We start from the raw sequence: 225,035 nt of genomic DNA, 5'->3' as shown, positions 1-225,035 counted from the left end.
GATGGTGCCACCCCTGCTACCGTCATACCGGACTTGATCCGGTATCCAGTCAGACCAAGTCCTTGGTCTGAAAGACTTTCTTGACGCGCAGACGCGCGTCTGCTGGACCCCGCATCAAGTGCGGGGTGACGGGTGGGGGAGTTGGTCTCGCCCCACACTACCAACTCAGTTTAAACCGGACAGCGATGGGCTTGACCCGAGGACCTAACCACGTTGCCGTAGGGGTTCGTTAGATCCTCGGGTCAAGCCCACTGCTGTCCGGTTTAGATTCCTTAGGACTTTATGCAAAGCCAAAGGCTTGAGGAGAGACGGTAAATCCACCCGCAACCGTCATCCTCGGCCTTGTGTCGAGGATCTACTAACGTCAATAAAATCAACCGGTTGCAGATCCTCGGGACAAGCCCGAGGATGACGGAGGTGGGCTCTGCGACGCTCTTCGTCCCCCCGGCAAATATCGTTCTCTCGTAACGACGTCAAAATCGCAGAAAACATACAAAGTAAAGCAGGATCAATAGCTTAAGGCTACTCCGAAAATCTAAACCGGACAGCAGTGGGTCACGCCCGAGGATGACGAACGCATGGTCGAGATACCAAAGCAAAAAGGCGCCGCTCACGCGACGCCTTCGCTCGTCTTAATGTCGATAAACCTCAGCCGATCATGGCATTGTCATCGCGCTTGACGGCGACGATGACGGAGCGGGGCAGTTTGCCTTCGCCATCCGGGAAGGGCGCGCTGGGGTGCTGGATGCCGACGAAGTGGGTGCGTTTGTCGGCGGACCATGTCTGGCCGGTGACTTCGGCACCCTTCGGTGCGGTCAGGAAGCGTTCGATGCGGCCGGTGACGGGGTCGCCTGCCAGCATCTGGTTGTTGCCCTGACCGGCGAAATCGCCTTCGTTCGAATCTTCACCATCCGTCTGGATCCAGAGCAGGCCGGTGCTATCGAACATCATGCCATCGGGCGAGTTGAACATGTTGCCGGAGTGGATGTTGGAGGAGCCGGCATAGGCGTCCTTGTGCACATCCGGGTTGCCAGCCATGCAGAACAGGTCCCACTTGAACTTGGCGTCGGCGTGGTCGTCGTTTTCTGGATACCAGCGAACGATCTGGCCATATTCGTTCTTCTCGCGCGGGTTGGCGGCGTTGAGCGGCATGGCATCGCCACCTGCATTGGCGCGCATCTTGCCGTCCTTCACTTCGCCACGGCGGCTGTTGTTGGTCAGCGCGCAATAGGCCTCGATGGCGACGGGGTTGATCGCGACCCATTCAGGACGGTCCATGGTGGTGGCACCGACCTTGGAAGCGGCCTGGCGGGTGAAGACGCAGATTTCGTCCATCTTCATGCCGGTGGATTGAGGCGTCAGGGCTACCCACTCACCATTGCCGTCATCGGTGAATTTGGCAACGTAGAGCGTGCCTTCGTCCAGAAGCTTGGACGTGTCGCCACCCGGAACATAGATGCCGTTGGAGATGTACTTGTAGAGGAATTCGCCACGCTCATCATCGCCCATGTAAACGACGACGCGACCGTCGCGCGCTACCACAACGGCGGCGTTTTCATGCTTGATGCGGCCCAACGCGGTGCGCTTGATCGGCGCGGAGGATGCGTTTGACGGATCGATTTCCACGACGTAACCGGCGCGACGCGGCTCGTTCGGGTTCTTCGAAACGTCGAAGCGCTCATCGAACTTCTCGTAGCCATAGCGGGTTTCGGCAGCGATGCCGTAACGCTTGTAATCGTCAGGCATTTTGAAATCGGCAACGGTGGAGCCAAAGTAGCCGTTGAAGTTTTCTTCGCAGGTGAGGTAAGTGCCCCACGGCGTGCGGCCCGCGCCGCAATTATTGAAGGTGCCAAGACAGTCGATGCCATTCGCATCCGCGACGGTCTTGACGAGATCGGAACCGGCGGCAGGACCGGAAAGCTTCATTGGAGTGTTGTGGTGAATGCGGCGGTTGAACGGGCTTCCGACGACGATTTCCCAGCCGTCCTTGCCTTCAGCCACTTCCATGACGGTGACGCCCTGCATGTGCTGGAGGATTTTCACTTCATCCAGATTGGCGGGCATGCCCTTTTCGCGGTGCGGCAGGTTGGTGTCGTTGTTCACATATTCATGGTTGACCGCAATCAGCTGGTGGCTACCGACAACGAAAAGCTCCATGCCGTCGGTGTTTTCACCGAAGACCTTATCGGAGTTTTCAAGGCTGACGCCCTTGATCGGGTCGATGTCCGGCACATTGGGGAACAGCGGCTGGCCCCACTTGGCAAATGCCTTCCAGCTGTAACCTTCCGGTACGTGGATGGTGCTGTCCGTGGTGGCCGCAATCGGCTTGAACGGAAAGCGCGATGCGGCTTCCTGCGCCTGCGCAGAGGTGGAAGAGGCAAGGTTGCCGAAGGTGCCGAGAGCGGCGGCAGCGGAACCGAATGCCAGAACGCCGCCAAGAAAGCCACGGCGCGAAATGGCCGATTCGACCACGCGGTCGAAATCTGTCACGGCGGGCGGCGGGTTCTGCACCTCGTCCCACTCATCCCAGCTCAGCTTGCTTGTGTCGATATCCGTCATGGCGCTCTCCATTGGTTCTAGTTTTGAACAATTCCAGGGAGGGCAACTAAAGAGGGTTTATTACAGCGATATGACGGAAATATATGGCAAAAACACTTATAAATTGTGTTTAAGGGTAGCCATGGGCAATATGCGAAATTCACCTCATCCGATGTTGGAACCATCGTTTCTTTATCACGCTGATTTTGTTAGGCAGAGGGCGACTCTATTGAATTCAGGTGAGGCACCGCTTTGGCAAAGTCCATCAACCTAAAAATTCTCCCTCAAATTTACGCCATCGCGCGGCTGGAGCCCACGGAGGAAATACCGCGGTGGGCCGACGGACCCGGCTTCGTCAGCATAAGCCGCACGGATGATGAATTATCGATCGTGTGCCTTGAGGCGCGAGTGCCGGACGATGTTCGCAAGGACGGAGGCTGGTCCTGCCTCAAGCTGCTTGGCCCCTTCGCGTTTGGAGAGACTGGCATCGTCCTTTCGGTCATCAGGCCGCTTTCGGAAAATGGCATCGGAATTTTCGTGGTTTCGACGTTCGATGGGGATCATCTTCTCGTCAAAACCGACGATCTCGAAAAGGCGCGGGCGCTGCTTTCCGAGGCGGGTCACATTATTACTGGAGCATAAAGTGGATTCTCAGACGGGGCTGACGCCTAGCGATGTCGTGCAAAAGCAGCTTGAGGCCTATAATCGGCGAGACATCGATGATTTCATGCAATGGTGGGCGCCGGACTGCGAATATTTCGCATTTCCCTCCACACTGCTGGCCACCGGTGCCGATGAAATCAGGCAGCGGCATGTCGAGCGCTTCAATGAGCCCAATCTCAACGGGATTTTGTTGTCCCGTGTGGCAATGGGCAATCTCGTCAACGACCATGAGCGCGTGATCCGCACCTTCCCGGAAGGCCCAGGCGAGCTTGAGGTGATCTGCATTTACGAGGTGGACGATGGAAAGATCACCAGCGCTCGCTTCAAGATCGGCGAGAAGCAGCTTCACGCCTGATCTGCCAAAGCGGCGGCCTCATGTCGTCTGACACGAGGCCGCGCGAGACGTTGTTAGAGGCGCGTCCATGTCTGCGACTTGCACAGCACCTTCAATACGCAGCCCTTCATGCTCAGCGAATTGCCGGAAACGGTGCCGGAACCGCTATAGGTCTTGTCGGCCTCCGGATCGGTGATTTCGCCGGAATAGCTGTTGCCGGTGCCGGCAAGCTTGCCGATCTGTTTGCCCGCATGCTTGCCGGTTTTCAGCGTCACGCAGAAAGCGCCGCCGCATTTGGCGATGGCTGCGGTTTCGCCGCTGGCGGTTTTCCAGTTGCCTTCGATGGCTTCAGCGGCAAAGGCGCTGGTGCCCATCAGGAATGCCAGACCTGCAAGAATCGTCAATTTCTTCATAAGAACCTCCAATTCAAATGTGAATCGGGTGGGCAAACTGCAAGCACCCGAGATCGCACCTCCCCGTGCGATTGAGAGATTCATAGTTGACGTTCACGTAAAAGGAAACATGCCAAAGCGGCTGTCTGAGCGATTTTTCTTTCGTCTCGCGGTCAGAAATTGGAGCTGAAGAAAAATCCAAGCTTCTGGCGTGGTGAACAAAGGGTTGAAATCCATCCGTAAACTTTTCGTAAAATTGCGCGCAAAGTCCTTAATTTCCGGGCCATCCCATATTTAACAAAAACCCAACTTTACCAATCGTTTGGACTTTGTTTGGCCCCCGTTAATCATGCATTTTAAGCGCCCGTTGAAAGCCATTTGGCATAGTGAGGTCATTGAAAGAGCAGGGACAACCTGACCACGGCGGGGGCCGAAAAAGCCGCAGAAGACGGTAGCGCCCCAAGACCAGAAGCTTCCGCAGAGAAGCGAAGAAACAGGAAGACCACGGGCAAACAGGGACTAAAAAAATGGCACGATTTGAAATGCGCGATATCGAAATGGCCGTTGCCGGTGGGCAAAGCCGCGCGGATGTCTTCTGCAATCTCGGCCTGATCTACGCGACAGGCCGAGGCTGCCCGGTGGACCTCGTTTCCGCTCACAAATGGCTGAACATCGCAGCCATCAAGGGTTCGGAAAGAGCAGCTTCGCTGCGCGCCGATCTTGCCCGCAACATGACGAAGGCAGACCTCGCAACGGCGCTACGCGCCGCCCGCGACTGGATGACTTCGCACTAATTCAGACACCAGATTTCAAAAAGACGGAGCGATCCCTGAAGATCGCCAACCATTCCCGGCTGGTTTCCTCCAGTCCCGGCCGGAACAACAAACGCATAACCCGCAAGGGACAAGCGGCCAGGCGAAGGCTTGCGCTGACACATCAAAACCGTGACCGGCAGGAACAAGGCTGGCGCGGTTTTTTGTTTTGTTGCAAAGTCTCGTTCGCAACCTGAGAATTTTGCCCTGTAAGTAAGAGAACGCGCTTACGCGAAACATTGACATTTCAGGCTGCCGACTTCATATTTACAACGTCGCTACAGATCGGCTTCGCCGGGTTCTGCCCGGAAATGGTAGCGATACCCTTGGCCTTTTGGTCAGGCACTTGCTTAGGGCTGTGAGGCTTACGCCTTGGTTGCGCCGGGTTATAAAAACTGGAGTGGCGACGCTACTCCAGTTTTATTCTCCTCTGAGACCAAGAATTTCCTCTATCGCAGTTCCAAAGGGCGGGCGCCATTTGCCCGCGACGATATTATCTTTTGGATATGCACTTTCCACGCTCAATCGCACTTGATGAAAGCCCGGAATTCCGATTCTGGATGTCTTCTCAATTTTGAAGAACACGTAATATTTTTCGCCCGGCTTAACCCCATTCAGGCCGAGCTGAAACACTTTGAAATTATGCCGGCCAGAGACTTTTTGTATTTGCTTGTTCGGCTTTTGAATGAGAGTTTCAATGATCCTGGGAACATGAATGGACAAAGAATGACGCGTCAAATCAAACACTCGCCATTCGTTTCGTTCGCGTAAGCTCCACACCTCGCGCTCTGGCTCGGCGAGCGCCGATTCTGTATAGCAGTGGCACGAGTATTTGGCTTCGACTTCCACTTGAATCAGTTGTTGCCGCGCTCCAATCCAATTCCCCATCTGGAGCACACGACTGTTCAGGTGCGAAATGTCATATTCGACATTACAATGTTTGATCTTCAAACATACGGCTCCAGAAAATCATAAGTAAAAAACTTTTAAAAATAACACTGCTTCTCGTTGCGCCCGTAAGCGCATGGGGTTCAATCACACCAACGCCTTCAAGACCTTCGGCAAAGCTTCAGCAAACAGATCCAACTTCTCATCCGGGCCTGCACTTACGCGAATGCAGCGGTTCAGGGGTTCAACGCCGGGCATGCGGATGAAGACGCCGTGGTCCATCAGGCCGTCCACGATGGATTTGGCGTAAGCGCCATCCTTGTGACAATCGATTGTGACGAAGTTGGTGGCGGAGGGAAGGGGCGAAAGGCCATTCTGGCGGGCAATGGTGGAGATGCGTTCGCGCGCATTGGCAATGCGTTTCACCACATCCCGCAAATAGGCCTGATCCTTCAACGCCGCCAAAGCGGCGGCGACCGATACGCGCGACATGCCGAAGTGGTTGCGGATTTTGTCGAACGCCTGCGCATTGCCAAGCGTGCCGATGGCATAGCCCACGCGTGCGCCTGCAAGACCGTAAGCCTTGGAGAATGTGCGCATGCGCAACACGTTTGGCATGCCGATCATGGCACGGACGCTGGGAATGGCGCTTTCCGGCGCAGTTTCACAATAGGCTTCATCGAGGATCAGCAGGCAGGTTTCCGGCAGGGCCTTGGCGAAGGTCAGAACCTCATTCGCATCCCACCAGCTTCCCATCGGGTTATCCGGGTTGGCGAAATAAACCAGCGGTGCATTTTCCTTCACGACGAGATCGAGAAGACCATCGAGATTTTCATGGTCATCGAGATAGGGCGTGGTAACCAGCCGTCCGCCAAAGCCATTCACATGGTAATTAAAGGTAGGGTAACCGCCGAAAGAGGTGACAACCGGCGTGCCGGGTTCCACCACCAGCCGCACGATTTCTCCCAGAAGGCCGTCCACTCCGTTACCAACGGCAATATTACCACGCGAGATGCCATGATAGATCGCCAGCGCCTCGCGCAACTCGTAATTTTCCGGATCTGCATACATCCAGGTTTCGGACGCCGCCTGCCGCATCGCTTCCAGCACCGAAGGCGCAGGGCCAAAACCGCTTTCATTGGCGCCGATACGCGCCTTTACCGGAAGCTTGCGGTTGCGCTCGATAGCCTCCGGGCCAACGAATGGAACGGTGGAAGGAAGCGATGAGCCGAGCGACGTAAAGCGCGAAAATGCGGACATTTCAGATAGTTCCGTAATCTTGTGAGGCAGACTGCCTAACAATAGAAACAAAATTGGCCCGCGCAAGGCAGGCCAATGTAAATGCCAGTGTTTTGGACTTGTTTTTCGCTCGTCAGTACAGACGCTTTAAAGATCAGGCAGATGTTTCGAAGCTCAACCGGCGGATATGGTGCAGAAACTCCGGGTCGATCAGCATGTTGAACCCAACCGACGCACTCTCTTCTTCCCTGCGGATCAGCGTGCAGCCGATTTCATCGCGAATGCCGAGGATTTCCAGATAGAAATTTGTCGGCATTTCCAGATGCGGGCTGACCTCCAAATCCGCACCATAGAGCGAGATCGTGCGGATGAGGCAGCGCATCGTGTTCTTGGCGCTGAGGTGGTGGCCTATGAAGGTGATCTTTCCCGGGCGGTCGATGGTGTATTTTTCATACATCTCGTCCTGTGGAACGGCATCCTTCGCATCTATGTTGACGTTTAGCGCCATGACAACCTCCCGATTGTCTCTTGTCGTTATTCAATATTACGCCTGCTTCATTGCCGGATACTGAACGGAAACGTTAAAATTCAACGTCTTCTGCCCTGTTTTGCCACAATGCTAAAGCCTGCGACTTCAATCTTCGCATCTTGAAACCCTTTTGCATCCATAAGGTTGCGCCGGACTTGCGCCCGCGCGCATCCAAGGCAGCCTGACACGGTTGACGTGGTGCGTACTTGGCGTTACGCCTGCCTGTGCAAACAGCGATTTCGGGTGGAGCGGCAGATCATGGCAGGCAGGTTGGTTATCGTCGGTGCAGGGCAGGCGGCCTTTGCTCTCGCAGCCAAAATGCGTGCGCTTAAAGATGAGCGGCCCATCACCATCATCGGTTCGGAAGATGTGCTGCCTTACCAGCGACCGCCACTTTCCAAGAAATACCTGATGGGCGAGATGACATTCGACCGGCTTGAATTTCGCCCTGCGGAATGGTTCACCGAAAACAATGTCGAGATTCGCCTGTCCACCTGGGTCGAGGAAATCGATCGCAAGGCAAAGACAGTACGCATGCAGGACGGTTCGGTTCTGGACTATGACAAGCTGGCTTTGACGACGGGCGCCACGCCCCGCGCGCTGCCAGCAGGCGTTGGAGGCGATCTTGAGGGCGTGCTGACCGTTCGTGATAAACGCGATGCCGACCGGTTGATGGAAGAAATGCAGCCCGGGCGCAGGCTTCTCGTCATCGGCGGCGGTTACATCGGGCTGGAGGCAGCCGCTGTGGCACGTCAGCTCGGGCTTGAAGTCACCCTCATTGAGATGGCAGACCGCATTCTTCAGCGCGTTGCCTCGGCTGAAACAGCGGCGATCATGCGCCATATTCATCAGGCACGCGGCGTTTCCTTTCGCGAAAAGACCGGCCTCGTTCGCCTGAACGGCACCGATGGCCGCGTAACCACCGCTGAGCTTTCCGATGGTTCGACCATTAAAGTAGACTTCGTCGTCGCCGGCATTGGTGTGACACCGAACGACCGGCTTGCCCGCGAATCGGGCCTCGATGTGGGCAACGGCATTCTTGTCGATGCCTTCACCCGCACCTCGGACCCCGATATTCACGCCATGGGCGATTGCACTCTGCTGCCGATGAATGGCGAATCGGTGCGGCTGGAATCGGTCCAGAACGCAGTCGATCAGGCAGAAGCCGCAGCCCATGTTCTGGCTGGCGAACACAGGCCTTACGTTCCAAAGCCGTGGTTCTGGTCGGATCAATATGATGTGAAGCTGCAAATTGCCGGTTTCAATGCGGGCTACGACGAAACGGTGCAGCGCCGCGGCCAGCGGGAAGGCAGCCATTCGGTCTGGTATTTCCGTAACGGCCAGTTCATCGCAGTCGATGCCATCAACGACGCCAAGGCCTATGTGACCGGAAAGAAGCTGCTTGATACCGGTGCCCAGCCGAACCGGGCAATCCTTGCGGATCACTCCGCCGATCTGAAACTGCTCCTTGCCTGAATAGGAATTCCGATGCCAGCCTCCGAAAACCGCTTCAAAACCGCCATTCACCACGGAAAGCCGCAGATCGGACTTTGGCTGGACATGGGCGAGGCGATCACCGCGGAGATTGCCGGAACCGCCGGTTTCGACTGGCTGGTGATAGACGGAGAGCATGGCCCGAACGATCTTCGTAGCATTATCGATCAGCTGCGCGCGCTTGCGACATCTTCCGCCGAACCAGTCGTGCGTGTGCCGGTGGGCGAAAGCTGGATCATCAAGCAAATGCTGGATGCCGGAGCCCGCACGCTTCTCGTGCCTATGGTCGATTCATCGGAGCAGGCGAGGGCGCTCGTATCCGCCATGCATTATCCACCGCGCGGCATCCGCGGCATGGGCGCTGTTGTTGCCCGTGCATCCGGTTACAACAGCGTGCCCGATTATAATCAGACTGCTTCCGACAATGTGTGCCTGCTAATCCAGGCTGAAACCCGTGCGGCAATAGCCGACCTCGATAACATTTTGAACGTTGATGGAGTGGACGGCATCTTCATCGGCCCGGCGGATCTCGCCGCAGATATGGGCTATCTCGGGCGAATCGATGAGCCCGAGGTTCAGGAGGTCATAGAAGGTGCGATCAGAAAGATCGTCGCTGCAGGCAAAGCGGCTGGAATCCTGACTTTCAACGAGATATACAACAGACGATATCTGGAACTCGGCGCTTCATTCGTCGCTGTCGGCGCGGATGTGTCGGAGTTTTCCGGCGCCCTGCGCCAGCTCGCATCTCGCTACAAGGGCGGCGCCGCCCCGGCAAAAACGTCAAGCTACTGATCAGTCGTCATTGCTTGCATTCAGCTTTTGCGGCGGAATGCCTTCCTCGCCGGAAAACATATAGCCTTCCTGAACCAGCCATTCTCTCACGATTCGGCTGACTGCTTCTTCTCTCTCGAGACCGTGTTCCTGCGCATAAGAAGCAAGCGCGGTTTCAATCTCAGGCGTAAAGCTCATGGTGATTCTCCCGATTGCTCATGAAAAAGGGCAAGAAGGCGTGCCTTTCTGCCCTGATTTGATCGCTCAAACTTTTCAGCGAAAGTCGCGACGCGGTTAGCGCCAGCGATAAAGGCTGCTCTTGCTGGACTGCTGGTTTGCAGCACTCGCAACGGCGTAACCGAGAGCAAAACCGAGCGCGCCGACAACAGTCAGAAGCGATGTCGCAGTGCCAGGATTTTCCTTTACCGCTTCAACCACATTGTGGCCCTGCACCTTCACCGTATGGGCAGCGGTGTGCGCGGCGCGCTGAACGCGACCCTTTGCGTCATCGACAAAATCCGAAGCTTCATCGGAAATCACGCCTGCACGGGCCGAAACTGATTTGGAAAGTGAAGCGATCTGCGAGCGCAGCTCCGAGATCTGGTTCTCAAGCGAATCTTCTACAACGTTCAATTTGGTCTGAGCCATTTGAAATCACCTCTTGTTGGTTTCGAGGCAATAACGCGTCGAAACGCAAGATCGTTCCAAACCGGACCAAATCGAAATTACTGTGATTTATCAACTACTGGGGATGGCGGAGAGGATGGGATTCGAACCCACGATACGCTTTTGACGTATACTCCCTTAGCAGGGGAGCGCCTTCGACCACTCGGCCACCTCTCCGGTGCCGCCTGATTATTGCGTATAAAAAATGAATGCAAGCGCTTTTGCGAAGAGAATGGAAAAAGTCTGCAAAAGGCGTTGGAGTTTTCCACGGATGGCGGATGAAAGCGCGAAAGGCAGATTTGTCGGATACTCGAATCGCTCCCCTGATTCTGCATGGCGGCAAGGAATCGTCTCATCATTTATCGTATGCGCATGCGTATAATGCAGTGAGCGCTCCCCTTATAAGATGGCCGGTAGACACGAGACTGTCGCGCAATGGTCACGGTTCTGCCGTCAGGCGGGAGTGCGAATACCCATATTAACTTTTTGTTAAGATGCGGAAATCCTTGGGTATTTTTAAAGTTTTATAAAGATATGCATCTGGCGCCGGGCCGAATTGTGTTTTTTCAGCAACATCGTGATGTGAAGCGGCTGGGGAAATCCGTCATATCAGCGTTTGCCGATTGCAAGCGCCGCAAGCTTTTGTATTTTCAGCACCGGAAGCGAGGCGGTGGATCGTCCGTTTTCAAAAAAACACGGGAATGGGGCAGGGAATGCTGTCCTTCAGCTTAAGAACCCAGACCCTTTTGAAACTTGACTGGAGGTCAACATGAACATCAAGAGCCTTCTCATCGGCTCCGCTGCGGCTCTCGCAGCAGTATCTGGCGCAAAGGCCGCTGACGCTATCGTCGCTGCTGAGCCTGAGCCCCTGGAATACGTTCGCGTTTGCGACGCTTTCGGCACGGGCTTCTTCTACATCCCTGGCACTGAAACCTGCCTGAAGTTCGGCGGTTACGTTCGTTTCCAGACCAACTTCGGCCGTGACCTCTCTGGCACGTCTGACTGGGACTCTTTCACACGCGCTCAGTTCGAAGTTGACACTCGCACCGACACCGAGCTCGGCGCTCTGCGTGGCTTCATCGGCTTCCGCGGCAACGCAGACTCTGGCGTTGGCGGCGCAACTGCTGGCACCTCCGGCAATCAGGGCTCTGGCGTATTTGTTGATCAGGCTTTCATCGAACTCGGCGGCCTGAAGGTCGGTAAGTTCTACAGCTGGTGGGACGATGGCCTCTCTGGCGAAGCTGACGTTCTCTCCACGAACGCTCTCTTCAACTCCATCCGTTACACCTACGACGCAGGCTCCTTCTGGGCTGGCATCTCGGTTGACGAGCTGGAAGGCACCAACGCTCAGTTCGCTACTGTAACCGGCCTTGGCCCGATCATCGGCGGCGTACAGACTCTTGCCGTTTCGCAGGAAGCTGACAACAACGTTGGCGTAACCGGCGGTATCGGCGGCAAGTTCGGCGGCGCATCGCTGCAGCTTATCGGTTCTTACGACGTCGACCAGGAAGAAGGTGCAGTGCGCCTTATCGCTACGGCTGACCTCGGCCCAGGCACGCTTGGTCTGGCTGGTGTTTGGGCTTCTGGCGCAAACGCTTACTACGCACAGTCCGAGTGGGCAGTTGCGGCTGAATACGCAATCAAGGCGACTGACCGTTTGACCATCACTCCCGGTGGCCAGTACTTCGGTAACGTTGCTGACCGCGTTGCTTTCGTAAACGCTGCTGGCACTGCTCTTACTGGCACATCCGCGATCATCACGAACGACTTCTCTAACCGTGACGCTTGGCAGGCTGGCCTGACTGTTGATTACAAAATCACACAGGGCCTCTCCACCAAGGTCGCAGTTAACTACTACGACGAAGACGGCCGCGACGAAAACTGGAATGGCTTCGTTCGTCTGCAGCGTTCGTTCTAATATTTCTAACTTCGGTTAGATTTAAGAAACCCGGCTTTCGAGCCGGGTTTTTTGCTTTATGAGCGTAATTTCAGAGCGCTTTGGGCTATTAACCATCTCTTAATGTATCATTAGCAGCTTGATCAATTTGTAGCGAACGAGCAACAGTGTGGCGAGAACCTGATTTGATTGTGACGAAAATTTTTCCTAATTGATTGCGCGAATCCCCCGTTTTGGCTCTAATCATTTCATAGCAGCACCGCAAATTCTGCGATCCCACCCGCTGCTTCGACTGTTTTGACTGGAGGTCAACATGAACATCAAGAGCCTTCTCATCGGCTCCGCTGCGGCTCTCGCAGCAGTATCTGGCGCAAAGGCCGCTGACGCTATCGTCGCTGCTGAGCCTGAGCCCCTGGAATACGTTCGCGTTTGCGACGCTTTCGGTACTGGCTTCTTCTACATTCCTGGAACCGAAACTTGTTTAAAGTTCGGCGGTTACGTTCGTTTCCAGACAGACTTCGGTCGAGACGAATCCGGTTCGTCTGATTGGGATTCGTTCACGCGCGCTCAGTTCGAAGTTGACACCCGCACCGACACCGAGCTCGGCGCTTTGCGCGGCTTCATCGGCTTCCGCGGCAACGCTGACTCCGGCGTTGGTGGTGCAACCGCTGGCACCTCCGGCAACCAGGGCTCTGGCTTCTTCGTTGATCAGGCGTTCATCGAACTCGGCGGCCTGAAGGTCGGTAAGTTCTACAGCTGGTGGGATGACGATCTTTCTGGCGAGACCGATGTTCTTTCGACGAACACGCTGTTTAACTCCATTCGCTACACCTACGATGCAGGTTCTTTTTGGGCTGGTGTCTCGGTTGACGAACTCGAGGGCACAAACTCTGGTCTCGCTCGTCTGGTAGGTCCTTCGGGCATCGCTGGCATCGACTTGTACTCGCAGGAAGCTGATAATAACGTTGGCATTACAGGCGGCGTAGGTGCGAAATTCGGCGCTGCTACTATTCAGTTGATCGGTTCTTACGACGTAGATCAGGAAGAAGGTGCTATCCGTGCTCTAGTATTCGCTGACCTCGGTCCTGGTACTTTGGGTCTGTCTGGCATCTGGGCTTCTGGTGGCAACGCTTACTATGCGGAGTCTGAGTGGACAGTTGCGGCAGAATACGCTCTCAAGGCAACTGATAAGCTAACGATCACGCCAGCTGCACAGTACTTCGGCAACGTAGCCGACACTGTTGTTCTTGGAACAGTAGCTGGTGGCGTGTTCACCTCGACAGGCACAGCTCTTCGTGGTGACGATTTCTCCAATCGTGATGCTTGGGCAGCTGGTGTAACCGTCGACTACAAGTTCACTGAAGGTCTGACCGGTAAGGTTTCCGTCAACTACCGCGATGAAGACGGCGTCGATGATCAGGTTTTCGGTCTCGTCCGCCTTCAGCGTTCGTTCTAATCTGATCTGATATCTAGTCAGTTTGTTAAACCCGGCTTTCGAGCCGGGTTTTTCCTTTTCTGGTTGTCATGTCCCCAAACAAAAAGACGCCGATTTTCGTCGGCGCCTTTTGCTGTTTAAGACAATTTCTTCGACTAGCCAGACCGGCCATTCCTCAGGTCGTCAACAATATCCGCCTGTTGCCCAAGCCGGGTTTTGTACACCTGATAATTTTCCATCACCCGCTGCACGTAGTTGCGGGTTTCGGGGAAGGGGATGCGTTCTATCCAGTCCACCACGTCATCGATTGGTTTGCCGCGGGGGTCGCCGTAGCGGGTGATCCATTCGGGGACGCGTTTGGGGCCTGCGTTGTAGGCGATGAAGGTGAGAATGTAGGAGCCGCCGAAGCTTTCGATCTGTTCGCCGAGGTAATGGGCGCCCAGTGTAGCGTTGTAACCGGCATCCGTCGTTAGCTTGGCCTGGGTAAACGGCATGCCGTGGCGGTTGGCGACGCCTTTGGCGGTTCCCGGCAGTAATTGCAAAAGGCCGCGCGCATTGGCGGGGGAGACTGCGGCGGGGTTGAAGGCGCTTTCCTGCCGGGCAATGGCGTAGGCAAGAGCCTTGCCGGAGCCGGAAATATTGGCGCTGACCGGAATCACGCCGATGGGATAGGCGAGCGCTGCGGCGTCGATGCCGCGGCTGAAGGCGGTTTTGCCGATTTGCAGCGAGACTTGGTGGTTGTTGTTGCGTTCCGCACGTGCGGCGAGAATCGCCAACTCGCCGGGGCTGTCGATCTGGTCGGCCAAGGCGCGGTAGATGCCGTCCGCGCGCCAGCTGTAACCGGCGGCCTCGAGACGTTCGATGGCCCGCACCGCTTCGCGGCTGGCGAAGCGTTCGCGATCGCCGGATGTCGGCGAGGGATAGGTGACGTTGAGCGTGGTCACGCCGATCCGAGCAGCGGCGAGCTGGCCATAAAAAGTGCCGGGATGCTTCGCCGCCTTGGAGAAATAGTCGCGCGCATTGCCCGGTCCGCCTGCTTCCGCTGCGCGGCCCAGCCAGTAATAGGCGCGGGATGCCGACAATGGCCGGTTCGATGTTTCAAGCAGCGCGTTGAAGTGCTTCGCGGCGACTGCGGGTTGGTGCAGGGCGCGCAGGGCGTACCAGCCGGCATGAAATTCCGCATCCGCAACATCCACGGGAGATGTTGCGGAGTGATTTGCGACGATGCGATACGCACCCTCAAAATCACCAAGATCCGCGAGCCCACGCGCGATGATCCGCCGCTCGTTCCACCACTCGCCGGGGTTCATCAGCTTCGCCTGATCCTTCGGCGCCTGCGCCAGAAGCTTGGCGGCATCCTCATATTTCTGCTGATGGCGCAGGCTTTCTATCTGCGCAAAGAGATAGACGGGATCGCTGCGCCACGAAGAATCGACGGCATTCAGGAGAGCAGGGGCGTTGTTTGCCCGTTGAAGCACTGCCGCCCACGCTTTGTAGAGCGACTGCGCCTTGCCGAGATCGCCAAAGCGTTTCGCCTGGCTGACGCGGCTGCGATACATCAGATAATCCATCCGCGCCTTGTGGTCGGCAACGGAAAGGGAATTGCCGAATTCCGCAAGGACGCGATCCTCGAGATCGGTATCCATGCCCTTATTAACCCAAAGCTGCCGGATGAGCTGCTGGGCACGGGCGGTGTTGCCAGTTGCGGTCAATGCGTGGGCAAGTGCAATCGTGCCTTCCGGCGTTTCGGGCTTGGCCGCACCGAAGGAGGCGATGACATCTGCAGCCGTTGGATTTTCCCGCAGCATGGCGCGTTCGGAATTGGCGCGCAGGGTCGAGAGCCCCGGCCAGCCGGAAAGTTCGCGTTGTGCAGCCGTGATTTCGGCAGAAGGCACATCCTTCTGTCCGGAAATGGCAATCGCCCAAGTCAGAATGTGCCGGTCGAGGCTGCCGGATGCCAAGGCGTTGCGAATGGCAATCGCCCGCGTCGCATCGCGGCTGGAAAGCGCATCGAGACCGGCCTTGAGATCGGAAACGTTAAGCGGATTGGCGGGGCGGATGATGGAGCCGGTAACTTCTGGTGAGGCGGGCAGGAAGGCCGGAACCGTCGGCGCGTCAGGCTTGACGAATGGCAGGGGAACGACGCCATCGGGCGCTGGGCCTGCCCAAGCGCTCCAAACGGTCGCTGCCAGACCTGCTGCCATCAAGCCAATAGCTGTTTTCTTCATGCCCGTACTCACGACTTCAGCGGATGATCCCATACATCTTCAGCGGCCAAACACTGCCAGATGAGGCGAAACAACATCGAGGCAGCTCTTCAATTTCAACATCGGTACGATGGCTGCAAATTACCAGAGTTGCCCTCGCTCCCATTAGGTGCTCACAGCCTTAATGAAACCTTACCGAAAAGCCTCGCATTCGATCAAATCTCGGTAACATTTGGCTTTGAAGGCGGTATTTGCCGCGACTTCTGCCGCCTCCCGGCTGACCTTAATTCCGCGCGAGAAACTATTTGCGTTTCCCAGACAAAAGGCGCTGTTAACAGCTTGTCGGTTGCTTGGCCCCACTCTAATGTGACAAACGTTTTAACCACGGAATGCGGCTGAAGCATGAACTGGCTCACCGCAAGGAGTTTTGCATGTTCAAGGGATCTATTCCCGCCCTTATTACGCCGTTCACAGCAGATGGTGCAGTGGACGAAACGGCCTTCGCCACCCATGTAGAGTGGCAGATTGCCGAAGGCAGTAACGGCCTCGTGCCCGTCGGCACCACAGGGGAATCGCCAACCCTGTCGCATGACGAGCACAAACGCGTGGTCGAACTGTGCGTCGAGGTTGCGGGCAAACGGGTTCCTGTCATTGCCGGTGCTGGCTCCAACAACACCAGTGAAGCAATCGAACTTGCCCTGCATGCGCAGGAAGTGGGTGCGGATGCGCTTCTGGTGGTGACGCCTTACTATAATAAGCCGACGCAGAAGGGGCTTTTCGCCCATTTCTCGGCCATTGCAGAAGCGGTTTCTCTGCCCATCGTCATCTACAACATTCCGCCGCGCTCGGTCATCGATATGACGCCGGAAACGATGGGTGCGCTGGTCAAGGCGCATAAGAACATCATCGGCGTGAAGGATGCCACAGGCAAGCTGGACCGCGTTTCCGAGCAGCGCATTCACTGCGGCAAGGAATTCGTTCAGCTGTCGGGTGAAGATGGCACGGCGCTCGGCTTCAACGCCCATGGCGGCGTCGGCTGTATTTCGGTCACGGCCAATGTTGCGCCGCGCCTCTGTGCGGAGTTTCAGGCGGCGATGGCAAAGGGCGATTACGCGCTGGCGCTGGAATATCAGGATCGCCTGATGCCGCTGCACAGGGCAATCTTCATGGAGCCGGGCGTTTGCGGCACCAAATATGCGCTGTCCCGCACCCGCAACGGCAGCCGCAAGGTTCGCTCGCCGCTGATGGACACGCTGGAACCTGCGACGGAAACCGCAATCGACGCCGCACTTCAGCATGCAGGCCTCGTCGCTTGACACAATAGGGTCGTTTGACGCGATAGGAAGGTGCGCAAAGGCTGCGCATCTTCACTTTCGGTGCGTGTTTTACTAAATAGGCATCGGAAACCGCATCACTAGAGCGTTTCCATTTAACAAGGAAACGCTCTAGTGATGCGGGTAAAAGAAATGGAAGCAGGAAATGGCCCCCAAAGGCAGTCAGCGCATCGTGAACAAGGTCGTGGCGGAAAACCGCAAGGCTCGGTTCAATTACGAGATCATCGATACCTATGAGGCAGGTTTGATGTTGACCGGCACGGAGGTCAAGTCTCTGCGCGACGGCAAGGCCAATATCGCCGAATCCTATGCGTCGGATGAGGGTGAGGAGATCTGGCTGATCAATTCGCACCTACCCGAATATCTCCAGGCCAACCGCTTCAACCACGAACCGCGCCGCCGTCGCAAGCTGCTGCTCAACAAGCGGGAAATCAACCGCCTGCGCGCGGGCATCAACCGCGAAGGCATGACGCTTGTGCCGTTGAAGATTTATTTCAACGAAAAGGGCCGCGCCAAGCTGGAACTCGCTCTCGCCAAGGGCAAGAAGCTGCATGACAAGCGTGAGACGGAGAAGGAACGCGACTGGAATAGACAGAAGTCTAGATTGCTCAAAGGCGGCAATTGACGCTATCTGAAGCCCCGATGTCAAAATTGGTGATGGTTTATTTTAATCATCACCATGTATATTTCGATCATTATACTTCTCAATTAGACGTCTACTAATGCGCGCCTGTGCCAATTTGCGGCATTTTCTTTTCTTAAATCTCGATAAAATTAGCCTGAAATTCGAAACGATTATTTGATGTGCATAAGAATAGAGAGATGAAAACTAAGGCGCGCGTAATCCAGCATTTTCTGATATAAAGCAATACTTGGGTATTGCCGGATTTGATGGATCGGCTATGTCTCAGTCTCAACATCGGCTCAAAGGGCAAGCTTTCATGCGTATCCTCCGGTTCTCTCTTATTGCATTGCTGTCTGTCTTATGGCTCGGTTCCGCGCAGGCGGGCACGTTTGCGAAGCCGGTGGACAAGCCGATCCTGACGATCACCGGCAACATTGCCAATACCAATGTGGATAAAACGGCCCAGTTCGACCGCAAGATGCTGGAGGATATGGGGCTTGTTGCGATTGAGACGAAAACGCCGTGGTATGACCGCAGCGTTCGCTTCGAAGGCGTTCCCATGGCCAAGCTGCTGGATTTCGTCGGCGCAAAGGGCACGACTGTTACCGCCGTTGCGCTGAACGATTACGTCAGCACAATCCCCATGGAAGATTTTTCCAAGTTCAACGTGATTCTTGCCATGAAGCGTGATGGCAGCTATATGCCTGTGCGTGACAAGGGGCCCCTTTTCATCATCTACCCCTATGACAGCAAGCCAGAGCTTCAGGCTCAGACATATTATATGAGATCGGCCTGGCAAGTCGCCAAGCTCAACGTCGAATAAAGGTGCAGTTTGCGAAAAGCGCTTGCGGTCGTCGTTTGCTGCTTCATCCTCGCCACGGGCTATATCGCCTATGTCATCGCGGAACGGCAAAACGCGCTGCAAAAATTTTCCCGGTACAATGACTCCTGGGCTGTCAGCCAAGCGGTATCGGAATATATGCGCTTTCAAAACATGGTGGCGGAATATGCGCTCGGCATCGGCGAGATCGACCGGGACGAGCTTCGGCTAAGGCTCGATATCATTCTTGGACGGCTTGAACTGCTGAAGCAGGGAAGCCTGGCAAACTTCGTGGAATCCAAGCCCGAAAGCCGTGAGATGGTCAAATCTCTGGAGCGTGTGCTTGGTGATATCGATACCGAACTGGACGAACTGACGCCCGAGCAGGCGAGAGCGATTCTGCCGCAAATGAGTGCGCTGGTGCCACCCATGACAGGGCTGGCGGCCTCTTCGCTGGCCAATGATGTCGATATGATCGATGTCGCGCAGTCGGAAGTGCGCAAGCTGCACGTCATATATACGGGGCTTGCGGCTGGGCTTATTCTGTGCGGAATGGCGCTGATCGTTCTGCTGCTGCGGCATAATCAGCTGCTGGACCGCGCACAAAACGACATGAAGCGGCTGACGGATGAGCTGCGCGTGGCAACACTGGAGTTGCAGGCCAACAATGTGCGGCTCGAATATGATGCATATCACGACGCCCTGACGGACCTTCCGAACCGTGCCCTTTTCCGCAAGGAGCTTGCCAGCAGGCTGGACCCGGTCACGGGCGCCGATACGGCAACCCTTCTGTTGCTCGATCTGGATGGCTTCAAGGACATTAACGATACGCTCGGCCACGATGTGGGCGATGCGCTTCTTCAGGCCGTCGCCATGCGGCTTCTGCCGCTGCGCAAGAACCGTGAACTGATCTGTCGCCTCGGCGGAGATGAGTTTGCCGTGGTCTGTGAAAACCTCGGAGAAGAAGAGGCGATCAAGTTTGCCCGCCGACTGGTGGAGCACATTGCGCGAACCTATCATCTGGGCGAACTCGAGGTGAAGATCGGCACCTGCGTTGGTGTGGCCGTCTCCGACAAGAATTCCGATGCGGACGAATTGCTCAAGCATGCCGATCTTGCGCTTTACGAAGCGAAGCGCGCAGGTGCGGGCGAAATCAGGGTGTTCAAGCCCTATATGCAGAGCCAGCTGGCGGAGAAACGGTCATTCGAAGCCGATCTGCAGGCCGCTCTTCAGAACAACGAGATGGAGGTTTACTACCAGCCGCAAATCTCCACCCAAACGAGAGACGTGTCCGGCTTCGAGGCTTTGCTGCGCTGGACGCATCCCGTGCGGGGCAGGGTACCGCCGAATGAATTTATACCGGTCGCAGAACGAACGGGCTTCATCCACTCGCTCGGCAAATGGGTGATGGAGACTGCCTGTATCGAAGCGGCCAAGTGGAACCCGGATATCAAGATCGCGGTCAATCTCTCGCCCATTCAGTTCCACAGCACCAATCTCATTCAAAACGTGGTGGGGGCGCTGGATAGAAGTGGTCTGGACCCGAGCCGGCTGGAGCTCGAAATCACGGAATCGGTGCTGCTGGGCAGCACAGATCACACGCTGGAAATCCTGAAGAACCTGAAAGACGTGGGAATCCAGATTGCCATGGATGACTTCGGCACCGGCTATTCGTCTCTCGGCAATCTTCTGGGCGTGCCGTTCGACAAGCTCAAGATCGATCAATCCTTCCTGCGCGACATCACCACCGACAAGGATGCATTGGCCGTGGTCGAGTTCGTCATCGGCCTGGGGCGCAAGCTGCGGATGACAATGATTGCGGAAGGCGTGGAGACCGAAGAGCAGTTCGCCTATATGCTGCAACTCGGCTGCGATCAGGTGCAGGGATATCTGATCAGCAAGCCTGTGCCTGCGAGCGAACTCCATGCATTCGGCGCTTTTTCGAAAGTCAGTGTGACTGTTTAATACTCAGATGAATTGAGCGAAAAAGCCGGGAGATCATCCCGTTTTTTCGTGGATATGGCTGATCACGCCGCCCGGGAAAGCTGCTGCCGATACGCCGCAAGCTCAACGCTTGTCCTTATCATGCAGCACCTCCCGCGCCACGTAATCATTCAGACGCCGCAGCTTTTCAAGAGTTGGGTGTTCTGCTGGGACAGTCAATGTCTTTTTCAGCCATGGTCTCTCCTCGGGTGGCGGCAAGATTGTGCCTTGCAGGGTCTGCCCTTCGTCCTGCACATCCCGCGGCCTGCTTTTGTGCCGCAAATGGTAGAGATAGAGCGCCATCGCGCCGAGGCCGAAGATGCAGGGCATGTAGATCGCGAGGATCTTCACGCCATCCGACATGGTTCTAAATGTGTGCAGCAAATCTGCGATGACGCTGTATTCGTCCATGCCCGTCTCCCGGCGCTTTCTCGTCAATATTGAACGGAAGCGACCACCGGAGGCGAAACCTCTGGTGGCCGGGGAGTTAGAAAGCCGCAGTAGAACGACCACCCTGACCTTTAGGCGTTAGCCTTGGACATGCGTCAGGGTCTCCCCAGCCATAGAAAAGGCAGAGGAGCTATATAGTCATAATGGACCGCCTCAGCCACAAACCTATGGCTGAGGGGTGTCATTGACGGTCGACACCGACCGTCTACTGAGGGGATTTCTAAGGCCCCAGGACCGGTTCGTTACTTCCGGTCCCGGCGCAACCATAGCGAAAGCTAAACGCCGAGGAAATGGCTATATTTCGCATATGGGCAGTTCGCAAAACTCACGCCGCCCGGTAAACCTTCTGCTGATAGGCCATGGACTTCTGCACCTGGAAGCGGGAGATAAGCGCGGTCAGGTTGGTGCTGATGTCGCTGAGGCCGTGGGTGGCGGCGTTGGTTTCTTCCACCATGGCGGCGTTCTGCTGGGTCAGCTGGTCCATGCTGTTGATGGCCGAGTTGATCTCCTGAATGCCCATGGATTGCTCCTGAACGGCCTGGGTGATCGCGCCGATATGTTCGTGAATATCGTCCACCTTGCTACCGATGGAGTTCAGCGCTTCGCCCGTGCGGTTGACGAGGGACACGCCATGCGCGACGTCCTGCGAGGATTTGTCGATCAAAATCCGGATTTCCTTGGCGGCGTTGGCAGAGCGCTGCGCGAGTTCACGCACTTCCTGCGCCACCACGGCGAAGCCCTTGCCTGCCTCACCGGCGCGCGCCGCTTCCACTCCCGCATTCAATGCCAAGAGGTTGGTCTGGAAGGAAATCTCATCGATGACGCTGATGATCTGCGTGATCTTCTGCGACGAATCCTCGATGGCGCTCATGGCATCCACAGCTTCGCTGACGATGTGGCGCGAGCGCGCCGCTTCTTCGGCAGAGCTTTTGACGATGGACTGCGCCTGCGTGGTGCGGGAGGCGGATTGCTTGGAAATGGTGGTGATCTGGTCGATTGCGGCGGCGGTCTGCTCCAGCGAGGCTGCCTGCTGCTCGGTTCTGCGCGCCATGTCGTCCGTGGAAGAGGTCAGTTCGCGAGTGTTGCTGGAAATCTTGTGGGATTCCTCGACAATCTCTGCAAAAGCACCGGACAGACGGCTCAGTGCCGCGTTGAAGTTTTCCTTCAGGCCATCGAATTGCTGCGGCAGGGCGCCATCGATACGCGAGGTAAGATCGCCCTGCGCCATCTGGTTCAAGGCGGTGTTCAAGAGGGACAGGATATGATCCTGTTCTTCCTTCATGCGCTTCTGCTCAAGCTCCACCTTGGCGCGCTCTTCGGCCAGCGTTTCCAGATAGACCGAGATCGAATAATCCATGTCGAGCATGGCGGCCTTGACGACGACGGACACATCTTTCGCGACCTTCTTGCCCTTCTTCTCGACCAGAAAGCCCTTCAGTTCCTGCTCGACAATGGCCTTGATGATGCCTTCGAGGATCAGCGCGTAGCCGCCGATATACCAGCGCGGCTCCAGCCCAAGGCGGGCATGGGTGCGACCGATGGCGCTGACGGCCTTGGTGTAATCGGCATCGAGAGCGCCGGAGGCGATACGCGTCCAGTGATTGACCTGCATGGTCTTGGCATGCTGGAGATGCGCTTCATTGGAAAAGAATTTCGCCGTTTCCGGTACGGCCCGCGCCTTTTTATAAAACCCATCGAGAGACGCGCTGAGCGTGCCGGTGATGGTCGTTTTCAGAGCGGACAGGTCCTGCCTCTGCTCCGTACCAAGTCCCAGAAAATCAAGCCGTTCCTTCAGTTGAAAATTGTCCTGCTGCCCGTTCATTTCAATAACAGTCCCCACTGCATTATGCGCATTGCCCAAACACGCACCTGATAAAACTTACGTAAGGTCATAAAGACACTGTTAAGCTTAAATATTCCCTAAAAAAGAAAATCGTCATTAAACAAAGATCAAAAACAAAAAGCGCCCGCCGGGGTCCGGCAGGCGCTTTTTTGAAGTAACGAGACGATTTGCCTCAGTCTACGGTTTCAACCGGGTCTGCCTGCGGGCGGGCAGGGCGCTCGCTCGGATCACGACCGATTTCCGCCTTCAGCGACAGAAGGTCGATGAAGTGGTCGGCCTGGCGGCGCAGGTCGTCTGCAATCATCGGCGGCTGGGTGGACATGGTGGAAATGACGGAAACCTTGCGGCCCCTGCGTTGAAGCGCATCCACCAGTGTCGTGAAATCGCCGTCGCCGGAGAAGAGGACGAGATGGTCCACCGTCTCGGACTGTTCCATGGCATCGACAGCAAGTTCGATATCCATGTTGCCCTTGATCTTGCTGCGACCCATGGCGTCGGTGAATTCCTTGGCAGGCTTCGTCACGACCTTGTAGCCGTTATAGTCCAGCCAGTCGATCAGCGGGCGGATGGAGGAATATTCCTGATCCTCGATCAGCGCCGTGTAGTAATATGCACGCAGCAGGTATCCGCGCTTCTGAAATGCCTTCAACAGCTTGCGATAATCGATATCGAAGCCCAGGCTTTTCGATGCAGCGTAGAGATTTGCCCCGTCGATGAAGAGCGCAATTTTCTCACGTGGGTCAAACATTAAGTCGGGGTCCTTCCTGAGCGGCTCCCAGCCGCTAATATTTAAAACAGTATCTGTTACCAGCTAACATCTTGGTTTTCGATACATTATTAAGCCTTCATATAAGGTTCATTGACCCACAGTCCAGACCCTTTTCTGATAATAGTAGTATCTTTTCGTCTTTGCCGTAATTTGCGGCAGAGAAAAGACGGAATGTTGCCCGGATGAGGAAAAACTTGAAATTCACAGACAATCCCTGTATCGGGACGGGTAATCCGCGACATCATGACCCGCAAAGGACAGGCAATGGCCCGTGTCACCGTAGAAGATTGCATTGATAAAGTAGACAACCGTTTCGAGCTCGTTCTCCTGGCAAGCCACCGCGCCCGCCAGATTTCGCAGGGCTCCCAGATTACGATCGATCGCGATAACGACAAGAACCCTGTGGTTGCTTTGCGCGAAATCGCCGACGAAACGTTGTCTCCCGACGACCTGAAGGAAGACCTCATCCACTCGCTGCAGAAGCATGTCGAAGTGGACGAGCCCGAGCCCGATCCGGTTACGATTGCTGCAAACGCCGGAACCGACAGCGAAGACGACGATGCGCCGGAGACCGTGACTTTCGACCAGATGTCGGAAGAAGAGCTTCTGGCTGGCATCGAAGGCCTTGTGCCGCCGGAAAAGAACGACGATTATTGATTTGTTAGGCGCGTGGCACCGGCAGCTTCTGCCGGTTACGCTCTGTAAATCTTTGTCGTCATAATCTTATCCTGGATTATGCAGCATTGTGCGCCAATCCGGCGGGGTAGCCCCCCGTCAGTTGGCGCTCTTTCTTTTTTCGGGGCATCCCATACATGATGCGACAATACGAACTCGTGGAGCGGGTTCAGAAATACAAGCCTGATGTGAATGAGGCTTTGCTGAACAAGGCCTATGTTTATGCCATGCAGAAACATGGCCAGCAGAAGCGCGCCAATGGCGACCCCTACATCTCGCATCCGCTGGAAGTGGCAGCCATTCTCACCGAAATGCACCTCGATGAATCGACCATCGCGGTGGCTCTTCTTCACGATACAATCGAGGATACCAGCGCCACGCGCGCGGAAATCGATGAGATGTTCGGCGAAGATATCGGGCGTCTGGTCGAAGGCCTGACGAAGCTGAAGAAGCTCGATCTCGTCAGCAAAAAAGCCAAGCAGGCGGAAAACCTGCGCAAGCTGCTGCTTGCCATTTCAGACGACGTGCGCGTTCTTCTCGTCAAGCTGGCAGACCGCCTGCACAATATGCGCACCATGGAGCATATGCCTGCCGACAAGCGCAGCCGCATCTCCGAAGAAACCATGGAAATCTATGCGCCGCTTGCTGGCCGCATGGGTATGCAGGATATGCGTGACGAGCTGGAAAACCTCTCGTTCCGTTATCTCAACCCGGAAGCCTTCGAGACCGTTACCAAGCGGCTGGAAGAGCTGGAGGAGCGCAATCAGGGCCTGATCAAGAAGATCGAGGACGAGTTGCGCGAGTTGCTGCTGGCAAATGGCGTCGAAGGCGCCATGGTCAAGGGGCGGCAGAAAAAGCCCTATTCCGTTTTCCGCAAGATGCAGTCCAAGTCGCTGTCATTCGAACAGCTGTCGGATGTCTATGGCTTCCGCATTCTGGTGCAGGATATTCCGGCCTGTTACCGCGCGCTCGGCATCGTCCACACGCGCTGGCGGCTGGTGCCGGGGCGCTTTAAGGATTACATCTCGACACCGAAGCAGAACGATTATCGTTCGCTTCACACCACCATCGTCGGCCCGTCGCGCCAGCGAATCGAGCTACAGATCCGCACACGCCGCATGCATGAAATCGCGGAATTCGGTATCGCGGCGCATTCGCTCTACAAGGATGGCGAAACGGGTGAGGGCGAGCTGCTTTCGCACGATTCCAACGCCTATTCCTGGCTGCGCCACACCATCGAATCGCTGGCAGAAGGTGACAACCCGGAAGAGTTCCTAGAGCATACCAAGCTCGAACTGTTTCAGGATCAGGTTTTCTGCTTTACCCCGAAGGGCAAGCTCATTGCCCTGCCGCGCGGCGCAACGCCCATCGATTTCGCCTATGCGGTTCACACCAATATTGGTGACACCACCGTTGGCGCGAAGATCAACGGGCGGATCATGCCGCTCGTCACGCGCCTGAATAATGGGGATGAAGTCGAAATCATCCGCTCCGGCGTGCAGGTGCCGCCCGCCGCATGGGAAGAGGTCGTCGTTACCGGCAAGGCGCGCTCCGCCATTCGGCGTGCAACGCGTATGGCGATCCGCAAGCAATATGCCGGTCTCGGCTACCGAATTCTGGAGCGCACTTTCGAGCGCGCAGGCAAGGCCTTCTCCCGCGAAGCCCTGAAGCCGGTGCTTCATCGTCTGGCGCAGAAGGATGTGGAAGACGCGATTGCGGCGGTCGGTCGCGGCGAGGTGTCGTCGCTCGACGTGCTTCGCGCGGTGTTCCCGGATTATCAGGACGAGCGCGTAACCGTGAAGATGACCGGCGACGATGGCTGGTTCAACATGCGCAGCGCGTCGGGCATGATCTTCAAGATCCCCGGCAAGTCGCGCTCGGCTCTTGAGGATGATGGCGCCGCCGAAGTGATCGAAGGGCCGGATCCCCTGCCGATTCGCGGTCTGTCCGATAATGTCGAGGTGCATTTCGGTGCAACCGGAGCTGTTCCGGGCGACCGCATCGTCGGCATCATGGAAAAGGGCAAGGGCATCACCATCTACCCGATCCAGTCGCCAGCGCTGCAGCGCTTCGATGACGAGCCGGAACGGTGGATCGATGTGCGCTGGGATCTGGACGAGGCCAACAAGTCCCGCTTCATGGCGCGTTTGATGATCAACGCGCTCAACGAACCGGGAACGCTGGCATCGGTCGCCCAGTCCATCGCGACGTTGGACGTGAATATTCGAGGCCTCAACATGGTGCGCATCGGTACGGATTTCTCCGAACTTTCGCTCGATGTCGAAGTCTGGGATCTGCGCCAGCTGAACCAGCTTTTGTCCCAGCTGAAGGACCTTGACTGCGTTTCCACGGTAAAACGTGCCTTCGATTGAGGCAGTTCGTGACCAAATGATGATCTTTAAGGCCGTTGTTATGCGCTGAGTGCATGGCAGCGGCCTTGTCTTGTCCGTAGTCATTCGGCGGGATCAGGACTATCTTCACTCCAGAAATCAAGAGCAACCAAAGAGGCTCTCCGGCAAAAGCGCCGTTGAGGAACTGCCTCTCATCTGGAAAGGAAATGAAGATGTTTGCACCGCTTCGTAAGATCGCCCGCGCTGTTCGTGGCAAGTCGGTTCAGGAACGCGAATTCGATTATCTCAGCGATTCCGTATCGCGCGTAGACCTGGAATTCCGCCAGCGCGAAATCGACCGCGGCATGTTCCGTCGTTAATACATAAATGCATAGCGGCCATGCCGTTGTGCAGATGATGCGGGGCGCAGAATGCTGCGCCTTGGCGTATAAGCAGAGTTTTCGCCTCTTGGCGGAATGCGGGCGATGAAATAAGGTCTAGGAATGCCGTTTCGTCGTCGTGTACCTGCAACATTATCCGAAAGATTGCGTGCCGCTCTCTGGCCGCGCATGGGCCTTCGCCGTTCGCTTCGATATATGAAGCTGAAGCTCGTGCGACTGTCTGCATCGCCTTATTCCGTGGCGGCGGGTGTGGCGATTGGCGTGGCAGTCGCATGGACGCCCTTTCTCGGCGTCCATATTATCATCGCCATGGTGATAGGCTTCATCCTGCGGGCCAATCTCGTGGCCGCAGCACTCGGCACCACTTTTGCAAATCCCCTCACATTTCCGTTGATCTGGGCATCCACCTGGGAGCTCGGGCATCTCATTCTGGGTCGCGGTAAGGCGGAGCTCTCTTCCCATATCGACTTCGTCGCGATTTTCTCCCACATGAATTTCCTGCAATTGTGGAAACCGGTGCTGGAACCTATGGCAATCGGCTCGCTTATTCCCGCGGCTATTTCCGCGGTCGTGACCTATGCGGGGGTCTATGCCGTCATACGTGGCTTTCGACATCGCAAGCATCAGCAGATCGCAGAGCGCGCCGCAAACCGAAATTCTGCAATGGGTATAATTGAATGATCATTGGCATGGGGAGCGACCTGATCGATATTCGTCGCATCGAGACTTCCATCTCCCGCTTCGGCGAACGCTTCACCAATCGCTGCTTCACGGATATCGAAAGGGCGAAATCCGACCGCCGAAAGAACCGCGCCGCTTCCTACGCCAAGCGCTTTGCCGCCAAGGAGGCCTGTTCCAAGGCGCTGGGGACCGGACTTGCGCAGGGCGTGTTCTGGAAGGACATGGGTGTCGTGAACCTGCCGAGCGGCAAGCCGACCATGCAACTGACCAATGGCGCCGCCGAGCGTCTGGCCGAGCTTTTGCCTGCCGATCACGAGGCGGTCATCCATCTGACGATTACCGATGAATTTCCCTATGCGCAGGCTTTCGTCATCATCGAAGCGCTGCCGCGCAGCCGATAAAGCGAAATTGTTGAGATGCAGGCGCGGCAGGGCCATGGGGTTGATAGAAACGCTTTCCTTTGCGCGTGAAAGGTTCTAAAGCATCTCACAAACTGTGCATCGGTTTTGCAATAATGATAAAGAACGAGCAGGCAGGTCTTTAAGTGTCCGAAAAAGCTGAAAAGAAGCAGAACGCCCTCTGGGAAAACGTCAAGGTCATCGTTCAGGCCCTTCTGCTGGCGATGGTTATCCGCACGGTGCTTTTCCAGCCCTTCACCATCCCGTCCGGTTCCATGATGCCGACGCTGCTGGTGGGCGATTACCTGTTCGTCAACAAGTTCTCCTACGGCTATTCGAAGTATTCGCTGCCCTTCTCGCCGGACCTCTTTTCCGGTCGTATCCTGCAGTTCAGCGAGCCGAAGCGCGGCGATGTCGTCGTCTTCCGCCTGCCGCCGAACCCGGATGTGGATTACATCAAGCGCCTCGTCGGCTTACCCGGTGACCGTATTCAGGTGACCAACGGCGTTCTGCTGATCAACGGTAAGCCTGTGCCGAAAGTAGCCGACGGCTTCTTCACCTCCGATTACCGTGCCGATCCCGGCGCCAACGTGCCTGTTTTTCGCGAAACGCTGGACAATGGCGTGACCTACGACACGCTCGACCAGTCTCCCGACAGCCGTGGCGATAACACACGCGAATTCATCGTGCCTGAAGGCCATTATTTCATGATGGGCGACAATCGCGACAACTCGCTGGACAGCCGCTTCGACGTTGGCTTCGTTCCTGCTGAAAACCTGATTGGTCGCGCAAGCGTAATCTTCTTCTCGCTGGGCAACGACACGCCGTTCAGCCGCGTCTGGGAATGGCCTGCCAACATGCGTTGGGACCGTTTGTTCAAGGTTGTCAAATGACCAAGGCCAAACCACTCCAGACGGAAGAAATCGCCCGTCTGGAAGCCCTGATTGGATATGAGTTCAAGGAAAAGGCCCGGCTTGACCGGGCCTTGACACATGCAAGCGCCCGCTCTGCGAAAGCCGGAAACTACGAGCGTCTGGAATTTCTGGGCGACCGCGTGCTGGGCCTCTGCGTTGCCGAACTGCTGTTCTCCACATTCCGCTCCGCCACCGAAGGCGAGCTTTCCGTGCGCCTGAACCAGCTGGTGAGCGCTGATTCCTGCGCATCGATTGCCGATGAGATGGAGCTGCATCTCTTCATCCGCACCGGCTCCGACGTGAAGAAGCTGACCGGCAAGGCCATGCTGAATGTGCGTGCCGACGTGGTGGAAAGCCTGATTGCCACCATCTATCTGGATGGAGGGCTGGAGGCTGCGCGCAGCTTCATTCTGAAATACTGGCAGAAGCGTGCCGTCAGCGAGGATGCAGGCAGGCGCGATGCCAAGACGGAATTGCAGGAATGGGCGCATGCGAAGTTTGCGGCCACGCCCAATTACCGGGTTGACGATCGCTCCGGACCGGATCACGATCCACGCTTTACAGTTACTGTCGAAATACCCGGCGTTGCGCCGGAAACGGGCGTAGACCGCTCGAAACGCGCCGCCGAACAGGTTGCGGCGACGAAACTATTGGAACGCGAAGGCGTCTGGCAGAAACCTTCTGCCGCTAACTGATTGGATTTACATGAGCGAGAATGATTTCACCGAAGCCACAGGTGAGGGCAACGATAATGAGGGTGGTGCTTCCGGCCCGACCCGTTCCGGCTTCGTAGCGCTGATTGGCCCGACGAATGCAGGCAAGTCGACGCTCGTCAACCGGCTGGTAGGCGCGAAAGTCTCCATCGTCAGCCACAAGGTTCAGACGACGCGCGCCGTCATGCGCGGCATCGCCATCTACAACAATGCGCAGATCGTGTTCATGGACACGCCCGGCATCTTCAAGCCGCGCCGCAGGCTGGACCGCGCCATGGTGACCTCCGCCTGGGGCGGCGCCAAGGATGCGGACGTCATTCTGCTTCTGATCGACAGCGAGCGCGGACTGAAGGGCGATGCTCAGACCATTCTCGAAGGCCTGAAGGATGTTCGCCAGAAGAAAATCCTCTGCCTCAACAAGATCGATCAGGTGAAGCGCGAGGATCTGCTGAAGCTTGCAGCGGAGGCAAACGAGATCGTACCCTTCGACCGCACATTCATGATTTCCGCCACGAACGGCTCCGGCTGCGATGACCTGATGGACTATCTGGCCGCCGAACTGCCGGAAGGCCCGTGGTACTACCCGGAAGACCAGATTTCCGACCTGCCCATGCGTCAGCTTGCGGCGGAAATCACCCGCGAAAAACTGTTCCTGCGCCTGCATCAGGAACTGCCTTACGCTTCTCACGTCGAAACGGAAAAGTGGGAAGAGCGCAAGGATGGCTCTGTTCGCATCGAGCAGGTCATCTATGTGGAGCGCGATAGCCAGAAGAAGATTGCGCTGGGCAAGGGCGGAGAGGCGATCAAGGCTATTTCCTCTTCATCCCGCAAGGAGCTTTCGGAAATCCTCGAACAGCCCGTACATCTTTTCCTCTTCGTCAAGGTTCGGGAAAACTGGGGAGACGACCCGGAGCGCTTCCGCGAAATGGGTCTCGAATTCCCCCGCAACTGATGCGCTTAAACGGAACTGAAAGAGGTTCTGTGCTATTGTGCGTGTGAGATTTATTTCATCGCGCACAATGGATTTTCATGTCCCCCAAAAAGCCAAGCGGCCTTTCCACCACGCCATGCGAACTCTGTCCGCTGCGGGGGCTTCCACATTTCCGCGATTTCTCGCAGCCGGAGCTTGATTTCGTCTCGCGCTTCAAAACCGGAGAGCTTTCGGTTGAGCCGGGTGCGCTGGTTCTGATGGAAGGCTCCCACAGCGCCCACCTGTTTACCGTGCTGGAGGGCTGGGGCTTTCGTTACAAGACGCTGGAAGACGGGCGCAGGCAAATCCTAAATTACGTCATGCCGGGTGATCTGGTCGGCCTTCAAGGCACCATAATGGGTGAGATGCAACACTCCGTCGAAGCGCTTTCACCGGTCACGCTTTGCGTGTTCGAACGCGGGCGACTGAACAGCCTTTTCACCGATCATCCCTCGCTTGCCTATGACCTGACATGGATCGCGGCCAGCGAAGAGCGCATGCTGGACAGCCATCTGCTAAGCGTCGGCAGGCGCACGGCGCTGGAGCGTGCGGCCTATCTTCTGGCCTTTTTGCACGACAGGGCGACCCGTGTTGGATTGCTGACGAAGGACGGGCCGATCCCCGTTACCCAGCAGCATGTTGCCGATACGCTCGGCCTTTCCATCGTCCACACCAATAAGACGCTGCGCAAGCTGGCGGAGCGTAATTATATCCGCTGGATCGACCGCGGATGCCAGGTGCTGGATGAAGAGGGACTGGCGCAAGTGGCCGGTTGGGACAGGGATTCGCGCAAGGCGCGTCCATTTATTTAGTATTCTATGATATATTATCCGCTGTTTTTGCTATGTCTTTTTTAAATGACTTGCGAGGAGTGATCTGCGATGTCAGTACCCTCGTAACACAAGGTGGATGATCAGGCTGCTTCGAAGCACGCCGCACACCCGGAGAAGATGAAACATATGCTGCCTCAACGGGTTCTCATCGTCGAGGACGAATATCTGGTTGCGATGGACGTGGATACGTCCCTTCAGTCAATGGGCGTCCAAACCGTAGACATCGTAACGACCCTTTCTCAGGCTCAGGAAGCGCTGAACCGTGCGCGCCCGGATTGCGTGCTGCTGGATGTCAGCCTTTCGGATGGCATGAGCTATGAATTTGCAAGGCAGTTGAAAGAACACACCATCCCGTTCGGCTTCGTCAGCGGATATGGCGATACCAGCGGCTTTCCGGAAGATTTCGCGGAAGCGCCGCTTCTGGACAAGCCTTTCGGCGAGCCGGAACTCAAGGCTTTTGTCATGCGCCTTATGGCGTAAATGGTGGACCTCAGCCGCCCGCATCACGTATAGTGCGACATGCGAGCAACGGCAATTTGAGCCCGCATTTCCAGTTTCGGGCAAATCTTCATGCAGTGGCAAGACGAGGCAATCATTCTGGGCGTCAAGCGCCATGGCGAGACGAGTGTCATCGTCGAGGTCATGACGCGTGTGCGTGGCCGCCATCTTGGCATGGTGCGCGGAGGGCGCTCGCGGACCATGCAGCCGGTGCTTCAGGCTGGAAACCGCGTGGACGTGACGTGGCGTGCGCGGCTGGACGATCATCTGGGCGAATATCGCATTGAGCCGCTGCAACTGCGTGCCGCGCAGTTGATGGAAACCGCGACCGCGGTCTATGGCGTGCAGGCGATGGGCGCTTTGCTGCGCTTTCTTCCCGAACGCGATCCGCACCCGCATCTGTTTCAGGCGCTGGATGTCATTCTCGATAATCTCTCGGACCCCGCAGATGCGGGTGAGTTGTTCGTGCGGTTCGAACTGGCGGTGCTGAACGATCTCGGCTTCGGCCTCGATCTCACCGAATGTGCCGCGACCGGCATTCGTGACGACCTCATTTATGTTTCGCCCAAGACGGGCAGGGCGGTCTGCCGGGCAGCAGGCGCGCCCTATGCCAATCGCATGCTGGCTCTGCCGCCTTTTCTGAGCGAAGAGCAATCCAAGGCGGCGGACTGCCAGAGCCTTTCAGCCGCCTTCAAGCTGACGAATCATTTTCTCAACAGACACGTCTATGAGCCTAGAGGGATTCAGGAAAATGCCGCCCGCGACGGTTTCGTGCAGGCGGCTTTGAAGGCGCTCGATAAGAAGCTGAACGCGGATACTCTGGATAGAGCGGGTTGATCGATCAGGCCATTGCCGGGCGGATCACGGGCCGTTCCTGTATCGGCCAATGCACGACGGCGGCAAACAATCCCATCGCCACGCCCAGCCACCAGACGACATCGTAAGAGCCGAGCCTGTCATAGAGGAAGCCGCCGAGCCAGACGCCGAGGAACGATCCGATCTGGTGCGAGAGGAACACGACGCCGCCCAGCATACCGAGATGGCGCGTACCGAACATGATAGCGACGAGGCCGTTCGTCGGCGGCACGGTGGAAAGCCACAACACGCCCATGACAGCGGCAAAGATGATGACGGAGACCGGCGTCTGCGGCAGCAGCAGAAACGCCGTGACCGCGATGGACCGACCGATATAGATATAGGCAAGGAAGTAGGGCTTCGAATAACGTTGCCCGATGAAGCCTGCGGCCAGCGAGCCGAAGATGTTGAAAAACCCGATCAGCGCCATGGCAATGACGGCGTAGCGCGGCTCGATGCCGATATCGCCCAGATAAGCGGGAAAATGAGCCGTGATGAAAGCCACCTGAAAGCCGCAGACGAAGAAGCCGGTCGTCAAAAGCAGATAGCTTTTGTGGCCCAGAGCCTCCTTCAATGCTTCGCCAGCCGTCTGCTTGAACTGCGCCTGAGACTGCGATCCGGAAGAGGAATTGCCCCGAAGCTGCCACGCCAGCAGGGGCACCAGCAGCATCATGACGCTGAGCCAGACAAGGCTGTCAGACCATCCGTAAGTGGAAATCAGCCCCTGACTGATGGGCGCAAAGATGAACATGCCCGCAGACCCGGCAGCCGTGCCGATGCCGAAGGCCATGGAGCGCTGCTCCGGCGTAACATGGCGGGCGAAGGCCGAGAGAATGACGCTGAAGGAACCTGCCGCCACCCCAAGCCCCACCAGAACGCCGCCACCGAAATGCAGCCAGAAAGGCGATGTGCCGAAGGACATGCAGAGCAGCCCGGTGGCGTAGATAATACCGGAAAGAATAAGCACCCGCCCCGTGCCGAACTTATCGGCCATAGCGCCGAAGAAGGGCTGGCCAAGCCCCCAGAACAGGTTCTGCAACGCCATGGCAAGCCCGAATGTAGACCTATCCCACCCCGTATCCGCCAGCATGGGCAACTGAAAGAACCCCATGGCCGAACGCGGCCCAAAGGTCAGCACGGCAATCAAAGACCCCGCAATGATGATCAACCACGGCATTGGCCGACAGGTTGTTTGGCTCGACACAGCGGACATGATTTTCCTCCAGATAGTGGAAGGATATTATTCATCTGCAATGTTGAGCGCCAGCGACTTTTCTTGACGTGTGTATCAAGGGGATTGATGGGGTGGGGGCGTTGTGTTGAGTGCACATCGTGATTTTGGGGCGCAGACGGAGGACTGGCGCGGGATGTGTGTCTCCATCGCCACACCCACTGCCGTCATCCTGGGCCTTGAGCTGAGGATCCATCGCCATCAACGAAATCAAACGGTTGTGGATCCTCGGGTCAAGCCCACTGCTGTCCGGTTTAGATTTTCGGAGTAGCCTTAAGCTTATTAATCCTGCTCCACTTTGTATGTTTTTCTGCCATTTTGACGTCGTTACAAGAGAACGATATTTGCCGGGGGGACGAAGAGCATCGCAAAGCCCACCTCCGTCATCCTCGGGCTTGTCCCGAGGATCTGCAACCGATTGATTTTGTTGACGTTGGTAGATCCTCGGCACAAGGCCGAGGATGACGGTTGCGGGCGGATTTACCGTCTCTCCTCAAGCCTCTGGCCTTGCATAAAGTGCTAAGGAATCTAAACCGGACAGCAGTGGGTCAAGCCAGAGGATGACGCCGAGGGAGGGGAGCCGTTGCGCTACCCGACTTCGGCAACTGTGTGGGAAAGCGAGTCGGCTTGACCCGGCATCAGTGCATTTGATGTGGGGTGCCAAACGAAGTCAGACCCCCTTCGAGAATTCAACCGATCATGACGGGGCACCCCGGTATTCGAACTCATTTATCTCGTTCGAATGTAACGATTGACCGTGTCGTGCCCGGCCAGTTGGGCATTTGTCGCCAGGGGGTTAGCACCTCCAGACGGTCGCCGGTGCGGCGGAATTTGCGGCATTGGGTGGTGCCGACCCATTCGGGGTTCCATGCGGCTTCCACATGGGTACACCATTCGTCGTTCTTGGTTTCCTCTGTTCCGGTATAGGCAACCAGCGTATTCAACAGTGCCGCCTTGTCCGCGTCTCCAGCGCCTGACTTTCTGCCTTCGCCAGTCAGCACGAAGGCAACGCGGTGATCGTCCGTGAAAATGACCCGTCCGGTTGGATGATCGCCCATTGCCGGAATTTTCTTTCCGGTGTCCTGGGATTCGACCTCGTAGCTTACAAGGCGCCAAGAGCCCGTCAGCGATGCATCTTCAGCCTGTGCGCGTCCGGTCGCTGAAGCTGCGAGGAACAGTGCAGCTACCGTCAAAAATCTCGTTTTCATGGTGTTGATTGCTCTCAATGAATTAATCCAATGGCGGTCGATATATGCGGCCCCGGGTATCGAAACCTTTTAAAAAATACCTAAAATTTTTACGCCGGATGATTTTGCGCTGCGGGAACATCCGTGCAGCGCTCAACTGATCATTTGCCAGCGATAACCGTGAAGCGGAGATCAACCGCGCTTTTTGAGTGGCCAGGCTTCATCCCGTCGCTCCACGACGCGCGCGATATCCCCCACGGCAATCACACCTTCGCCACGCGGCGTGAGGTTCCAGCCGAACAGCACGCCGGGGACGCGGCGGTCGGCGGACATGCGCAGGCGGCCCATGGCCTTCATCGGGGAGGGCACATCGCGGGAGCCGGTCTGCTGATCCTGCGTCGTCATGATGCAGCGGGTGCAGGGCTTTACGAGGTCGAAGCGGATGCCGTTGATCTCGATTGCGGCCCATTGGTCTTCGGCCCAAGGCTCATCGGTTTCAAGCACGATGTTGGGGCGGAAGCGTTCCATGCCGACGCTGTCTTCGCCGTTCGCATTCATGTTTTCGTTCAGCGCTGCGAGCGAGGCGGTCGTGGTGACGAGTATCTGATAGCCATCGGTGAAGGTGATGGGCGTTTCGCTGCCGGTCCATTCCAGATTGGCAAGGCGGCTCGACTGGCCATCGAAAAAGGCCAGCTTCAACTCCTGCCCCAGCCACTCCGAGAGAGTTTCATTCACATCATCCTGAGCGATGGCCGCACTGACCGTGGATCGCCACACGGTCACATCCAGCCGCGATGCGGAGGGCAGGGCGAGAACCTCTCCCTTGCCTTCGGCGGAAATGCGGTAGCCGTTCTGCTCCGGCATCACATTCAGGGTGGCGAGCGACGTCAGTTCTCTTTGCGTGACGAAATTGCCGGATGGATCGACCAGCATCGCGCGGCGGTCTCCGGGTAGACCTTCGGCAGAAATGGCGCTTTGCGGCAACGAAATGCCACGCGCGCTTTTTACGGGATAGATGTTGAGCTCGGTGATGCGCATTGTCGTCCTCAAATTTCGTCCAGAAACATATCGAGCACCTGTTTCAGGCGCTCGTGACGCTCTCTGGCAATCTGTCTGCCCGCTTCGGTCTGGAAGCCATCGGCAAGTTTGAACAGCTTGTTCTCGAAATGGTCAATGGCAAAACGCCGGTCGTCCAGCTGGCGGTTGCTGGCCAGCGGGTCTGCCGGATCATAGAGCGCCGAACCGAGGCGACCTGCAATATAAAAACAGCGGGCGGCGCCCACCATGCCGATGGCATCCAGCCGGTCCGCATCCTGTAAAATTTTCGCCTCCAGCGTTTCCGGCGCTATGTTGGCGGAAAAACTGTGGGTGAGAATGGCATGGGCCACGGCCTCGACATCCGCGCTTTCCCAGCCCATATCGCCTAAAACAAGGCTCGCCTTTTCGGCAGCAAGGCGGGAGGCCTGCGATCTCAACGGCGAATTCTTCTCCACCGCCACGCAATCATGCAGAAGCACGCTTGCCGCCAGCACCGTTCCTTTGCCGCCTTCTTCAGCGTGAATGCGCATGGCATTGCGGAAAACGCGGTGGATATGCGCCAGATCGTGCGAGCCATCATCGCCCTCCGCCGCATGCGGTATCAGCGTTTCGGCAAGCGCCTCGTAAGGCGCGAAGGATTGGGCGAGCATCGGCGATTCTCTTAAGATATGGAATTGCGTTTTAGACAGCGCGAATGCGTGGCGCAATCACTCTTGCGCCACGGCTTCCTTTGGGCGAGAGGTCAATATTTTCTGGTAGAACAGACCGATACCAATCAGCACCACACCGAGCCCGATGAAGGAAAGCGCGCGAAGCACACCCTCGAGATTGCTCATATCGATAAGGAAGGCCTTGGCGACAGCCAGCAATACAAGTGCTGCAGAGGCGAGCCGCAGGCTCTTGGCATCGAAGCGCGAGCCGAGTGCCAACAGAAGTACGCCGATGGCGAGCCACACCACCGAGTAGCTATAGGTCTCGCCCTGAAGGAAGCCCTTCCAGTCCGCGATATTTTCACCTTGCCAGAAGCGGCGCACGGAAAGCGTTGCCCAGGCAAAACCGAGTGCGGCACCGGAAAGCGCAAGCAGCGTGACATAAAACTGCGGTCGCTTGCCGCGCGCATAGTAGGCCAGACCCGCATAGGCAATGCCGGGCAGGAGATAGCCGATCAGGAGCAGGTTGACGAATGGCCATGAGCCTGTGTTCTCGCCGGTGAAATAGGGGTTGAGCCCGAAGAAATGGGCGATCAGCACATTCACCATGGCAATGCCACCGGCCACCATGGAGCCATAGCGGAAAATCGGGCTCGGGCTCTTCATGTCGAGCGTCATTAGAACGCCGGACATACCGATCGTCAGCAGCGTATAGATGGACTGTTCCCCAAGCGTCGGCACCGCATCATTCAGCACGCCGCCATTCATGGCGTGGCGCACGAGGATGGCAATGGCCAAGAGCGCCATGAGGCTTGCGATGGCCTGGAGGAAGTTTTTGATGCGAACACCCGGCCAGTCTCGCAGCATCCACGCGGAAGCGACCGCAAGAAGCGCAGGAACTCCGTAGCCCGGCAGCAATGCATTGAAGAGCGGCGTCGTGCCCAGACTTTGCGGGCCTACGATTGTCGGTTCCCAGGCAATGCGACCCAGCACGAACAGGCTGGCCACCGCCATGACCCAGGGGAGGGCTGGCCAGTTGCGATACCGCGCCGCCAGCACATAACCAAAACCGAGAACCGGAATGAGGATTATGGTTGCGAGACCTGAGGTCAGCGTGTGAATGGTGAGCGTAAAGCCGAGGAAGGAGCCCAAGACCATAATGTTGACCGGCCAATGAAACGCGGGCTCAGCCTTCCTGTCGAAGCGATAGGCGAAGCCGAATAGAACGAAGCCTACGGCAAGCCCATAGGCGGCGTGCAGCCAATCTCGCGTCAGATTGCCGTATTCGACGAAACTGATGATGCCGAGACCGAGCGGCACCGTTGCGCCGATGAGGGCCCAAAGCGTACCGAAGCGCGGATCGTTCACTGTCTTGCGCCGCATGGCAACGATGCTGAATAGCAGAAACAGAACGCCTATTATGCGGGTGATCGACGCCTGAATGGTGTTATCGATTGGGACGGCGGAAGGTGCGGTTACGCCACCGCGGCCATCGAGTGCCGGAAGAAAATCGAGGCCGATTTGCGCCATCAGATTGGCGCAGCCCAATGCCGCAAGGGCAGCGAAAATGGCCGGCCATACTGCATTTTGCCGACCGGCACCGAGTGCGCCAAGCCCTATGACAAGAACGGCAACGGCGAAGGCCGGATGCATGGTTATCGCAGTCGTCATCCCGGAAAGAGCTATGGCTGGCAGCACGACTGCGAGAGCGACGGTAATGTTGATGAAGAGCGGCGGCCTGCCCAGCAACTCAGCCACGGCAGGGAAGTAGCTGTCCGACTTAGCCGCATGGATTTCCAGATCTCGGGAATGCTCATAAGCCTTGCCCGGCCATATCCAGATCGTTCCCGCCACCATGGCAAGCAGGCCTGCGAGAACGGGCTCTATCTCCACGAGGTCCGTAAAGGTCATGTAACCCAGCGCCCACAGCCCCATGCCGATATTGGCAAGTGCCGGAACGACATGCCAGCGCTGGCTGCGCGCCGCAAGCGCAGTCGCCGCCCATGAAACGGTGAGGAAGATGAAGAGCGTCCATATGCTGGGCGTTTCGGTGGAAATCAGCGCAGGCGTTACCATGGAGCCGAAGAGGCCGAGCCCGGCGAGTGCCTGTCCGTGAAGCAGGGAAAGACCCAGCGTCGCGAAGGCCACGAGTGCGAGCGCGATGAAGGCAGAGGTAGGGCCGATATAATCGTAGATGCCGTATGCCGCGTACACCACGCCGAAGAGCGTGAGCGATGCAGCGGCTGTCAGCACGCCGGGGATCATGGCGTTGGAATAGGCGGCAGCGATGCCCGGCACGGCCTTTCGCCGAACCGCTTCACCGGCAGCGGCAAGCAGAAGCCCGAATATGGCCGCCATCGCCGGCCGCACGGCAGGGCTCAGAAGGCCGCTTTCGATGGAATATTTGACGAGGAAAATGCCACCCAACGCGAGCGCCAGGCCGCCAGCCCACACAGCCCAGCGTGCGCCAAGCCTGCTTTCGAAGCTTTCTTTCGCTGGAGGCGCAACGGGTGCTGCTATCGCTGGAGGCGTAGACGGTGGCATCGACTGTGCCGAAGCGACGTCTTCCTGCGTTACATCTTCTGCCGTGACCTGCGCTGCGATTGCTGGCGTTGGCGTGTCTTCTTCCGGTTCGTCTTCAGCTTGGAAGGCTGCTGCTTCCGCGTTCTCTTCCTGGATTGCCGCAGCTTCCTGCACCGTCGCTTCTGGTGCTACAGGCGCGACGCCCGCCGCAGCCTGCGCCTTCAGCGCCGAGACTTCCTTTTCCAGCTCCCCAAGGCGTCTGGAATTCTTTATGCTGGCATTCAGCGTGTAGAAAAACGCAACCACATAGCCGACGATAAGAAGAAGCAGGAAGGACGTCATGAGCACTCCGCGTACAGTCCTGTTTTTTAAAGCCTTTTATTGCGGTGTGTGCAAGCTTGGTTGTGGATTTGGGGAAGTAAGCCTGACCCCTCACCTGAAAAATCTATGACTTAGCTGAAGCTAAGATCATGATTTTTCTTCCTCTCCCACAAGGGTAGAGGTAGCGGTGTAAGCGGCGAGGCGCCCACCCTATCTCTCCCCTTGTGGGAGAGAAAGCAATTTCAACATCTTAGCTGAAAGCTAAGTGTTAGAAATTGCAAGTGAGGGGTTCAGGCCTATCTTTATGCACCCACAGCAACCCACTCCTTCGCCAACTCCACATCCTCAAATCCAAGATCATGGCTATTGGGCAAAATCCTCACCTCAGCCTTCGCGCCGTTACCTTCCAGAATTGCCGCCAGTTCATGCGCCTTGTCGCGATGCCTGTCGGTTTCTCCCGCGGCCAGCAGGAAGCGTTTTCCGGTAAAATCCGCTGGGGGCCAATGGTCCAGAACGGGCATGGGGCGAAGCAGCAGGGTATCTGCGGCCCATTCCGGGTGCAGGGCGAAGAAGGCGGTGAGGAAGTTTGCGCCGTTGGAGTGGCCGATGAAGCTGAGCTTTTCGCGCTCGATGCCATAGGCGTGCACCGCACCTTCCATGAAGGCTGCAAAGGCTTCCGCTTCGGCTGCTATGTCCTTTTGATCGAATGTAAGGTCGGCAAAGCGGCGGAACCAGCGGGCCACGTCCTCTTCCGTGCTGCGCCCGCGCACGCCGAGAAGCGTTGCGTTGGGGTTTGCACGATGCGCCATTGCCATCAGGCTGGTCTCGCTGCCGCCGGTCCCGTGCAACAGCACGATGACGCTGCCATCCCGCTCGGCAGGCGTGTGGAAGCGGTGAACGAAGGGCAGGTCGCGATAGATGACGCGTTCTTCTCCCGGCATGGAAAATTGCGGCAGCGCTACGCGCACATCCTCTTCATCGCGCATGAAGAGCGGCGGAATGAACAGTTCCTGCCCAAGTGTTTCCAGCGCCTCATCCACCGTCATGCCGGGCGCATCCGTTGCCATTTCAATCAGCACGCCACCGGGTTCGCGCACATAGAGCGAATAGAAATATTTGCGATCATGGGCGTTTGTGGTGGAGGAATTCAGCGATTTGAGCGCGCTCAGGGTTTCCGTCAGATCGTCCATATCGCGGGCGCGGAAGGCGATGTGATCCACCGTGCCGGTGCCCGGCGCGCTGGACCAGAAGCCGGTCGCATCGCGTACATCGATGATATCGCCAGATGTGGAGGACATGCGGCGGATGGAGCCCTGCTGCTCCTGCCTAACATAGCCGAAATGCTTCGCCAGAAAGCTCTCCGTTTCTTCCGGCACTTCGCTCAGCATCGTTGCGCCGCGAATGCGGCGAATGGCGTGTTCGAGCGGAATGCCCGGTGCCTCATGCGGCTCAGCTTCCGGGAAGGCATCGGTACCAACGAGCTTGATGATGATGCCATCCGGGTCCTTGAGGCGGATGACAGGCTCGCCGAACTCTTCCATCGGTCCTTCGGTGCGCACGCCTGCCTGAAGCGCGCGCGTCAGCCAGAAACCGATGCTGGCGGGATCGATGGCAAGCGAAACTTCCAGCGTCTGGCCATAACCCACGCGCCCCTGTCCGCCATCTTCCCAAACGAGAAACGTCATCAGCGAGCCGGGGGAGGCGGAATAATCGCCATAGAGAAGATGAAGCTGCATGGCATCTTCGAAGCCGGCCGTGCGCTTCACCAGCCTCAAGCCCAGAAAGCCCGCATAGAAATCCACATTAGCCTGCACCTTGCGCGTCAACATGGTGATGTGGTGGATGCCGAGGGCGGATGTCATTTCGGGTTTCTCCGGATTTCATTCGTGGCGCTATGTTCTTCGGCTTAAAGCTTTTCGCAATCCCGCCGGTTGCGAACGATGTGTTCATCTTGTGAACAATGATGTGACAAGCGTTTGTTGCTGCCCACAAAATAGCGTTGTTGCCCAAGCGCAGACAGGAATATGGCGCATTTTTGCGCAAATAATTTTTTGATCAAAATATGAGCTATTAGTTCTTGCCATCATGGCGGAAATTGGTTTGTATGACACAAACGACATAAAAAACCTCCAGAGGGAAATTTCAGAATGGTAACGCGAAGGCTGTTTTCTAAAACAGCGGCTTTGGCCGCTATTGGTTTGCTCGCAGGCATCTCCACCGTACCCCTGCCAGCCTTCGCGAAAACGCCGATAAAATTCACGCTCGACTGGAAGTTCGAAGGTCCATCCGCCGGATTTCTGCTCGCGCTCGACAAGGGTTACTTCAAGGCCGAGGGTCTTGATGTCACTATCGATAGCGGCAATGGCTCGGTGGAAGCCATTCCGCGCGTTGCCACCGGCGCTTACCAGATTGGATTCGGCGACATCAATTCGGTCATGAAGTTTCTGGACGAAGACCCGTCTCAGAAGGTGAAGGCCGTTTACATGGTCTACGAGCGCCCGACCTTCGCAGTCGTGGGACGCAAGGCGCTGGGCGTAACGGACGATCCCAAGTCGCTCGAAGGCAAGAAGCTCGGTGCGCCGCCGCCGGATGGCGCGTTTGCGCAGTGGAAGGCATTCAAGCAGGTCGCCAAGATCGATGACAGCAACATCAAAATCGAATCGATCGGCTTTCCCGTGCGCGAGCCGATGCTTGCCAAGGGCGATGTCGATGCGGTTTTCGGCTTCGCCTTTTCGGTGATCCTGAACCTCAAGGCTCAAGGGATTTCGGACGATGACATCTCCACCATCCTGATGGCGGAGCATGGCTTGAATCTTTATGGCAACGCCGTGTTGGTAAACACTGATTTCGCTACGGAAAATCCAGAAGCCGTCAAAGGCTTCCTGAAGGCTCTGGCAAAGGGTTTTGCCGATGCCGTGAAGAACCCGGAAGAGGGTGTGGCGGCCGTCCTCAAGCGCAACGAAACGCTGAACAGCGACATCGAATTGCAGCGCTTGACCATGGCGAACGCGATGAACATCAAGACACCCTACGTGATCGAAAACGGCATGGGCGGCATCGACCCGGCACGGCTTGCGGCCTCCATGGAAACGCTGAAGGTTTCGATTGGGCTGAAGGGCAATCTGAAGGCCGAGCAGGTGTTCGATGCCAGCTATCTGCCCGCAAAGGATGAGCGGATGTTGCCTTGAGGCTGGTAGCGTCAAGCCTATCTCCCCACCGTCATGCTCGGGCTTGACCCGAGCATCCATAGACGCCTCCGCTCTTTGCGACGTGATTGGATCCTCGGGTCAAGCCCGAGGATGACGTCGAGTGGGTGGTAGCCTCCTGCACCTCTGCAACGGTGCATGGAAAACACATAGGAATCAGAGGTATGCCTCATCTGGTAGAAATCGACGGCGTGGACATGCGCTATGGCGGGGCGTCGGGAACGCTTGCCGTTTCAGGCCTACACCTGACGGTGGACAAGGGTGAATTCGCCGCTGTGGTCGGTCCGTCCGGCTGTGGAAAATCGACCCTGATGAAGCTCGTTACCGGCTTGCACATTCCCCAGCGCGGCCATGTCATCGTCGCCGGAAAGCAGGTCACGGAGCCGGTGTCCATTGTTGGCATGGCGTTCCAGAACCCCACTATGCTGCCTTGGCGCACGACGCTGGAAAACATTCTGCTGCCGCTGGAAATCGTGGAGAAATATCGGCATCGCCTGCGGGCCAACAAGGCGGAATATGTGGCGAAGGCAGAGCGGCTGCTCGAAATCGTGGGGCTGAAGGGTTTCGGCTCGAAATATCCATGGCAACTTTCCGGCGGCATGCAGCAGCGCGCCAATCTGTGCCGCGCGCTGATCCACGAGCCGGAACTGCTGATGCTGGACGAGCCCTTCGGCGCGCTGGATGCCTTCACCCGCGAGGAACTGTGGTGCGTCATCCGCGATCTACACGCCGCACAGCGCGTCACGATCATTCTGGTGACGCATGATCTGCGCGAGGCGACTTTCCTTGCCGACAAGATTTTCGTGATGAGCGCGAGGCCGGGCAGGGTGCTGGCGGAACATCGCGTACCTTTCGAGCGCCCGCGCCAGCTTTCCCTGATGTATGAAAAAGGCTTCAACGATATGGTTCAGGAACTGCATGGCGAAATCGCGCAGGCGCGGGTGGCGGCATGAGTGCGATTGTCGAAAGCCAGGTCGCCGCAGAACCGCCGAAGCCTTTGATCGCGAGAATGAACTGGGTCAAGGCTGCGCCGTGGCTCTATACAATCGCACTTTTCGCAGCGTGGGAACTGCTGGTCTACGCGCTGAAAATGCCGCAGACGATCCTGCCGTCTCCCATCCGCGTCGGTCAGGCGGTGGTGCAGTACTGGTCGCCGATCTGGAAAAACTCGCTGCAAACGCTCTATACGACGACGCTGGGCTTTGCCATTGCGGTCGTCGCAGGCCTCGGCATCGGCCTTTTCATCGGCTGGTCGAAGACGATCTATGCAGGACTTTACCCGCTGATGATCGGCTTCAACGCCATTCCCAAGGTCGCGCTGGTGCCCATCCTCGTCATCTGGTTCGGCATCGGCACCGTGCCTGCCGTGCTGACCGCCTTCCTCATCTCCTTCTTCCCGATTGTCGTGAACGTCGCGACAGGTCTCGCCACCATCGAGCCGGAGACGGAAGACGTGCTGCGTGCACTCGGCGCAAAGAAAATGGACATCATGCTGAAGGTGGGCATTCCCCGCTCCATGCCATACTTCTTCGGCTCGCTGAAAATCGCCATCACGCTGGCCTTCGTCGGCTCCGTCGTCTCCGAAACCGTCGCCTCCAATTACGGCCTCGGGAACATGATGAGCTCCGCCCAAAGCCAGTTCAACGTCCCTCTCGTCTTCGCGGGCCTCTTGATGCTGGCCGTCGAGGGCATAGCCATGTACGCCGTCATGGCATGGGTCGAAAAACGCATGACCGGCTGGGCCCATCGCTCAACGATGGGGCAGTGACGGGTAAATCTATCGTGAGGGGCTGCTTCCGGTGGTCGCGCGCATCATCAAGCGAACCGCGTCTTCAAGAGGCTGGATGTGATCCGTGACGACAGCCCAAACCACGTCATCGGCGATCTTGTGATACTCGTGACGCAGGATATTTCCGATGCCGCGGATTTGCTTCCACGGCACGTCTGGCGCAAGTGCGGTGAGGTCATCCGGCAAATGGCGCGCCGCTTCAGAAATGATCTCGAGCGCTCTTTGGACCGCGAGTTTGAGCAGCCAATCCTGCTCGAACTCGGTGAGGCTCTTTCCGAAAGTATGCGTCTTGATGCCGATGACGGCGTCAAGCATTTCGGAAAGAACAGGCCCATTGCTGCGCATCGCCATCAAAAAACCCGGACTGCGGAAAGCTCGATAGCATTGCGCAGTTGGGGGTGAAGGCTCGTCCGCGTCGTGAGATCGACTTCGACGTCCAGTTCTTCTTCCAGAAACTGTTTGATGCTGATGAGATCGATCAGCGAAAAGCGAATTTCAGGATCGTAATCAATAAAGAGATCCAGATCGCTTCTCACATTGGCTTCGTCGCGCGCCGTGGACCCGAACAGAAAAAGAGATGTCGCGCCCATGCTTTTCATCGCATCGGCGCGCGCTTTAAGCTTCTCTATTGCTGTTCGCTTTTCCATGGTTGCAACCGTACACGATGATGGCTTTTTCATCCATAGCTGTGATTATTCTGCAGGCTGCGCGCTTACCTGTGCGTCCCTCTCGTCGAAAGCCAGCTTCATTGCCTTGGTCACGGCACGGGTCGTTGCAAACCAGGTGTCGCTGCGGGCCCAGTAACGCAGGGTGACGGTGGCGCTGTCGGCGCTGGCGGAATCGATGAAGGTGGTGGGGGCAGGGTCCAGCAGCACGCGGCTGTCGGAGCGGGCGATCTGCATCAGCATATCCTGCGCATCAGCAAGGCTCTCGCCCTTGGGAACCGTCACGCTCAATTCATGGCGACGCGAGGGGAAGCGGCTGTAATTGGTGATTGGCACGTTCCACAGCGTCGAGTTGGGGGCGAGGCGGTAGAGACCATCGCTGGTCTTCAGCTCGGTTGCGAAAAGGCCGATCTCGATGACGGTTCCGGTCACAGCGGAGGTTTCGATATATTCGCCGACGCGAAAAGGGCGCAGCACGAGCAGCATGATGCCCGCCGCGATGTTCTGCAACGTGCCCTGAAGCGCAAGGCCAACGGCGAGACCCGCAGCACCCAATGCGGCCAGAATGGACGCCGTCTGCACGCCGAACTGGCCGAGGACCATGACGAGAACGAGGATCATCACGACATAGCGCACGACCCCCGCGAAGAACCTTGCCAATGTCTCATCGATACCGCGAATACGGGAGAGGCCTTCGAACGCCCAGCGGTGGAGAAGGGTGGCGGCAATCCAGCCGACGATCAGAAGCAGCAGCGCCCCCACGATCGAAAAGGAGTATTGCACGGCCATTGCGCTTGCCTGGCGGAGTGCCGCCTGAGATGCCACGATGATATCGTTACCCTGTTCCATAAGTCCTTAACCTCTTTGATCTCGTCAAAACCGAAACGACGAGATGCGTTTTTTGCTCCGCAACAAATCGAAAAAGTTGGGAAAGCGAGAGGCCAATTGGCTTGCCAGTCCTCGCCGTTGCGAAATCAGAGAGACTAAGAAGTTATGGTTAACAAATTCTTTTTGTGTTTGGCGCAAATCACTATAGAGCATAACCGTTCGCCTTTATTGCGTGGCGCGAACATGTCCCCCCCCCTTACATCATATTGGATCTAACTCCGACAGGGAGACCTGGATGAGCACCGTTTCATCTACTTATAATTATCAATATGAAAGAAACCTGCAAAGCCTGAGCAAAAGCGCCGATAGCACCGTCAATTATGACGATAGCAGCGCATCGACGTCGTCTACCGTCACCAAATCGTCCAGCGGCTCAGCGCTTTCATCCGACAGCACGGATAGCGGCAGCGCGCTCAATCAGCTTCTATCCACGCTGATGACATTGGTGATGAACCTTTCTCAGGGTGCATCGACGGAAACCGCTTCTCAAGACAGCGGTCAGTCCGAAACCGACTATTTCAACAGCCTCGATACCGATGGCAGCGGCTCGCTTTCGCAGACGGAATTTACCTCTGCGCGGCCTGACGATGTTACCGAGGATATGGCCAACAATCTCTTTACGCAGTTGGATGCGGATGGCGACGGCACGCTCAGCACTGAAGAACTGGCCGCCAAGGACGCCGCTCCCAACGGTGCTCCTCCTCCACCGCCAGCGGAAGAAGAGGATAGCATTTCCTCTCTGGACACGAATGGCGATGGTGTTGTTTCTCAGGCCGAGTTTCTTGCCGCTCGCCCGGATGAGGTGAGCGAAGAGGACGCGACCAGCTTGTTCAGCCAGATCGATAGCGATGGCGACGGCACGGTATCGCAAGAGGAGCTGGAAGCTTCCAGACAGCCGGATGGACCACCACCGCCTCCGCCAAGCGCCGATGATATTTCCAGCGACCTTGCCGCCAGCGGCCTGTCTCTGGACGATCTGATTTCGCAGCTGGAAGAGATTTCAAAGGCGTATCAGTCCTATGGCGTCAGCGAGGAAACCACCTCTTCATCCATCACGGTTTGATGGTTCGCCCGATGTAAGAACGGCGCCTCTCGGGGCGCCGTTTTTTATTGTGCCGGTTCGGTAAGCGGAAGAACGAATGGAACGTTGCCATCCGTATCGGCGCCACGCCCGATTTTCCTGATCGCAGCCGCCAGCTTGCCGCCGCGCTGCAAAAGCGTGTCACCGATCTCGATGATACGGGCATTCGGCGTGGCGTAGGGCGAAACCGTTCTCAGCCGGGCTGCAAGCAGGGTCTCATCCTGATCCGGATAAAGCCCCAGCGCCGCAATGACAGCTGCTGCCGGAGAGCGCGAGACGCCCATCCAGCAATGGATGAGCAGTGGCGAAGATTGATCCCATTGGTGCGCGAAGTCTATCAGGCTCTGCACATGGGTTTCATCGGGCGCAATCAGCTTGTCCGTGCCCTTGAAGGCGATGTCGTTCATCATCAGCGTCAGGTGACGATCAGCTGAAATAACCGCCGGACGGTGGAAGGCCTGTTCCTTCGCAATGAGCGTAATCATTTCGCGCGCCTTGTGGCGCACTGCCATCTCTCCAATGCGGGAAAGGGGCGAGACGACGATGGCTGTCATGATTTTACCTTGCGCAACGCTTCGATTGTCTCGAACCGCGCCATGAAGCGGCTCTGCGCTTCCAGCGCCGGAACCGGTTCTATTTCGATCATGTCTCGGTTGATGCCGCGCGGAAGACCGAAGAACTTCTGTGCCTCCGCGAGCGAGAAGCCTGCAAGTTCCGTCGCTTCGAAGAAGGCGGCAACCGTATCGGCCTTCTTGATGCGGTCTTTCAGTTCCCGGGAGGCATGCGGCGGAAGGGAAAAACGCAGATGCACAGCCGCTTCCAGCCGCTTTTCCACGCTCTTGTAACCGCCGCCGACGACGGATTTGAACGGAGAAATCATGTCGCCGATGACATATTCGGGCGCATCGTGAAGCAGCGCCATCAACATGTCATTGGGGGAGGCCGATGCATTCAGGCGGCAGAAGATGCTTTCCACGATCAGGCTGTGCTGGGCAACGGAAAAGGCATGGTCGCCGCGCGTCTGGCCGTTCCAGCGCGCCACGCGGGCCAGACCGTGGGCGATATCGGCAAGCTCGACATCCAGTGGCGATGGATCCAGCAGATCGAGCCGCCTGCCGGAAAGCATGCGTTGCCATGCGCGCGGAACTTTGGGCGTTGCCACCGATCAATCCTCGGTGCTTGCCGCGGGATCGGCGGATGGAAAGCTGAGGCCCGTCCACTCGGGAAGGGCGACCGAAACAGGCACGCCACCAACGGTAATTTCGCTGCCGGATGCCATGGCGTCTGCCGCGCGGTCGATGCGGATGATCGCAAGCCCCTTGTTACCGCTGACGGTGCCGAGCGTACCCATCGGCTTGCCGCCCGCGACAATGTCGGTGCCCGAGACGGGAAGGGCGCTTTCTGCGGAGACGAGCGCAACACGGCGGCGTGCGGTGCCGCGATGCTTCATGCGCGAGACGACTTCCTGTCCGACAAAGCAGCCCTTCTTGAAGGACACGCCGTCATTCACATCCATTAGCACATCATGCGGAAATGCGTCCTGAAGAGCGTAATCGATACCCGACGCAGCGATGCCATGGGCCACACGAAGCGCGTCATAGGCGGAAGCATCTCCTGCCGCAGAAGGGCCGGGAAGACGGTGAAGAGACAGCCCAGCTTTGGCAAAACGAACATCCCGTGCGCTGCCGACCAGTGCATCCTCGTCCCAGAAAAGGCTGACGCCTGTCACATCTTCGGCCTGCAAATCCACCGGCGCACGCAGCTTGTACATGGTCAGGCGACGCAGGAGGGCTTCCTGCTGATCCGCGCTTGTTTCCAGTAAATATCCGTCATCCGCCCGTGAGATCAGAAAATCGAAGAGGATTTTTCCCTGCGGCGTCAGCAGCGCACCGGGGCGAGCTTCATTCTGCGCCAGAGCTTCCACATCCGTCGTGATGAGGTTCTGCAAAAACTCAGTCGCGCCTGTGCCGGAAACGCGAATGAATGTACGGTCGGATAAAAAGGCGGACGTCATGGGGATACCGTTTAGCTTGGTTTACCCCACAGTTAGGGTTTTTGCCGGGTGAGGGCAAGCGCGGGTCAGTCGCCCGCGCCGAAGAACTTCCACTGGCCATCCGGCGAAATGCCGATGCGGTAGAAGCTGTAATTGCCGTATTCCTGCATATCCGCCAGATCGCCTGCGGTGATGATGCGCAGCAAATCCACCTTTTCCGGCGGCGTCAGCGTGTTCAGCGATTTGCCTGCGAAATAGGGGAAAACATACATGTCATCCGGCGTTCCGGCATCCAGATGGGCATAGCCCGTGGACAGCAGGTCGAGGATGATGGCCAAAACTTCCAGCCCATCGGGATCGCCTGAAAAACTCTTCAGCGCGGCAATCGGGTCTTCGCCCTCGCCATCGATGCGCGTCTGGTTGGGACCGGGATTGATGAGCGGGCGCAATTTTTCGATATCGCCGCTGGAAGCCGCATCGATAATCAACTGGCGAAGCCGACGAACGGGTTCCGGCGCCTTGCTGATATCATGCTCGATCTGTGCGGAAATCTGCGGCGCTTCGCTCTGCGCTGGCTCTGCCTGCTGCTGACCGGTTGCGCGGTTCACCAGCGGATCGGGCATGGGAATGCCGTCGGAATCGCCTTCCACCTGTGCCGGTTCATTTGCCTGCTGCGCGTTCGGCGCCTGGGCCTGCTCCGTCTGGGCGTTGGGGCCGGGTTTCAGCTCCGATAGCGCAAATGCGGAATGCGGCATGGCTGCCACGGAAAGTGTCAGCGAAAGAACAACGGAAAGCGCGGCAGAAGACCGCATGGAAAGGTTACGGGCGCACAACATCGATAATAACTCCCGCTTACTGAATGATCCGCTGCGGGGAAAATTCGCCTGCGAGCATGCGCTGGCGCAATGATTCGAGCATGGCTTCGGCGCCAGCTTCGCCATGCATGCGGATGGTTTCGCGCATGGCCAGAGCAATAGCGGCATCTGCGATGATCTCCGGCTCGATGCCATCGGCCATACCATCGGCCCAGGCCTCGTTCTGATGTTCCAGAGCGACCTGCATCTTTTCATGCACGATCATATCGTGGATTTCGTTACGGCTTGTTTGCATCTTTCATCCTCGACAGGGCGTTCAAGTCGTTACCACCCTGTTAACAACTCTAACAGTCTTTTATCAAAACGGCACGGCCTGCGGCGAAAAGAGGTTAACAATCCTCTAATTTCCGAACCTGGACGCGATTTCTTGCGCGAGTGTTGCGCCTTCGTTACGGTATTGCTCTTCAGCGGAGATCGCAGCCGGTGTGCAGCTCGTATGAACGGCGGCGAAGGTGCGGTATCCACGGTTGAAAGCGGCGGTCATTCTCTGGCGGCGCTGCGGCTCGCTGGCGGTATCGGCGGCCAGCAGATCGCTCATCGCCTTGCGCCATTCTTCCTTGCCGGTGGCCGGACAAAGCGTGCGCAGATACTGAACGGCCCCCAGAATTTCGGACAATCTCGCCAGCTTGTCGTCATAGGGCGCTGGCTTGCTTTCCTGCGGAGCGGCGGGGGCCGGTGCGGCATGCTGCGCAGCGGTCAGCGAAGCGGACGGCAAAGCCGCGCTCAAGACCAGACACAGAAAAAACCAAACTCGCCGAGCCATAAACCTACGCGCTACCCAACATCGACTTGCAACAACCTTTACGCAGATAGCGATGATTCTAGCTTTCATGCAACTGGCCCAACAGTCGCTCCGCACATTCTACAACACTATCCGGTGCCGGAAGGCGGCGTATGTCCTCCAGCGTGAACCAGCCCGCATCCGCGGCATCATCCGCCGCCAGCGCCGCCGCTTCCTCATCCGCCTGCACCAGAAACACCGACAGAAAGAAGTGGCTCGTCACCCGCCCATCAGGATCGCGCGAAGGCAGATCATAGGTCGCGAAAAGCTGTGGATGATGCGCGGTGATGCCTGTCTCCTCCAGCAATTCGCGAAGCGCAGTCTCCTCCGGCGTTTCGCCGGGCTCTCCGCGACCACCGGGAAAGGCATACATATCCTGCGATGGTGGATTGATGCGCCTGACCAGCAACACACGGTCGCCACGCTGTATGATTGCGGAAGAGGCTGGCTGAGGCAGAAGCATGCGGTATCCTTGAAGGTTAAGACGCACATTATGCAGTCAACCTTGCAGGAAACGTGGCGGCATCCTCTCCTTGTAAGGGAAATACTGAAAATAGGGCCGTGCTTCGGCAATCACGCGTTTCACGGATGGACGCTCCATCAGGCGTTCGAAGTAACGGGCCAAATTGGGCGAATCTGAGCTGAACGGCCGCAGGATGGAGGCGTAGAAGAGGGCTGGAACGGCTGAGCAATCGGCCAGTGAAAACTCGTCTCCTCCAGCCCATTCCTGCCCAGTGAGATGTTGTTCGAGCACGGCGTAGGCGTTGTCGATCATCTGATAGGCTTCCGCGATACCGTGCGGATCGGCGCAATCTTGTGGACGCAAACGTTCTGCGACAATGCGTTGCATGGGCAAGTGAATATAGAGATCGAAAAACCGATCCCACAGCCGAACATCGAGCGCTTCCGCCGCATTATGCGGCAACAGTTCGACGGTACCCGGATAGTGCTCGTGCACATATTCTATGATGATGCTGGTTTCCGGCAGCGTCACGTCGGTTGCGGTATCATGCAGGACCGGAATCTTGCCGAGCGGCCATCGATCAAAGAGCGCGGATCGTGAATCGGAATCGGAGAAGTCGACGATAACCGGTTCAAAAGGTGTCTCATTTTCATAGAGCGCCACGACAACCTTCTGGCAGAATGAAGACAGTGGATGCAGGTAAAGCTTCAATGTCATGGCAGCACTCCATGGGTAGACGAAGAGCGTTCAATATCGAATTGCTTTCGCTATGATGCGCCAAAGGAATCAAACAATCCATATTCGCTCGCGTCAGGACTACCCGGAATGAAACTCTACCTCATCTACGCCGCCGCAGCGCTTGCCGAGATTGCAGGCTGCTTCGCCTTTTGGGCGTGGCTGCGCATGGGGAAATCGGTGATGTGGCTGGTGCCGGGTATGGTTTCGCTGGCTGCCTTTGCCTGGGCTTTGACGCTGGTGCCGAGTGAGGCGGCGGGGCGGGCTTATGCGGCTTATGGCGGCATTTACATCGTGGCATCGCTGATCTGGCTCTGGAGCGTGGAGGGGCATGTGCCGGACCGGTGGGATATAGCAGGAGGGATCGTCTGCCTTGCCGGTGCCTCGCTCATCATTCTCGGGCCGAGGGGCTGATCCATGTGCGGTCGCTTCGTTCTACAGGCATCGCCGGAAGAGGTGGCGGAGTATCTTAGCCTGATCGGGCTGGATGAATTTCCCGCACGCTTCAACATCGCGCCGACCCAGCCAATATTGATCGTGGTGGAGGGAGAGCGTCAGGAAACGGGCAGCAACCTGCCGAACCGCGAAGCCATGCTGGTGCGCTGGGGCTTTATGCCGGGCTGGGTGAAAGACCCGAAGGCTTTTCCGCTGCTGATCAACGCGCGCGCCGAGACGGCAATCGGCAAGGCGTCCTTTCGCGCCGCGATGCGCCACCGCCGTATTCTCATTCCGGCAAGCGGCTTTTACGAATGGAAGAGACCGCCGAAGGAGGAGGGCGGCAAGTCGCAGGCTTATTTCATCAAGCCGAAGCACGGCGGCATCGTCGCTTTTGCGGGCCTGATGGAAACATGGTCCTCCGCCGATGGCTCGGAAGTGGACACCGGCGCGATACTGACGACTGCCGCCAATCAGACCATGTCGCGCGTGCATGACCGTATGCCGGTGGTGATTGCGCCGGAGGATTTCAGCCGCTGGCTGGACTGCAAGACGCAGGAGCCGCGCGAGATAGCCCACCTGATGAGACCGGCGGATGAGAATTTCTTCGACTTCATTCCGGTGTCTGACAAGGTGAACAAAGTCGCCAATACCGGACCGGATCTGATAGAGCCGGTTACGGAAGCGGCTCCTCTGAAACCTGTGCCGATCAGGAAGTCCGACACGCAGCTCTCCCTGTTTTGAGGGGCGTGCGATTTAGCGTCCGGCGCTGCGCATCAATCCTTGCGCAATCATCGTGTCGGAGTAAACGAGGTTTCGGCCATTGGCCTTGGCCATATAAAGAAGCTGGTCTGCGGCGGTGAGCTGGTTATCGATGGGCTCTCCCTTTTCGATTTCCACAACACCGACGGAAATGGTGAGCGCCATGTCGCTGCCGCTGAGATCGTGACCAGCGGCTTCCACGGCAAGACGCAGGCGCTCGCAGAATTCGTATGCCTGCTCTCCGTTCAGCCCTTTCAAGAGGAGAGCGAATTCCTCGCCGCCCAGCCGCGCCGCAATGTGGCCGTCAGGGCCACAGGTTTCGGAAAGAAGTCGTGCAAGTCTCTTCAGCGCTTTGTCGCCAGCGTCATGCCCAAGCGTATCGTTGATCTTCTTGAAATGGTCGATATCCATGATGGCGATGGAGCCTTGCAGCGGCGCTGCATCGGGCGCATTCATCGTGCGAAGTAGCGCGTTTGCATGGTCAAAGAAGGAGCGACGGTTTGGCAGGCCGGTCAGATGATCCCGCTCGGCAAGCTCGCGCAGACGCATCAGCTGCTTCAGCGTCTCGATATTGTTATCGATGCGGCACTGCAATTCTTCCGGAACGAAGGGGCGGTAGATGAAGTCCGATGCACCCGCTTTCAGGAAGTGGGCGGAGAGCATCCGGTCGGTAGAAGACGATACGCCGATGATGCGCAGGTCTTCCGAGCTGCGCTTGAGGCGAATGCGCCGCGTCAACTCATAGCCATCCATATCCGGCATGAAGTAATCGGTAATAACGAGCTGGATGGATGGGTCCAGCGCCAGCGTTTCCAGCGCCTGCGCGCCGGAATAGGCTTCGCGCACGCTGAAATTCTGCCGCGTCAGGATTTCCACGTGGCTGGAGCGCGCAGCGCGGGCATCGTCCACCACCAGAATGGAAAACTGCCGGTTGGCCAGAATTCGCTCGATCGTTTTCACCACCGTATCGACAGTGCGGTGCCCATCCTTGACGATGTAGTCGATGATCTTCTTTTCCGCATAATGCTGCCGCGCCTTCTCATCCACTGTGGCGGTGAAGACGATGGTAGGAACCTTGTGCTTTTCCAGAATGCTGAGAATTTCCCCGTTCGGCGCATCGGGAAGATTGAGGCCGGTCAGCGCCAGCGTAAATTTATGCTGGCCGATCAGGGCCCAGGCTTCGCCAAGACTATCGCAGTGAAACACTTCGGCATCGGTATCGGCAGACAGCCGGTTCTTCAGCAAGATCGATAAAGCGACGGAATCTTCGATGAGAAGAATTTTGTCCTGCATGGTAATCTCAGTTCGTAACGCAACGATACGGCAATTGGCTTTCGATCGAATGCATCCGTTATGGAAAGAAGCGGATCGAGAAAAGAATTGCGAAGTAAAAAATCGAGTTGTTGTTTAGCGATTTTAAAAAGCCGTGAACAGGTGGAACATCTCTTCGATCAAAAGAAGTTCAGGCCTCTCGCGCTTCGGCCAAATGAAAATGGCGCCTTGCGGCGCCACTGTCGGATCATCGAATTTTTATCGGGAAGCCATCAGGCCGTCTTCGGCTGCTTCGGCTTGCGCGCCACCATCATTGCGGCGGCTGCGACGGCTTTGAGGCCGAGGGGTTGGTAATGGCTGTTGAGGTCAGGCTTGGCCGGTGCCTCGATTTTCTTCGTGTCTGTCATTCCACTCTCCAGAGATCGTCTCGAAGCCTTCGATTCGTTGGCTTTCTTGACGTCCTCTCTCGTGGGAAATCGTGACGAATTCGAGGCAAATTCAATCAATTGAAAATTGCAGTCTGCGACATTTTGTGTTCGGTCATCGCCACAAAATAAACCGGATTAAACCAGCCGTTGTCCCGGCTGATTTTGGGGAAGCGTATTAACCCGTCAGATGCCCCGGTCCAGACCATCGCCGTGGTCTTCGTGGTCGTGATCTTCGATGGTCAACGTGCCATAGCGCTTGTGCCAGATGCGCGCGCTAAACGGCAGGAAGGTGAGATAGGCAGCCACCGTTACGACCAGAACTTCCCAGGTAAAACTCATCAGCAATGCCACATAGAGTACGACGATGAGGATGGCGGGCAGTACGAGATCGCGGCGGATGCGGCTTTCGGATTTGCCCGACCAGACGGGCAGGCGGCTGATCAGAAAATAACCGATAAGCACCGTATAGGCTGCCGCGACATAGGCGAAAGGCTTGTCCGGCTCTATCCCGATAAAGCCGAGATAGACCGGCAGAAGCACGAGCATGGCACCCATGGGCGCAGGCACGCCGACGAAGAACTCGTTCTGCCATGGCGCTTTCACTTCCCGCTCGATCATAACATTGAAGCGGGCGAGCCGCAGACCTGCGGCGATGACGTAAATGAGAGCGGCAATCCAGCCGAGTGAGCGGGCCTGATCGAGGACATAGGCATAGAGCACGAGGGCAGGGGCGACGCCGAAATTGACGATATCGGCAAGCGAATCCATCTGCGCGCCGAACTTGGAGGTCGCCTTCATCATGCGGGCCAGACGCCCGTCGATACCATCGAGGAAGGCTGCGAGCAGCACCATGCCGACGGCAAGTTCGAAGCGGCCTTCGAAGGCCAGCCGCACGCCGCTCAGGCCTGCGCAGATGGCAAGCACGGTAACGAGATTGGGAATGACGAGGCGGAAAGGAATTTCCCGAAGCCGTGGGCCTCTTCCGCTGTCATTGCTGATCTCATGCTTGCCATTGGTGCCTGGCTGCGTCGTCGGCTCTGCCATTGTTACGCTCCCTGAAACGTCATCAGCCGCGGCGGCTGATGACGGCACCCTTTGTCGAGCCGAATTCGGCAAGAACGGTTTCACCGGCAATAGCCGTCTGGCCGACGGAAACGCGCGTCTGGAAACCTTCCGGCAGGAAGATATCGAGGCGCGAACCGAAGCGGATGAGACCGAAACGCTCACCGGCATCCACCGGCTCGTTCGGCTTTACCCAGCAAACGATGCGGCGCGCTACCATGCCAGCGATCTGTACGACGCCGACCTTGCCATGCGCGGTCTCGATGACGAGGCCGTTGCGTTCATTGTCTTCGGATGCCTTGTCCACTTCCGCATTGAGGAAGAGGCCGGGGCGATAGGCGACGTTGACGACACGGCCACGCACGGGAGCGCGGTTTACGTGGCAGTTGAACACATTCATGAACACGGAAACGCGGACCATCGGCTCCTTGCCGAGTTCCAGTTCCAGCGGAGGAATGACCGTCTGGATCGCGGAAACCGTGCCGTCGGCGGGGCTGATGATCAGGTCGTCGTCCTGCGGCGTTACGCGTTCCGGGTCACGGAAGAAATAGGCGCACCAGGCCGTCAGAACCATGCCGACCCAGAAGAGAGGTTCGGCTATCCAGCCAAGCACCAGCGATGCCACGAAGAAAGCCGCGACGAAAACGTAGCCTTCCTTATGGATCGGTACGATGGTGTTGCGAATGGTGTCGAACAGGTTCATTGATCTTTCTTCTCCGAAGTTGAACTTTTCAGCCGTATGAGCGGCGCGCTGCATTTAGATGCGCTCGCCACTACGGCGTTGATTTTACTGCATGCCTTACTGCAAAAACACGTCGTGTCCATGCACGCAGGCCCCATATAGTCGTTTCCCGACCATATTCACGCCTTGACGCGACAAAAACACGCTAAGGTGACTACAGGCAAACCGCGTTGCGGGCAATGGCTGCCCATAAGCAACGCGGCTTTATACCCGTCAATGCGCCGGTTCTCCGCGATCCACCACGCCAAGATCGTCCTTTTCGCGCACTTCGCGCAGGCGCTCTTCGGCCTGAATGGCTTCGCGCTGGCGGCTCCACATGGAGGCGTAAAGCCCGCCTGCCATCATCAGCGAGGAATGCGTGCCGCGTTCGGCGATGTTGCCGTCCTTCAACACGATGATTTCATCCGCGCCGATGACGGTGGAGAGACGGTGCGCGATGACCAGCGTGGTGCGGTTCTTCGAGATCGTGTCCAGAGCGCTCTGGATTTCCTGTTCCGTGTGGGTATCCAGCGCCGAAGTCGCTTCATCGAGAATGAGAATGGGCGGTGCCTTCAGGATGGTGCGGGCAATGGCAACGCGCTGCTTTTCGCCGCCGGAAAGCTTCAACCCGCGCTCTCCGACCATCGTCTGGAATCCCTCGGGCAGCTTGCCGATGAAGCCGCTGATCTGCGCGGCATTTGCCGCCGCGTCCACATCCGCATCCTGCGCATCGGGGCGACCGTAGCGAATGTTGTAAGCCAGCGTATCGTTGAACAGAACCGTATCCTGCGGAACCATGCCGATGACGGAGCGCAGGCTTTTCTGGGTGACGGTGCGAATGTCCTGCCCATCGATGGTGATCGCGCCGTCCTGAATATCGTAAAAGCGATAGAGCAGGCGCGAAAGCGTCGATTTGCCCGCACCGGAAGGGCCGACGATGGCGATGGTTTTGCCAGCAGGCACATCGAAGGAGATGCCCTTGAGAATGGGGCGCTCGGGATCATAGGCGAAATGCACATCGCGGAAGCTGACGGCACCGGTGCCGATCTGCAACGCCTTGGCATCCGGCGCATCCACCACTTCGGCTTCCACCTCCAGCAGATCGAACATCTGTTCGATATCCGTCAGGCCCTGTCGGATTTCGCGGTAGACGAAGCCGATGAAATTGAGCGGCACGGAAAGCTGCAGCAGCAACGCGTTGATGAAAACGAAATCACCGATGGTCTGCTCGCCACGCTGAACCGCGAGCGCCGACATGACCATCATGACCGTGGAGCCGAGACCGAAGATGACGCCCTGGCCGAAGTTCAGCCAGCCCAGCGAAGTCCAGATGGCCGTCGCAGATTTTTCGTAACGCGCCATGGAAGCATCGAAGCGCTTTGCCTCCATATCCTCATTGCCGAAATACTTCACCGTCTCAAAATTCAGCAGCGAATCGATGGCCTTGGTGTTGGCATCCGTGTCGCTGTCATTCATCGAACGGCGGATCGAAATACGCCAGTTGCTGGCCTTAACGGTGAACCAGATATAGGCCCACACGGTGACGACGGTGACGAACACGTACCAGAAGCCATAGGCCGTCCAGAAAATGACGGCGGTCAGCAGAAATTCGATGAAGGTTGGGGCGGTGTTGAGAATGGTGAAGCGGACGATGGTCTCGATGCCCTTCGTGCCGCGTTCGATGATGCGCGACAGGCCGCCCGTCTTGCGCTCCAGATGAAAGCGCAGAGAAAGCTGGTGCATATGCACGAAGGTCTTGTAAGCCAGTTGCCGCACTGCGTGCTGGCCGACGCTGGCAAAAAGTGCGTCGCGCAACTGGTTCAGACCCACCTGAACAAGCCGTGTGAAATTGTAGGCGATGACGAGCGCGACGGCGCCCAGCAGGAAGACGGGGACGAGCCCTGCCATGTCCAGCTTGCCGTTCAGCGCATCCGTCGCCCATTTGAAGAAGTAGGGAACGGCAATCAGCACCAGCTTGGCGACGATCAGGAATATAGTCGCCCACACCACCCGCATCTTAAGGTCGGGCCTGCCTTGCGGCCACATATAGGGCCAGAGGTTAATGAGGGTCTGCATCGGATTGCTGGAATCCGCTGAAATCGTCTTCTTCTTGTCGGCCATTCTTCACTCCGGCGTCTGCTGGAGTGCAGACAGCAAGACGGCGGCCTGATGAGCCGCCGTTCTTTAAATTAAATAGTATTCGGACCTTACGAATGCAATGCCGTGAGGCGTTCCATCAGCGTGTCTTCAAGCGGTTGCGGTGAATTTCCTCCGCATTCGGCAAAGCCTTTTCCGGCACGCCGAAAATCTGACCCGGCTCGATCAGGTCCGGATTTTTGATCTGTTCCTGATTGGCGAGATAGATCGTGGTGTAGCGAACGCCCTGGCCGTAAACGCGGCGCGAAATTTGCCACAGCGTATCGCCACGGCGAATGATGACGGTGCTGTCGCTATGCGCAAGCGGTGCCTGTTCAAAGGTTTTTGTGCCGGATGCATCCGCGCTCGGTGCCGGGTTGGCAGACATTGACGGAGCAGGAGCGGGGACAGCAGGTGCTGCCGCGTTCAACTCTGCAAAGCGGGCCGTGAGGCCTTCAATAGCCTTGCCAATGGCTGCGACATCGTTCGGCAATGCATCCACTGTGGCAAGCAGAGCGCGCGCCTTGCCCGCGATCTCCATGACGAATGCCGTAAAGGCAGGGTCGGCGGACGCCGCGGTCCTGAATTCCGAGAGCGAACGAAGCGCAATGGCGGTGGCGGATTTCGCTGCTGCGACCTGATCCAGCGAAGGCGTGTTGCCGTCTTTGTAGAGGCCGGAGAGAATGCCGAAGGCCTTGGTTACTTCGGTGCGAAGCGCCTCGAAAGCAGCCTGATCGGTTACCGCAGAGGGGTTCTGTGCCGCGCCGTTTGCCGGAGCTGCGGGCTGCTGCTGCATGGCAACGGTACCCTGATCGGCTTCCGGGCGAGAGAAGGGAACGCGCACGCGCACGGTTACCTTGCCTGCTGCGTCCAGCGCCTCGGCCGTGATGATGTGGTTGCCCACCGAAAGCTGGATATCGCCTTCGATCACGAAGCTGCCGGATGCTTCGGCTCGTGCATTGCCAACCTGGCTGTCATCGACAAGAGCGCGGACATTCGTGCCTGCCGGTGCCGAACCGGCGATGAAGATTTTCGAACCGTCGAATTCAACGGCGGTCACCCGGATTGATGCCGTTTCAGTCGTATTGGCGGTCGCGGCATTGCCCTGTGCCGGCGCGGCAGGCGTGGTGGCAGCACCGGGAGCCGCTTGCGGCGTCTGTGTGTCTGTCGGGCTGGCCGGGTTTGCCTGCGCCTGCAAGGCAGGTGGCGCGGCTTCCGGCATTGTCAGCACGCGGCTCGCCTTGCCGGGCGTCGTGACCATGGCAAGCAGATCGCCATTCTTCTGGCTTGGCACGGAAACCGTCGCCACTTCCTGAGACTGCGAGACCTTGCCGTCCTTGCCGGTGGCGCGCAGCACGAGTTCATGGTCGCCCGGCGGCAGCGGATTATCGAGAACGGCTGCGAAATCGCCGCTGCCCTCGACCGGCGTCTTGGCAATGACCTGACCCTTGTTCAGAATTTCCAGCTGTGCACCCGGCTGCGCCTTGCCAGCGATGACGGCGGAACCGTCTGGCTCCACGCGAAGCACATCGAAGCTCGGCAATTGGGCCGCACCACCCTGTGTTGCCGGGGCGGGTGCCTGCGCAGGCTGCTGTGGAGCGGGAGTTGCGGGGGCAGGCGCTTCCGGGCGGGGCGCGCCATCATCCGTACCGGCAAACACGCCAGCCAGACGACGAACCTGAGCGGCTGCGGCACTTGCATCCGTCGGCAGACCGCGCAGGAACGCCATTGTGCGCTCCGCCGCCGTGCGTGCCGTGGTGATCAGGCGCGAGGTCGTCTCATCCAGAGATTCAGGAATATCGATATCCTGCAATTCGCGAAGGGAATCTTCCACCTTCTTGCGGGCCGCGGCGAATTCCTCGTTCGTGGGAACCTTGTTGTCGGCGAAGAGGCCGGTCATGTCCTTGATGGACTTGGTGGTGGATTCCGCCAGCCGCCCGACCTTGTCGGCAATATTGGCGGTTTCCTGCGCGGCGTCGGAGAGCAGATCGCCTGCCTTTTCGCCACCCATTTCCACGCTGTTCTTGACGGCATTGCCCGCCTGATTGATGGCATCGCCAATCGGTTTGTCATCGCCGGACATACGCGGCAAAACGAAAAAGACCATGAGCAGCGTCGCAGCAACAAGCACGATCAGCGCCAGCAGTCCGGCCTTTTTGTTTTTCATTATGAGTCTCCGGGTATATTCGTCGCAGTTCTATCGCGGATTGCTAGCGTTTTAGCGCCTGCCATACAAGCGTTCTCGTGGCCGAAGGGCAGGGTTTGTCGCATGATCCCCCAAATTTTCTTGACCTGATCCGCCCTCCCGTAGTTCGGTGCAGGTCATGACGAACAAAAATCACTCGATTCGATCCATCTGCGTCTATTGCGGCTCTCAGCCGGGGCGTGATCCTGCCTATATGGAAGCCGGGCGAGCCCTTGGCAAAGCCATTGCTGAAAACGGCATTCGCCTGGTTTACGGCGGCGGCACCAAAGGCATCATGGGCGCCGTTGCAAGCGGCGTCTTGTCCAATGGCGGCGAAGTCACGGGCATCATACCCGAATTTCTCGTGGATATGGAAGCGACCCGCCATTCTCTCGGCCAATTGAACGAACTTGTGATCACCAAGGACATGCATGAGCGCAAGCACATGATGTTCGAGCGGTCTGACGCTTTCGTGACGCTTCCCGGCGGCATCGGCACGCTGGAAGAGATCGTTGAGATCATGACCTGGGCGCAGCTTGGCCGCCATGCAAAGCCAATGGTTTTCGCCAATATCAACGGCTTCTGGGACCCGATGCTGGAACTGATCCGCCACATGCGCGATCAGGGTTTCATCCACCGGGCGCATCTCCTCAACCCGCTGGTCATTTCCGAAATTAGCGAGATCGTGCCTGCGATCATCGAGCGCGCCATCGCGCAGGAAAACCCGGAAGGCGATCCTTCCGTCATCGCACAGCTTTAAACAAATACGCTGCCGGTCACCCGGCAGCTCTGCTCCGCATCAGGCTCGGCAGCGTATAGATCACCAGCGCCGACCAGATCATCACGAATGCGACCAGCCTCACCGTATCGAACGGCTCCTTGAAGATGAAGACGGCGATGGCGAAGATCATCGACGGGGCGATATATTGCATGATGCCGATGGTGGAAAGCTTCAGCAGCTTTGCCCCGTTGCCGTAGAAGATCAGCGGTACGGCAGTCACAAGACCGCTTGCCGCCAGCAACCAGGTATCGACCGCGGTCCCGGCCATGAAATGCCCCTGTCCCGTGGCCGTCAGATAGATGATGAAGGCGATTGCAGGCGGTGTCAGCAGCAGCACTTCCAATAGAAAACCCTGCGTCGGCCCGATGGGCAGCGTCTTGCGGAAGAATGCGTAGAAGCCCCAGGAAACGGTGAGCGCAATGGCCACCCATGGCAGGCCCCCGGCATTCCATGTCAGCAGTGCAACGGCCATCGCCACCAGCGAAATCGCCGCCATCTGCATGCGGCTGAGCTTCTCTTTCAGCAGAATGGCGCCGAGAAGAATGCTGAAAAGCGGATTGATGAAATAGCCCAGCGCGGCATCCAGCGCATGGCCGGAGCCGATGGCCCAGATATAAATGCCCCAGTTGATGCTGATGAGAGACGCAGTGAGGCAGGCCATGGCCAGCATACGCGGCGTCGTCAACGCCTGCCGGATTTCAGCGGTACGCCCCAGAACCATCAAAACCATGGCGGCGATTGGCACAGACCAGACGACGCGGTGGACAATCACTTCAAACGGCGAAATATGGGCCACGGCCTTCATGTAGAACGGCAAAAATCCCCACAATATATAGGCCGTCAGCGCATAGACGAAACCACGGGCGCTATCGCCCGACTGAGGAGCCTGGAGGGTGGAATTCATTGCCATTGGAAACTGCCAATTCGATTGGGATCGTTCCGCACTATGCTTGTTTACCGTTATATACCAATTCATTTCCGTGAAGAATGTGGTGAGAAAAGCTTCATCATGGGATGAGGTGGGTGAATCGGAATGTGAGCGGTGGAGGGTAAGGCGTTGAAATGATTGGAGTGGTCGGATGTGTATGAGGGGCGAGAGGACAGCGGAGTTCTCATCCACGTCTTCCCCGGCTTAACTCATTGCTGTCCGGTTGAAATATGCGCATATAAGGCAAGGCATCGAATGCGTTCCAGTTCCAGCCTTGAAATCCGGTTGGGACACGTTTTGACGACGTTCGCTGCGGGGTGGCGAAGGTGCAACCCCACCACCGTCATCCCGGACTTGATCCGGGATCCAGCCAGGCCAAGCCCTTGGTCTGAAAGACTTTTTTGACGCGCAGACGCGCGTCTGCTGGACCCCGCATCAAGTGCGGGGTGACGGGTGGGGGAGCTGTTCTCGCTCCTAACTGTGCTCTCAGTTTAAACCGGACAGCAGTGGACTTGACCCATCTCAAGAACCGCTGCTTTGGCAGATGCCCGGGACAAGCCCGAGCATGACGTGAGTGGGGCGAGACGCGCGCTGCCGTCACTTCCCCGCAAACCGGTCCGTCGCGCGGATCAGCTGGTCCAGAATTCCCGGCTCGCTCAACGCATGTCCTGCCGCTTCGATAATGTGCAGGTCAGCCTTCGGCCAAGCCTTTGCCAAATCCCACGCCGTCTTTAGCGGGCAGGGCATGTCATAGCGGCCATGCACGATGACGCCGGGAATGTCTTTTAGCTTGTAGGCATCGCGCAGCAACTGGCCTTCTTCAAGCCAGCCGGCATTGACGAAGAAATGCGTTTCGATACGCGCAAAGGCAATGGCGTATTGGTCCTCGCCGAATTCATCCACACGCGCAGGGTCGGTCACCAGCGAAATCGTGGCGCCTTCCCACTGGCTCCACGCTTTGGCGCATTCCAGCTTTTTCGCCTCGTCGCTGCCGGTGAGATAGCGATTATAGGCCACCATCATTTCGTGATGTTCCGCGTCGGGGATAGGCGCGAGAAAGGTTTCCCAGCGTTCGGGATACATCTCGGAAACGCCGAATTGGTAGTACCAGTCAAGCTCGCGTTTCGTCAGAAGGTAGATGCCCCGCACCACCAACTCGCTGACACGCTCGGGATGGGTCTGCGCATAGGCAAGCGCCAGCGTCGAACCCCAGGAACCGCCGAAGACCTGCCACTTGTCGAAGCCGAATTTCTCGCGCAGCCTTTCCATATCCGCAACCAGATGCCACGTCGTGTTGGCCTCCAGATGCGCATGCGGCGTGGAGCGCCCGCAACCGCGCTGATCGAACAGCACAACATCATAAAGTGCAGGATCGAAGACGCGGCGATGGGTAGGGGTGACGCCACCACCCGGGCCGCCATGCAGAAACACAGCAGGCTTGCCGCCCTTGGTACCCACCCGTTCCCAATAGATCATATGGCCATCGCCCACATCCAGAAAGCCAGTCTCGTAGGGCTCGATTTCGGGATAGAAGCTGCGCAATTCAGTCATGTCATCTTTCCTGTGGTGGCCAATGCAGGGTGTCGTGGTCGGGATGCTGGTTGTTCTTCACCGGCGTCGCGTCGCTCTCAGGCTGTTCAGCCTCAACCGGTAGAGCATCCAGCAGCGAAAACCAGTTCATTTTCTGCGCCAGATTGGACTGTGCTTCCGGCACGATCTGCTGGGGCTCATCGAGCGAACCCAGCGTGATATTGATGAAATCCATGCCGGGAATATCATAAAAAAGCGGCGTTCCGCATGTGCCGCAAAAGCCGCGCCGCACATGTTCCGAGGATTGAAACCAGCTCGGCTCGCCACGCGTCAGCGTGAAAGCATCGCGACCGCTGGCGCCCAGCGGCATGAAGTAATTGCCGGACGCCTTCTGGCACATGCGGCAATGGCAGAGATGCGGATAGCGGATGCCACCATCGATGCGATAGCGTAACGCCCCGCATTGGCACCCGCCGGAGAGAAACTTCGCCGTCAATTGATATTGTCCTCCGGCGGCCAGGTTTCCGTGTCGTGGTCTGGGTGCTGGTAGGAAACAATGGTGCTTTCATCCACGCTTTGCTGCGTTTCGCGCTTATCGAACAGCGCCTTTATCCACGGCATCTGCATATGCGCGTTCACCTGAACCTGCGGCTCGATCTGTTCCGGGTGGTCGAAAGCACCGATGGCAATTTCGACGCCGCCGGGATAATGATAGGTCAGCGGCGTGCCGCATTTGTTACAAAAGCCGCGATGGATTTTTGCCGAAGAGCGGAAGAGGGTGGGCTGTCCGCGCGTCCATGTCAGATGCGCCTGATCCGCCCCGACAAGCGCGCCAAAGAAATTGCCGAAATGCTTCTGGCACATGCGACAATGGCAGATGGACGGGCGACCGAGCTTGTCCGCATGAAACCGCACCGCGCCGCACTGGCATCCGCCCGAATATTCCGTCTCGCTCACCGGCTTTTCTCCTCTGACCATTCGGACGTATCGTGGTCCGGATGCTGATAGGAAACAAGGTCTGCAATGAAACTTGCCGAGGTTACATCGGCTTCGGTCTCTTCCCCCGGCAGCAAATGCAGCCTGTCAACAAAACCGATCTTGTTCTCCGTGCCCCACTGGATGACGGGCGGCAGGGCAGACGGATCATCAAACGCACCAGCAGCCACCGCAATACCATCCGGTGCCTCATAGGTCAGCGGCGTGCCGCAGTCGGAGCAGAAACCGCGTTTGACATGATTGGAAGACTGAAACCGCTTCGGCTCCCCACGCGTCCATTTGAAATCGGCTCCCCGCACCGAAACCAACGGCGCATAATAAGCCCCAAACGCTTTCTGACACATGCGACAATGGCAGATGGAACTATTCTTCAACACGCCCTCTACCCGAAACCGTATCGCCCCGCACTGGCATCCACCGGTATAGATCGTCATAGCTGTTCCTCCCGTATCGATCCGACAATGTGAAGACAGACATTGTCTATATCTTTGAGAATGGCTTCGTTCCAGAAACGGATGACGGTCCAGCCATGCTGCTGAAGCTTTCGGCTTCTATGCTGGTCGTATTCGGCAGCTAAATTGGTCGCGTGCTGAGAACCGTCGAGTTCGATAATGAGTTTGTGCTCGGGGCAGGCGAAATCGACGATATAGCCCAGGATTGGCAATTGTCTCCTGAAACCCAATCCCTCCAGCCGATGGGCTCGCAGAGCGTTCCAGAGTTTCAACTCTGCGTCCGTCAGGTTTTTGCGCATGCGCCGGGCATGGACGCGATGTTTCGGCTTTACGTGGTGATGAGACATCGGGAACTCGTTACTCTGGTTGTAACGAGAGGTTGGTACAGCGTGGATCGAAGAGCAATAGCCGAAGGTGCTCTTTCCACTTTAGGCTGGTGGCTGTGGCACCCCCCTCTGTCCTGCCGGACATCTCCCCCTCAAGGGGGGAGATCGGCAAGTGGCACCGTTTCGCCCATCGTAGAGGGCTTAACAAGGAATAAGGAGAGTGCGTCGTTCCGATCTCCCCCCTTGAGGGACCGTTGCGTAACTTCCGACATAAGCTGATTGCCAAACGACAAATCACCTTGGCCACCGCCCTTCCTATCGAGGGGCGGTTCTAGGTTCGTGTAGGCTGGTTGATGGGTGATATGGCTGAACTGCGGACACAGTTCTCCCCTCGGCTCACGCGCTCAGCGTCACCCAGCGGCGCATGTTGAACGCCATGGCCGCAAGCAGAACCTGGGCGGATGCCTTGGCAAGACCGATGTAGCGAATGTGGCTCAGCCCCATGCGGCGCTTGAGCGTGGCAAAGGTCGTCTCGACCGCAGCGCGTCGTCTGGCCACGGCACGGTTGAAACGGCGGGCTGCGGCTTTGAGAACAGGGTGATGCTTGTTGGGGCGCTTCATCAGACCGCAGAAAATCCCGCGCTCCTTCAGCATCGCGGCCCGTTGATGTGTGTGATAGGCGCTGTCGCCCAGAACCCGCGTCTCGTCGCCCACGATCAGCAGATCGGCAGGCACGGTATCGTTGATATTGGCCGGCGTGGTGATCACCCGCCGGATCAGGCCCGAACCTTCATCCACGCCCACATGGGCCTTGTAACCATAGCTCGAACCCTGCCGACCCTTGCGCCGGGTAAACGCCGCATCCGGATCGCGTGCGCTCGTCTGCACCTTGTCTTCTTTGTCTTCAGTGCCTTCGGCACCGTTGTTCGTATCTTGAGCACGCGGCGGGCGAGCAGCTTGCGTCTCGATGACAGTCGCATCCAGCATCGTGCCGCGCCGCAGGATCAGGCCTGCGGCATCGAGCTGCCTGTCAAGCTCGCCAAACAGCTTCTCCAGAAGTTTCCGTTCCACCAGCCGGTTGCGAAAGCGGCACAGTGTCGTGTGATCGGGAACAGCCTCATCGAGGCCAATGCCACAAAAGCGGCGAAAGGAAAGGCGGTCATAGATCGCCTCCTCCAGTTCCGCATCGGACAGGCCGTAAAGCTGCTGCAGCATCAAAGCCTTGAACATCGTCAGAACAGGATAGGCAGGCCGACCGCCAGTCTCCCCATCAGGTTCAAGCGACCGCAGCACCTTCTCGAAGCGATACCACTTCACCACCGACAACAGCTTGCCCAACCGGTCCGGCCCACTGCGCACCGTCACAAGCGCATCCGCAAAGCTGAACTGAGAACCGCTCTTCATCGCCATCCAAACACCCCTTCGATCGCTCACGAACAGAGTGAATCATATCCGTAGGGTTTTGCAACAGGCCCCTTGAGGGGGAGATGTCCGGCAGGACAGAGGGGGGTGAGGCGGCAAATGATGAGCAAAAAATGCCGAGCGTAAGCCAGCGTTACCGCTTCAACTCCCAACTCGTCACACGCTCCCCCGTCTCCTTGTCCTTCCCATCCTTCAACTGAATTCCCTTGGCTGACAGCTCATCGCGAATGCGATCAGCCTCCGCGAAGTTCTTTGCCGTCAGCATCTCCAGCCGCATGGCCACAAGTGAATCTACCGCAGCGGCAATAGCTTCATCGACTTCGGTTTTCTTCGGTAGAACTCCGAGCAGCGCTGCACTCGCTGCGAAGGCGGGCAGTTTTTTGGGATCGGCATTCGCCGCCTGCGCCAGTGCGTGAAGCGCCTGCACGGCGGCCACCGTGTTCAGGTCGTCGGCAAGTGCATCGAGAACCGTTTGATCCGCCTCGATTTCTCCCGCCTCCGCTGCTGGCCACTTCGCCAGCAGGCGTTCGGCCTCCTCGAGACGCTTGACCGAAAAATCGATTGGTTCGCGATAATGCGTCATCAGCATGGCTAGCCGCAGCACTTCGCCCGGCCATTTCCGGCCACCGAAGCTTTCGGTGTGCAACAGGTCGTAGATCGTTACGAAGTTGCCGTCGGACTTCGACATCTTGCGGCCTTCGACCTGTACGAAGCCATTATGCATCCAGACATTGGCCATGACCTGCGTGCCATGGGCGCAGCGGGATTGCGCGATTTCGTTTTCATGGTGCGGGAAAATCAGGTCCAGGCCGCCGCCGTGAATGTCGAAAACCTCGCCCAGATGGCGCATGGACATGGCAGAGCATTCGATGTGCCAGCCGGGACGGCCACGACCCCACGGGCTTTCCCAACCCGGCTCGTTATGGCTTGAAAGCTTCCAAAGCACGAAATCGCCGGGGTTCTTCTTGTGTTCATCCACAGCGATGCGTGCGCCAGCCTGCTGCTCATCCAGCGGGCGTTTGGAAAGTTGGCCGTAATCGCTCATGGATTTTGTGTCGAACAGCACTTCGCCATTCGCGACATAGGCGTGGCTGCGCGCGATCAGCTTTTCGATGATTTCGATCATCTGCGGAATATTGTCGGTGGCGCGTGGCTCCATCGTCGGCTCAAGGCAGCCGAGAGCGGCCACGTCGGCATGAAACTGCTGCGCCGTCTTTTCCGTCACGGCGTGAATGGCGTCGTTCAGCGGCAGGTTCGGGTAATCGCGAAGCGCCCGCGCGTTGATCTTGTCATCTACATCCGTGATGTTGCGGGCATAGGTGACGCCGTTTTCGCCGTAAACATGCCGCAGCAGGCGGAAAATCACATCGAACACGATGACCGGGCGGGCATTGCCGATATGGGCATAATCATAAACCGTCGGGCCGCAGACATACATGCGAACATTGTTCGCATCGATAGGCTGAAATTCGGATTTTTCGCGGGTCAGTGTGTTGTAAAACTTCAGGCGCAAGGACATCGGCAATTCCTTTGGGTATCGAGATTTACCCAACCGGAGCGTTTGTCTGCTTTTGACCTTACGGGAGACGAAAACGACCTGGCCGGGCGTGAGACCAGCAAAATTCAACTCAGCAGCAGCGGCAGATCGTCATTTTCATGGCTTGCGTTATGAAGCGATGCTCGATTTTGGTCAAGAGCATCGCCCACATATTCATGCCATCGAACAGATCATTCCGGTGCGCGGTAGCTGATGAATTTCCGGTCACGCACTACATAGACCTTGCCGGTTTCGCTGAGTTCCGGTGATGCCAGCGGAAGAATGGCCTGCGCAACCTCGGATGGGTGGGGCAGGGTGTCCGGGTCTTCGCCGGGCATAGCCTGCGCGCGCATGGCGGTGCGGGTGGCGCCGGGGTTGATGCTGTTGACGCGAAGGGCGGTGGCTTCCGTTTCCGCAGCCCAAGTGCGTGCCAGCGCTTCGACTGCCGCCTTGGAGGTGGAATAAACTCCCCAGAACGGGCGACAGGAATGCGCAGCACCGGAAGACAGGATGAGCGCACGACCGGCATCGGACTTCAACAAAAGTGGCTCGACGGAGCGGATCAGGCGCCATGTTGCGGTGACGTTTATCGTCATTACCTTCTCGAACACCTTGGCCTCGATGTGTCCGACGGGGGAAATGACGCCCAGCACGCCCGCATTCGCTACCAGAATATCCAGCTTGCCCCAGCGCTGATGAATGGAAGCGCCCAGCGCATCGATGGCATTCATATCAGCGAGATCGAAAGGGACCAGCGTCGCTGAACCGCCGACCGCCTTGACGGCATCATCCAGATCCTCAAGCCCACCGACTGTACGCGCGCAGGCAATGACATGCGCCCCGGCTTTCGCCAGTTCCAGCGCCGTGAAATAGCCAATGCCGCGAGATGCGCCGGTAACGAGTGCGATCCGGCCTTTGAGGTCGATGGTCATAGTCCCCCCCTGGAAATGAATGCGTAGAGTCCGCGATTTTCTTACTGTGGGTTGATGCATCGGGCAAGACGTCAGGAGGTCGCATTTCCAACCGCTAACCCAGACCTGATCCACTGTTGTTCGACATTGATCCAGCTTGTTTGCGTGGATTTCTCCGTCATCTGAACGCGAACTCAACAACGAAGTTTGTAATGGAGACTCGTGTTGCCTCACCCACTGCGGTCATCCTCGGGCTTGACCCACTACTGTCCGGTTTAAATTTCAGTCCCACATCAGCACCATCTGGTTTGGGGATTTGGACGGTTGTGTGGGTGGTTTAAGGAGTTGGTCGGATCGCCTTTTGTGCATGAGGTTGAGGCGTACGAGGCGGGTGAAGGTGAGCGGTTGCGTGATGGCGCTCTGGCAGGCCTGCGCCATGCGCAGCACAAGATAGGCGATGAGGGCGACATAGGTCTGGATGCGCACGGCGTTTTCGGATGCTCCGAAGAAATGGCGTATCCTGAGGTTCTGCTTGACCCATTTAAAGAACAGTTCGATCTGCCAGCGCTGTTTGTAAAGCTCGGCAATCTCTTCGGCTGGCGCATCCAGATCGTTGGTGACGAGCCGGATGGTCCTGCCCGTGTCGATCCGCACCGCGATCTCGCGCAACGGTTCGGAAAAGGGATTGCGTCTCGAGCGCGCCATGCGTTGTGCCAACAGCCCGATCCTGTCGCACAGGATGTGATCGCTCTCGCTTGGAGGCTGTTCGGTGGCGGCCTGAAGATGCGTGTTGGTCTTCAGCCGTGTGACGAAGCGGCAGCCTGCCCGGTCCAGCGCTGCCCACCACGCGAAATCATAGTAAGCCAGATCAAAGACATAGGTCATGCCGGGTTCGATCGGCATGGCCTTTGCGGGCACGATGTCGTTGGTTCTCTGGCCTGTCATGGTCATCGCCATGGTGATGTCGCCATTCGGATCGTAGGCGACATGCAGCTTGGCGGCTCTGCGCCCGCTGACCATATCGGCCCAGCCATCGCTCATGGAGGAGAGGGCGACGCGGGTGGCGTCGAGCAGGCGCACCGCATCGCGGATATGGCGACGGGTTCTTCGGCTGGCGGCAGCCGCCATATGGGAGAACAGATCGGCAAAGACGCCCGCAGGCCTTGTGGCATTGGCATCGGCAAGGGTGGAGCGCGCCACGCCGTGGGCACCCAGATGATAAAGCTGGTTGCGGTGGCTCGACAGCCCTGCCTCGATCTCGCGCAGGCTTTGCGCGCCGGAAAGCTGGGCAAACAGAAGCGCCAGCAACTGGTCCTTCATCGAAAACCGCCGAACCCTGTGATCGCCCTTGTACTTATCCACAAGCCCTTCGAAGACCTGCCAGGGAACATGCTTCTGTATTTGATGAAAAACGCTATTCTGGTGGCGCATGACGTTGATCTCCTGTTCGTGTCCAGATCGCCGCGAAACGTCTGAAACCGAGTAGAATCAATGTCATGCGCCTTGTCCAGAAATTTAAACCGGACAGCAGTGGGCTTGACCCAAGTATCCAACCACGTCAACGAAATCAATCGGTTGTATATCCTCGGGTCAAGCCCACTGCTGTCCGGTTTAGATTTTCGGAGTAGCCTTAAGCTATTGATCCCGTTCTATTTTGGATGTTTTTCTGCGATTTTGACGTCGCTATGAGAGAACGATATTTGCCGGGGGGGGGGACGAAGAGCGTCGCAAGGCCCACCTCCGTCATCCTCGGGCTTGTCCCGAGGATCTGCAACCGATTGATTTTGTTGACGTTGGTAGATCCTCGGCGCAAGGCCGAGGATGACGGTTGCGGGCGGATTTACCGTCTCTCCTCAAGCCTCTGGCCTTGCATAAAGTGCTAAGGAATCTAAGCCGGACAGCAGTGGGTCAAGCCCGAGGATGACGGCAGTGGGTGTGAACCCCTTTCATCCGAACGCTATCAACCGTTGCTGGCCAGCATGGAAATCTTGCTGCCCATGGATTCGCCGTTCTTGTCCAGAAGGCGGGTTGGATAGTCGCCGGTGAAGTAGTGATCCGTGAACTGCGGACGCGCCGAGTTGCGGTCTTCTCCGCCGACGGCGCGGTAAAGTCCGTTGATCGACAGGAAAGCCAGCGAATCCGCGCCGATATATTTCGCCATGGCGTCCACATCGGCATACTGGTTGGCCAGAAGCTTGTCGGCGTCCGGCGTGTCGATGCCGTAGAAATCCGGGTGGAAGATCATGGGGCTGGCAACGCGGATGTGCACTTCCTTGGCGCCGGCTTCGCGGATCATCTGTACGATCTTGACCGACGTCGTGCCGCGAACGATGGAATCATCCACCAGAACCACGCGCTTGCCTTCGATCATCGCACGGTTGGCGGAATGCTTCAGCTTCACGCCGAAAGCGCGAATCTGCTGTGTCGGCTCGATGAAGGTACGACCGACATAGTGGTTGCGGATAATGCCGTATTCGAAGGGAATACCGCTTTCCTGCGCAAAACCGAGAGCGGCAGGCGTGCCGCCATCCGGCACCGGCACCACGACGTCTGCTTCGAGCGGCGCTTCCTTGGCGAGGTTCGCGCCCATGTTCTTGCGTGTCGTATAGACGTTGCGACCGCCGACAACGGAATCGGGACGGGCGAAATAGACATATTCGAACAGGCAGAGGCGTTCAGGCTGCGGCTTGGATGGCTTGCGCGCATCGATGCTGATCGAGCCATCCGGCTGGATTTCGCAGATGATGACTTCGCCGTTTTCAACGTCGCGCACGAATTTCGCGCCGATGATATCGAGTGCGCAGGTTTCAGAGCAGAAGATCGGCTTGCCATCCAGCTCGCCCATGACCAGCGGGCGGATGCCCGTGGGGTCGCGCGCGGCGATAAGCTTCGTGCGGGTCATGGCCAGCATCGAATAGCCGCCTTCCATCTGGCGGATCGCATCGATGAAGCGGTCGGCTGTGGAGGAGTGGCGCGAACGGGCGATGAGGTGCAGAACGACTTCCGTATCGGAGGTAGATTGACAGATGGCGCCGGTGGCAATGATCTGGCGGCGAAGTGTTAGGCCGTTGGTGAAGTTGCCGTTATGGGCAATGGCGATGCCACCTTCTTCCAGTTCGGCAAACAGCGGCTGCACGTTGCGCATTGCCACTTCGCCCGTCGTGGAATAGCGCGTGTGGCCGATGGTGATAGAGCCGGGCAGGCGGGCCAGCGTTACCGGGTTTGTATAGTGGTCACCCACCAGACCCATATGGCGTTCCTGATGGAACCGCTTGCCATCGAAGGAGACGATACCGGCTGCTTCCTGGCCTCGATGCTGAAGAGCATGCAGGCCGAGCGCCGTCAGGGCCGCCGCATCCGGGTGACCGAGGATGCCGAACACGCCGCATTCTTCGTGCAGCGTATCGCCATCGATAATGTCATTGAACGTAGAATGCGAAAGCGGCTCATTCATCTGGCTTGCCTTTGCTTACTGCCAAAAACAAAAACCGCCCCGGAGAATTGCTCTGCCGGTTTGGCTTGTCTGCTGCCTCATTGAATATTTAGCACAAATAGCGCGCCTTGCATGTATTGCAAGGCGCGATACTGCGTCAATTATTTGTAGCCGGCTGGTTTGTTGCCGGAGCTTCGTCTGCGGGTGCCTGTTCGGACGCTGCCTCGGGCTGCTTGCCGAGGATGCGCGCACGGATCTGCGGCTCGATATCATCCGGCAGAACGGCTTCCAGCTTGCCCACCAGCCCATCCAGGAACGGCTTGGATTTGGCCTGCGTCACCCATTGCGGCTGCGTCTTCACATCCACCAGCCAGTTCCAGAAAGCAACGGCGACGACGAGAAGGAGCAGGCCGCGGGCCGCGCCGAAGAGAAAGCCGAGCGTGCGATCCAGCGCCCCGATGCGGCTGTCGATGATGAAATCGGCAATGCGCGAGGTGATGAAGGAAATGATGATCAGCGCGACGAGAAACACCAGACCGGCGGAACCGGCAATCGCGATCTTGTCGTCATCCGTGTAGTTGCGCGCATAGGGCAGCAACAGCGGATAGAGATAGTAAGCAGCTGCGACGGAACCGACCCAACTCGCAATGGACAGAATTTCACGCGAGAACCCACGCACCATGGCGAGAACAGCGGAGAACAGTACAACGGCAATAACGATGCCGTCGAAAATCGTAATGGGCATTTACCAACTCCGGGGGTCGCAGCACTCAGATGAGAGCCACTGTGCCAATTTGCGATCCTCATACACTAGCCGGATAAGCAGCGAAAGGATCAATATTCGTCTTCCTCAACCTGTCTGAAACGGTTTCCCGAACCAGCAATGCGCGCCACGAGGTCGGGCAGGCTTTCAATCTCCGTCCAGCGCCCTTTTGCCGCCTTGGGCAATTCCGCAGAAGCAGACGGCAAAAGTGCGGCGGAAAAACCAAGTTTCTCAGCCTCTTTCAACCGTTGCGCCGTATGGGAGACAGGCCGGACCGCGCCCGACAGGCTGATTTCGCCGAAATAGACGCAATCGGCAGGCAGGGCAAGACCGGCAAGCGATGAAACCAGTGCAGAGGCAATCGCCATATCCGCAGCAGGCTCCGAAATGCGGTATCCGCCCGCCACGTTCAAATAAACGTCATGCTGGCCGAGCTTCACGCCGCAATGGGCTTCCAGCACCGCGAGAATCATGGCGAGCCGCGACGAATCCCAGCCGACGACCGCACGTCGCGGCGTGCCGAGCGAAGTCGGGGCAACCAGCGCCTGAACTTCCACCAGAACAGGTCGCGTTCCTTCCATGCCAGCAAAGACGGCGGCACCCGGCGATTTGTCGTTGCGCTCTCCAAGGAAAAGCTCGGATGGATTGGAAACCTCGCGCAAACCGCGATCCGACATTTCGAAAACGCCGATTTCATCGGTCGGCCCGAAGCGGTTCTTGACGGTGCGCAGGATGCGATAATGATGGCCCCGATCGCCCTCGAAATAAAGCACGGCATCGACCATGTGCTCCACCACGCGCGGCCCTGCAATCTGGCCTTCCTTGGTAACATGGCCGACGAGAACCATGGTCGCGCCGGTCTGCTTGGCAAAGCGGATCATGGCCTGCACGCCGGTTCGAACCTGCGTCACGGTTCCGGGCGCAGAATCAGCCGTGTCGCTCCACAGCGTCTGGATGGAATCGATGATCACGAGATCGGGCCGCTTGCCCTCGGAAAGCGTTGCCAGAATGTCCTCGACATTGGTTTCCGCCGCCAGAAGCACATCGGTTTCGGCGGCACCCAGCCGCTGCGCGCGAAGCCGCACCTGCGCAACCGCCTCTTCGCCCGAGACATAGATGACACGCTGGCCCTTACGAGACAATGCGGCAGCCGCCTGCATCAGCAGCGTGGATTTCCCGATACCCGGATCCCCACCGATCAGCACCGCCGAACCACGCACGAAGCCGCCGCCAGTTGCGCGGTCCAGCTCGCTCATGCCGGTCGGAATACGCGGCGCTTCTTCTATTTCGCCGGAAAGCGCGGTGAGGGTAACGGCACGGCCCTTCTTGGGAGCCTTGCCCGGCCCACCGCCGATACCGCCCATCGGGTCTTCTTCGACGATGGTATTCCATTCCCCGCAGCCTTCGCATTTCCCGGCCCAGCGGGTGTGCACCGTGCCGCAGTTCTGGCACACGAATTGAGTCTTGGCTTTGGCCATGAAATGTCAGTCTTCTTCTTGTTTGAAGTCTTCAGGGGAGATGTCCTGATGGCCGTGGAGAACGCGCAAAACATGAAGGACCTCATCATTCACCAAAAAGTAAATGCATCGGTCGCGATAGGGAAATGCACGAAGTCCCTTAACATAATCTCGCGGCACACCAGTCATCCCGGAATGTGCTAACGAAATCATTTTGCTGTTTATGTCTTTCAATAAACGTTTTGCCGCAGTCGGATTGAATTGATTGATATAATTATGATCGACGAGGAGATCGCTCAGCGCTCGATGGGAGACGACCAGCCTTCGACGCTTCATTCTGCTCCTCCGCCATCTCCAAAATATGGGCTGTAAACTCTTCCTCACTTGAAAACTCAACGACACGCCCAGCCTCGACATCTTCCAGGCCTTCCTGGATCAGGCGTTGAAGCTCGACGTACCTGCCTTCTTTGCTGCCCATTAAAGCCAGGCCTGCGTGGATAACGGCATCGGCGTCCTTGTAGGCACCGAACTTCACCTGTTCATCGATGAACTTCTGATCCTGCTCGCTGAGATGGATTTCGGTCATTTCGATCTCCTTTTGTTCTCGTATAGCACAGGTTGTCCGGGCTTTCCAAGAGGCATTCAATCGTCAATCGTCACTCGTCACCAATCAGATATTGACGTTCATAGCGCAATCCAAGGCCGGTCAGCATCTCGTAGCCGATTGTGCCTGCGGCGCGCGCCACTTCGTCTACCGTGACGTTGGGCCCAAAGAGTTCGATATAATCACCCGCGCGGATCGCGTTTTCCGGTACGTCGGTCACGTCGAATATGGTGAGATCCATGGTCACGCGGCCTGCCACGGGCACCCTGTAGCCATTGATGAAGCCTTCCGCGCCACCTCGGCCCATCTCGCGCAACGGAATGCCGGAGCCGGAGAGGGAGCGGTGGTAGCCATCGGCATAGCCAACGGCTGCGATGGCAAGACGGCTGGCGCGTTTCAGCTGATAAGTACCGCCATAGCTCACCGTCTGGCCTTCGCCTGCCTCGCGAATCTGGATGATCCGCGCCTCTGCCTTGGCAACGGGCCGCATTGGATTGTTCATCTCGTTGACGGCTTCGCCGCCGTAGAGCGCAATCCCCGGGCGCGTCAGATCGAAGTGATAGTCGGAACCGAGAAAGATTCCAGCAGAGGCTGAGAGGCTTGATTCGATACCTTCGAAAGCGGCGCTAACCCTGCGGAATGATTCAAGCTGCGCCTTGTTCATAGGTGAGGAGGGCGTATCGGCGCTGGCGAGGTGGGACATGACCAGCACAGGATCTAAGCTTGCCGGGCGCGTCGGGTCATCGGCGAGATATAGCGCGTCTTCCAGCGGCAGGCCGAGCCGGTTGAAGCCCGTATCGACATGCAGGGCGAATGGATGATCGCCGCGATCCGCCAATGCGCTTGTCCAGAAGGAAAGCTGCTCCTCCGAGGCAATGACCGGCACGAGATCATTCGCGAAGACATCGCGCTCCTGCCCCGGCCAGATGCCGGAGAGAACGAAAATCCGGGCTTCCGGCGCGTGCGGACGAAGCGTCGCACCTTCCGAAACCGTCGCGACGAAGAAATCCCGGGCACCCGCATGATAAAGCGTGGAGCCGCAATCCTCGATGCCCATGCCATAGGCGTCGGCCTTCACCACGGCAGCGGTCCGCGCCTTGCCGGAACGGCGCTGCATATCCCGCCAGTTATCCGCAAGCGCCCCAAGATCGACCGTCAGCCGAAGCGGCGCGGTATCGAATGCATCTGCATCCATCTCGGAAAAGCTGTCGTCGAACTCGTCTGTCATTTCTGTCAACCTCTTTAGCTTGAAGGTGGTCTATCACTTTTGTTCAAGAGCGTAATGACGGATCAGGCTAAACTTGGTCTGTGCACAATGTTTCGGTGGGACTGGTCCGTTTGCACGAATTGCGCGACGTCTGGTTGTGTCGCGGTACAAAGACCTATATTGCCGTAATGACGACTTTTTTAGCTTTACGAAAGCGGGAGCCCCCTTTTGTTCAAAGACTACAAAATCGCCTTCAAGCCACTGGCTCAGATTTATCGGGACGATTTAGGGACTGCCTGGCGCTCGATTGCGCTCTTGACGGGTGTAATTTTCACCGGCGCACTGCTCTCTGTCTCCGGTCCCTATGTGTTTTCCCGGATTATCGATGATGTGCCGAAAGAACCAGGGCGGTGGATCGCAGCTTTCTCCCTGTATGCCATCCTCGCGGCGCTTTCGACCGGCATCCAACGTAGCACGCAATATCTCGCCGTTATCCATTCGGAGCGATTGGAATATGTTGCGACGACCCGCTTCTTCGAGCGGATCACGCGCAAGAAGCCCTCCTTTTTTACTGATCACAATCCAGCGGAAATCCAGCAGGCGCAAACGCAGGGTGCGTCTGCGGCATCGATTCTGATGCAGATTGTGCTGATCTATTTCGTCCCGGGCTTCGCCACTTTCCTGTTCAGCACCATAATGTTGGGTGCGGCCATCAGCCCTGAGATCATTCTGATAGTCCTCTGCTACGGTGTCGCTTTCATAGGCCTTACGCTGGCGTCCAACCGTTTCACCAATCGTTACCTTGAAAAGGCAATCGATGCCGGGCAGCAGAATGCCGGTTTCGTCGGCAATGCCATCAGCATGATAGAGCCTCTCCGCCACACCCGAAGCACCGCTTGGATGCAGCAGCGCTTTGCGGATAGTGCCGGTTCGATTTACGAGAACTGGCGACTGTATTCTCTGCGACGCATCGGTTTCGTCGCGACGATCTCTTTGGCGCTCGGGGCGCAACTTCTCATTAGCTTCTATCTGTTGTTTCCACGCTATGATCAGGGAACGCTATCAGTCGGCGATATCGTTCTCTTCAATACGCTTCTTCTGCAACTGAACATTCCATTCGAGATGATCGGGCAGTCGATCGGTGAAGCCATGCGTTCGCTGGCCCGTTTCATGCCTTGCGCGCGAATGTGGGGCGCCCCGGAGGAATTGGATGAAGCAGTAACCGACCTGCCGGTTGCCCGTCCAGAAAGGGTAGAGCTTCAGAATGTCGGGTATCGTTACGAGAATGGACGCGGTGTGGAGGGTGTGTCTTTTACCGCCACCCCGGGCCGCCTGACCTTTATTACGGGTGAAACAGGCTCCGGCAAATCGACGCTTTTCAAGCTTCTGCAGAAAAACATGGCCCCGGAAAAGGGGTCCATTCTGATCGATGGTGTCGACCTGAAGGATATCGGTAAAGACCAATGGTTTTCTGTCGTCGGCATCGTGCCTCAGGAAATTCAGCTTCTGAACGATAGTCTGCGCACCAATATCGTGCTTGGAAGACCCCATGATGAGCAGAGGCTGCGTAAGACGGCGGAGCAGGCGGCAATCTTAAAACGGATCGAAGGCATGACGGATGGTTTCGATACAATTGTCGGAGAGCGAGGTCTGAAACTATCCGGTGGCGAGCGCCAGCGTATAGCGATAGCACGGGCACTCTATGGCGCCCCCTCTATACTTCTGCTGGACGAAGCAAGCTCCGCACTGGATGAAGAGACGGAGCGCGAGATCATGGATCAGTTGCGCAAGGTCGATGCCGATTTGACGATCATTGCCATCACGCACCGGCAAAGTTCGATACAACTGGAAGATCAGGTCGTTACCTTGAAAGCGGGTGAGGGAAGCGATTCAGTTTCTGAACTCCCGCCACTATCCCCTTGAAAAGACTCTGCCCCGTGCTTGGTAAAACACGGGGCAGAGCGGATGATCAGTGTTCTTCGTATTGCGTAAATGAAGGGTCGGCCAGGTCTGCGAAGCGGGTGAATTCGGACTGGAAGGCCAGCTTTACGGTGCCCGTCGGTCCGTGGCGCTGCTTGGCGATGATGACGTCTGCGGTGCCTTTGACCTTGTCGAAATGCTGTTCCCACTCGGCGTATTTCGGATCTGCCGGGTCGCGTGGCTCCATGTTCTTGACGTAATATTCCTCACGGAACACGAAAAGCACCACGTCCGCGTCCTGCTCGATGGAGCCCGATTCACGAAGGTCGGAGAGCTGGGGGCGCTTGTCTTCGCGGCTTTCCACCTGACGGGAGAGCTGTGAAAGCGCGATGATGGGAACGTTGAGTTCCTTGCCCAAGGCTTTAAGGCCGGTGGTGATCTGGGTGATTTCCTGCACGCGGTTTTCGCCGCTCTTGCCGGAGCCGGTCATCAGCTGAATATAGTCCACCACAAGGCAATCGAGGCCGCGCTGGCGCTTGAGGCGGCGGGCGCGGGCGGAAAGCTGGGCGATGGAAATACCACCGGTCTGGTCGATATAAAGCGGCACCTTCTGCATCATCTGCGAGCAGGCGACGAGCTTTTCGAAGTCGGACTCGGTGATTTCACCACGGCGGATTTTCGAGGATGACACTTCCGTCTGCTCGGAAATGATACGCGTTGCCAGCTGTTCGGACGACATTTCGAGCGAGTAGAAGCCGACGACGCCGCCATTCTTTGCCTTGAAAGAGCCATCCGGCTGCACTTCCTGCTCGTAAGCAGCGGCGATATTATAGGCGATGTTGGTGGCAAGGGAGGTCTTGCCCATGCCCGGACGTCCGGCAAGCACGATCAAGTCGGAGCGCTGCAAGCCGCCCATGCGGCCATCCAGCGAGTGGATGCCGGTGGAAATACCGGAAAGGTTTCCGTCACGCTCAAAGGCAGCGCCCGCCATGTCGATGGCAAGGGCAACCGCATCGTTGAAGGACTGGAAGCCGCCATCGTAACGGCCCGTTTCGGCAAGTTCGAACAGGCGGCGTTCGGTATCTTCGATCTGCGCCTGCGGCGGCATGTCGAGCGGCGCGTCATAGGCGATGTTGACGACGTCCTCACCGATCTGGATCAGCGCGCGGCGAAGCGCCAGATCGTAAATGGCGCGGCCATAATCCTCGGCATTGATGATGGATACGGCTTCGGCGGCCAGACGCGCGAGATATTGCGCGACAGTCAGGTCGCCAACCTTCTCATCCGCCGGAAGGAAGGTCTTGATCGTCACCGGGTTGGCGGTCTTGCCCATGCGAATGATATCGCCCGCAACCTCGAAAATCTTGCGATGCAGCGGCTCATAGAGATGAACCGGCTTCAGAAAGTCGGAAACGCGGTAATAGGCGTCATTGTTGACGAGGATGGCACCCAGCAGCGCCTGCTCGGCCTCGATATTGTTCGGTGCCTCGCGGTAAAGCGGCTCGGCAGCCGGGGCGGGGGTGATCTTTCTCACGGCGTCGTTCATGGTTTGCGTGATCTCCCTTCAAGCCTTCTTATGTTCTGCAAGCCTGCCGGTTTGAAGCGTCCGGGCGCCGCCGTCAATGACATTGCAGCAACAGTGGCAAACGGCCTTACCTAAAGAGAGGCAAGCTGCATCACATACGGGGTTGTCCCCACTAATCCACAGGCTGATTCGGCTGAGCGTATGGCGCGTTTCGCGAATCACTCCGTCGGTGGCATGATTTTACGGCATAGCTGCCAATCGGCGAAACCATCTTGAATTTCATCGAAAACGAAAATAGATAGGCAGGAAATAGATAGCACACTAATTATAAGGCGTAATTACATTGTCCAGGGCGACGGAGAAAGAACAGCTCTTTGACGAGATGGCTGCCTTCAACCGCAAGCTCCGCTCGTTTTTCGATGCGCGGGTGGCGGAGAAGGGGCTGACGCTGGCGCGTGCGCGCACATTGTTCGCGCTTTCGCGCCGCGGTTCGTTGACGCAGAAGGAGCTTGCCGAAGAGCTGGAAATAGAAACGCCGACGCTGGTGCGGTTGCTGGATGCCATGGAGAAACAAAACCTCATCGAACGGCGTTCTGACGAAACGGACCGGCGGGCGAAGCGGATTCATATGACGCCAGCCGGGCTCAACACATTCGAGGACGTGGATGCGCAGGCCAAGGCCATGCGGGCGGAGATCGCGGTGGATATTTCGACAGACGAAATCCGCGCTGCCCTGAAGGTCGTTCGGCGTTTGACCGGCAATCTGCAAAACCTCTCCGGGGAAAAGGTGCAGCCGTGAGCAACGCCATATCAATCACGCCCGAAGCGCCTCAGGACAAGGCTTCCGATGCCGATGCCGTGGTAACACCGGCAGGGCAGGAGGCTCCCGCTACGCCGCCGCAGCCTGCGGAAAAGTCCTTCATCGAAAAGCTGATCTACTGCGCTGCCGGTCTTGCCTTCTTCATTACGCAGGGCATGGGCATGAACATCGTCATGGCCAATATTTACCAGTTGCAGGGTGAATTCTCCGGCACGGTGGCGGAAGTTGCGTGGCTTTCGGCGGCCTATATGGCGCCTTATGCCACCTTCTCCATCGCGCTGTTCAAGGTGCGCCAGCAATATGGCCTGCGGCCTTTTGCGGAAATCAGCATCATCGCTTTCGTATTTGCATCCTGTCTCAACCTTTTCGTGACGGACCTGCATTCCGCCATCGTCGTGCGCTTCGTCAGCGGCATGGCGGCGGCGCCGCTTTCATCGCTTGGCTTCCTTTATATTCTTGAAGCCTTTCCGGTGCAGCGCAAGCTGACGCTGGGCTTGAGCATAGCGCTCACCGGCACGTTGCTGTCATCGCCGCTGGCGCGCATCCTCTCGCCAACGCTTTTGCAGATCGATGGCTGGCAGGCGCTTTACAGCATGGAAGTGGGCATGGCGCTTGCTGTGCTACCGATCATCTATCTGCTGCCGCTAACCCCGCCACCGCGCGTCAAGGTCATCGAGCGTATCGATATATTGAGCTATCTGCTGTTTGCTTGTGGGCTTGGCTGCATGGCGGTGTTCCTCACGCTTGGCCGGTTTTACTGGTGGTTCGAAACCTGGTGGCTCGGCGTGCTGCTGGCAGCTTCCATCGCGTTTCTGACTGCGATGACCATGATAGAGCTGCCGCGCAAGAATCCGATGCTGGACCTGCGCTGGATATTCTCCCGCACTAATTTGCATATGATCGCAATTCTGTTGATCTACCGCGCGGTTTCATCGGAACAATCCTCCACCGCCGTCAGCCTGTACCAGCAGCTTGGCATTCTCAACGACCAGACGATGCAGCTTTACGCGCTCATCATTCTGGCCACGGTGCTGGGCGGTGCCGCCTGTGCGCTGCTGATGCTGACGAAATATGTCGAGACCGCGCATGTCATCGCCTTGTCTACGATTGCACTCGGTGCTTTCATGGATAGCACTTCGACTAACCTGACGAGGCCGGAACAGATGTATCTGAGCCAGGCAATGATCGCTTTCGGCGCGGCCATGTTTCTTCCGCCCGTCATGTCCAAGGGCTTCGGTGCGGCTTTGGCAAAAGGCCCGCCTTACCTCGTCAACTTCATCACTATCTTCCTGTTCACGCAGATAACAGGGTCCATGCTGACCACGGGCCTGCTCGGCTCCTTCGTGACGCTACGGGAAAAATTTCACTCCAATATTCTCGTGGAAAGCATCCTTCTGCAAAATCCTCAGGTGGCCCAGCGTGTCAGCCAGCTTTCGGCAGCCTATAGCCACGTCATCAATGACCCGGCATTGCTGAAGGCGGAAGGCTTGAGCCTGCTTGGCCAGCAGGTAACGCGTGAGGCCTATATTCTGGCCTATAACGATACCTTCCTGCTGATCTCCTTCTGCGCCGCTGCAGCGCTTGCCATGCTGCTTCTTCATCTTGCGTGGTTGCGCATCAAACCGCTCTTCATCAGCGGGCAAGATGCCACCGCTGCCCCACAATCCTGATCGTTTAGAGTCCCACAAATGCTAAAGAAGATCTTCACGCCTCTCACTCTCATCGTTCTTCTCGGCGGCATCGCCGGTGTCGCGCTCGTGCTTTACGCATGGCGCCTGCCGCCTTTCTCCAGCGCCGTGGAGATGACCGACAACGCCTATGTGCGCGGTTACGTCACCACCATGAGCCCGCAGGTCAGCGGTTACGTGGTGGATGTGCCGGCCAAGGATTATCAGGAGGTCAAGCAGGGCGACCTTCTGGCCAAGATCGATGACCGTATTTTCCGTCAGAAGCTGGCGCAGGCCGAAGCGACGCTTGCCAGCCAGACCGCGGCCTTCGATAATTCCCGCCAGCAGGAAATTGCTGCAAACGCCAATATCCGCTCCAGCGAAGCTGCAGTGGATAGTGCGGAAGCCTCGCTGAAACAGGCCCAGCTTGCCGCAGACCGTCAGGATAATCTGATCCGCAGCGGCGTCGGCACCTCCAGCCTTCAGGAAGAAGCGCAGGCCAATCTGGATAAATCCCGCGCCGGTCTCTCGCAGGCAAAAGCCGCACAGGAAGTGGCGCGTCAGGACTTGCAGACGATCATCGTCAATCGCGGCTCCCTTCAGGCGGCGGTTTCCAACGCGCAGGCCTCGGTGGAACTCGCCAAGATCGACCTTCAGAACACCGAAATCCACGCACCGCGAGATGGCAAGCTCGGCGAGGTCGGCGTCCGTATCGGCCAGTACGTCACCGCCGGAACCCAGTTGATGGCCGTGGTGCCCCACGATATCTGGGTCGTCGCCAACTTCAAGGAAACGCAGCTTGCAGGCATGGAAGCGGGTCAGCCGGTGTCCATCTCCGTCGACGCGCTGCATCACCGCAAACTGACCGGCAAGGTGGAGCGGTTCTCCCCCGCCGCAGGCTCCGAATTCGCCGTCATCAAGCCGGATAATGCGACTGGCAATTTCGTGAAGATTGCCCAGCGCATCGGCGTGCGCGTGTCCATCGATCCGGACCAGCCCGCGGCGACAGAGCTTTCTCCCGGCATGTCCGTGGTGGTGCGGGTGGATAAGAGCAAGGAGCCGGTGGGCGCTGAGACGGCGGCGAGGTAGGCGTCTTAGTTACAACACCCTCGACGTCATCCTCGGGCTTGCACCACCGTTGTCCGGTTGAGATTTATGGACTTTGCATAGGGTGTTGACTGCGCTTCGATTTTTGTACTCTGTACGAATTCGGACTCGCCATTGCAACGCTGGCTGTGAATGTGGAAACGGCACCACCCACTTCCGTCATCCCGGACTTGATCCGGAATCCAGCCAGACCAAGTCTTTGGTCTGAAAGACTCTTTTGACGCGCAGACGCGCGTCTGCTGGACCCCGGCTCAAGGCCGGGGTGACGGGCGGGGGAGCTGGTCTCATCCCAAACTACCAACACTGTTTAGACCGGACAATAGTGGGCTTGCCCTAGGATTCATCGCTGTCGACGATAGCAACGGTTTTAAATCCTCGGGTCAAGCCCACTGCTGTCCGGTTTAGATTCCTTAGCACTTTATGCAAGGCCAGAGGCTTGAGGGGAGACGGTAAATCCGCCCGCAACCGTCATCCTCGGCCTTGTGCCGAGGATCTACCAACGTCAACAAAATCAATCGGTTGCAGATCCTCGGGACAAGCCCGAGGATGACGGAGGTGGGCTTTGCAACGCTCTTCGTCCCCCCCGGCAAATATCGCTCTCTCACGACGACGTTCAAATCGCAGAAAAACATACAAAGTGGAGCATGATTAACAGCTTAAGGCTACTCCGAAAATCTAAACCGGACAGCAGTGGGTCAAGCCCGAGGATGACGCCGACAGGGCGGAAACGTTGAGCTAAACAACCCGGGCAACTGCGCGGTAACGCCCGTCAAAGTAAGCCGGACAGCAGGGAATCAAGGCCATTATTACGGAAGGGAGTAAAGGCTAACCTCAACCCTCCCGCCAATCCACCGGCAAACAAAACATCTTTCGAAAACCTCGATCTCCCGCAGGCGTAATCCTCAACGCCCGGCTATCCGCTCGCCGCGCCACCCAGCCGAGATCGAGCGTCCGCTCCAACAGCGCAGTGCCGACACGGCCCGCAATATGGTGCTTGCGCTCGCTCCAATCGAGGCAGGTGCGGCATAGGGGGCGCTTTGAGCGCGAACCATCGCTGAGATCGATGCCGAATTCCTGAAGGAAGGCTTGGCCCTTATCGGTTACCAGCGCACCCTCATCCGAAAGAACAATCCGTCCGCTGTCGCTGAGACTATCGGCCACCGCCACCGCGAGGCGGCCTGCGATATGATCGTAGCAACTGCGCGCAAGGCGCATATCCTTTTCCTTCGGCCCGATGGGATGGTGCCGTTTCGGGCCATTCGCGGCGATGGACATCAGCGCGTCGATACCATGCGCGACTTCCGGTGAAGCCAGCCGATAATAACGGTGGCGGCCTTGCTTCACTGTCGACAGAAGGTTGGCATCCACCATCTTGGCAAGATGCTCGCTGCCCGTTTGCGGCGTGATGCCCGCCTCGCGGGAAAGCTCGCCAGCCGTCAGCGCCTGACCGCCCATGAGCGCACAGAGCATGTTTGCCCTTGTCGTATCCCCGATAAGGTTGGCGATGGCGGCGATGGTGTTGGGCGAGGCGATACGGGTCATGGGCGCAGAGTAGCATTCAAGCGGATGAAGGTCAGCCTTCAATGGTTCGGCCAATGCCGAAGCTTCCCATTCTCCGGGGACTCTATAGAGAGGAGATGACCCGCTTGTGGAGAGACTGGATGACCGACCGAAAACTGCTGCCCGAAATTGCCCTGCTCGTTTTGCTGGGGTGTCTTTGGGGCAGTTCCTATACATTCATCAAGATCGGCATCGAGACGATACCACCGGTGACGCTGATTGCGGCGCGCACAGCGATTGCGGGCTGTATTCTTATGCTCATCATTTTCTGGCGCGGGCTGCGGCTTCCCAAAGATCCGGCACTGTGGAAGATGTTCGCAATTCAGGCCGTTCTGAACAGCGTGCTGCCCTTCACGCTGATTGCCTGGGCCGAACATTATATCGATGCTGGGCTGGCCGTCATCCTCAACTCCCTGACGCCAGTCTTCACCTTCCTGTTGACGGCCATCATCACCCGCCATGAGGTGCTGAACGGGCGCAAGCTCTTCGGCGTCATGATCGGGCTCGTCGGAACCGTGGTCATGATTGGGGTGCAAGCCCTGAACGGGCTTGGCGATGTCGTGCTGGCACAGATGGCCGTCATTCTCGCCACCGCCTTCTATGCCGGGGCGGCAATTTTCGGAAAGAACTTCAAAGGTATCGATTCGATGATCCCCGCTGCCGCATCGCTGATCTGCGGCGCGATCATCCTCATTCCCGCCAGCCTGATCATAGACCGCCCATGGGAACTCGCGCCCTCCAGCCGCTCCATCATCGCGCTGTTCTGCCTCTCCATTTTCACCACAGCACTCGCCTTCACCATTTACTTCCGGCTGGTGCGAACGCTCGGATCACTCGGAACAACGGCACAGGCCTATGTGCGCGTGCCGGTGGGCGTCGCCATCGGCGTGATTTTCCTTGGCGAACAACTGCATGCCAGCACCATGATAGGGCTGGTGTGTATTCTGGCAGGGGTGATTGCGATGACGTTGCCGTCGCGTACTGGGTTGGTTTCGCGGTAGCAATGCCGAAAAATCTGGGTTGCGGAGAAGGTGGATTAATGACGATCGCCAAACCCACTCCCGTCATTCTTGGGCTTGTCCCACTTTTGTCCGGTTTAAACTGAGTAGGTGTTGGGGGCGAGAACAGCTCCCCCAGCCGTCACCCCGCACTTGATGCGGGGTCCAGCTGACGCGCGTCTGCGCGTCAAAAAAGTCTTTCAGACCAAGGACTTGGTCTGGCTGGATCCCGGATCAAGTCCGGGATGACGGAAGTGGGAAGTGCCGTCGCCATATTCATAGCCAGCGTTGTACTGGCGAGACCGGCTTCGCACGGAGTACAAAAAACGGAACGAAATCAAGACCCTATGCCAAGTCCATAAATCTCAACCGGACAGCAGTGGGCTTGACCCGAGGATCCACAACCGTTTGATTTCGTTGATGGCGATGGATCCTCGGCTCAAGGCCGAGGATGACGGAAGTGGGTGGAGTGGTCCGAAAAATTCACATCCCACCGGAAAAACAAAAACCCCGGATGTCGCCATCCGGGGTTCTTTTTGTGAGCCATAAGGCCCGCAGATATTACTCGTCGTCGCCGTCGAAGTCAGCGTCTGGATCGAAGAAGTCTTCTGGACGAAGAGCGTCTTCGTCGACGCCGTAGATGGCGTCAGCGGAGGTGAGGCTTTCGCCCTTTGCCTGACGCTCGGCTTCTTCAGCGGAACGGGCAACGTTCAGTTCAACAGACAACTCGACTTCGGAGTGCAGGTGAAGCGTAACGTTGTGCAGACCGATGGTCTTGATCGGCGTGTTGAGCTCGACCTGGTTACGGCCGATGTTGAAGCCTTCTGCGCCGAGGATTTCAACGACGTCGCGGGCAGCAACAGAACCGTAGAGCTGACCGGTTTCGCCAGCGGAGCGAACGACGATGAAGCTCTTGCCTGCGAGAGCGTCTGCAACCGTCTGGGCTTCAGACTTGCGCTCGAGGTTACGGGCTTCGAGCGTTGCACGCTCGGATTCGAAACGGGCCTTGTTGGCGTTGTTGGCGCGCAGCGCCTTGCCCTGCGGCAGCAGGAAGTTACGTGCGTAGCCATCGCGAACCTTTACGGTTTCGCCCATCTGGCCAAGCTTTGCGATACGCTCGAGAAGAATGACTTCCATCTTCTTGATCCTTTCTTATGTGTTGGTTTCGTTCGATTTTTCGGTATTCCGCGGAGGCGTGAGGGAGATCGTGCTGCGCACGTCGCTCAAGCCCATGACGAGGATGATGAGCAGCGGAAACATGAAGACCGCTGAAAGATATGCGAGAACCAGAACCGGCCAGCGCCAGTCCTTGCCCTTTGAACGATGGTGCAGCGAGGCGTAACCCGCCATCACGAAGCCAGCGCCAAACGTGCCGCAGATAACGGCACCGACCATAGCGGCAACGCCGCCAAAGAAGGTGAGCACGATACCGCCAAGAAAAATGAAGATCGCATTGCGATGCATGCGCAGTGCCGCCGAAATATCTTCGCGCGGGCGAAGACCCTTGCCGAAGGAGCGCACCATGCGGCTTGCGAAATAATAGGCGGCAAACAGCAGGATGACCCAAAGGCCGCCCTGGATCATCGGCAGCATCAGCACGAGAAGCGACTTGGTCTGCGCCAGCGCCGTCGCATCCGGCGTGAAGGATGGCTCGCGCGTCTGCACCGAAGACATCATCAGGTCGACCATCTGCGAGACCAGATCCGGGCCGTAGCCGATCATGGTACCGAGAATGATGACGGAGACGGTGATGAGCCCGCACAGATGCAGCAGAATGCCGGAAAGCGGATACCATGCCATCAACTCATCCGGGCCACCGATTTCGGAGGCGGGGCGGGCGAGGTTGGCAAGATGCGACAGCCAGCCAGCCGGGATCAGCGTAAAGATCGCGATCGTCACGGCAAAGAGGGGGGAAACGGCAAGCGCACCAAGGAAGGCGGCGGAAAGAATGGAAACGATGGCGGCGGCATTGCCCCAGCCGAGACCGGCCACGAGCACAGGCATGGCGGATGCCGCATAAAGCAGGAAAGACATGGACGACTGTGCGGTTGCGCCAAGCGTTAGAAACGCGGCGCATATGCCGGCAAGAATGCCGGTGATCAGCACTGTCTGGTTCAATTGTCTCAACGTCGCTGTCCTGCTTGTCTTGAGCAGTTAGAGGACCGTTCATCCGAACGTCGTCCCCAACATGGGGTTTGGTGGTCTGTCGATCCGCGCCCAACGCGGAAGGATATCGAAGTGGCAACCCACTGATTAAAAGTCAGTTGCTTCAAGAGATCGAGGCCGCGTCGAAACGCGACCTCGAAAATGCTATTACGCTACGACGTAAGGCAGCAGGCCGAGGAAGCGTGCACGCTTGATCGCCTGAGCGAGTTCGCGCTGCTTCTTCTGGGAAACTGCAGTGATACGCGAAGGAACGATCTTGCCGCGCTCGGAAATGTAGCGCTGCAGAAGACGAACGTCCTTGTAATCGATCTTCGGAGCGTTTGCGCCGGAGAAGGGGCACGTCTTGCGACGGCGGTGGAACGGGCGGCGTGCCTGGGAAGAGGATGCGTCAGCCATAATCAATTCTCCTTATGCACGGTCTTCGCGCGGACGGCGCGGACGGTCTTCGCGGTCGCCGAAGCCACCTTCGCGCGGTGCGCGTGGACCACGGTCGCCACGGTCAGGACGGTCGCCATCGCGGCGCGGACGGTCGTCGCGGTCGCGCTTCTGCAACATTGCAGACGGGCCTTCTTCGTGGGCTTCAACAGCGATGGTCATGTAACGAAGAACGTCTTCGTTGATGCGCATCTGGCGCTCTACCTCGTGGATGGCCGCTGCAGGAGCGTCGATGTCCATCAGAGCGTAGTGAGCCTTGCGGTTCTTCTTGATGCGGTAGGTAAGGGACTTCAGACCCCAGTTTTCGATGCGTCCGACTTTGCCGCCGAACGATTCGATAACGCCCTTGTACTGCTCGACAAGTGCGTCAACCTGCTGGGCAGTGATATCCTGCCGGGCAAGGAAGATGTGTTCGTAAAGAGCCATTTTAAGCTTTTGCCTTTCTTGCGTTTCATTCATCACCCGGCAACGGCGCTAAGCCTCAACGACTGCTCTTGGCTGGCGTTGGCCAGAGGCAAGAAAAGCGTTGTTCGAGACGGTCGAGAGCGGAGACACGGGAGGCCGGAAAAACCTTATGGTTCCTGCTGTTTCGAGACCGAAACCAGCCCTCCGTTCAGCCACCAGCCATAAGACCGGGTGTTGTGAACAGCGCGCTTATACTGAATTTTGCTGCGAATGCAAGCGCGCTGCCCGAAAAAGCCCGTTCAATCAGCTGCTCGTCGAGCATTTAAGCCATCATGCCCGGCTCGGAAACAGGTTTCGTAAACATGTTTCCATAGAACAGACCTCAAAATGAAGGACTTTAATCTTCTTCTTGAGGCGAACACTTTCATGACGTCCGAGTACATCTAGGCAACCCGGCAGGCATCTTTCGTTGTCCCATCGAACAAGAACTGTTTCTTGTTTGCAGAAGTTCATAAGAAACTTCACCCCTTTCCAGGAGATGTTTCTTACGCATTGAGGTGTTATCTCTTTTGAAGAGGCTGTATCTGGTATGCTCGTAGATACGACCAAGGCGCAGAATAACGTGATCATAGCAGATTTCATCCGTCGGACCCTTCAATAGCCTTTAAGATCATCCGCAGGATGAACTCGCTTGATTGCGGGCTTCCTGCAGCGATTGCTCCAGCTGCTTTTTGTAGGCTCTCAAGCCCGGATCGTGCTGGCACTTGCTCACCAACCTTATGCTCGCTGAATAGAGAGAGATCGCTGCTTTTGCCGTCCCGCAAATTCCTACTGCACGTTGCGCCCTGTTTGCTTCTGGCTGAATTGCCGCGCTCAGGTAAGCATCCGAGCAGACGTCACGGCCAGACGCGAAAGACACGGTTGGCGCAAACAAGGCGACCGCGATCGTAATTATCTTCATATATTTCATGTTTTTCTCCTGAGTAATCTTTACCAGCCTCGATTCATCTGGCGCGCCCAAAAAGGATCTTGGGGCGTATTCGCCAATTTGTTCTGATTGCACTGCCATACTTCTTGTTTTTGCTGATTATACGCGTTGAGTATTTGATTATATTCATATCGATTTTGTCTTGGTGTAGAATCAAGCCGATTTTTAATCTCGAAGAGCCTGTTTATATACGGAGCACAATTCTGTGCATGTGCCGGAGCGGCCAGTAACGTGGCAGCCAGTGTTGCTGCTAATAAATATCTCATTTTGAATTCCCGCTTGAATGATTGACGCCATCCCCCGATGGCGAGAAAAATGTAAGAGATACTGTTTTTTTTCGCCTCACCCTTTAAGGTGATTACGACAATACTTTTGGGGAATTTCGGCGGTGCATGACGTTGTCGACAAAATCTATGAAGCAGTCCTTGTCCCGGAAAAATGGGAAAGCGTGTTGATCGACATAAACGATGTTTTGGGCACGCGCGGCGGCGTTATTTTTACGCAGTCCGAAGTTGGCATGACTTGTGTAGCCACGCCTGCGGCGGCGGATATATTCAGGCGCTTTGCCGAGGAGGGGTGGGACAAATACAACACCCGCCGTGAGCGCGCGGATCGTTTGGACCATGCGGGATTCGTCACGGATTTGGATGTCTTTCTACCGCATGAATTCGCAAGTGAACCACTTTACAGGGATTTCCTATATCCACTTGGACTCGGTTGGTCGGTGGGTACACATATTGTCACGCCAGATGGCGATAAAATAGCAGCAAGCTTTGACGGAGATTTTGACGCTGGACCGATTAGCCGAGCAAAGACCGATTGGCTGGATTCGATACGTCCGCATCTGGCGCGCGCCCTCAGTCTCGCGGGCCGATTAAAAATTGCCACCGCATCGAGAATTACCGATGGGCTCGGGGTCTTCGGTCTTCCGGCATGCGTCGTTAACTCTCAAGGTAGAATGCTGACGGCCAACGCCCTGATGCAGAGAATGATTCCGTCAAAGATCATTGATAGCCGTGAACGTATAAAATTAAGACACACGCCCAGCGACCGATTGTTACAGAATGCGCTTTTTCAGCTCGCACTGAGGCCCGCCGACGCTGGGGTATTGTCGATCCCCGTACCGGCATCCGAAGAGGAGGCTGCCAGTGTGGCGCATATCGTTCCGGTCCGCGGCATGGGGCGGGATATTCTGCCAGGCGGCCTCTTCATTGTCACAATCAGTACGCTTGCGTCGTCGACAATCCCAGGGGTGTCTCTTCTTAGAGGCCTATTTGATCTCACGCCGTCCGAAGCCAAGGTGGCAAGATTTGCAGCAGGTGGTGCTGCTCCAAAAGATATTTCTGCACTTGCGGGTGTAAGTCCCAATACGGTTAAGACACATCTGAAATCAGTATATGCCAAAACCGGTGTTGAGAATCATGGAGCGCTCGTCCGGCTTCTTTCGGGCTCGGTATTGCCGGTGCCGTCATAAGTGACATACCAACAGAACAATTCCGCCGTACGAACATCTCATGCTACCTGCAGGAGTAGGTAGCATTGTTAGCAAGTCGGATCAAAATCACTGCCTGGAAACCCGAGCCGGATCAGATCGACATTGGATACTGCCGGTGAATTTCCGCAATGCCCTTCAGCACGTCGTCGGAAAGCGTCACGTCTGCCGCGCCGATGTCGGTCTTCAGCTGTTCCATCGTGGTCGCACCGATGATGACGGCCGCCATGAAGGGGCGGCTGAGGCCGAAGGCCAGCGCCATCTGGGCGGGGTCAAGATCATGCGCATAGGCGAGTTCCAGATAGGCTTTTACCGGCGCTTCCTGAAACGGCTGGAGACGTCTTCCGATATCCTTGTTGATCGTGCCGCGCGAGCCTTCTGGCTTGGCACCGTTCTGGTACTTGCCAGTCAGAATGCCACCCGCCAGCGGAGAATAGGCCAAGAGGCCGACATTCTCATGATGCGAGACTTCCGAAAGGTCGAGGTCGAAGTTGCGATAGAGCAGGTTATATTCATTCTGAATGGAAGCGACGCGCGGAAGCCCATTAGCCTGCGCGATATTCAAATATTGCTGTGTGCCCCAGGCGCTTTCATTGGAAAGGCCGATGGCCCGGATTTTGCCCGCCTTGACCAGTTCGCCCAGCGTTTCCAGCTTCTCGGTAATTTCGGAGAGCGTTCTTTCCGTGTCCTGGCCGGATGAATCGAAACCCCATACGCCGCGGAAATGGTAGGTGCCACGGTTCGGCCAGTGGATCTGGTAAAGGTCGATATAGTCCGTTTTCAGACGCTGCAGGCTGGTGTCGACGGCCTCGCGGATGGAGGCTGCATCGATATCGCGACCGCCGCGAATGTAATCGCGGCCCGAGCCTGCCACCTTCGTTGCAAGAACGACCTGATCGCGCTTGCCGCTCTTCTGGAACCACGTACCGATATATTCTTCCGTGCGCCCCTGCGTTTCCGCAGACACCGGCGTTGTGGGATAAAGCTCTGCCGTGTCGAAGAAATTCACGCCCTGTTCCAGCGCATAGTCCATCTGCTCATGGGCTTCGGCCTCGCTGTTCTGCGTGCCCCATGTCATCGTGCCAAGGCAGATTTCGGACACGGAGATGCCCGTGCGTCCCAACGTTTTCTGTTTCATGGAAATGTCTCGCTTAGCTTGGAAGGTGCGGTGAAAGTAATGCGGAATTGCCGCAGTGCAAGAAAAAACATTCCATTATCTTCTCTGTGGAAGAGAGCCCCCAGACCGCGCCCATTGCCGCCGCAAATGGCGCAAAGCCTTGACTTTGCGGGCGGGAATGTGAATGGAAACCGTTGGAATTGAAGAAAAGACCAAAGAAGAAGGACCGCATCCCATGGCAATCGCATTCACGTTTCCAGGCCAGGGCAGCCAGGCTGTCGGCATGGGCAAGGATTTGGCAGAAAGCTTTGCCGAGGCGCGCGCCGTCTTCGAAGAGGTCGATGAGGCTCTGGGGCATAAGCTTTCCGACATCATGTGGAATGGCCCCGAAGAGACATTGACGCTGACTGCAAATGCCCAGCCAGCCCTGATGGCCGTTTCCGTTGCCGTCATGCGCGTGCTGGAAGCGCGTGGCCTGAAGCTTTCCGAAAAGGTTTCCTACGTCGCCGGTCACTCGCTCGGTGAATATTCCGCGCTCTGTGCCGCCGGAACATTCTCGCTGGCCGACACCGCGCGCCTTCTGCGTATTCGGGGCAATGCCATGCAGGCAGCCGTGCCGGTGGGTGAGGGCGCCATGGCCGCCATTATCGGCCTCGAGCATGGCGATGTCGAAGCCATTTGCGGGCAAGCCGCTGCCGAAGGCGTCTGCCAGATTGCCAATGATAACGGCGGTGGACAGCTAGTGATTTCCGGCGCCAAGGCGCCCGTCGAGAGGGCCGCTGCACTCGCATCCGAAAAGGGCGCAAAGCGCGCCATCATGCTGCCCGTTTCCGCACCCTTCCATTCCGCCCTGATGGCCCCTGCAGCAGACGCGATGCGCGAGGCGCTGGCCAAGGTGGAAAAGAAGAGCCCGGTCGTGCCGGTCGTCGCAAACGTGCGCGCCGCTCCGGTTTCGGATGCCGATGAGATCGCCGCTCTGCTGGTGGAGCAGGTGACGGGTCAGGTTCGCTGGCGCGAAACGGTGGAGTGGTTTGCCGCAAATGATGTGACGACGCTTTACGAAATCGGCTCCGGCAAGGTGCTGACCGGCCTCGCACGCCGCATCGACAAGACGGTGAACGGCATCGCCGTCAATTCGCCTGCCGATATCGAAACCGCACTTCAGACGCTTCTCGGCTAATTCAATCTTGTTTTACGCCTGTCGTGCGCGACAGGCTCTCGAAAAGGACGAACACAATGTTTGATCTGACTGGCCGCAAGGCTCTCATCACCGGCGCAACCGGCGGCATTGGCGAAGAAATCGCCCGTATGCTGCACGCGCAGGGCGCAACCGTAGGCCTGCACGGCACCCGCGTCGAAAAGCTGGAAGCGCTGGCTTCCGAGCTTGGCGAACGCGTCAAGATTTTCCCGGCCAACCTTGCGGACCGCGCAGAGGTCAAGGCGCTGGGTGAAAAGGCTGATGCCGAGCTGGAAGGCGTGGATATCCTCGTCAACAATGCCGGCATCACCAAGGACGGCCTTTTCGTTCGCATGAGCGATGAGGACTGGGACAATGTGATCGAGGTGAACCTGACGGCGATGTTCCGCCTGACGCGGGAGCTGACGCACCCGATGATGCGCCGCCGCTTCGGCCGCATCATCAACATCACTTCCATCGTCGGCGTTACCGGCAATCCGGGTCAGGCGAACTACTGCGCTTCCAAGGCTGGCATGATCGGCTTCTCCAAGTCGCTGGCTCAGGAAATCGCGACACGCAACGTCACCGTCAACTGCGTGGCTCCAGGCTTCATCGAAAGCGCGATGACCGGCAAGCTGAACGACAAGCAGAAAGACGCCATCATGGGCGCAATTCCCATGAAGCGCATGGGCAAGGGCCAGGAAATCGCATCTGCCGTGCTTTACCTTGCATCCAACGAGGCAGGCTACATGACCGGCCAGACGCTGCACGTCAACGGCGGCATGGCAATGATCTAAAACGCCGTCTCGGAATCGTCATTGATTTCGAAAACGGTGTTAAGAAGGAATTCACGGGGGTCGTCCACAGGGCTTGGGAAAAGAAAATTGCCTGTAGAGCGCGTGTGTTAGCGTTATTTTAAGGCTTTTTTCCCGCCACAAACCGTGTTAAGCGGGCGAAGACTGTGAACAGTCGTCCCGGAACCAAAAGCGACCGTTGCGATTTTGTGCGACGATGGTTAGCTTGAACCGGGTTGAACGGGTTTGCCCACGGTGTCTGTCTTGAACGGCGCTTGGGGGTTTTAACAGGGCAGGGTGTCTGAGAGGGCATTCCTTTCAAAGTAAAGGTCGAGGAAACCGACATGAGCGATATCGCAGAACGCGTAAAGAAAATTGTAGTTGATCATCTTGGCGTTGACGCCGACAAAGTCGTTGAAGGCGCAAGCTTCATCGACGATCTGGGCGCTGACTCGCTCGACACCGTTGAACTGGTTATGGCGTTCGAAGAAGAATTCGGCGTTGAAATTCCAGACGACGCAGCTGACTCGATCCTGACTGTTGGCGACGCTGTAAAGTTCATCGAAAAGGCTCAGGCCTGATCGACTGACTTCCAGGGAAGGCGACAGCCTTCCCGATATGGCCCGGCCAGTCCGGGCCAATATTTATTCTGCGACACTTGGCATCGCGCAAGTGCTGCAACAAATAGAGCGATGATTGGGTAAGGGCGGAGCATTGGCGATGAGACGTGTCGTTATCACCGGTACCGGCATGGTATCTCCTCTTGGCTGTGGAACGGAAATCACCTGGGAACGGCTTCTGGCCGGACAGAACGGTGCCCGTCTCGTCACAGAATTCGAAGTTGACGATCTTCCCGCGAAAATTGCCTGCCGCATTCCTGTTGGCGATGGCACCGATGGCACCTTCAATGCAGATGACTGGATGGAGCCGAAGGAACAGCGCAAGGTCGATCCCTTTATCATTTACGGCATGGCCGCCGCCGAAATGGCGCTGAACGACGCCGACTGGCATCCCGAAACCGACGAAGACCAGATCATGACAGGCGTCCTGATCGGCTCCGGTATCGGCGGGCTGGATGGCATCGTGGAGGCCGGTTATACGCTGCGCGACAAGGGTCCCCGCCGCATTTCTCCTTTCTTCATTCCCGGCCGCCTGATCAATCTTATCTCCGGTCAGGTCTCCATCAAGCACAAGCTTCGCGGCCCGAACCACTCCGTGGTCACGGCCTGCTCCACCGGCGCGCACGCCATTGGGGATGCTGCCCGTCTGATCGCGCTCGGCGATGCCGATGTGATGGTTGCCGGTGGCGCGGAATCGCCCGTCTGCCGCATCGCGCTTGCCGGTTTTGCCGCCTGCAAGGCGTTGTCCACGCAGCATAATGACGATCCGCAGAAAGCTTCGCGTCCTTACGACCGCGACCGTGACGGTTTCGTCATGGGCGAGGGCGCCGGTATCGTGGTTCTGGAAGAGCTGGAACACGCCAAGGCGCGCGGTGCGAAGATCTACGCCGAAGTTGTAGGATACGGCCTGTCTGGGGATGCCTTCCACATCACGGCGCCGTCCGAGGATGGCGAAGGCGCATATCGCTGCATGTCCATGGCGCTGAAGCGCGCTGGGCTGACGCCATCGGATATCGACTACATCAATGCCCACGGCACCTCCACCATGGCCGATACGATCGAGCTCGGTGCGGTGGAGCGTCTGGTCGGCAATGCGGCGTCGAAGATTTCCATGTCTTCCACGAAGTCCGCGACCGGCCATCTTCTGGGTGCCGCAGGCGCAATCGAAGCGATTTTCGCAACGCTTGCCATCCGCGACAACATCGTTCCGCCAACGCTCAACCTCGATAATCCCGATGTCGAGACGGCCATCGATCTCGTGCCGCACACGGCACGCAAGCGCGATGTCAACGTGGCGCTGTCGAATTCCTTCGGTTTCGGCGGCACCAACGCGTCCATCGTGCTGCGCCGTTACGAGGCCTGATTTGGTCTCGGCACTTGCCGTTTCCGCAGGAATCAACCAAAAACGCTTTCAGTTCTCCCGGTGTAACAGCCGGGATTGCTTTATCTGCCGATGCTTTTGAAATATGCGAGACATTTCGAAGGAATTGGCAAGGTGGAGAATCGCCATCTTCACAAACGAAGATGTGTTTGAAACTCCCACCCGGAGAGAGTGCAGAATAGCCTGCCGAACCTGTTTTTGCCGCATTGCCTGCTCAAGAAAGCCGCTGTAATGCCGAACTGAAAAGGACCGCCGGTGAGCGATACGAGAGAGAACAATCAGGTGCCCTATGGACGCGATGGCTCTGGAGAGAGCAAGGGCGGCCCGATCATTCCTAAATCGCCGACCGAGGCTCTGAGACCGGAAAAGGTGCCGGAGCCGCCGAAGCGTTCCCGCAAGGCCCATAGCCAGGTCGTGATCTTCCTGAACTTCCTCATGACGCTTGTCGTCGCAGTGTCGATTGTCGGCATCGCCGGCTTCTATTACATGATCAACACGTTCCACGAGCCCGGTCCGCTCCAGACGAACACGACGATCACCGTCCGCAATGGCGCTGGCCTTGCCGAAATCGCCAATAATCTCGAGCGCAGCGACGCCATCTCCAACGCCCGCATCTTCCGCCTGATGGCGGATCGTTATCTGGCCGCTGGCCAGACGCCGAAGCCGGGCGAATACGAGATCAAGGCGCACACCTCGATGAAGGATATTTTGGCGCTGCTGGAATCCGGCAAGTCCATTCTCTACACGGTCTCCTTCCCGGAAGGCCTGACGGTAAAGCAGATGTTCGCGCGGCTGGCTTCCGACCCGGTTCTGGAAGGCGATCTGCCTGCCGATCTGCCTCCGGAAGGCAGCCTGCGCCCGGATACCTATCCCTACACACGCGGCACCAAGCGTGAGGAAATCGTCCACCAGATGCGCGCAGCGCAGGGCAAGCTCATCGAGATGCTCTGGGAGCGGCGTGACCCGAACCTTCCGCTGAAAACGATGGAAGAATTCGTCACGCTGGCGTCCATCGTGGAGAAGGAAACGGGTAAGGATGACGAGCGCGGCCATGTCGCCTCCGTCTTCTACAATCGCATGAAGAAGAATATGCGCCTGCAATCCGATCCGACCATCATCTACGGCCTGTTCGGCGGTGAGGGTAAGCCGTCGGATCGTCCGATCTATCAGTCTGATCTGCAGAAGGAGACGCCGTTCAACACCTACATCATCCGCGGCCTGCCGCCACACCCGATTGCCAATCCGGGCCGGGCAGCGCTTGAGGCCACCGCCAACCCATGGCGCACGGATGATCTGTACTTCGTTGCTGATGGCACGGGTGGTCACGCCTTCGCCAAGACGCTGGATGAACACAATTCCAATGTTCGCCGCTGGCGCAAGATCGAGGCCGAAAAGGCCGCTTCGGGGGGCAATACGGATACTGTCGTGGACGGCCAGCCGGGCGGTGCCCAGGCAGAAAAGCCAGCCAACTGATTTTTACCGCTGCGGTCGCTCCAACGACCGCAGTTCGGCTTTTGGGGGATATTTCAAATGACATTGCAATCCATGACGGGCTTCGCACGCAGCGAAGGCTTATCCGGACGCTATCGCTGGGCCTGGGAGCTTCGCTCCGTCAACGGCAAGGGACTGGATCTGCGCCTGCGCCTGCCAACCGGCATGGAGGCCCTGGAAGCGCCGCTGCGGGAGATCGCCGGGCAAAGCCTTTCCAGAGGCAACATTCAGGCTGGCCTCAGCCTGTCTACTTCCGAAAGCAAGCTCGAAGCCGTCGTCAATCGCGATGCGCTGGATGCGGTTCTGGCGCTGAAAAAGGAACTCGGCAGCGCCGTCAGCGATGCCCCGCTGAGCTTCGACACGCTTCTTTCTGTTCGCGGCCTCGTAGAATTTCGCGAACCGGAGGAGAGCGACGAAGCGCAGGACGCCCGCAACGCCGATATCGTCACCGGCTTCTCAGCGGCAATCGCTGGCCTGAAAGCCATGCGCGAGCGCGAAGGCGCATCCCTCTACACGATCCTGTCCGCCCATATCGACCGCATCGAGCAACTGACGAAGATCATCGAGAGCGACCCATCCCGACAGCCTGAGCAAATCCGCGCGCGGCTTGAAGCGCAGATCGCCTTGATCGGCGAGGGTAACGCCTCGCTGGACCGTGAGCGCCTGCATGCGGAAGCAGCGCTTCTCGCCACCAAGGCGGATTTGCGCGAAGAGATCGACAGGCTCACCTCCCATGTCGCAGCTGCGCGCGAACTTCTGGCGCATGGCGGCCCGGTTGGGCGCAAGCTCGATTTTCTTGCACAGGAATTTAACCGGGAGTCGAATACAATCTGTTCCAAATCCAACGCCAGTGCTGTAACCGCTGCTGGTATCGAATTGAAAGTCGTGATCGATCAATTCCGCGAACAGGTCCAAAATCTGGAGTAGGCCCCATGGTGCCAGCGAATAGCTCTCCCGTTCAGATTGCCCGCAGAGGGTTGATGCTGGTAATTTCCTCGCCGTCCGGTGCGGGTAAGTCCACCATTGCGCGCACTCTGCTGGGTAAGGACAACAACATTTCGCTCTCCGTCAGCGTGACGACGCGCGCGCGTCGCCAAAGCGAAATTGAGGGCACTCATTACCATTTTATCTCGAAACGCGAGTTCGAGCGTCTTCGCGACAGCGATGCGCTGCTGGAATGGGCTGAGGTCCATGGCAATTTCTACGGCACGCCGCGCGAGCCGGTCGAGCTTGCCATGTCCGAAGGCCGTGACATGCTGTTCGATATCGATTGGCAAGGTGCCGAGCAGCTTCAGGATAAGATGAAAGCGGACGTCGTCTCGATCTTCATCCTGCCGCCAACCATGACGGAACTGCAATCGCGCCTGCACCGCCGCGCGGAAGATACGGAAGAAGTCATCCAGACACGCCTCATCAATTCCCGTTCCGAAATCGAGCATTGGCGCGACTACGACTACGTCATTCTCAACGACGATCTCCAGGCCGCTTTCGACGCGGTGGAGGCCATCGTAAAAGCCGAACGCGTCCGCCGCGACCGCCGCCATGGCATGTTCGATTTCGTCAGAGGTCTGCTGGAAGAAGAGCCGCAGTTGCCAAAAGCATAAGAGTTATTCAAAGCCCAATATTCGGACGCTGCAATTCAGGTGGAATCCGTGTTCATTTTATTTTTAGCAATATTTGCAGCTGTAGTAGGCTATCTTTTTGGGTCGTTACCTACCGGCTATTTAATAGGCAAGGCTCTGAGGGGGATTGATCTAAGAGATTATGGATCCAATTCCACCGGAGCCACAAACGCGTTGCGCGTTTTGGGCGTATGGCCAGCGGTTGGGGTTCTGCTGATCGACGTCCTTAAAGGGTTTGCCCCAGTGTTTATTGTTGCTTGGTTGTGCAACAATCCATCATTACAGAAAAGCTCTGTATGGTTTCACGACGCCCCGCATCTGGGCCCATGGATCATTTGCGTAGCTGGACTGGCAGCGATTATCGGTCACGGTCGATCCTTGTGGCTGAATTTCAGTGGCGGCAAGTCTGCAGCAACGGGACTAGGCGTGCTTTTAGGTATGTCCTGGCCAATCGGCATCGCTTGTATCATCGCTTTTTGCTTGGTTGTCGCTGCGTCAAAAATTGTCTCATTAAGCTCGATGCTCGCAGCCATAGTGGGCACGTTGACAGTTCTTTGGCTGGAGCAACCATTAGCCTTTCGTTTATTGGTCATCGCTGGTGCCGCCTATGTCATTCTTCGTCATCGTGCGAACATCCAGCGATTGCTAGCGGGAACTGAACCGCGCATTGGCCGGACGTTCAGTAAATGAGCGCGTCGACCATCTGCGGTATGAACTTGAAATGGCACCGTCTTCAGTTTATGTATATCCCGTCAGGATATACGAGGTGCTGCAATGGCGACATCCACAGTTTTCATCAGCAATCGCAGTCAGGCTGTCAGACTGCCCAAGGCCGTCGCATTCCCTGAGGATGTGCACAAGGTTGATGTGCTGAAAGTAGGTCTGACGCGGATTATCGTGCCGCAAGGAAGCCGCTGGGATGATCTTTTTCTCAGTGGACCCAAGGCTACACAGGATTTTCTTGAACGGCGTGAGGAACCGGCTTTGGACGAGCGCGAGTCCTTCTAATGCTGACATATATGCTCGATACGAACATATGTATCTATGTGATGAAAACCTATCCGCCTGAATTACGAGAGAAATTCAATGCTCTCGCAGAGCAACTTTGCATATCCAGCATCACGCTTGGCGAGCTTTATTACGGTGCCGAGAAATCTGCGCGTCGCACCGACAATATCCATGCCATCGACAATTTCGTTGCCAGGCTCGAGGTGCTGCCATTCGCGGATAAGGCCGCTGCGCATTATGGGCAGATCAGAGCGGAGCTGACGAAGGCTGGCACGCCCTGTGGTGTTCATGACATGCAAATCGGTGGACATGCTCGAAGCGAGGGCTTGATTGTCGTCACCAATAATATGCGCGAGTTCGTGCGGATGCCCGGGTTACGGGTCGAGAACTGGGTCTGATCCCGGCTGCATCATCTCACAGGGCGTTTGCCAGCCGCACAAATTCTTCCACCGACAGTGTCTCCGCACGTCTCGTCGGATCGATACCCGCTTTTTCCAGCAATGCTTCACCGCCTATGCTTTTTACGCTCTGGCGCAGCATCTTGCGGCGTTGGCCGAAGGCGGCTTCGGTTACTTTTTCGAGTCTGGCGATATCGCAGGGAAGGGGCTTTTCCTTCGGAAGAAGATGGACGACGGTCGATGTGACCTTGGGTGGCGGACTGAAGGCTTGAGGGGGGACGTCGAAGGCCATTTCAGGCACGGTGCGCCATCCTGAAAGAACACCAAGGCGTCCGTAGTGATTATCGCCTTCCTCGGCCACGATCCGTTGGCCCACTTCCTTCTGGAACATCAGCGTCATGGAGAGCCAGAAGGGCGGCCACTCTTTTGGCAGCAGCCAGTTGACCAGCAATTGCGTGCCGACATTATAGGGGAGGTTGGCGATTATGCGCACAGGCTCGCCCTTCGGCACCAGCGACTCGAAATCGGTCTTCAGCGCATCGCCTTCGATCACTTCGAGGCGACCGGGATAATGATCCGCAATTTCCGCCAGCGCTGGCAGGCAGCGGCTGTCGCGCTCAACGGCGATCACCTTCTTTGCGCCAAGCGAAAGAATGGCGCGCGTCAGGCCACCGGGGCCAGGGCCGACTTCGAAAACGGTGACGCCCTCCAGAGGCCCGGCTGTGCGTGCAATCTTCTGCGTCAGGTTCAGGTCGAACAGGAAGTTCTGTCCGAGAGACTTTTTCGCATCCAGCCCATGGCGCTGTATGACCTCGCGAAGAGGCGGAAGACCATCGATTGCTGCCATCAAACTGCCTGCCGCGCTACAATCTCGGCTGCCATCTTAAGGGCGGCAACGAGGCTCGAATCATTGGCGATGCCCTGACCGGCAATGCCGAAGGCCGTACCGTGGTCTGGCGAGGTACGAATGAAGGGCAGGCCAAGCGTGACGTTGACCGAGTCATCGAAGCCGAGCGCCTTGGCGGGGATCAGCCCCTGATCATGATACATGCAGACAGCAACGTCATAACGCTTGCGGGCAGCGTCATGGAACATGGTATCGGCAGGAAGCGGTCCGAAGGCATCGATGCCATCCTTGCGCAGCTGTATCGTCGCTGGATGGATGATATCCCGATCTTCCGTGCCGATTGCGCCGTCTTCGCCCGCATGGGGGTTGAGCCCGGCCACCGCCAGTCGCGGCGCAGCAATGCCGAACTTGTTCTTGAGATCGTCTGAAATGATGCGGCACGTCTCGACAATCAGCTCTTCCGTCAAGGCAGTCGGAACATCCTTGACCGGAATATGGATCGTGACGGGCACCACCCGCAGTTTCGGTCCTGCGATCATCATCACCGGTTTGGCAGCCTGCCCAGTGTGCTTCAAAGCCAGATCGGCAAGGAATTCGGTGTGGCCGGGAAAGCCGAAGCCTGCCTCGTACAGAACGGATTTTGCAATGGGGTTGGTGACGACCGCTGCCGTCCGCTTTTCCGCGGTCAGTGAAACGGCGGTTTCGATGGCCTTGATCGTGGCGTGTGCCGCGCCGACATGCGGCTGGCCAGCCTGCACTTCAAACCCCACAGGCAACGGCAAAACCGGGATGGCAGAGCCGAACACGGCGATGGCCTCTTCCGGCTCGCAGGTCTTGATGTCGACGGGAATGCCAAGAATATTCGCCCGGCTTGCCAACACATCTGGATCGCCGATGAAGATGAAGGGTGGCAGCTGCAACTCATTGCGCTTCGCCCATGCGGTGATGGCGATATCCGGGCCGATACCTGCGGGATCGCCTTGAGACAGGGCGAGAGGCAGTGGAAGCGATGTCACGTCGTTCAGGCTTTCAAACTATTGCGCCAACGAATGATAAATTCGGTGGCGGGAAAATGGCTGTGTCCAAAGGAAGAGACGGCGCCCTTCGGCGCCGCTTGTCTATCAGGTGCTGGTGATCTGGGCCTTTTTGCGAAGCTCGTCCAGATATTTCTTCTCGTTGGGATTTTCGCCCTTCTCGGCCTTGGTCAAATCCTCGGCTCGGAAGACGATTTCGGCGGCATAGTCATCCGAAACCTGCTGCTTCTTGCAGACTGCCAGATACTCGACACCCTTTTCGGTGACGCGAGTTCCGGTGGTGCCGCCTTCAGGCGTCTTGACGACCATGTCCTTCCACTCTTGCGGAAGCTCCGGCTCCAGAATGCGACCAAGATCCTTGATCGAAACGTCAAGCATGGTGGCGGCGAAAGTCTTGGCCTGCTCGCAGCCGGGATAACGCTTGCGAGATGCTTCAGCCTCGCTCTTGCGCTTGCCGACGATGGACTTCTTGGATGCAGGCACCACGAAAATGACCTGCTGCAGGAAGTATTCCGATGTCACGGGCTTCTTGCCGGTCTCTTTCAGGCGCGTCACGAAATCCTGGGTCGACATGCGGTTTCTGCCGCCGTAGCGGGCATTCACCAGTCGCGGCCAGCTCATCTGAACGGCAATGAAGGACTTGAAATGGTCGGCACCCACGCCAGCCTGACCCAGAACCTTCGTCAACTGGTCGGTCGTCATCTTGTTGGTGGCGGCAAAGCGCGCAAAGGCGGCATCGACATCGGATGTGCTGACGGACATCTTCACGCGCGCAATTTCTTCGCGCTTCAGAGCTTCCTCGATAAGCTGCTCGCGCGCCTTTTCATTGAGGTTGCCGGACTGGCGCTGCAGCTTGAGGAAGGCAACGCGGCGCGCAATATCGTCAGAGGTGATCGGCGTTTTGTTGACCACGACCTTGACCGCGCTATCGGCAAAAGCCTGATGAGCCTGCGGCACAACAATCATGGGAACTGCGAAGATCGCAAAGGCAAAGGCTGCACTGCGCAGGGCCTTCTTTCCGAAATTCATCTTGTTCTCTCCCTCTCGGCAGGCCGCGGTTCATGGCGCGACGTTGCTTTTAACATCTGTCGCCGGGGCGGAAAAAAGGTCCGACCTGCGCCAGTAATGATGCTTTTGTTACAGTCCAAGCGTGAACGCGACCGTGTATATCACCGGAATGAATGTTACGGCAATCGCTGGAGACAAGCAGATCATAGATATCTGCGGCAAAAGCGTGACGGTGGGTTGAATGAGCGATCACATTGCGCTCAAGCGCACTTGTTTGGCGGACGGTTCAAAAGAAAACGGCGGGAAAATCCCGCCGCCTCCATGTCAATAATTGTTTGGCTGCCAGCCGATATCGGCCTTATCCCAGTCTTCAGCAGCAGAACCGACGCTGATATCGCCGAGTGTGCGGAAGGCGAGGCGGGCGTTGATGGACCAGTCATTGGCCGCTTCACGCACCGTGTTCAGGTTGCCCTCGTCGGAGTAGCTGACCGTGAAGATCGTACACTCATCCTGATAGAGAATGCCGATGCGGCGCTCGCTGGAGAACTTGTTGTTCAGATCGTAGTTGATCGAACCGAAAAGCGCCCAGTTGTCGTCAAGGCGCAGCTTGCCGGATGTCTGGATGATGTCGCGGTCGCGGTCGTAGCCATATTCAGGCTGTGCCTTGACCTGCGTGTAGCTGACCTTGCCCGTAAACCGGTTATCGGTGTAGCTCACACCATTTTCCATGCGGTTGATGTCGAAATTATCCTTGTCGAAGCGGAAGCTGCTCGAGAAGGAAAGCCCGATAGGCGCATCGATGGCGGCCATGGCGACATAATCGGACCGGGTGGACTCAAGGCCTGAATCCGCGCCGACATTGACGAGATCGGTCGATGCGAAGGAGTTCTGGCCTGCCAGCTGGAAGGACTGGCCGGCAATGGCGCGAATGCCATAGCCATTATCGAACGTGCCGTTATAGCGGAAGCCGATATTGGCGCGCGTGCCGCCTTCGATACGGTCGTAACCGGTGAACTTGTCACGCTCGAACAGGTTGGTCGCGTCGAAAACGAATGCCTGCGAATCCTCGTTTGGAATTTCGCCCGCATATTGCTCGTTGTTACGCACGAACAATTGCGCAATCGGCTCGATGACGTGGTTGCTGTGCTCGGCGGTGAACAGGATAGGGTAACGCGCTTCCAGACCGAACGTCGCCATGCCTCTGAAGGCGGCATCGTCGTTGATCATGCTGTTATAGGCAAAGCCCTGCGTTCCCATATCGGTCGACAGCACGTCGCCGCGAAGTGCCGCAAGTGGCGTCAGCTGCAAGCCGCTATCGAGAGTGAAGGTGCGCTTCCACTCGGCTTCGGTCGACAGGCGGGTATAGGTGCCCTCCAGACCCGGGAAACGGATGGAGTTGCCCAGAGCATAGGCATCCTCATCGCGACGTGTCAGGCTGGTCAGGTTCGTCGTCAGAGAAAGCTCGCCGCCATAAACGGGATCCGGCACGAAGTAGCGGTAGTCGATGGCCGGATGGACCATCGCCTGTTTGCGTTCTTCGGTCTCGGAATCATCCTTGTCCTGAACGTTGAAGTAATAGGCGTTCGCCTCGAACGAGTTACGCTCGCCAAAACCGGTGAGGTAGAGCTTGTTCGTCTGCGTCTCGCTCTTATAGCCCTTGAGGCCGTAAGTGCGCGAGAAGTTGTTGTCGCTCTGCACCATGGCATCCCAACCGAATGCCCAGCGCGGATTGATTTTGAAATCGCCTCTGGTGGCGACCATGCCGCGCTGATCGTTCAGCGCGTCGCTGGTGCCGGATTCAAACTTGCTGGAATCCTGCTGGTTGATACCAGCCAGTGTCAGCGTATGCGTTCCCATTTCGAAACGCTGGCGCACCTCGGCCTGAAGCAGAAGACCCTGTGTCGAATAATAGGTCGGCGTGATCGTCACGTCGGCGCTGGGGCCAAGGACCTGATAATAGGGAACGCCGACGCCGAAACCGAGATTATCGGTGACGCTGAACTGCGGGAACAAAAAGCCGGATTTGCGCTTTACCCGGTTATCTGGAACCGTGATGAAAGGCAGATAGGCGATAGGCTTGCCAAAAAGCTCGAACTGAGCCTTTTCCAGACGCACCGTCTGTTTCTTACCGTCCTGAATGACGCGCTGCGCCTTCACCTGCCACAATGGCGGCTTGTCAGGGCGCTCGGCGCAGGGAAGGCAGGCCGTGTAGGTACCGTTGTTGAGAACCATCACGTCTTCGTTGAGGCGCTCCGCGCTCTCGCCGACGATGCGTGTATTGTCCGTGGTTTCGACGCGCAGGGCGTTAACGAAACCCTGGGCGAAATTGTCCGTTACGTCGAGTTCATCGGCATAGATTCGGTTGCCGCCGGGCTCGATCAACTCGATGTTGCCGCGCGCCATCACCCGTCCGGTGGACTGGTTGAATTCCACACGCTGGGCCACCATGCGGTAGCCCGAATATTTCAATCGCACGCCGCCGGAGGCAATAACGCGCTCCTGGTCACGATTATAGGTCAGATCATTTGCTGTAAGCAGGAGTTTTGATTGGTCTTGAGCGTCGCCGATCATGACACCGTCTTCCGCGAAAGCGCTGGAAGCCGTTGCAACATATGCGCACACAGCAGCCCCTGTCAGAAGGGCCGCAGCAAGCCGTCTGATATTCCCGCGGTCAAATACCGCCACTAGCCGTCCTCCTGATGAAGCAGAATGGTTGCCCCCAACGCCAACGCCACGACGACTGGAATCCAGACCGCGACGAAGGGAGGGAACACACCGCTACTCCCGAATGCCCTTACGAGCACGGTTACCACATAAAGCACGAAGCCGGAAACGATTCCACCTAGAATCAGGGAACGAGACTGTGCAAAACGGCTGAACTTCAATGAAACAGTCGCCGCGATCAACGTCATCGCAACCAGCAGAAATGGCATGGAAAGCAGGAAGTGGTACTGCGTTTCCAGTGCCTTTGAAGACAGTCCGAAAGACTGCGCAACTTCGATTTTCCGAGAAAGATCAAAGAAAGCAACGGTTTCCGGCTGTGTCAGGCGCTCCTGAACGAATTCCTGTCTCAGATTGGTACTGATTCTCGCCGTCGCTTCCCGCGTTGGCACATGGCCGGGCGTGATTGTCGAAACGTCGTTAAGAAGCCAGTAACCATCTTCCAATTTGGCGGACTTGGCGTCCTGTCTGGAGGTGATGTTGCCCCTCGGATCGAGGTGTATCAATACCACATCCTGCAACAGCGTACCGTTGTCCTCGTAGCTCTTCGCTCCGATGATCGTGTCCTGTCCGCCGCTGCTCTGGCGCAGCCATGGAATCACCTGCTGCTGCCGCGGTGTACCGCCTTCATTTCGCCAACCCGCCTCGACCGAAAGCGACTGGCTTTCGCCCCAGGCCGCGAGCGGGTTCAAGGCGGTGATGGCGAGAATGCCGAGAATCACCGCGCCGCCCACGAACGGCATCATGAACTGCCAGACCGAAATCCCTGCGGCACGCGTCACCACCAGCTCGTAGCGGCGGTTGAGCGAGATCAGCGTCGTCATGCCAACGAAAAGCGCAACGAAAGGTATCGTCTGTTGAAGAATGAGGGGCAGGCGCAACGCCGTGAGGCCAAGCGCTGCAGGAACAGAATATCCCGGCAGGCCAGACATGCGTCGCGCGGTCTCGCTGAAGTCTGCAAGGAAGATGATCGAGGACACGCCGAGCAGGAACCACAAGGTGGTGATGGCGTATCTCTTCAGGAAATAGCGGGAGAGGGTGCCGAACATCATGCGCTCTGCCCCCCGGAACCGTTTGGCTTGGGCGAGGAGAGGCGCTTCTGTGCGCTCTGTACCGCACCGTGGAGAAAGGCTGGCAGGCGAAGCTTACGTCCACTCATCAGCAGATAGGTCGCAATCGCGCCGCTGACCACGGGAACCGCATAGACCAGCGGAATGAATGCCGCGCTCTGCTTGACCTGATTGGTGAAATAGAAGCCAAGCCAGCGCAGCATGAAGGCAGTCACCAGTGCAGCGACCATGGGGTGCAGCCGCGCTTCGCGGTGCGAACGCGCATCTGCGGCAACCACCAGCGAGATCAGGGCGAAGACGAAAGGGAACATCCAGTCGACGAGGCGACGGTGCAGTTCCGAGCGGAAACCGCCGGGAGCCTTCTTGTAGCTTTCATTATTCTCATCCGGCAAGAGCAGGAATGCCAGGCTCGCATCGCTGGAGGAAAGCGAAGGTTCGTTATCGGATTTTTCCGACATGGTCGAAAGATCGAAGGCATAGGACAGGAACTTGACGACGGAAACCTTGCCGTCCGGTGTCTTCTGCTGCACTTCGCCGTCACGCATGGTCAGCGATGTACCGCCCTCATCGATCATGCCTTCCTTGGCATAATAGATAAGGTCGTAATTCGGGTCGCGACGATCCGCCACGAAGAGGCCGCGCAGAATCCGGCCCTGACGCTGGGCGATCTGGACATAGAGCCCGTCCTGAATGGTGCGGAACGTCTTTTCCTCGATGACGGAGGAAAGGAGGTCGGCATAGGCGGCGGCCACCATCTGTCTTGCTGCGGCGCGCGCAGGCGGTTCGGCAAAATTGGTGATGCCGAAGGAAACGAGGCTGAGGGCCGCACCCAGAATGAGGATCGGCTTGTAGATCAGCGTGCGGCGCGCGCCGGACGCGTCGATGATCGCAAGCTCCGAATCCGTGTTCATCGCCGTCAACGTCTGCGTCACGCCGATGACGAGCGCGAAGGGCAACACCACGGGAATAAGCGTCGGCAACAGCATGGTTGCCAACGTCATGAACGAGCCCATGGACTGGCCGCTATCGGTGACGAGATTGATTCTCTGCAACACCTGGATCGTCCAGATGATGGCGAGAACGGGCAGAAGCGCGACGAGAAACATCTGCGTCGAACGTCGCAATATGTATCGTTCAAGAAGCGCCATTTAGTCCCTGGTGACGTTTTTTCATTATTTTCCCCGCTGCCGGGAACCGGCCCTATGTAATCCGAACGATTACGAATGGCGACTCTGCATTGCTCACAAATTTGTTTCGCGCAGCAATTTTTCCCAGCGCTGTGTCTTTTTGTTGAACAGCGCGAGAAAAAACTTTTGTAGATAAGCCTTTATGAATGAGCGCGATTCATAAATTTGCCACCGGGAAAAGCCATGGCGGGGTTGCGCCGCGGGCTGAAAAAGCCATGATCCACGGCAACCTCGAATAACAAGATGAGCAGAAAAATGTCCGCCAGATTCGATATTTCATTTTCCAACTCCGCTTCGCTCGAAAACGCCACCGCCGTTCTTGTCCAGATCGCGGGCGAGAGCGCCGCAGCCGGTCAGGCTGAGGTCGATCCTTCCGGCGTCCTGGCAAAGGCTGCCAAGGTCGCAGGCTTTGCCGCCAAGTCCATGAGCGTGCTGGATGTGCTGGCGCCGCAGGGCTCTGAGGCGGATCGAATCGTTGTCATCGGTCTCGGCAAGGCATCCAAGCTCACCCCGCATGACTGGCTGCGCGCCGGTGGTGCAGCCGCTGCACAGTTCAAGAAGGCGGAAAAGGTCGTCGTTCATCTCGATGCCCTTGGCTTAGAGGCAACCGGCAAGGCCGCGGCAGATTTCGCGCTCGGCCTCCTTCTTCGCGCCTATAGCTTCGATGCGTATAAGACAAAGAAGAAGTCCGAGGAGGACAAGACGCCAAAAAGCGTCGAGGTCACTATCGTCACGGCTGCTTCGGCTGACGCCAAGGAGGCTTTCGCTTCCGCTGAAGCCATTGCAGGCGGCGTCATTCTGGCGCGCGATCTCGTCAACCTGCCGCCGAATGTTCTCGGACCTGAAGAGTTTGCAGACAAGGCCGAGGAGCTGAAGAAGCTCGGCGTCGAGGTGGAAATCCTGGGCGAGAAAGAAATGAAGAAGCTCGGCATGGGCGCGCTCTTGGGCGTTGCGCAGGGCTCCGTTCGTCCTCCGCGCCTTGCCATCATGCAGTGGAAGGGCGGTTCCAAGAAGGATGAGCCGATTGCTTTCATCGGCAAGGGCGTGGTCTTCGATACGGGCGGCATTTCGCTGAAGCCCGGCGCTGGCATGGAAGATATGAAGGGCGATATGGGCGGTGCCGCTGCCGTGACCGGCCTTATGCACACGCTGGCCGCGCGCAAGGCTAAAGCGAACGTCATCGGCGTCATCGGCCTTGTAGAAAACATGCCGGATGGCAATGCGCAGCGCCCGGGTGACATCGTCACCTCCATGTCGGGCCAGACCATCGAAATCATCAATACCGATGCCGAAGGCCGTCTCGTTCTGGCCGATGCGCTCTGGTACACGAATGACCGTTTCAAGCCGAAATTCATGATCAATCTTGCAACGCTCACCGGCGCTATCACCGTTGCGCTCGGCAATCTGCAGGCGGGACTCTTTTCGAATGACGATGAACTGGCGGAGCGCCTGACCAAGGCGGGGGATACGACGCAGGAACGCCTGTGGCGCATGCCGCTCGGCAAGGATTACGACAAGATCATCGACTCGAAATTTGCCGACATGAAGAACAGCGCGGGTCGTCTGGCCGGTTCCGTCACGGCAGCGCAGTTCCTCAAGCGCTTCGTGGGCGATACGCCTTGGGCGCATCTGGATATTGCAGGCACCGCGATGGGCTCGCCGCTCACCGAAATCAACCAGTCCTGGGGCTCCGGCTACGGTGTTCGTCTTCTGGATGAACTGGTGCGCGCGCATTACGAAGACTGAGTTAAAGGCATGAAGGCGGCAATGTTCCGATGACGGAAGTTCTCTTTTACCATCTGACGGAATCCAAGCTGGAGGATGCGCTGCCGCCGCTTCTGGAAAAATCGCTGGAGCGCGGCTGGAAGGTCGCGGTTCAGACGGCCAGCGAGGAGAAGCGGGATGTGCTGGACGTTCACCTCTGGACGTTCCGCGATGACAGCTTCCTGCCCCATTCAACCGATGCCACCGCCGCACCGGCCAGCCAGCCGGTTTTGCTGACGGCCTCCGCAGACAATGCAAACGAAGCAACCGTGCGTTTCATCGTGGAAGGTGCCGAACCTCCGGCACTAGATGCCTATGAGCGAATTGTGTTCATGTTCGATGGATATGATGCCGTGCAACTTGAAGGCGCACGCGCTCAGTGGAAAAAGTTGAAAGGCGAGGGCCACACGCTTACCTATTGGCAGCAGTCGCCAGAAGGCCGGTGGCAGAAGAAAGCGTAAGACAAGGCGAAGACGACGAGGGTTCTGGGGCGATGGGGCAGATGACGAGACTTTCCACCAGCGAAGCACGGCGGCTTACCGCCGTTCGTGAAATCCTTCCTCTGGCAGATGGTCCGGCAGACGAGCTTGGCGCTCTTTCCACACTTGCAAAGGAAATGTTCGGCACGTCCCGCGCGGCGGTGCATATTCTCGATGCCGACTGGATGCACATCGTCCATCAGTCCGGTGAGCAGATCAACGAATGCGCGCGCGACATTTCCGCCTGCAATATCGTCGTTACGAACAATGAAACTTTCGTCATCCCGGATCTGGCCGATGACCCGCATTGGCGCGACATGCCCTATGTGAATGATAGCCCCAATATCCGCTTCTACGCCGGTACGCCCATCGAACTTGAGCCGGGCCTCCCCATCGGCGCATTCTGCCTGACCGATACAAAGCCGCGTTCTTTCGGCAATGACGAGCAGGAAAGCCTGCGGCGCTTCGCAACGCTCGCCGGTGCTCTTCTGCGTCTCCAGAAGGCCAATTTCGTCATGAGCCTTGCGGAAAACGAGTTGCGCGATGCTGCCATGACCGATCCGTTGACCGGCTTTTATAACCGCAAGGCACTGGATCTAGTGGTGGATGCGCAGCTTTACGAGGCACTGCGCGAAAACGATACCTTCGGCGCGCTCTATCTCGATATGGATGGCTTCAAGGCCATCAATGATACGCTGGGTCATCCCGCGGGCGATCAGGTTTTGCAGGATGCCGCAAAGCGCATCCGGGAATCGGTACGGTCTCAGGATACCGTCATTCGCATGGGCGGAGATGAGTTCGCAATCTTCATTCCGCGCCCGCGTGCGCCGGAAACGCTGGAAAAAATCGCCGAACGGCTACTCGAAGCCTTCCGTCAGCCTTTCGATGTCAGTGGCACATCGGTAACGGCAAATCTCAGCATCGGCGGCGCCATTGCGCCACAGTCCGGCAATGACCGGAACAGCCTGCTGCGTAACGTGGATGAGGCGCTGTATCAGGCCAAAAAAGCAGGGCGCAACCGTTTCATCAGCCGCGCCCTTTGAAGCTGTCAGTGTTTCACGCCTGATCAGTCGTAAAACGAATCCACGAACTTGTGACGGCCAAGCAGGAATGCATCGGCCACATGCATCAGCGGCGCCAGATCGACGTCGGAAGTCTTGGCCTTGATGATCTCCGCAAAACGCTCGTAAAGGGCAGGGTATTCGCGCTCCGGCTCGGAGAACTTCAGCTCGCCATTGATGGAAAGCTTCGCGCCGCCTTCGGAAAGCACCATCTGGCCTGCATCCGTTTCGGCCACGATGTCCCAGCTCTGCTTGCCGGTCTGACGCCAGTCGAATTCGGCATGTACGGGCGTCTTCGCAACGTCGGAGAAATGGATGTCAGCCGCAATCGGCGCATCGCGGTTCTCTGGGAATTCCAGCGTAGCCTTGGTGATGAAAAGCGCGCGCGGCAGAATATGCGTGATGATAGACAATGCATTGATGCCGGGATCGAACACGCCAAGACCGCCAGCCTGCCAGATCCATTCCTGGTTCGGATGCCAGTGGCGCACATCTTCCTTCCAGATCACATGCACGCTGTTGATCTTGGTGGAAGCGAGGAAGCTCTTTGCCGCTTCGACAGCCGGTGCATAACGCGAATGCCAGCTGGCAAACAGAGAAAGGCCTTTGGAACCAGCCAGTCGAACCAGATCCTGTACTTCGGAAAGCGTCGCGCCCGGAGGCTTTTCGAGGAAAACATGCTTGCCAGCATTCAGCGCAGCATAGGCCGCTTCATAACGATATTGCGGCGGCATGCAGAGCGAAACGGCCTGCACATCCGGCACAGCCTCGATCAATGCATCGATGGTGCCATAGGACGGTACGCCTTCAACTGTGCCATGGCGGCTTGCCGTTGCGATCAGATCGAAATCCGGATTGGCGGCAATGGCTGGAAGATGCTGGTCGCGAACGATTTTGCCGACGCCGACAATGGCAAGCTTTATGGCTGACATGATTGCTTATGACCCGTTAGATGCTGCAAAAATAATACTTTATGCCTTGTATCAGAAACGGGCAGGCGGGCAAGGTGGGGAAGGCGCGACAACAGCTAAATCATCGCGCTCCGCATCATCGATCAGCTGGCGGAAGCGACGAGCATCGGCTTGTGTGCAGGCTTCTTGTAGACCAGATGCACGACCTTGTAGCCTTCCGCTTTCAGTTGCGTCAGCAGGGCAGGCAGCATTGCCGCCGTGCGCTTGTGAATGTCATGCATCAGAATAATGCCGCTGCCTCGATGGCGCAGCGCCGCGATGGTACGCGACGCCACCTGCGCGGGATTATCGGTGAAATAATCCTTGGAATCGATCTGCACATCCATGATCACGAGCCCGCGCTCGGAAACCATGTGGCGCAGGCTGCCGCTATCGGCAAGGTACGGAAACCGGAAGAACATCGCGTCCGTCTCGGTGGCTTTCGATACCGCCTTCTCTCCCTTAGCCACTTCCGCCAAGGCACGATCGAAGGACATTGCACGCAGGTTGGGGTGGCTGAATGTGTGGCTGCCGATGCTATGCCCCTCGGCCACGACCTTCCTGGCAATGGCAGAATGCGCCTGCGCCATCTCACCCACCATCAGAAAGGTGGCCTTCACACCAAAATCGTTCAACGTCGCCAGAATCCGCTCCGTCTTGCCCGGCACCGGACCGTCATCGAAACTCAGAACGACTTCCTTGTTGGCAAGCGCGATATCCTTGAGAGACGAAACCTCAATATCCCGCCCCGCAAGCCCCGTAGGGTTGCGCGGACGCATCCACGCCGCAGGCGAAAGCGCAACCGGATCATGCGCTCCCTTAGAGGGCGCCTCCGGCATGCTGGCCGCAAATGCCGTCTTGAGAGACCCATCCGCCTGCGGTTTGCCCGCGCAGCTGGAAAGGCACGCGGCGACGCAAGCAGCGATATAAACTTGGCGCAAAACCATTTTGATTCTCGAGAAAATGCAGGAATGAACTCCCGAGAATTTCGCCGATTATGGTTAATGCTTGGTTAGTGCGATGTGAAAAGCTTATGACCTGACTTAGTGAAAGCGGCAGTAATAGGAAAAAGTGCCTGCTATCTTATCCAAATTGATACAATTTGGTTTTCTCCAATAGGTAGAAAAATAAATGGAATAAAATTACTAGTTGTTAACGTGGGCATTTGTCGTAGTGCTAAGGCGTAAATGCAAATCCAACGGAGGTTTTAATGACTCAACGTATTATTGCAGGCACGATCAACGCCAACGGTAGCGTGAAATTTGGAACCGGATTTACGGCAACACGCTCAAGCGAAGGCTTTTATTTAATTTCATTCCGGCCAGGTTTTGAGTCTGTCAGCGGAGCATCGGCTACGCAAATATATAACAATGGAAACACGCGCGATAACGCCGTTATACAGAGCTTGAATAATACCGAACTTTACCTGAAACTGGGAAATGGCGATGGTAATCCCTCAGACCGCGATTTCTCCTTCATCGCCGCCGGTGAGGGCTCGTCAGCCGCAAAATAATATTCATTCGACAAGATGCGGTCGATACCGCTTCGTCAATCTTCATGTCAGCAGGCGCACGCTTTGCTGACATGATCGTCAACCCGCCATCGCCTCTTCGTACTCGCTGGAAAGCATCAACCACTGTTCTTCCGCGTCGGAAAGCTTGGCTGCGGTTTCTCCGCGTTGCTTTACCTTCTCAGCCGCCTTGGCGGGCGCTTTTTCGTAGAGGGTGGGGTCGGCAAGTTCGGCGTCGAGGTATTGAATCTGTTTCTCAAGTTTCGCCGTTAGCGATTCGATTTCGTTGATCTTTTTCTTCAGCGGTGCCAGCTGCGCACGCTTCTCGGCGTTTGCCTTACGCTGGTCGGCCTTGGAGGCCTGGTCGCTGACGACTTCTTTTTCGTCCTTCTTCTTGCCGGAGGCGATGACGATGTCGCGATATTCGTCCATGTCGCCATCGAAGCTGGTGACGGTGCCGTTGTTTACCAGCCAGAGCCGGTCCACGGTCGCTTCGATGAGGTGGCGATCGTGCGAGATCAGGATGACGGCGCCATCATAATCGTTCAGCGCTTCGATCAGCGCGCGGCGGCTGTCGATGTCGAGGTGGTTGGTCGGTTCGTCGAGGATCAGCAGGTTCGGCGCGTGAAATGCGGCAAGGCCCATCAGCAGGCGCGCCTTCTCGCCACCTGAAAGATCCTTGGCGGCGGTAGACATCTTCTCCGTCGCGAGACCCATCTGCGCCACGCGGGAACGCACCTGCGCTTCCGGTGCCTGCGGCATCAGCTTTCGTACATGCTCCACAGGCGTATCGTTGGGCACCAGATCATCCAGCTGATGCTGGGCGAAGAAGCCGATCTTCAGCCCCGGCGCTACGCGCAGATCGCCCGCTTGTGCTGCGAGACGACCGGAAATGAACTTCGCAAAAGTTGATTTACCGTTGCCATTGGAGCCGAGTAGCGCGATGCGGTCGTCATTGTCGATGCGCAGGTTCAGACCCTTCAGGATCGGTTTGCCCGGCTCATAACCCACCACACCGCTATTGATGGCGACGATGGGCGAGGCGGGCTGCTTTTCCGGCTCCGGGAAGTTGATCGGCTGGACATGATCCTCGATCACCGCCGCCACAGTCCCCATGCGCTCCAGCGCCTTGATGCGGCTCTGCGCCTGCTTGGCCTTGGAGGCCTTGTAGCGGAAGCGGTCGATGTAGCTTTGCAGGTGCTTGCGCGCAGCGTCGCTCTTCACCTTCGCCTTCATCTGCAACTCGTCGGCCTCGGCCTTTTGACGCTCGAAGGAATCGTAGCCGCCGCGATAGAATGTCAGCTTCTGCTGATCCAGATGGATGATCGAATTGACTGCATTGTTCAGCAGATCGCGGTCGTGGCTGATGATGATGACGGTGTGCGGATAACGCCGCACATAATCCTCAAGCCACAGCGTCCCTTCAAGGTCGAGATAGTTGGTCGGCTCGTCCAGCAGCAGCAGATCGGGCTCGGCAAAGAGAACGGAGGCCAGCGCCACACGCATGCGCCAGCCGCCGGAAAAGGACGAGGCGGGGCGCAGCTGCGCTTCCTGATCGAAGCCAAGACCGGCCAGAATGCTGGAAGCACGCGCTTCCGCCGAATGCGCGTCGATATCGACAAGCCGCATCTGTATTTCGGCAATGCGGTTGGGATCGGTGGCGGTTTCGGATTCCTTCAGCAGCGCCGCACGTTCCTTGTCGGCAGCCAGAACAATGGAAATCAGCGAATCTTCCGTTCCCGGCGCTTCCTGCGCCACCTGGCCGATGCGCGCCTGCTTGGGGATCGTCACGCCACCGCTCTCGGCCGTGAGATCGCCGGTAATCACCCGAAACAGCGTGGATTTTCCAGCACCGTTTCGTCCCACAAGCCCGGCCTTCACACCGGCAGGCAGCGATACGCTGGCGTGGTCGAGAAGCAGGCGGCCTGCAATACGGGCGGAAAGATCGGTAATCGTAATCATGGCGCCGTTTTGGCTGAACTCAGAGTTCTGCGCAAGAGCGGGGAGACAACAGTTTTAGGACATTTGGAGTAGTTCCCGTTACCTGAGAGCATGTTTGGAAACTCGGCTCTGAGTGTAGCAAACGTCTGCGCATAGATACACGAGACTTGAAATAGCAAACGATGAGGCTTATAAGGGTTGTAGCAGCAGACAACGAGGCTTCCGGAAGGTCGCTGTTGCAAGTGCACCCTCACGGGTCGGTACACCACGGTAAGGCACACTCGTTCGGCGGAACCGCCATGGGAAAGGCTCCTTTGAGGAGCCTTTTTTGTTTTAAGGTACTCTTACTTGCTGAAAGTGCGTCCTTTTTATGAGTTGACGCACATTGTACCGCCGCTTGATGTGATCGAAGTTGATATTCTTCCGATAAGCGCTTTTGACGACTAATTCGACATCATGCGCGCGAGACCGGCTCGGAAACAGATAGTAGACAATGAGATTGTTTAGGCCAGACGTTAAAATGGGTCCCGTTACCGCGAGGTTGGTGGCCTTGTTCTTGTCCAAGGACTCCCACGTCAGATAATTGCTTTCAACCATGTTTTTGCAGTTCTGTGGGAGGGCAAGGGAGTTTGCGTAGCGCTCCGCGCAAAGTTGCCGAGGTAGTCCCGCCTCGTCCTTTAGGCAAAAGACCCCAGAACTTCCCTCATGGCGTTGGGAGAAGACGTGCGTCTGATAAGATATGCGGACTTTGATATCAGCTCCTCCCGCTCCTTGACCCGGCAAGCATATGGAGACTGGAACGAGATGCTCAAAGGTAAAACGCCGATTCGCGTGCTCAATCGTTGGAAATGAATCGTTTATCGTCGTCATTGAAAAGGCTACCCGAAACGGGTGGTACAGCTTTATATCCGGCCCGATACGAATGAAATTGAGTAAGGATTGCCACAGGTAATCAGGCTTTATAAATAATATCTATTTACGTCTCGGTATAAGAGTGGCCGTTAATTTTGACAACCTCTAGCGGTTCTGTTCCAGATGTTCATGCACCCAGATGCATCAAATAGCTGTTGCGTGAACGCTGCGCCACTTCCTTGCAATAGGGAATGACGCAGTTGCGTGCGCCGCTGCGGGCGGCGAGGAGTGCCAGTTCGGCGTGGCCGTAGAATTCCGCAGCCGTTGCCGTGCCTTCGGAGCCTGCCACACCCATGGAAACGGTCAGATGCTCGCCGCCTTCCTTTGTGGCGAAGCGCAGTTCTTCCACGCTGTGGCGCAAGCGTTCGGCAATGGCCTGTGCGGTGGTCTGCGAGATGTTGGGGAAGAGGAAGGCAAACTCGTTACCGCCGATGCGGGCAACGAAATCTTCCTTCTTTGTCGTCTTGCGAAACAGGGCGGCCAGACGGCGAAGGGCCTTGTTGCCCGCCGTGTTGCCGTATTTCTCGTTGATTTCCCGGAAGCGGTCGATGTTGACGAGAACGAGTGCGGCATTCCTCGCGCCGTCATCTCCGTTGCAGACATCGGCGAGCTTCGCCAGAAAGGCTGCGCGGTTCGGCAGGCTCGTCAGCGTGTCTTTCAGGGAAACGGCCTGTAGCCTCTTAGTATTGTTTTCATGCTCTCGAATTTTCTCAAGCCCGCGCCGCACGAAATTGAACAGGCTCGCCTGCTCGTTCTGCACATCTTCGATAATATGAAACAGATCGTTTTGGGAGAACTCGGTCTTTTCACCGAAACCGGCAAGAACTTCTTCCGTACGCTCCAGCGTGGCCGCAAGCCGTGTGGAAATCTGTTCGATGGAGCTGACGACTTCGCTCACCGCACGGTCCGCAGCCATGCGCGAAAAGCTCGGCAGATTATGCTTCTGGCCCACCATATCCACATCATGCTGCTGCGGCGCGTTGCCCAGCGCAAGAATGTCGCGGCCAATTTCGGGATGATGGCCCGAAAGGATTTCGTAGAAAAGCTCGTAATTGCGGGGCAGGGGTGCGAGGTTCATCTTGGTGATGAACTGCGTGACCTTTGCGATGATCAGCCCGCTTTGGGCTGTATCCCGGTTTTTCTGGTTCGTCTGCGTCACCATGCGCCCCATATCCCCTGCACGCAATTGAGTTGGTTAGGTCCGTTATCCGCGCTCGGCTTTAAAATAGAATAAATGACGGACCGCAAATTCAACCGGCATCGAAACACTACAACCATTGTGATGGCCGACATCAGATTTCGTTATTTGATTATCTGCAGCGCTGCTGATTTGATGCGGCGGTATTGGAAAGATGAAAGGCAGAGCCATGGCATCACGTACTCTCTATTCCCTTTGCGGAACCGATCAGGCCCGCCCGTTTTCGCCCCATTGCTGGAAAGCGGTGCTGTCGCTGGCGCATAAGGGGCTGGATTTCGAGGAACGTCCGCTGGCTTTCACTGCCATCCCCGGCGTGGAAAACGGCTTTTCCAAAACGGTGCCGATCCTGCGCGATGGAGATGAGCTGGTGAAGGACAGCTTCGAGATCGCGCTTTATCTCGATGAGGCCTATCCCGATCTGCCATCGCTCTTCAATGGAGAGGGCGGCAAGGCGCTCGCACGCTTTGTTGAAAGCTGGTCGCAGACCCAGCTTCATCCGGCCATCGTCAAGATTGCCGTTCTCGATATTCACGAAATGCTGGATGAAGCCGACAGGACCTATTTTCGCGACAGCCGCAAAGCCTTCTTCGGCAAGACGATCGAAGAAATCGCCGCTAACCGCGAGGACGAGATTGCCGCATTTCCGGCAAAGCTCGAACCGATCCGCCGGATGCTTGGCTATCAGTCGTTCCTCGGTGGCGATGCGCCGCTCTTTGCCGATTACATCGTCTTCGGCGCGCTTCAATGGGCGCGCGTCACCTCGAAAGCGGATTTGTTCAAGCCGGAGGATCCGGTTCGGCAATGGTTCGAGCGCTGCCTCGATCTGCACGGCGCAAAGGGGCGCAGTGTGACAGCGGCGTGAAATATGAACGCTTGAGTGTCAAATCAGCGCATCCCCCTTGTTTTCGGGCCTTTGGGCGGGTAAACACCGCCCACTTTCTTTCTAAGGACAAGGAACCGCACAATGGCGATTGAACGCACTTTCTCGATGATCAAGCCGGACGCAACCAAGCGTAACCTCACTGGCGCCATCACCAAGGTTTTCGAAGACAACGGCCTGCGTATCATCGCATCCAAGCGCGTCTGGATGAGCAAGCGCGAAGCTGAAGGCTTCTACGCAGTTCACAAAGAGCGTCCTTTCTTCGGCGAACTCGTTGAAGGCATGACCTCCGGCCCGACCATCGTTCAGGTTCTGGAAGGCGAAAACGCAATCCTCAAGAACCGCGAAATCATGGGCGCCACCAACCCTGCCAACGCTGACGAAGGCACCATCCGCAAGCAGTTCGCACTGTCCATCGGTGAAAACTCCGTTCACGGCTCGGACGCCCCTGAAACCGCCGTTCAGGAAATCGCCTACTGGTTCGCAGAAACCGAAATCGTCGGCTGATTTGATTATGAAGCGGCGGAATCTTCTTGTTAGAAGGTTCTTTTAAGTCGCTGATATGAAAATGAAAACGGAGCCTGAAATGGCTCCGTTTTTTGTTGGCGCCAGTTGCGTCGAGTTTACCTCTCACCTAAAAAAACTATGACTTAGCTGAAGTTAAGGTCCCACAAGGGTAGAGGTAAAGAACAGCACCGTTTTTACTACTTATGGGACGTTGAGAGAGGGCAAAGCGGTGCGGCAAATTTATCTCTCCCCTTGTGGGAGAGAAAGCAATTTCAACATCTTAGCCGAAGGCTAAGTGTTAGAAATTGCAAGTGAGGGGTCGCCCTTTTTCTCAGCAGGCAACCAAACCCAGTCCTACGACGCAGGACAATCCTGAACCGGCTTCATATCCGTCGTCCCGTCGCCGCGAAATACGTCCGGGTTGGGCGTATAGAGCGGCCCAACCACCAGCGGCTTTGCCGGAAGCAGCGATTGGTCGGTGTCGGATTTCACCGTTGTTTCGATAGTCTGGATCACATGGCCGTCCGGCGCTTTCAGGCGGATCGTCACCTTGTAAGGGCGGTCCTGCTTCACGCATTCCACCGGCGGGCTCTGGAGCACGATCTTCGGGTTCTTCGGAAACAGCCGCTCGGAAACAGTCAAGGCATCGCCGCCGCGCGGGTTTTCGAAATCGGCCTCGATCATGCTGCCTTCGCGGATGGGCGAAAGCGGCTGGAGAGTTAGGAGATAGGTGGCAGTCGCAACACGATAGTTGAACACAAACATGCGACCGGAAATCTTGGCGACTTCGCGCTGCTCCTCACGCTGGCAGGCTGCAAGCGCAAGGGGGACGAATAACAAGGCGAGCAGTCTCAAGATGCACTCTCCTTTTTCCGGCGATAATGGCGGCTCGCCTTCTGCCGGTTGCCGCACACCGCCATGTCGCCCCAGATGCGGCTCCGGTTCTTGCTGCGGTCGATGAACAGCCAGCCGCAATTGGCACAGATGCGAATGCGGGCGCTGTCTGGCCCATGGATCAGCCTCAGCACGGAATGCGCCGTTGCCGCCGCAAGATCATTGGCATCATGCGCTCGCAAAGCCTGCGCACACGCACTCAAAAGATCAGCAAGCAGCTTATTGTTCCCCACGCCCTCCACGATTGCTGTGCGAAAATAGCGGTCAGTCGCTTCCCTGAGGTCGATCAGCAGAGTTTCCGCTCCTCGTGAAGGCGGCACTAGCGAAGGGAAACTCTCCCTTTCGGCAGACATCAGGCTGGCCGCCGCACAAAAACTTTCGATCTGTTCTCTGACCGCGAAACGGTCCACGGAACGCCCGGGGTCGCCGCGCAAAATGACGCTGTTGGCAACATCCAGCGCCAGCGCGCCACCGGCAAATCGGTGAGGGGTCCAGGTAAAGCTCATGGCTTAATTGTAACTATCAAAAATGCTTTTACCAGTTATACTGATGCGCAGGAGGGGATGGATGGCTTATTTCCTGCAGCAGCTTTTGAATGCCATTCCAACCGCTGCCCTCTATGCCGCGCTGGCTTTTGGCTATGCCATCTCCTTCGCCATTACCAAGCGCGCAGATGTCACCTTCGGCGCCATCTTCGCTTTTGCGGGCCTGACTTGTCTTCTGTTTGCGGATTTCGGCTGGAACCAGCTCTGGCTCATCCTGCCTGCTACGCTGGGCTTAGGCGCTGCCGCTGGCGTAACAGGTGGCCTCTGGGCAGGTGTGTTGATTGGCCGTGGAGTGATGCGACCGCTTGCCAGCGCATCGCCCAATGCCGTGACGGTCGCCTCCATCGGAGCTCTCATCGCCCTGATGGAAAGCGCAAGGCTCGCCGCCGACACGCGCTCCCTTTGGCTTCCGCCGCTTCTCAATGATCCGCTGCCGCTCTGGTCGGAAAACGGCTTCATCGTCACCACCACGCCAATGCAGCTCATCAACACCGCCGCCTTCGCGATTTTGATTCTCGGCGGATGGCATATTTTACGAACGTCCCGCTTCGGCAGGCAATGGAAAGCCGTCTCCGAAGACGCCTTGGCCGCAAAACTCGTGGGCGTGAATGCCGACAGAATATTCCTCCTGTCCTACTGCCTTTCAGCCCTCTTCGCCTCCACCTGCGGCGTGCTCGCCACCTTCTATTACGGCAACATGGATTTCGGCGCAGGCCTCACCTTCGGCCTGAAAGTCGTGCTGATTTCCGCTGCCGGCGGATATTCCAGCCCGATCAAATCCGCAGCCGGTGCTGCGCTCATAGGCGTCGCTGAAACATTATGGGCCGCCTACGGACCACTCGCCTGGCGCGATGCGGCCGTTCTCCTAATGCTGGTCCTGTGGCTGATAGCCGCGCGCAGTGGCAGGAGTTCGATGTTATGAATTATACCCAGAGTAGAAAATTATAGAATTTTTCCCGAATCTCTACTACCTTGCAATTAGGCATGAGGCTGCTGTGAGATAGTAAGTGGACAGCGATTTCGCGTTTCAGTCGCGCGTGTCGAATATTTAAAAAATTCAAACAAGCTTTTTCAAGGAGATGATTGTGTCCATAGCACCGATCAATGCCACAGCTTTATCGATTCTTCAGCAGAGCCAGATTTCCAGCCACCTCTCCAAGCAAATTTCGGCGACTGCGCAGGACAATCCTGCAACCGGCGTTTTGTCTACCGTGCATTCCGAAGCCCAGCCAACGAAAGTGGAAACGACGATTTCCGAAGCTATGTACAGCGTCAATCATATGAGCATCACCGAGCGCAAGTTGGAACTCATTGATCGGACAGGCAAGGCTCTTGGTGTCGATAAGGATAATTACGGGACGAATGATGAATTCGTGGATGCCATGCGAAAAGCGCTTGGAAAGCTGAAAATCGAGGGAGGCGCTGCCGCTGTGATGGCGCTTAATCGTGAGTTAGGGCTCGATAAGCTAGGATTAAGCGTCGAAGACGTTATCGATGCCGCAGCAGATCCCGACGCGAACGACAAGGTTACAAAGGCACTGGAAAAAGAGGCGGGTATTACCTCGGAGGAAGAGGAGGAGAGCTCGCAGAAAATGCTGGGTGCATTGGACGAGCTTGGTCTCTACGCCCTCTTATAAGCCCGCCGATTCTCAAACTGTGAATCAAAAAAGCCGGATGTCTTTCGAACATCCGGCCTTTCCAGATTTGCCATCGCTTTCGCGTCAGAAATTGTTGTCGCCGCTGCCGCCCAGAATGCTCTTGGCGATGCCTGCGCCCGCAGGGCCGCCGGAAAGCAGCTGCTGGAGGAAGGTGAGGTCCTTGCCGCCTGTCGGGGTCGTGCGCGAGATCGTATCGAAGACCTTGCCGTCCTGAAGCGTGTAATTCGCCTTTTGCGAGACGACGCCATTCTTGTCGAAATAAATCGCCAGAATGTTCTGCTCCACCAGTTGCGGCTTCATGAAGGCGGCTTTGCGCACGCGCTTCTGGGAAATGTAGTAGAAGACTTCGTTGCCGAAGGTCGCCGTGGTGGAGGGCGTGCCCATGGTCAGCAGAACCTGTTCGCGGCTGGAGCCGACCGGGATCAGCTGCAGCGACTGCTCATCCAGAACATAGCCGTTGTGGAAAACATCCGTCGTGCTGGAGCAGGCTGTCAGCAGGCTCGACGCGACAAAGACGGCGATTGCGGTTTTGCTCAGAAACTTGGTTTTTCCCGCCGATTTCTGCTTGCTCACCTGCGTTTCCCCGACTGCGATCATGAATGGCACCTTCCGGCATTGCGTGTTGTACCGCTTCTGTACACACGATTATGTCAATCCGGGGACGGAAACCCCCGTTTCACAATGGATTGCAACGCATTTCCGAAAGCTGCACCTCCTCCGGTGCGTCTCCTGGACTGTTTCAGCACGATGATGAACGTGACTGCGACGGCATTGCAATTCTCGGATGCTTCGGTAAACCAGCTTTGACAATCATGCAACAAGTGCGATGGGCGAGACGTGATTTCGTCGATCAATATTCGGAAATTTCGATGGTGTTCGGCCTTTTCAAGAAGAAAAACAACAATCGCGCCATCGTTGATCGGCAATATAATACGTTGACTGCTGCGGCCAGGCAGCCCGGTTTCTACCTCCACATGGGCGTGCCCGATACGGTGATGGGCCGGTTCGAGATGCTGGCCGTGGTGATGATTCTCTATTTCCGCCGCACCAAAAGCTCCGCCACCAGCGGGCAGGAGATTGCGCAGGAAATCGTGGATGCCTTCTTTCAGGATCTCGATCATTCCATGCGCGAACTCGGCATCGGCGATCAGGGCGTGCCCAAGCGCATGAAGAAATTTGCGGGCATGTTTTACGGGCGGCTGGAATCTTATGCAGGGGCAATGGACGGTGCGGACGAGGATGCCCTTGCGGCGGCACTCCGTCGCAATATATATCCGCAGGCAGATGAGACCGCGCCGGATATGCGCGCTCTCGCGAAATGGATGATGGTGGCGTCCGAAGCATTGTCCGCGCAGCCCGAAGATGCTGTCGCGACGGGAAGTGCCACGCTGCCTTCGCCGGATTTATGAGGTTTTCAATGAAATCGCCCCATGCGGCAAATGATGACGCGCCTTTCTCCTATCCCGTGAAGGTAGGCCATATTTCTGCCAATCCCGTCAGGATTGGTCTCACGGCAAGCCCGGAAGAGCTTCAGGCGCTTGCGAAGTTCTGGGATGTCGTCTCTGTCGAATATCTCAAGAGCGAATTGCAGGTTACGCGCTGGAAGAAGGACGGCATCAGAATCAAGGGTCAGGTCGAGGCCCGCGTCACGCAGTCATGCGTAGTGACGCTGGAGCCCGTTTCCAGTGATATCAATGAAAAAGTGGAGCAGATTTTCGTGCCCGAAGGGTCGAAGCTCGCGCGCATGGTCACCAATGACGAAGGCGAGATCGTGCTCGATCCGGACGGACCGGATATTCCGGACCAGTTCGTGGGAGACACTATCGATGTTGGCATCGTGGTGGCGGAGTTTGCGGCTCTGGCAATCGATCCCTATCCGCGCAAGCCGGATGTGGATTTCGATGGATATGGCGAAAAAACGCCCTTCGAAGATAAGAAGCCATCGCCCTTTGCGGTATTGAAGGATTGGAAAAAAGACTGAATGCCGTCGCAATAGGCGAATAATTCAGTTGTAAGAGTGGGCGGAAACGGTATTTTCGCCCCAAAAATAACCGCAGAGCGGTCAGAAGGATCAGGGACGAGTGATCAGAATAGCAATTGACGTCATGGGCGGAGATCATGGCCCGGACGTTGTCATCCCCGGCGTTGCAAAAGCGCTTGAGCGGCATAACGACGTGACATTCCTGCTCTATGGGCAGAAGAGCAAGTGCGATCCTATTCTGGCGCAATATCCCGCGCTTGTTGCGAAATCGGAATTCTTCGATTGCGAAGTCTCGGTCGGCATGGATGAAAAGCCCAGCCAGGCGCTGCGTCGCGGCCGTTATGTGTCCAGCATGTGGCGCGCCATCGAGGCCGTGAAGCTGGGCGAGGCGGATGTGACGGTTTCTGCCGGAAACACCGGCGCGCTGATGGCCATGGCCAAGTTCTGTCTGCGCACCATGGCGCGCATCGAACGCCCGGCAATTGCTGGCATCTGGCCCACGCTGAAAGGCGAAAGCATCGTTCTCGATATCGGCGCGACCATCGGCGCGGATTCGCAGCAGCTTCTGGATTTCGCCCTGATGGGCGGCGCCATGGCGCGCGCGCTGTTCGATATCGACCGCCCGACCGTAGGCCTTCTCAATGTCGGCGTCGAAGAGATCAAGGGCCAGGAAGAGGTGCGCGAAGCGGGCCGCCTTATCCGCGAGGCCAATCTGGCGACTATCGATTACCGCGGTTTCGTGGAAGGCAACGATATCGGCAAGGGCACGGTCGATGTCGTCGTCACCGAAGGCTTCACCGGCAATATCGCGCTAAAAGCCGCCGAAGGCACCGCAAGACAGATATCGACCCTGCTGCGCGAGGCGATTTCCCGCAGCTTCTGGGCCAAGATCGGCTATCTTCTGGCCAAGAGCGCATTCGATGTGCTGCGTGAGAAGATGGACCCCAGCAAGGTCAATGGTGGCGTGTTCCTTGGCCTGAACGGCATCGTCATCAAGAGCCACGGCGGCACGGACGCACTCGGTTTCGCCTCGGCCATCGATGTCGGCTATGACATGGTGCATAATGGCCTGACCGCGAAGATCGAGAATGATTTAAAAGCTTACCACGCAAGACGACTTCCGCCCCCGGCGCCTGAAGCTCTCGTGGTCGATGAGGAATAACGGATGATCCGCTCAATTGTACGTGGCTTCGGAGCGGCGCTCCCGAAGCGGGTTATGACGAACCAGGATATCGAAGGCGTTGTCGAAACGTCCGACGAATGGATCGTCCAGCGCACCGGCATCAAGCAGCGTTACATTGCAGGCGAGGGTGAGACGACCTCTTCGCTGGGCGAGGCGGCAGCGCGCGCGGCATTGGAAAATGCTGGCATCCAGCCGGAAGACATCGATCTCATCATCGTGGCTACTTCTACGCCCGACAACACTTTCCCGGCAACGGCGGTCAATATCCAGAACCGTCTCGGCATAACCGGCGGCTTCGCTTTTGACGTTCAGGCCGTCTGTTCCGGCTTCGTCTATGCCATGGCAACCGCCGATCTTTACATTCGCGGCGGCATGGCAAAGCGCGTTCTCGTCATCGGTGCGGAAACCTTCTCCCGCATTCTCGACTGGACCGACCGCACCACCTGCGTTCTCTTCGGCGATGGCGCAGGCGCGCTGGTGCTGGAAGCGGGCGAGGGCGAAGGCTCGACCTCGGATCGCGGCGTTCTCACCTCCAATTTGCGTTCGGATGGTTCTCACAAAGACAAGCTCTATGTGGACGGCGGACCGTCGACCACCGGCACAGTCGGCCATCTGCGTATGGAAGGCCGCGAAGTCTTCAAACATGCAGTGGGCATGATTACGGACGTGATCGAAGCCGCATTCGAAGCAACCGGCACCACGGCGGACGATCTGGACTGGCTCGTTCCACACCAGGCAAACCGCCGCATCATCGATGGTTCGGCCAAGAAACTCGGCATCCCGACGGAGAAGGTCGTGATCACGGTGGATCAGCATGGCAATACGTCGGCTGCCTCCATTCCGCTGGCGCTTGCCGTTGCGGCATCCGATGGCCGCATCAAGCAGGGCGATCTTGTCATGCTGGAGGCCATGGGCGGCGGCTTTACATGGGGTGCAGTGCTGCTTCGTTGGTAACGTATGGTTTATGCAGCCATGTAACCCCTTGCCATCATTGCCGGAAATCCCTAAACGATTCCGGAAACTTCGCTTGACCGGTCGCCTCAAGGACAATAGTCTTGAGCGGCTTCAAGATAACAATAGAGAGCTGTGCGGGGAAAAATGGCCGGAAAAACAGTGACACGTGCGGATCTAGCCGAGTCTGTGTTTCGCAAGGTGGGTTTATCTCGGACTGAATCTGCTGAACTGGTCGAAACCGTTATCGACGAAATCTGCAACGCGATCACGCGCGGCGAGGTTGTGAAGCTTTCTTCCTTCGCCACCTTCCAGATTCGCGAAAAGAACGAGCGCATTGGCCGCAACCCGAAAACGGGTGAGGAAGTGCCGATCTCTCCCCGCCGGGTGATGACGTTCAAGGCCTCCAATGTGTTGAAGCAGCGCATTTTGAAGGCTCACTCCTCCCGCAAGGCAAAGCAGAAGGCCCAGAAGCCGGGCAACTGATCCGGCGCCTGTCTCGCTATAAGCGTTTTTCCACACGCAATGATTCCGTTCTTCCTGTGAACATAGTTGAAATTCAACCGTCAAGCCGTTGAAATAAAGACGATTCGCATCGTACCTTTTTGCTGTGATTCAGGTTCCCGCCATCTGGTCGGGATGGGAGTGAAAACGTGGATAAAAGCCCGGACGCCTTTAGAACGATCAGCGAAGTTGCGGATGATCTCGATCTGCCGCAGCATGTGCTGCGTTTCTGGGAAACCCGTTTTCCGCAGATAAAGCCGATGAAACGCGGCGGCGGGCGGCGCTATTATCGCCCGGACGATGTGGATCTGCTGAAGGGCATCCGTCATCTGCTTTATGATCATGGCTATACCATCAAGGGCGTGCAGAAGCTGTTGAAGACCAACGGCAACCGCTTCGTCGCCGCCATTGCCTCTGGCGACATGGCCACCATGGAGGCCATCATGGCCTCAAGCGGCGAAAAGCAGACCGGCGAACCGCGCGTGGTGGAAGACGACGAAGTCATCGGCCGCCCCAAAGCCAAACCCAGCGGCCGCTTCTTCGGCTTCGGCGGCTCCTCCGACGACACCCCCGAAATCTCCATCGGCAAATCCAGCATCAGCAAGGACGACCGCGCACTTTTGCAGGAGGCGCTGTTCGACCTTCTGGAATGCAAACGTTTGCTGGATCAGGTGCGGTAAACTGGTTTAGCAGCGAGGCAAAGGTGGTGCCGCGCGTTACCTCTACCCTTGTGGGAGAGGAAGAAAAATCATGATCTTAGCTTCAGCTAAGTCATAGATTTTTTTCAGGTGAGGGGTATTTTCTGCGCCAGAAAATAGATGCTTGGATGTGGCCGGTTTGAACCTCAGCTGGGGATAACCCAAACATTTCCACTCGCATTTATCTCAAATGCCAACCTTTCGGAAACTCCTTGGGCGGATAATGCCCGCCTGAAAAGGAGTTGTCCCGTGAGCAAAAGAAAACCGACAAGCCGCCGTTCGTCCTCGAAGAAAAGCGGGGGAGGCGTTTGGTCTTGGCTTCTGCTGTTCGGCGTGGCCGTTGGCGGCATTCAGGTCTATGAGCATCGCGATACGCTTCTGCCGAAGATGAAAAACGTCGTGGCCTCATCCAACGCGATCCAGCCTTCGAAACCAGCAACGCGCGAAGTCGCCTCGGAAAAACCGAGCCAGAACAGAGCAAAGCCAACCCAGACCATTGCCTTGCCCGCATCCGGCGCGCCGATCCCGCCGCGCTCCATCGCCATGGCAGGCTCGCCAAGTGCTGCAAACCAGATGGCGGCAGCCGCGCTGCCTTCGCCGAAGCCGCAGGTGGAAAATGTTTCCCTCGGCGCAAAGCCCGGCACCTTCGCCTTTTGCGGTCGCTCAGGCCTGAACAACTGCGTCGCAGACGGCAATACTTTCTGGATGAAGGGCGTGAAGATGAAGCTTGCCGGTATCGATGTGCCACAAACGGATCAGGCCCGCTGCATGGAAGAACGCGCCCGCGGTTTCACCGCCAAGGTTCGCCTGCGCGACATGCTGAACTCCGGCGGCTTCCAGATCGCTTCTGCCAGTGGCGCGGGGCAGGGCGGAGAAATCAAAACCATCTCCCGCTCCGGCGTCTCCTTCGCCGACCAACTCGTCCGCGAAGGCCTGGCCCGCCCCGCAGGCTCCGCCAACCGCTCATGGTGTGGTTAATCCTGCCAAGGCACACAGTTCCAGTTGACCGCAACCGCTTGCGCTGTGTAGATGATGGCAGGAGTTTAGCGAAGTATTTACGTGGCTTAGATATGTGAGGCACGAGCAAAAACGTCAGCTTGTTATCTTTGGTTTTCAAAGATTGTGAAAAAGGGTTTCATAGACTTTTTCACTGCCCGGATGATGGAATTGGTAGACATACCGGACTTAAAATCCGGAGCGGAAGCGTGCGGGTTCGAGTCCCGCTCCGGGTACCATCATATTATAAAATATTCTGAAAAACTATTTTTGTTATGGAAGGCTTATGAGCAAGAGCGTCGCATATCTAAAATTCAAGGTGCTTTTAGAGCAGGAAATTAGAACGTTCTGGCACTTATCGGCCTCTCTTGAGTACGCTGAGCGTTGGCTGAAGCACACCAATCCAGCAAAACTGACTTCTTATCCGGGCGATAGCCGATATCCTTTTCGTGCAATCGACATCTCGCCAGGCGAATTCACAGGAGAGCAGCCAGAAGTTCTGTCTCATCTTCGAGAAAATACGCTTGTTAGTTTTGTCACGACGTTTGAGAGCTATTTATCCGAGATTCTCGAACGGATCATTTATCTTCACCCATCCCTGCTGTCGGATTCGGAAATTCCATTTCTGGCAAAAGAACTATGTGAGATAGTCGTCGAAGCCGATGTGCGCCGATGGTTTGCCTCGCGAGTGACCGATAAATACCTAAGAAATAAAACGCATCCAGAAATGATCAAAAGGATCGACAAGCTTTGTGAGGCGGGCGTCTCCAAATCGCTGGCGAATGAGCTTGCTGAATGGTCACAATGGTCTCTTGTGCGCAATAGCGTCGTCCATACCGCCAGACAAACTACGCAAGAACTTTCAAAAGCGTGGCCAGCGCGCTTCCCAACGCCGGGTGGTCTTCTTGCAATTACCAATGAAGAACTCGCGCGAATACACCACCTCGCGCTGAATATTGCCGCGGCGATAGATGCACGCGCGATTAAAACGAGAATCCAGAAGATGGACGAGCTTCTTATCGCCCGGGAGATATTCATTCAGAGGGGTATTTCGGAACCAAATGCTTTGGTCGCCGCTGTTAACCGTTTGATGAAATCCAAGATCACGCAGGGTGACGTCCAAATAATGCTGTCTCAACACAAAAAGCGGACCTATGCCGATAGCTGGCATCTCACTTTTCGGGAGCTCAGCCAAATTCTGGACTGAACGAAGTTTCTCTCAACTCTTCCAAAACAACGGCATCAGCAACACCAGCACCGTCAAAATCTCCAGACGTCCAAGCAGCATCATCAGTGAAAGCAGGTAGAGCGCCGGGTCGCTGATGGTGGAGAAGTTGCCTGCGGGGCCGATGATGGGGCCGATGCCGGGGCCGACATTGGCGAGCGAGGTGGCGACTGCAGAGGTTGCGGTCAGGAAGTCGTAGCCCATGGCGCTCATTGCTAGGCTGCCGCCGATCCACAGCGCAATGAAGCAGCTCAGGAAAAGGAAGACGTTGCGGATCGTTTCGGCATCCACGACCTGAACGCCGTAGCGCACCGAATAGACGGCATCCGGGTAGATCAGCTTCTTCAGGCCGGTTTTCACGACATTATAGACGATGACGAAGCGATAGGCCTTGATGCCGCCCGCGGTGGAGCCGGAGCAGCCGCCCATGAAGGTGGCGAAGAAGGCGACGACCACCACGAATGGCCCCCACAGCGCGTAATCGTCGCTGGCGAAACCGCCCGTCGAAAGGATCGACGTCATGTTGAAGAAGGAATGGCTGAGCGCGATGTGAAGCGGCACGCCGTTGGTCAGGTGGTGATAAATGCCGACGGCGAGCGAGATGGCGCAGAGATATCCGATGAAGACCCGGATTTGCGGATCATAGAGAATATCCATCCGGCGGCGCACGGCGAGCAGGATCATCACCGAAAAAGGCAGGCTGCCGAGGATGAGGAAGAAAGTCGCGATCCAGAGCAGCGCGATATTATCACCGAAGAACGCGAAGGATGCGTCATGCGTGGAAAAGCCTCCGGTGGCGACGGCGGACATGGCATGGTTCAAGGCATCGAAATGCGTCATACCGGCAAAATCGAAGGCGATGGTGCAGGCAATCGTCATCACCACATAGATGCCGACAAAGGCGCGGGTGAAGCTGGCAAGCCGCGCAAACGGCCGGTCGCTCGCCGTATCCGATGATTCCATGCGGAAAAAGGTCATGCCACCAACGCGCAGCAGAGGCAGGATGAAGAGGCCGAGCGCGACGATACCGATACCGCCAAGCCAGCAAAGCAGCGACCGCCACATCAATAGACCCTGCGGCGCATGGTCCAGACCTGAAATGGCGGTGGACCCGGTGGTGGTGATGGCAGAAACGGATTCGAACAGCGCCTGACCGAAACTCAAGCCCAGTTCCGAAAGGTAGAGCGGCACCGCGCCTATCAGCGAAAAGACCACCCACAGAAGGTTGACCAGCAGGAAGCCGAAGCGCTTGTTGAAAGTCGGCATCGGGCCGCGCGTGGCAAATGCGCAGGCCAGCGCCAGCCCTCCGCACATGAAGCCGGAGGCCGCAAAGACGATCCAGTCATTATTGCCGTAATAAAGATCCGTCATCGCGGGCACGAACATGGACGTTGCCATGTAGAGCCCGAAGATCGAGGTGATGTAGATGACTGCGCGCAGGAGGTTGGCGTTCAAGAAATGGAAACCTCGAAAATTGAGCGTAACGATGTACTGAGCGTACCGAACTGGCGCAAAGAGTCTTTGTGTCGGGCCTGTTCCTATGGCATAGCGGGTGCCATCGTGAAATTCAATGGATTGAAAATCGTGGATAAACTGCTTGTAGAAGCCGCACGGCGGGAAGTTCGGGAACTGTTTCCCGAAACGCCGTTGCAGTTGAATGAACATCTGAGCCGTCGCTATGGAGCAGAGATTTGGCTGAAGCGCGAAGACCTCACGCCTGTTCGTTCCTACAAGATTAGAGGCGCATTCAATTTTCTCCGCAAAGCCGTTGCCCATGCGGGCAAGGGCAAGATTTTCGTCTGCGCTTCCGCTGGCAACCACGCTCAGGGCTTTGCCTTCGCCTGCCGCCACTTCGGCGTTCAGGGCGTGGTCTTCATGCCTGTGACGACCCCGCAACAGAAGATCGAAAAGACCCGCATCTTCGGCGGAGAGTTCATAAAGATCAGGCTGGTCGGCGATATTTTCGACCAATGCTACGCCGCTGCCCGCCAGCATGTCGAAGATACGGATGGCTACATGGTCTCACCGTTCGACCATGAGGACATCATCGAAGGGCAGGCAACCGTTGCTGCCGAGATCGTGGATCAGCTACCAGACGACGTCGCACCGGATATGGTCATCATGCCCGTTGGCGGCGGTGGCTTGTCTTCCGGCGTGACCGGTTTCCTCGCTGGAAAAGTAAAGAGCGAGAATTTCGTGTTCTGCGAGCCGACCGGTGCGCCGAGCCTCAAGCGAAGCTTGGAACAGGGCAAGCCCGTAACTCTCAACAACGTGGATAATTTCGTGGATGGTGCCGCAGTCGCGCGCATCGGCGATCTTAATTTCGAAGCGCTCAAGCAATATTCCTCCGAACAGGTTCAGCTCATCCCGGAAAACGCGATTTGCGTAACCATGATCGAGATGCTGAATCTGGAAGGCGTCGTGCTGGAGCCCGCCGGTGCGCTTTCGATTGCGGCGCTTGAGCAGCTCGGTCGCGAAAAGCTGGAAGGCAAGCGCGTCATCTGCGTCGTTTCCGGTGGCAATTTCGATTTCGAGCGCCTGCCGGACGTGAAGGAACGCGCCATGCGTTACACCGGCGTCAAGAAGTACTTCATTTTGCGCCTGCCGCAGCGCCCCGGCGCGCTGCGCGATTTCCTGAACCTGCTCGGCCCGGATGACGATGTCGCCCGCTTCGAATATCTCAAGAAGTCCGCCCGCAACTTCGGCTCGATCCTGATCGGTATCGAAACCACGTCTCGCGAGAATTTTACCGGCCTGTTCGAACGTTTCGAAGCGGCGGGGCTTGGTTATGAGGATATAACCGAGAATGAAATCCTTGCGAACCTGATCATCTGATGAAAGCATGTCGCGTTTAATTGTCGTCAATTAAAACGATAACGTACATGCGACAACAAAAGACTAGGCGCATCACGGAGCAGGGCGGTTTCGCCGTCCTGCGGAAAGACAACAGGAAGGGTAAACCATGGCTTCGTTCTTCTCGAAACTCTTCGGCTCCGGTCAATCGAGCGATGCGCCGAAGAAGGCTGAGACATCCGAGCCGCATCAGCATGGTGATTTCACCATCTATGCGACGCCGCTGAAGGAGGGTGGTCAGTACCGCCCTGCAGGCCGCATCGAGAAGAAGGTGGGCGAGGAAACGCTGGTGCATGATTTCGTGCGCGCCGACGTCTTCACCAGTCTCGATGACGCTGTCGAGTGCACCGTGCGCAAGGCGAAACTCATCATCGACCAAAGCGGACCATCGCTGTTTGTCGATAAAAAATAACGGCCGCGGAAGCCGCGACCGTTATGAAAACTTGCAAGGAAGCGACCGATTGGCCGCTTTTTTTATGCGGCCTTTGCCAGCTCTTCGACCTTGGCGTTGGCGGCAGCAATTGCCTTTTCGGCAGCTTCCGGTCCAAATGCCAGGCCTTCGATGCGGATGACTTCAACATCGGTCATGCCCATGAAGCCGAGAACGGTCTTCAGGTACGGAACGGCGTGTTCCAGCGAAGCGGCTGGGCCTTCGGAATAAACGCCAGCTGCGGAAAGAACGATGTAAACCTTCTTGCCTGTTGCAAGGCCAACCGGGCCGGATTCGGTGTACTTGAAGGTCTGGCCAGCGCGTGCAACGTTATCGATCCAGGACTTGAGGCCGGAATAGATCGAGAAGTTGATGAGGCCTGTGCCGATGATGACCGTGTCGGCTTCCATCAGTTCTGCAACGCGCTTGTCCGAGTAATCGGCAGCAGATGCTTCTTCTGCATTGCGCTGGTCTGGAGCCTTGCGGATTGCCGAGGTCGTCACGTCGTCGAGGTGCGGGATAGGATTCTGACCGAGGTCGAGATGGGTGATAGAGCCGTTGGACTGCGCCTGGATCTTGGTGGCCAGATCGGTGGCGAACTTGTTGGAAAGGGATTCGGAGCCGCGTGGGCTGGAAGTAACGAGAAGAATTTTCGACATTTTCAAATAGCCTCTTTCAGACTTGGGAACTCGCTCGGGCTGGGATCGACCCGATAGTTGCAGGATATATCGAACAATGTTGTCATCAAGAAAACTGTGATAATGTGGAATTGACCTATCGATGAAATGGATGGAAGATGGACGCCAACCCCACCCTTGACCAGTTGCAGGTTTTCCTGACCGTTGCCGAAACCGGAAGTTTCTCGGCAGCGTCACGGTCGCTGAACCGCGCGCAATCCGTCGTCAGCTACACCATCGCCAACCTTGAGGCGCAGCTCGAGGTTTCGTTGTTCGAACGCAGTGGGCGCCAGCCGAAACTGACCGATGAGGGCAGGGCGATGCTTGAAGATGCACGCCGCATCGTCGCCGGTTTGCAGGAAATGCGCGCGCGCGCCAAAGGTCTGAAACAGGGGCTGGAAGCCGAGGTCGCGCTGGCGCTGAGCACCATGGTCCCGGCGGAAGCCGTGGTGGCGGTGCTCAGACAATTCCGCGAGGTTTTCCCGACTGTTACACTCAATCTCAATGTGGGTGAGCTCGGCATGGTCATGGAAATGGTGCTGAGCCGAAAAGCCAGTATCGGCATTGGCGGCGCAATGTTCCATCAGGATGACGGGCTGGTGATCGAAAAGGTCGGCCATTCCTTCATGGTACCGGTCGTTGCAGCCGATCACCCGCTAGCGAAAATCGACCGTCCCCTGACGCTGGCCGATGTGCGCGAGGAGGTGCAACTCGTCGTCACCGATACGTCTGGGCTGACCAAGGGCCGGGATTTCAACGTGCTGTCCTACAAGAAATGGCGCGTCAGCGATATCGCTACCAAATACCAACTCATCAAAGGCGGCCTAGGCTGGGGCGGCCTCCCAGCCTCGCTCGTCAGAAACGACATCATGAACGGCGCTTTAAAGGCGCTTACGCTGGACGCCTATGAAGGCGGGGAATATCCGCTTTACGCGCTGCGCAAGGCAGATACGCCCGCAGGCCCAGCCGCGCAGTGGCTGGTGGACGCATTCCATCAGCGTCTGGCGGAATGCCCGAACAAGAACTTCCTGTCGTTTGCTGTCGCTGGAGAAATGCAGGATGCTGCGGAATAGACGTGGGCATGGCGAACGGTAGGTACGTGGTTTAGTCATCTCGTACGTCGCCGATACCCAAGCCTCGTTCTACAAGGCTGCATAGGCTGAGCTTCACGGCATCTCCCGCGCGCTCAAAGCGCCTCTCGCAACTCGCCTCGCTAGAACTTTACGGGACGCTTTCCAAGTCAGATTTTAACACTCACTGCACCAAAGCCGGCTGCATGCACCGCAGGTCCGTTACCCGAACATCCGCTTCTCCAATCTTCACCCCCAGCACCATAAGCGTGTTGTAGAGGAGTTCATCGATTGGTCCGGTCGCCACGCTTAAAGTATCTGCCAGCGCCGCCTGCACCACGGTTGGGGTGCCGATTGTCAGGAAGAGGATGTTGATATCGAGGTCGAGGTTTTTGAGCAGGGAGGTGACCAGTGATGTGGTGACATCCTTGGTGGAGACCTGCTTTATCTTGGCCTGAGCGATTTCCGTCTGCTGGAAGGTGAGCTTGGTTTTCGTCAGGTTGCCGCTTTTGATATGCGCCATGCCGTTGATCTTAACGAGGAGTGAATCGACGATGGAGGTTTTCGTGACGCGGGGCGTCTTGCCGAAATTGTTGAAGGCGGTGGTGTCGACGGTGCCGAGCGAGATTTCGGCCAGGCCCGGCACGACTTCCACATCCACTGTGCCATTGCCGCCGCTGGTGCAGCGAATGTCGGCGAGCTTCGCTTCCGCATTTGCAACTTCTACATAAAGCGGAAGACGTACCTGAAGCCCGAGAAGTGCTTTCAAGCCGCTGACGGAGGTTTCGACTGCAAGGCGCGTTTGCGCCGTGCGAACAATGGTGCCGGGCGCGCCGACCGCCAGAGACGGTGTGCCGACGGGCGGTTCGCCGATTGCAAGCGTGATTTTGGTCGAGGCGAGGCCGAGCACATTGCTGCCCGCATCCAGCGCTATCTGCTTGCTGCCATTGGCTGCAACGGCGGCTGCGGAAATGAGGTCGAACAGGCCTGCGGTCACTTTCAGATTGTCGCTGCTGCCGACGAGGTTGTCGAGAAACGGTCCCGGATTGATGATCTTTTCAAGCGGCAGGCTGATGCTGGTCTTGTTTGCTGCCCGTTCCAGATTCTTGACTGCGGTCACGACGGATGGCTGAAGTCCGGTCGTTCTGCCTAGCGCATTCAGGAACCTGCTGACGGTTACCTCTGTCGCGAGGACGTCGCGATATGTTCCGGCTTTAAGACCGAGATCGAGTGCCAGAATATCGATGACCTTGAGCAGATTGACGTCGGCGCTGACGAGGCCCTGATAATCCATCAGCTTGAGCGACACGGTGGAGCCGAGAAGGCCGCCGAGCAGGCTGTTCAGCAGGCCATCATTGAGGCTCGTCAACCGTGATCCGACCGAGAATGCCGCGACCCGCTGAGCGGCGGCGGTGCCGACTGCGGAAATCTTCGGGGCGGTGGTGAAGGTAGAGGCGAAATAAATCTGGCCTTTTTCAACGATGTTGACCTTTACGGCATTGGTTGGTGTGGCGTTTTCCACAAAGCGCTGGCCAACTGCTACGCTCGCATCCGGCACATATCTCCCCTTGGTGACTTCCGCATAACCGTTGACGCCGGGCGAGTCTATTTCAGGATCAAACGGAATTGTGCCGGTGGACGTCAGCAGGCCGGAGCCGGTTTTGACGCCGATCTTCTTTCCGTTCAGCTGGAAATATTGCAGCACGGCCTGTTCCGCATTGGTGGCGGCTGCTGCCGAAATTGCTGCGAGGTCTGCCGTTTGCTGAAGCTGCCGCTTTTGCAGCGTCAGATAACCATAGTCCACACCAAGCGCCAGCACGCCTGCAATCAGCGGCGCGGTAACACCTGCCATGATGGCGATGTTGCCGGAGGTATCGTCTTTCGCGCGGCGAAGAAGAGAGCGCAGTTTCCGCATGTCACACACCCCCGATCCGAATTGTGGAGAAGCGTCTTATGGTCTTTTCCGGCAAGGCATAGGTGTAGAGGCTCCAGATCGGCAGATCGGTCGCGTCATACTCCACGGTTACGGTGAACTGATTGTTGTTGGTGGGATCGGTGCCGACGCTGACATTCACCCGGCGCTTGTCCAGGAACACATAGTCCAGCGCGCTCTTGTTGACATAGTCTTTCGCCAGCGTTTCGCGCTCGGTGGTGTTGAGGCCCGCAATGGCGGTTCTCGCCGCATCCGCAGCAACCTGCTGCACCGCATAGGCCGCCATCAGATAGATGCCATAGGCGATCATGGTCAGCAAAACGAGGATGAAAACAGGCGCGACGATTGCAAACTCAACCGCCGAAGAACCCGACCGGTTGCGGAGAAATTGTGCCATACGTGCCATGGCGCTCCCTCGATGTTTAATATTATTATTTTCGAAGAAGCTAATTTAGATATATTGATTTTTGATTAATTGGCCACGCTTGGGTTGTGTGCCGGTTTGGGGCAGGGGGAAGATCGTGCTTTGGTGGTGGAAACGGATGATATTGAGTGAGGAGGACGTCGTTATGAGAGAACGATATTTGCCGGGGAATAAGCGTCCCAAAACCCACCTCCGTCATCTTCGGGCTTGTCCCGAGGATCTGCAACCAATTGTTTTTGTTAATGTTAGCAGATCCTCGGCACAAGGCCATTACTGTCCAGTCTAAATGTGCGAACGCGGGCAAGGCCTTAAATGCATTGCAGTTCCATCCTTGAAATCCGGTAGGGACACGCTTTGACCGCGTTCGCTGCAGGGTGGCGACGGTGCGGCCCCGTTTCCGTCATCCCGGACTTGATCCGGGATCCAGCCAGACCAAGTCTTTGGTCTGAAAGACTTTTTCGACGCGCAGACGCGCGTCTGCTGGACCCCGCATCAAGTGCGGGGTGACGGGTGGGGGAGCTGTTCTCGCCCTAAACTATTCACTCAGTTTAAACCGGACAGCAGTGGCACAAGGCCGAGGATGACGGTTGCGGGTGTATTTACCGTCTCTCATCGAGCCTCTGGCTCCGCATAAAGGGCTCAGGAATCTAAATCGGACAGCAATGGCCTTGCGACGAAAGTCCATCGCCATCAACGAAATCAAATGGTTGTGGATCCTCGGGTCAAGCCCGAGGATGACTGCAGTGGGAGTGGAGCCGTCGACGTAATCGACTTTGGCAATTGCGCAGCGCTGGTCAACTTGACTGGAAAGCAGTGGCTCAAGGCAGGTTTGGCAAAAAGCCAAACCTATCAACGTCACCAATCAAATCAACCGCAACCCCTTGAAACTCACATGGCCATCCTTGCCGATGATGATGTGGTCGTGCACGGCGATGCCCAGTGGTTTTGCGGTGTCGATGATGGTCTTCGTCATCTCGATATCGGCGCGTGACGGGGTGGGGTCGCCGCTGGGGTGGTTATGCACGAGTATGATGGCGGTGGAGGAGAGTTCCAGTGCGCGGCGCACCACTTCGCGGGGATAGACCGGGGTGTGGTCCACCGTGCCGTGTCCCTGCACCTCGTCGGCAATCAGCACGTTGCGCTTGTCGAGGAAGAGAATGCGGAATTGTTCGCGGGTTTCGTGCGCCATTGCCGCATGGCAGTAATCGATGACCGACGACCAGGAGCCGAGGACCTGTTTGTTGCGGATTTCGCTTTTCAGCATGCGCTGGGAAACGGAGGCGATGAGCTTGAGATCCAGCGCCACCGCTTCGCCGACCCCTTTCACCTCCTGCAAAAGACCGACCGGTGCGCCAAGCACGCCGGACAGCGTGCCGAAACGGGCAATCAGGGCTTTCGCAATCGGTTTGGTATCGCGGCGAGGGATGAGCCGGAAAAGCAGCAGTTCCAGCAACTCGTAATCTGCCAGCGCGCCATCGCCGTTGTCGCGATATTTGGCGCGCAGCCTTTCGCGGTGGCCGTGGTAGTGCGCCATATCTGCGTCCGGTGATGGCGCTGCCGGTTCGGCTTTGGCCTTCTTCACCGCCTGCCGGGGTTCGGAAAAGAAGCCGCGCTCGTCCACCACTTCGAACAGGTCGGCGTCCCCGCTCTCTTCTTGAAATGTCGTTGGCTTTCCGGCGGGAGAAGAGGGGCTTTTTGCCATCTGGCTGTAACTCTCGAATTAGAGCGGCGGCAGGCCGGGTCGGTCGAAGCCGCCCGGGGAAAGCGTGAAGACCTCACAGCCGGTGGCCGTGACGCCAACCGCATGCTCATACTGCGCAGATAGCGAACGGTCGCGCGTGACCGCCGTCCAGCCATCGGAAAGCACCTTCACATGCGGCTTGCCGAGGTTGATCATCGGTTCGATGGTGAAGATCATGCCTTCGCGGATTTCCGGGCCATCGCTTTCCTTGCCGTAATGCAGAATGTTCGGCGTATCGTGAAACAGGCGGCCAACGCCGTGGCCGCAGAAATCCGTCACCACGGAGCAGCGCTCCGCTTCCGCATAAGCCTGGATGGCCGCGCCGATAGCGCCGGTGCGAACGCCGGGCTTCACGGCGGCGATGCCGCGCAGAAGGCACTCATAGGTGACTTCCAGCAGGCGTTCCGCCGCACGCTTGATCTGGCCGACGGGATACATGCGGCTCGAATCGCCGTACCAGCCATCGAGAATATAGGTCACGTCGATGTTGACGACATCGCCCTCTCGCAACGGCTTGTCATCTGGAATGCCGTGGCAGACGACGTGATTGATGGAAGTGCAGACGGATTTCGTATAGCCGCGATAATTCAGTGTGGCGGGCAGGGCGTTATGATCCGCGCCGAATTCGAAGACGAAGCGGTCGATGGCATTGGTCGTCACGCCGGGCTTCACGATGCTTGCCAGCTCGTCCAGACAACGCGCGGTCAACTGGCTTGCCTTGCGCATGCCTTCGAAATCTTCAGAACTATACAGGCGGATCACACCCGTATTCTTCTTTGGTGCCGATGCCGCGTCGATGTAAGTAACCATTATTCCGCTTTCCGTATTACGTATATGCGTTCATAGAGCAGCAGGGTGCCAGTCGTCTATTGCAACCATGCGCCTTGCCACAATTTCCAGTGCAGAGACATGGCAATTGATGGCGTAAGCTTCAACGCCGCGCCCCATCGCCCGCTGAAACGCCTTGGCGTAAACGGGGTCGAGATCGGAACAGATCCGCATATGCGCGCAATCCTCGCGCTGGATCAGATAGAGCATCACGGCGCGATAGCCAGCTTCCGCGGCATCGCCAAGCTCTTCCAGATGTTTCGCGCCGCGCTTGGTTGCTGTATCGGGAAATTCCGCCAGACCCTTTTCGCGCATGAAATGCACGTTCTTCACCTCGACATAGGCATCCGGTCTGCCCGGTGCCGAGAGCAGCAGATCGATGCGGGAATTGATGCCGTAACGCTGCTCCCGCCGGAGCGTGGTGTAGCCGCGAAGGGCAGGGATGCGCCCGGCCAGAATGGCTTCCTCCGCAAGCCTGTTCGGCATGCCGGTGTTGATGCCCACCACTGTTTCATCCGCCTCCACCAGTTCCAGCATATGGCGATATTTGCGAGTGGGACTGTCATGTTCTGAAAGCCAGATTCGGGAGCCGGGCGTCGTCAGCCCGCGCATGGAGCCGGTGTTGGGGCAGGAGCCGGTAATCGCCGTGCCATCTTCCAGAATGGCATCGAACAGGAAGCGCTTGTAACGGGAAACCAGCGTGGCCGGGATGAGGGGAGAATCAAAGATCATGCGGCAGTCTCTTCGCAGGTGCGCGGTTATTCAAGAACATAGGTTCCCGGCGCATCGCAAAGCGGCGTCAGCGATCCATCGCCGGGTATGCGTGCCGCAACCTGGCTGTTCTCCTGCGCCTCAGTCCACGCCTGCCAGTGCGGCCACCATGAGCCTTTGTGAACCTCCGCCTTCTGTTGCCATTCCTCGAAGTCACCGGTGGGTGATGCGCCCGTGGAATACTGATATTTATCGGCCTCCGGCGGGTTCACCACACCGGCGATATGGCCGGAACCGCTGAGGATGAACTGCACCGGCCCGCCGAAGAGTTCCGCACCTTTGAACACGGATTTCGCCGGGGCTATGTGGTCCTCACGTGTGGCGAGATCGTAGACGGGGATGGTCACGTCTTGCAGCTTCAAAACCTTGCCGTCCACCACCATGCGACCTTCCGCGAGGTTATTCTCGAGGTAGCAGTTGCGCAAATAGAAGGAGTGGTTTGCTGCCGCAACGCGGGTCGAATCCGAGTTCCAGTAGAGCAGGTCGAAAGGTGGCGGTTGGGCGCCGCGCAGGTAATTATCCACCACGTAAGGCCAGATCAGATCGGAGGCGCGCAGCATGTTGAAAACGCTGGCCATGATTGCGCCATCCAGATAACCCACCGCCTTCATATGCGCATCGAGCGCCGCAAGCTGTGGTTCATCGATGAAGATTTTCAGCTCACCGGCATGGGTAAAATCCGTCTGCGCGGCAAGCAGTGTGGCGGAGCGTATCCGGTCATTCTTCTCCTGTGCATGCAATGCCAGTGTGGAGGCCAGCAGCGTGCCGCCGATGCAGTAACCGATTGCATTGACCTGGCTTTCGCCGGTGGCCTGCTCTATCGCTGCAAGCGCGAAGTCGATCCCTTCATGGGTATAATCCGCCCAGCCTTTCCCGGCGTGGCGGGCATCCGGGTTCACCCAGGAAATCATGAAAACGCTGTGCCCCTGATCAACGCACCATTTCACGAAAGACTTCCGGGCGTTCAGATCGAGAATGTAGAATTTGTTGATCCATGGCGGAATGATGAGGAGAGGGCGCTTGAACACCTTTTCCGTGGATGGCGCATATTGGATGATCTCGCAAAGATCGCTGCGCGCAATGACCTTGCCGGGGGTGACGGCAATGTTCTGGCCGATGACGAATTTGCTGTAATCCGTCTGCCGAAGCTTGAGGTTTCCGTTGCCCGCCGCCATGTCTTCAGCCAGCTGCGCCATGCCCTTCACCAGATTTGCGCCGCTGGTGGCCACGGTTTCGCGAAAAACCTGTGGATTGGTGAAGGCGAAATTGGCAGGCGAAATCGCCTCCGTCACCTGTCGCATATAGAAGCGGGCCTTTTCGCGGGTGCGCTCGTCCAGCCCTTCGGTCTCGGTCACCATTCTTTCCGCCCAGTCGGCGGTGGCGAAATACACCTTTTGCAGAAAGTCGAAGAAGGGATTGGCTTGCCAGTCCGCATCGGCAAAACGCTTGTGGCTGCGCGGCTTTTCCTCGTCCTGTCGTTCTGCGTTGCCGCCCGTCTGCTGGTCGGAAAGCTTGGCCATGGACTTCTGCCAGATGTCGAAATAGCTCGAAAGCAGATGCGTTTGCGCCTCCACGGAGCGCTTCGGCTCTGCCATCCAGTATTCCGCGACGTCCGAAAGCGTCTGGAAAAGATCGCTCATCGGGCTGGCATTGTTCTGCGGGATTTCGCCGCGCTCACGCGGCGCGAGCCATTCGGAAGCAGCCTTGCCAAGGTTTTCCACGGCTCTTGCAACATTCATGGCAAAGGCCTGAGGGTCGCGCAGGATATAGGCATCGGCGGATTTGGGATCGAAACTGAAGCCTTTATCCTCAGTATCGTTCTTCCCGCCTTGATTGCCTGCCATGCATTCTCCTCCGGGCGATTTTTGTGTTTGCACATTCTGCATGAAAACGAATACAAGTTCCAGCAACACGGGCGCCAGCAAATCGCGTTCGATAGTCGATAGATACCTTACAGGCGGGGCATTATTATGGGCAAGCATTCGGGAAGCGTAAGAACGGCATCTGTGCTGTCGGTTTGCGGCCTGCTTCTGCCTCTCATCGCAGCATGCACCACGCCAAAACCCGTCGTAGCACCTGAGCATATGGAACGCCCGAAGGCACAGATCGTCGGCCCGCAACCCGTCAGCTCCGCACCGGCGCAGAAGCGCGACACCGGCACCTTCCCCACCTTCGCCAAACCCATGACGGCGGCCATGCCGCAGATGGAAGAAAACGAAGCGACCACGATGGAGCAGAACCTCACCGCGCTAGGCGCCGCCCGCCGCCGCGGCCAGATCACCGAAGCCGAATACAAGCGCCGCGTGGCCGAACTGAAGGCTCTGTCCGAGCAGCAGAAGCCGGTAGCGACGCCTACTGCTTCGCAGTGAGGCTGTGGCGCTCTAGCTCTTCTGCTCTGCTCTTTTCATGTCTGTTGTCTTGGTCTGCCTGCTGGCGTCCAGTTGAGCTGAGTTGTGGAGAGGGCCGCGCATAGATCGCTCTAATTCGCTGGGGCAACGGTTAGGACGGACCGCCCGCTTGCCAAACGAGCTGACAGAGCAGCGGCGGCGCTTGCACTTTTCAGTCCATTTATCGGAAAATAGCAAGTCATGATGGGCTCCCTGATTATTGGAGTGACTCTAATCTGGCCATCTATCAAAATGTTAATCGGCTTTTGCAGATGGTTGCGTGTGAACAGAGCAAAGGCCTTGGCTCCCTCGCGATCCAGCCGGATAAGGACGCTGCCTTCTTGGCTGGCCTCGTCGAACATGGGCTGGGCATCTGCCACTCTCAGTTCTACGACTTGTGCAAGAGCCGGGGAGGCAAAAAAGCTGGCGGTAAGAGCGGCTGTAATCAACTGACGCATGTGCTGATTGCTCCTTCGAGCTTTGTCGTTTGAATTTCTCGCAATGTTGGACCGCTTATGTTCTTGCAGTCTTCCTCTTTATGTAACTGCAGCGGATCATCTATTTACCACTCAAAATTGTTATAGCAGAGTCACAAAACTCTAATAATCAAGATAGTTGTTTTTCGATTTTCGCATGAGCCATGCGATTTTCTGAATCTCTATGGACCAGCCAGATCATTCACGAAAGAGTAGGACATAAGATGCCCATAGAGATCAGACTTGCTGAGTCAAATGATGTAGCTGCTCTTTTTAATGTCAGGACTTCGGTGCGGGAAAACCATATGTCCCGGGAAAGCCTTTCCGAACTGGGCATCACCTACACCTCAGTCTCCAAGATGATTTCTGCTTCACCCTGCGCTTGGGTTGCTGTCTCTGACAATGAAATCGTGGGCTTCTCGATGATCGACGTGCCTAATGCTTCTCTGTTTGCCGCCTTCGTTCTTCCTGCACATGAAGCGAAGGGACTGGGCACTCAACTTATCGCAGTCGCGGAGAGCGAGCTGTTCAAGCACCACTCGCTGATTTGGCTTGAAACAGATAGGGATAGCCGCGCAGCAGGCTTTTACAGGCATTTAGGTTGGCGCGAAGAGCGCAAGGCCGAGGGAAACCAAATTAGGCTTACGAAAGCTCGGCCTTAACCTTTCATCTCGGGATATCTCGGAAAAGGCGAGGCGACCAACGGCTCCTGACGCGTAGCTGATTTCTGGGTCGATGCGCACTTCAACAAGCAGATGGGCAAAACAATCTTCCCGATACTTTGCTGTGCAGTTTAGCTGCAACAGAACCCATGGCTCAGTCTGCGGGCTCAAGCGCGTGCGCATCTCGAAAAATAAATCGCATTCCGCTTGACAGCAAACGTGTCAAAGCGCACTGTACCAATCAGTAAAGTAATTACCATTTGGTACAAAACTCTGAAAGGAACCTCCCATGCCACGTCCTCCACTCCCACCCTTTACCCGTGAAAGCGCCATCGAAAAGGTGCGGCTGGCCGAAGATGGTTGGAATAGCCGCGATGCAGCAAAGGTTGCGCTGGCCTATACGCTCGACACGCGCTGGCGCAATCGCGTCGAATTCGCGACCAATCGCGATGAGGCTCAAGCCTTCCTGACGCGCAAGTGGAATAAGGAACTTGAATACCGGCTCATCAAGGAACTGTGGGCCTTCACCGGCAACCGCATTGCGGTGCGCTACGCATATGAATATCGTGACGACAGTGGGTGCTGGTTTCGCGCTTACGGCAACGAAAACTGGGAATTCGCAGAGGATGGTCTAATGGCGCACAGGCATGCGAGCATCAATGAAATGCCGATTGCTGAAAGTGAGCGCCTTTTCCACTGGCCGCTCGGCCGTCGTCCGGACGATCATCCCAGCCTTAGCGATCTGGGTCTTTAAGAATGGCGCGTCTGGTCGCAGAACGATCCGACACCTTGGCCCCACTGGCCGAGGTGTTTCGTGAATACGGCTATGAAGGCGCAAGCCTTGCCCTGATCGGCAAGGCAACGGGCCTTGGCAAGGGCAGCCTCTACCACTTCTTTCCGGGCGGCAAGGAAGAGATGGTGCAGGCTGTGCTTGCGCAAATCGAGCAATGGTTCGAAGAAGCAGTCTATGCGCCTCTGCGTGAGGGCGAAGATGCCAACAGCGCCATCGACGCCATGCTCAGTTCCGTCATGGATTACTTCAGATCCGGCGGGCGCGTATGTCTGGTCGGCGCTTTGGCCGTCAGCAATACGCGAGACCGCTTCTCCGACGCCATTCGGGGCTATTTCGTCAACTGGGTAGATGCGTTGCACGCAGCGCTCATTCGACAGGGCCGGGAGGATGATCAAGCGCGCATTCTGTCTGAAGAAGTGGTGCTTTCCATTCAAGGTGCGATAGTCTTGTCGAGAGCGATGGACGACCTCGCCGTATTTCGCCGCGCCATCGATCAGCTTCGGGGTCGATTGATACGTTGAGACATCGGTCGAGAGTGCCGCCTTAACAAAGCACTACCGACACTCAACATATTTTATCCTTCCCACGAACCTCCAGCTTACCTCATTCCTTAAACGAAAAGAGGCACTTATCCGCTACAAATAGAACCCAGGGAGGCCACTGGTTGGCAGGCGCTGGGGAGCGTGGCGATGAAGTGTTTTTTTGTAATGTTGGTTGTGATGGGCGCGGTATTTACGCCCGCGGAAGCGAAGGCGCCGCATATTTACGGCGCTTCATTGGGTCATCTGCACCGCAATATGTAACGGCGTTCAGTCGTTGCCTGCGGCATCGTTAAGGGCGTCGAGGTTCGGCACGGTGATGTGCCTGTTGTTCTCGATCTGGATGATGCCTTCCTTTTTCAGCTTGGTCATCTGGCGGCTGACGGTTTCGATTGTCAGGCCGAGAAAATCGGCAATATCGGCGCGCGAAAGCGGTAGGTCGAAGCAGGACTTGTCGTCTTTTTCCGGGTCGATATGGGTCGCGATCAGATAGAGGAAGCTGGCTACCTTTTCCTGCGCCGATTTGCGGCCCAGCGTCAGCATCCAGTCGCGTGCCTCGTCCAGTTCCTTCAAAGATTGGCCGTGCAGCTTGCGCTCCATATTCGGCACATCATTGATCATGCGGTCCACGACGCGGCGCGGGAACAGGCAGATTTCCACATCGGTTGCGGCTTCCGCCGTCATATTGCTTTCTGCGCTGAAGGGGCGGCCCAGAAAATCCGGCGCAAATTGCAGACCCACTATCTGCTGACGTCCGTCCGACATCATTTTCGAGAGCTTGATGACGCCGTTCAGGATGTTGGCATAGTAGGGCACCAGTTCACCCTGACCGAGCAACTCATTGCCCGCCTCGTATTTTTTGCGACTGGACTGACGGTTCAGTTCGGATAGCTGCGCGGGACTCAGCACGCCGCACAGTCCACCGTGGCGGGCCTCGCAAGAGCGGCAAACAACCGGCATGTCCGAGTTGTGGATGGTCTTCTGCAGCGTGTCCATGGCATCACGTCCAAGTCGAACGGGTGGAGCCGCAAAGCGCGTTCTCAAGCCCCGTTTTCAATCCCCCGAAGCCTCGTCCCCACGCTGCCTCTGAGGTCAGTGTTTATTCGCCAATTTGATCGAAGTCAAAGTTGCAAACTGTCGCAGCCTGTATCCCATAGTCGCAGATTTGACACATGTTAAAAGAGAACTTGCGATGGCTGAGCATCTTTTGAAGAAATATTCCGCTGCCGTTCCGCGCTACACCAGCTACCCGACAGCGCCGCATTTTCACGAAGGCATCGGCGTGCCGGAATATGCCGGTTGGCTGCGCGCGCTTGATTCGGGTAATCGCCTCTCTCTTTACATTCACATTCCCTATTGCGACCGGCTCTGCTGGTTTTGCGCGTGTCACACCAAGCATACGCTGCGATACGAGCCCATTGCCGCCTATCTCGCAGCACTCCACAAGGAGATCGAAGCGGTCGGGCGACATGTTTCGCGCGATGTGCGGGTGACTGCCGTCCATTTCGGTGGCGGTTCTCCGACCATGGTGAAACCGGACGACTTGGAGGCGCTCATGCACTGTCTGCGCTCCGCCTTCTCCTTTGCCGAAGGCGTGGAAATCAGCGTTGAGATGGACCCGAACGATCTCGAGGAGGGACGTTACGATGCGCTCGCCGCCATCGGCATGACGCGCGCGAGCCTTGGCGTTCAGGATTTCGACCCGAAGGTGCAGAAGACCATCAACCGCATACAGACCTTCGAGCAGACGAAATCCGTGGTCGAAGCCGTGCGGGCAAGGGGCGTTCATTCGGTCAATTGCGATGTGCTTTATGGTTTGCCGTATCAGACCTTGGAAACCTTGCGCGATACGGTGGACAAGATCGTTTCGCTGAACCCGGATCGTGTTGCGCTGTTCGGCTATGCCCATGTGCCATGGATGAAGAAGCATCAGACGATGATCCCGGAAAAGGCTTTGCCGGATGTGCTTGCACGATATCACCAGATGAAGACAGCGGCGGATATACTTGTTGCTGCGGGATACGAAGCAATCGGTATCGATCACTTCGCCAAGCCCTCCGATACCTTGGCGCGTGCGCTGAAAGATGGAGAGCTTCATCGCAATTTTCAGGGCTATACGGATGATAGCGCCGATGCGCTGATCGGCCTCGGCGCGTCTTCCATCGGCAAATTGCCGCAGGGCTATGTGCAGAACATGGTTGCGACGGGCGAATATGAGCGCATGGCGGAGGCCGATGGCCTTTGTGCCGTGCGTGGCATAGCGCTTTCGTTGGAGGATCGCGTTCGGGCCTTCGTCATCGAGCGGATCATGTGCGATTTTTCGCTCGATCTTACGGCGCTTTCCGCGCTCTATGGCCCGGCTTCGGCGCTTGCAGTGGAAGAAGCGCGGCAATTTGCCGAGGGTGATCGGGACGGTTTGGTGCATCTGGAAGCCGATCGTTTCGCGCTGACGGAGACCGGCAGACCCTTTGCCCGCAGCATTGCGGCAACCTTCGATACCTATCTCTCCAACGGGCGAGGGCGGCATTCTCTGGCGGTTTGACTGTAGGGAGCGCGCAACACACGGCTCCCAAAATTTAACGATGTGTCAGGAAAGCATTGGCTTTTTGGCGCAACTTGCCTATGTGGTGCGTCTGAAGAGACCTTAATAATTAAGAACACGAAGGATTACGGGCGTGACAGCTACATTCGACAAGGTTGCGGACATCATCGCTGACACCAGCGAAATCGATCGCGAAACCATTACGCCGGAAAGCCATACGATTGACGATCTCGGCATCGACAGCCTCGACTTCCTCGATATCGTTTTCGCCATCGACAAGGAATTCGGCATCAAGATCCCGCTCGAGCAGTGGACGCAGGAAGTCAACGAAGGCAAGGTTTCGACCGAGGAATACTTCGTTCTGAAGAACCTCTGCGCCAAGATTGACGAGCTGAAGGCTGCCAAGGGCTGATTTTTTGATGGCCTGCCTTTGATGGCAGACCGCTTGCTACATACACGTCGTCATCCTCGGGCTTGACCCGAGGATCCATCCACCTATCGGCTTTGGAGACGTGATTGGATCCTCGGGTCAAGCCCGAGGATGACGCAGTGACTGGACGGTGTCTGCTTAAAGCACCTCCACAGCCTACACTCCACGGACCAAAACCATGCTCCTCGAATACTTCCAGATGGTGGACCGCATCGAATCCATCGACAGATCGGCCCGAATTCTCAAGGCCCGTTCGGTCGTGCCGGATAAGAGCCCTGTCTTCGAAGGTCATTTCCCGGGCATGCCACTGGTTCCGGGCGTGCTTCTCATCGAAACCATGGCCCAGACCTCCGGCATGCTGGTTCTCGCCATGACCGATTTCGCCGCCATGCCCTTCCTGATGACGGTCGATGGTGCGAAGATGCGTACCTTTGTCGAGCCAAACGCTGTTCTCGATATCGAAGCCTATCTGGAACATGACGGCTCGGGCTTTGCCGTGACCAAGGCCAAGATCACCTGCGAGGGCAAGAAGGTCTGCGATGCGCAACTGAAGCTGCGCACCATGCCGTTCTCCGAGATTCCACTTGGCCCCATCGTGAAGAAGCGCGCCGAGGAAGTGGGTTTGATGGCAGCGATTGCTGCGGATACCTCCGTTTGAATTTCCTCATTCCTGTGCTTGTCACAGGAATCCAGCCAGCCCAGTCCTGGGCTGAAAGAGTCCTTCCGCCGCGCAGACGCGCGTCGACAGGATTCCTGTGACAAGCACAGGAATGAGGGAGGGTAGGAGCTCACCCTCATCGTTGCCCCTATTTTCCAACTCTAAAACGCTGAAAAACCACGCATCGCGGCGCCTCTTGTGGCCTTCGCCATTGCAAAGCTGCATCTCGCCCTTTATTTCGCATGGCACGTGCGGTTTTTTACCGCTTTGATGGCTCGTCCGTGACCGCATTGGCTCGGAAAAGCGACGAAGGATGACGGATTATGAAGTCTGACAATGATGTGGTGATTACCGGGGTCGGTATCGTGACCTGTCATGGTGTCGGTAAAGACGCCCATATTGCGCTGCTCTCCAGCATTACGACGCCGCAGGCGATTGTGGAGACGGAAAAGTTTGCGCCTTATCCTATCCATCCGCTGCCGGAAATCGATTGGTCCGCTCAGATTGGCCGCAAGGATCAGCGCCAGATGGAAAACTGGCAGCGCCTCGGTGTCTTCGCCGCCGGTCTTGCGCTTGACGATGCTGGTCTGAAGGAAGATGCGGAAGCCTGCGGCACGATGGATATGATCGTCGCTGCCGGTGGTGGCGAGCGCGATATCAATGTCGATACGCTGATCGTCGATGAGGGCCTGAAGCGCAACGACCGCGAAGTCATGCTCAACGAGAAGCTGACGACCGAACTCCGCCCGACGCTGTTCCTCGCCCAGCTTTCGAACCTGATGGCTGGCAACATCTCCATCGTCCACAAGGTCACGGGTTCCTCGCGCACTTTCATGGGCGAAGAGGGTGCGGGCATTTCTGCGGTCGAGACCGCATTTTACCGCATCCGTTCCGGCGAATCGACGCATGCCTTGGTTGGCGGTGCATTTGCTGCCGAACGCCCCGACATGACGCTGTTGTTCGAAGCCATCGGCGCACATGCGCAGGGTGAATGGCAGCCATTGTGGTCTCGCTCCGAAGGCGAGGGCGGTGGCATGATCACCGGTTCCGTCGGCGCGTTCCTCGTTCTGGAATCGCGCAAGCGCGCAGAAGCACGCGGCGCGCATATTTATGCCCGCATCGATGCCATCGAAGGTGATCGCGGCAGCCGTGAAGAGGGCAAGCTGGAGACGCGTCTTGAGCGTCTTCTCGCTCCAGCCAAGGATGCAGCCGAGACCGTCGTCTTTTCCGGTGCCAGCGGGTTTGACGGCCTGACGGTTCGTGAGAAGGACATCATCGAAAAGGCGCTGCCCAATGCTGCCATTCGCGGCTTTAGCGGTGTCACCGGCCATGGACTTGAGGCGCAGTTCCCGCTGGGTCTCGCGCTGGCGGCACTCGCTCTGCAAAGCGGCGCGAAGGTTCCGGCCTTCGATAGTGCCGCTGAAAAGCCGATGGCCTCTGCCGCAGGGCAGGCGGTCGTCACCACGGTTGGCCATGTGCGCGGCGAAGGTGTCGCCGTTCTTTCCAAAGACGTTTGAGGAGTAGAGACCATGGCATCCAGCAATTTCAGGGATCACCTTGGCCGCCCCATCGTTGCCGTCACCGGCATGGGCATCATCACGTCCTTGGGGCAGGGGCTTGAGGATAACTGGTCGGCTTTGACCTCCGGCAAGTCAGGCATCCACAAGATCACCCGTTTCCCGACGGACAACCTCTCCACAAAGATCTGTGGCACGGTCGATTTCATCGATATTCCGGTACCGAATTCGGTCGAGCGCTCCTATGCTTTCGCCCGCGAAACCACCATCGAGGCCTTGGCGCAGGCCGGTCTTTCCGGTGATTTTGGCGGCCCGCTGTTTCTCGCAGCCCCGCCAATCGAGCCGGAATGGAGCGCCCGTTTCGAACTTGGCGACCGTTCTCCGCCCGCTGCAAAGCCGGGCGATGCTTATGATCGTTTCATGGCTGCACTTCGCGAACGCCCCGATCCGGCCTTCCAGGAAGCCGCTCTTTTCGGCGCGATTTCCGAGCGGCTCTCGGATAAGTTCGGCACGCGCGGCCTGCCGGTCACGCTGTCCACGGCCTGCGCATCAGGTGCCACGGCCATCCAACTTGGCGTCGAGGCCATCCGTCAGGGCCGTACGGACCGTGCACTGACTGTTGCGACCGACGGATCGGTCAGTGCCGAAGCGCTCATCCGCTTCTCGCTGCTCTCGGCTCTTTCCACGCAGAACGATCCGCCGGAAAAAGCCTCCAAGCCATTCAGCAAGGATCGCGATGGCTTCGTCATTGCCGAAGGTGCGGCGACGCTCGTGCTGGAATCGCTGGAATCGGCTGTTGCCCGTGGTGCAAAGGTTCTGGGCATCATCAAAGGGGCCGGGGAAAAGGCTGACAGCTTCCACCGCACCCGCTCGTCTCCCGATGGCGGCCCCGCAATTGCGACCATCCGTGCAGCGCTTGCCGATGCCGGAATTGCCGAAAGCGACATCGGTTACGTCAACGCCCACGGCACCTCGACGCCGGAAAACGACAAGATGGAATATGGCTCCATGCTCGCCGTCTTCGGCGAAGGGCTGAAGTCCATCCCCGTCTCGTCCAACAAGTCGATGATCGGCCATACGCTGACGGCTGCAGGCGCGGTCGAAGCCGTGTTCTCGTTGCAGACGATGCTGACCGGAACCGTTCCGCCGACCATCAACTACGCCAACCCAGATCCGACAATCGTTCTTGATGTCGTGCCGAATGTGAAGCGAGACGCCGATGTCAGCGCCGTGCTTTCCAACTCCTTCGGCTTCGGCGGCCAGAACGCAAGCCTTGTCATGACGCGGGAACCGGCTTAATCGGTTCCCAACTTCAAATATTATAACGCCTCCGGGCGAAGGACTTCTATATGCGTGCTCTTCAACTCGTCGATGACCGTAAGCTTGAGAAAGTGGAACTGCCGGAACCGGAAGCCCCGGCACCGGGCGAAGTCACGCTCCGCGTCAAGGCCGTTGCGCTGAACCATATCGATGTCTGGGGCTGGCGCGGCATGGCATTTGCCAAGCGCAAGATGCCGCTCACCATCGGTGCGGAAGCCTCCGGCGTGGTGGAAGCCATCGGCCCCGGCGTTTCCAATGTTCTGCCCGGCCAGCTCGTGTCCATCTATGGCGCGCGCATCTGCGGCCGCTGCCATCACTGCGTTGCCGGTCGCGATAACCTTTGCGAAAATGTCGGCGGCGTACACGGCTTCCATCTGGATGGCTTCGCGCAGGAAAAGATCAACATCCCGGCCCGCCAGCTCGCTCTGGCCCCGCCGAATGTGGATGCGGTTGCCGCAGCACTTGCGCCCGTCACCTTCGGCACGGTCGAGCATATGCTGTTCGACAATGCCAAGCTCCAGCCCGGTGAAACCATCCTTGTTCACGCTGGCGGCTCCGGCATCGGCACGGCGGCCATCCAGCTTGCCAAGAAGATGGGCTGCACCGTCATCACCACCGTCGGTTCGGATGACAAGATCGAGCGCGCCAAGGCGCTCGGTGCCGATCACGTCATCAATTACCGCGTGGACCGCTTCGAAGGCGTCGTGCGCAAGCTGACCAAGAAGAAGGGCGTCGATGTTGTGTTCGAACATGTCGGCAAGGACACATGGGCAGGCTCCATGTTCTCGCTGAAGCGCGGCGGTCGTCTGGTGACGTGTGGTTCTACGTCCGGCGTTTCCACCGAAATCAACCTGATGATGCTGTTCCAGCAGCAGCTGAAGCTGCTCGGCTCCTTCGGTTGCCGTATGGAAAACATGGCGAATGCCATGCAGAAAATGGCGCGCGGCCTTGTACACCCCGTCATCGATACCGAAGTAACCTTCGATGATATCGACAAGGCGCTCGAGCGTATGGAGACCCGTCAGGTCTTCGGCAAGATCGTCCTCCGGATGGATTGATCAGTGAAACTCTTCATTACGCGCGTAGTTCTGGCGCTCGAACATTTTCGCCAGTGGCTGAACGCGACCATCGCGTTCGGCGTTCTCAACCTGCTGAAGCTTTTCCCTGCCGATCCGGCCATCCGGTTCGCGGATAAAATGGCGCGCAAGATCGGTCCGAAAACGCCGCGGCATAAGCTGATGCTGTTCAATCTGGCGCGCGCCTACCCGGAAAAGACGGAGGAAGAGCGCCGGGAAATCGCACTCGACAGCTGGGGAAACATGGGACGGCTTGCCGCAGAATACGTGTTTCTGGACCGGCTTTTCGATTACGACCCGGCCCAGACGAAGCCGGGCCGCATCGAAGTCGTCGGCATCGACAACTTTCTGGAGCTTCGCGACAATCCGCGTCCCTTTATCGTTTTCACCGCCCATACCGGCAATTTCGAGCTTCTGCCTGTCGCAAGCTCTGCCTTTGGGCTGGATGTCACGGTATTGTTCCGCCCGCCGAACAATCCTTACGTTGCGGAGAAAATCTTCAATTTCCGCAAGGAGCGCATGGGCAATCTCGTGCCGTCTCACGCGGGCTCGTCCTTCGCACTGGCACGCCAGCTGGAGCGGGGAGGCGGCGTCGGCGTTCTGGTGGACCAGAAGTTCCGCAAGGGTCTATCGACAAAGTTCTTCGGCAATGATGTGCAGACGAACCCGCTGCTGGCCAAGCTGGTGCGCCAGTTCGGCTGCGATGTCTATCCTGCACGCTGCATCCGCCTGCCGGATAACCGCTACCGGCTGGAGCTTGAGCCGAAGGTGGAGATTCCGCGCAATGAGAAGGGCAGCGTCGATATCGAAAAAACCGCGCAGTTGCTGAACGACAAGGTGGAAAGCTGGGTGCGGGAGTATCCGGGCCAGTGGCTCTGGTACCATGATCGCTGGCACATCAAGAAGCAGGTAGACGTCGAGTAGTTCTCGGGGGCAATTTACCGCTGCTCAATCCGCGCGAAACTGCGCGCGGGGATTGCAGCGATGGTATGTTCCCGTACAATTGCAGTTTTACGATGCCTATTTTTCTTCACTATTTCTGGCATTTGTAAAACCACATCTGGCTGTGGTATTTATAATTGTGCCTGGATGGCGAACTTGCTACGCGTTACATCATTTTTTTACGGGCATACCGTATAGCGGTTTCGCGCCATCGACCAAAGAGGATCGCCAAGCGCGGATGCCGGGGTCGTTCGGGGAGTGTTGAGTTGAAAACATTGATAGAATTGTTCTGGCAGCGATATGCGGAACTGAAAAGCGCCGTTGATCGCAACGATGCGCCGAAAATCGCCACGCTCGACCGCGAACTCGACAACCTTCTGGAAAGCATCACCAGCAGAAAGAACGCGTCTTCCGCTGAAATCCTCGAGCAGTTTCGCTTCGCCATCGATCTTCTCAACGAGGAGGCCGAGGATATCGGCTGCGTCCAGCGCAATTCTGAAGTCCTGCGCAAGCTCGTGGATCGCTATATCGGCGCGGGCCTTCCGCGTGATGGCAGCAACCCGGATGAGCATGGCGCCCAGTGGAGCCCCTATGTCATTCTCGATGAGGATCGGCTTGACGATCTGGATGAGCGCGTCGTCGTGGTTTCGCCGGGTTACCGCATCAATTACACCAATGCCGCAAACGCCGCCTCGCTGCACGCCAATGTCAGCGAAATCATCGGCAAGCACATAGCGGAACTGGTCGGCATTCATCACTTCCAGCAGGCCTTCCGCCAGAAGCTGGACGCATGCTTCAAGGGTGAAGCGGGCAAGTACACCTATGCCGAAGACACTGACGGCCATACCGTGGTCAAGTCTTTCGACATGTCTCCGTGCTACTCCCCGTCCTACAAGCTCGTTGGCGCTATCGTGGTGGTCAAGGAATTGCAGGATCGCCGCAGCCGCGCGGTGGCGTGAAAATGCGGACGCATTCTTAAGCTGAAATTGCTTTAGCTGTTTATTGAATTTCCTGCTGCCTCGCCGCGGGGACCCTACTATTTCTTGCACCGTGATGAAGACGTGCTTTGGTTGCTTCGGCGTGGCATTCGAGTATTTTATTTCGCTTATATCCTCTTTAAGTTGGGTTTCCGGGTGCAATCACGGTTCCCACAACTGATTTTGTTCATCCGTGAACGTCCCGCTCTCCAAGTGAACTGCTAAAATTGATATATTGACCTTCGTAACATGAAGAGTACTCATGTCTTCGGATAACTATTTTTGCGAGTAAAGCTAAATCCGGGGTGTATTCCTGAATTAGCGGGTGGGGAGTGGAATGGACACTGGATTACAGGGTCTCTTTCAGGCTTTTTCGATCAAGTGCGTGCAGTTGCGTAAGGCAGTGGACCAGGGTCAGGATGATCTTGTCCGGCTCGTTGATCGGGAGCTTGAGCCGATTATCGGCGATATATTGTCTTATCAGGGCCGCACGCCAGAAGAGGTGCACACGCAGCTCCAGTTCATCGCATCGCTGATACGTGAAGAGGCCGACGACAAGGCGGCTGTCATCCGCAGGGCAACTGCGATGTCTTCGCTGCTGGACAGATATATTCTTGGCGGCACCGTTCCCATCTCTGCGGGGGAGCGCTCGCCACCAGCACAGGTTCGAACGCCTCTTCAGGATATTTACGATCAATCCCTGTTCAATGAAGCCATTCTTGATAGCCTACCGGACCGCGTTGGCGTCATCACGCGGGATTACCGCTATCTTTTCACCAACCAGATCAATGCGCGCATTCTCAATAGAAGCCCGTTGTCCATGATCGGGTGCCACGTATCTGAATTTATCGGTGACGAAAGTTTCCGCACGCAGGCAAAGCCCGCCTTCGATCGCTGCTTTGCGGGCGAGAAGATCGACTACATCCATCACGGCTATCGCAACAAGAGAGAATTTGCCACGCGCTGCCGGATGACACCGCTTCGCGCGTCCAACAATCAAATCATCGGCGCGGTTATCGTGCTGCAAGGCGCAGAAGACATGATGGCGCTGGAGCGGGGTTGATCCGCCTTAGCCGCCGCTCAGCTTGCCGATGATCCAGCCCAAAGAATAGGGCGCATTGGTATCGAGGATCAGCCTCGCAGCCATTGCGATGCAGGAAACGACCAGAAGCGGGCGGATGATTTTCGCCCCGTTCTTCATGGCCAGCTTGGAGCCGACCTGCGCGCCGAGGAACTGGCCGAGACCCATCACCAAGCCCAGCTTCCACAGTATCGCGCCATTGAGCGTGAAAATCAGGAAGCCGCCGAAGTTGGAACCGAAGTTCAAAAGCTTCGTATGGGCGGTGGCCTTCAGCATGCCGAAACCGGCAAGCCCGACAAAGGCCAGCATATAGAACGAGCCCGCGCCAGGCCCGAAAATGCCATCATAAAATCCGATCAGCGGCACGACCGTCAGACCGAAGAGGAACGGCGTGATCCGGCGGTGGCTGTCGATGTCGCTGAGGTTCGGCTTCAGCGCGAAATAGATTGCAATCGCCACAAGCAGGAAAGGCATGATCGCCCGCAAAATATCCGCTGGCACGAAGGATGCGGTGAATGCGCCTGCCATGCCGCCGATCAAGGCCATCAGCGCCATCGGGAATTGCTCCCTCAAATTCACATGGCCTTTACGAGCATAGGCGATTGTTGCCGAAGCGGAGCCGAATTGCGCCTGCAATTTATTCGTCCCCAACGCCTCGAGCGGTGGTATTCCCATGATCAGCATTGCGGGCAGCACGATCAGACCTCCGCCACCGGCGATGGAATCGACGAAACCGGCAAAGATCGCAACAAGGAAGAGGATGAAGAAGAGCTGGAAAGTGAGTTCGAACACGGGAAGAAATTCCGGGGAGGGGGTGATGTTGTTGGCCGCTTGTGGCACCGAATTGCCCGTCCCGCAACCGCTATTCAAAGCCGTTGCGTTCCCTCTCATGGAAAAGATTGCGCCCGCCGCACATCAGGTTATTGTGCCCACCAAATCGCCCGCAGACATTTGGCGGCATTCGAATGAGGACAGGTATGCATAAGGTAATTTTCGACACGGACCCCGGCATCGATGACGCAATGGCGCTGCTGTTTCTGCACCGCCACCCCGATATCGATCTCATCGGCGTCACCACCGTTTTCGGCAATGCGCCTATCGACATCACCACACGCAATGCGCTTTACCTGAAGCAGCAATGGGCTTTCGAAGCGCCTGTCGCCAAGGGCGCTGGCGTTACCTTCGATCCTTCGCGTCCTGAAGGCCATTTCCCGACCTTCATTCACGGCGAAGATGGCCTCGGCAATATCGGCGTGCCGGAAACGGTCGATCTGCCGCTCGATCCGCGCGCGGCGCATCACTTCATCATCGATACCGTCAAGGCCAATCCGGGCGAAGTGACGCTGATTGCTGTTGGCCGTATGACGAACCTTGCGCTTGCGCTGAAGGCCGATCCCGATTTCGCCGCGCTGGTGAAGGAGGTCATCATCATGGGTGGCGCCTTCGATATCAACGGCAATGTCAGCCCCGCCGCGGAAGCCAATATTCATGGCGATCCCGAAGCTGCCGATCTGGTTTTCACCGCCCCTTGGCGTGTCACCGTCATCGGCCTCGACGTCACGACGAAGACGGTCATGACGTCTGCGTTCCTCGCCGATATGGTCAAGGAAAACGGTGCCGCCGTTCAGCTTCTGTCGGATCTGTCGCAGTTCTACATCGAGTTCTACAACACCCGCACCGGCGATGGCATGGTGGTGCATGACGCCTGCGCCTGCGTCTACCTCACCAACCCGGAACTGTTCGAGACGCGCAGCGGCGCGATTCGCGTCGTCTGCGGCGGTCTTGCCGATGGTCAGACGATCCAGAAGCCGGATGGCACCGCGTTTCCGCCCGGTCATTGGGATGGCCATCCCAGCCAGAATGTCTGCGTGAAAATCGAACCGGATCGTGTGCTTTCGGTCATTCGCGCCGCAATTGTGCGGGGCGAACGCGGCTGATTGATCGCACGGATCGTTCTCGGTAAGGCTTTGCCTTGCAATTTGCGAGAATCTGGCGTTATGCAAGCGAGATTGTATCGGCGCATTGCTGCTGCCCGGCAATACATCATCAAAGTGACCGGCGTGATGCCGGTCCCTGATTGGCCGGGCTTCGGAAAAGCAATTCGTGTTTTCCGGCGCATGCGCTACAATGAATGACACAGGTCCGATTTGTTCGTGTCGGCTGTGTTTCCAACCAAACAACGAACGTATTGTGGACCGGCCAACCCGGTCCATTTCCATGAGGAAAGAGATGGAAGAGTTTCACAAGGTCAAGCGTCTGCCGCAGTATGTTTTCGAACAGGTCAACCGTTTGAAAGCCAGCGCGCGAGCGGGTGGCGCGGATATTATCGACCTTGGCATGGGCAATCCTGATCTGCCGACACCGAAGGCAATCGTCGACAAGCTTTGCGAAGTCGTTCAGGACCCGCGCACGCACCGTTATTCTTCCTCCAAGGGCATTCCCGGCCTTCGCCGCGCGCAGGCTGCTTATTACGCACGCCGCTTCGGCGTGAAGCTGAACCCGGATACACAGGTCGTGGCCACCCTCGGCTCCAAGGAAGGCTTTGCCAATATGGCGCAGGCCATCACGGCGCCGGGCGATGTTATCCTCTGCCCCAACCCGACTTACCCGATCCACGCCTTCGGCTTCCTGATGGCAGGCGGCGTCATCCGCTCGATGAATGTCGAGCCTGACGAAACCTTCTTCGGCCCGCTGGAACGTGCGGTTCGCCATTCCATTCCAAAGCCGCTGGCGCTGATCATCAACTACCCGTCCAACCCGACGGCGCATGTTGCATCGCTGGATTTCTACAAGGACGTCATCGCATTCGCGAAGAAGCATGATCTTATCGTGCTGTCCGACCTTGCCTATTCGGAAATCTACTTCGATGAGAAGAACCCGCCGCCGTCCGTTCTGGAAGTGCCGGGCGCTATGGATGTGACGGTTGAGTTCACCTCCATGTCCAAGACCTTCTCCATGCCCGGCTGGCGCATGGGCTTTGCCGTCGGCAATGAGCGTTTGATCGCGGCGCTGACCCGCGTGAAGTCCTACCTCGATTACGGCGCGTTCACGCCAATTCAGGTTGCGGCAACGCATGCGCTGAACGGCGATGGCTCCGATGTTGCGGAAGTTCGCAATGTCTATCGCCGCCGTCGCGATGTCATGGTCGATACGTTCGGCAAGGCCGGTTTTGAAATCCCGGCACCGGCTGCCACCATGTTCGCATGGGCGAAAATCCCGGAAAAATTCCGCCATCTCGGTTCGCTTGAATTTTCCAAGCTTCTCATCGAGAAGGCCGATATCGCGGTTGCTCCGGGTGTCGGCTTCGGCGAAATGGGCGACGATTACGTTCGCCTCGCGCTTGTTGAAAACGAGCACAGAATTCGCCAGGCGGCGCGCAATCTCAAGCGCTTCCTGTCGACTGCGGACGATACGTTGCACAACGTCGTTTCGCTTAACGCCCACCGTTAAGGGCAACCCGCCAAGGTGGCCGGTCCCGGCCACCTATTTTTTTATATCAGATCAGGAATATACCCATGGCAGATTCATTGAGAATCGGCATAGCGGGACTCGGCACCGTCGGCTCCTCGCTCGTGCGCATCCTCCAGCAGAGAAGCAACGAACTTGCAATTACCTGCGGACGCGCAATTGAGATTATTGCTGTCAGCGCGCGCGACCGTTCGCGCGACCGCGGCATCGATCTCAAGGGTATTACCTGGTTCGATACGCCGGAAGAACTGGCCGAAAAGGCCGAAATCGACGTGTTCGTGGAACTCGTCGGGGGTGCTTCCGGTGCCGCTGAAAATGCCGTGCGTGCAGCACTTGCCCGCGGTCTCCATGTGGTGACGGCCAATAAGGCGCTGCTGGCCAAGCATGGCGTGGAGCTGGCAAAGCTTGCGGAAGAGAAGGGCGCTCTGCTCAACTTCGAAGCGGCGGTCGCGGGCGGCATCCCGATCATCAAGGCGCTGCGTGAATCGCTGACCGGCAACCATGTGTCGCGCATTTACGGCATCATGAACGGCACCTGCAATTACATCCTGACCAAGATGGAGAAGGAAGGGCTTTCCTTCGAAGCCTGCCTCAAGGAAGCGCAGCGGCTGGGCTATGCGGAAGCCGATCCGGCTTTCGATATCGAGGGCAACGACACGGCACACAAGCTGGCCATCCTCACCACGCTTGCCTTCGGCTCGAAGATTGCGGCGGACGACATCTATCTGGAAGGTATCACCAATATCTCCATCGAGGATATTCAGGCTGCTGCCGATCTCGGATACCGCATCAAGCTTCTGGGCGTTGCGCAGCTCACCGAATCCGGCATCGAACAGCGCGTTCACCCGACCATGGTGCCGCTCGATTCCGTCATCGCGCAGGTGGATGGCGTGACCAATGCGGTTGCCGTGGAATCAGATATTCTCGGCGAGCTGCTGATGGTCGGCCCCGGCGCGGGCGGCAATGCCACGGCCTCCGCCGTTCTGGGTGATGTCGCAGACATCGCCAAGAGCCGCCCCGGCGCACAGCAGGTGCCGGTGCTCGGCCGCCCCGCGAAATCGCTGACCGAATACCGCCGCGCCAAGATGAAGAGCCACGAAGGCGGCTACTTCATTCGCCTGACGGTGAAGGACAAGGCAGGCGTCTTCGCCTCCATCGCAACGCGGATGGCCGAGAACAACATCTCGCTCGAATCCATCGTCCAGCACTCCCGCGTGCAGACCGAGGGCGGCGCCCAGACAATCATCCTCGTTACCCACGCCACGATGGAAGACGCCATCCGCAAGGCGGTGAAGGCCATCAAGGGCGAAAAATACCTCGTCAGCGAACCTCAGGTCATCCGCATCGAACGGACGTAATCTTCTTTCGCTAAGTTTCGACACCCCCGGTTTTGGCCGGGGTGTCATCTGGAACATAAAGATCGCTGCATAGCTTCCAGCCCTGATCGCAGATCTCGCATATAAGGCATCAAAAATAACTTGCCTTTACCGCCCATATGCCCGCTAGATCATGAGACCACAAATGGGAGAGACTTCGATGGCCAAGGGTCAAATGCGCAGCAACAAGGAAGTCAGAAAGCCGAAAAAAGACAAGGCGGCCCCTGCCGCTGCGCCAACACTCGGCTCGCAAATGAAAAATAGCGATAGCACCGCGAAGAAAAAGTAATTCGACGCCGCAATCCGCTTGCGCCTATCCTCTCCCCCATCATCCTGAGCCTGCCGAAGGAGTGGGAGAGGATAGAAAGCCTCGATCTTCGCAAAGCGAAGTCCTAGGTTTTCTCGGGTAGAGGGGTTCTCCCTCTCAAACAAAATGTCAAAAATCCCGGCCAGCTCATTCCAAGCCTCGCCGTTCACGCGGCAGCATCTGCCCGTGGCTTGATCTTCTTCATTCTCTCCATAACCCTTTCAGGCCATGGCATTTCGGACGGGGCGCTGAAAGTTGCCTCGTTTGGTAGTTTAGTATGTGGCACCTCTCAGCGCCCCGTTCGGCTCTTTAGGCAGAGCCGCAATCCTCTTGCCACGGCTGGCAGAACCCGGATGACAAGGGGAAAAACCTTGCCGGAGAACCGGTCGGACTTGATCAAGGCCCAACCCTTCCCATCCGGGTGCGATGATGGTTGCCCGCCATCGCCCTGCCAGTTCAGCCACACCTGCCTTCGAGGATGCGGGCGCCGAACATCTCGTACAGCCCGTAGTCCCGATCCGTTTTCCGCAAGGCTCTCACCCGCCAGCACGTTTCGAGTGCTGGCCAGATGGTTACCTTACGATCCGTCCGCTCACCTTTTCGGGGTGAACGGGGCAGATGCAGCGTCTTCCTGTGTACCGCCTGACTTTCGCTTCTATCTTCATGATCGCGTTCGACCATGAGACGATGAGCTGTCGGTACGCCCGGCGGCGAAATCCTGACGGATGGATCGAAACTCGGCAGCCGTTGTTCGCACTGCCGCTTGTCGATCCGGCCAGGTCGGGCATCGGGAGAACTGCGCCAGCCGGTCCGAAACCGACGCCATGTCCTCCTCCCGTTGCCGCCGGGGGGATTGCTGCTCGACCCTGAGAATGGAGAGGCTGCGTAACCTCTTCACCCCCAGCACCGACCCCGCCTCGCCGCAACGCCTTGCGGTGTATCCGCGGCGGGATGAGGGGAGTGTACGGGTGGTTTTGGGTGTGGGGAGAAATGTTGGGGGGATTTTTTTTTGGTTTTTTGGAAAAATTCGTGGTGCTGGGGTTGGGGCGGGTCACTATGTGGGCGTGCTGATGCAGCCGTAATCGGCAACAAGGCTAAAGCACCCACTACCGTCATCCTCGGGCTTGACCCACTGCTGTCCGGCTTAGATTCCTGGGCGTTTTATGCAAAGCCAGAGGCTTGAGGAAAGACGGTAAATCCACCCGCACCGTCATCCTCGGCCTTGTGCCGAGGATCTACCAACATCAACAAAATCAATCGGTTGCAGATCCTCGGGACAAGCCCGAGGATGACGGAGGTGGGTTTTGCGAGGCCCATCGCCCCCGGCAAATTCGTTTTCTAATAACGACGTCCACATCGCAGAAAAACATCCAAAGTGGACCAGGACCAATGGCTTAAGGCTACTCCGAAAATCTAAAGCGGACAGTAGTGGGTCAAGCCCGAGGATGACGGGGGGGGGGAAGCGGATACCCCTCACCAAGAAAACCTAGGACTTCGCTTTGCGAAGTCGAGGTTTTCTATCCTCTCCCACAGGGGGCCTGTTGCAAAACCCTACGGATATGATTCACTCTGTTCGTGAGCGATCGAAGGGGTGTTTGGATGGCGATGAAGAGCGGTTCTCAGTTCAGCTTTGCGGATGCGCTTGTGACGGTGCGCAGTGGGCCGGACCGGTTGGGCAAGCTGTTGTCGGTGGTGAAGTGGTATCGCTTCGAGAAGGTGCTGCGGTCGCTTGAACCTGATGGGGAGACTGGCGGTCGGCCTGCCTATCCTGTTCTGACGATGTTCAAGGCTTTGATGCTGCAGCAGCTTTACGGCCTGTCCGATGCGGAACTGGAGGAGGCGATCTATGACCGCCTTTCCTTTCGCCGCTTTTGTGGCATTGGCCTCGATGAGGCTGTTCCCGATCACACGACACTGTGCCGCTTTCGCAACCGGCTGGTGGAACGGAAACTTCTGGAGAAGCTGTTTGGCGAGCTTGACAGGCAGCTCGATGCCGCAGGCCTGATCCTGCGGCGCGGCACGATGCTGGATGCGACTGTCATCGAGACGCAAGCTGCTCGCCCGCCGCGTGCTCAAGATACGAACAACGGTGCCGAAGGCACTGAAGACAAAGAAGACAAGGTGCAGACGAGCGCACGCGATCCGGATGCGGCGTTTACCCGGCGCAAGGGTCGGCAGGGTTCGAGCTATGGTTACAAGGCCCATGTGGGCGTGGATGAAGGTTCGGGCCTGATCCGGCGGGTGATCACCACGCCGGCCAATATCAACGATACCGTGCCTGCCGATCTGCTGATCGTGGGCGACGAGACGCGGGTTCTGGGCGACAGCGCCTATCACACACATCAACGGGCCGCGATGCTGAAGGAGCGCGGGATTTTCTGCGGTCTGATGAAGCGCCCCAACAAGCATCACCCTGTTCTCAAAGCCGCAGCCCGCCGTTTCAACCGTGCCGTGGCCAGACGACGCGCTGCGGTCGAGACGACCTTTGCCACGCTCAAGCGCCGCATGGGGCTGAGCCACATTCGCTACATCGGTCTTGCCAAGGCATCCGCCCAGGTTCTGCTTGCGGCCATGGCGTTCAACATGCGCCGCTGGGTGACGCTGAGCGCGTGAGCCGAGGGGAGAACTGTGTCCGCAGTTCAGCCATATCACCCATCAACCAGCCTACACGAACCTAGAACCGCCCCTCGATAGGAAGGGCGGTGGCCAAGGTGATTTGTCGTTTGGCAATCAGCTTATGTCGGAAGTTACGCAACGGTCCCACAGGGGGAGAGGAAAATGTGCCGCACCGTCTCGGCCTTTCTCACGCTCTCATAGTAGTGTGACCATCTCTTCCCCTTCTGAGCCTGTCGAAGGGGTGGGAGAGGAAGAAAAATCATGATCTTAGCGTAGCTAAGTCATAGATTTTTCAGGTGAGGGGTTTTGCCGGAAACGTCACAAAATCAACCGGAACTTTGCGAAACCTTCTGCGCCGTCGCCGGCTTCTTCGATTTTTGCGCCTTTGACATCCTTCGCATACTGGCGGCCTTTGGGGCCGGTTTCGAAGATGGCTGTTGTGTCTGCCACCCGGGCGAAGGACCAGTTGTCGTCGGCGGAGGGGTTGATGGTGCCCTGATCGATGATGTAGCGGACGATGACGTCGCGGTTGGTATCTGGGGCGACGAAGATGATTTTGTCGGAGCCGATGGCGGGGAACTTGCCACCGCCGCTGGCGCGGTAATTGTTCGTCGCGACAACGAATTTCTGTTCCGGATCGATCGGCTTGCCCTGGAATTGCAGGTTGACGATGCGGTTGCTGTTCGGGTTCACCGCCTTGCCGTCCTTATCGAACTTCGCCGGTTGCGAGACGTCGATCTGGTAGGTCACGCCATCGATGACATCGTAATTATAGGACGGGAAGTCGTTGTTGAGCAGCGGCGCGTCCTTTGAACCGGCCTTGACCGTGTTGAACATGCCTGCCGACATTTCCAGCCAGTCCTTAACCTGCGCGCCGTTGATAAGAACGGCCTGCACGGTGTTTGGATAGAGATAGAGGTCCGCGACATTCTTGATGGCAATGTCACCGGCGGGGACATCGGTGTAGTAATCCGCACCGCCGCGACCGCCGGCCTTGAAGGGGGCTGCTGCGGAAAGAACGGGCAAGTCCTTATACTGGCCGTCCTTCAGCATATCCTTGATGTACCAGGTCTGCGCGTTGGACACGATCTGGACGGAGGGGTCATCCGCGACCAGTGCGAAATAGGAGTAGAGCGGCGCGGAGGTCTTGCCGACGGGGCGGCGGACATAGGCCAGCGCTGCCTCGTGATCCGTCTTTGCGGCGGCGATGACTTCCGGCTTGTCCTTCACATCGGCAACGATCTTCTTGTTGTCGTCTCGGTGGTAGATGGGGCGGGCTTCGGTGGTGAAGTCCACGATCTTCCAGCTCTTGCCGTCCTTTTCGAGCAGCAGATCGATGAGGCCCATATGTGAGCCCCAGAAACCGGCCATGACGGCGGGCTTGCCCATCAGCGTGCCCTTGACGGGATCCGCACCTTCTATGCCATCCCAGGTTTTCGGGCCGGGGAAGACCAGATGCTGGTGGCCGGTGAAGACGGCGTCGATGCCTTCGACGCCTGCCAGATAAAGCGAGGCGTTTTCCATGCGGTCGCTCTGGCCCTTGCCATCGATGCCGGAGTGGGACAGCGCAATGATGATATCCGCGCCCTGTTCCTTGATGATCGGCACCCAGGCCTTGGCGGCATCGACTATATCGCGCGTCTGGGCCTTGCCTTCGAGGTTCTTGGCATCCCACATCATGATCTGCGGCGGGACGAAGCCTATGATGCCGATCTTGATCGGGCTGCTGGCGCCAGAGCCGTCCTTGATCTGCTTGTCCAGGATCACGTAGGGCTTGAAGAAGAGATCGTCCTTCTTCGGATCGGACGCGAGTTCGCCCTTGGTCAGGTTGGCGCAGACGTAAGGGAAATTCGCGCCGCCCAGCGTGTTGAACATGAAATCGAGCCCGTAATTGAACTCGTGATTGCCGAGCGTGCCGCAATCGTAACCCAGCACGTTCATGGCATTGATGACCGGGTGCTTGTCGCCCGCCTTCATGCCGCGCTCATAGGCGATGTAATCCCCCAGCGGGTTGCCCTGAAGGAAATCGCCATTGTCTACCAGCATGGAGTTTCCGGCTTCGGCACGGATGCTGTCGATGATGGACGCGGTGCGGGCAAGACCCAGCGTGTCGTTCGGCTTGTCGGCGTAATAATCGTAAGGGAAGACGTGGACGTGAATATCCGTGGTTTCCATGATGCGCAGATGCGCCTGGTTGCCTTGAGCGCGCGCAGCAAATGGATGCAGCATGACCAGCGCGGAGGTGGCTGCGAAGCCACTAAGAAGAGAACGACGCGTGATTGGGTGAAGGCCGATAAGCGAAGACATGGAAACTCCCCGAATGAATTCAACTGCCCGTAAAGACGCTGGGCAGGGTAGAATGAATTGCAGAGGAGTCCATCACCAAAATGACAGCCGTCTGACTTGTCCCGCTTTTTTGAACCGGACGATAAAAATTCTGCGCGGCTATCGTGTCCAGGTTAGCCCGCCAGTGTGGGCTTCACCTCCTCATGGAAGAATCGGAAATAGGATGAAAGCTGAGCGAGCGTGTTGGTGGAAAGCTGCAGGCTGAGGCCGAGCCGGTTGGCGTGTTGCCATTGCACCGTGCCTTCGATGAAGCCCAGATCCTCGCTCTGTACTTTCACGCGGCTGCCCTTTGCGGCGGCGAAGGGGCCGTCCATCTCCAGCGCCATGCCGGTTGCGGAAAGGTCTACGACGCGGCCTTGGACAGACTGGCTGAAATACTGAACCTTTCCATAAATGCGCGTCTTGCTGCGGCCTGCGCCGCGATTGCTCATCGTCATGTTTCCTGTCACGGATGCCTCCATTTTGTTTGGACCCATCATGGCAGGCGGAGGTTGAGAGCGGCTTAGGATATTGCTTAAAATTGAAGCGGGGTGTTTCAGAACGGTTCCGCTTCAATACCGGAATGATACGGATGCGCTCGGTTCGGAGCGCTGCCTTATTTGCGTTGCTTCTTTGCCGCTATGGCTGTGAAACGCGTCTCTTTCCACGCGTTTCTTATATGACGAGGCAACCAGCCCATTGCTTGTGCCGTTTACTTTAGCAATCAATCTTGCGTCTCGTTCTGGAAAGTTGACGTAAATGCTGCGCAGGTTTTGGACCGTTTTACCGGTCGCCGTTCTATCTCTCGTTTCACCTGCTGCGCATGCGCAAGTTGCCCCGGCGCTGGATGATCTTTCCGACGAGCAATTGCAGCAGACTGTGAATTTCGTCATCGGCAACGCCATTTTCGGCGTTTATCACGAAGCAGCGCAGATGCTGATTTCCGACTTTTCGCTGCCAGCTTCTGATGGCGGCAAGGATTCTGCGGATGAGCTTGCGGCAACCATGATGCTGGAAGCCAATGAGGAGTGGCTGGACACGGCAATCGTGAACGCTACGGACAGCTGGTATCTGGCACGCGGGGCGGATCAACTGCCGGACCATAATGCGCCGCTTCACTCCGTGCTGGTGCCCAATACCGAGCGTGACAGGCAGATGGCCTGCCTGATGGTTGGCAAGGATGCGGAAGGCTATGGCGATCTGGCGGAGATGATGGGGCTGCCCAAGGCCGACTGGAAGTCCTGCGAAACCGCCTATCCGCAGGCTGTTGCGCGGTGGAATGAGGTTCTGAAGCCGCATGTGAAGACGCCCGGCACCACAAAATTCATCACCAATTACGAGCCTGCGCGCGATCCCTTCCTCGACATCTATGCAACGATGGTAAAGGAATCCAAGGTTCTCGACCTGATCGCCCGCGGCTTTAGCGCCTATGGCCTGAAGGGCGAGGTGAAGCTGACGGCACGCAGCTGCGGTAGGCCGGATGCATACTGGTCTGCGGAAAAACGCGAAATCACCTATTGCTATGAGCTTGCGAAATTTCATGGCGAGCTGATTGCCGCGCATCTTCTGGGCGGCGGCAGCGAGAAGGAAAGCGAGCCTGCAAAGGAAATTCCGACAGCCGTCAATCTCGGTCAGGAATTGTAAGCGCCGCAAACTCTGATAGCTTTCTCTTACAAGATGAGGAGGCTTTTTATGTCGCGGCTCGTTGTTCGCAGTTTTTCGATTTCACTGGATGGATATGGCGCTGGCCCGGACCAGAGTCTTGAGAACCCGCTTGGCGTGAATGGCAAGACGCTGCACCAGTGGGCGTTCGAAACGCGCACCTTCCGCAAAATGTTCGGTCAGGATGGCGGATCGACCGGCGTGGACGAAAGCTTCGCTTCCAAAGGCTTTGAGAACCTAGGCGCCTGGATTCTGGGTCGCAACATGTTCGGCCCGGTGCGCGGAGAGTGGCCGGATGAGGAGTGGAAAGGCTGGTGGGGCGACGAGCCGCCGTACCACGTTCCCGTTTTCGTGCTGACCAACCACCCGCGCGCCTCCTTCGATATGAAGGGCGGAACGACATTCCACTTCATCACCGGCGGCATCGAGGAAGCGCTGGATGCGGCAAAGGCCGTGGCCGGGGAAAGGGATGTGCGGCTGGGCGGTGGCGTCTCGGTGATCCGACAATATTTGCAGGCGCAACTGATCGATGAGCTGCATCTGGCGCAGAGCCCGGTGCTGTTGGGCAAGGGTGAGAATTTGTTCGATGGGCTGGATTTGCCGGAGCTTGGGTATCGGTGTCGGGAGACGGTGCGTGGGGAGAATGCGGTGCATTTGGTGATTGGGCGGGGGTAAATTCAGCCCAGAAGGGCGGAGCTCAATCTCGCCCTAAAACGAACTCATCCACTGTCGCAAGAATGACGAGAAGCAAAAAAAGACCCAAAGCGATTTTCAATATCAAGAGATCATGAGGAAGCGTTTTTCTCAGCGCGGCAATATACCATTCGAAAAATCTACGCATGGCTCGTCTCTTTAATGCTCTCTAAAGCTTCATAGTCGGTTTCGATTGCGTTCGCTGATGCTTATTCGCGCTAGCTCCGGCTGCAGCTCTCTGACTTTTTGCTCGACGGTGACCCACATCTCACCCCCGCCGTGAAATCTCCAGATACTCGCTATCCGTCAATGGTTCCACCCAGGCCTCATAGGTGCTGACGGGGGAGAAGCCCATCATTTGGTAGAGCTGGAGGGCGCGGGGGTGGTCCAGCGTGTTGGTGGAGACGGTGACTTTTTTGGGGTTGTCCTGCCAGACGGAATACAGCGCCTGCAGCAGGAACCATTTGCCCACGCCAGCGCCGATGGCTTCTTCCATCAGGCCGAAATAGGAAAGCTCGGTGACGTCGTCGCTGCCCTTGTTGAATTCGAAGAAGCCTGCGGGTGAGCCGTTGAGGTAAAGCACGGTGACGCAGTTTTTCGGGTCGTGCAGTACGGCAGAAAGCTCGGCGTCGCTCATGCGCATGCGCTTCTGCCAGTGCCAGCGCTTGCCGACGCGCCAGTAGAGGTAGCGATAGAAATGCAGCGGTATGTTCGTCGTGCGCATGATCGCGGTCTGGATATTGACTGGCACGGGCAAGCTGACCTTCGGTGCGGAGGTCATTTCCAGTTGGGTGACATGAGCCTTTAGCGGGCCATGCGGGCGGACGGGCAGGGGCTCTGCGGGGCCGGTAACGACGGGTGTTTCCTGCTTGGAACCCCATTCGGACCATGAGCCGTCATACAGCGAATTGTCGGAATGGCCGAGCGATTCCAGGGCGAGTGTGATGACGGCGGCGGTGACGCCGGAGCCGCAGCTGGTGACGACTGGCTGGGAAAGATCGATACCCGCTTCCGCAATCATCTTGCGGATGGCCGGGAGATCCTTGAAATGGCCGTTTTCGGAAAAGGCGGTGGCGGGCAGGTTGCGTGCGCCGGGCATATGGCCGGAGCGCATACCGGCACGCGGCTCGGCCTCGTCACCGGTAAAGCGACCGGCACCGCGGGCATCGGCAATCTGCTTCTGCCCGGCATCGACCACGGCGCGCATATCGGAGAAGGATGTGACGCGGCGGGCGTTGAAATCGGCGTGGAAGGTGGCGGGTTCCACCTGCGGTGCTTCCGTCTCGAGCGGTTTGCCAGCGGCCTTCCAGCCATCGAGGCCGCCATCCAGCACATAAACCTTCTCGGCCCCCATGACGCGCAGCATCCACCAGACGCGCGGCGCTGAGAAGAAGCCGGGGCCGTCATAAACGACGATCGTATCGGTCTCTTCGATGCCGAGCTGGCCGACGGCTTCGGCGAAAAATTCGGGCGAGGGCAGGGAGTGCGGCAGGCCGGTATCGTGATCGGCAATCACATCCTGATCGAAGAAGACGGCGCCGGGAATGTGACCGGCGGCATATTCCTGTTTACCGTCACGCTTATGGGCGGGCAAATACCAGGAGGCATCCACAACGCGGAAATGGGGTGTGCCAAGCTGCTGCTCGACCCAATCCGCCGAGACGACGAAACGGCTTTTATCGGTGCTCACGGTGTTTCTCCCAGAAATAGGACGACTTAATCAGGCAGCGTCGGCGGGCTTGCCGAAGCGGATACGGAAACGACGGTTTTCCTTGCCCTTCTTTTCGATCTTGGCGATGTAGATTTCGCCGATTTCCTCAGTCTTCAAGACATGAGTGCCCCCACAGGGCTGGCTGTCAACCGAAGAATTCTCGCCAATGCAGACGAGGCTGACGCGGCCCATGCCCACAGGCGGGCGGACATTCTTCGATTTGACGAGCTCCGGATTGGCTGCCAGTTCCTCGTCGGTAATCCACTGCACGTAAACCGGGTGGTTCTGCGCCACGAGCTCTGCAAGCTTCGCGGTGATCTCATCCTTGTCGATGGTTTCCGACATGTCGAAATCAATGCGCGATTCCTCTTCACCCACCGCAGCGCCAGTGACCGGCCAAGGGCAAAGAACGGAAAGAAGGTGGCAGGCCGTGTGCATGCGCATGAGCTTGTGACGGCGCGACCAGTCGATGTGCGCCGTCAGCTTTTCGCCGACTTGCGGCGAAGGCTGGCCTTCCAGCGGAACGTGGATGATGACGCTCTTATCTGCGCCATTCTTGGTTACGCCAAGCTCGATCTTCGAGCCATCGGCGCGCTCAAGAAAACCCGTATCGCCCGGCTGGCCGCCGGATGTGGCATAGAAACAGGTCCGATCCAGTTCTATGCCGCCATCTTCGTGGACTGCCGTGACCACCGCTTCGCAAGTTGAAAGATAAAAGTCATCACGAAACAGGGCATTCACAGGCATTGGGCATTGACCTCAGACGGTTTCGTACGGAACCGAAACCTCCCTCTTTTCCGTCAACCATGTGGGAAGGGGAAGACCCTTGGACCGCAGGAAATCCGGGTTGAAGAGCTTGGACTGGTAACGGTTACCGTAGTCGCAAAGTATGGTGACGATTGTATGCCCCGGACCGAGGTCGCGGGCAAGCCGAATTGCACCGGCAATGTTAATGCCCGACGAACCGCCAAGGCACAAACCGTCCTTTGTCACCAGATCGTAGAGGATCGGAAGGGCTTCCGCGTCCGAAATGCGATAGGCGAAATCCGGCGTGAAACCTTCCAGATTGGCGGTGATACGACCCTGACCGATGCCTTCGGTGATGGAGGAGCCTTCGGATTTCAACGCGCCGTTTTTGTAGAACTCGTAAAGGGCAGCACCTTCAGGATCTGCAATGCCGATCTTGATATCGGGGTTGAAATCCCGCAGGCCATCCGCCACGCCTGCCAGCGTGCCACCGGAGCCGACCGCGCAGATGAAGCCATCCACCTTGCCATCCGTCTGGTCCCAGATTTCAGGTGCCGTGGTTTCGATATGCGCCTGACGGTTGGCGATATTATCGAACTGGTTTGCCCAGACTGCGCCGTTCGGGTCCGTCTCGGCCAGTCGCTTTGCAAGCCTGCCGGAAACCTTCACATAGTTGTTCGGGTTGGAATAGGGAGCCGCCGGAACCTCGACAAGCTGCGCGCCGAGAAGCTTCAGCGCATCCTTCTTTTCCTGGCTCTGGGTTTCAGGAATGACGATGACCGTCTTGTAACCCAGCGCATTGGCCACCAGCGAAAGGCCGATGCCGGTGTTGCCCGCCGTGCCTTCGACAATGGTGCCGCCGGGGCGAAGCTGACCGCGACGTTCCGCATCGCGAATGATATAAAGCGCTGCGCGATCCTTGACCGACTGGCCGGGATTCATGAATTCGGCCTTGCCGAGAATTTCGCAGCCCGTAGCCTCAGATGCTGCCTTCAGACGGATGAGCGGTGTGTTGCCGATTGCGGTTAGCACAGAGGTATGAATGGTCATGATCGGGCCTTCTTGCCAGTCAGCGATTATGATGTCAGCGATGATGCCTATGTCGTTATCTATCGCGGTTGTGACAAGAAATTATCTTCTGGTGAATAGGGTTCCCACGCAAAATATTGCCCAGCCCCCTTTTATTCACTCTTCTTGATATCCGAATAGGCGCTGAGCGCGCGCTGGCGTGCCTCGTTATGATCCACAATCGGCTTCGGATAGGTCTTGCCGAGTTCGATGCCAGCTTTCGCAAGCACGTCCTTCGGGGCATCGAAAGGTTTGTGGATGAACTTGCGGTCCAGCTTTTCGAGCTCGGGCACGAAGGTTTTCACATATTCGCCGTCACTATCGAATTTCTCGCCCTGAATGATGGGGTTGAAAATGCGGAAGAAGGGCGAGGCATCGGCACCCGAACCGGCCACCCACTGCCAGTTGCCCGCGTTGGACGCCGGGTCCGCATCCACCAGCGTATCGCGAAACCACTTCTCACCCTTGCGCCAGTCTATCAGCAGATGCTTGATGAGGAAGGAGGCCGTGATCATCCGCACGCGGTTATGCATGACGCCGTGCTTCCAAAGCTGGCGCATGCCCGCATCCACGATCGGGTAGCCCGTCATGCCCTTTTTCCAGGCGTTGAATTTGGCCGTGTCGGTCTTCCATTCGAAGGCGTCGAAACTGTCGTTCCAGTTCTTCTCGTCCAGCTTGGGGAAGTGGAAGAGGAGATGGTAGCAGAACTCCCGCCAGACGATTTCCTTGCGGAAGCGGCTGATATCGTTGGAGGCGATGTGCTTCGAGAGACCCCTTGTGGCGTGCCAAAGCTGGGCAGGCGTGATTTCGCCCTGGGCAAGATGAGGGGAGAGCATGGAGGTTGCGGGCTTGGCCGGAAAATCACGGCCATTCTCATAACCCTTCAAGGCGGAATCGATGAAGTCCTCCAGCTTTTCATGGGCACCTGCTTCGCCGGGCGTCCAGATTTCGGAGAAATCCTTTGCCCAGTCGGGTTTTGTCGGCAGAAGTTTCCAGCTATCGAGCTTTTCTGATTTCGGCCAGCTGGAAGGCGCAGGCAGTTTGCGCGGTGCCGAGGTCGGCTCCTGCGGTTCCTCGCCGCCTTCGATTGCGCGCCAGAACGGCGTGTAGACACGGTAGGGGCCGCCGGTCTTGGTCTTGACCTTGGAGGGTTCATGCAGCAGATGCCCGGCGAAGCTTTCCACTTCCAGCCCATCATCGCGAAACTTCTGTTTCAGCGCGCTGTCGATTTCCATGCCATCGGGATCGTATCGGCGGTTCCAGAAAATGGCAGTGGCGCCCGTATCTGCGATAAGTGATTTCAGGGTCTTTTCGGCGTCTCCGCCGAGCAAAATCAGGCGGCTTCCGGCCTTCTCCAATGCTTGCGACAGCGCCGCCAGCGAATGATGCAGCCACCACTCCTGCGCACCGCCCAGCGGGCCGTTCGAGCCCTGCCTGTCTTCTCTGATGTAGACCGGAATGATTGGGCCGCCATGCTCTTTGGCTGCTGCCAGCGCGCGGTTGTCGGAGAGACGCAAGTCCTTGCGAAACCAGATGATTATCGGCGTTTCCTGTTTCGACATGGACCCTCTGCTTCACTTCGGTTTGAATGAGTGTTGATGACGTGATTACCCGTTCAGAGCGTATACTACGGGAATGAAATGCCTATGGTTTTTAAAGGGTGAATTTTATTGTTTTTAATCCATCCGAAGCGGAACCATATGTCGGGCTCAACGTTCTGGGCGAGTGAATTGAGTATGGAAGTCCAATCAATGATGCTGAATGACGTTAAGTGGGATGCGCCAGTGGTAATCTCCCTGGAGAATGGCGCGCCTCGAATCTTCAACGGCGTTTATGAGGCCTTTGATTTTCTGCAGCATGAATGGCCAAGCCGCCACGGCAAGGCTTATGAGCAAGCAACACGGCTTTGCCGCGCCTCGCTTATGGGAAGTGTTTCCGGTGAGATTGCGCGTACCGCATTCATCGAAGCAAGCCGTGATGCGAATTGCCTGCTGGAGAATCGGAAGCTGGCCTCGTAACCGAGCCGCCTGTCTGTTAGAGCGTTTCCTGAGTAAATGGCAACGTTCTGCCGGGCATCTTTCCGCCAGGCTCAAAGGCGATTGTCTCGACCGTACCTTTAGGTATGCTCTTCGCCAATCGCCATTGCCCTGACGAAAACCTGCTCCGGCAAAACCTCGCCATTTACTCAGGAAACGCTCTGAAGACAGATGAAAAGTTTCAGCCACCCGTCGCGTAACCGCCGGGTGGCTTTTATTTTGCGCTTACGCTGTATGCCAGTTCGCCGCTGGCGATTATTCGTGACACATCTTCGCCCCAGAATTGCGGCAAATAATGTGGGCTCAGCGCAAAAAAAATAGTTGCTGAAACGTTAATGCTGGCCGACACTTAGGCCAAACACGTTCGAAATGTGGCAGGGTTTTATGAGGCCTCGAACCGCCTATTCCATCGTCTCCACGGAGAAAGGCCACTGCGCATTTGCGTGGCATGAGGGCGGTGTCGTGCGCTTTCAACTGCCGCTGCCAACCCGAGCCGAGGCGCAAGCCCAGCTTCTGCGGCGACTGCCGGATGCTGAGTCCATGGAGCCCGATGCGGAGCGGAGCGATCTGGCAGGGCAGGTGAGGGCCTATTTCGCGGGCAAAAGGATCGAGTTTCTCACCGTTCGGCTCGATACAGGGGCTCAAACCACTTTCTTTACAAGGGTTTACGATTTCGTTCGCAGAATGCCGTGGGGCACATCCACGACATATGGCGCGATTGCGAAGGAACTCGGCGCGGGACCAGAGGGCGCGCGCGAGGTGGGGCAGGCGATGGCGAAAAATCCGCTGCCGCTTCTTATTCCCTGCCACCGCGTGCTGGCGGCGGGTGGAAAACTCGGCGGATTTTCCGCGCCTGGCGGTGCCGCCACGAAACAGCAGATGCTGGAGATGGAAGGCCTTTTCAAAAACAACGAAGAATTTGCACAAGCTTCGCTTTTTTGATAACTCCAAGGGCATCTTTGGGGCATAACGTTCCAATTTCGCCCATGTCTCGTCAAATTATCGCTAAATTGACAGCATAGACGGCGTTTCCAGCAGCCGCCGTGACGCGGATAATTTCGGTCCCCCGGCTGCTATACTTTGAATTGGCACACGTGACTTCGGCGGGGCTGGAGCGAAGATCCTGTGTGCTTTTAAAGGGCAAGAGTTTGAGAGTATCTGCGTTTCTTCTAGCCGCGGCGCTATGCGCTGCAGTTACCGCACCTGCTTCGGCAGGAATGTTGAACCAGGCCGAGAAATATTCCGGTCTTCATGAAGGCAAAAACAACAAGACGCTGAAGGCCATCCTCGGTGTCAATCCCCGGAAAACCCCATGGTGTGGGCATTTCCTCAGCGTCGTTGCTGAAAAATCCGGTCGCACGCCGCCCAAATCTTCAGGCTTTGCGAAATCCTGGTCGTCATTCGGTTATGCCGTTCCCGTTACCGGCGCGAAGCCGGGGGATGTGGTCGTTGTGAGAACGGGTAAGCGTTATCACGCTGGCATCTTGAAGAGCATGAGCGGAAAGACCGCTCAGATCCTCGGTGGCAATCAGTCCGGGCGAGTGCAGGTTTCGAACTTCAGCCGCAAGTCCATCGTTTCCGTGCGCCGCTAGAAAAGCGGCGCTGATCTTCGAATGGTCTAAGCTTCACGGCTGCTCGCGAGTTCCGGGAGCAGCATCGCGCTGATCGTCATCTTCCAGATCGGTCGCAACGATGAATGCGTCTTCATGCTGACGTGCCGCCTGCCGTCTTGCGCGCAGGCTCGTCAGCTCATCCGGGTCCATCTCCTGCTGATGCTGCGTCAGGTCGCCTTCGGTTTCAAAGCGCGCGACATCCTCGTCCTTGATGTCGAGATGATTGTCTTTTTCCTTGGTCATGACTTTCTCCCTTGTCGATAGGGAAACGGAAAGATCACGCCTTCGTTCCTTCAAAATTGAGGCTCGGCGGCAGGAACCAAACGAGTCTGCCGATGGTTTTTAGTGAAATCCAACCGGGAGAAGCACAATGGAAACTGATCGCGAATCCGAAATCCGCAAGAAAGCTTACGAAAAGTGGGAAACCGAAGGCCGCCGCGATGGCGATCACGACCGCCACTGGTCTGAAGCAGAGAAGGAATTCGAGGCGGCTGGCAATGGATCGGCAATGCCGGATACGGACGCCGCTGCACGCTCCGACAAATCGCCTGCGGTCGCTTCGCTCAATCAGGAACAGGCGAAGGACCAAGATGTATCCGAGGATGAGCTGGATGAGGGTCTAGAAGATACGTTTCCGGCAAGCGATCCGGTCTCTGCCACCAACACTGCCGTTTCAGGCCGCGCCGGCAAGCGCTGATCCGCTCAAGGCTTGAACTTTCTGGACGCGATCCAGATGAGAAACAGACACATCAAGGCGGTCGGCCAAAAGTCGGTCGCCTGATCCCACGACCATCTCCAGAAATAATATCCATCCAGATGCGGCGGCTTCATGTGAACCGAGACCTCGTAGTCCCGCTTCTCCCGCCCATGAAAATGCCCGGCTGCAGAGGCCAGCCCGGCAATTAGTGCCATGCGCCAGTTCAACAGCAGCCGGAAGATGAGAGCGACGATCAGCGCCATGATCGCGGCTTCAAGCATGTGACCCGCCCAATCCCAATTCTTCTGAATATAGGTCCAGTCGATGTTCAAGGGCTTGGCTCCTACATCAAATGACCGTCTTAATGGATGGCGGGCTCTTCGCCTTCCAGAAAGCTTCTGATGCCATCCTTCTCGCAGGTGGCGAGAAACTCTTCCCACGCATCCTTGTCCGTGGCGAAAGGCTCGTCCCAGGTCGTCACATCGTCGTCTTCGGAGATGACTTCCATGCGCCAATCCTGCTGCGTGCCAGCCGGGCGGAAGATATCGACAAGCACGGTAATGCCGTCATCCTCGAATTCTCCCGAAAACTCCGAGTGCTCCATCTTCTGCTTCTTGGACATATCAGCCTCCTGCACCTGTTGGCGCATCCGGCGCCAGATGCTCTTTATATTGTACGGTCTGTGACTGATCCGTGTCTATTTCCCCAGGCGACCGCAAAAGCCGCACACCGGGCCCACCAGCACCGGAGGTCTGGTTATCTTCGATGAAGGAAACCCCACCGCGCTGCAACGCCTCAGCGAGCGCCTGCAGCGCATCCGCCTGCGGACGTTCCCGCTCATCCTCGAATGCCGCGACAACACCACTGCCCACCGCCGCAGCTTCAGCCAAGGCCTCCTGCGACCAATTCAGCATGGCACGACCAGCCCGACATTGCGAAGCGGTAATCGACATGAGCGCAGCTTTCTCTTTCGACGGGATCGGCACACCCGATCAGTCCATGGATCGGTCGTACCGAATAAGTCGATCCACCGCAATGGAAAGGGAAGGGTTCGTACGGAACCAGCAACTCAAGGAATGGGCTTCCAGAAAACCTTCACACAAACGATATTCATTGGAGCAGCGCGAATTGCGCTGCGGTTTGTGAAACTCTTAGGATCAAGAGTGATGCGGCGAAATAGTAGGCCGTCCAACGCTCGCAATTATGCTTGCGATGGGGTTGGAAGCTTGATGCTTGGACGCTTCAAGAATTTAATAAGGGGTTTCTCAACCAAGTGGAATATGGCTACAGCCCCGACGATTGCAGCCGCCACCCCCAGCGCCGACGGTAAAAACGCGGTGCCAAAAAACTTGTGAACCGCGGCAGCAAAAAAAGCATGTGAAAGATAGAGGGAGTACGAAGCGTCTCCGACCTTTTGCACGGGCTTTAAGACTGGACTGGACCAATTTCCCATTCGTTCGATCGCTAGGCAGCCCGCGACTATCAACACTGCCGGTACACCCCAAACGAGAATTCTGTAGCTCGGATCGAACAGCGAGAAAACGTTCGTTGTGATAAGTGCCGCCACTCCAATTACAACAGCAGGCACCGCAAATTTCTCACCAAGAGAGAACCTCGACAACAAAAGCCCTGCGACGAATTCCAACAGCAAGTTCGACGTCCACAAAGTAAAGGCTGCATTGCTTGTTTCGAAGCCGTAACCAAGAAAAACCATCGCCAGCAGTGTCGCAGCCGTAAAAAGAATTGGTCTTCCGAACGAGATTCCGATTGCGAATACAATGTAGAAGAACACTTCCAAATTAAGCGTCCATCCAACAACCATCAACGGCCATGTGTGCCCGGTTTCATCCCAGTAAGGAATGAAAAGAAGCGACTTGATCAACCTGACTGCATCAAATGTAAAGTTTGAATAGACGCCTGCAATTGCACCAGCGCACATGGCGAATGTGAATAGCCAGTATAGGGGAGCAATTCTAATTGCACGTTTACTTAAAAATCGAAGTGGCCGATCATTGACGCCAATCGTCCCCATTATGAACCCAGATATTACGAAAAAAAGATCAACTCCAGCGGCGCCGACTACGAACTGAGTTGGAAAAAAATGGAATATAGCGACCAAGGTTGCTGCTATTCCACGAAGTGCCTGGACAGAATGGAAATGGTTTTGCACAGAATCCCCCCGGAATGCAATTTTTGAGTATTATGAATAGCATGGATATATGCTTATAAAATTGGGAATTCTACAATTTTTATGAATCTTGTAAGTAATATTAATTTCAAGAATGCCGTTGAAATTCAAAGACTGCAATAAATCGACAGAACGGTATTGCTGAATAATAGATGGAATCTTACGAGATTCATGGAAAATCACAGTGTGAAGTATAGTTAAGTCATTAAGATAATTATAATAATTAGCTGATTGAGATGTGTCTGAGCAAGAGCATGTCATTGCGTCAGTCATGCGGGAATTAGCCGGATTGGCGTCAAGTTACAGCGCCAAGTCTCCGCGCTAATTCTCAACCCAGTTGATCGGCATGTGCAAAACGGGAATGAGCCACCTCGGGGTACATTTATGTACGCCATCGGATGCATCATCAGAATTTCTACTAAGAACGAATTCTATCACCACGCACGGTGACGTCGTTGGAAGTGTATGAGCTGTATAGAGGAGTGCACAGAACCAACCTGAAGCGCCGAAGCTTATGCTGGCGTTTTGTTAGATATCAGGTGTTGCTGTATTTTTTAGCGGTAAGCCACTTCTTGCAGTGAAGAAAAGTGGCTCCCCGGGCCGGATTCGAACCGGCGACCTGTCGATTAACAGTCGAATGCTCTACCGCTGAGCTACCAGGGAACGTTTCGCTGCGCTTCTCGGCGCGGCGTGAGCGGGGTAATACAAATGCTTTTCCGATTTGCCAAGCGCTTTTTTCAAAAAAAATGCATTCCTCTTGTTTTATCCACCGAAGACCCCACGTTTCCGGGCATGTTGAGGCAAAAAAAGATTCAAGGCCTTGTTCTTCCCGGAGAGTTTTCTCGATGAATTTCGGTATGCACCCGCAAACAGGCCGTTTGCATTTGGGAAAATGGAGCGTGGCGATGCCGAGATCGCGTGTTGGGCGCATCGTCATCGGCTCGCTGCTGGTCGTGGGCGGCTGTCTTGGCTTCCTGCCCATCCTCGGTTTCTGGATGGTGCCTCTCGGCTTGCTGGTGCTTTCGCAGGATCTGCGCTTCGTGCGGCGCAAGCGCCGCCAGCTGGCAATCTGGTGGGAATATAGAAAGCGCGCCCGTCAAGCGCGCCGGGATGGCGTTACGCGCCCGTAAGCGAGTTGCTGATGCCCTGGCCCGCCCAGAAGGCGGCATAGGCGAGCGCGGCGAAATAAACCACCGTCAGGCACAGGAAAAGATAGCCGCCAAGCACGGTCGCGCCATCACGCTGGATCATGCCCGCCGAAAACAGAAGAATCGCCACGCCGGGCAGGGTGTTGGAAAAGGGAATGAAGCCGAGCGGCATCATCAGCAATATGCCCGCCGCCATGATGGCAAGCCCGTTGACCCGGTTCATCACGAGACCGGTGGTAATTGCAGGCAGGCGAGGGCGGATGAAGCGGTCGAGCTTCGAGACGATGTTCACGCCCTTCTGAAGGGCGGGCACGAGACGCGCCGTCTCCATCTCCTTGTCGAGAATGCGCTTGGGCAGCCAGGGCAGCCGGTTGAGTATGATCGCAAGACTGATCATGATGATGGCTGCGCCAAAGACCGTGCTGACGCCGGGAATGGAGACGGGAATAAGGAAGGGCAGGGACGCGATGGCGCACATCAGCAGCAAACCCTGCTCGCCTATCGCTTCCATCAATTCTCGCAGCGTTATCGTCTTACCGCTCAGCCGGTTGATGAGCTTTTGCAGCACCGAGCTGAGATTTTCAGATGTATCCGTAAATGCGAAATTCTGCGTCATACCTTATCCCGAAACTGTTTCCGTTCCGGGATTGATACCATTCAAGCCGCCAAGTGCCTATCCGCAAACGAAAATGTGCTCGCGGCCATCTTTATTCAGGCGCGTCTGTTCAGGCAGATGTCAGTGCGATACCCACTTGCTATAGGCACCCAGCAAAAGAACAAGCATCAAGATGCCGAGAATAAACGGGTTGAGCGAAGTAAAAAAGTGAACGTAGTCCATAACTGTCTCCTCCTCAGTATGTCCTCGCACAACCATTTTACGGCAAATACATGAAAATACCAGCAAAAAGCGATTTTTAATTGCGCTGCAACATATGGTTACGCGCCATCCCTTATTTATCGGGAATGTGAGTTTTTGCTTCGCAGCATTTATCGCTGATCTCTGCCTCAATGTTGCGCCGCATCATTTGCCAAGGCTCCGCACCGGCGCTAAACCAACATGAATCGGACGGAGAAGAACGGATGCTGAAAGGTCTCTACGCCTGGACCATGAACCTCGCTGCCAAAAAGACGGCGGTGTGGTGGCTGGGAATCATTGCTTTCGTGGAAAGCTCCATTTTTCTGGTGCCCGCGGATGTGCTGTTTCTGCCCATGGTTCTGGCAAAGCCGAAGCGGGCGATGTTCTACGCCGCCGTCGCGACGGTCGCCTCCGTGCTTGGCGGCATTGCCGGTTGGTATCTGGGGCACTACGCCTTTGAAAGCCTCGCCAAACCCATTCTGGAATTTTATGGCAAGCTCGATACGTTCGAGCATCTGCGGGCATCGGTTGACTATGAGACGATCGTTCTTCTGCTGATCACTTCTGGCCTTGCGCATCTTCCGCCGATCAAGGTCGTCACGATCCTTTCGGGTGCCGCCAATATCAGCCTCGGGCTCTTCATCATCTCCGCCATCGTTACGCGCGGTGCGCGCTTCTTCATTCTGGCAGGACTGTTGCAGCGCTACGGGGAAGGCATCCGCCACTTCATCGAAAAGCGTCTCGGCATGATTACCGCTGTTGCCGCCGCGGCGCTGATCGGCATCTATGCAGTCTATGTCTTCGCGCGATAAGCTGATTTTATTCAGTTTCTTGTCAGTATAGAAGTGTTTCGTCATCCCGATTAGTCAGGGGATGACGACGTATGCGCAAGAGAATAACAAAAGTTTTGGCTGTGGTATCGGCTGTGCCAGTCATGTTTGGGCTGTATTTCGCAGCCCTGCAAATATCCGGCAATTTTCACGAGGTCATACCCGGCCAGCTTTACCGCTCCAACCAGCCGACCGGCGATGAGCTGACGCGCTATGTGATGGCGCATGGCATCAAGACCGTCATCAACCTGCGTGGCGAGAACGATAAATCATCCTGGTATACAAACGAGATGGCCGCCGTCGACAAGCTCGGCGTCAAGCATATCGATTTCGGCATGTCCGCGCGGAGAACGCTGAAGCTGGAACGCGTTGCCCAGCTCATCCAGATCATGCGGGATGCGCCCAAGCCGATCCTGATCCACTGTCGCTCCGGTGCAGACCGCACGGGCCTTGCCTCCGCAATCTACGTCAACCGTGTTGCGGGTATGGATGAGGAAAAAGCGGAAGGGCAGCTGTCGTTCAGGTTCGGACATGTTGCCATTCCCTACCTCTCCTCTGCTTACGCCATGGATGAAACCTGGGAGAACATCGAAAAAGACCCGTTCATCGGCGAGCCCCATAACGACGAGATGGCCGCAACGGAGGCTTCGTCCTCCAGCCTGTAAAGCGGAAACGCATGATCAAAGCATCGCATAGTGCCATGCTGATTGAGATCATATTTTACAAGAGAATAGAAAATTAGGGAGGTCCGCCTGCCGTCCCACCCAGCGTGGCGGACCTCTACCTTATACCCCTTCCAGTCAGGGCAGCTTCTATCAATCACACTTTGCTAAATGTGGCAAGACGGTGGCATCTGTTTTGAGTAATAATTATTCAGATTGCTCTTTAAGGCGGCGGAGAGTGAGGCAAGATTGAACAATACAAATAAAAAAACCGAGGACTAACCTCGGTAAAACATGGGGCTGGCACTTCGCAATGAGTTGCTTACCGGAGTAAGAATTAAAGCTAGGTGCCGCCCAAAGCCCCTTTCGGAGACATATTAAATCTAATCTGGTTTTCCACGAACTTCAAGTCGCTGGAGACAAAAGTCGATCTTGATCAGATTACGTCACGAAAGGCCTAATACCAGCGAAACAGCATTCTCTATTTTTCCAAGATCGAAGGAAGATAATTGCTCGATGCGGCGAAGACCCCTGACTAGTCCCAGGCGTTCGTGCGAAACGGTGCAAATCATCCGGCACTTCGCCCACGATTCTTTTTTCAAACTTCTGTAGCTCCCAGCCGCGAAATATATGTCATCGAAACCGGGCGTCGACGGTGCGACGGTTGAAAACGGAACTACAGTACATAGACCGGGAGCTATCCCGTGACGATGGTTCAAACCTTGAACAGAGAGAACGACAACCTGACGATATTTCACCATTTCTGGGGGCACGAAAGCCATGTCGAAATCGCACATCAAAACCGAGCCCCTTTTGGGGATAAACGTAATTGCCATGCTGAAACGCTAAGTAGCTAATTATAAAAGAGAATGAAACTCCTTATTCTTAGCGGCGAGTTTTTCATTTCGCAACCTTTGGCTTTTGCGTCACCCGATAATCAATCATCGGTCCGAGATGGCACCCATCCTCTTGTATACCCACGCCCCATCGCAGCCACGGCCAAATCGAGCTGATGTTGCAATTGCTCGATCTCTCCAATCATGGCGTTGATCGCCTCTTTCACATCGCCGTCATGACAATCCAGAATGTAATCCGCCCCATCGGCAGGCGTTTTGGATGCATCCGGGCACACGTTCCCAATCTCCATTTTTCAGAGTCTCACTTCCTGCGAATTTTAGTGAGCGTCCGGCGAAAGCATTTTTCGGGTGTCGCGAGATAGAATCTAAAGGCCGCGCTTCATCTCATCGGCCATGATGCGGTCGATTATTTCAGGATCGCACTGTGTGTCGATGAGGAACTCGCGGATACCGCCGTCCCACGTCCTGATGTCGGCAAGTAGGCTTTGAAGTTCTTTGATGCCGTTCTCGGTCAGACCCTTCGTGCCATCTTCAGTGCCATCGCTGACGTAAACCAGTTCGCCTTCGGAGATGTTGTCCGAGTTGGCCGTCACTTCTTCGATCAGTTCGAGGTTCTCGCCGATCATGCCGGCGACTTGGTTGAGTGTGTAAATGAACCTTGAGCGTGCCATCAGGCAGCCTCGCACCGAGCGTTTGCCGGCGTCCAGTTCCAAGGCAGCAGATTTTCAAGTCGGTCTTTGGGATGATCCTGGATCCGGGCCAGCACATCGGTCAGATAGGCTTCCGGATTGTGGCCATGAAGCTTTGCGGTTTCGATGATGCTCAAGATATTTGCGATGCGCTCACCACCCTTGTCGGAGCCCGCAAATAACCAGTTCTTTCGGCCAATTCCCAGTGGTCGCATGGCACGCTCAGCTATGTTGTTGTCGATTTCAACCCGGCCGTCATCAAGATAGACGCTCAATGCTGCCCATCGTGACAGCGCATACCGCATCGCTTCCGCCAGCTTCTGTTTCTGTGGCAGTGTTGTCTGGACATCCTCAATCCACTCTTTCAGCTCGTCCAGGATGGGTTTGGCATGCTGCTGGCGCAAATCCCGCCTCTCGTCAGGCAACATGCCACGGATACGATCCTCGATATCGTAGAGAGCACCAATGCGCGACAGCGCTTCCTGCGCGATCGTTGATGGCTTGAGTTTGATCACGTCATGGAATTTGCGGCGTACATGCGCCATGCAGGCAGCCTCTATGATCTGATTGCCGTACAGCTTGTTGTAGCCAGCATAGCCGTCCGCGTGCATCACGCCACTGAAGTTGGAAAGATGTTCGGCTGGGTGAACCCCCTTGCGGTCAGGGCTGTAATAATAAGCGATCGCTCCGGGCCTGGGATCTTGATAGCCACGCCCATCGAAGACGTAGACCCAGACCCTCCCGGTCCTGGTCTTTCCTCGTCCAGGGTCGAGAACATCGACCGGAGTGTCGTCGGTATGGATCCGATCGACGGCCGCGATATGCGCTCTGATCAGCAAAATCAGGGGGCCGAGCAAAGCCGATGCATGCCCCATCCAGTCGGCCATCACGGAACGGGAGATATCGATCCCAAGCCGATCGTACGTCTCCGACAGTCGGTAAAGTGGGATGTGATCGTCGAATTTGGCGACCATGATATGGGCAAGCAATCCGGTACCGGGTTTGCCGCGCTCGATCGGCAGGGTCGGCATCTTGCCAGACAACGAAGTGTCGTAGTCCTTGCAAACGAAGCGCTTTTCGACATGGCGAACAATCTTCACGGATGCCGGCACATGCTCCATGACCTGGACCACCTTATCAGGTGCTTTTAGGAACGATGTCCCGCCGCAGGTCGGGCAATTGCACGGCGCCGGATAGATCCGCTCTTCTGTCGGCAGCCCATCCGGCAAAGGTCTGCGTTTTGGCTTTTCGCAGGCATCTTCCAGCTCCGGCAGTGGTGTCCTTCCAGAGCGAACCTCAGCCTCGGCGCGGGACGCTTCAATCTCCTCGAGCATCAGTTCGAATTGTTCGATCTTGCGGTCTATTTTCTCGGACGAGGCCCCATGCTGTCGATGGCGCAGCAACTCCAACTGCGCGCGCAAAATGTCGATTATGGTATCGCGCTTGGTAACTTCCGCGTCTTGTCGCTCGAGTTTCGCCGCCTGTTCAGCAACCAATGCACGCAGTGCAGATAGCTCGTCCTGACCCTGTGGCGGCGTTGTTTCCATACCCAAAAATGTAACTGATTTGGCCCTTTAGCGCCAGCATTTTACCCCTGACACCCTTGCAAAATAACGCTTTCAGCCCGTGCGATGAGGCGCTGACGTCCATGTCGGTCGTCGCCAGTCGATCCCCTCGACGAGCATCGACAACTGAGCCTGCGTCAGATGCACAACGCCATCTTTGGCCGCCGGCCATGGGAAGTATCCGCGTTCCAAAACCTTGTAAAACAGGCAAAAGCCTTGGCCGTCCCACCATAAAAGCTTGATTCGGTCCGCGCGCCTGCCGCGGAACCCGAAGATCGCGCCAGAACCAGGCGCTTGTCTGATCACCCCCTCGACCAGCGCTGACAAACCGTCGATACCGCGACGCATGTCAGTCACTCCGCAGGCCAGATAAACCTGTACATTCCCTGACGGCCCGATCATGCCGCCTCCACGCAAGCGACGAGCGGGCCAAGCAGTTTCAACTCAACGTCAACAGGAACCTTCAAACTCCGACCGTTTCGAAGCAAGATCTCGACGATCGCCAGCCTCGTTGCCGTCGTAGACGCCTGACTTACGCCAAACTCCTCCACGATTTCCACTGGAAGGAACACCGTCGGTCGATCAACATAGTTGAACGACTTTCGCCACAAGCGGATCTGGCCAGGATGAACGTCATGCCGGCGCGCCACGTCACCAATGCGAGCACCCGGCTCATCAGCTTCCGCCAGTATCCTCAGCTTCGCCTCGTCCGACCAGCGCCGTCTGCGCTCGGTACCGGACATGATCTCCATGCGGGCCATGAAACCTCTTTGCTCTGGTATTTATGTCAGCACTAATGCTGGTTCTAATGCCAGAACATCGCCTGATTTGCCCGATCAGCAAAAACAGCTCACCGGACGCTCACGAATTTTAAGGGGAAGGCTACGGCCTTCGTAGTTTATGTTCTTATTATGTTCTCACCTGCTGATGAGTCAAGCAGGGTGGGAAGCATTATTTATCCGAGCGCGGATACCGGCTCGCCGTACATAGAAATCATATGAGAAAATGATCACGGTTGGGGAGGCCGTGGAACAAATGGTCGGAGCGACAGGACTTGAACCTGCGACCCCTTGACCCCCAGTCAAGTGCGCTACCGGGCTGCGCTACGCTCCGACACAAGAGAGGCGTTTATATAGAAGGCTGTTTGGGTGCAAGAGGAAAACGCCTGAATCCTCAAAAAAGAGACGAGCTGGAGTGTGAAGCTGAGGACACTGAGCGGAGGGCAGGTGATGTTTTTCCATTTTCCAACGGAACGCTCTTCCGGGGTTTGGTGTTACCCAACCGTAATCAGATGGCGCAGCCGGACCAACCCATGGTAGCTGCGGCGAATGAAGCGAATGGAGAGAGACATGAACAGCATCATTTACATCGTAGGCCTGATCGTAGTCGTCGGCGCGATTTTGTCGTTCGTTGGTTTGGCCTGAGCGATAGCGATCAACAACCGTCGATTGACGGTGTAGAAAAAGAAACAGCGCAGCATGGATCAGATGCTGCGCTGTTTCTGAGAAGTGGAATTCTTAGTTTTCCTGAACGGAAACGCCATTGGGGCCGATGTTCATTTCGATGCCCTTGGGTTTGGTTTCCTGGTGGTAGACGTAAGCGCCGAGGCCTGCGATAGCCACGATCAGTGCGCCGATGATGAGATAGAGATTATTCGTCCGCGTCATTCAGTATTTCCCCTGACAAGATGATATGCGCTCGCTAAACGCATGAAATCCCGGCAAGTTCCACGCGATCCGCGGTACTGGAATACGGCCTCGTCAGTAGGCGTTTTCCGATTTGAGCAGGCGGATCGGCGTCAGCACGAGGATTTTCAAATCGAGGAAGAGCGACCAGTTTTCGATGTAATAGAGATCGAAGGCGGTGCGCTGCTTGATCTTGTCGCTATGGTCGATTTCGCCGCGCCAGCCGTTGATCTGTGCCCAGCCGGTCACGCCCGGCTTTACCTTGTGGCGGGCGAAATAATGCTCCACGACCTCGGTATATTTCAGGTCTCCCGTCTGTGCGTGGACGGCATGCGGGCGAGGGCCGACGAGGGACAGATCCCCGGCGAGAACATTGAAGAGCTGCGGTAGCTCATCGATGGAGGATTTGCGCAGGAAACGACCAACGGGCGTTACGCGCGGATCGTTTTTGGTCACGGCTTTCACAGCGCTCGGATCGCTCATTTCCGTGTACATGGATCTGAACTTCCAGACGTTGATCGTCTCGTTATTGAAGCCGTGGCGCTTCTGCTTGAAGAGGATGGGGCCTTTGGACGTTGCTTTGACGGCGATGCCCGCAACGAGCATGACCGGCCACAGGATGAGCAGGCAGATGACGCTGAAAACGATATCGAAGACGCGCTTGGCGACGCCATCCCAATCCCGCAGCGGCTTGTCCATCACGTCCAGCATCGGCACGCCGCCGACGTGGGAATAGGAGCGGGGGCGGAAGCGCAGCTTGTTGGCATGGGCGGCAATGCGGATATCCACAGGCAGCACCCATAGCTGGCGCATCAGTTGCAGAATACGTGTCTCGGCACTGATCGGCAGCGAGATGATCAACATATCCAGCCGCACGAGGCGGGCGAATTCCACGAGCTCCGCAAAGGTGCCGAGCTTTGGATAGCCTGCCACGATATCCGGCGAGCGTGCGCTGTTGCGATCATCGAAAATGCCGCAGATGCGGATGTCGTTATCCCGCTGCTCGAGCGAGCGGATGAGATCCTTCGCGGCCTGTCCGCCGCCAACGATCACGGCGCGGCGTTCCATGACGCCGTTTCGGCCCCAGTGACGAATGGCAAGGCCCAGGACGTAGCGTTCGATGAAGAGAAATGCGGCGCCCGTGACGTACCATGTCGCAAAACCCTGCCAGGAATATCCGGCATCCGGCACGAATAGCAGCATCAGCAAAGCGGTGACGATGAAGGACGCGAGGAAAGAGCCCTGAATGCGCCCGGCCATGGCAACCGGCCTGCGTAGGGAAGGAAGCTGGTAGGTATCGGTAATCTGAAGCAGCATGGCGCAAAGACCCGCGCTCCAGACGCAGATGGAGGCCAGCGCAATGCGCGACCCCAGAGCATCGGGAATTTCGACGCCATTTACCAGGATGGAAATGAGCGTGAGAATGACGAACTCGACGAGCCTCAGCTGGCCGATGACCATATCCGGAGAATGGCTGGTGCTGCGCAGCTGGTTGGCAACCTGTCGGGCAAGGGGATTGAGCGTGGCTTTCTCGCCCTTCTGAGCGCTTTCGCCGCCTTCCGGTTTCTCGGAGACTTGCTTGCGCAGGGCATCAAGATCGAACTTGTGCCCTTCTCCCCCCATGTCGCTCATAGATATGTTCCACTACTCGATTTCAGGAATGGATACGCCACACATACTAAATAACGCTTATGATTTCACCATTAGTAAATGCTTTTTTATTCGCAACTTCAACGAGAAGTGAACCCTACGTGCATTAGGTAGGTGTTTCTTTTACGAAAATAAGGGGGCGGGATACGCAATACCTGTTTACCCGCAACTATGGACCGAAGCGAACCCGCTTTTCGGGCTGCATATTCTCCGGTCACTGAATTTGAAAACTATCCTCTGGGGTCTGCGGCGGCTGCCATCAAAAGAAGCGCTCGCGGACATAGATCGTATCGCCCGCCAGCACCGGGGCCGAGATATAGATGCGGCCGGTCGTGACATTGGCGTTGATCTTGCGGGTGATATCCACATCGCGCTGGTTCGCGCGGGACGTGAAGCCGCCTGCGACGGCAATCGCGTTCTGCACGGTCATGCCGGGGACATAGGAATACTGGCCGGGGCGACCCACTTCGCCCATGACGAAGACAGGGCGGTAACGGTCGATCTCGATGCTGACATCGGGGTTGCGCAGATAACCCTGGCGAAGCTGCTGAGCGAGAGCCGCTTCAAGCTGCTTTGCCGTCTTGCCGCGAGCCGCAATCTGGCCGACAAGCGGGAAGGCGATGTAGCCACCCTGATCGACGGTATAGGTGTTGGTGAGGCCGGACTGGTCGAACACCGTCACGCGCAGCCGGTCGCCGCTATCGAGGCGGTAAGGCTGCAGAGCAGCCTCGTTGAAGGCTCTCGGCGCTGGCTGATAAGCTGCGCAACCGCTAAGCGATACTGCTGCGGCAAGGGCAAAAGCCGATATCAGGCGTGGGATGGCGAAAGTCATTCGCAATCGGGCTCCAGAAAACGTGTTGATCAAGTTATCTCTTTGTTATGGTTAATGCTCGGTAAAGAAATAATTTTTCATGAAAAATCGACGCGCTAAATCTAGCAGGCGACTGGAATAGCTCGGCATTTAACGCTTGCGTTACCGCAAGGGATTAGACTTGCCGTAACGACAGGCGTGGCGCACAGGCTGCACGCATCAAGGGAAATCGCAGGAATGAGAGCAACGGGACACGCAACCGAATCGCAACATGCGGATGATCAGGATTTCGGGAAGGCCGGATTTCCGATCGATTATGTTGCGGACCTGCTTTCCATGCGGGGCGCAAAGCCCATCGTGGTGGTTGCCTCGCCATCAGGCGATGATGGCTCCACCGCGACCGTGATGCTTGCGCGCGCCCTTTCCGAAACGGGGCGGACGGTCGTGCTGGTCGATATGACGGCATCCGGCGCGCCATCCCGGCTTATGACTTCGGAAGAAGGCCTTCCCGGCATCATGGATCTTCTGGTGGGGGATGCGGCCTTTGGCGAAACGATTCACCACGACCGGCTGTCCAGCGCGCATATCGTGCCGCAGGGCCATGGTGCCGTTCACCAGACGGGGCGTATTCTCGACCGTCTGACGATGGTACTGGGCGCACTTTCCGGCACTTACGATACGGTTCTGCTGGAATTCGGCGCTGCCGATGTGGCAGGCGTTTCCCGCGTTCTGAAATATGTCGATGCGGATGTGGTGCTTTCAGTGCCGAGCGGCGATGCGCAGATGTTGCAGGAAACGCTGGACGCTTTCGAAGAGGATGGCCACAGCCAGGTCATCCCCATGGTTTCGGCATCGCCAAAATCCGACGCAGCTTAGGCGCTTATTTCTGTGGCTTCGGCCCGGCCATCCATCTGATGATGAGCATGGCCGGCAATATCCACAAGACCCCGGAAAACACGAAATAGGCCAGATGAACCCACCAGGGAGACTGGCCGAGCGTCGCGGACGCCACGGCTGTCGCCACGACGGCATAGGTAACCACCAGCAGAATGATGACGATGGTGCCGATGAAGGATCTGAGGCGGGGATGCATGCCGTTTTCCGTGAGTTGATCGTGAGGCGAAGCATATAGCATCGGATGCGAAAATCGGAATCGATTTTCCGTCTGCCTGAACCGCGACCCGATGCCGCAAAGCCTCACCCCTTGTTTTGCGGGCGCGCTTGATGCAAACCAAGGCAAAGAATTGTGGAGTGTCAAGAATGCGGTCCGAAACGGTTGCGGTGGCTGGTGCCTCTGTCGAAAAACGGGTGGAAACGGCTTTGCAGCTTCAGGAAAAGAATCGTCGCCTGCTGCGCATATGGCTTCGCGTCGTATTGTTCACGCTGTTCTGTCTCGTGCTGGTGGGCGGGGCAACGCGACTGACCGAATCCGGTCTTTCGATTACCGAATGGAAGCCCATCCACGGCGCCATCCCGCCGCTTTCCGTTGCGGAATGGGAGGAAGAATTCCAGCTCTACAAACGCATTCCGCAATATCAGGAAATCAACAAGGGCATGTCGCTTGACGAGTTCAAGACGATTTTCTGGTGGGAGTGGGCGCACCGGCTGCTGGCTCGCACCATCGGCGTGATCTTCGCGCTGCCGCTGGCCTTTTTCTGGGCGACGGGCCGCATCGAGAAGCGGCTGCGGCTGCCCCTTATCGGCCTGCTTGCTCTGGGCGGTTTGCAAGGCTTCGTCGGCTGGTGGATGGTGTCTTCCGGCCTGGTCAACCGCACGGATGTCTCGCAATATCGCCTGGCAACGCATCTGACGATTGCCTGTCTCATCTTTGCGGGCTGCATGTGGATATTGCGCGGCCTGTCCTACCATTCGCCGGAAGCATCGAATGAGCGCGAGGGCAGGGGCTTTGCAGCGCTTCTGGCCGTGCTCTGTCTGTTCCAGATTTATCTTGGCGCACTCGTGGCCGGGCTCAATGCCGGTCTTTCCTACAATACCTGGCCGCTGATGGATGGCTCCATCATTCCGGGCGATCTGTTCCTGCAACAGCCATGGTGGATCAATCTTTTCGAAAATCCGAAGACGGTTCAGTTCGTCCACCGCCTGGGCGCATACACGCTGTTCGCCGCAACGCTGTGGCACATGATCAGCATGTCCCGCGCGCTGCCGAACACACCCCACGCCAGACGCGCGGTGCTGTTCTTCGTGCTCGTCTGCATTCAGGCAGGGCTGGGGATCACCACGCTTCTGACGCATGTGCACATCCACGTCGCGCTTGCGCATCAGGGCATGGCGCTGCTGGTGCTCGGTTTTGCGATTGCGCACTGGCGCGGTTTCATCGGGCAGTATCCCGCGCCTGTGGCGGTCGAAGTTCGGGATTAAGGCTAGAGCAGGCTTCGCGCGACTGTCAGAAACGCGAGACGCTCCTGAGCGTTTTCGCTTTGCTCCAGCACGCCGCCGTCTTCCAGAGACCAGCAGATCGATAATCCTGCATGTGCGATGGCATAGCGCAGGATTTTTTCTTCTGAGCAGTTCAGCGCGTCAGCAAAGACGTCGCAAAGCGTTTCGATCCGCTGTGGGTCGATGATATCGGGCAGGGCGTTGAGGGGATTTCCGAAGACGTTTGCGACATCGTATGCCGGATCACCCAGCAGCCCCTGCGGATCGATGGCGAGCCAGCCGCGCGCGCCGCCGCTGACGATGTTATCGTGATGCAGGTCTCCATGCAGCGGCTTAATGTTTTGCTGGTTAGCCAGCAGTTGCCGGGCGATATCGGCGGTGAATGCCAAAGGTTCGCGCAGCCTTTCATCTTTTTCAGGTTTGGTGCGGCTGAGCAGTGACTGGAAATGGCGCTCCAGAGATGTCAGCTCTCGTGGTGGCGTTTTGCCCGGCGAGTGCAGCGTCTTCAGCACATCGACAATGATCCTGTTGGCTTCCATCTCACCTTGGTCAAGGCGATGAGCGCGCAGCGTCAGGTTTCCGGCGTCTTCCAGCAGGCAAACCGTTTCCTCCCGCTTCAGCAATCGTATCGCGCCGTGACCTTTCCGCCATTGCAGAAATGCCATGCCAGGAAGTTCGCCCAGGCCTCTCGGCTTCAGGCTTTTCAGAATTGCCGAAGAACCATCCGCAAGCGTAACGCGGTGGATAATGCTGCTTGGCGTATCCGCAAGAAAGAAGGCGGAGGATATGCTCCACCGCCTTGCGATCTCGTTCGGAATATTCGCTGGAAGAAGGCTTTCGGTCATGCCGAGAGCATCAGTTCCATGTTCTGCACGGCGGCGCCGGATGCACCCTTGCCGAGATTGTCCAGAACCGCGACGAGGTTGATGTGCTCGCCGGTGCCGAAGACGTAGAGCTTCATCGTATCCTGATCGACCAGTTCTTCGGCATCGATGCGCGCCAAGGATTTGCTTTCCTCGAGCGGCACGACCTGAACGATGTTCTGGCCCGCATAATGCGCAGTCAGCGCCGCATGAACCGTCTCGACCGTCGTGCCTTCCTTGAGATCGGCGGCGAAGAGCGGTACCTGCACGATCATGCCTTGCGCGAAGCGACCGACGGAGGGGGAGAAGAGGGGCGAACGGTCCAGAAGACCGTGCTGCTTCATCTCCGGCACATGCTTGTGCTTCAGCGTCAGGCCGTAAAGGAAGTTGTTGGCGCTGATCGCGTCTTCGCGGCTCTGGTCTTCCATCTGGCCGATCAGCTGCTTGCCGCCGCCTGTGTAGCCCGAAACGGCGTTGACGCTGACGGGATAACCATCCGGCAGGATGCCAGCCGCGCGCAGAGGACGAACAAGGGCAATCGCGCCCGTTGGGTAGCAGCCGGGATTGGCGACGAAGCGGGCGGAGCGAACCTTCTCAGCCTGATCCTTGTCCAGCTCGGCAAAGCCATAGGCCCAATCCTGATGGATGCGGAAGGCGGTGGAGGTATCGATGATCCGCACCTTGTTGTTGCCGGACACCATGGAAACCGCTTCTTTGGAAGCATCGTCCGGCAGGCACAGAATGGAGATATCCGCGTTGTTGAGCATGTCCTCGCGCATCGCCGCATTGCGGCGTTCCGCTTCGGGAATGGACAGCAGCTCGATATCGCGGCGGTCGGCCAGGCGCGTGCGGATCTGCAAGCCCGTTGTACCGTGTTCGCCATCGATGAAGATTTTCGCTGCCATGTCCTTACCTTACATTTTCAATATGTTGCGGGAATTTCCGGATTCAATTTGCCAAAGATCTGACTCAAAATCTCAAGAAGATTTCGCCAGCCTTTCGGCACGCAGGCCAAGCATATACATTGCAACCGTTGCCCCGGCAATGGCGGTGATGTCCGCATGGTCGTAAGCGGGTGCCACTTCCACCACGTCCGAACCGCGTATATCGAGCTGGCCTAGACCGCGCAGGACGGAGAGGATTTTCGCGCTGGTCGGCCCACCCGCGACGGGTGTTCCGGTGCCGGGCGCAAAGGCCGGATCGAGGCAATCGATATCGAAAGTGAGATAGGTGGGCAGCCCGCCCGTCTGCTTGATGATGAGCGAGGCGATATCGCTGGCGCGCATCTCTTCCACCTCATAGCCGTAGACGATATTGATGCCGAAATCCTCCGGCGCGTGGGTGCGGATGCCGATCTGGATCGAGCGATCCGGGTCGATCAGCCCTTCGCGCACCGCACGGGCAACGAAGGAGCCATGGTCCAGCCGCTTGCCGTCATCGAACCACGTATCCTGATGTGCATCGAACTGCACCAGCGCCAATGGTCCGTGCTTGGCCACATGGGCTTTCAGTAGCGGCCATGTAATAAAGTGATCGCCACCCAGCGTCAGAAGATAATCGGCCTTGGTGATGATGTTGCGCGCTTCCTGCTCTATGGTGTCGGGTGTCTGCCAGTGGTTGCCATAATCCAGCAGGCAATCGCCGTAATCGACTGTCGACATGTGTTCGAAGAGGTCGCGTTCGAACGGGTATTGCGGATCGTTATCAAAAATTGCCGAGGCGCGGCGGATGGCCTGGGGCCCGAAGCGCGCGCCGGGACGATTGGACGTCGCCGCATCGAAGGGGATGCCCCAAACCACCGTCGAAGCGCCTTCCAGATCCTTGCTATACCGGCGGCGCATGAAGGACAGGACGCCCGCATGCGTAGGGTCCGTTGCTGCCGAGGTGAGAGACGAAGATGTGAAGGCATGATCGATGGTTTTTGCTGGCATTGAGAACCCCTTCGATGATGAATAGCGCAACGACTGAATATCGCATCAGAGCGTTTCCTTGTTAAATGTAAACATTCTGCCGGGCATCTTTCCGCCAGGCTCAAAGGCGATCGGCTCGGACGTACCTTGGGGTATGCCCTTCGCCAATCGCCTTTGCCCTGACGAAAACCTGCTCCGGCAGAATGTTTACATTTAACAAGGAAACGCTCTACGCTGTTCAGTATAACATCGGTAAAGAATTACTTCGTTGATATGACGGGCTTGTGCCAATCATAACCGACGCCCCACACGGTAAGTAGATTTCATGAATTACAGAGCGGAAATAGATGGATTGCGCGCTTTGGCAGTGCTCGCCGTTATTTTTGCGCATGCGGGGTTTGCCGTGTTCGGCGGCGGTTTCATCGGCGTCGATGTGTTCTTCGTCATAAGCGGTTACCTGATTACCTCCATCATTCTCGGCGAATATGCCAAGGGTGAGTTTTCGCTGATCCGGTTTTACGAGCGGCGCGCGCGCCGCATTCTGCCCGCGCTGTTCTTCGTGCTTCTGTGCACGCTTCCCTTTGCGTGGATGTGGCTTTTGCCGACGGCCTACGAACAGTTTTCCAAAAGCCTGATGATGGCGACGCTCTCCGTTTCCAACATCTACTTTCTGAAAAAGACGGATTACTTCGCGCCGGATGCATCCGAAGTGCCGTTGCTCCACACCTGGAGCCTTGGTGTGGAAGAGCAGTTTTACCTGCTCTTTCCGCTGCTCTTTCTGTTTCGCCTGAAGATCAGAACGCTGTTCCGCATCATGCTTGCGGTTGCTCTCGTCAGTCTGGTGGCGAGCGAAGCCGGAGCGCGGTACTTTCCGTCCGCCAATTATTACCTGCTTCCCACCCGCATATGGGAAATGCTGGCTGGTTCCATCTGCGCTTTTCTCGTTCATGGCAGGACGCGAACGGAAAATAGCGCGCTGGCCGCTGCGGGGCTGGGTTTGGTCATCCTGTCGATATTTTTGTTCGACCCTACGACGCGTGTGCCATCCCTGCTGGCGCTCTTGCCCGTTGGCGGCACCGCACTGTTCCTACTCTATGGTTCGCAAGCGTCGATCCTTGGAAGGGTGTTGACGTTATCGCCCCTCGTCTGGATAGGCCGGATCAGCTTCAGTGCTTACCTGTGGCACCAGCCGGTTTTCGCCTTCTGGCGTATCCGAAGCCCGGAGCCGCCATCGACACTCGTTATGTGGTTGCTGATTGCGCTGACGTTGCTGCTATCCGTTTTCAGCTGGTATCTGGTCGAGCAGCCTTTCCGCGGACGAAATATCCCCTTTTCCAAGCTAGTGCCGACAGCGGGCGCCTTCGCCGTTGCTCTTGTGGGTTTTGGAGCGTGGGGGGACTTGAAGGAAGGCCTGCCATTCCGCCTGCCGCCGGAGGTCAAGGAATTCGTGGACAGAACCACCTGGAGCGATAAATGCCTGTTTCAGGTGCAGGATGGACTTCCAGCCCTGCCCAATGCGGACTGCATGTTCAACATCGGCAGCGGCAAGACGGTGGCGATCTGGGGGGACTCGATAGCGGCATCACTTTCTCCTGCCTTGCTGGAGGATTTGAAGGACCGGAACATCGGCTTGGTGCAGCTCACCCATGGCTTTTGCGCGCCCATCCCCGGTATTTCAAGCTCGCGTGAGCCGGGCGCCGTCAACTGCGATGCCTTCAACAAGCGCGCAATGGATTACCTTATCGGCAGCAATGTCGATACGGTGGTGCTGGCTGCCGCCTGGGTCAATTTCTTCAACGCGCCCTACATGGAGGTCGACGACCGAGAGTTTGCGCGCAGCGGCATTGCGCGGAGTACGCTTGTGGACAGGTTGAGCAAGACCATTCAAAACCTGCAGGCAACCGGAAAACAGGTCGTTGTCGTTTATCCGGTGCCGCGTTTCGAAAAGCCCGTCATGGATGTCATGGCCGCGCGGATCATAAAGGGTGAGCGAGCGCCCGACTTCGACTATGCTTATGCCGACTTTACGGAGAATACGGCGGTAGCCAACGATATTCTCAATACGAGCCTGAATGGCGAAGCCGGGAAGGTACTTCCAGAGAAGATATTCTGCGACCCTGCCTCTGCGGCAGGCTGTCAGTTTGGACGTGACGGCGTGGCCTATATCGTTGACAGGGGCCACTACACCACCGTTGGTGCGCACATGATTGTCGACCGTATTGCAGATGAAATGGTCGGTGCGGAGAGCGCCAGCGGGCCGACGGCCTTTCAATTAAACTGAGCTCTTACCGATACATCGCCCAAAGAAAAAAGGCGGAGCCGAAGCTCCGCCTTTCGATTTTCGTTTTCCGTAAGCGATAAGCGCTTGGAGAACTTGGCCCCAAAGCGCGATTAGCGCTTGGAGAACTGGAAGGAACGGCGAGCCTTGGCCTTACCGTACTTCTTACGTTCAACAACGCGGCTGTCGCGGGTCAGGAAGCCACCCTTCTTCAGAACAGAGCGCAGGCCCGGTTCGAAGTAGGTGAGGGCCTTGGAAAGACCGTGACGAACAGCACCGGCCTGACCGGAGAGACCACCGCCAGCAACGGTCGCGATGATGTCGAACTGACCAGCGCGAGCGACTGCAACGATCGGCTGCTGCAGGATCATCTGCAGAACCGGGCGTGCGAAGTAGGCAGTGAAGTCACGGCCGTTGATGATGATCTTGCCGGAACCAGCCTTGACCCATACGCGGGCTACGGCGTTCTTGCGCTTACCGGTCGCGTAGGAGCGGCCGAGAGTGTCAACCTTGCGGACGTGTACGGGAGCCGAAGCTTCCGACGATGCCGGGGCGAGGTCTTTCAGGGAGGAAAGATCAGCCATTATCAGGCGCTCCTTACGTTCTTCTTGTTCAGCGATGCTACGTCGAGAGCGACTGGCTGCTGTGCTTCGTGCGGGTGGTTCGAACCGGCGTAAACGCGCAGGTTCTTCATCTGGCGACGACCGAGCGGGCCACGAGGAATCATGCGCTCAACTGCCTTTTCAAGAACGCGCTCCGGGAAGCGGCCTTCGATGATCTGGCGAACGGTACGTTCCTTGATGCCACCCGGATAACCGGTGTGCCAGTAGTACTTCTTGTCGGAATACTTCTTGCCGGTGAAGACGCACTTTTCAGCGTTGATGATGATGACGTTGTCGCCGTCGTCAACGTGAGGGGTGTAGGTTGCCTTGTGCTTGCCGCGAAGACGGTTTGCAACGAGGGTAGCGAGACGACCAACAACGAGGCCTTCGGCATCGATGATGACCCACTTCTTCTCCACCTCAGCGGGCTTCTGAACGAAAGTAGACATTCTTTTCACTTTCTGTTGGACCCGTCACCTTCCCGTGAAGGATAATGCGGGCGTTTCTTGTTGCTTGATTTTGGCTGCATTTGCGCGAGCCGGAAGACATGTATTCCAAAAGAATTCAGTCTGGCGCGCTTATACGGGTTGCTTGAGAAACCGTCAACAGCATCAAATTCGGCAGCTTCAAAAATAGATAAGTAAAATCAATTAGTTATTTATGTGGTTTTATGATACCACACTAAATCCCCGCGAAACTAGCCCAGTCTCATCACCAAAACGCCAAGAGCGATGATGCCGCCTGCGATATAACGCCAGACGCTGGCAGTCTCCTTGAGGATGAAAACCGAGATCAGGATGGCAAACAGGATGGAGGTTTCACGCAGCGCTGCGACCACGGCGACGGGTGCTTTCGTCATGGCCCAGAGCGCCAGCCCGTAAGACAGGATGGAGCCGCCGCCACCGGCCAGACCGCGCCACCAGTTGCGCCGCACATGCTGTGCCACTGGCTGAAAGCCGCGCTGGTAAAAAGCGTAGGAGAAGAGGAGTACGGGCGGAAGCAGCGACATCCACAGCGTATAGGAGATGGCATTGCCCGACTTGCGGGCGCCGACGCCATCGACAAATGTGTAGCCCGCAATCACGACGGCGTTGGCGAGTGCAAGGCTTATGGCGCGACCGCCGCCGCGCCGCGCCTCGAAAGCAAGCGTGAGGATGCCCGCGGAAATGACGGCTATGCCCGCAAGTGCGGCGGTGCTCAACGTTTCGTCCAGAAAAAGATTGCTGCTTGCGGCCACGATCAAAGGGGCAACACCGCGCATGACCGGGTAGACGAGGCCGATATCACCCACCGTGTAGGCCGCCGCCACGAGGCGAAAATAAGCGAACTGCAAAATTGCCGATGCGATGAGAAAGGGCAGGGCGACCATGCCCGGGAGCGGAAGAAACGGCAGAAACGGAATGCAGCAGACGGCAGCGCCAGCCGCAATCAAGGATGCATCCAGCGCCTTGTCCGTACCCGATTTGACCAGCGCATTCCACGATGCGTGCAAAAGTGCGCCGAGAAGAACAAGCAGCAGAACATCGATCGGCACGGGCGACTCATTCGTTATTTTGATGGTGCAAAGAGATTGCACTTTCTCTCATGCGCGCAAGCAACTTTTTGAACCTGTCGCATTTAGAAACAGCGCTTTATGCGTGCATCAAATATTAGCTCCATATTATGCAACTAAGGCATGTTGCCGCCTGTAGGCGCGGCGGTGCTAAATCCTTGATTTTCGTCAAATGTGCCAAAAAGTGCCACTAGAATCGTTTCAGGTCGTATTTGTTATACTAACAACGTACTTTGCTAATGTAACTATAAGTGGTTTCTAAAATGCCCGTGAACGAAATTCGAACAAAAAACGTACGATTGGGGACTCTCAAAGCGTGTGTCGAATGCGGTATTGATATATTCGGCGCGTGCAATTTCGCGGGCACTCTTTTTCTGCCGCAACACACCACTTACATCTGTTTGACAGGAATACATTCGAGCCATGGAGGAAAAGGCGATGGACCACGATGATTACGAGGACGATTATCTGCGCAATATTCTGACCAGCGTGAAGACGATTGCGCTGGTGGGAGCCTCGCCAAACCCGGCGCGACCGAGCCACGGCGTGATGAACTTTCTTCTGTCCAAGGGCTATCACGTCATCCCCGTCAATCCGGGTCAGGAGGGCAAGGAGATACTGGGGCAGAAGGTCTATGCCAAGCTTGCCGATATTGCCGAGCCCGTGGATATGGTCGATGTGTTTCGCGCGGCGGAATATCTTCCGGCCGTGGCAGAAGAGGTGATCCACATGTCGCCGCGGCCTAAAGTGATATGGGGTCAGCTTTCCGTGCGGCATGACGATGCAGCGGCAAAGGCGGAAGCTTATGGCGTGGAAGTTGTGATGGACCGATGCCCTGCAATTGAGCATCCACGTCTCAATATAAGCCGATAGTTAGCATAAGTCGCACTTACCATCCGGCGCCAAGGCGATATGATCCCTCCCGTCATATTTCGTAAAAAATATTCGGAGGGACATATGTCAGAGAACACCCCAGGTTTTTCCACGCTCGCCATTCATGCCGGTGCGCAGCCCGACCCTACGACGGGCGCGCGTGCGACGCCCATCTATCAGACAACCGCTTATGCGTTCCGTGATTCCGACCATGCGGCAGCGCTTTTTGGCCTGAAGGAATTCGGCAATATCTACACGCGCATCATGAACCCGACACAGGCGGTTCTGGAGGAGCGGGTTGCGGCGCTTGAAGGCGGCACGGCGGCGCTTGCCGTAGCGTCCGGCCATGCAGCGCAGCTGCTCGTCTTTCACACGCTTTTGCAATCCGGCGATAATTTCGTCGCCGCGCGCCAGCTTTATGGCGGCTCGGTGAACCAGTTCGGCCATTCCTTCCAGAATTTCGGCTGGCAGGTGCGCTGGGCAGATGCTGCCGACCCTGCAAGCTTCGAAAGCCAGATCGATGAGAAGACGAAGGCTATCTTCATCGAGAGCCTTGCCAATCCGGGCGGTACATTCGTCGATATCGCGGCAATTGCCGATGTCGCGCACAAGCACGGCTTGCCGCTGATCGTGGATAACACCATGGCGAGCCCCTATCTCATCCGCCCGATTGAGCACGGTGCCGATATCGTCGTTCACTCGCTGACGAAATTCCTCGGCGGCCACGGCAATTCCATGGGCGGCGTCATCGTGGATGGCGGCACTTTCGACTGGTCCGCTTCGGACAAGTTCCCGGCTCTCTCGCAGCCGCGCCCGGAATATTCCGGTGTCGTGCTGCACCAGACCTTCGGCAACTTCGCCTTCGCAATTGCCGTCCGCGTTCTGGGCCTGCGCGATCTCGGCCCCTCCATTTCACCCTTCAACGCCTTCCTCATCCTCACCGGCATCGAGACCCTGCCGCTGCGCGTTCAGCGCCATTCCGACAATGCGCTGGCAGTTGCGAAATGGCTGAAGGCGCATCCGAAAATCGGTTGGGTGCACTATGCCGGGCTTGATGACAGCGAAAACCACGCCCTGCAACAGCGCTACTCGCCAAAGGGAGCTGGCTCGGTCTTCACCTTCGGCGTGAAGGGCGGATATCAGGCGGGGAAATCGCTGGTGGAAGGGCTTCAGCTCTTTTCCCATCTTGCCAATATCGGCGATACACGCTCTCTGGTCATCCACCCGGCTTCCACCACCCATGCGCAGCTCACGCCTGAGCAGCAGGTAGCGGCAGGTGCCGGACCGGACGTCGTGCGCCTTTCCATCGGCATAGAGGATGTGAAGGACATTATTGCCGATTTGGAACAATCTTTGGCAAAAGTTTAAATAGGAACGATCGCCCATGACCCTAACATTGAACTTCAAGTCGGACGGCGATCTTTCTGCCATTCAGCCGGAAGAGGGCACACCTAAGCCCGACCGGCTGATTTCAGGCACACCGAAATTCACCACATGGAACCTGGAAGAAGCAAGCGGCGGTCTCTATGCCGGCATCTGGCAATCCACGCCGGGCAAATGGCGGGTGGAATATGATGAGTGGGAATATTTCAATATTCTCGAGGGCTATTCGATTCTGACCGAGGAAGGTGGAGAACCAATCCACCTACGAGCGGGAGATCGCCAGATTATTCGTCCGGGTTTCAAGGGGACATGGGAAGTCGTTGAGACGACACGGAAGGATTATGTGGTCAGGGTGTGAGGGCCCTTACCAGCGAGTCAATATGCCAAGCGATGTAATTTTCTCATCGATAGCAGAACATTCTTTGAGTTCCGCTTCGGTCAGCGGTTCGAAGAAGCTCGCGCCGACCTTGAGCTGACCTTTGAAACGCCCCGGTGTCCGAGAGGTTTTGGCACTGTTGTTCAGCTGGAGCTCGATCTTGTCTAGTTCTCTTCCGAGACGCGAAAGTTCTGCCGCAACTGGATCGATCCTGTGCTGCTCAGAAGTTGAGACTTTTCTTTTCGATTTCGTAGACAAGGCACCTGCCTCATGTTTCACGGAGCGCTCCATCATACAGCTTCTGGGCCAAGATAAAAGAGAACCTCACCACACCAGATCCAGGCGCTCAAGCCCATGGAAATGATAGACGTCCTTCACCCTCGGCTTCTCCGCTAAGCGCAGCCCCGGCAAGCGCTGAAACAGCAGGGGCAGAACGATGTTGAGTTCCAGCCTTGCCAGTGGCGCGCCGATGCAGAAGTGGATTCCGGCGCCGAAGGAGAGGTTGGGTGCCTCTGCGCGGTCCGGTTTGAAGGTGAGGGGATCGGTGAATTTTTTTGGGTCCAGATTGGCGGCGGCGAGGATGAGGCTGACCTTGTCGCCGCGTTCGAATTTCACCCCATCGATTTCCACCGGCTCCAGCGCCCAGCGCTGGAAGATGTGGACGGGCGCGCCGATGCGCAGCGTTTCTTCGACGGTTCGTTCGGTCGTTTTTTCGTCGGTGAAGAGCGAAGCCGGATCGAGACCGCTTTCGAGGATGACGCGGACGGAATTGCCGATCTGGTGGACGGTTGCCTCGTGTCCGGCATTCAGCAGCACGATGGTCGTGGAGATGAGTTCCTCGTCCGTCAGATACTGGCCCTTATGTTCCGTGTGGATCATATGGCTCAGCAGATCGTCCTTCGGTTCGACACGACGTTCCGCAATGACGGTGCGAGCGTAATCGGCGAACTCCTTGGCGGCGGCATCGGCGGCAAGCTCGTCCTCACGGCTGCGCTTGAACATGTACATGCCGACATAGGCGTGCGACCATTTCAGAAGCTGCGGCCCCATCTCTTCCGGTATGCCGATCATCCGCGCGATCATCGTCACGGGAATGATATCGGCAAAGGAGGAAAGCAACTCGGTCTTGCCGTCTTTCTCGAAACGGTCGATCAGCCCGTGGGCCAGCACTTCGATTTCCGGCTTCATCTTATCCACGTGTCGGGAGACGAAAGCGCGGTTGACCAGCGTGCGCAGGCGCGTGTGTTCCGGCGGTTCGATTTCCAACAGCGAATGACGTTCGGCAGCGTCGAAATGGGCAGTATGTTCCAGCGGTTCCGGCAGCCCCAACTCTTCACGAGTGGCAATATGGAGGATTTGCCGCCCAAAGCGCCGGTCGCGCAGGAGCGCGTTCACATGGTCGTAACCGGTGAAGAACCATTGCTTCTGCTCTTCCCAGTAAAAGGTCGGACAATGCGCATGAAGCTGCGCATAGGCGGCATTCGGGTTGCTGTAAAAGGCCGGGTTACGGGCGTCCAGCGAGACGGAGCGTTTATCGGCGTCGATGCGGAGGAAGTCGGATGTGGTGTTCATGCTTGGTGTCTAACGGAAGTTTGGTGGTGGAGGAAGAGCTGGCCACTGTCTCCTCATCCCTGTCCTCGGACTTGATCCGGGGATCGGTCACAGGGATCCAGCCGTCGTGCGTCTGCGCGACGCAAAGACTCATTTCAGCCCAAGGACTTGGGCTGACTGGATTCCTGTCACAAGGACAGGAATGAGGGATATTTTGAGCCTCGGCGCATAGGCTGTTTCAATCCCCGACAGCCACGCCCTCGCGCCGAGGATCGGCGCTACCGACCAGTCCCTGACTGGTGACTTCAATGGCGTGCAGGCCGGAATTCATCTCGCCGGGCTTCACCTCATAACCCAGCGCCTTCAGCGGTTCCGCAAACTTTTCTGCATCCGTACCCGCCTCGATATCATAGGTGCCGAAGCGGTTGATGAGGTGGGGTTGGGCGACGATCTGTTCCACGGGCATGCCCCAATCGATATAGGCGATCAGCGCCTGCGCGACATAGCCGATGATCTGGCTGCCGCCGGGGGAGCCGATGGCGAGCAGGGGTTTGCCGTCCTTCATGACAATGGTCGGAGCCATGGAGGAGCGGGGGCGTTTGCCGGGTTCGACGCGGTTGGCGACGGGCAGGCTGCCGTCATGGGTCTTGAAGGAGAAATCGGTCAGCTCATTATTGAGCAGGAAGCCGTTGGTCATCAGGCGCGAGCCGAAGCCGCTCTCGATGGTCGTCGTCATGGAAAGGACATTGCCCTGTTTGTCCACGATGACGAAGTGGCTGGTGGAGGGAAGCTCCAGCGCGGGCCCGCGCCCGAAATTGAGGGCGTGGTCCCATTCGGGCTCGCCAGCCTTCACGGCATCGGCGGCCAGCGCCTTGTCACCATCCAGTAACATAGCGCGCGAGCCGAGATAATCCTTGCGCAGTAGGCCCTTGATCGGCAGTGGGGTAAAGTCAGGATCAGCGAGGTAGCGTTCGCGATCTGCAAAGGCGAGGCGTTGTGCATCGCCGAGCAGCCTCCAGCTTTCGACATTTTGCGGCCCGAGCGCCTTCAGATCGAAATTTTCCAACGTACCGAGGATTTGGCCCACGGCGACGGCACCGGAGGAGGGCGGGCCCATGCCGCAAATATCGAGCGCACGATAGTTAGCGCAGACCGGCTCGCGCTCCTTGGTGCGGTAATTGGCAAGGTCCGTCAGCGAGAGAACGCCGGGATTTCCACTCGCTTCCCGCACGGTCTTGACGATGGCTTCCGCGATTGGGCCTTTGTAGAAGGCATCCGGGCCGTTATCGGCAATGGCCTTCAGCGTTTCCGCATAGGCTGGATTTTTCAGTACCGTTCCCGCCTGCAAGGGCGAGCCTGAGGCGTCGTAGAAATAGCTGCGCGGGCCTTCATATTTCTTGAGACGATCACCTTCGGCGGCGATGAGCGAAGCGAGGCGAGGGGAAACCTTGAAGCCATCCCGCGCCAGGGTTTCAGCGGGGGTGAACAGGCTTTTCCATTCCAGCTTCCCGAAACGCTGATGAACATCGGAAAGCAGCCTCACCGTTCCCGGCGTGCCGACCGAGCGCCCGCCGACGACGGCATCCATGAATTTCAGCGGCTGACCCTTGTCGTCCAAAAAGAGCTTCGGCGTTGCCTCCATGGGCGCGGTCTCGCGTCCGTCGAATGTGGTGAGCTTTTTGGCTGAGGCATCATAATAGACGAGAAAAGAACCGCCGCCGAGGCCGGAGCTTTGCGGCTCTACCAGACCCAGCACGGTCTGGACGGCGACCATGGCATCGATGGCGTTGCCGCCCTCGGCGATGATTTTTCGCCCTGCTTCGGCGGCAAGCGGATTCGCCGCCGCCACCATGAAGCTCTTCGCTTCCACGCGACTTGCCGTTTTGGTGCCGGTGGCGCGCTCCGGCGCCGTGGTGTCCGATGCTTGTTGCGCATGGGCTGGACCGACAATGAGCGCCGCCGAAATCGCGAGATGTGCGAGGAACTTGATATGCATGCCGAACTCTCCACTGGTCGATGGCGGCATGATGGGTTCTATTTTCGGTGCAGGTCAACCCGTTGGGACCAACGAATAATGATGGGTTAGCTGTTGGCGATGGAGGCGATGCGGTTCAGCGCGGCGACCTGGCGGTCGGCATTATTGTCATGCGGGTCTTCGCCACGATCTTCCGCTGGCAGCACGACATGGGCTTCGTTGTCGTTCATCACGGTGCGGTTTCGTCCGGCCTTCTTGGCGGCATAAAGCGCACGATCCGATTTCGTCAGCATGACATCAAGATCGGCTTCGGCTGTTGGAAGCGAGCAGAGGCCGACGCTGACCGTGGATGTGAACTCTCCATTTGCGGCGCTGGTGGACAAACGGGCGAAATAAATCCGGATTCCTTCGGCAATGCGGATCGCCCGGGTAGGATCGCTGGCTTCCACCAGATAGGCGAATTCTTCACCGCCCATGCGGACGAAAACGCCGTTTTCACCGATGATGCGGTTTGCGAGCGCGCAGAACTGGACGAGAACCTCATCGCCGCACTGGTGGCCATGCTTGTCATTGATGCTCTTGAAATGGTCGATATCGAAGAGCGCAAGCGTGATGTGGCTCTCTCCATCCCTCCGTCTGGCCTTGAAGGCTTTGAATTCTTCCGCAAGGCCCCGGCGGTTGAGTGCGCCGGTGAGATAGTCGGTCACCGCCAGTTTCTGCAGGCGGCGCTCCATGTCTTCCATGAAAACCTTCACGCTCATCATCAACAGCACGATGAAGCCGAACGCGCCGGACAGCATGACGGGGATGGTCAGAGGTGCGATCTGCCCTGTGGCGAGATTGTAGGAAACGACAATCGACGCGGCGATGCCGCCGAGAAATGCCTGAATGACGAAGGCGAGCGCAAGCAGCTTGCGCGTTTTCGAGCGATATTCACGGGATGTGAGCAGGACGCCCGCCAGCATGAAATAACCGACCGCTGCCGAGCAATGATAGAGAATGATGCGCGCCTGAATGTCATTGCGCACCGGTGGCACGAACATGAAGGCGATCCAGATCAGAGCCGGAATGGTGATCCAGCCCTCGACGGGCCGCTTTTCGAGATTGAGAATTTCGGCCAGCCAGAAAGAGGCCGCCGACAGTGTCAGGGTATTGGCGATGTCTATCGACAGGAAATCCGGTATGTCGCCGCGCATGGCAACCAGCGCGCTTCCAAGGCCGATGGCGAAGAAGCCCATGGCGAAACAAAGGTGATATTTCTTTCGCTTGTTGTGCAGCCACAGCGATGCCAGCACGGCGGTAATCGTCAGCGCTTCCATGGACCACAGCAGCATGCCTGTTTTCGTATCGAGCACCGGTGTCGTCCAATCTTCGTTTTGCATGGTGGTTGCGGCAGGGCTTTTGAACCGCCTGCCTGCTTCCGCCGAAAAGATGCATCTATGGAAAGCGGTCGCCTGTTACGCCAAGGCGAAGGCTGACGTGGCACAGTATCATTCGCAAAACCCTAACGAGTCGTTGCTGCTTTCCGTAAGGGAAGGTTTTCCAACGTGACCATTTTTGGGCTTAACTTTTCATTGACCACGGGCGCCTTTGCCGGTTGATGACGACAAAATAGGGCTTGGCCGCTCTGGCGCAGGCTCGACACTCTCTGTAATTGCGCAGAGATGAGTTGTCCGGCATGTCATTAAGGATATCCGCCGCCTTAGTCTTGAAGAACCGGGCAATGACACTCTATGTAGTGAGTTGACGAATTGAATTGATTCCGGGCGCTAAAGCCTCCGGGCAAGAGTTGGATAAAGGACGGACATGACAAATCCAGTTGATACCGCCATGGCTCTGGTGCCGATGGTCGTGGAGCAGACCAACCGCGGCGAACGGTCCTATGACATCTACTCCCGTCTTCTCAAAGAGCGCATCATCTTCCTGACCGGTCCGGTTGAAGATCACATGGCCTCGCTCGTCTGCGCACAGCTTCTTTTCCTTGAGGCCGAAAACCCCAAGAAGGAAATTGCCATCTACATCAATTCGCCAGGCGGCGTAGTGACCGCCGGTATGGCGATCTACGATACGATGCAGTTCATTCGCCCTGCGGTTTCCACGCTTTGCGTCGGCCAGGCCGCTTCCATGGGTTCGCTGCTTCTTGCCGCCGGTGAGAAGGGCATGCGCTTCGCAACGCCGAACGCCCGCATCATGGTTCACCAGCCTTCCGGCGGTTTCCAGGGTCAGGCGTCCGACATCGAGCGCCACGCCCGCGACATCATCAAGATGAAGCGCCGCCTCAATGAAGTCTACGTGAAACACACTGGCCGCACGCTCGAAGAAGTTGAAAAGACGCTCGACCGTGACCACTTTATGGATGCGGACGAGGCGAAGGATTGGGGCGTGATCGACAAGATCCTCACGTCCCGTCAGGAAATCGAAGGCGTCTCGGCGAACTGAGGTGCCGCGCTTTTGACGTGAGTTTGTATCCCCGAACTGAAATTCGGGGGTTCAAACGAAGAAATAAAGCGCTAATAGTACATATTAAGGCTGTGTTGAAATTTTATGACGTAGCCTGAACCATCCTCTCCTGAAAGGCGTAGAGTTTTACGGGGGAGGCGAATGAGGAACATGCCGAGGCATTCGTGGCTCGGAGTTTGAAGGGGAATTCGTTGCCGCCGTTTATCAGGTCATGTATCTGATACGGTTAGTACCCCGGGAACGAAGCGGATGCGAAAGCTTTGGACAAGTGCTCGTATCTGCAGGCGGTAAGTTGACCGCGATCCGTTTGGCGGACCTGCGGCGTGCTGGAAGGAAAGAGATATGAGCAAAGTCAGCGGCAGCAACGGCGGCGACTCGAAAAATACACTCTATTGTTCATTCTGCGGCAAGAGCCAGCACGAAGTCCGGAAACTCATTGCCGGACCGACGGTGTTCATCTGCGATGAATGCGTCGAATTGTGCATGGACATCATCCGCGAGGAGAACAAGAGCTCGATGGTGAAGTCGCGTGAGGGTGTTCCCACCCCGCAGGACATCATCAAGATCCTCGACGAATACGTCATCGGCCAACAGCAGGCGAAAAAGATCCTGTCCGTTGCCGTTCACAACCATTACAAGCGTCTCGCTCACTCCACCAAGAATGGCGATATCGAACTTGCGAAGTCGAACATCATGCTGGTCGGTCCGACCGGGTGCGGCAAGACCTATCTTGCCCAGACGCTCGCACGCATCATCGACGTCCCGTTCACCATGGCGGATGCAACGACGTTGACCGAAGCCGGTTATGTCGGTGAAGACGTTGAAAACATCATCCTGAAGCTGCTTCAGGCTGCGGATTACAACGTTGAACGCGCGCAGCGCGGCATCGTCTATATCGACGAAGTGGACAAGATTTCCCGCAAGTCGGACAATCCATCCATAACGCGCGATGTGTCTGGCGAAGGCGTTCAGCAGGCGCTGCTGAAGATCATGGAAGGCACGGTTGCTTCCGTTCCTCCGCAGGGTGGCCGCAAGCATCCGCAGCAGGAGTTCCTGCAGGTGGATACGACCAACATCCTCTTCATTTGCGGCGGCGCGTTTGCCGGTCTCGACAAGATCATCTCTGCCCGTGGCGAAAAGACCTCCATCGGTTTCGGCGCAACGGTGAAGGCGGAAGACGATCGTCGTGTTGGCGAAGTGCTGCGTGAGCTGGAGCCGGAAGATCTGGTCAAGTTCGGCCTCATCCCGGAATTCATCGGTCGTCTGCCGGTTCTGGCAACGCTGGAAGATCTGGATGAAGACGCATTGATCCAGATTCTGTCCGAGCCGAAGAACGCTCTGGTCAAGCAGTATCAGCGTCTGTTCGAGATGGAAGATGTGGAGCTGACATTCCAGGGCACAGCGCTTCTGGAAATCGCCCGCAAGGCCATCACCCGTAAAACCGGTGCCCGTGGTCTTCGCTCGATCATGGAAAAGATCCTGCTCGACACGATGTTCGAACTGCCGACGCTGGAAGGCGTTCGCGAAGTCGTCATCTCCGACGAGGTGGTGAGTGGCGCGGCGCGTCCGCTCTACATCTACGCGGATCGTCAGGACGAGAAGGCCAACGTTTCGGCCTGATCCGTCACCGATAAGTGACCTGAACCGGAAGGCTCGCCATTGGCGGGCCTTTTTTCTTGGTTATGCACCATAATGCGCGCATAAAGCTCATCCGCTCCAATTTTGGGTTTGGAGCCGATTGCGCTTTGCTGATAAAGTCTTAGAACTGATTTGTATGGCGATGTGACGTTTTCGTGAATGCCCGTCGCCGGTTCTGCTTCCGCAAGAGTATGCGTGAGGCGCGTAGTGTAAGCCTATTCAAACCTATTTGGTTTTTGAAAATTTACAGCCTGACGCGCAAGTGACGGCTGTTAGTTTTCGTGACTTGAAAATGACAGTGTGAAACTCCACTTTCAGTCACGAATAAGAATATGCCGGAAACTTCCCAAGACGTCCGGCAAGCGTCCCTCACGGGACCATGGAAAGGAAATGATATGACGAACATTACGTCTGCGGCATCTGGCGGTACATATCCCGTACTTCCTCTGCGCGACATTGTCGTTTTCCCGCATATGATCGTTCCCCTGTTCGTCGGGCGGGAAAAATCCATCCGTGCTCTGGAAGAGGTTATGGGCTCCGACAGGCAGATCATGCTTGTGACCCAGATCAACGCCAGTGACGACGATCCGGATCCATCGGCCATTCATAAAGTCGGTACGGTTGCTAATGTGCTTCAGCTGCTGAAGCTGCCCGATGGCACCGTGAAGGTTCTTGTCGAAGGCAAGGGCCGCGCCAAGATCGATGAATATACCGGTCGCGAAGACTTCTACGAAGCAACTGCCGTTCTTCTGGACGAGCCGGCGGAAGACCCGGTCGAGATCGAGGCACTGTCTCGCTCGGTCGTCTCCGAGTTCGAAAGCTACGTGAAGCTGAACAAGAAGATTTCGCCGGAAGTGGTTGGCGCGGCTGGCCAGATCGACGATTACTCCAAGCTTGCCGATACGGTCGCTTCGCATCTTTCCATCAAGATCACCGAAAAGCAGGAAATGCTTGAAACGGTGAGCGTGAAGCAGCGCCTCGAAAAGGCTCTCGGCTTCATGGAAGGCGAAATTTCCGTTCTTCAGGTCGAAAAGCGCATCCGCTCGCGCGTCAAGCGCCAGATGGAAAAGACCCAGCGCGAATATTACCTGAACGAGCAGATGAAAGCGATCCAGAAGGAGCTCGGCGACGGCGAGGATGGCCGCGACGAGATGGCCGAACTTGAAGAGCGCATCGCCAAGACCAAGCTCTCCAAGGAAGCTAAGGAGAAGGCCGAAGCTGAAATGAAGAAGCTTCGCCAGATGAGCCCGATGTCTGCGGAGTCCACCGTTGTTCGCAACTATCTGGACTGGCTGCTCGGTCTTCCATGGGGCAAGAAGTCGAAAATCAAGACCGACTTGAACGCTGCCGAATCCGTTCTCGAGCTCGATCACTTCGGTCTCGACAAGGTCAAGGAACGCATTGTCGAGTATCTGGCCGTACAGGCCCGTGCGACGAAAATCCGTGGCCCGATCCTGTGCCTCGTCGGTCCTCCCGGTGTTGGCAAGACCTCGCTTGCGAAGTCCATCGCCAAGGCAACGGGTCGCGAATATGTTCGCATGGCTCTTGGTGGCGTGCGCGATGAAGCGGAAATCCGCGGACATCGCCGTACCTATATCGGCTCCATGCCGGGCAAGATCGTTCAGTCGATGAAGAAGGCCAAGAAGGCGAACCCGCTCTTCCTGCTCGATGAAATCGACAAGATGGGCATGGATTTCCGTGGCGATCCGTCCTCTGCTCTGCTGGAGGTGCTCGATCCGGAACAGAACTCCACCTTCATGGACCACTACCTTGAAGTGGAATACGACCTGTCCGACGTCATGTTCGTGACGACTGCCAATACGCTGAACATTCCGGGGCCCTTGATGGACCGTATGGAAGTCATCCGTATCGCCGGTTACACGGAAGACGAAAAGCGCGAAATCGCCAAGCGTCACCTGCTGCCGAAGGCAATCAAGGAACACGCCCTGCGTCCGGAAGAATTCTCCGTGACGGATGGTGCCCTGATGGCCGTGATCCAGCAGTACACACGGGAAGCCGGTGTGCGTAACTTCGAGCGTGAGCTGATGAAGCTTGCCCGTAAGGCCGTTACCGAGATCATCAAGGGCAAGACCAAGTCGGTCGAAGTCACGGCAGAAAACATCCACGACTATCTGGGTGTGCCGCGCTTCCGCCATGGCGAGGCCGAGCGGGAAGATCAGGTCGGCGTCGTCACGGGTCTGGCATGGACCGAAGTCGGCGGTGAACTGCTCACCATCGAAGGCGTCATGATGCCGGGCAAGGGTCGCATGACCGTGACCGGTAACCTGAAGGACGTGATGAAGGAATCCATCTCGGCGGCGGCATCCTATGTTCGCTCGCGCGCGGTCGATTTCGGCATCGAGCCTCCACGCTTCGACAAGAGCGACATTCACGTGCACGTGCCGGAAGGCGCAACGCCGAAGGATGGTCCATCTGCCGGTGTTGCCATGGCAACTGCCATCGTCTCCATCATGACCGGTATTCCGGTTTCGAAGGACGTGGCGATGACGGGTGAAATCACGCTTCGCGGTCGCGTTCTGCCGATTGGTGGCCTGAAGGAAAAGCTGCTCGCAGCACTTCGCGGCGGCATCAAGAAGGTGCTGATCCCGGAAGAAAACGCCAAGGATCTGGCGGATATTCCGGACAACGTGAAAAACGAGATGGAAATCATCCCGGTTTCCCGCATGGGTGAGGTTCTGCAACACGCGCTGACACGCGTGCCGGAGCCGATCGAATGGGATGGCAGCATCGAAACGCCGGTCATTGCAACCGTTGAAGGTGTGGATGACGCGGGCCAGACCATCTCTCATTGAGTATCAGCCTGCGGGAATGATGCTAAATTAGCACAAAATCCCTGAAAGGCTGGCAGAAATGCCAGCCTTTTTTGTGAAAAAAACGCCAGACCCCTTGTATTTCAGGCGATTCCGTCGCTTTTGGGTGGCGGTGCGCGAATAGATAAGTATTCTGCGCCTACCCAATTTGAGTCGTTTCAAACCATTGAAAGGGGTGGAAACATGAACAAGAACGAGCTCGTTTCTGCAGTTGCCGAGAAGGCTGGCCTCACGAAGGCTGATGCCGCTTCTGCTGTTGACGCTGTATTCGAAACTGTCCAGAACGAACTGAAGGCTGGTGGCGACATCCGTCTCGCTGGCTTCGGCAGCTTCACCGTCAGCCGTCGCGAAGCCTCCAAGGGCCGTAACCCATCCACGGGTGCAGAAGTCGATATTCCGGCTCGCAACGTTCCAAAGTTCTCCGCAGGCAAGGGCCTGAAGGACGCTGTCAACTCCTAAGGTTTCCTGATGCCGTTTGCCCCAGCGGCGTGCGAACGGTTTTCAAGGCATACGAGGAAAGACTGGCGCTTTGCGTACCTTCGCAAAATGACGCCTTTGAAATGCAGAAAGCCCGGCCTTTGAGGTCGGGCTTTTTGTTTATGAGAATATTCGGAATTGTCATGCGCCTGTCATGTCCATGTCGCAGAAGCCGCCTGTTCGTTTTTCCATTATGGACTACAGGGGATTTTCCATGACATTCCGTCTTTCTCAAGCAACGCTGACAGTAGCGCTGCTGGCATCGGCAGCATTTCCGGCCGCAGCCGAGCAGGTTTTCAACCGCATTTCTTCTTTCCCGGTCGCATTGAATCTTCCGTCCGACAAGGACCAGAAGACCGTTACTTCCGCTGAAATCGTAACCGCGAGCGAAGACGGCAATACGCTGATCTATTCCGACAGCCCGCTGGGCGGCATCGGCTTTATCGACATCAAGGATGCCAAGGCACCCAAGGCACTCGGCGCGCTGATGATGGATGGCGAGCCGACGTCGGTTGCGGTTGCAGGCACCAAGGTTTTGGCTGGCGTCAATACGTCTGAAAGCTACGTAAAGCCATCCGGCAAGCTGGTCACGGTCGATATCGCCGCCAGAAAGATCGAGGCAAGCTGCGATCTCGGCGGCCAGCCGGACTCCGTCGCGATTTCACCGGACAAGAGCTTTGCTGCCATCGCTATCGAAAACGAGCGCGATGAGAAGGTCAATGACGGCGCGCTGCCGCAGGCTCCAGCGGGCTTCCTCGTCACCATCGGCCTCAAGAACGGCGCGCCTGACTGCTCGACGCTGAAGAAGATCGATGTGACCGGCCTTGCCGAAATTGCGCCGGAAGATCCAGAGCCCGAATTCGTCTCGATCAATTCCAAGGGCGAAATTGCCCTGACGCTGCAGGAAAACAACCACATCGTCATCGTTGACGGCAAGAGTGGCAAGGTAACGAGCCACTTCTCCGCTGGCACGGTTGATCTCGAAGGCATCGACACCAAGAGCGATGGCCAGCTGAAATTCACCGACAAGCAGGAAGGCCGCAAGCGCGAGCCCGACGCCGTAAAGTGGCTGGATGACAACCGCATCGTCATCGCCAATGAAGGCGATTGGGAAGGCGGCGCACGCGGCTTCACCATTTTCGACAAGAGCGGCAAGCAGCTTTACGAGGCCAATTCCTCGTTCGAACGCGCCGTTGCCGCCATCGGTCATTATCCCGAGAAGCGTTCCAAGGCCAAGGGTGTGGAGCCTGAGGGTCTGGAAGCCGCAACCTTTGGCAACGACAAATATTTCTTCGTTCTTGCCGAACGCGCCTCCGTCGTCGGCGTCTATAAGGATACCGGCGCCGAGCCACAGCTGACGCAGCTTCTGCCCTCCGGTATTTCGCCAGAAGGCGCCGTCGCCATTCCTTCGCGCAATCTGCTGGTCACCGCCAACGAGGCCGATCTGGTGGAAGACGGCGGCGCACGTTCGCACGTCATGATCTATGAGCGCTCGGAAGGGCAGGCGGCTTATCCGCAGCTCGTTTCGGCAACGGTGGATGGCGCGCCAATCGGCTGGGGTGCACTTTCCGGTCTCGTCGGCGATGCTGAAAAGGAAGGCATTCTCTACGCTATTTCCGACTCGGTCTATGGCAACCAGCCTTCGATCTTCACCATCGACGCTACCAAGAAGCCTGCGACCATCACCAGCGTTCTGCGCGTAAAGCGCGACGGCCTGGCTGCGCAGAAGCTCGACATGGAAGGCATCACGCTGGACGGCAAGGGCGGTTTCTGGGTTGCTTCGGAAGGCAATACCGAAAAGCTCGTTCCGCATGCGCTCTACAACATCAATGCCAAGGGCGAGATCAAATCCGAAATCGCACTGCCAAAGGAATTGCTCGAAGGCGAAACCCGCTTCGGCTTCGAAGGCATCACCATGATCGGCAAGGGCGACGATGCGACGCTGTGGATGGCCGTTCAGCGCGAATGGGGCAATGATCCGAAGGGTACTGTCAAGCTCGTTTCCTACAATCTGAAGTCCAAGCAGTGGGGCGCAGTGCGCTATCCGCTGGATAAGGCACCGGAAGGCGGCTGGATCGGCCTGTCCGAAATCACTGCATTCGGCGATCAGGTCTACATCGTAGAACGCGACAACCAGATCGGCGACAAGGCCAAGACCAAGAAGCTGTACCGCGTTGCCATCGCAGACCTGAAGCCAGCAAAAATCGGCGGCGAGCTACCACAGGTCACCAAGCAGGAAGTGCACGACTTCCTTCCCGACCTGAAGGCCCAGACCAACGGATACGTCGTGGACAAGCTGGAAGGCTTCGCCTTCGACAAGGCTGGCAAGGCTTACGCCGTGACCGACAATGACGGCGTGGATGATTCCTCTGGCGAGACGCTGTTCTTCCCGGTTGAGCTGAAGGTGACGAACTAATTCGCTTATCCACCGTCATCCTAGGGCTTGTCCCTAGGATCTAATCACGCTTCAGCGGATGCGACGTGGCAGATCCTCGGGACAAGCCCGAGGATGACGGAAATCACAAGCGAGCAAATAAAAAAGCCGGGCGCGATGCACCCGGCTTTTTCAATGTCTCAAGAGCAACCCATCAGTCTTTCAAAGCATATTGCTCAAGCGCCGCACGATTGACCTCAATACCGAGCCCCGGGCCATCCGGTATCTGCACCACACCATCGACATGATCGAGCGGCGAGGTGAGTACCGCCTGGCGGTACGGATTTTCCGTCCGGTCGAACTCGAGGATCGGCGGGCGCGGGCTGCGCCGGGCGGGGTCTGGCGTGAGAGATGCCATCAATTGTAGCGCGGCTGCAATTGCAACACCCGTACCCCAGACATGGGGAACGACGCGCACGCCGTAGAGGCTGGCGAGATCGATGATCCGCTTCGTTTCCGAAAAACCGCCGGTTCCGGCAAGGTCCGGTTGCAGGATATCCACAGCGCGGCTTTCCAGCGGCGCGCGCATGCCATAGCGACCATGCCATGTCTCGCCACCGGCTACGGGGATCGGCTGTCCCGCACGCACAGCGCGGTATGCATCCAGTTGTTCCGGTACTACGGGCTCTTCGAACCAGTCGATACCGAGAGGTGCCAGTGCATTGCCGACTTCGATGGCCTCAAGCGCATCATAACCATGATTGGCATCGATCATGATACGGACATCCGGGCCGACCGCTTCGCGCGCGGCGCGGATGACGGCGATGTCTTCCGCGACATCGAAGCCGATCTTGATCTTGACCGCATGGAAGCCCTGTTTCGCGTAACCGGCCACTTCCGCTGCGACATCGGCAACAGGTTCGACGCCATCCTTGCGGAAGGAGCCGGTGGCGTAAGCCTTCACGCTTTCCCGGAAACGCCCACCGAGCAGGCGGGAAATCGAGGTGCCGAACCGCTTGCCCTTGATATCCCACAGCGCGATATCGATGCCGCTGAGAGCCGTGACGGTAAGGCCGCGCTGACCCTGATCGCGCAGCAGGTTATAAAGCTCGTGCCAGATAACCTCGATATCGAGTGGGTCCCTGCCGATGAGATAAGGTGCGTAGGCGGCAACGACCGCTGCGTTCGGCCTTGCCGGGCCAAGGCATTCGCCCCAGCCCACCGTGCCGTCGTCGCAGATGATTTCCACAAGGCAATGGATGCGACGATCAAAGCGCATCGAAGCGCTTTCGAAGGCGTGACCCAGCTTGTAATCCAGCAGATGCGTGCGAACCGCCTCTATTTTCATGGCTTGTATGGTCCAATCAGTTTGTCGAGCATTGCGACTTCTTCTTCCGTCAGATCGGTCAGCGGAGCGCGAACCGGACCGGCATCGAAGCCAACGAGGCGCACGCCTGCCTTGACCGCAGACACCGCATAACCCTTCGAACGGTTACGAATGTCCATGAATGGATAGAAGAAGTCGATGAGAATCTGGTTCGTGGTGGCCGTATCGCCAGCGCGCAGTGCCGTGTAGAACTTCTGCGCAAGGGCAGGCACGAAGTTGAAGACAGCCGAGGAGTAGGTGGTGACGCCAGCGCCGAGATAGGCATCGGCAAAAAGCTCAGCAGTCGGCATGCCACCAAGATAGGTGAGGCGGTCGCCCATCGTTGCGGTGATCTTGCGAACCAGACCGATATCGCCCGAGCCATCCTTGAAGCCGACGAGGTTGGGGCAGGATTCGGCCAGTCTCGCCAGCGTTTCCGCCGTCAGAATGGAGTTATCGCGGTTGTAGACCATGACGCCGATGGAAACGGAATCGCAGACGGCCTTGATGTGGTGGTAAAGACCGGCCTGAGGGGCGTCCATCAGGTAATGCGGCAGAAGCAGAATACCGTCAGCACCAGCTTTTTCGGCGCTCTGGGCGATCTGGACAGCAATTTTGGTGCCGTAACCGCAACCGGAAACGATAGGTGTGGAACCTGCAGCGGACTTCGCAGCCTTTACGACGGTCGCCACTTCTTCCGGTGCAAGCGAGAAGAACTCACCCGTGCCACCGGCCGCGAAAAGCACAGTCGCATCGAAGCCGGAAAGCCAGCTGACGTGATCGTGGTAGGGCTTTTCGTTGAATTCGCCATCCTTGCCGAACGGCGTTACCGGGAAAGAAAGCAAGCCCGCACCAAGCGCGACTTTAAGTTCCTGAGGATCCATTGCCATGAAATTGAGGTCTCCGATTGATATCTGGCGCAGAGAATATGCGAGATATTATCTTCGTCAAGAACTTATAATACAAGTTTGGTTCGGTAGTGCACAATTTTCTCATCGAAGGGATTTCGTATTGCCCGGTGTGAAGGGCGGAGAAGCCTGCACAACGTGCGATGCGATCACCCCTTGAAAGATTATGTGGAACGCGCGTACACATAAGATAACATCAAGTTTACGTATGACCACAGCGCTAGAGCGCGTGGCTGCGAAATGGAAAACTGGGAGGAAAAATGCTGAAGACGCTATTGTTGACGGGTGCTGCAGGTGGAGTGGGCAAGGCAATACGCCCGCATCTGAAGGGACTAGCGGAAAAAGTGGTCCTTTCGGACCTGGTGGAGGTGACAGACCTTGCCCCGCACGAAACATTTATCAAATGCGAGCTTTCTAACCGCGCGGAGGTGGATGCAGCGGTGGCAGGCGTGGATGGAATCATCCATCTGGGCGGAATTTCCGTTGAAAGACCGTTCGAACTCATCCTCAAGGGCAACATCGAGGGTGTCTATAATCTTTACGAGGCCGCTCGCCACAACGGCAAGCCGCGCATCATTTTTGCCAGTTCCAACCACACGATCGGCTTTTACCGGCGCGATGAAAAGCTGGATCGCGATTCCCCGGTTCGCCCCGACTCGCTCTATGGCGTGTCGAAATGCTTCGGCGAGAATCTTGCGAGCTTCTATTTCGACAAGTTTGGCCAGGAAACGCTGTCCGTGCGCATCGGCTCCTGCACGCCGCAGCCAACCACAACTCGCATGCTTGCGACCTGGCTGAGCGTGGAGGATCTGACTCTGCTCTGCGCAAGAGCATTCGAGGCGCCACGGCTGGGCAATGCCATCGTTTACGGCGCCTCGAACAACGCTGAAAGCTGGTGGGACAACTGCAAGGCAAGCTTCCTTGGCTGGCAACCCAAGGACAGCGCCGCCGAGTGGCGCGCAGAATTGCTTGCCGAAATCGGTGCGGAAGACCCGAAGGACCCGGCAGTCATCTATCAAGGCGGAGGCTTTACAGCACTTCCGCATCCAGCGGATAAATGAGCGGAGAACGAGGGAGGGGAGCCGGGGTCTTTACTTCGGCTTATCCTGCTTTTCCGAGTCGTACTGGACCCAGCGGAAGAAGAGATAGACTGGCAGGGCAATAAGCGCCAAAGTGGCAATAGCATTTGCAGACATGGTTCATCCCATCGAAACACGACCTCATCATGAGGGCGACGGGATAGTTATGCGGCACAATCTGTTTATAATTGCTGAATCAACTAATGTAGCTCTTTAGCGAATTTAAAAAATTTCGAATGCTTGAGGATAATTAGTATAACCACGCTTCGATGACGCTGAATGCTTGCTTCGGTTCAACATGAAGAAAGCCGCGTATCGAATTGATTCGACTCAGCAATGTTCTGCCAGGCGAAATCAAAATCATAGTAACTTGGGGAAATGGTGGGCGATGAGAGACTCGAACTCCCGACATCCTCGGTGTAAACGAGGCGCTCTACCAACTGAGCTAATCGCCCTTCGCGTCTTGCGGATCGTGTCCGCCGCGTCGGTGGCTGTGATCTATTCGGATCGGATCAGAACCGCAAGAGCCTTTGTGAAGTTTTTTTGATTTTTTTGAATTTTCGTTGCTGGTCATTTTTGCAGATTTCGCTTCTTCTCGCTGGGATGCCTTGGAAATACGGCGTTTCCGCGTTTTGATATGCTCGCGTTCTTCGGTGTGGATTTCCACAGGCTTGCTAAGCGCTGGCGCACGAATCTGAAGAAAAGGGAGGGAAGACAACGCGTGGGCGCCGTTTTTGCGAATCCACCTGTGTTCTTATGTGGGGGAGGAGATGAGGCGGGTACTGTGTCATGATATTGCTGTGTCGCCATGATATAATTCGTGGCGTGAGTGAAGAAGCGAGTCACTAATTACGATCTGAGTCTCCTCATAGAAGGTCCGATCCGGCTGCTGTGGATAACCGAATTCATAGCGTGTAAAAAAGTTTAGATGGAGAAGTGCCGGAAAACCGGCACTCTTTGCGTTTGGGCAAACGCAAAATGCACAAGCTTATTCTTTTGTCGTGAAACCTGCTTGACACCCCCACACGAACGCCTTAGTTAGCCGCTCAACGAACAGCCGAGGCGGTTCGTGCAGCGGGGCTTCGGCCTCTCTGTCAGGAAGATGCGGGTGTAGCTCAGTCGGTTAGAGTGCCGGCCTGTCACGCCGGAGGTCGCGGGTTCGAGCCCCGTCACTCGCGCCATCCTGTCCCTCGGAACTCTACGAACGCTAAGCGTTCGTCAAAATGCGCGGGTGTAGCTCAGTCGGTTAGAGTGCCGGCCTGTCACGCCGGAGGTCGCGGGTTCGAGCCCCGTCACTCGCGCCATTTTTCTTCTTGAAGCGGTTGATTTTTCCTTTGTCGAAAACCACGTAACGGTCAAGAAATTTTGCGCGCGAGAGCGCTTCATCACCTTCTTTCTTGTTTCAAAAAATCAGGTTTTGGCGGCCGGTTTCGTCTCGAAAAAGACCCTTCTGGCGCACAAAATTATGTGACTTTTTGAGGGCTCGATCTGCGGCCTGATTGTCGATATATTTTAAGTATTTAGGGATAAGCCTTGCAGCTGCGGCACCGGCTGTGTGGCATTATAATGGTCAATCCTTGGCGGGATTGTCTTGAAATGGTGCTTAAACTCTTGCAGAGACGGCGTGGCTGCGCTAACCACTGCGGCGTTGCAACATAATTCGATCCTGCGGAAAAACGTTCCAAAGGGTGCCCGACGCTCGGTCGGGCAGGGAAGAGACAATGACTGAACTCCTCAGTTCCTATATTCCGATCGCAATTTTCATCGGTATCGCCCTTGTCATCGGCCTGGCGCTGTTGATCGCGCCCTTCGCTGTTGCTTACAAGAACCCAGATCCCGAGAAACTGTCCGCCTTCGAATGCGGATTCAATGCGTTCGATGACGCTCGTATGAAGTTCGACATCCGATTCTATCTCGTGTCGATTCTCTTCATTATTTTCGATCTTGAAGTCGCGTTCCTGTTCCCGTGGGCTGTGTCCTTCGGTGAGCTCGGCTGGTTCGGCTTCTGGTCCATGATGGTGTTCCTCGCGGTTCTCACCATCGGCTTCATCTATGAATGGAAGAAGGGAGCGCTGGAATGGGCATAGTTCAAAACGACACTACGCTTGTTGCGCAAAAGCCCAAGGGTATTATCGATCCGTCGACCGGCAAGCCCGTTGGCAGTGACGATGCGTATTTCACGGAAATCAATGACGAGCTGGCCGATAAGGGCTTTCTCGTTACCTCCACCGACGAACTGATCACCTGGGCGCGCACCGGCTCGCTGATGTGGATGCAGTTCGGCCTGGCCTGTTGCGCCGTTGAAGGCCTGATGCAGGCTTCCGGTCCGCGTTACGACATGGAACGCTTCGGTGTTGCTCCGCGCGCTTCGCCGCGCCAGTCCGACGTGATGATCGTTGCCGGCACGCTGACCAACAAGATGGCGCCAGCGCTTCGCAAGGTCTATGACCAGATGCCGGAGCCGCGTTACGTAATTTCCATGGGCTCCTGCGCCAATGGCGGCGGTTACTATCACTACTCCTACGCCGTCGTGCGTGGCTGTGACCGGGTCGTGCCTGTCGATATCTACGTGCCGGGCTGTCCCCCCACGGCGGAAGCGCTGCTTTATGGCGTGCTTCTGCTGCAGAAGAAAATCCGCCGTACCGGTACGATCGAGCGTTAAGGGCAGAGGACTAAAGAATGAGCGAAGCTCTTAACGATCTCGCGGCCCATGTGCAGGAAGCGCGCGGCTCTCTTCTGGTGTCGCAGGCAATCGCCTTTGGCGAGTTGACGCTGAATACGACGCCTGAAAACGTCATCGCGCTTCTCACCTTTCTGCGTGACGATGTGCAGTGCGGTTTCGTGAATATCATCGACATTTGCGGCGTTGACTGGCCTCAGCGCGAAAAGCGCTTCGATGTCGTCTACCACCTCCTGTCTCCACGCCAGAACCTGCGCGTTCGCGTCAAGCTTCAGGTGGCGGAAGACGAGGGCGTTCCTTCGGCAACGTCTGTCTTCTACGGCGCGGAGTGGTTCGAGCGCGAAGCATGGGACATGTATGGCATTCCATTCGAAGGCCATTCCGATCTTCGCCGCCTCCTTACGGATTACGGTTTCGAAGGTCACCCTCTGCGCAAGGATTTCCCGCTCACGGGTTTCGTGGAAGTACGTTATGATGACGTACAGAAGCGCGTTCTTTACGAGCCGGTCGAGTTGAAGCAGGAATTCCGCAGCTTCGACTTCCTCTCGCCTTGGGAAGGAACGGATTACGTTCTGCCCGGCGACGAAAAGGCCAAGCAATGAGCCAGCTACATGCCAACGAACAAGTGGCAAAAGAGCAGGGACAATGTCTTTGCGGCGCCGTTCGCCTTGAGGCGACGATCGGCGCCCGAAAGATCGGCGTTTGTCACTGTTCCAAGTGCCGTCGCTGGTCCGGCGGCGTTTTTCTCGCAGTCGAGTGCCAGGATGTGTTTTTCGATAGCACTGAGCAGCTTGGTGTTTACGAATCATCCGAATGGGGCGAGCGTTGCTTCTGCAAGGTTTGCGGCAGCACGATGATGTGGCGTTCCAAGGACGGTAGCCATAAAGAGGTTTCCGTTCAGGTCTTCAACGATCCGTCCAGCTTCACGCTGGCATCGCAGATTTTCATTGACGAAAAGCCGACCAGCTATTCGTTCGCTGAGGCCACCAAGAACATGACCGGCCCCGAATTCATCGCCATGATCACGTCGGCGGAGCAACAGCAATGACTGAACATAACGTTCGCAATTTTACGATCAACTTCGGCCCGGAACACCCTTCCGCGCACGGCGTGTTGCGTCTGGTTCTGGAACTCGACGGCGAAATCGTCGAGCGCGTGGACCCGCATATCGGCCTGCTGCACCGCGGAACCGAGAAGCTGATCGAAGCCAAGACCTATCTTCAGGCCGTTCCTTACTTCGACCGCCTCGACTACGTGGCGCCGATGAACCAGGAACATGCTTTCGCGCTGGCCGTGGAAAAGCTGATCGGCCTTGAAATTCCCATGCGTGGCCAGCTGATCCGCGTTCTCTATTCCGAGATCGGCCGTATCCTGTCGCACATCATGAACGTCACGACCCAGGCCATGGACGTCGGCGCCATGACGCCGCCGGTCTGGGGCTTTGAAGAGCGTGAAAAGCTGATGGTGTTCTATGAGCGTGCTTCCGGCGCGCGCATGCACGCAGCCTATTTCCGTCCGGGCGGCGTTCATCAGGATATTCCGCAGGAACTGGTCGATGATATCGGCAAGTGGTGCGATCCGTTCATCACGGTTCTCGACAATATCGAAGGCCTTCTGACCGATAACCGCATCTATAAGCAACGTAACGTCGATATCGGCGTCGTCTCGCTTGAAGATGCGTTCGCCTGGGGCTTTACCGGCGTCATGGTGCGCGGTTCGGGCGCTGCCTGGGACTTGCGCCGTGCGCAGCCTTACGAGTGCTATTCCGATCTTGAATTCGACATTCCTGTCGGCAAGAACGGTGACTGCTACGACCGTTACCTGATCCGCATGCAGGAAATGCGCGAATCGGTGAAGATCATGAAGCAGTGCGTGGAGCTTCTCTCCGGCAAGCACCGCATCGGCCCGGTTTCCTCGCTGGACGGCAAGGTCGTTCCGCCCAAGCGTGG

224 protein-coding genes and 7 tRNA genes (1 of these 231 cut by a window edge) are annotated in these 225,035 nt (G+C 57.1%); 110 read left to right on the top strand and 121 right to left on the bottom strand.

The features are described from left to right. Positions 1–648: 648 nt before the first annotated feature. Positions 649–2,559: a PhoX family protein gene (locus CFBP5473_RS10380; protein ID WP_027675424.1), complete on the bottom strand. Its 1,911-nt coding sequence runs from the start codon at positions 2,557–2,559 to the stop codon at positions 649–651. A gap of 231 nt (positions 2,560–2,790) precedes the next feature. Between CFBP5473_RS10380 and CFBP5473_RS10375 the strand changes: the two genes are divergently transcribed. Next, entirely contained in the window at positions 2,791–3,180 is a 390-nt protein-coding gene (locus CFBP5473_RS10375) for an ACT domain-containing protein (protein WP_027675423.1), read from the top strand. 1 nt (position 3,181) lies between these two features. After that, positions 3,182–3,556: a nuclear transport factor 2 family protein gene (locus CFBP5473_RS10370; protein WP_027675422.1), complete on the top strand. Its 375-nt coding sequence runs from the start codon at positions 3,182–3,184 to the stop codon at positions 3,554–3,556. A 53-nt stretch (positions 3,557–3,609) separates the two neighbouring features. On the opposite strand, the gene CFBP5473_RS10365 is transcribed toward CFBP5473_RS10370, so the two are convergent. After that, a complete protein-coding gene (locus CFBP5473_RS10365) occupies positions 3,610–3,948 on the bottom strand; it encodes a DUF2147 domain-containing protein (protein WP_027675421.1) in 339 nt (112 codons plus the stop codon). A 506-nt stretch (positions 3,949–4,454) separates the two neighbouring features. Here CFBP5473_RS10365 and CFBP5473_RS10360 point away from each other — a divergent pair. Further along, positions 4,455–4,721, top strand: a complete 267-nt coding sequence (locus tag CFBP5473_RS10360) for an SEL1-like repeat protein (RefSeq protein WP_027675420.1) — start codon at positions 4,455–4,457, stop codon at positions 4,719–4,721. Between the two features lie 438 nt (positions 4,722–5,159). Here the strand turns inward: CFBP5473_RS10360 and CFBP5473_RS10355 are convergent, their stop codons facing one another. The 3 genes from CFBP5473_RS10355 to CFBP5473_RS10345 all read right to left on the bottom strand — a co-directional run bounded on the left by CFBP5473_RS10355 (position 5,160) and on the right by CFBP5473_RS10345 (position 7,374). Beyond that, positions 5,160–5,690 carry a hypothetical protein gene (locus CFBP5473_RS10355; protein WP_136954347.1) on the bottom strand — a complete coding sequence of 177 codons (531 nt, stop codon included), beginning with the start codon at positions 5,688–5,690 and terminating at the stop codon, positions 5,160–5,162. Between the two features lie 84 nt (positions 5,691–5,774). Beyond that, entirely contained in the window at positions 5,775–6,887 is a 1,113-nt protein-coding gene (locus CFBP5473_RS10350; RefSeq protein ID WP_027675418.1) for a pyridoxal phosphate-dependent aminotransferase, read from the bottom strand. Positions 6,888–7,020: 133 nt separating this feature from the next. Further along, positions 7,021–7,374, bottom strand: a complete 354-nt coding sequence (locus CFBP5473_RS10345) for a hypothetical protein (RefSeq protein WP_027675417.1) — start codon at positions 7,372–7,374, stop codon at positions 7,021–7,023. A gap of 279 nt (positions 7,375–7,653) precedes the next feature. Here CFBP5473_RS10345 and CFBP5473_RS10340 point away from each other — a divergent pair, with 279 nt between their 5' ends. Beyond that, the gene (locus tag CFBP5473_RS10340) at positions 7,654–8,871 is read left to right on the top strand and encodes an NAD(P)/FAD-dependent oxidoreductase (protein ID WP_027675416.1); all 1,218 of its coding nucleotides are present in this window, start codon (positions 7,654–7,656) and stop codon (positions 8,869–8,871) included. A gap of 12 nt (positions 8,872–8,883) precedes the next feature. Continuing rightward, positions 8,884–9,681, top strand: a complete 798-nt coding sequence (locus CFBP5473_RS10335) for an aldolase/citrate lyase family protein (protein WP_027675415.1) — start codon at positions 8,884–8,886, stop codon at positions 9,679–9,681. On the opposite strand, the gene CFBP5473_RS25045 is transcribed toward CFBP5473_RS10335, so the two are convergent. The 3 genes from CFBP5473_RS25045 to CFBP5473_RS10325 all read right to left on the bottom strand — a co-directional run bounded on the left by CFBP5473_RS25045 (position 9,682) and on the right by CFBP5473_RS10325 (position 10,503). Then, positions 9,682–9,858: a hypothetical protein gene (locus tag CFBP5473_RS25045; RefSeq protein WP_169696884.1), complete on the bottom strand. Its 177-nt coding sequence runs from the start codon at positions 9,856–9,858 to the stop codon at positions 9,682–9,684. It abuts the gene before it with no gap. A 96-nt stretch (positions 9,859–9,954) separates the two neighbouring features. Then, positions 9,955–10,308 carry a hypothetical protein gene (locus CFBP5473_RS10330; protein ID WP_027675413.1) on the bottom strand — a complete coding sequence of 118 codons (354 nt, stop codon included), beginning with the start codon at positions 10,306–10,308 and terminating at the stop codon, positions 9,955–9,957. Between the two features lie 104 nt (positions 10,309–10,412). Beyond that, a tRNA-Ser gene (locus tag CFBP5473_RS10325) sits at positions 10,413–10,503 on the bottom strand. Positions 10,504–11,095: 592 nt separating this feature from the next. Between CFBP5473_RS10325 and CFBP5473_RS10320 the strand changes: the two genes are divergently transcribed. Then, a complete protein-coding gene (locus CFBP5473_RS10320) occupies positions 11,096–12,244 on the top strand; it encodes a porin (protein ID WP_027675412.1) in 1,149 nt (382 codons plus the stop codon). 292 nt (positions 12,245–12,536) lie between these two features. Continuing rightward, positions 12,537–13,679, top strand: coding sequence for a porin (locus tag CFBP5473_RS10315; protein WP_027675411.1), 1,143 nt, complete (start codon positions 12,537–12,539; stop codon positions 13,677–13,679). Positions 13,680–13,813: 134 nt separating this feature from the next. Here CFBP5473_RS10315 and CFBP5473_RS10310 read toward each other — a convergent pair whose 3' ends face one another. Further along, positions 13,814–15,886 (bottom strand): lytic transglycosylase domain-containing protein, encoded by a 2,073-nt coding sequence (locus CFBP5473_RS10310; RefSeq protein ID WP_027675410.1) that lies wholly within the window; start codon positions 15,884–15,886, stop codon positions 13,814–13,816. 410 nt (positions 15,887–16,296) lie between these two features. On the opposite strand from CFBP5473_RS10310, the gene dapA reads away from it, so the two are divergent. The 4 genes from dapA (at position 16,297) to CFBP5473_RS10290 (ending at position 20,609) form a co-directional block, all read left to right on the top strand. Continuing rightward, on the top strand, positions 16,297–17,181 hold the full coding sequence (gene dapA, locus CFBP5473_RS10305) for a 4-hydroxy-tetrahydrodipicolinate synthase (protein WP_027675409.1): 885 nt from the start codon (positions 16,297–16,299) through the stop codon (positions 17,179–17,181). Between the two features lie 163 nt (positions 17,182–17,344). Further along, the gene (smpB, locus tag CFBP5473_RS10300) at positions 17,345–17,824 is read left to right on the top strand and encodes an SsrA-binding protein SmpB (RefSeq protein WP_027675408.1); all 480 of its coding nucleotides are present in this window, start codon (positions 17,345–17,347) and stop codon (positions 17,822–17,824) included. Positions 17,825–18,140: 316 nt separating this feature from the next. After that, entirely contained in the window at positions 18,141–18,647 is a 507-nt protein-coding gene (locus tag CFBP5473_RS10295) for a putative pterin-binding protein (protein WP_027675407.1), read from the top strand. 9 nt (positions 18,648–18,656) lie between these two features. Then, on the top strand, positions 18,657–20,609 hold the full coding sequence (locus CFBP5473_RS10290) for a putative bifunctional diguanylate cyclase/phosphodiesterase (RefSeq protein ID WP_027675406.1): 1,953 nt from the start codon (positions 18,657–18,659) through the stop codon (positions 20,607–20,609). Between the two features lie 102 nt (positions 20,610–20,711). On the opposite strand, the gene CFBP5473_RS10285 is transcribed toward CFBP5473_RS10290, so the two are convergent. The 3 genes from CFBP5473_RS10285 to CFBP5473_RS10275 form a co-directional block, all read right to left on the bottom strand. Beyond that, the gene (locus CFBP5473_RS10285) at positions 20,712–21,038 is read right to left on the bottom strand and encodes a hypothetical protein (RefSeq protein ID WP_027675405.1); all 327 of its coding nucleotides are present in this window, start codon (positions 21,036–21,038) and stop codon (positions 20,712–20,714) included. 364 nt (positions 21,039–21,402) lie between these two features. Continuing rightward, positions 21,403–22,899, bottom strand: a complete 1,497-nt coding sequence (locus tag CFBP5473_RS10280) for a globin-coupled sensor protein (RefSeq protein ID WP_027675404.1) — start codon at positions 22,897–22,899, stop codon at positions 21,403–21,405. 193 nt (positions 22,900–23,092) lie between these two features. Further along, positions 23,093–23,668 carry a LabA-like NYN domain-containing protein gene (locus CFBP5473_RS10275; protein WP_136954346.1) on the bottom strand — a complete coding sequence of 192 codons (576 nt, stop codon included), beginning with the start codon at positions 23,666–23,668 and terminating at the stop codon, positions 23,093–23,095. Between the two features lie 285 nt (positions 23,669–23,953). Between CFBP5473_RS10275 and rpoZ the strand changes: the two genes are divergently transcribed. The 11 genes from rpoZ (at position 23,954) to recO (ending at position 32,939) form a co-directional block, all read left to right on the top strand. Beyond that, positions 23,954–24,346 carry a DNA-directed RNA polymerase subunit omega gene (gene rpoZ / locus CFBP5473_RS10270; protein WP_027675402.1) on the top strand — a complete coding sequence of 131 codons (393 nt, stop codon included), beginning with the start codon at positions 23,954–23,956 and terminating at the stop codon, positions 24,344–24,346. A gap of 155 nt (positions 24,347–24,501) precedes the next feature. Next, a complete protein-coding gene (locus tag CFBP5473_RS10265; protein ID WP_027675401.1) occupies positions 24,502–26,736 on the top strand; it encodes a RelA/SpoT family protein in 2,235 nt (744 codons plus the stop codon). A gap of 191 nt (positions 26,737–26,927) precedes the next feature. Then, a complete protein-coding gene (locus CFBP5473_RS10260) occupies positions 26,928–27,074 on the top strand; it encodes a DUF3563 domain-containing protein (protein ID WP_084631652.1) in 147 nt (48 codons plus the stop codon). A 123-nt stretch (positions 27,075–27,197) separates the two neighbouring features. Further along, a complete protein-coding gene (locus CFBP5473_RS10255) occupies positions 27,198–27,776 on the top strand; it encodes a DUF2062 domain-containing protein (protein WP_027675400.1) in 579 nt (192 codons plus the stop codon). Further along, positions 27,773–28,177: a holo-ACP synthase gene (gene acpS, locus CFBP5473_RS10250; protein WP_027675399.1), complete on the top strand. Its 405-nt coding sequence runs from the start codon at positions 27,773–27,775 to the stop codon at positions 28,175–28,177. Before CFBP5473_RS10255 ends, acpS begins: the two co-directional genes overlap by 4 nt. A 143-nt stretch (positions 28,178–28,320) precedes the next feature. Beyond that, positions 28,321–29,067 carry a signal peptidase I gene (gene lepB / locus CFBP5473_RS10245; protein ID WP_027675398.1) on the top strand — a complete coding sequence of 249 codons (747 nt, stop codon included), beginning with the start codon at positions 28,321–28,323 and terminating at the stop codon, positions 29,065–29,067. After that, on the top strand, positions 29,064–29,783 hold the full coding sequence (gene rnc, locus CFBP5473_RS10240) for a ribonuclease III (RefSeq protein WP_027675397.1): 720 nt from the start codon (positions 29,064–29,066) through the stop codon (positions 29,781–29,783). The genes lepB and rnc overlap by 4 nt, the downstream gene beginning before the upstream one ends. 10 nt (positions 29,784–29,793) lie before the next feature. After that, positions 29,794–30,753, top strand: a complete 960-nt coding sequence (era, locus tag CFBP5473_RS10235) for a GTPase Era (protein WP_027675396.1) — start codon at positions 29,794–29,796, stop codon at positions 30,751–30,753. A gap of 77 nt (positions 30,754–30,830) precedes the next feature. After that, positions 30,831–31,583, top strand: a complete 753-nt coding sequence (locus tag CFBP5473_RS10230) for a Crp/Fnr family transcriptional regulator (RefSeq protein ID WP_027675395.1) — start codon at positions 30,831–30,833, stop codon at positions 31,581–31,583. Positions 31,584–31,730: 147 nt separating this feature from the next. Then, positions 31,731–32,084 carry a response regulator gene (locus CFBP5473_RS10225; protein WP_027675394.1) on the top strand — a complete coding sequence of 118 codons (354 nt, stop codon included), beginning with the start codon at positions 31,731–31,733 and terminating at the stop codon, positions 32,082–32,084. 90 nt (positions 32,085–32,174) lie between these two features. Beyond that, entirely contained in the window at positions 32,175–32,939 is a 765-nt protein-coding gene (recO, locus tag CFBP5473_RS10220) for a DNA repair protein RecO (RefSeq protein ID WP_027675393.1), read from the top strand. Between the two features lie 4 nt (positions 32,940–32,943). On the opposite strand, the gene CFBP5473_RS10215 is transcribed toward recO, so the two are convergent. The 6 genes from CFBP5473_RS10215 to CFBP5473_RS10190 form a co-directional block, all read right to left on the bottom strand. Further along, positions 32,944–34,170, bottom strand: a complete 1,227-nt coding sequence (locus CFBP5473_RS10215; protein WP_027675392.1) for an MFS transporter — start codon at positions 34,168–34,170, stop codon at positions 32,944–32,946. Positions 34,171–34,913: 743 nt separating this feature from the next. Next, positions 34,914–35,396, bottom strand: a complete 483-nt coding sequence (locus CFBP5473_RS10210) for a lipocalin-like domain-containing protein (protein ID WP_051441271.1) — start codon at positions 35,394–35,396, stop codon at positions 34,914–34,916. Positions 35,397–35,567: 171 nt separating this feature from the next. Beyond that, entirely contained in the window at positions 35,568–36,413 is an 846-nt protein-coding gene (locus CFBP5473_RS10205) for an MOSC domain-containing protein (protein ID WP_027675390.1), read from the bottom strand. Between the two features lie 8 nt (positions 36,414–36,421). Next, positions 36,422–37,063, bottom strand: coding sequence for an HD domain-containing protein (locus tag CFBP5473_RS10200; protein WP_037170976.1), 642 nt, complete (start codon positions 37,061–37,063; stop codon positions 36,422–36,424). A gap of 57 nt (positions 37,064–37,120) precedes the next feature. Next, complete coding sequence (locus CFBP5473_RS10195; RefSeq protein WP_027675388.1) at positions 37,121–39,928, bottom strand: DUF2339 domain-containing protein; 2,808 nt, start codon at positions 39,926–39,928, stop codon at positions 37,121–37,123. 281 nt (positions 39,929–40,209) lie between these two features. Next, positions 40,210–41,769, bottom strand: coding sequence for a VOC family protein (locus tag CFBP5473_RS10190; RefSeq protein ID WP_027675387.1), 1,560 nt, complete (start codon positions 41,767–41,769; stop codon positions 40,210–40,212). Positions 41,770–42,054: 285 nt separating this feature from the next. On the opposite strand from CFBP5473_RS10190, the gene CFBP5473_RS10185 reads away from it, so the two are divergent. From CFBP5473_RS10185 to CFBP5473_RS10175, 3 genes are all read left to right on the top strand, one after another. Further along, positions 42,055–43,095 (top strand): ABC transporter substrate-binding protein, encoded by a 1,041-nt coding sequence (locus CFBP5473_RS10185; protein ID WP_027675386.1) that lies wholly within the window; start codon positions 42,055–42,057, stop codon positions 43,093–43,095. Between the two features lie 182 nt (positions 43,096–43,277). Then, positions 43,278–44,066, top strand: a complete 789-nt coding sequence (locus CFBP5473_RS10180) for an ABC transporter ATP-binding protein (RefSeq protein WP_027675385.1) — start codon at positions 43,278–43,280, stop codon at positions 44,064–44,066. Continuing rightward, on the top strand, positions 44,063–44,881 hold the full coding sequence (locus CFBP5473_RS10175) for an ABC transporter permease (protein WP_027675384.1): 819 nt from the start codon (positions 44,063–44,065) through the stop codon (positions 44,879–44,881). The genes CFBP5473_RS10180 and CFBP5473_RS10175 overlap by 4 nt, the downstream gene beginning before the upstream one ends. 9 nt (positions 44,882–44,890) lie before the next feature. On the opposite strand, the gene CFBP5473_RS10170 is transcribed toward CFBP5473_RS10175, so the two are convergent. From CFBP5473_RS10170 to CFBP5473_RS10160, 3 genes are read right to left on the bottom strand one after another with little or no spacing between them, the layout of a single operon-like run. Beyond that, the gene (locus CFBP5473_RS10170; protein ID WP_027675383.1) at positions 44,891–45,253 is read right to left on the bottom strand and encodes a HepT-like ribonuclease domain-containing protein; all 363 of its coding nucleotides are present in this window, start codon (positions 45,251–45,253) and stop codon (positions 44,891–44,893) included. Next, positions 45,253–45,549 (bottom strand): nucleotidyltransferase family protein, encoded by a 297-nt coding sequence (locus CFBP5473_RS10165; RefSeq protein WP_027675382.1) that lies wholly within the window; start codon positions 45,547–45,549, stop codon positions 45,253–45,255. Before CFBP5473_RS10165 ends, CFBP5473_RS10170 begins: the two co-directional genes overlap by 1 nt. 45 nt (positions 45,550–45,594) lie before the next feature. Next, the gene (locus CFBP5473_RS10160; protein WP_027675381.1) at positions 45,595–46,416 is read right to left on the bottom strand and encodes a mechanosensitive ion channel family protein; all 822 of its coding nucleotides are present in this window, start codon (positions 46,414–46,416) and stop codon (positions 45,595–45,597) included. A gap of 274 nt (positions 46,417–46,690) precedes the next feature. Between CFBP5473_RS10160 and xopAW the strand changes: the two genes are divergently transcribed. Continuing rightward, a complete protein-coding gene (gene xopAW, locus CFBP5473_RS10155) occupies positions 46,691–47,518 on the top strand; it encodes a XopAW family type III secretion system calcium-binding effector (protein ID WP_051441270.1) in 828 nt (275 codons plus the stop codon). 44 nt (positions 47,519–47,562) lie between these two features. On the opposite strand, the gene CFBP5473_RS10150 is transcribed toward xopAW, so the two are convergent. From CFBP5473_RS10150 to CFBP5473_RS10115, 8 genes are all read right to left on the bottom strand, one after another. Continuing rightward, positions 47,563–48,090 carry a tyrosine phosphatase family protein gene (locus CFBP5473_RS10150; protein WP_027675380.1) on the bottom strand — a complete coding sequence of 176 codons (528 nt, stop codon included), beginning with the start codon at positions 48,088–48,090 and terminating at the stop codon, positions 47,563–47,565. Next, positions 48,087–48,698, bottom strand: coding sequence for an HD domain-containing protein (locus tag CFBP5473_RS10145; protein WP_027675379.1), 612 nt, complete (start codon positions 48,696–48,698; stop codon positions 48,087–48,089). The genes CFBP5473_RS10150 and CFBP5473_RS10145 overlap by 4 nt, the downstream gene beginning before the upstream one ends. A gap of 3 nt (positions 48,699–48,701) precedes the next feature. Further along, a complete protein-coding gene (ygfZ, locus tag CFBP5473_RS10140) occupies positions 48,702–49,550 on the bottom strand; it encodes a CAF17-like 4Fe-4S cluster assembly/insertion protein YgfZ (RefSeq protein ID WP_027675378.1) in 849 nt (282 codons plus the stop codon). A gap of 65 nt (positions 49,551–49,615) precedes the next feature. After that, a complete protein-coding gene (locus tag CFBP5473_RS10135; protein WP_027675377.1) occupies positions 49,616–50,365 on the bottom strand; it encodes a hypothetical protein in 750 nt (249 codons plus the stop codon). Between the two features lie 16 nt (positions 50,366–50,381). Beyond that, entirely contained in the window at positions 50,382–50,639 is a 258-nt protein-coding gene (locus CFBP5473_RS10130; RefSeq protein WP_027675376.1) for a hypothetical protein, read from the bottom strand. A 105-nt stretch (positions 50,640–50,744) separates the two neighbouring features. Beyond that, a complete protein-coding gene (locus CFBP5473_RS10125; protein WP_027675375.1) occupies positions 50,745–51,167 on the bottom strand; it encodes a TIGR02301 family protein in 423 nt (140 codons plus the stop codon). Between the two features lie 58 nt (positions 51,168–51,225). Then, positions 51,226–51,648, bottom strand: coding sequence for an NUDIX hydrolase (locus CFBP5473_RS10120; protein ID WP_027675374.1), 423 nt, complete (start codon positions 51,646–51,648; stop codon positions 51,226–51,228). Between the two features lie 36 nt (positions 51,649–51,684). After that, positions 51,685–52,365, bottom strand: coding sequence for a glutathione S-transferase family protein (locus CFBP5473_RS10115; RefSeq protein WP_027675373.1), 681 nt, complete (start codon positions 52,363–52,365; stop codon positions 51,685–51,687). Between the two features lie 108 nt (positions 52,366–52,473). On the opposite strand from CFBP5473_RS10115, the gene CFBP5473_RS10110 reads away from it, so the two are divergent. Both CFBP5473_RS10110 and CFBP5473_RS10105 read left to right on the top strand, forming a co-directional pair. Further along, positions 52,474–52,797, top strand: a complete 324-nt coding sequence (locus CFBP5473_RS10110) for a YnfA family protein (RefSeq protein ID WP_027675372.1) — start codon at positions 52,474–52,476, stop codon at positions 52,795–52,797. Positions 52,798–52,800: 3 nt separating this feature from the next. Beyond that, complete coding sequence (locus CFBP5473_RS10105) at positions 52,801–53,562, top strand: SOS response-associated peptidase (protein ID WP_027675371.1); 762 nt, start codon at positions 52,801–52,803, stop codon at positions 53,560–53,562. 12 nt (positions 53,563–53,574) lie between these two features. Here CFBP5473_RS10105 and CFBP5473_RS10100 read toward each other — a convergent pair whose 3' ends face one another. The 6 genes from CFBP5473_RS10100 to CFBP5473_RS10080 all read right to left on the bottom strand — a co-directional run bounded on the left by CFBP5473_RS10100 (position 53,575) and on the right by CFBP5473_RS10080 (position 61,366). Further along, the gene (locus tag CFBP5473_RS10100) at positions 53,575–54,873 is read right to left on the bottom strand and encodes a GGDEF domain-containing response regulator (RefSeq protein ID WP_027675370.1); all 1,299 of its coding nucleotides are present in this window, start codon (positions 54,871–54,873) and stop codon (positions 53,575–53,577) included. A gap of 251 nt (positions 54,874–55,124) precedes the next feature. Continuing rightward, complete coding sequence (locus CFBP5473_RS25580; protein ID WP_268817466.1) at positions 55,125–55,259, bottom strand: hypothetical protein; 135 nt, start codon at positions 55,257–55,259, stop codon at positions 55,125–55,127. A 204-nt stretch (positions 55,260–55,463) separates the two neighbouring features. Beyond that, entirely contained in the window at positions 55,464–56,324 is an 861-nt protein-coding gene (gene pssA, locus CFBP5473_RS10095) for a CDP-diacylglycerol--serine O-phosphatidyltransferase (RefSeq protein ID WP_027675369.1), read from the bottom strand. A gap of 22 nt (positions 56,325–56,346) precedes the next feature. Then, entirely contained in the window at positions 56,347–57,045 is a 699-nt protein-coding gene (locus CFBP5473_RS10090; RefSeq protein WP_027675368.1) for a phosphatidylserine decarboxylase, read from the bottom strand. Between the two features lie 252 nt (positions 57,046–57,297). Further along, positions 57,298–59,184 (bottom strand): ABCB family ABC transporter ATP-binding protein/permease, encoded by a 1,887-nt coding sequence (locus CFBP5473_RS10085; protein WP_027675367.1) that lies wholly within the window; start codon positions 59,182–59,184, stop codon positions 57,298–57,300. Between the two features lie 115 nt (positions 59,185–59,299). Continuing rightward, a complete protein-coding gene (locus CFBP5473_RS10080; RefSeq protein ID WP_027675366.1) occupies positions 59,300–61,366 on the bottom strand; it encodes a LysM peptidoglycan-binding domain-containing protein in 2,067 nt (688 codons plus the stop codon). Positions 61,367–61,523: 157 nt separating this feature from the next. Between CFBP5473_RS10080 and CFBP5473_RS10075 the strand changes: the two genes are divergently transcribed. Continuing rightward, positions 61,524–62,144, top strand: coding sequence for an LOG family protein (locus CFBP5473_RS10075; RefSeq protein ID WP_027675365.1), 621 nt, complete (start codon positions 61,524–61,526; stop codon positions 62,142–62,144). A gap of 16 nt (positions 62,145–62,160) precedes the next feature. Here the strand turns inward: CFBP5473_RS10075 and rarD are convergent, their stop codons facing one another. The 16 genes from rarD to alr all read right to left on the bottom strand — a co-directional run bounded on the left by rarD (position 62,161) and on the right by alr (position 77,752). After that, on the bottom strand, positions 62,161–63,075 hold the full coding sequence (rarD, locus tag CFBP5473_RS10070) for an EamA family transporter RarD (RefSeq protein WP_027675364.1): 915 nt from the start codon (positions 63,073–63,075) through the stop codon (positions 62,161–62,163). A gap of 615 nt (positions 63,076–63,690) precedes the next feature. Continuing rightward, positions 63,691–64,644, bottom strand: a complete 954-nt coding sequence (gene pip / locus CFBP5473_RS10065; RefSeq protein WP_027675363.1) for a prolyl aminopeptidase — start codon at positions 64,642–64,644, stop codon at positions 63,691–63,693. Position 64,645: 1 nt separating this feature from the next. Further along, positions 64,646–65,119 (bottom strand): GFA family protein, encoded by a 474-nt coding sequence (locus CFBP5473_RS10060; protein WP_027675362.1) that lies wholly within the window; start codon positions 65,117–65,119, stop codon positions 64,646–64,648. Then, positions 65,116–65,580: a GFA family protein gene (locus CFBP5473_RS10055; protein ID WP_027675361.1), complete on the bottom strand. Its 465-nt coding sequence runs from the start codon at positions 65,578–65,580 to the stop codon at positions 65,116–65,118. Before CFBP5473_RS10055 ends, CFBP5473_RS10060 begins: the two co-directional genes overlap by 4 nt. Then, a complete protein-coding gene (locus CFBP5473_RS10050; protein WP_027675360.1) occupies positions 65,577–66,053 on the bottom strand; it encodes a GFA family protein in 477 nt (158 codons plus the stop codon). Before CFBP5473_RS10050 ends, CFBP5473_RS10055 begins: the two co-directional genes overlap by 4 nt. Further along, positions 66,050–66,418 carry an endonuclease domain-containing protein gene (locus CFBP5473_RS10045; protein WP_051441269.1) on the bottom strand — a complete coding sequence of 123 codons (369 nt, stop codon included), beginning with the start codon at positions 66,416–66,418 and terminating at the stop codon, positions 66,050–66,052. Before CFBP5473_RS10045 ends, CFBP5473_RS10050 begins: the two co-directional genes overlap by 4 nt. Before the next feature lie 375 nt (positions 66,419–66,793). Further along, positions 66,794–67,807, bottom strand: a complete 1,014-nt coding sequence (locus CFBP5473_RS10035) for an IS5 family transposase (protein WP_136954340.1) — start codon at positions 67,805–67,807, stop codon at positions 66,794–66,796. A 145-nt stretch (positions 67,808–67,952) separates the two neighbouring features. Beyond that, positions 67,953–69,338, bottom strand: coding sequence for a cysteine--tRNA ligase (cysS, locus tag CFBP5473_RS10030; RefSeq protein ID WP_027677341.1), 1,386 nt, complete (start codon positions 69,336–69,338; stop codon positions 67,953–67,955). Between the two features lie 209 nt (positions 69,339–69,547). Then, positions 69,548–70,288, bottom strand: coding sequence for an SDR family NAD(P)-dependent oxidoreductase (locus tag CFBP5473_RS10025; protein WP_027677340.1), 741 nt, complete (start codon positions 70,286–70,288; stop codon positions 69,548–69,550). A 261-nt stretch (positions 70,289–70,549) separates the two neighbouring features. Beyond that, a complete protein-coding gene (locus CFBP5473_RS10020; protein ID WP_136954345.1) occupies positions 70,550–71,698 on the bottom strand; it encodes an IS4 family transposase in 1,149 nt (382 codons plus the stop codon). A 529-nt stretch (positions 71,699–72,227) separates the two neighbouring features. Continuing rightward, on the bottom strand, positions 72,228–73,721 hold the full coding sequence (purF, locus tag CFBP5473_RS10010) for an amidophosphoribosyltransferase (RefSeq protein WP_027675887.1): 1,494 nt from the start codon (positions 73,719–73,721) through the stop codon (positions 72,228–72,230). 136 nt (positions 73,722–73,857) lie between these two features. Beyond that, positions 73,858–74,445, bottom strand: a complete 588-nt coding sequence (locus CFBP5473_RS10005; RefSeq protein ID WP_027675886.1) for a CvpA family protein — start codon at positions 74,443–74,445, stop codon at positions 73,858–73,860. 89 nt (positions 74,446–74,534) lie between these two features. Continuing rightward, entirely contained in the window at positions 74,535–75,941 is a 1,407-nt protein-coding gene (radA, locus tag CFBP5473_RS10000) for a DNA repair protein RadA (RefSeq protein ID WP_027675885.1), read from the bottom strand. Positions 75,942–75,947: 6 nt separating this feature from the next. Continuing rightward, a complete protein-coding gene (locus CFBP5473_RS09995; protein WP_084631679.1) occupies positions 75,948–76,256 on the bottom strand; it encodes a type II toxin-antitoxin system RelE/ParE family toxin in 309 nt (102 codons plus the stop codon). After that, positions 76,195–76,506, bottom strand: a complete 312-nt coding sequence (locus tag CFBP5473_RS09990) for a type II toxin-antitoxin system ParD family antitoxin (protein WP_027675883.1) — start codon at positions 76,504–76,506, stop codon at positions 76,195–76,197. Before CFBP5473_RS09990 ends, CFBP5473_RS09995 begins: the two co-directional genes overlap by 62 nt. Before the next feature lie 70 nt (positions 76,507–76,576). Continuing rightward, the gene (alr, locus tag CFBP5473_RS09985) at positions 76,577–77,752 is read right to left on the bottom strand and encodes an alanine racemase (protein WP_027675882.1); all 1,176 of its coding nucleotides are present in this window, start codon (positions 77,750–77,752) and stop codon (positions 76,577–76,579) included. Between the two features lie 207 nt (positions 77,753–77,959). On the opposite strand from alr, the gene CFBP5473_RS09980 reads away from it, so the two are divergent. Continuing rightward, the gene (locus CFBP5473_RS09980) at positions 77,960–79,654 is read left to right on the top strand and encodes an ABC transporter ATP-binding protein (protein ID WP_027675881.1); all 1,695 of its coding nucleotides are present in this window, start codon (positions 77,960–77,962) and stop codon (positions 79,652–79,654) included. 46 nt (positions 79,655–79,700) lie between these two features. On the opposite strand, the gene CFBP5473_RS09975 is transcribed toward CFBP5473_RS09980, so the two are convergent. Next, a complete protein-coding gene (locus CFBP5473_RS09975; RefSeq protein ID WP_027675880.1) occupies positions 79,701–81,197 on the bottom strand; it encodes a replicative DNA helicase in 1,497 nt (498 codons plus the stop codon). A gap of 322 nt (positions 81,198–81,519) precedes the next feature. Here CFBP5473_RS09975 and CFBP5473_RS09970 point away from each other — a divergent pair, with 322 nt between their 5' ends. The 3 genes from CFBP5473_RS09970 to CFBP5473_RS09960 all read left to right on the top strand — a co-directional run bounded on the left by CFBP5473_RS09970 (position 81,520) and on the right by CFBP5473_RS09960 (position 84,752). Continuing rightward, complete coding sequence (locus tag CFBP5473_RS09970) at positions 81,520–81,975, top strand: MarR family winged helix-turn-helix transcriptional regulator (protein WP_027675879.1); 456 nt, start codon at positions 81,520–81,522, stop codon at positions 81,973–81,975. A gap of 176 nt (positions 81,976–82,151) precedes the next feature. Next, positions 82,152–83,666 (top strand): MFS transporter, encoded by a 1,515-nt coding sequence (locus CFBP5473_RS09965; protein ID WP_106389422.1) that lies wholly within the window; start codon positions 82,152–82,154, stop codon positions 83,664–83,666. An 18-nt stretch (positions 83,667–83,684) separates the two neighbouring features. Beyond that, complete coding sequence (locus CFBP5473_RS09960) at positions 83,685–84,752, top strand: HlyD family secretion protein (protein ID WP_027675877.1); 1,068 nt, start codon at positions 83,685–83,687, stop codon at positions 84,750–84,752. Positions 84,753–85,601: 849 nt separating this feature from the next. Here CFBP5473_RS09960 and CFBP5473_RS09950 read toward each other — a convergent pair. Further along, positions 85,602–86,366: an ArsR/SmtB family transcription factor gene (locus tag CFBP5473_RS09950; RefSeq protein WP_234881743.1), complete on the bottom strand. Its 765-nt coding sequence runs from the start codon at positions 86,364–86,366 to the stop codon at positions 85,602–85,604. A 65-nt stretch (positions 86,367–86,431) separates the two neighbouring features. Here CFBP5473_RS09950 and CFBP5473_RS09945 point away from each other — a divergent pair, with 65 nt between their 5' ends. After that, positions 86,432–87,331 (top strand): DMT family transporter, encoded by a 900-nt coding sequence (locus CFBP5473_RS09945; protein ID WP_027675875.1) that lies wholly within the window; start codon positions 86,432–86,434, stop codon positions 87,329–87,331. Between the two features lie 558 nt (positions 87,332–87,889). Here the strand turns inward: CFBP5473_RS09945 and rplI are convergent. The 5 genes from rplI to CFBP5473_RS09915 all read right to left on the bottom strand — a co-directional run bounded on the left by rplI (position 87,890) and on the right by CFBP5473_RS09915 (position 91,304). Then, complete coding sequence (rplI, locus tag CFBP5473_RS09940; RefSeq protein WP_027675874.1) at positions 87,890–88,465, bottom strand: 50S ribosomal protein L9; 576 nt, start codon at positions 88,463–88,465, stop codon at positions 87,890–87,892. Positions 88,466–88,480: 15 nt separating this feature from the next. Then, positions 88,481–89,455 (bottom strand): hypothetical protein, encoded by a 975-nt coding sequence (locus CFBP5473_RS09935; protein WP_027675873.1) that lies wholly within the window; start codon positions 89,453–89,455, stop codon positions 88,481–88,483. A gap of 186 nt (positions 89,456–89,641) precedes the next feature. Beyond that, complete coding sequence (gene rpsR, locus CFBP5473_RS09930; RefSeq protein ID WP_003502063.1) at positions 89,642–89,890, bottom strand: 30S ribosomal protein S18; 249 nt, start codon at positions 89,888–89,890, stop codon at positions 89,642–89,644. A 12-nt stretch (positions 89,891–89,902) separates the two neighbouring features. Beyond that, the gene (rpsF, locus tag CFBP5473_RS09925; protein ID WP_027675872.1) at positions 89,903–90,355 is read right to left on the bottom strand and encodes a 30S ribosomal protein S6; all 453 of its coding nucleotides are present in this window, start codon (positions 90,353–90,355) and stop codon (positions 89,903–89,905) included. 649 nt (positions 90,356–91,004) lie between these two features. Beyond that, complete coding sequence (locus CFBP5473_RS09915) at positions 91,005–91,304, bottom strand: hypothetical protein (RefSeq protein ID WP_136954342.1); 300 nt, start codon at positions 91,302–91,304, stop codon at positions 91,005–91,007. A gap of 406 nt (positions 91,305–91,710) precedes the next feature. Here CFBP5473_RS09915 and CFBP5473_RS09910 point away from each other — a divergent pair, with 406 nt between their 5' ends. Next, positions 91,711–92,796: a helix-turn-helix transcriptional regulator gene (locus CFBP5473_RS09910; protein ID WP_051441301.1), complete on the top strand. Its 1,086-nt coding sequence runs from the start codon at positions 91,711–91,713 to the stop codon at positions 92,794–92,796. Between the two features lie 112 nt (positions 92,797–92,908). On the opposite strand, the gene CFBP5473_RS09905 is transcribed toward CFBP5473_RS09910, so the two are convergent. Beyond that, positions 92,909–93,952: an aldo/keto reductase gene (locus CFBP5473_RS09905; protein ID WP_027675869.1), complete on the bottom strand. Its 1,044-nt coding sequence runs from the start codon at positions 93,950–93,952 to the stop codon at positions 92,909–92,911. A gap of 214 nt (positions 93,953–94,166) precedes the next feature. Here CFBP5473_RS09905 and fabD point away from each other — a divergent pair, with 214 nt between their 5' ends. The 10 genes from fabD (at position 94,167) to vapC (ending at position 102,422) form a co-directional block, all read left to right on the top strand. After that, positions 94,167–95,111, top strand: coding sequence for an ACP S-malonyltransferase (fabD, locus tag CFBP5473_RS09900; protein WP_027675868.1), 945 nt, complete (start codon positions 94,167–94,169; stop codon positions 95,109–95,111). A 56-nt stretch (positions 95,112–95,167) separates the two neighbouring features. After that, a complete protein-coding gene (gene fabG / locus CFBP5473_RS09895; RefSeq protein WP_027675867.1) occupies positions 95,168–95,905 on the top strand; it encodes a 3-oxoacyl-[acyl-carrier-protein] reductase in 738 nt (245 codons plus the stop codon). A gap of 341 nt (positions 95,906–96,246) precedes the next feature. Next, a complete protein-coding gene (locus CFBP5473_RS09890) occupies positions 96,247–96,483 on the top strand; it encodes an acyl carrier protein (RefSeq protein WP_027675866.1) in 237 nt (78 codons plus the stop codon). Positions 96,484–96,622: 139 nt separating this feature from the next. Continuing rightward, positions 96,623–97,885 carry a beta-ketoacyl-ACP synthase II gene (gene fabF / locus CFBP5473_RS09885; protein ID WP_027675865.1) on the top strand — a complete coding sequence of 421 codons (1,263 nt, stop codon included), beginning with the start codon at positions 96,623–96,625 and terminating at the stop codon, positions 97,883–97,885. A gap of 273 nt (positions 97,886–98,158) precedes the next feature. Continuing rightward, positions 98,159–99,376, top strand: a complete 1,218-nt coding sequence (mltG, locus tag CFBP5473_RS09880; RefSeq protein WP_027675864.1) for an endolytic transglycosylase MltG — start codon at positions 98,159–98,161, stop codon at positions 99,374–99,376. Positions 99,377–99,433: 57 nt separating this feature from the next. Further along, on the top strand, positions 99,434–100,321 hold the full coding sequence (locus CFBP5473_RS09875; RefSeq protein WP_027675863.1) for a YicC/YloC family endoribonuclease: 888 nt from the start codon (positions 99,434–99,436) through the stop codon (positions 100,319–100,321). Positions 100,322–100,326: 5 nt separating this feature from the next. Then, on the top strand, positions 100,327–100,998 hold the full coding sequence (gene gmk / locus CFBP5473_RS09870) for a guanylate kinase (protein ID WP_027675862.1): 672 nt from the start codon (positions 100,327–100,329) through the stop codon (positions 100,996–100,998). A gap of 48 nt (positions 100,999–101,046) precedes the next feature. Next, a complete protein-coding gene (gene plsY / locus CFBP5473_RS09865) occupies positions 101,047–101,706 on the top strand; it encodes a glycerol-3-phosphate 1-O-acyltransferase PlsY (protein WP_084631681.1) in 660 nt (219 codons plus the stop codon). An 84-nt stretch (positions 101,707–101,790) separates the two neighbouring features. Next, complete coding sequence (gene vapB, locus CFBP5473_RS09860) at positions 101,791–102,024, top strand: type II toxin-antitoxin system VapB family antitoxin (RefSeq protein ID WP_027675860.1); 234 nt, start codon at positions 101,791–101,793, stop codon at positions 102,022–102,024. Next, on the top strand, positions 102,024–102,422 hold the full coding sequence (gene vapC / locus CFBP5473_RS09855; RefSeq protein ID WP_027675859.1) for a type II toxin-antitoxin system tRNA(fMet)-specific endonuclease VapC: 399 nt from the start codon (positions 102,024–102,026) through the stop codon (positions 102,420–102,422). The genes vapB and vapC overlap by 1 nt, the downstream gene beginning before the upstream one ends. A gap of 16 nt (positions 102,423–102,438) precedes the next feature. Here the strand turns inward: vapC and rsmA are convergent, their stop codons facing one another. The 6 genes from rsmA to CFBP5473_RS09825 form a co-directional block, all read right to left on the bottom strand. After that, a complete protein-coding gene (gene rsmA, locus CFBP5473_RS09850) occupies positions 102,439–103,269 on the bottom strand; it encodes a 16S rRNA (adenine(1518)-N(6)/adenine(1519)-N(6))-dimethyltransferase RsmA (protein WP_027675858.1) in 831 nt (276 codons plus the stop codon). Continuing rightward, positions 103,269–104,285, bottom strand: coding sequence for a 4-hydroxythreonine-4-phosphate dehydrogenase PdxA (gene pdxA / locus CFBP5473_RS09845; protein ID WP_027675857.1), 1,017 nt, complete (start codon positions 104,283–104,285; stop codon positions 103,269–103,271). The genes rsmA and pdxA overlap by 1 nt, the downstream gene beginning before the upstream one ends. A 105-nt stretch (positions 104,286–104,390) precedes the next feature. Further along, positions 104,391–105,332, bottom strand: a complete 942-nt coding sequence (locus CFBP5473_RS09840) for a SurA N-terminal domain-containing protein (protein WP_027675856.1) — start codon at positions 105,330–105,332, stop codon at positions 104,391–104,393. A 303-nt stretch (positions 105,333–105,635) separates the two neighbouring features. Then, positions 105,636–107,996 carry an LPS-assembly protein LptD gene (locus tag CFBP5473_RS09835; protein ID WP_027675855.1) on the bottom strand — a complete coding sequence of 787 codons (2,361 nt, stop codon included), beginning with the start codon at positions 107,994–107,996 and terminating at the stop codon, positions 105,636–105,638. Continuing rightward, the gene (gene lptG / locus CFBP5473_RS09830; protein ID WP_027675854.1) at positions 107,996–109,084 is read right to left on the bottom strand and encodes an LPS export ABC transporter permease LptG; all 1,089 of its coding nucleotides are present in this window, start codon (positions 109,082–109,084) and stop codon (positions 107,996–107,998) included. Before lptG ends, CFBP5473_RS09835 begins: the two co-directional genes overlap by 1 nt. Then, positions 109,081–110,250 carry an LptF/LptG family permease gene (locus CFBP5473_RS09825; RefSeq protein ID WP_027675853.1) on the bottom strand — a complete coding sequence of 390 codons (1,170 nt, stop codon included), beginning with the start codon at positions 110,248–110,250 and terminating at the stop codon, positions 109,081–109,083. The genes lptG and CFBP5473_RS09825 overlap by 4 nt, the downstream gene beginning before the upstream one ends. A 294-nt stretch (positions 110,251–110,544) precedes the next feature. Here CFBP5473_RS09825 and CFBP5473_RS09820 point away from each other — a divergent pair, with 294 nt between their 5' ends. Genes CFBP5473_RS09820 through CFBP5473_RS09810 form a run of 3 tightly spaced genes read left to right on the top strand, consistent with a single transcriptional unit; the run spans position 110,545 to position 113,575 of the window. Next, positions 110,545–112,035, top strand: coding sequence for a leucyl aminopeptidase (locus CFBP5473_RS09820; RefSeq protein ID WP_027675852.1), 1,491 nt, complete (start codon positions 110,545–110,547; stop codon positions 112,033–112,035). Between the two features lie 29 nt (positions 112,036–112,064). Further along, positions 112,065–112,514: a DNA polymerase III subunit chi gene (locus CFBP5473_RS09815; protein ID WP_027675851.1), complete on the top strand. Its 450-nt coding sequence runs from the start codon at positions 112,065–112,067 to the stop codon at positions 112,512–112,514. A 32-nt stretch (positions 112,515–112,546) separates the two neighbouring features. Further along, positions 112,547–113,575, top strand: coding sequence for a GGDEF domain-containing protein (locus tag CFBP5473_RS09810; protein ID WP_027675850.1), 1,029 nt, complete (start codon positions 112,547–112,549; stop codon positions 113,573–113,575). A 23-nt stretch (positions 113,576–113,598) separates the two neighbouring features. Here the strand turns inward: CFBP5473_RS09810 and CFBP5473_RS09805 are convergent, their stop codons facing one another. Both CFBP5473_RS09805 and CFBP5473_RS09800 read right to left on the bottom strand, forming a co-directional pair. Then, the gene (locus tag CFBP5473_RS09805; RefSeq protein ID WP_027675849.1) at positions 113,599–114,525 is read right to left on the bottom strand and encodes a Gfo/Idh/MocA family protein; all 927 of its coding nucleotides are present in this window, start codon (positions 114,523–114,525) and stop codon (positions 113,599–113,601) included. 122 nt (positions 114,526–114,647) lie between these two features. After that, positions 114,648–115,484 (bottom strand): polysaccharide deacetylase family protein, encoded by an 837-nt coding sequence (locus tag CFBP5473_RS09800; RefSeq protein ID WP_027675848.1) that lies wholly within the window; start codon positions 115,482–115,484, stop codon positions 114,648–114,650. 269 nt (positions 115,485–115,753) lie between these two features. Between CFBP5473_RS09800 and CFBP5473_RS09795 the strand changes: the two genes are divergently transcribed. Beyond that, positions 115,754–116,056, top strand: a complete 303-nt coding sequence (locus CFBP5473_RS09795) for a hypothetical protein (protein ID WP_051441300.1) — start codon at positions 115,754–115,756, stop codon at positions 116,054–116,056. 78 nt (positions 116,057–116,134) lie between these two features. Here CFBP5473_RS09795 and abc-f read toward each other — a convergent pair whose 3' ends face one another. After that, complete coding sequence (gene abc-f, locus CFBP5473_RS09790; RefSeq protein WP_027675847.1) at positions 116,135–118,015, bottom strand: ribosomal protection-like ABC-F family protein; 1,881 nt, start codon at positions 118,013–118,015, stop codon at positions 116,135–116,137. A 1,018-nt stretch (positions 118,016–119,033) separates the two neighbouring features. Then, on the bottom strand, positions 119,034–120,068 hold the full coding sequence (locus tag CFBP5473_RS09785) for a GGDEF domain-containing protein (RefSeq protein WP_027675845.1): 1,035 nt from the start codon (positions 120,066–120,068) through the stop codon (positions 119,034–119,036). A 205-nt stretch (positions 120,069–120,273) separates the two neighbouring features. On the opposite strand from CFBP5473_RS09785, the gene CFBP5473_RS09780 reads away from it, so the two are divergent. Together CFBP5473_RS09780 and ndk are read left to right on the top strand one after the other, a co-directional pair. Continuing rightward, a complete protein-coding gene (locus CFBP5473_RS09780; protein ID WP_084631677.1) occupies positions 120,274–120,966 on the top strand; it encodes a glutathione S-transferase family protein in 693 nt (230 codons plus the stop codon). Between the two features lie 102 nt (positions 120,967–121,068). Beyond that, complete coding sequence (ndk, locus tag CFBP5473_RS09775; RefSeq protein WP_018898730.1) at positions 121,069–121,491, top strand: nucleoside-diphosphate kinase; 423 nt, start codon at positions 121,069–121,071, stop codon at positions 121,489–121,491. 354 nt (positions 121,492–121,845) lie between these two features. Here ndk and CFBP5473_RS09770 read toward each other — a convergent pair whose 3' ends face one another. Both CFBP5473_RS09770 and CFBP5473_RS09765 read right to left on the bottom strand, forming a co-directional pair. Beyond that, complete coding sequence (locus tag CFBP5473_RS09770) at positions 121,846–122,346, bottom strand: hypothetical protein (RefSeq protein WP_027675843.1); 501 nt, start codon at positions 122,344–122,346, stop codon at positions 121,846–121,848. Then, positions 122,343–122,891, bottom strand: coding sequence for a CGNR zinc finger domain-containing protein (locus tag CFBP5473_RS09765; RefSeq protein ID WP_027675842.1), 549 nt, complete (start codon positions 122,889–122,891; stop codon positions 122,343–122,345). The genes CFBP5473_RS09770 and CFBP5473_RS09765 overlap by 4 nt, the downstream gene beginning before the upstream one ends. 61 nt (positions 122,892–122,952) lie before the next feature. Between CFBP5473_RS09765 and CFBP5473_RS09760 the strand changes: the two genes are divergently transcribed. After that, positions 122,953–123,852, top strand: a complete 900-nt coding sequence (locus tag CFBP5473_RS09760) for a branched-chain amino acid ABC transporter permease (RefSeq protein WP_027675841.1) — start codon at positions 122,953–122,955, stop codon at positions 123,850–123,852. 163 nt (positions 123,853–124,015) lie between these two features. Then, complete coding sequence (locus CFBP5473_RS09755; RefSeq protein ID WP_136954341.1) at positions 124,016–124,567, top strand: hypothetical protein; 552 nt, start codon at positions 124,016–124,018, stop codon at positions 124,565–124,567. Positions 124,568–124,651: 84 nt separating this feature from the next. Here the strand turns inward: CFBP5473_RS09755 and CFBP5473_RS09750 are convergent, their stop codons facing one another. Beyond that, complete coding sequence (locus CFBP5473_RS09750) at positions 124,652–125,185, bottom strand: outer membrane protein assembly factor BamE (RefSeq protein ID WP_027675839.1); 534 nt, start codon at positions 125,183–125,185, stop codon at positions 124,652–124,654. A gap of 272 nt (positions 125,186–125,457) precedes the next feature. Here CFBP5473_RS09750 and CFBP5473_RS09745 point away from each other — a divergent pair, with 272 nt between their 5' ends. The 9 genes from CFBP5473_RS09745 to CFBP5473_RS09705 all read left to right on the top strand — a co-directional run bounded on the left by CFBP5473_RS09745 (position 125,458) and on the right by CFBP5473_RS09705 (position 132,108). Beyond that, complete coding sequence (locus CFBP5473_RS09745; RefSeq protein WP_027675838.1) at positions 125,458–125,997, top strand: ubiquinol-cytochrome C chaperone family protein; 540 nt, start codon at positions 125,458–125,460, stop codon at positions 125,995–125,997. Positions 125,998–126,005: 8 nt separating this feature from the next. Further along, the gene (locus CFBP5473_RS09740) at positions 126,006–126,569 is read left to right on the top strand and encodes a YceD family protein (protein WP_027675837.1); all 564 of its coding nucleotides are present in this window, start codon (positions 126,006–126,008) and stop codon (positions 126,567–126,569) included. A 100-nt stretch (positions 126,570–126,669) separates the two neighbouring features. Next, positions 126,670–127,731 (top strand): phosphate acyltransferase PlsX, encoded by a 1,062-nt coding sequence (gene plsX / locus CFBP5473_RS09735; RefSeq protein WP_027675836.1) that lies wholly within the window; start codon positions 126,670–126,672, stop codon positions 127,729–127,731. A 3-nt stretch (positions 127,732–127,734) separates the two neighbouring features. Further along, on the top strand, positions 127,735–128,706 hold the full coding sequence (locus CFBP5473_RS09730; RefSeq protein ID WP_027675835.1) for a beta-ketoacyl-ACP synthase III: 972 nt from the start codon (positions 127,735–127,737) through the stop codon (positions 128,704–128,706). Between the two features lie 144 nt (positions 128,707–128,850). Continuing rightward, positions 128,851–129,189 carry an integration host factor subunit alpha gene (locus CFBP5473_RS09725; RefSeq protein ID WP_027675834.1) on the top strand — a complete coding sequence of 113 codons (339 nt, stop codon included), beginning with the start codon at positions 128,851–128,853 and terminating at the stop codon, positions 129,187–129,189. A gap of 167 nt (positions 129,190–129,356) precedes the next feature. Next, positions 129,357–129,887: a MerR family transcriptional regulator gene (locus tag CFBP5473_RS09720; protein WP_027675833.1), complete on the top strand. Its 531-nt coding sequence runs from the start codon at positions 129,357–129,359 to the stop codon at positions 129,885–129,887. 267 nt (positions 129,888–130,154) lie between these two features. Beyond that, positions 130,155–130,883 (top strand): thermonuclease family protein, encoded by a 729-nt coding sequence (locus tag CFBP5473_RS09715; protein WP_027675832.1) that lies wholly within the window; start codon positions 130,155–130,157, stop codon positions 130,881–130,883. A gap of 174 nt (positions 130,884–131,057) precedes the next feature. Next, a tRNA-Leu gene (locus tag CFBP5473_RS09710) sits at positions 131,058–131,140 on the top strand. 47 nt (positions 131,141–131,187) lie between these two features. Then, positions 131,188–132,108: a hypothetical protein gene (locus CFBP5473_RS09705; RefSeq protein WP_027675831.1), complete on the top strand. Its 921-nt coding sequence runs from the start codon at positions 131,188–131,190 to the stop codon at positions 132,106–132,108. Between the two features lie 12 nt (positions 132,109–132,120). Here CFBP5473_RS09705 and CFBP5473_RS09700 read toward each other — a convergent pair whose 3' ends face one another. Beyond that, complete coding sequence (locus tag CFBP5473_RS09700) at positions 132,121–133,581, bottom strand: TrkH family potassium uptake protein (RefSeq protein ID WP_027675830.1); 1,461 nt, start codon at positions 133,579–133,581, stop codon at positions 132,121–132,123. A 129-nt stretch (positions 133,582–133,710) separates the two neighbouring features. Between CFBP5473_RS09700 and ilvA the strand changes: the two genes are divergently transcribed. Both ilvA and CFBP5473_RS09690 read left to right on the top strand, forming a co-directional pair. Next, a complete protein-coding gene (gene ilvA / locus CFBP5473_RS09695) occupies positions 133,711–134,961 on the top strand; it encodes a threonine ammonia-lyase (protein WP_027675829.1) in 1,251 nt (416 codons plus the stop codon). A gap of 127 nt (positions 134,962–135,088) precedes the next feature. Beyond that, on the top strand, positions 135,089–135,391 hold the full coding sequence (locus CFBP5473_RS09690) for an HlyU family transcriptional regulator (RefSeq protein ID WP_027675828.1): 303 nt from the start codon (positions 135,089–135,091) through the stop codon (positions 135,389–135,391). A 62-nt stretch (positions 135,392–135,453) separates the two neighbouring features. Here CFBP5473_RS09690 and CFBP5473_RS09685 read toward each other — a convergent pair whose 3' ends face one another. Continuing rightward, positions 135,454–136,068 (bottom strand): FMN-dependent NADH-azoreductase, encoded by a 615-nt coding sequence (locus CFBP5473_RS09685; RefSeq protein WP_027675827.1) that lies wholly within the window; start codon positions 136,066–136,068, stop codon positions 135,454–135,456. Positions 136,069–136,205: 137 nt separating this feature from the next. Here CFBP5473_RS09685 and CFBP5473_RS09680 point away from each other — a divergent pair, with 137 nt between their 5' ends. Then, positions 136,206–137,159 (top strand): LysR family transcriptional regulator, encoded by a 954-nt coding sequence (locus CFBP5473_RS09680; protein WP_027675826.1) that lies wholly within the window; start codon positions 136,206–136,208, stop codon positions 137,157–137,159. 181 nt (positions 137,160–137,340) lie between these two features. Here CFBP5473_RS09680 and CFBP5473_RS09675 read toward each other — a convergent pair whose 3' ends face one another. The 6 genes from CFBP5473_RS09675 to CFBP5473_RS09650 all read right to left on the bottom strand — a co-directional run bounded on the left by CFBP5473_RS09675 (position 137,341) and on the right by CFBP5473_RS09650 (position 144,697). Further along, positions 137,341–139,071, bottom strand: a complete 1,731-nt coding sequence (locus CFBP5473_RS09675) for a TadG family pilus assembly protein (RefSeq protein WP_027675825.1) — start codon at positions 139,069–139,071, stop codon at positions 137,341–137,343. A 1-nt stretch (position 139,072) separates the two neighbouring features. Further along, positions 139,073–139,495: a TadE/TadG family type IV pilus assembly protein gene (locus CFBP5473_RS09670; RefSeq protein ID WP_027675824.1), complete on the bottom strand. Its 423-nt coding sequence runs from the start codon at positions 139,493–139,495 to the stop codon at positions 139,073–139,075. Between the two features lie 880 nt (positions 139,496–140,375). Further along, entirely contained in the window at positions 140,376–141,215 is an 840-nt protein-coding gene (gene radC / locus CFBP5473_RS09665; RefSeq protein WP_027675823.1) for a RadC family protein, read from the bottom strand. Positions 141,216–141,233: 18 nt separating this feature from the next. Continuing rightward, positions 141,234–142,064 carry a type I methionyl aminopeptidase gene (map, locus tag CFBP5473_RS09660; protein WP_027675822.1) on the bottom strand — a complete coding sequence of 277 codons (831 nt, stop codon included), beginning with the start codon at positions 142,062–142,064 and terminating at the stop codon, positions 141,234–141,236. A 30-nt stretch (positions 142,065–142,094) separates the two neighbouring features. Beyond that, complete coding sequence (gene sfsA, locus CFBP5473_RS09655; RefSeq protein ID WP_027675821.1) at positions 142,095–142,814, bottom strand: DNA/RNA nuclease SfsA; 720 nt, start codon at positions 142,812–142,814, stop codon at positions 142,095–142,097. Between the two features lie 26 nt (positions 142,815–142,840). Continuing rightward, on the bottom strand, positions 142,841–144,697 hold the full coding sequence (locus CFBP5473_RS09650) for a PHA/PHB synthase family protein (protein ID WP_027675820.1): 1,857 nt from the start codon (positions 144,695–144,697) through the stop codon (positions 142,841–142,843). 126 nt (positions 144,698–144,823) lie between these two features. Between CFBP5473_RS09650 and CFBP5473_RS09645 the strand changes: the two genes are divergently transcribed. Next, positions 144,824–145,222 (top strand): hypothetical protein, encoded by a 399-nt coding sequence (locus tag CFBP5473_RS09645; RefSeq protein WP_027675819.1) that lies wholly within the window; start codon positions 144,824–144,826, stop codon positions 145,220–145,222. 110 nt (positions 145,223–145,332) lie between these two features. Here the strand turns inward: CFBP5473_RS09645 and CFBP5473_RS09640 are convergent, their stop codons facing one another. After that, on the bottom strand, positions 145,333–145,698 hold the full coding sequence (locus tag CFBP5473_RS09640; protein WP_027675818.1) for a SecDF P1 head subdomain-containing protein: 366 nt from the start codon (positions 145,696–145,698) through the stop codon (positions 145,333–145,335). A gap of 242 nt (positions 145,699–145,940) precedes the next feature. On the opposite strand from CFBP5473_RS09640, the gene CFBP5473_RS09635 reads away from it, so the two are divergent. The 3 genes from CFBP5473_RS09635 to CFBP5473_RS09625 all read left to right on the top strand — a co-directional run bounded on the left by CFBP5473_RS09635 (position 145,941) and on the right by CFBP5473_RS09625 (position 147,692). Continuing rightward, entirely contained in the window at positions 145,941–146,378 is a 438-nt protein-coding gene (locus CFBP5473_RS09635; RefSeq protein ID WP_027675817.1) for a GNAT family N-acetyltransferase, read from the top strand. 289 nt (positions 146,379–146,667) lie between these two features. Then, entirely contained in the window at positions 146,668–147,132 is a 465-nt protein-coding gene (locus tag CFBP5473_RS09630; RefSeq protein WP_027675816.1) for a nuclear transport factor 2 family protein, read from the top strand. A 2-nt stretch (positions 147,133–147,134) separates the two neighbouring features. After that, a complete protein-coding gene (locus CFBP5473_RS09625) occupies positions 147,135–147,692 on the top strand; it encodes a TetR/AcrR family transcriptional regulator (RefSeq protein WP_027675815.1) in 558 nt (185 codons plus the stop codon). A 288-nt stretch (positions 147,693–147,980) separates the two neighbouring features. Here CFBP5473_RS09625 and fnrN read toward each other — a convergent pair whose 3' ends face one another. Then, on the bottom strand, positions 147,981–148,706 hold the full coding sequence (gene fnrN / locus CFBP5473_RS09620) for a transcriptional regulator FnrN (protein WP_027675814.1): 726 nt from the start codon (positions 148,704–148,706) through the stop codon (positions 147,981–147,983). Between the two features lie 196 nt (positions 148,707–148,902). Here fnrN and hemN point away from each other — a divergent pair, with 196 nt between their 5' ends. From hemN to CFBP5473_RS09575, 9 genes are all read left to right on the top strand, one after another. Then, a complete protein-coding gene (hemN, locus tag CFBP5473_RS09615; RefSeq protein ID WP_027675813.1) occupies positions 148,903–150,252 on the top strand; it encodes an oxygen-independent coproporphyrinogen III oxidase in 1,350 nt (449 codons plus the stop codon). A gap of 133 nt (positions 150,253–150,385) precedes the next feature. Then, positions 150,386–150,664: an acyl carrier protein gene (locus tag CFBP5473_RS09610; RefSeq protein ID WP_027675812.1), complete on the top strand. Its 279-nt coding sequence runs from the start codon at positions 150,386–150,388 to the stop codon at positions 150,662–150,664. Between the two features lie 196 nt (positions 150,665–150,860). Beyond that, positions 150,861–151,340: a 3-hydroxyacyl-ACP dehydratase FabZ family protein gene (locus tag CFBP5473_RS09605; RefSeq protein ID WP_027675811.1), complete on the top strand. Its 480-nt coding sequence runs from the start codon at positions 150,861–150,863 to the stop codon at positions 151,338–151,340. A 320-nt stretch (positions 151,341–151,660) separates the two neighbouring features. Next, positions 151,661–152,857 (top strand): beta-ketoacyl-ACP synthase, encoded by a 1,197-nt coding sequence (locus CFBP5473_RS09600; RefSeq protein WP_027675809.1) that lies wholly within the window; start codon positions 151,661–151,663, stop codon positions 152,855–152,857. A gap of 12 nt (positions 152,858–152,869) precedes the next feature. After that, positions 152,870–154,156: a beta-ketoacyl-ACP synthase gene (locus tag CFBP5473_RS09595; protein WP_027675808.1), complete on the top strand. Its 1,287-nt coding sequence runs from the start codon at positions 152,870–152,872 to the stop codon at positions 154,154–154,156. Positions 154,157–154,206: 50 nt separating this feature from the next. Further along, entirely contained in the window at positions 154,207–155,235 is a 1,029-nt protein-coding gene (locus CFBP5473_RS09590) for a zinc-binding dehydrogenase (protein WP_027675807.1), read from the top strand. A gap of 3 nt (positions 155,236–155,238) precedes the next feature. Next, positions 155,239–156,177, top strand: coding sequence for a lipid A biosynthesis lauroyl acyltransferase (locus CFBP5473_RS09585; protein ID WP_027675806.1), 939 nt, complete (start codon positions 155,239–155,241; stop codon positions 156,175–156,177). 284 nt (positions 156,178–156,461) lie between these two features. Continuing rightward, the gene (locus tag CFBP5473_RS09580) at positions 156,462–157,154 is read left to right on the top strand and encodes a PAS domain-containing protein (RefSeq protein ID WP_027675805.1); all 693 of its coding nucleotides are present in this window, start codon (positions 156,462–156,464) and stop codon (positions 157,152–157,154) included. A 355-nt stretch (positions 157,155–157,509) separates the two neighbouring features. After that, positions 157,510–158,235, top strand: a complete 726-nt coding sequence (locus tag CFBP5473_RS09575) for a PAS domain-containing protein (protein WP_037171056.1) — start codon at positions 157,510–157,512, stop codon at positions 158,233–158,235. 6 nt (positions 158,236–158,241) lie between these two features. Here the strand turns inward: CFBP5473_RS09575 and CFBP5473_RS09570 are convergent, their stop codons facing one another. Beyond that, positions 158,242–159,045 carry a TSUP family transporter gene (locus CFBP5473_RS09570; protein WP_027675803.1) on the bottom strand — a complete coding sequence of 268 codons (804 nt, stop codon included), beginning with the start codon at positions 159,043–159,045 and terminating at the stop codon, positions 158,242–158,244. Positions 159,046–159,230: 185 nt separating this feature from the next. Here CFBP5473_RS09570 and CFBP5473_RS09565 point away from each other — a divergent pair, with 185 nt between their 5' ends. The 3 genes from CFBP5473_RS09565 (at position 159,231) to CFBP5473_RS09555 (ending at position 163,079) form a co-directional block, all read left to right on the top strand. Next, complete coding sequence (locus tag CFBP5473_RS09565; RefSeq protein ID WP_027675802.1) at positions 159,231–160,190, top strand: nucleoside hydrolase; 960 nt, start codon at positions 159,231–159,233, stop codon at positions 160,188–160,190. 292 nt (positions 160,191–160,482) lie between these two features. Next, positions 160,483–161,703, top strand: coding sequence for an LL-diaminopimelate aminotransferase (locus CFBP5473_RS09560; protein WP_027675801.1), 1,221 nt, complete (start codon positions 160,483–160,485; stop codon positions 161,701–161,703). Positions 161,704–161,768: 65 nt separating this feature from the next. Continuing rightward, positions 161,769–163,079: a homoserine dehydrogenase gene (locus tag CFBP5473_RS09555; protein ID WP_027675800.1), complete on the top strand. Its 1,311-nt coding sequence runs from the start codon at positions 161,769–161,771 to the stop codon at positions 163,077–163,079. 189 nt (positions 163,080–163,268) lie between these two features. Here the strand turns inward: CFBP5473_RS09555 and CFBP5473_RS25040 are convergent, their stop codons facing one another. Continuing rightward, positions 163,269–163,574 carry a hypothetical protein gene (locus tag CFBP5473_RS25040; RefSeq protein WP_027675799.1) on the bottom strand — a complete coding sequence of 102 codons (306 nt, stop codon included), beginning with the start codon at positions 163,572–163,574 and terminating at the stop codon, positions 163,269–163,271. A gap of 1,429 nt (positions 163,575–165,003) precedes the next feature. Between CFBP5473_RS25040 and CFBP5473_RS09550 the strand changes: the two genes are divergently transcribed. Then, positions 165,004–166,017, top strand: coding sequence for an IS5 family transposase (locus CFBP5473_RS09550; RefSeq protein WP_136954340.1), 1,014 nt, complete (start codon positions 165,004–165,006; stop codon positions 166,015–166,017). 321 nt (positions 166,018–166,338) lie between these two features. On the opposite strand, the gene CFBP5473_RS09545 is transcribed toward CFBP5473_RS09550, so the two are convergent. Both CFBP5473_RS09545 and CFBP5473_RS09540 read right to left on the bottom strand, forming a co-directional pair. Further along, a complete protein-coding gene (locus CFBP5473_RS09545; RefSeq protein WP_027677207.1) occupies positions 166,339–168,327 on the bottom strand; it encodes a bifunctional 2',3'-cyclic-nucleotide 2'-phosphodiesterase/3'-nucleotidase in 1,989 nt (662 codons plus the stop codon). A gap of 152 nt (positions 168,328–168,479) precedes the next feature. Beyond that, complete coding sequence (locus CFBP5473_RS09540; protein ID WP_413228967.1) at positions 168,480–168,797, bottom strand: PilZ domain-containing protein; 318 nt, start codon at positions 168,795–168,797, stop codon at positions 168,480–168,482. Positions 168,798–169,104: 307 nt separating this feature from the next. Between CFBP5473_RS09540 and CFBP5473_RS09535 the strand changes: the two genes are divergently transcribed. Together CFBP5473_RS09535 and CFBP5473_RS09530 are read left to right on the top strand one after the other, a co-directional pair. Beyond that, positions 169,105–169,989, top strand: coding sequence for a DUF4344 domain-containing metallopeptidase (locus tag CFBP5473_RS09535; protein ID WP_027677209.1), 885 nt, complete (start codon positions 169,105–169,107; stop codon positions 169,987–169,989). A 48-nt stretch (positions 169,990–170,037) separates the two neighbouring features. Then, positions 170,038–170,682, top strand: coding sequence for a dihydrofolate reductase family protein (locus tag CFBP5473_RS09530; protein WP_027677210.1), 645 nt, complete (start codon positions 170,038–170,040; stop codon positions 170,680–170,682). Between the two features lie 286 nt (positions 170,683–170,968). On the opposite strand, the gene sseA is transcribed toward CFBP5473_RS09530, so the two are convergent. The 4 genes from sseA to CFBP5473_RS09510 form a co-directional block, all read right to left on the bottom strand. After that, complete coding sequence (gene sseA, locus CFBP5473_RS09525) at positions 170,969–172,390, bottom strand: 3-mercaptopyruvate sulfurtransferase (protein ID WP_027677211.1); 1,422 nt, start codon at positions 172,388–172,390, stop codon at positions 170,969–170,971. Between the two features lie 30 nt (positions 172,391–172,420). Continuing rightward, positions 172,421–173,158: an alanyl-tRNA editing protein gene (locus CFBP5473_RS09520; protein WP_027677212.1), complete on the bottom strand. Its 738-nt coding sequence runs from the start codon at positions 173,156–173,158 to the stop codon at positions 172,421–172,423. 12 nt (positions 173,159–173,170) lie between these two features. Next, a complete protein-coding gene (locus tag CFBP5473_RS09515; RefSeq protein ID WP_027677213.1) occupies positions 173,171–174,208 on the bottom strand; it encodes a cysteine synthase A in 1,038 nt (345 codons plus the stop codon). Between the two features lie 131 nt (positions 174,209–174,339). Continuing rightward, positions 174,340–175,788, bottom strand: a complete 1,449-nt coding sequence (locus tag CFBP5473_RS09510; RefSeq protein WP_027677214.1) for a cryptochrome/photolyase family protein — start codon at positions 175,786–175,788, stop codon at positions 174,340–174,342. Positions 175,789–175,977: 189 nt separating this feature from the next. Between CFBP5473_RS09510 and CFBP5473_RS09505 the strand changes: the two genes are divergently transcribed. The 3 genes from CFBP5473_RS09505 to CFBP5473_RS09495 all read left to right on the top strand — a co-directional run bounded on the left by CFBP5473_RS09505 (position 175,978) and on the right by CFBP5473_RS09495 (position 177,854). Further along, positions 175,978–176,244 carry a DUF982 domain-containing protein gene (locus CFBP5473_RS09505; RefSeq protein WP_027677215.1) on the top strand — a complete coding sequence of 89 codons (267 nt, stop codon included), beginning with the start codon at positions 175,978–175,980 and terminating at the stop codon, positions 176,242–176,244. A 402-nt stretch (positions 176,245–176,646) separates the two neighbouring features. Beyond that, a complete protein-coding gene (locus CFBP5473_RS09500) occupies positions 176,647–177,204 on the top strand; it encodes a methylated-DNA--[protein]-cysteine S-methyltransferase (RefSeq protein ID WP_037171893.1) in 558 nt (185 codons plus the stop codon). 206 nt (positions 177,205–177,410) lie between these two features. Then, positions 177,411–177,854: a TIGR02594 family protein gene (locus tag CFBP5473_RS09495; RefSeq protein WP_027677217.1), complete on the top strand. Its 444-nt coding sequence runs from the start codon at positions 177,411–177,413 to the stop codon at positions 177,852–177,854. Between the two features lie 33 nt (positions 177,855–177,887). On the opposite strand, the gene CFBP5473_RS09490 is transcribed toward CFBP5473_RS09495, so the two are convergent. Continuing rightward, positions 177,888–178,118 carry a hypothetical protein gene (locus tag CFBP5473_RS09490; protein WP_027677218.1) on the bottom strand — a complete coding sequence of 77 codons (231 nt, stop codon included), beginning with the start codon at positions 178,116–178,118 and terminating at the stop codon, positions 177,888–177,890. 127 nt (positions 178,119–178,245) lie between these two features. On the opposite strand from CFBP5473_RS09490, the gene CFBP5473_RS09485 reads away from it, so the two are divergent. Then, complete coding sequence (locus tag CFBP5473_RS09485) at positions 178,246–178,572, top strand: DUF2934 domain-containing protein (protein ID WP_027677219.1); 327 nt, start codon at positions 178,246–178,248, stop codon at positions 178,570–178,572. Between the two features lie 5 nt (positions 178,573–178,577). On the opposite strand, the gene CFBP5473_RS09480 is transcribed toward CFBP5473_RS09485, so the two are convergent. The 5 genes from CFBP5473_RS09480 to CFBP5473_RS09460 all read right to left on the bottom strand — a co-directional run bounded on the left by CFBP5473_RS09480 (position 178,578) and on the right by CFBP5473_RS09460 (position 181,423). Then, positions 178,578–178,904 carry a hypothetical protein gene (locus CFBP5473_RS09480; protein ID WP_027677220.1) on the bottom strand — a complete coding sequence of 109 codons (327 nt, stop codon included), beginning with the start codon at positions 178,902–178,904 and terminating at the stop codon, positions 178,578–178,580. 29 nt (positions 178,905–178,933) lie between these two features. Next, the gene (locus CFBP5473_RS09475) at positions 178,934–179,194 is read right to left on the bottom strand and encodes a hypothetical protein (RefSeq protein ID WP_027677221.1); all 261 of its coding nucleotides are present in this window, start codon (positions 179,192–179,194) and stop codon (positions 178,934–178,936) included. A gap of 1 nt (position 179,195) precedes the next feature. After that, positions 179,196–179,525, bottom strand: coding sequence for a helix-turn-helix domain-containing protein (locus CFBP5473_RS09470; protein WP_027677222.1), 330 nt, complete (start codon positions 179,523–179,525; stop codon positions 179,196–179,198). A 248-nt stretch (positions 179,526–179,773) separates the two neighbouring features. Continuing rightward, positions 179,774–180,742: an acyltransferase family protein gene (locus tag CFBP5473_RS09465; protein WP_027677223.1), complete on the bottom strand. Its 969-nt coding sequence runs from the start codon at positions 180,740–180,742 to the stop codon at positions 179,774–179,776. 606 nt (positions 180,743–181,348) lie between these two features. Then, positions 181,349–181,423, bottom strand: a tRNA-Asn gene (locus tag CFBP5473_RS09460). 182 nt (positions 181,424–181,605) lie between these two features. Here CFBP5473_RS09460 and CFBP5473_RS09455 point away from each other — a divergent pair. Next, positions 181,606–181,890: a hypothetical protein gene (locus CFBP5473_RS09455; protein WP_027677224.1), complete on the top strand. Its 285-nt coding sequence runs from the start codon at positions 181,606–181,608 to the stop codon at positions 181,888–181,890. Here CFBP5473_RS09455 and CFBP5473_RS09450 read toward each other — a convergent pair. Beyond that, a complete protein-coding gene (locus tag CFBP5473_RS09450) occupies positions 181,877–182,524 on the bottom strand; it encodes an exopolysaccharide biosynthesis protein (protein ID WP_027677225.1) in 648 nt (215 codons plus the stop codon). The genes CFBP5473_RS09455 and CFBP5473_RS09450 overlap by 14 nt on opposite strands. Positions 182,525–182,988: 464 nt before the next feature. On the opposite strand from CFBP5473_RS09450, the gene CFBP5473_RS09445 reads away from it, so the two are divergent. Next, positions 182,989–183,576 (top strand): YqaA family protein, encoded by a 588-nt coding sequence (locus tag CFBP5473_RS09445; protein ID WP_027677226.1) that lies wholly within the window; start codon positions 182,989–182,991, stop codon positions 183,574–183,576. Positions 183,577–183,647: 71 nt separating this feature from the next. Then, the gene (locus tag CFBP5473_RS09440) at positions 183,648–184,259 is read left to right on the top strand and encodes a dual specificity protein phosphatase family protein (protein ID WP_051441445.1); all 612 of its coding nucleotides are present in this window, start codon (positions 183,648–183,650) and stop codon (positions 184,257–184,259) included. 443 nt (positions 184,260–184,702) lie between these two features. Here the strand turns inward: CFBP5473_RS09440 and CFBP5473_RS09435 are convergent, their stop codons facing one another. From CFBP5473_RS09435 to CFBP5473_RS09390, 10 genes are all read right to left on the bottom strand, one after another. Continuing rightward, a complete protein-coding gene (locus tag CFBP5473_RS09435; protein ID WP_157835824.1) occupies positions 184,703–185,053 on the bottom strand; it encodes a type II toxin-antitoxin system PemK/MazF family toxin in 351 nt (116 codons plus the stop codon). 140 nt (positions 185,054–185,193) lie between these two features. Then, positions 185,194–185,403 (bottom strand): hypothetical protein, encoded by a 210-nt coding sequence (locus CFBP5473_RS09430; RefSeq protein ID WP_037171896.1) that lies wholly within the window; start codon positions 185,401–185,403, stop codon positions 185,194–185,196. 75 nt (positions 185,404–185,478) lie between these two features. Continuing rightward, positions 185,479–185,784: a hypothetical protein gene (locus CFBP5473_RS25645; protein WP_035209878.1), complete on the bottom strand. Its 306-nt coding sequence runs from the start codon at positions 185,782–185,784 to the stop codon at positions 185,479–185,481. Next, positions 185,784–187,349, bottom strand: coding sequence for an IS66 family transposase (gene tnpC, locus CFBP5473_RS09420; RefSeq protein WP_136954375.1), 1,566 nt, complete (start codon positions 187,347–187,349; stop codon positions 185,784–185,786). Before tnpC ends, CFBP5473_RS25645 begins: the two co-directional genes overlap by 1 nt. A gap of 72 nt (positions 187,350–187,421) precedes the next feature. Next, on the bottom strand, positions 187,422–187,769 hold the full coding sequence (tnpB, locus tag CFBP5473_RS09415) for an IS66 family insertion sequence element accessory protein TnpB (protein ID WP_136954339.1): 348 nt from the start codon (positions 187,767–187,769) through the stop codon (positions 187,422–187,424). Then, entirely contained in the window at positions 187,766–188,128 is a 363-nt protein-coding gene (gene tnpA, locus CFBP5473_RS09410) for an IS66-like element accessory protein TnpA (protein ID WP_136954338.1), read from the bottom strand. The genes tnpB and tnpA overlap by 4 nt, the downstream gene beginning before the upstream one ends. A 275-nt stretch (positions 188,129–188,403) precedes the next feature. After that, positions 188,404–188,480, bottom strand: a tRNA-Pro gene (locus CFBP5473_RS09405). 404 nt (positions 188,481–188,884) lie between these two features. Continuing rightward, the gene (locus tag CFBP5473_RS09400; RefSeq protein WP_027672944.1) at positions 188,885–189,034 is read right to left on the bottom strand and encodes a hypothetical protein; all 150 of its coding nucleotides are present in this window, start codon (positions 189,032–189,034) and stop codon (positions 188,885–188,887) included. 93 nt (positions 189,035–189,127) lie between these two features. Continuing rightward, positions 189,128–190,675, bottom strand: a complete 1,548-nt coding sequence (locus CFBP5473_RS09395; RefSeq protein WP_413228968.1) for an undecaprenyl-phosphate glucose phosphotransferase — start codon at positions 190,673–190,675, stop codon at positions 189,128–189,130. Positions 190,676–190,961: 286 nt separating this feature from the next. Continuing rightward, positions 190,962–191,534, bottom strand: a complete 573-nt coding sequence (locus CFBP5473_RS09390) for a polysaccharide biosynthesis/export family protein (protein ID WP_027672946.1) — start codon at positions 191,532–191,534, stop codon at positions 190,962–190,964. A 216-nt stretch (positions 191,535–191,750) separates the two neighbouring features. Here CFBP5473_RS09390 and CFBP5473_RS09385 point away from each other — a divergent pair, with 216 nt between their 5' ends. Beyond that, positions 191,751–192,389: a tyrosine-protein kinase family protein gene (locus CFBP5473_RS09385; protein WP_027672947.1), complete on the top strand. Its 639-nt coding sequence runs from the start codon at positions 191,751–191,753 to the stop codon at positions 192,387–192,389. Positions 192,390–192,393: 4 nt separating this feature from the next. Here the strand turns inward: CFBP5473_RS09385 and CFBP5473_RS09380 are convergent, their stop codons facing one another. Next, positions 192,394–192,606 carry a DUF2842 domain-containing protein gene (locus tag CFBP5473_RS09380; protein ID WP_027672948.1) on the bottom strand — a complete coding sequence of 71 codons (213 nt, stop codon included), beginning with the start codon at positions 192,604–192,606 and terminating at the stop codon, positions 192,394–192,396. Positions 192,607–192,773: 167 nt separating this feature from the next. On the opposite strand from CFBP5473_RS09380, the gene CFBP5473_RS09375 reads away from it, so the two are divergent. Further along, positions 192,774–193,892, top strand: a complete 1,119-nt coding sequence (locus CFBP5473_RS09375) for a COX15/CtaA family protein (RefSeq protein ID WP_027672949.1) — start codon at positions 192,774–192,776, stop codon at positions 193,890–193,892. Positions 193,893–193,894: 2 nt separating this feature from the next. On the opposite strand, the gene CFBP5473_RS09370 is transcribed toward CFBP5473_RS09375, so the two are convergent. From CFBP5473_RS09370 to speB, 3 genes are all read right to left on the bottom strand, one after another. Next, on the bottom strand, positions 193,895–194,755 hold the full coding sequence (locus CFBP5473_RS09370; RefSeq protein ID WP_051441089.1) for an aminoglycoside phosphotransferase family protein: 861 nt from the start codon (positions 194,753–194,755) through the stop codon (positions 193,895–193,897). Continuing rightward, the gene (argC, locus tag CFBP5473_RS09365; RefSeq protein WP_027672951.1) at positions 194,752–195,678 is read right to left on the bottom strand and encodes an N-acetyl-gamma-glutamyl-phosphate reductase; all 927 of its coding nucleotides are present in this window, start codon (positions 195,676–195,678) and stop codon (positions 194,752–194,754) included. The genes CFBP5473_RS09370 and argC overlap by 4 nt, the downstream gene beginning before the upstream one ends. A gap of 72 nt (positions 195,679–195,750) precedes the next feature. After that, on the bottom strand, positions 195,751–196,704 hold the full coding sequence (gene speB / locus CFBP5473_RS09360; RefSeq protein ID WP_027672952.1) for an agmatinase: 954 nt from the start codon (positions 196,702–196,704) through the stop codon (positions 195,751–195,753). A 331-nt stretch (positions 196,705–197,035) separates the two neighbouring features. On the opposite strand from speB, the gene CFBP5473_RS09355 reads away from it, so the two are divergent. Further along, positions 197,036–198,964, top strand: a complete 1,929-nt coding sequence (locus CFBP5473_RS09355; RefSeq protein WP_210239297.1) for an acyltransferase family protein — start codon at positions 197,036–197,038, stop codon at positions 198,962–198,964. Between the two features lie 110 nt (positions 198,965–199,074). Here CFBP5473_RS09355 and rpsI read toward each other — a convergent pair whose 3' ends face one another. The 3 genes from rpsI to CFBP5473_RS09340 form a co-directional block, all read right to left on the bottom strand. Beyond that, positions 199,075–199,545 carry a 30S ribosomal protein S9 gene (gene rpsI, locus CFBP5473_RS09350; protein WP_027672953.1) on the bottom strand — a complete coding sequence of 157 codons (471 nt, stop codon included), beginning with the start codon at positions 199,543–199,545 and terminating at the stop codon, positions 199,075–199,077. A 2-nt stretch (positions 199,546–199,547) separates the two neighbouring features. After that, a complete protein-coding gene (rplM, locus tag CFBP5473_RS09345) occupies positions 199,548–200,012 on the bottom strand; it encodes a 50S ribosomal protein L13 (protein ID WP_027672954.1) in 465 nt (154 codons plus the stop codon). A gap of 248 nt (positions 200,013–200,260) precedes the next feature. Then, positions 200,261–201,097: a DMT family transporter gene (locus CFBP5473_RS09340; protein WP_027672955.1), complete on the bottom strand. Its 837-nt coding sequence runs from the start codon at positions 201,095–201,097 to the stop codon at positions 200,261–200,263. 456 nt (positions 201,098–201,553) lie between these two features. On the opposite strand from CFBP5473_RS09340, the gene CFBP5473_RS09335 reads away from it, so the two are divergent. The 3 genes from CFBP5473_RS09335 (at position 201,554) to CFBP5473_RS09325 (ending at position 203,729) form a co-directional block, all read left to right on the top strand. Next, positions 201,554–201,988, top strand: coding sequence for a CoA-binding protein (locus CFBP5473_RS09335; RefSeq protein WP_027672956.1), 435 nt, complete (start codon positions 201,554–201,556; stop codon positions 201,986–201,988). An 84-nt stretch (positions 201,989–202,072) separates the two neighbouring features. After that, positions 202,073–203,356, top strand: coding sequence for an O-acetylhomoserine aminocarboxypropyltransferase (locus tag CFBP5473_RS09330; RefSeq protein WP_027672957.1), 1,284 nt, complete (start codon positions 202,073–202,075; stop codon positions 203,354–203,356). 16 nt (positions 203,357–203,372) lie between these two features. Next, positions 203,373–203,729 carry a cupin domain-containing protein gene (locus CFBP5473_RS09325; protein ID WP_027672958.1) on the top strand — a complete coding sequence of 119 codons (357 nt, stop codon included), beginning with the start codon at positions 203,373–203,375 and terminating at the stop codon, positions 203,727–203,729. Between the two features lie 6 nt (positions 203,730–203,735). Here the strand turns inward: CFBP5473_RS09325 and CFBP5473_RS09320 are convergent, their stop codons facing one another. The 4 genes from CFBP5473_RS09320 to CFBP5473_RS09300 form a co-directional block, all read right to left on the bottom strand. Continuing rightward, positions 203,736–204,026: a hypothetical protein gene (locus tag CFBP5473_RS09320; protein ID WP_136954337.1), complete on the bottom strand. Its 291-nt coding sequence runs from the start codon at positions 204,024–204,026 to the stop codon at positions 203,736–203,738. 45 nt (positions 204,027–204,071) lie between these two features. Beyond that, positions 204,072–205,319, bottom strand: a complete 1,248-nt coding sequence (locus tag CFBP5473_RS09315; protein ID WP_027672960.1) for a cytochrome P450 — start codon at positions 205,317–205,319, stop codon at positions 204,072–204,074. 217 nt (positions 205,320–205,536) lie between these two features. Next, positions 205,537–207,294 (bottom strand): gamma-glutamyltransferase, encoded by a 1,758-nt coding sequence (gene ggt / locus CFBP5473_RS09305; RefSeq protein ID WP_027672961.1) that lies wholly within the window; start codon positions 207,292–207,294, stop codon positions 205,537–205,539. Between the two features lie 86 nt (positions 207,295–207,380). Then, on the bottom strand, positions 207,381–208,655 hold the full coding sequence (locus tag CFBP5473_RS09300) for a GGDEF domain-containing protein (RefSeq protein WP_234881742.1): 1,275 nt from the start codon (positions 208,653–208,655) through the stop codon (positions 207,381–207,383). Positions 208,656–209,079: 424 nt separating this feature from the next. On the opposite strand from CFBP5473_RS09300, the gene clpP reads away from it, so the two are divergent. The 5 genes from clpP to CFBP5473_RS09275 all read left to right on the top strand — a co-directional run bounded on the left by clpP (position 209,080) and on the right by CFBP5473_RS09275 (position 217,095). Further along, on the top strand, positions 209,080–209,712 hold the full coding sequence (gene clpP / locus CFBP5473_RS09295) for an ATP-dependent Clp endopeptidase proteolytic subunit ClpP (protein WP_027672963.1): 633 nt from the start codon (positions 209,080–209,082) through the stop codon (positions 209,710–209,712). Between the two features lie 363 nt (positions 209,713–210,075). Further along, positions 210,076–211,353: an ATP-dependent Clp protease ATP-binding subunit ClpX gene (gene clpX, locus CFBP5473_RS09290; RefSeq protein ID WP_027672964.1), complete on the top strand. Its 1,278-nt coding sequence runs from the start codon at positions 210,076–210,078 to the stop codon at positions 211,351–211,353. Positions 211,354–211,766: 413 nt separating this feature from the next. After that, positions 211,767–214,184, top strand: a complete 2,418-nt coding sequence (gene lon / locus CFBP5473_RS09285) for an endopeptidase La (protein WP_027672965.1) — start codon at positions 211,767–211,769, stop codon at positions 214,182–214,184. Between the two features lie 201 nt (positions 214,185–214,385). Continuing rightward, positions 214,386–214,661, top strand: coding sequence for a DNA-binding protein HupB (hupB, locus tag CFBP5473_RS09280; RefSeq protein ID WP_027672966.1), 276 nt, complete (start codon positions 214,386–214,388; stop codon positions 214,659–214,661). A 232-nt stretch (positions 214,662–214,893) separates the two neighbouring features. After that, a complete protein-coding gene (locus tag CFBP5473_RS09275) occupies positions 214,894–217,095 on the top strand; it encodes an esterase-like activity of phytase family protein (RefSeq protein WP_027672967.1) in 2,202 nt (733 codons plus the stop codon). A gap of 172 nt (positions 217,096–217,267) precedes the next feature. Here CFBP5473_RS09275 and CFBP5473_RS09270 read toward each other — a convergent pair whose 3' ends face one another. Then, a complete protein-coding gene (locus CFBP5473_RS09270) occupies positions 217,268–218,401 on the bottom strand; it encodes a mandelate racemase/muconate lactonizing enzyme family protein (protein WP_027672968.1) in 1,134 nt (377 codons plus the stop codon). Then, complete coding sequence (gene kdgD, locus CFBP5473_RS09265; RefSeq protein WP_027672969.1) at positions 218,398–219,303, bottom strand: 5-dehydro-4-deoxyglucarate dehydratase; 906 nt, start codon at positions 219,301–219,303, stop codon at positions 218,398–218,400. The genes CFBP5473_RS09270 and kdgD overlap by 4 nt, the downstream gene beginning before the upstream one ends. A 284-nt stretch (positions 219,304–219,587) precedes the next feature. On the opposite strand from kdgD, the gene CFBP5473_RS09260 reads away from it, so the two are divergent. Continuing rightward, positions 219,588–220,388 carry an NAD-dependent epimerase/dehydratase family protein gene (locus CFBP5473_RS09260; RefSeq protein ID WP_027672970.1) on the top strand — a complete coding sequence of 267 codons (801 nt, stop codon included), beginning with the start codon at positions 219,588–219,590 and terminating at the stop codon, positions 220,386–220,388. A 397-nt stretch (positions 220,389–220,785) separates the two neighbouring features. Here the strand turns inward: CFBP5473_RS09260 and CFBP5473_RS09255 are convergent. Further along, positions 220,786–220,861: transfer RNA gene (locus CFBP5473_RS09255), tRNA-Val, on the bottom strand. Between the two features lie 649 nt (positions 220,862–221,510). Between CFBP5473_RS09255 and CFBP5473_RS09250 the strand changes: the two genes are divergently transcribed. The 7 genes from CFBP5473_RS09250 to CFBP5473_RS09220 all read left to right on the top strand — a co-directional run. Next, positions 221,511–221,587, top strand: a tRNA-Asp gene (locus CFBP5473_RS09250). 46 nt (positions 221,588–221,633) lie between these two features. After that, positions 221,634–221,710, top strand: a tRNA-Asp gene (locus tag CFBP5473_RS09245). A 417-nt stretch (positions 221,711–222,127) separates the two neighbouring features. After that, positions 222,128–222,493 (top strand): NADH-quinone oxidoreductase subunit A, encoded by a 366-nt coding sequence (locus CFBP5473_RS09240; RefSeq protein ID WP_027672972.1) that lies wholly within the window; start codon positions 222,128–222,130, stop codon positions 222,491–222,493. Then, positions 222,484–223,068: a NuoB/complex I 20 kDa subunit family protein gene (locus CFBP5473_RS09235; protein WP_027672973.1), complete on the top strand. Its 585-nt coding sequence runs from the start codon at positions 222,484–222,486 to the stop codon at positions 223,066–223,068. The genes CFBP5473_RS09240 and CFBP5473_RS09235 overlap by 10 nt, the downstream gene beginning before the upstream one ends. Positions 223,069–223,085: 17 nt before the next feature. Then, positions 223,086–223,688 (top strand): NADH-quinone oxidoreductase subunit C, encoded by a 603-nt coding sequence (locus CFBP5473_RS09230; protein ID WP_027672974.1) that lies wholly within the window; start codon positions 223,086–223,088, stop codon positions 223,686–223,688. Next, the gene (locus tag CFBP5473_RS09225; protein WP_037170582.1) at positions 223,685–224,134 is read left to right on the top strand and encodes a GFA family protein; all 450 of its coding nucleotides are present in this window, start codon (positions 223,685–223,687) and stop codon (positions 224,132–224,134) included. The genes CFBP5473_RS09230 and CFBP5473_RS09225 overlap by 4 nt, the downstream gene beginning before the upstream one ends. Further along, on the top strand, positions 224,131–225,035 hold the 5' portion of the coding sequence (locus CFBP5473_RS09220; RefSeq protein WP_027672976.1) for an NADH-quinone oxidoreductase subunit D. The gene runs 286 nt beyond the window's last position; 905 of the gene's 1,191 nt are visible here — the first part of the coding sequence; the start codon lies at positions 224,131–224,133; its stop codon lies off the right edge, out of view. The genes CFBP5473_RS09225 and CFBP5473_RS09220 overlap by 4 nt, the downstream gene beginning before the upstream one ends.

The organism is Agrobacterium larrymoorei, assembly GCF_005145045.1.
GTDB lineage: Bacteria > Pseudomonadota > Alphaproteobacteria > Rhizobiales > Rhizobiaceae > Agrobacterium > Agrobacterium larrymoorei.
Note: the sequence above shows the minus strand (reverse complement) of the source record. Positions and strands in the feature narration are given on the sequence as shown.

What these genes read in the sequence shown, in the direction of transcription:
- CFBP5473_RS10365 (WP_027675421.1), bottom strand. Translation starts at nt 3,948, where the DNA reads ATGAAGAAATTGACGATTCTTGCAGGTCTGGCATTCCTGATGGGCACC.
- CFBP5473_RS10090 (WP_027675368.1), bottom strand. Translation starts at nt 57,045, where the DNA reads ATGAACCTGTTCGACACCATTCGCAACACCATCGTACCGATCCATAAG.
- CFBP5473_RS09385 (WP_027672947.1), top strand. Translation starts at nt 191,751, where the DNA reads ATGAGAGCAACGGGACACGCAACCGAATCGCAACATGCGGATGATCAG.
- dapA (WP_027675409.1), top strand. Translation starts at nt 16,297, where the DNA reads ATGTTCAAGGGATCTATTCCCGCCCTTATTACGCCGTTCACAGCAGAT.
- CFBP5473_RS09725 (WP_027675834.1), top strand. Translation starts at nt 128,851, where the DNA reads ATGGCCGGAAAAACAGTGACACGTGCGGATCTAGCCGAGTCTGTGTTT.
- CFBP5473_RS10335 (WP_027675415.1), top strand. Translation starts at nt 8,884, where the DNA reads ATGCCAGCCTCCGAAAACCGCTTCAAAACCGCCATTCACCACGGAAAG.
- CFBP5473_RS10360 (WP_027675420.1), top strand. Translation starts at nt 4,455, where the DNA reads ATGGCACGATTTGAAATGCGCGATATCGAAATGGCCGTTGCCGGTGGG.
- CFBP5473_RS10230 (WP_027675395.1), top strand. Translation starts at nt 30,831, where the DNA reads ATGTCCCCCAAAAAGCCAAGCGGCCTTTCCACCACGCCATGCGAACTC.
- CFBP5473_RS10005 (WP_027675886.1), bottom strand. Translation starts at nt 74,445, where the DNA reads ATGCCCATTACGATTTTCGACGGCATCGTTATTGCCGTTGTACTGTTC.
- CFBP5473_RS09445 (WP_027677226.1), top strand. Translation starts at nt 182,989, where the DNA reads ATGCTGAAAGGTCTCTACGCCTGGACCATGAACCTCGCTGCCAAAAAG.
- CFBP5473_RS09840 (WP_027675856.1), bottom strand. Translation starts at nt 105,332, where the DNA reads ATGAATTTCGGAAAGAAGGCCCTGCGCAGTGCAGCCTTTGCCTTTGCG.
- CFBP5473_RS10310 (WP_027675410.1), bottom strand. Translation starts at nt 15,886, where the DNA reads ATGAAGAAAACAGCTATTGGCTTGATGGCAGCAGGTCTGGCAGCGACC.
- CFBP5473_RS09995 (WP_084631679.1), bottom strand. Translation starts at nt 76,256, where the DNA reads ATGAAGCGTCGAAGGCTGGTCGTCTCCCATCGAGCGCTGAGCGATCTC.
- CFBP5473_RS10105 (WP_027675371.1), top strand. Translation starts at nt 52,801, where the DNA reads ATGTGCGGTCGCTTCGTTCTACAGGCATCGCCGGAAGAGGTGGCGGAG.
- CFBP5473_RS09230 (WP_027672974.1), top strand. Translation starts at nt 223,086, where the DNA reads ATGAGCGAAGCTCTTAACGATCTCGCGGCCCATGTGCAGGAAGCGCGC.
- CFBP5473_RS10035 (WP_136954340.1), bottom strand. Translation starts at nt 67,807, where the DNA reads ATGGCGATGAAGAGCGGTTCTCAGTTCAGCTTTGCGGATGCGCTTGTG.
- CFBP5473_RS09815 (WP_027675851.1), top strand. Translation starts at nt 112,065, where the DNA reads ATGACGGAAGTTCTCTTTTACCATCTGACGGAATCCAAGCTGGAGGAT.
- argC (WP_027672951.1), bottom strand. Translation starts at nt 195,678, where the DNA reads ATGGCAGCGAAAATCTTCATCGATGGCGAACACGGTACAACGGGCTTG.
- CFBP5473_RS09750 (WP_027675839.1), bottom strand. Translation starts at nt 125,185, where the DNA reads ATGATCGCAGTCGGGGAAACGCAGGTGAGCAAGCAGAAATCGGCGGGA.
- clpX (WP_027672964.1), top strand. Translation starts at nt 210,076, where the DNA reads ATGAGCAAAGTCAGCGGCAGCAACGGCGGCGACTCGAAAAATACACTC.
- rarD (WP_027675364.1), bottom strand. Translation starts at nt 63,075, where the DNA reads ATGGCAATGAATTCCACCCTCCAGGCTCCTCAGTCGGGCGATAGCGCC.
- CFBP5473_RS09335 (WP_027672956.1), top strand. Translation starts at nt 201,554, where the DNA reads ATGGACCACGATGATTACGAGGACGATTATCTGCGCAATATTCTGACC.
- CFBP5473_RS09785 (WP_027675845.1), bottom strand. Translation starts at nt 120,068, where the DNA reads ATGGTGACGCAGACGAACCAGAAAAACCGGGATACAGCCCAAAGCGGG.
- CFBP5473_RS25045 (WP_169696884.1), bottom strand. Translation starts at nt 9,858, where the DNA reads ATGAGCTTTACGCCTGAGATTGAAACCGCGCTTGCTTCTTATGCGCAG.
- lon (WP_027672965.1), top strand. Translation starts at nt 211,767, where the DNA reads ATGACGAACATTACGTCTGCGGCATCTGGCGGTACATATCCCGTACTT.
- CFBP5473_RS09675 (WP_027675825.1), bottom strand. Translation starts at nt 139,071, where the DNA reads ATGCGGAAACTGCGCTCTCTTCTTCGCCGCGCGAAAGACGATACCTCC.
- CFBP5473_RS09635 (WP_027675817.1), top strand. Translation starts at nt 145,941, where the DNA reads ATGCCCATAGAGATCAGACTTGCTGAGTCAAATGATGTAGCTGCTCTT.
- CFBP5473_RS10255 (WP_027675400.1), top strand. Translation starts at nt 27,198, where the DNA reads ATGCCGTTTCGTCGTCGTGTACCTGCAACATTATCCGAAAGATTGCGT.
- CFBP5473_RS09590 (WP_027675807.1), top strand. Translation starts at nt 154,207, where the DNA reads ATGCGTGCTCTTCAACTCGTCGATGACCGTAAGCTTGAGAAAGTGGAA.
- era (WP_027675396.1), top strand. Translation starts at nt 29,794, where the DNA reads ATGAGCGAGAATGATTTCACCGAAGCCACAGGTGAGGGCAACGATAAT.
- CFBP5473_RS09890 (WP_027675866.1), top strand. Translation starts at nt 96,247, where the DNA reads ATGAGCGATATCGCAGAACGCGTAAAGAAAATTGTAGTTGATCATCTT.
- CFBP5473_RS09510 (WP_027677214.1), bottom strand. Translation starts at nt 175,788, where the DNA reads ATGTCGAAACAGGAAACGCCGATAATCATCTGGTTTCGCAAGGACTTG.
- CFBP5473_RS09565 (WP_027675802.1), top strand. Translation starts at nt 159,231, where the DNA reads ATGCATAAGGTAATTTTCGACACGGACCCCGGCATCGATGACGCAATG.
- CFBP5473_RS10210 (WP_051441271.1), bottom strand. Translation starts at nt 35,396, where the DNA reads ATGAAAACGAGATTTTTGACGGTAGCTGCACTGTTCCTCGCAGCTTCA.
- CFBP5473_RS09690 (WP_027675828.1), top strand. Translation starts at nt 135,089, where the DNA reads ATGGCTTCGTTCTTCTCGAAACTCTTCGGCTCCGGTCAATCGAGCGAT.
- CFBP5473_RS09490 (WP_027677218.1), bottom strand. Translation starts at nt 178,118, where the DNA reads ATGACCAAGGAAAAAGACAATCATCTCGACATCAAGGACGAGGATGTC.
- gmk (WP_027675862.1), top strand. Translation starts at nt 100,327, where the DNA reads ATGGTGCCAGCGAATAGCTCTCCCGTTCAGATTGCCCGCAGAGGGTTG.
- pip (WP_027675363.1), bottom strand. Translation starts at nt 64,644, where the DNA reads ATGACTGAATTGCGCAGCTTCTATCCCGAAATCGAGCCCTACGAGACT.
- CFBP5473_RS10165 (WP_027675382.1), bottom strand. Translation starts at nt 45,549, where the DNA reads ATGGAAAAGCGAACAGCAATAGAGAAGCTTAAAGCGCGCGCCGATGCG.
- CFBP5473_RS09260 (WP_027672970.1), top strand. Translation starts at nt 219,588, where the DNA reads ATGCTGAAGACGCTATTGTTGACGGGTGCTGCAGGTGGAGTGGGCAAG.
- fabG (WP_027675867.1), top strand. Translation starts at nt 95,168, where the DNA reads ATGTTTGATCTGACTGGCCGCAAGGCTCTCATCACCGGCGCAACCGGC.
- CFBP5473_RS10280 (WP_027675404.1), bottom strand. Translation starts at nt 22,899, where the DNA reads ATGAACGGGCAGCAGGACAATTTTCAACTGAAGGAACGGCTTGATTTT.
- CFBP5473_RS10265 (WP_027675401.1), top strand. Translation starts at nt 24,502, where the DNA reads ATGATGCGACAATACGAACTCGTGGAGCGGGTTCAGAAATACAAGCCT.
- rpsI (WP_027672953.1), bottom strand. Translation starts at nt 199,545, where the DNA reads ATGGCTGATCTTTCCTCCCTGAAAGACCTCGCCCCGGCATCGTCGGAA.
- CFBP5473_RS09745 (WP_027675838.1), top strand. Translation starts at nt 125,458, where the DNA reads ATGGTGTTCGGCCTTTTCAAGAAGAAAAACAACAATCGCGCCATCGTT.
- CFBP5473_RS09270 (WP_027672968.1), bottom strand. Translation starts at nt 218,401, where the DNA reads ATGAAAATAGAGGCGGTTCGCACGCATCTGCTGGATTACAAGCTGGGT.
- CFBP5473_RS09595 (WP_027675808.1), top strand. Translation starts at nt 152,870, where the DNA reads ATGGCATCCAGCAATTTCAGGGATCACCTTGGCCGCCCCATCGTTGCC.
- rpoZ (WP_027675402.1), top strand. Translation starts at nt 23,954, where the DNA reads ATGGCCCGTGTCACCGTAGAAGATTGCATTGATAAAGTAGACAACCGT.
- CFBP5473_RS09395 (WP_413228968.1), bottom strand. Translation starts at nt 190,675, where the DNA reads ATGGGGGGAGAAGGGCACAAGTTCGATCTTGATGCCCTGCGCAAGCAA.
- fabD (WP_027675868.1), top strand. Translation starts at nt 94,167, where the DNA reads ATGGCAATCGCATTCACGTTTCCAGGCCAGGGCAGCCAGGCTGTCGGC.
- sfsA (WP_027675821.1), bottom strand. Translation starts at nt 142,814, where the DNA reads ATGATCTTTGATTCTCCCCTCATCCCGGCCACGCTGGTTTCCCGTTAC.
- xopAW (WP_051441270.1), top strand. Translation starts at nt 46,691, where the DNA reads ATGAGCACCGTTTCATCTACTTATAATTATCAATATGAAAGAAACCTG.
- CFBP5473_RS09455 (WP_027677224.1), top strand. Translation starts at nt 181,606, where the DNA reads ATGAATTTCGGTATGCACCCGCAAACAGGCCGTTTGCATTTGGGAAAA.
- cysS (WP_027677341.1), bottom strand. Translation starts at nt 69,338, where the DNA reads ATGTCCTTGCGCCTGAAGTTTTACAACACACTGACCCGCGAAAAATCC.
- CFBP5473_RS09685 (WP_027675827.1), bottom strand. Translation starts at nt 136,068, where the DNA reads ATGTCGAAAATTCTTCTCGTTACTTCCAGCCCACGCGGCTCCGAATCC.
- CFBP5473_RS09435 (WP_157835824.1), bottom strand. Translation starts at nt 185,053, where the DNA reads ATGTGCGATTTCGACATGGCTTTCGTGCCCCCAGAAATGGTGAAATAT.
- CFBP5473_RS09810 (WP_027675850.1), top strand. Translation starts at nt 112,547, where the DNA reads ATGGGGCAGATGACGAGACTTTCCACCAGCGAAGCACGGCGGCTTACC.
- CFBP5473_RS09370 (WP_051441089.1), bottom strand. Translation starts at nt 194,755, where the DNA reads ATGACCGAAAGCCTTCTTCCAGCGAATATTCCGAACGAGATCGCAAGG.
- CFBP5473_RS09530 (WP_027677210.1), top strand. Translation starts at nt 170,038, where the DNA reads ATGTCGCGGCTCGTTGTTCGCAGTTTTTCGATTTCACTGGATGGATAT.
- CFBP5473_RS09240 (WP_027672972.1), top strand. Translation starts at nt 222,128, where the DNA reads ATGACTGAACTCCTCAGTTCCTATATTCCGATCGCAATTTTCATCGGT.
- CFBP5473_RS09430 (WP_037171896.1), bottom strand. Translation starts at nt 185,403, where the DNA reads ATGGAGATTGGGAACGTGTGCCCGGATGCATCCAAAACGCCTGCCGAT.
- purF (WP_027675887.1), bottom strand. Translation starts at nt 73,721, where the DNA reads ATGAATGAGCCGCTTTCGCATTCTACGTTCAATGACATTATCGATGGC.
- CFBP5473_RS09500 (WP_037171893.1), top strand. Translation starts at nt 176,647, where the DNA reads ATGAGGCCTCGAACCGCCTATTCCATCGTCTCCACGGAGAAAGGCCAC.
- fnrN (WP_027675814.1), bottom strand. Translation starts at nt 148,706, where the DNA reads ATGGACACGCTGCAGAAGACCATCCACAACTCGGACATGCCGGTTGTT.
- CFBP5473_RS09945 (WP_027675875.1), top strand. Translation starts at nt 86,432, where the DNA reads ATGACCGACCGAAAACTGCTGCCCGAAATTGCCCTGCTCGTTTTGCTG.
- CFBP5473_RS09535 (WP_027677209.1), top strand. Translation starts at nt 169,105, where the DNA reads ATGCTGCGCAGGTTTTGGACCGTTTTACCGGTCGCCGTTCTATCTCTC.
- abc-f (WP_027675847.1), bottom strand. Translation starts at nt 118,015, where the DNA reads ATGATTACGATTACCGATCTTTCCGCCCGTATTGCAGGCCGCCTGCTT.
- rsmA (WP_027675858.1), bottom strand. Translation starts at nt 103,269, where the DNA reads ATGGCAGCAATCGATGGTCTTCCGCCTCTTCGCGAGGTCATACAGCGC.
- CFBP5473_RS10320 (WP_027675412.1), top strand. Translation starts at nt 11,096, where the DNA reads ATGAACATCAAGAGCCTTCTCATCGGCTCCGCTGCGGCTCTCGCAGCA.
- CFBP5473_RS10330 (WP_027675413.1), bottom strand. Translation starts at nt 10,308, where the DNA reads ATGGCTCAGACCAAATTGAACGTTGTAGAAGATTCGCTTGAGAACCAG.
- recO (WP_027675393.1), top strand. Translation starts at nt 32,175, where the DNA reads ATGCAGTGGCAAGACGAGGCAATCATTCTGGGCGTCAAGCGCCATGGC.
- CFBP5473_RS10085 (WP_027675367.1), bottom strand. Translation starts at nt 59,184, where the DNA reads ATGGCCGACAAGAAGAAGACGATTTCAGCGGATTCCAGCAATCCGATG.
- radA (WP_027675885.1), bottom strand. Translation starts at nt 75,941, where the DNA reads ATGGCCAAAGCCAAGACTCAATTCGTGTGCCAGAACTGCGGCACGGTG.
- CFBP5473_RS10185 (WP_027675386.1), top strand. Translation starts at nt 42,055, where the DNA reads ATGGTAACGCGAAGGCTGTTTTCTAAAACAGCGGCTTTGGCCGCTATT.
- CFBP5473_RS10125 (WP_027675375.1), bottom strand. Translation starts at nt 51,167, where the DNA reads ATGGCTCGGCGAGTTTGGTTTTTTCTGTGTCTGGTCTTGAGCGCGGCT.
- CFBP5473_RS09825 (WP_027675853.1), bottom strand. Translation starts at nt 110,250, where the DNA reads ATGGCGCTTCTTGAACGATACATATTGCGACGTTCGACGCAGATGTTT.
- CFBP5473_RS10180 (WP_027675385.1), top strand. Translation starts at nt 43,278, where the DNA reads ATGCCTCATCTGGTAGAAATCGACGGCGTGGACATGCGCTATGGCGGG.
- CFBP5473_RS09375 (WP_027672949.1), top strand. Translation starts at nt 192,774, where the DNA reads ATGCGGTCCGAAACGGTTGCGGTGGCTGGTGCCTCTGTCGAAAAACGG.
- CFBP5473_RS09875 (WP_027675863.1), top strand. Translation starts at nt 99,434, where the DNA reads ATGACATTGCAATCCATGACGGGCTTCGCACGCAGCGAAGGCTTATCC.
- CFBP5473_RS09275 (WP_027672967.1), top strand. Translation starts at nt 214,894, where the DNA reads ATGACATTCCGTCTTTCTCAAGCAACGCTGACAGTAGCGCTGCTGGCA.
- CFBP5473_RS10225 (WP_027675394.1), top strand. Translation starts at nt 31,731, where the DNA reads ATGCTGCCTCAACGGGTTCTCATCGTCGAGGACGAATATCTGGTTGCG.
- CFBP5473_RS10100 (WP_027675370.1), bottom strand. Translation starts at nt 54,873, where the DNA reads ATGCAGGACAAAATTCTTCTCATCGAAGATTCCGTCGCTTTATCGATC.
- CFBP5473_RS10315 (WP_027675411.1), top strand. Translation starts at nt 12,537, where the DNA reads ATGAACATCAAGAGCCTTCTCATCGGCTCCGCTGCGGCTCTCGCAGCA.
- CFBP5473_RS10200 (WP_037170976.1), bottom strand. Translation starts at nt 37,063, where the DNA reads ATGCTCGCCCAATCCTTCGCGCCTTACGAGGCGCTTGCCGAAACGCTG.
- CFBP5473_RS09560 (WP_027675801.1), top strand. Translation starts at nt 160,483, where the DNA reads ATGGAAGAGTTTCACAAGGTCAAGCGTCTGCCGCAGTATGTTTTCGAA.
- CFBP5473_RS09630 (WP_027675816.1), top strand. Translation starts at nt 146,668, where the DNA reads ATGCCACGTCCTCCACTCCCACCCTTTACCCGTGAAAGCGCCATCGAA.
- tnpA (WP_136954338.1), bottom strand. Translation starts at nt 188,128, where the DNA reads ATGGCCCGCATGGAGATCATGTCCGGTACCGAGCGCAGACGGCGCTGG.
- CFBP5473_RS10080 (WP_027675366.1), bottom strand. Translation starts at nt 61,366, where the DNA reads ATGAAAAACAAAAAGGCCGGACTGCTGGCGCTGATCGTGCTTGTTGCT.
- CFBP5473_RS09390 (WP_027672946.1), bottom strand. Translation starts at nt 191,534, where the DNA reads ATGACTTTCGCCATCCCACGCCTGATATCGGCTTTTGCCCTTGCCGCA.
- CFBP5473_RS09300 (WP_234881742.1), bottom strand. Translation starts at nt 208,655, where the DNA reads ATGCAAAACGAAGATTGGACGACACCGGTGCTCGATACGAAAACAGGC.
- CFBP5473_RS10020 (WP_136954345.1), bottom strand. Translation starts at nt 71,698, where the DNA reads ATGCGCCACCAGAATAGCGTTTTTCATCAAATACAGAAGCATGTTCCC.
- CFBP5473_RS10110 (WP_027675372.1), top strand. Translation starts at nt 52,474, where the DNA reads ATGAAACTCTACCTCATCTACGCCGCCGCAGCGCTTGCCGAGATTGCA.
- CFBP5473_RS09990 (WP_027675883.1), bottom strand. Translation starts at nt 76,506, where the DNA reads ATGACCGAAATCCATCTCAGCGAGCAGGATCAGAAGTTCATCGATGAA.
- hupB (WP_027672966.1), top strand. Translation starts at nt 214,386, where the DNA reads ATGAACAAGAACGAGCTCGTTTCTGCAGTTGCCGAGAAGGCTGGCCTC.
- CFBP5473_RS09540 (WP_413228967.1), bottom strand. Translation starts at nt 168,797, where the DNA reads ATGAGCAATCGCGGCGCAGGCCGCAGCAAGACGCGCATTTATGGAAAG.
- CFBP5473_RS10075 (WP_027675365.1), top strand. Translation starts at nt 61,524, where the DNA reads ATGACGAACAAAAATCACTCGATTCGATCCATCTGCGTCTATTGCGGC.
- tnpC (WP_136954375.1), bottom strand. Translation starts at nt 187,349, where the DNA reads ATGGAAACAACGCCGCCACAGGGTCAGGACGAGCTATCTGCACTGCGT.
- CFBP5473_RS09760 (WP_027675841.1), top strand. Translation starts at nt 122,953, where the DNA reads ATGGCTTATTTCCTGCAGCAGCTTTTGAATGCCATTCCAACCGCTGCC.
- kdgD (WP_027672969.1), bottom strand. Translation starts at nt 219,303, where the DNA reads ATGGATCCTCAGGAACTTAAAGTCGCGCTTGGTGCGGGCTTGCTTTCT.
- CFBP5473_RS10025 (WP_027677340.1), bottom strand. Translation starts at nt 70,288, where the DNA reads ATGACCATCGACCTCAAAGGCCGGATCGCACTCGTTACCGGCGCATCT.
- smpB (WP_027675408.1), top strand. Translation starts at nt 17,345, where the DNA reads ATGGCCCCCAAAGGCAGTCAGCGCATCGTGAACAAGGTCGTGGCGGAA.
- lptG (WP_027675854.1), bottom strand. Translation starts at nt 109,084, where the DNA reads ATGATGTTCGGCACCCTCTCCCGCTATTTCCTGAAGAGATACGCCATC.
- CFBP5473_RS10120 (WP_027675374.1), bottom strand. Translation starts at nt 51,648, where the DNA reads ATGCTTCTGCCTCAGCCAGCCTCTTCCGCAATCATACAGCGTGGCGAC.
- CFBP5473_RS09325 (WP_027672958.1), top strand. Translation starts at nt 203,373, where the DNA reads ATGACCCTAACATTGAACTTCAAGTCGGACGGCGATCTTTCTGCCATT.
- CFBP5473_RS09400 (WP_027672944.1), bottom strand. Translation starts at nt 189,034, where the DNA reads ATGACGCGGACGAATAATCTCTATCTCATCATCGGCGCACTGATCGTG.
- CFBP5473_RS09805 (WP_027675849.1), bottom strand. Translation starts at nt 114,525, where the DNA reads ATGTCAGCCATAAAGCTTGCCATTGTCGGCGTCGGCAAAATCGTTCGC.
- CFBP5473_RS10050 (WP_027675360.1), bottom strand. Translation starts at nt 66,053, where the DNA reads ATGACGATCTATACCGGTGGATGCCAGTGCGGGGCGATACGGTTTCGG.
- CFBP5473_RS09555 (WP_027675800.1), top strand. Translation starts at nt 161,769, where the DNA reads ATGGCAGATTCATTGAGAATCGGCATAGCGGGACTCGGCACCGTCGGC.
- CFBP5473_RS10380 (WP_027675424.1), bottom strand. Translation starts at nt 2,559, where the DNA reads ATGACGGATATCGACACAAGCAAGCTGAGCTGGGATGAGTGGGACGAG.
- rplI (WP_027675874.1), bottom strand. Translation starts at nt 88,465, where the DNA reads ATGGAAGTCATTCTTCTCGAGCGTATCGCAAAGCTTGGCCAGATGGGC.
- CFBP5473_RS09440 (WP_051441445.1), top strand. Translation starts at nt 183,648, where the DNA reads ATGCGCAAGAGAATAACAAAAGTTTTGGCTGTGGTATCGGCTGTGCCA.
- CFBP5473_RS09520 (WP_027677212.1), bottom strand. Translation starts at nt 173,158, where the DNA reads ATGCCTGTGAATGCCCTGTTTCGTGATGACTTTTATCTTTCAACTTGC.
- CFBP5473_RS09965 (WP_106389422.1), top strand. Translation starts at nt 82,152, where the DNA reads ATGGGCATGAACATCGTCATGGCCAATATTTACCAGTTGCAGGGTGAA.
- CFBP5473_RS09705 (WP_027675831.1), top strand. Translation starts at nt 131,188, where the DNA reads ATGAGCAAGAGCGTCGCATATCTAAAATTCAAGGTGCTTTTAGAGCAG.
- CFBP5473_RS10150 (WP_027675380.1), bottom strand. Translation starts at nt 48,090, where the DNA reads ATGACAGCCATCGTCGTCTCGCCCCTTTCCCGCATTGGAGAGATGGCA.
- CFBP5473_RS09905 (WP_027675869.1), bottom strand. Translation starts at nt 93,952, where the DNA reads ATGAAACAGAAAACGTTGGGACGCACGGGCATCTCCGTGTCCGAAATC.
- CFBP5473_RS09475 (WP_027677221.1), bottom strand. Translation starts at nt 179,194, where the DNA reads ATGTCCAAGAAGCAGAAGATGGAGCACTCGGAGTTTTCGGGAGAATTC.
- speB (WP_027672952.1), bottom strand. Translation starts at nt 196,704, where the DNA reads ATGCCAGCAAAAACCATCGATCATGCCTTCACATCTTCGTCTCTCACC.
- CFBP5473_RS25580 (WP_268817466.1), bottom strand. Translation starts at nt 55,259, where the DNA reads ATGACAGACACGAAGAAAATCGAGGCACCGGCCAAGCCTGACCTCAAC.
- CFBP5473_RS09915 (WP_136954342.1), bottom strand. Translation starts at nt 91,304, where the DNA reads ATGAAATATATGAAGATAATTACGATCGCGGTCGCCTTGTTTGCGCCA.
- CFBP5473_RS09450 (WP_027677225.1), bottom strand. Translation starts at nt 182,524, where the DNA reads ATGACGCAGAATTTCGCATTTACGGATACATCTGAAAATCTCAGCTCG.
- CFBP5473_RS10350 (WP_027675418.1), bottom strand. Translation starts at nt 6,887, where the DNA reads ATGTCCGCATTTTCGCGCTTTACGTCGCTCGGCTCATCGCTTCCTTCC.
- CFBP5473_RS09650 (WP_027675820.1), bottom strand. Translation starts at nt 144,697, where the DNA reads ATGGCAGGCAATCAAGGCGGGAAGAACGATACTGAGGATAAAGGCTTC.
- CFBP5473_RS10170 (WP_027675383.1), bottom strand. Translation starts at nt 45,253, where the DNA reads ATGGCGATGCGCAGCAATGGGCCTGTTCTTTCCGAAATGCTTGACGCC.
- CFBP5473_RS10175 (WP_027675384.1), top strand. Translation starts at nt 44,063, where the DNA reads ATGAGTGCGATTGTCGAAAGCCAGGTCGCCGCAGAACCGCCGAAGCCT.
- CFBP5473_RS10340 (WP_027675416.1), top strand. Translation starts at nt 7,654, where the DNA reads ATGGCAGGCAGGTTGGTTATCGTCGGTGCAGGGCAGGCGGCCTTTGCT.
- fabF (WP_027675865.1), top strand. Translation starts at nt 96,623, where the DNA reads ATGAGACGTGTCGTTATCACCGGTACCGGCATGGTATCTCCTCTTGGC.
- CFBP5473_RS09730 (WP_027675835.1), top strand. Translation starts at nt 127,735, where the DNA reads ATGATCCGCTCAATTGTACGTGGCTTCGGAGCGGCGCTCCCGAAGCGG.
- vapC (WP_027675859.1), top strand. Translation starts at nt 102,024, where the DNA reads ATGCTGACATATATGCTCGATACGAACATATGTATCTATGTGATGAAA.
- CFBP5473_RS09645 (WP_027675819.1), top strand. Translation starts at nt 144,824, where the DNA reads ATGGGCAAGCATTCGGGAAGCGTAAGAACGGCATCTGTGCTGTCGGTT.
- CFBP5473_RS09625 (WP_027675815.1), top strand. Translation starts at nt 147,135, where the DNA reads ATGGCGCGTCTGGTCGCAGAACGATCCGACACCTTGGCCCCACTGGCC.
- CFBP5473_RS10160 (WP_027675381.1), bottom strand. Translation starts at nt 46,416, where the DNA reads ATGGAACAGGGTAACGATATCATCGTGGCATCTCAGGCGGCACTCCGC.
- CFBP5473_RS09225 (WP_037170582.1), top strand. Translation starts at nt 223,685, where the DNA reads ATGAGCCAGCTACATGCCAACGAACAAGTGGCAAAAGAGCAGGGACAA.
- CFBP5473_RS09780 (WP_084631677.1), top strand. Translation starts at nt 120,274, where the DNA reads ATGGCATCACGTACTCTCTATTCCCTTTGCGGAACCGATCAGGCCCGC.
- CFBP5473_RS09975 (WP_027675880.1), bottom strand. Translation starts at nt 81,197, where the DNA reads ATGAACGACGCCGTGAGAAAGATCACCCCCGCCCCGGCTGCCGAGCCG.
- pssA (WP_027675369.1), bottom strand. Translation starts at nt 56,324, where the DNA reads ATGGCAGAGCCGACGACGCAGCCAGGCACCAATGGCAAGCATGAGATC.
- map (WP_027675822.1), bottom strand. Translation starts at nt 142,064, where the DNA reads ATGGTTACTTACATCGACGCGGCATCGGCACCAAAGAAGAATACGGGT.
- CFBP5473_RS10215 (WP_027675392.1), bottom strand. Translation starts at nt 34,170, where the DNA reads ATGTCCGCTGTGTCGAGCCAAACAACCTGTCGGCCAATGCCGTGGTTG.
- CFBP5473_RS10135 (WP_027675377.1), bottom strand. Translation starts at nt 50,365, where the DNA reads ATGTTGTGCGCCCGTAACCTTTCCATGCGGTCTTCTGCCGCGCTTTCC.
- rpsR (WP_003502063.1), bottom strand. Translation starts at nt 89,890, where the DNA reads ATGGCTGACGCATCCTCTTCCCAGGCACGCCGCCCGTTCCACCGCCGT.
- radC (WP_027675823.1), bottom strand. Translation starts at nt 141,215, where the DNA reads ATGGCAAAAAGCCCCTCTTCTCCCGCCGGAAAGCCAACGACATTTCAA.
- tnpB (WP_136954339.1), bottom strand. Translation starts at nt 187,769, where the DNA reads ATGATCGGGCCGTCAGGGAATGTACAGGTTTATCTGGCCTGCGGAGTG.
- CFBP5473_RS09670 (WP_027675824.1), bottom strand. Translation starts at nt 139,495, where the DNA reads ATGGCACGTATGGCACAATTTCTCCGCAACCGGTCGGGTTCTTCGGCG.
- CFBP5473_RS10345 (WP_027675417.1), bottom strand. Translation starts at nt 7,374, where the DNA reads ATGGCGCTAAACGTCAACATAGATGCGAAGGATGCCGTTCCACAGGAC.
- rnc (WP_027675397.1), top strand. Translation starts at nt 29,064, where the DNA reads ATGACCAAGGCCAAACCACTCCAGACGGAAGAAATCGCCCGTCTGGAA.
- CFBP5473_RS10285 (WP_027675405.1), bottom strand. Translation starts at nt 21,038, where the DNA reads ATGGACGAATACAGCGTCATCGCAGATTTGCTGCACACATTTAGAACC.
- ygfZ (WP_027675378.1), bottom strand. Translation starts at nt 49,550, where the DNA reads ATGACGTCCGCCTTTTTATCCGACCGTACATTCATTCGCGTTTCCGGC.
- CFBP5473_RS09485 (WP_027677219.1), top strand. Translation starts at nt 178,246, where the DNA reads ATGGAAACTGATCGCGAATCCGAAATCCGCAAGAAAGCTTACGAAAAG.
- CFBP5473_RS09820 (WP_027675852.1), top strand. Translation starts at nt 110,545, where the DNA reads ATGTCCGCCAGATTCGATATTTCATTTTCCAACTCCGCTTCGCTCGAA.
- alr (WP_027675882.1), bottom strand. Translation starts at nt 77,752, where the DNA reads ATGACAGACGAGTTCGACGACAGCTTTTCCGAGATGGATGCAGATGCA.
- CFBP5473_RS10295 (WP_027675407.1), top strand. Translation starts at nt 18,141, where the DNA reads ATGCGTATCCTCCGGTTCTCTCTTATTGCATTGCTGTCTGTCTTATGG.
- CFBP5473_RS09330 (WP_027672957.1), top strand. Translation starts at nt 202,073, where the DNA reads ATGTCAGAGAACACCCCAGGTTTTTCCACGCTCGCCATTCATGCCGGT.
- CFBP5473_RS09380 (WP_027672948.1), bottom strand. Translation starts at nt 192,606, where the DNA reads ATGCATCCCCGCCTCAGATCCTTCATCGGCACCATCGTCATCATTCTG.
- CFBP5473_RS09515 (WP_027677213.1), bottom strand. Translation starts at nt 174,208, where the DNA reads ATGACCATTCATACCTCTGTGCTAACCGCAATCGGCAACACACCGCTC.
- CFBP5473_RS10260 (WP_084631652.1), top strand. Translation starts at nt 26,928, where the DNA reads ATGTTTGCACCGCTTCGTAAGATCGCCCGCGCTGTTCGTGGCAAGTCG.
- ggt (WP_027672961.1), bottom strand. Translation starts at nt 207,294, where the DNA reads ATGCATATCAAGTTCCTCGCACATCTCGCGATTTCGGCGGCGCTCATT.
- CFBP5473_RS09640 (WP_027675818.1), bottom strand. Translation starts at nt 145,698, where the DNA reads ATGCGTCAGTTGATTACAGCCGCTCTTACCGCCAGCTTTTTTGCCTCC.
- CFBP5473_RS09960 (WP_027675877.1), top strand. Translation starts at nt 83,685, where the DNA reads ATGCTAAAGAAGATCTTCACGCCTCTCACTCTCATCGTTCTTCTCGGC.
- CFBP5473_RS09470 (WP_027677222.1), bottom strand. Translation starts at nt 179,525, where the DNA reads ATGTCGATTACCGCTTCGCAATGTCGGGCTGGTCGTGCCATGCTGAAT.
- CFBP5473_RS09765 (WP_027675842.1), bottom strand. Translation starts at nt 122,891, where the DNA reads ATGAGCTTTACCTGGACCCCTCACCGATTTGCCGGTGGCGCGCTGGCG.
- CFBP5473_RS10205 (WP_027675390.1), bottom strand. Translation starts at nt 36,413, where the DNA reads ATGCGCATCACCGAGCTCAACATCTATCCCGTAAAAAGCGCGCGTGGC.
- CFBP5473_RS25645 (WP_035209878.1), bottom strand. Translation starts at nt 185,784, where the DNA reads ATGGCACGCTCAAGGTTCATTTACACACTCAACCAAGTCGCCGGCATG.
- vapB (WP_027675860.1), top strand. Translation starts at nt 101,791, where the DNA reads ATGGCGACATCCACAGTTTTCATCAGCAATCGCAGTCAGGCTGTCAGA.
- ndk (WP_018898730.1), top strand. Translation starts at nt 121,069, where the DNA reads ATGGCGATTGAACGCACTTTCTCGATGATCAAGCCGGACGCAACCAAG.
- rpsF (WP_027675872.1), bottom strand. Translation starts at nt 90,355, where the DNA reads ATGGCTCTTTACGAACACATCTTCCTTGCCCGGCAGGATATCACTGCC.
- rplM (WP_027672954.1), bottom strand. Translation starts at nt 200,012, where the DNA reads ATGTCTACTTTCGTTCAGAAGCCCGCTGAGGTGGAGAAGAAGTGGGTC.
- CFBP5473_RS09740 (WP_027675837.1), top strand. Translation starts at nt 126,006, where the DNA reads ATGAAATCGCCCCATGCGGCAAATGATGACGCGCCTTTCTCCTATCCC.
- CFBP5473_RS10130 (WP_027675376.1), bottom strand. Translation starts at nt 50,639, where the DNA reads ATGCAAACAAGCCGTAACGAAATCCACGATATGATCGTGCATGAAAAG.
- CFBP5473_RS09795 (WP_051441300.1), top strand. Translation starts at nt 115,754, where the DNA reads ATGACTCAACGTATTATTGCAGGCACGATCAACGCCAACGGTAGCGTG.
- CFBP5473_RS09235 (WP_027672973.1), top strand. Translation starts at nt 222,484, where the DNA reads ATGGGCATAGTTCAAAACGACACTACGCTTGTTGCGCAAAAGCCCAAG.
- CFBP5473_RS09505 (WP_027677215.1), top strand. Translation starts at nt 175,978, where the DNA reads ATGATGCTGAATGACGTTAAGTGGGATGCGCCAGTGGTAATCTCCCTG.
- CFBP5473_RS09575 (WP_037171056.1), top strand. Translation starts at nt 157,510, where the DNA reads ATGGACACTGGATTACAGGGTCTCTTTCAGGCTTTTTCGATCAAGTGC.
- CFBP5473_RS09545 (WP_027677207.1), bottom strand. Translation starts at nt 168,327, where the DNA reads ATGTCTTCGCTTATCGGCCTTCACCCAATCACGCGTCGTTCTCTTCTT.
- CFBP5473_RS09680 (WP_027675826.1), top strand. Translation starts at nt 136,206, where the DNA reads ATGGACGCCAACCCCACCCTTGACCAGTTGCAGGTTTTCCTGACCGTT.
- CFBP5473_RS09315 (WP_027672960.1), bottom strand. Translation starts at nt 205,319, where the DNA reads ATGAACACCACATCCGACTTCCTCCGCATCGACGCCGATAAACGCTCC.
- CFBP5473_RS09605 (WP_027675811.1), top strand. Translation starts at nt 150,861, where the DNA reads ATGCTCCTCGAATACTTCCAGATGGTGGACCGCATCGAATCCATCGAC.
- CFBP5473_RS10195 (WP_027675388.1), bottom strand. Translation starts at nt 39,928, where the DNA reads ATGACGTCCTTCCTGCTTCTTCTTATCGTCGGCTATGTGGTTGCGTTT.
- CFBP5473_RS09550 (WP_136954340.1), top strand. Translation starts at nt 165,004, where the DNA reads ATGGCGATGAAGAGCGGTTCTCAGTTCAGCTTTGCGGATGCGCTTGTG.
- clpP (WP_027672963.1), top strand. Translation starts at nt 209,080, where the DNA reads ATGACAAATCCAGTTGATACCGCCATGGCTCTGGTGCCGATGGTCGTG.
- CFBP5473_RS10190 (WP_027675387.1), bottom strand. Translation starts at nt 41,769, where the DNA reads ATGACATCCGCCCTCGGCATCCACCACATCACCATGTTGACGCGCAAG.
- hemN (WP_027675813.1), top strand. Translation starts at nt 148,903, where the DNA reads ATGGCTGAGCATCTTTTGAAGAAATATTCCGCTGCCGTTCCGCGCTAC.
- acpS (WP_027675399.1), top strand. Translation starts at nt 27,773, where the DNA reads ATGATCATTGGCATGGGGAGCGACCTGATCGATATTCGTCGCATCGAG.
- CFBP5473_RS10275 (WP_136954346.1), bottom strand. Translation starts at nt 23,668, where the DNA reads ATGTTTGACCCACGTGAGAAAATTGCGCTCTTCATCGACGGGGCAAAT.
- CFBP5473_RS10115 (WP_027675373.1), bottom strand. Translation starts at nt 52,365, where the DNA reads ATGACATTGAAGCTTTACCTGCATCCACTGTCTTCATTCTGCCAGAAG.
- CFBP5473_RS10045 (WP_051441269.1), bottom strand. Translation starts at nt 66,418, where the DNA reads ATGTCTCATCACCACGTAAAGCCGAAACATCGCGTCCATGCCCGGCGC.